This is a genomic window from Nocardioides sp. BGA-UO-ETr-FS32 (genome assembly GCF_059567905.1).
This window is the reverse complement of record NZ_JCAQOX010000016.1, coordinates 56550-287235: the sequence shown is the minus strand read 5'-3', so window position 1 is coordinate 287235 and position 230686 is coordinate 56550. Positions and strand designations below refer to the sequence as shown.

204 protein-coding genes and 3 tRNA genes (2 of these 207 only partly in view) are annotated in these 230686 nt (G+C 72.2%); 100 read left to right on the top strand and 107 right to left on the bottom strand.

Features of this window, described 5'->3' with window-relative positions; genetic code table 11:
- On the top strand, positions 1 to 662 hold the 3' portion of the coding sequence (locus AC57BS_RS19000) for a transcriptional regulator (protein ID WP_496413011.1). 118 nt of this gene lie to the left of the window's left edge; 662 of the gene's 780 nt are visible here — the last part of the coding sequence; its start codon lies off the left edge, out of view; the stop codon is at positions 660 to 662.
- Here AC57BS_RS19000 and pyk read toward each other — a convergent pair whose 3' ends face one another.
- From pyk to AC57BS_RS18940, 12 genes are all read right to left on the bottom strand, one after another.
- Positions 663 to 2111 carry a pyruvate kinase gene (gene pyk / locus AC57BS_RS18995; protein ID WP_496413010.1) on the bottom strand — a complete coding sequence of 483 codons (1449 nt, stop codon included), beginning with the start codon at positions 2109 to 2111 and terminating at the stop codon, positions 663 to 665.
- 133 nt (positions 2112 to 2244) lie between these two features.
- Positions 2245 to 3714 carry a glutamate synthase subunit beta gene (locus AC57BS_RS18990; protein ID WP_496413009.1) on the bottom strand — a complete coding sequence of 490 codons (1470 nt, stop codon included), beginning with the start codon at positions 3712 to 3714 and terminating at the stop codon, positions 2245 to 2247.
- A 50-nt stretch (positions 3715 to 3764) separates the two neighbouring features.
- Positions 3765 to 8348 (bottom strand): glutamate synthase large subunit, encoded by a 4584-nt coding sequence (gene gltB / locus AC57BS_RS18985; protein WP_496413008.1) that lies wholly within the window; start codon positions 8346 to 8348, stop codon positions 3765 to 3767.
- 136 nt (positions 8349 to 8484) lie between these two features.
- Positions 8485 to 9450 (bottom strand): prolipoprotein diacylglyceryl transferase, encoded by a 966-nt coding sequence (gene lgt, locus AC57BS_RS18980; RefSeq protein ID WP_496413007.1) that lies wholly within the window; start codon positions 9448 to 9450, stop codon positions 8485 to 8487.
- Between the two features lie 8 nt (positions 9451 to 9458).
- Complete coding sequence (locus tag AC57BS_RS18975; protein ID WP_496413006.1) at positions 9459 to 10070, bottom strand: SCO family protein; 612 nt, start codon at positions 10068 to 10070, stop codon at positions 9459 to 9461.
- Positions 10057 to 10863, bottom strand: coding sequence for a tryptophan synthase subunit alpha (trpA, locus tag AC57BS_RS18970; RefSeq protein ID WP_496413005.1), 807 nt, complete (start codon positions 10861 to 10863; stop codon positions 10057 to 10059). The genes AC57BS_RS18975 and trpA overlap by 14 nt, the downstream gene beginning before the upstream one ends.
- Complete coding sequence (gene trpB, locus AC57BS_RS18965; RefSeq protein WP_496413004.1) at positions 10860 to 12119, bottom strand: tryptophan synthase subunit beta; 1260 nt, start codon at positions 12117 to 12119, stop codon at positions 10860 to 10862. Before trpB ends, trpA begins: the two co-directional genes overlap by 4 nt.
- A 23-nt stretch (positions 12120 to 12142) precedes the next feature.
- Positions 12143 to 12940, bottom strand: coding sequence for an indole-3-glycerol phosphate synthase TrpC (trpC, locus tag AC57BS_RS18960; RefSeq protein ID WP_496413003.1), 798 nt, complete (start codon positions 12938 to 12940; stop codon positions 12143 to 12145).
- Positions 12941 to 13019: 79 nt separating this feature from the next.
- On the bottom strand, positions 13020 to 13220 hold the full coding sequence (locus AC57BS_RS18955; RefSeq protein WP_496413002.1) for an HGxxPAAW family protein: 201 nt from the start codon (positions 13218 to 13220) through the stop codon (positions 13020 to 13022).
- Positions 13221 to 13287: 67 nt separating this feature from the next.
- Positions 13288 to 13884: a Trp biosynthesis-associated membrane protein gene (locus tag AC57BS_RS18950; protein WP_496413001.1), complete on the bottom strand. Its 597-nt coding sequence runs from the start codon at positions 13882 to 13884 to the stop codon at positions 13288 to 13290.
- Positions 13877 to 14239 carry a phosphoribosyl-AMP cyclohydrolase gene (hisI, locus tag AC57BS_RS18945; protein ID WP_496413000.1) on the bottom strand — a complete coding sequence of 121 codons (363 nt, stop codon included), beginning with the start codon at positions 14237 to 14239 and terminating at the stop codon, positions 13877 to 13879. Before hisI ends, AC57BS_RS18950 begins: the two co-directional genes overlap by 8 nt.
- On the bottom strand, positions 14236 to 15066 hold the full coding sequence (locus tag AC57BS_RS18940) for an aminotransferase class IV (RefSeq protein ID WP_496412999.1): 831 nt from the start codon (positions 15064 to 15066) through the stop codon (positions 14236 to 14238). The genes hisI and AC57BS_RS18940 overlap by 4 nt, the downstream gene beginning before the upstream one ends.
- Before the next feature lie 174 nt (positions 15067 to 15240).
- On the opposite strand from AC57BS_RS18940, the gene AC57BS_RS18935 reads away from it, so the two are divergent.
- The 3 genes from AC57BS_RS18935 (at position 15241) to AC57BS_RS18925 (ending at position 15509) form a co-directional block, all read left to right on the top strand.
- Positions 15241 to 15313 (top strand) — tRNA-Gly (locus tag AC57BS_RS18935).
- Between the two features lie 33 nt (positions 15314 to 15346).
- Positions 15347 to 15417, top strand: a tRNA-Cys gene (locus tag AC57BS_RS18930).
- A 20-nt stretch (positions 15418 to 15437) separates the two neighbouring features.
- A tRNA-Val gene (locus AC57BS_RS18925) sits at positions 15438 to 15509 on the top strand.
- Between the two features lie 81 nt (positions 15510 to 15590).
- Here the strand turns inward: AC57BS_RS18925 and AC57BS_RS18920 are convergent.
- From AC57BS_RS18920 to AC57BS_RS18910, 3 genes are read right to left on the bottom strand one after another with little or no spacing between them, the layout of a single operon-like run.
- On the bottom strand, positions 15591 to 15956 hold the full coding sequence (locus AC57BS_RS18920) for a hypothetical protein (RefSeq protein WP_496412998.1): 366 nt from the start codon (positions 15954 to 15956) through the stop codon (positions 15591 to 15593).
- Between the two features lie 28 nt (positions 15957 to 15984).
- The gene (locus tag AC57BS_RS18915) at positions 15985 to 16749 is read right to left on the bottom strand and encodes an ABC transporter permease (RefSeq protein ID WP_496412997.1); all 765 of its coding nucleotides are present in this window, start codon (positions 16747 to 16749) and stop codon (positions 15985 to 15987) included.
- Positions 16746 to 17669 (bottom strand): ABC transporter ATP-binding protein, encoded by a 924-nt coding sequence (locus tag AC57BS_RS18910; protein ID WP_496412996.1) that lies wholly within the window; start codon positions 17667 to 17669, stop codon positions 16746 to 16748. Before AC57BS_RS18910 ends, AC57BS_RS18915 begins: the two co-directional genes overlap by 4 nt.
- Before the next feature lie 238 nt (positions 17670 to 17907).
- Between AC57BS_RS18910 and AC57BS_RS18905 the strand changes: the two genes are divergently transcribed.
- The 9 genes from AC57BS_RS18905 to AC57BS_RS18865 all read left to right on the top strand — a co-directional run bounded on the left by AC57BS_RS18905 (position 17908) and on the right by AC57BS_RS18865 (position 26615).
- Entirely contained in the window at positions 17908 to 19857 is a 1950-nt protein-coding gene (locus AC57BS_RS18905) for a sensor histidine kinase (RefSeq protein ID WP_496412995.1), read from the top strand.
- Positions 19848 to 20489 (top strand): response regulator transcription factor, encoded by a 642-nt coding sequence (locus AC57BS_RS18900; RefSeq protein ID WP_496412994.1) that lies wholly within the window; start codon positions 19848 to 19850, stop codon positions 20487 to 20489. Before AC57BS_RS18905 ends, AC57BS_RS18900 begins: the two co-directional genes overlap by 10 nt.
- A 383-nt stretch (positions 20490 to 20872) precedes the next feature.
- The gene (locus AC57BS_RS18895) at positions 20873 to 22057 is read left to right on the top strand and encodes a hypothetical protein (protein ID WP_496412993.1); all 1185 of its coding nucleotides are present in this window, start codon (positions 20873 to 20875) and stop codon (positions 22055 to 22057) included.
- Between the two features lie 81 nt (positions 22058 to 22138).
- On the top strand, positions 22139 to 22441 hold the full coding sequence (locus tag AC57BS_RS18890) for an urease subunit gamma (protein WP_496412992.1): 303 nt from the start codon (positions 22139 to 22141) through the stop codon (positions 22439 to 22441).
- A gap of 31 nt (positions 22442 to 22472) precedes the next feature.
- Positions 22473 to 22811, top strand: coding sequence for an urease subunit beta (ureB, locus tag AC57BS_RS18885; RefSeq protein WP_496412991.1), 339 nt, complete (start codon positions 22473 to 22475; stop codon positions 22809 to 22811).
- Entirely contained in the window at positions 22804 to 24504 is a 1701-nt protein-coding gene (locus AC57BS_RS18880; RefSeq protein ID WP_496412990.1) for an urease subunit alpha, read from the top strand. The genes ureB and AC57BS_RS18880 overlap by 8 nt, the downstream gene beginning before the upstream one ends.
- A 15-nt stretch (positions 24505 to 24519) precedes the next feature.
- Positions 24520 to 25182, top strand: coding sequence for an urease accessory protein UreF (locus tag AC57BS_RS18875; RefSeq protein ID WP_496412989.1), 663 nt, complete (start codon positions 24520 to 24522; stop codon positions 25180 to 25182).
- A complete protein-coding gene (ureG, locus tag AC57BS_RS18870) occupies positions 25175 to 25873 on the top strand; it encodes an urease accessory protein UreG (RefSeq protein ID WP_496412988.1) in 699 nt (232 codons plus the stop codon). The genes AC57BS_RS18875 and ureG overlap by 8 nt, the downstream gene beginning before the upstream one ends.
- On the top strand, positions 25854 to 26615 hold the full coding sequence (locus AC57BS_RS18865) for an urease accessory protein UreD (RefSeq protein ID WP_496412987.1): 762 nt from the start codon (positions 25854 to 25856) through the stop codon (positions 26613 to 26615). Before ureG ends, AC57BS_RS18865 begins: the two co-directional genes overlap by 20 nt.
- On the opposite strand, the gene AC57BS_RS18860 is transcribed toward AC57BS_RS18865, so the two are convergent.
- From AC57BS_RS18860 to AC57BS_RS18850, 3 genes are all read right to left on the bottom strand, one after another.
- Positions 26603 to 27226, bottom strand: coding sequence for a hypothetical protein (locus AC57BS_RS18860; protein WP_496412986.1), 624 nt, complete (start codon positions 27224 to 27226; stop codon positions 26603 to 26605). The genes AC57BS_RS18865 and AC57BS_RS18860 overlap by 13 nt on opposite strands.
- A 13-nt stretch (positions 27227 to 27239) precedes the next feature.
- Positions 27240 to 28235, bottom strand: coding sequence for a potassium channel family protein (locus AC57BS_RS18855; RefSeq protein ID WP_496413230.1), 996 nt, complete (start codon positions 28233 to 28235; stop codon positions 27240 to 27242).
- A gap of 95 nt (positions 28236 to 28330) precedes the next feature.
- On the bottom strand, positions 28331 to 29296 hold the full coding sequence (locus AC57BS_RS18850) for a YihY/virulence factor BrkB family protein (RefSeq protein ID WP_496412985.1): 966 nt from the start codon (positions 29294 to 29296) through the stop codon (positions 28331 to 28333).
- A gap of 109 nt (positions 29297 to 29405) precedes the next feature.
- Between AC57BS_RS18850 and AC57BS_RS18845 the strand changes: the two genes are divergently transcribed.
- Positions 29406 to 31067: an acyl-CoA dehydrogenase family protein gene (locus AC57BS_RS18845; RefSeq protein WP_496412984.1), complete on the top strand. Its 1662-nt coding sequence runs from the start codon at positions 29406 to 29408 to the stop codon at positions 31065 to 31067.
- 97 nt (positions 31068 to 31164) lie between these two features.
- Positions 31165 to 31479 (top strand): hypothetical protein, encoded by a 315-nt coding sequence (locus AC57BS_RS18840; RefSeq protein WP_496412983.1) that lies wholly within the window; start codon positions 31165 to 31167, stop codon positions 31477 to 31479.
- 55 nt (positions 31480 to 31534) lie between these two features.
- On the opposite strand, the gene pgm is transcribed toward AC57BS_RS18840, so the two are convergent.
- Complete coding sequence (gene pgm, locus AC57BS_RS18835; RefSeq protein ID WP_496412982.1) at positions 31535 to 33178, bottom strand: phosphoglucomutase (alpha-D-glucose-1,6-bisphosphate-dependent); 1644 nt, start codon at positions 33176 to 33178, stop codon at positions 31535 to 31537.
- A gap of 135 nt (positions 33179 to 33313) precedes the next feature.
- Between pgm and AC57BS_RS18830 the strand changes: the two genes are divergently transcribed.
- Genes AC57BS_RS18830 through AC57BS_RS18815 form a run of 4 tightly spaced genes read left to right on the top strand, consistent with a single transcriptional unit; the run spans position 33314 to position 35630 of the window.
- Entirely contained in the window at positions 33314 to 33664 is a 351-nt protein-coding gene (locus tag AC57BS_RS18830) for a YciI family protein (RefSeq protein ID WP_496412981.1), read from the top strand.
- 12 nt (positions 33665 to 33676) lie between these two features.
- Entirely contained in the window at positions 33677 to 34039 is a 363-nt protein-coding gene (locus tag AC57BS_RS18825; RefSeq protein ID WP_496412980.1) for a YciI family protein, read from the top strand.
- Positions 34036 to 34392 (top strand): YciI family protein, encoded by a 357-nt coding sequence (locus AC57BS_RS18820; protein WP_496412979.1) that lies wholly within the window; start codon positions 34036 to 34038, stop codon positions 34390 to 34392. Before AC57BS_RS18825 ends, AC57BS_RS18820 begins: the two co-directional genes overlap by 4 nt.
- Positions 34393 to 34406: 14 nt before the next feature.
- A complete protein-coding gene (locus tag AC57BS_RS18815; RefSeq protein WP_496412978.1) occupies positions 34407 to 35630 on the top strand; it encodes an RNA polymerase sigma factor in 1224 nt (407 codons plus the stop codon).
- A 15-nt stretch (positions 35631 to 35645) separates the two neighbouring features.
- Here AC57BS_RS18815 and glgC read toward each other — a convergent pair whose 3' ends face one another.
- The gene (glgC, locus tag AC57BS_RS18810; RefSeq protein WP_496413229.1) at positions 35646 to 36893 is read right to left on the bottom strand and encodes a glucose-1-phosphate adenylyltransferase; all 1248 of its coding nucleotides are present in this window, start codon (positions 36891 to 36893) and stop codon (positions 35646 to 35648) included.
- 67 nt (positions 36894 to 36960) lie between these two features.
- Here glgC and glgA point away from each other — a divergent pair, with 67 nt between their 5' ends.
- Both glgA and AC57BS_RS18800 read left to right on the top strand, forming a co-directional pair.
- The gene (glgA, locus tag AC57BS_RS18805) at positions 36961 to 38148 is read left to right on the top strand and encodes a glycogen synthase (protein ID WP_496412977.1); all 1188 of its coding nucleotides are present in this window, start codon (positions 36961 to 36963) and stop codon (positions 38146 to 38148) included.
- Positions 38149 to 38281: 133 nt separating this feature from the next.
- A complete protein-coding gene (locus tag AC57BS_RS18800) occupies positions 38282 to 39169 on the top strand; it encodes an endonuclease domain-containing protein (RefSeq protein WP_496412976.1) in 888 nt (295 codons plus the stop codon).
- 49 nt (positions 39170 to 39218) lie between these two features.
- Here AC57BS_RS18800 and AC57BS_RS18795 read toward each other — a convergent pair whose 3' ends face one another.
- On the bottom strand, positions 39219 to 40655 hold the full coding sequence (locus AC57BS_RS18795) for a glycine hydroxymethyltransferase (RefSeq protein ID WP_496412975.1): 1437 nt from the start codon (positions 40653 to 40655) through the stop codon (positions 39219 to 39221).
- A gap of 100 nt (positions 40656 to 40755) precedes the next feature.
- Between AC57BS_RS18795 and AC57BS_RS18790 the strand changes: the two genes are divergently transcribed.
- The 6 genes from AC57BS_RS18790 to AC57BS_RS18765 all read left to right on the top strand — a co-directional run bounded on the left by AC57BS_RS18790 (position 40756) and on the right by AC57BS_RS18765 (position 45102).
- Complete coding sequence (locus tag AC57BS_RS18790; RefSeq protein ID WP_496412974.1) at positions 40756 to 41373, top strand: DUF5701 family protein; 618 nt, start codon at positions 40756 to 40758, stop codon at positions 41371 to 41373.
- A 126-nt stretch (positions 41374 to 41499) separates the two neighbouring features.
- Positions 41500 to 41589, top strand: coding sequence for a putative leader peptide (locus AC57BS_RS18785; protein ID WP_372461825.1), 90 nt, complete (start codon positions 41500 to 41502; stop codon positions 41587 to 41589).
- A 73-nt stretch (positions 41590 to 41662) separates the two neighbouring features.
- On the top strand, positions 41663 to 43375 hold the full coding sequence (locus tag AC57BS_RS18780) for a nitrite/sulfite reductase (protein ID WP_496412973.1): 1713 nt from the start codon (positions 41663 to 41665) through the stop codon (positions 43373 to 43375).
- A complete protein-coding gene (locus AC57BS_RS18775; RefSeq protein ID WP_496412972.1) occupies positions 43375 to 43539 on the top strand; it encodes a hypothetical protein in 165 nt (54 codons plus the stop codon). The genes AC57BS_RS18780 and AC57BS_RS18775 overlap by 1 nt, the downstream gene beginning before the upstream one ends.
- On the top strand, positions 43536 to 44279 hold the full coding sequence (locus AC57BS_RS18770; protein WP_496412971.1) for a phosphoadenylyl-sulfate reductase: 744 nt from the start codon (positions 43536 to 43538) through the stop codon (positions 44277 to 44279). The genes AC57BS_RS18775 and AC57BS_RS18770 overlap by 4 nt, the downstream gene beginning before the upstream one ends.
- A 79-nt stretch (positions 44280 to 44358) precedes the next feature.
- The gene (locus AC57BS_RS18765) at positions 44359 to 45102 is read left to right on the top strand and encodes a sirohydrochlorin chelatase (RefSeq protein WP_129453780.1); all 744 of its coding nucleotides are present in this window, start codon (positions 44359 to 44361) and stop codon (positions 45100 to 45102) included.
- Between the two features lie 53 nt (positions 45103 to 45155).
- On the opposite strand, the gene AC57BS_RS18760 is transcribed toward AC57BS_RS18765, so the two are convergent.
- The 13 genes from AC57BS_RS18760 to AC57BS_RS18700 all read right to left on the bottom strand — a co-directional run bounded on the left by AC57BS_RS18760 (position 45156) and on the right by AC57BS_RS18700 (position 54320).
- Complete coding sequence (locus AC57BS_RS18760) at positions 45156 to 45851, bottom strand: DNA alkylation repair protein (RefSeq protein ID WP_496412970.1); 696 nt, start codon at positions 45849 to 45851, stop codon at positions 45156 to 45158.
- A 37-nt stretch (positions 45852 to 45888) separates the two neighbouring features.
- The gene (locus tag AC57BS_RS18755) at positions 45889 to 46275 is read right to left on the bottom strand and encodes a DUF3037 domain-containing protein (protein ID WP_496412969.1); all 387 of its coding nucleotides are present in this window, start codon (positions 46273 to 46275) and stop codon (positions 45889 to 45891) included.
- Positions 46272 to 47069 carry a HipA family kinase gene (locus AC57BS_RS18750; RefSeq protein WP_496412968.1) on the bottom strand — a complete coding sequence of 266 codons (798 nt, stop codon included), beginning with the start codon at positions 47067 to 47069 and terminating at the stop codon, positions 46272 to 46274. The genes AC57BS_RS18755 and AC57BS_RS18750 overlap by 4 nt, the downstream gene beginning before the upstream one ends.
- Positions 47066 to 47917: a polyphosphate kinase 2 family protein gene (locus AC57BS_RS18745; protein ID WP_496412967.1), complete on the bottom strand. Its 852-nt coding sequence runs from the start codon at positions 47915 to 47917 to the stop codon at positions 47066 to 47068. Before AC57BS_RS18745 ends, AC57BS_RS18750 begins: the two co-directional genes overlap by 4 nt.
- A 7-nt stretch (positions 47918 to 47924) precedes the next feature.
- Positions 47925 to 48674: a GNAT family N-acetyltransferase gene (locus AC57BS_RS18740; RefSeq protein WP_496412966.1), complete on the bottom strand. Its 750-nt coding sequence runs from the start codon at positions 48672 to 48674 to the stop codon at positions 47925 to 47927.
- Positions 48675 to 48682: 8 nt separating this feature from the next.
- Positions 48683 to 49174 carry a phosphoribosyltransferase gene (locus AC57BS_RS18735; protein WP_496412965.1) on the bottom strand — a complete coding sequence of 164 codons (492 nt, stop codon included), beginning with the start codon at positions 49172 to 49174 and terminating at the stop codon, positions 48683 to 48685.
- Between the two features lie 44 nt (positions 49175 to 49218).
- Positions 49219 to 49953, bottom strand: a complete 735-nt coding sequence (locus AC57BS_RS18730; RefSeq protein ID WP_496412964.1) for a regulatory protein RecX — start codon at positions 49951 to 49953, stop codon at positions 49219 to 49221.
- Entirely contained in the window at positions 49943 to 50995 is a 1053-nt protein-coding gene (recA, locus tag AC57BS_RS18725) for a recombinase RecA (protein WP_207085144.1), read from the bottom strand. Before recA ends, AC57BS_RS18730 begins: the two co-directional genes overlap by 11 nt.
- Before the next feature lie 209 nt (positions 50996 to 51204).
- On the bottom strand, positions 51205 to 52461 hold the full coding sequence (locus AC57BS_RS18720) for an MFS transporter (RefSeq protein WP_496412963.1): 1257 nt from the start codon (positions 52459 to 52461) through the stop codon (positions 51205 to 51207).
- Complete coding sequence (locus tag AC57BS_RS18715; protein WP_496412962.1) at positions 52458 to 52652, bottom strand: DUF3046 domain-containing protein; 195 nt, start codon at positions 52650 to 52652, stop codon at positions 52458 to 52460. The genes AC57BS_RS18720 and AC57BS_RS18715 overlap by 4 nt, the downstream gene beginning before the upstream one ends.
- Complete coding sequence (locus AC57BS_RS18710) at positions 52649 to 53272, bottom strand: class I SAM-dependent methyltransferase (protein WP_496412961.1); 624 nt, start codon at positions 53270 to 53272, stop codon at positions 52649 to 52651. The genes AC57BS_RS18715 and AC57BS_RS18710 overlap by 4 nt, the downstream gene beginning before the upstream one ends.
- On the bottom strand, positions 53269 to 53805 hold the full coding sequence (locus AC57BS_RS18705; protein ID WP_496412960.1) for a DinB family protein: 537 nt from the start codon (positions 53803 to 53805) through the stop codon (positions 53269 to 53271). Before AC57BS_RS18705 ends, AC57BS_RS18710 begins: the two co-directional genes overlap by 4 nt.
- Before the next feature lie 17 nt (positions 53806 to 53822).
- Entirely contained in the window at positions 53823 to 54320 is a 498-nt protein-coding gene (locus AC57BS_RS18700) for a superoxide dismutase family protein (RefSeq protein WP_496412959.1), read from the bottom strand.
- Between the two features lie 160 nt (positions 54321 to 54480).
- Here AC57BS_RS18700 and AC57BS_RS18695 point away from each other — a divergent pair, with 160 nt between their 5' ends.
- From AC57BS_RS18695 to AC57BS_RS18670, 6 genes are read left to right on the top strand one after another with little or no spacing between them, the layout of a single operon-like run.
- Positions 54481 to 55047: an RNA polymerase sigma factor gene (locus AC57BS_RS18695; RefSeq protein WP_496412958.1), complete on the top strand. Its 567-nt coding sequence runs from the start codon at positions 54481 to 54483 to the stop codon at positions 55045 to 55047.
- Positions 55044 to 55850, top strand: a complete 807-nt coding sequence (locus tag AC57BS_RS18690) for a hypothetical protein (RefSeq protein WP_496412957.1) — start codon at positions 55044 to 55046, stop codon at positions 55848 to 55850. Before AC57BS_RS18695 ends, AC57BS_RS18690 begins: the two co-directional genes overlap by 4 nt.
- Positions 55847 to 56713 carry an ABC transporter ATP-binding protein gene (locus AC57BS_RS18685; protein WP_496412956.1) on the top strand — a complete coding sequence of 289 codons (867 nt, stop codon included), beginning with the start codon at positions 55847 to 55849 and terminating at the stop codon, positions 56711 to 56713. The genes AC57BS_RS18690 and AC57BS_RS18685 overlap by 4 nt, the downstream gene beginning before the upstream one ends.
- Complete coding sequence (locus tag AC57BS_RS18680) at positions 56710 to 57258, top strand: hypothetical protein (protein ID WP_496412955.1); 549 nt, start codon at positions 56710 to 56712, stop codon at positions 57256 to 57258. Before AC57BS_RS18685 ends, AC57BS_RS18680 begins: the two co-directional genes overlap by 4 nt.
- Complete coding sequence (locus AC57BS_RS18675) at positions 57255 to 58163, top strand: hypothetical protein (protein ID WP_496412954.1); 909 nt, start codon at positions 57255 to 57257, stop codon at positions 58161 to 58163. Before AC57BS_RS18680 ends, AC57BS_RS18675 begins: the two co-directional genes overlap by 4 nt.
- On the top strand, positions 58160 to 59134 hold the full coding sequence (locus AC57BS_RS18670) for a nucleoside hydrolase (protein ID WP_496412953.1): 975 nt from the start codon (positions 58160 to 58162) through the stop codon (positions 59132 to 59134). The genes AC57BS_RS18675 and AC57BS_RS18670 overlap by 4 nt, the downstream gene beginning before the upstream one ends.
- Before the next feature lie 9 nt (positions 59135 to 59143).
- On the opposite strand, the gene AC57BS_RS18665 is transcribed toward AC57BS_RS18670, so the two are convergent.
- The 7 genes from AC57BS_RS18665 to AC57BS_RS18635 all read right to left on the bottom strand — a co-directional run bounded on the left by AC57BS_RS18665 (position 59144) and on the right by AC57BS_RS18635 (position 66409).
- Positions 59144 to 60760 carry an AMP-binding protein gene (locus AC57BS_RS18665; protein ID WP_496412952.1) on the bottom strand — a complete coding sequence of 539 codons (1617 nt, stop codon included), beginning with the start codon at positions 60758 to 60760 and terminating at the stop codon, positions 59144 to 59146.
- 171 nt (positions 60761 to 60931) lie between these two features.
- Positions 60932 to 61732: an ABC transporter permease gene (locus AC57BS_RS18660; protein ID WP_496412951.1), complete on the bottom strand. Its 801-nt coding sequence runs from the start codon at positions 61730 to 61732 to the stop codon at positions 60932 to 60934.
- A gap of 1 nt (position 61733) precedes the next feature.
- Positions 61734 to 62573 carry an ABC transporter permease gene (locus tag AC57BS_RS18655; RefSeq protein WP_496412950.1) on the bottom strand — a complete coding sequence of 280 codons (840 nt, stop codon included), beginning with the start codon at positions 62571 to 62573 and terminating at the stop codon, positions 61734 to 61736.
- A complete protein-coding gene (locus tag AC57BS_RS18650) occupies positions 62573 to 63499 on the bottom strand; it encodes an ABC transporter ATP-binding protein (RefSeq protein ID WP_496412949.1) in 927 nt (308 codons plus the stop codon). The genes AC57BS_RS18655 and AC57BS_RS18650 overlap by 1 nt, the downstream gene beginning before the upstream one ends.
- A 71-nt stretch (positions 63500 to 63570) precedes the next feature.
- Positions 63571 to 64998 (bottom strand): PGAP1-like alpha/beta domain-containing protein, encoded by a 1428-nt coding sequence (locus AC57BS_RS18645; protein WP_496412948.1) that lies wholly within the window; start codon positions 64996 to 64998, stop codon positions 63571 to 63573.
- The gene (locus AC57BS_RS18640) at positions 64995 to 65960 is read right to left on the bottom strand and encodes a hypothetical protein (protein WP_496412947.1); all 966 of its coding nucleotides are present in this window, start codon (positions 65958 to 65960) and stop codon (positions 64995 to 64997) included. The genes AC57BS_RS18645 and AC57BS_RS18640 overlap by 4 nt, the downstream gene beginning before the upstream one ends.
- Positions 65957 to 66409 (bottom strand): hypothetical protein, encoded by a 453-nt coding sequence (locus AC57BS_RS18635; RefSeq protein WP_496412946.1) that lies wholly within the window; start codon positions 66407 to 66409, stop codon positions 65957 to 65959. Before AC57BS_RS18635 ends, AC57BS_RS18640 begins: the two co-directional genes overlap by 4 nt.
- A 143-nt stretch (positions 66410 to 66552) precedes the next feature.
- Between AC57BS_RS18635 and AC57BS_RS18630 the strand changes: the two genes are divergently transcribed.
- On the top strand, positions 66553 to 67320 hold the full coding sequence (locus tag AC57BS_RS18630; protein WP_496412945.1) for a YqjF family protein: 768 nt from the start codon (positions 66553 to 66555) through the stop codon (positions 67318 to 67320).
- 7 nt (positions 67321 to 67327) lie between these two features.
- Here AC57BS_RS18630 and AC57BS_RS18625 read toward each other — a convergent pair whose 3' ends face one another.
- The gene (locus AC57BS_RS18625) at positions 67328 to 68479 is read right to left on the bottom strand and encodes a PQQ-dependent sugar dehydrogenase (protein ID WP_496412944.1); all 1152 of its coding nucleotides are present in this window, start codon (positions 68477 to 68479) and stop codon (positions 67328 to 67330) included.
- Between the two features lie 162 nt (positions 68480 to 68641).
- Here AC57BS_RS18625 and AC57BS_RS18620 point away from each other — a divergent pair, with 162 nt between their 5' ends.
- The 5 genes from AC57BS_RS18620 to AC57BS_RS18600 are packed head-to-tail and all read left to right on the top strand — an operon-like array spanning position 68642 to position 72600.
- On the top strand, positions 68642 to 68980 hold the full coding sequence (locus AC57BS_RS18620; protein WP_496412943.1) for a YciI family protein: 339 nt from the start codon (positions 68642 to 68644) through the stop codon (positions 68978 to 68980).
- A gap of 34 nt (positions 68981 to 69014) precedes the next feature.
- Positions 69015 to 70364, top strand: coding sequence for an RNA polymerase sigma factor (locus AC57BS_RS18615; RefSeq protein ID WP_496412942.1), 1350 nt, complete (start codon positions 69015 to 69017; stop codon positions 70362 to 70364).
- Between the two features lie 4 nt (positions 70365 to 70368).
- On the top strand, positions 70369 to 71043 hold the full coding sequence (locus tag AC57BS_RS18610; RefSeq protein ID WP_496412941.1) for a calcium-binding protein: 675 nt from the start codon (positions 70369 to 70371) through the stop codon (positions 71041 to 71043).
- Positions 71044 to 71081: 38 nt separating this feature from the next.
- Entirely contained in the window at positions 71082 to 71690 is a 609-nt protein-coding gene (locus AC57BS_RS18605; protein ID WP_496412940.1) for a hypothetical protein, read from the top strand.
- Between the two features lie 10 nt (positions 71691 to 71700).
- A complete protein-coding gene (locus tag AC57BS_RS18600) occupies positions 71701 to 72600 on the top strand; it encodes an NAD-dependent epimerase/dehydratase family protein (RefSeq protein ID WP_496412939.1) in 900 nt (299 codons plus the stop codon).
- A 58-nt stretch (positions 72601 to 72658) separates the two neighbouring features.
- Here the strand turns inward: AC57BS_RS18600 and AC57BS_RS18595 are convergent, their stop codons facing one another.
- Positions 72659 to 72934, bottom strand: a complete 276-nt coding sequence (locus AC57BS_RS18595; RefSeq protein ID WP_496412938.1) for a Fe-S cluster assembly protein HesB — start codon at positions 72932 to 72934, stop codon at positions 72659 to 72661.
- A 185-nt stretch (positions 72935 to 73119) separates the two neighbouring features.
- Between AC57BS_RS18595 and AC57BS_RS18590 the strand changes: the two genes are divergently transcribed.
- From AC57BS_RS18590 to AC57BS_RS18575, 4 genes are all read left to right on the top strand, one after another.
- Positions 73120 to 75249, top strand: a complete 2130-nt coding sequence (locus AC57BS_RS18590; RefSeq protein WP_496412937.1) for an acyltransferase family protein — start codon at positions 73120 to 73122, stop codon at positions 75247 to 75249.
- Positions 75224 to 75952: a DinB family protein gene (locus AC57BS_RS18585; protein WP_496412936.1), complete on the top strand. Its 729-nt coding sequence runs from the start codon at positions 75224 to 75226 to the stop codon at positions 75950 to 75952. The genes AC57BS_RS18590 and AC57BS_RS18585 overlap by 26 nt, the downstream gene beginning before the upstream one ends.
- 99 nt (positions 75953 to 76051) lie before the next feature.
- Positions 76052 to 77266 (top strand): exonuclease domain-containing protein, encoded by a 1215-nt coding sequence (locus AC57BS_RS18580; protein ID WP_496412935.1) that lies wholly within the window; start codon positions 76052 to 76054, stop codon positions 77264 to 77266.
- 20 nt (positions 77267 to 77286) lie between these two features.
- Positions 77287 to 77970: a potassium channel family protein gene (locus AC57BS_RS18575; protein WP_496412934.1), complete on the top strand. Its 684-nt coding sequence runs from the start codon at positions 77287 to 77289 to the stop codon at positions 77968 to 77970.
- A 45-nt stretch (positions 77971 to 78015) separates the two neighbouring features.
- On the opposite strand, the gene AC57BS_RS18570 is transcribed toward AC57BS_RS18575, so the two are convergent.
- Positions 78016 to 79668, bottom strand: coding sequence for a DEAD/DEAH box helicase (locus tag AC57BS_RS18570; protein ID WP_496412933.1), 1653 nt, complete (start codon positions 79666 to 79668; stop codon positions 78016 to 78018).
- A 199-nt stretch (positions 79669 to 79867) separates the two neighbouring features.
- Here AC57BS_RS18570 and AC57BS_RS18565 point away from each other — a divergent pair, with 199 nt between their 5' ends.
- The 6 genes from AC57BS_RS18565 (at position 79868) to AC57BS_RS18540 (ending at position 85352) form a co-directional block, all read left to right on the top strand.
- Positions 79868 to 80818, top strand: a complete 951-nt coding sequence (locus tag AC57BS_RS18565; protein WP_496412932.1) for a class II glutamine amidotransferase — start codon at positions 79868 to 79870, stop codon at positions 80816 to 80818.
- Positions 80819 to 80853: 35 nt separating this feature from the next.
- Positions 80854 to 81594, top strand: coding sequence for a mycothiol-dependent nitroreductase Rv2466c family protein (locus tag AC57BS_RS18560; protein WP_496412931.1), 741 nt, complete (start codon positions 80854 to 80856; stop codon positions 81592 to 81594).
- Between the two features lie 155 nt (positions 81595 to 81749).
- The gene (locus tag AC57BS_RS18555; protein ID WP_496412930.1) at positions 81750 to 82649 is read left to right on the top strand and encodes an ABC transporter ATP-binding protein; all 900 of its coding nucleotides are present in this window, start codon (positions 81750 to 81752) and stop codon (positions 82647 to 82649) included.
- Positions 82646 to 83449, top strand: coding sequence for an ABC-2 transporter permease (locus AC57BS_RS18550; RefSeq protein ID WP_496412929.1), 804 nt, complete (start codon positions 82646 to 82648; stop codon positions 83447 to 83449). Before AC57BS_RS18555 ends, AC57BS_RS18550 begins: the two co-directional genes overlap by 4 nt.
- Positions 83450 to 83505: 56 nt before the next feature.
- On the top strand, positions 83506 to 84699 hold the full coding sequence (locus tag AC57BS_RS18545; protein WP_496412928.1) for a sensor histidine kinase: 1194 nt from the start codon (positions 83506 to 83508) through the stop codon (positions 84697 to 84699).
- Positions 84696 to 85352 (top strand): response regulator, encoded by a 657-nt coding sequence (locus tag AC57BS_RS18540; protein WP_496412927.1) that lies wholly within the window; start codon positions 84696 to 84698, stop codon positions 85350 to 85352. Before AC57BS_RS18545 ends, AC57BS_RS18540 begins: the two co-directional genes overlap by 4 nt.
- Here the strand turns inward: AC57BS_RS18540 and AC57BS_RS18535 are convergent.
- Positions 85342 to 86709, bottom strand: coding sequence for a cytochrome P450 (locus AC57BS_RS18535; RefSeq protein WP_496412926.1), 1368 nt, complete (start codon positions 86707 to 86709; stop codon positions 85342 to 85344). The genes AC57BS_RS18540 and AC57BS_RS18535 overlap by 11 nt on opposite strands.
- Before the next feature lie 233 nt (positions 86710 to 86942).
- On the opposite strand from AC57BS_RS18535, the gene AC57BS_RS18530 reads away from it, so the two are divergent.
- Together AC57BS_RS18530 and AC57BS_RS18525 are read left to right on the top strand one after the other, a co-directional pair.
- The gene (locus AC57BS_RS18530; protein WP_496412925.1) at positions 86943 to 87491 is read left to right on the top strand and encodes a hypothetical protein; all 549 of its coding nucleotides are present in this window, start codon (positions 86943 to 86945) and stop codon (positions 87489 to 87491) included.
- Between the two features lie 75 nt (positions 87492 to 87566).
- Positions 87567 to 88211 (top strand): dihydrofolate reductase family protein, encoded by a 645-nt coding sequence (locus AC57BS_RS18525; protein ID WP_496412924.1) that lies wholly within the window; start codon positions 87567 to 87569, stop codon positions 88209 to 88211.
- 171 nt (positions 88212 to 88382) lie between these two features.
- On the opposite strand, the gene AC57BS_RS18520 is transcribed toward AC57BS_RS18525, so the two are convergent.
- Both AC57BS_RS18520 and AC57BS_RS18515 read right to left on the bottom strand, forming a co-directional pair.
- Entirely contained in the window at positions 88383 to 88886 is a 504-nt protein-coding gene (locus AC57BS_RS18520) for a hypothetical protein (RefSeq protein WP_496412923.1), read from the bottom strand.
- 176 nt (positions 88887 to 89062) lie between these two features.
- Positions 89063 to 89287, bottom strand: coding sequence for a hypothetical protein (locus AC57BS_RS18515; RefSeq protein ID WP_496412922.1), 225 nt, complete (start codon positions 89285 to 89287; stop codon positions 89063 to 89065).
- A gap of 204 nt (positions 89288 to 89491) precedes the next feature.
- Between AC57BS_RS18515 and AC57BS_RS18510 the strand changes: the two genes are divergently transcribed.
- Positions 89492 to 94057, top strand: a complete 4566-nt coding sequence (locus AC57BS_RS18510; protein ID WP_496412921.1) for an ATP-dependent helicase — start codon at positions 89492 to 89494, stop codon at positions 94055 to 94057.
- Positions 94050 to 94841, top strand: coding sequence for a DNA-formamidopyrimidine glycosylase family protein (locus AC57BS_RS18505; RefSeq protein WP_496412920.1), 792 nt, complete (start codon positions 94050 to 94052; stop codon positions 94839 to 94841). The genes AC57BS_RS18510 and AC57BS_RS18505 overlap by 8 nt, the downstream gene beginning before the upstream one ends.
- A gap of 9 nt (positions 94842 to 94850) precedes the next feature.
- Here AC57BS_RS18505 and AC57BS_RS18500 read toward each other — a convergent pair whose 3' ends face one another.
- Complete coding sequence (locus tag AC57BS_RS18500) at positions 94851 to 95162, bottom strand: helix-turn-helix domain-containing protein (protein ID WP_496412919.1); 312 nt, start codon at positions 95160 to 95162, stop codon at positions 94851 to 94853.
- A 57-nt stretch (positions 95163 to 95219) separates the two neighbouring features.
- A complete protein-coding gene (locus AC57BS_RS18495; RefSeq protein ID WP_496412918.1) occupies positions 95220 to 95741 on the bottom strand; it encodes a CinA family protein in 522 nt (173 codons plus the stop codon).
- An 18-nt stretch (positions 95742 to 95759) separates the two neighbouring features.
- Here AC57BS_RS18495 and AC57BS_RS18490 point away from each other — a divergent pair, with 18 nt between their 5' ends.
- Positions 95760 to 97526, top strand: a complete 1767-nt coding sequence (locus tag AC57BS_RS18490; protein ID WP_496412917.1) for a glycoside hydrolase family 15 protein — start codon at positions 95760 to 95762, stop codon at positions 97524 to 97526.
- Between the two features lie 37 nt (positions 97527 to 97563).
- Here the strand turns inward: AC57BS_RS18490 and AC57BS_RS18485 are convergent, their stop codons facing one another.
- The 7 genes from AC57BS_RS18485 to AC57BS_RS18455 form a co-directional block, all read right to left on the bottom strand.
- Positions 97564 to 99909 carry a bifunctional metallophosphatase/5'-nucleotidase gene (locus tag AC57BS_RS18485; RefSeq protein WP_496412916.1) on the bottom strand — a complete coding sequence of 782 codons (2346 nt, stop codon included), beginning with the start codon at positions 99907 to 99909 and terminating at the stop codon, positions 97564 to 97566.
- A gap of 155 nt (positions 99910 to 100064) precedes the next feature.
- On the bottom strand, positions 100065 to 105320 hold the full coding sequence (locus AC57BS_RS18480) for an ExeM/NucH family extracellular endonuclease (RefSeq protein ID WP_496412915.1): 5256 nt from the start codon (positions 105318 to 105320) through the stop codon (positions 100065 to 100067).
- Between the two features lie 252 nt (positions 105321 to 105572).
- Entirely contained in the window at positions 105573 to 106196 is a 624-nt protein-coding gene (gene pgsA, locus AC57BS_RS18475; RefSeq protein WP_496412914.1) for a CDP-diacylglycerol--glycerol-3-phosphate 3-phosphatidyltransferase, read from the bottom strand.
- Positions 106193 to 107701 carry a 30S ribosomal protein S12 methylthiotransferase RimO gene (gene rimO / locus AC57BS_RS18470; RefSeq protein ID WP_496412913.1) on the bottom strand — a complete coding sequence of 503 codons (1509 nt, stop codon included), beginning with the start codon at positions 107699 to 107701 and terminating at the stop codon, positions 106193 to 106195. The genes pgsA and rimO overlap by 4 nt, the downstream gene beginning before the upstream one ends.
- 79 nt (positions 107702 to 107780) lie before the next feature.
- Positions 107781 to 108857: a serine hydrolase domain-containing protein gene (locus tag AC57BS_RS18465; RefSeq protein WP_496412912.1), complete on the bottom strand. Its 1077-nt coding sequence runs from the start codon at positions 108855 to 108857 to the stop codon at positions 107781 to 107783.
- 28 nt (positions 108858 to 108885) lie between these two features.
- A complete protein-coding gene (locus AC57BS_RS18460; RefSeq protein ID WP_496412911.1) occupies positions 108886 to 110541 on the bottom strand; it encodes a helix-turn-helix domain-containing protein in 1656 nt (551 codons plus the stop codon).
- Positions 110541 to 113195 carry an FtsK/SpoIIIE family DNA translocase gene (locus tag AC57BS_RS18455; protein ID WP_496412910.1) on the bottom strand — a complete coding sequence of 885 codons (2655 nt, stop codon included), beginning with the start codon at positions 113193 to 113195 and terminating at the stop codon, positions 110541 to 110543. The genes AC57BS_RS18460 and AC57BS_RS18455 overlap by 1 nt, the downstream gene beginning before the upstream one ends.
- Positions 113196 to 113413: 218 nt before the next feature.
- On the opposite strand from AC57BS_RS18455, the gene AC57BS_RS18450 reads away from it, so the two are divergent.
- Positions 113414 to 116281 carry a M4 family metallopeptidase gene (locus tag AC57BS_RS18450; RefSeq protein WP_496412909.1) on the top strand — a complete coding sequence of 956 codons (2868 nt, stop codon included), beginning with the start codon at positions 113414 to 113416 and terminating at the stop codon, positions 116279 to 116281.
- 55 nt (positions 116282 to 116336) lie between these two features.
- On the opposite strand, the gene AC57BS_RS18445 is transcribed toward AC57BS_RS18450, so the two are convergent.
- Together AC57BS_RS18445 and AC57BS_RS18440 are read right to left on the bottom strand one after the other, a co-directional pair.
- A complete protein-coding gene (locus AC57BS_RS18445) occupies positions 116337 to 117203 on the bottom strand; it encodes a M56 family metallopeptidase (RefSeq protein WP_496412908.1) in 867 nt (288 codons plus the stop codon).
- 13 nt (positions 117204 to 117216) lie between these two features.
- Entirely contained in the window at positions 117217 to 117579 is a 363-nt protein-coding gene (locus tag AC57BS_RS18440; protein ID WP_496412907.1) for a BlaI/MecI/CopY family transcriptional regulator, read from the bottom strand.
- Positions 117580 to 117670: 91 nt separating this feature from the next.
- On the opposite strand from AC57BS_RS18440, the gene AC57BS_RS18435 reads away from it, so the two are divergent.
- The 3 genes from AC57BS_RS18435 to cydD are packed head-to-tail and all read left to right on the top strand — an operon-like array spanning position 117671 to position 123524.
- A complete protein-coding gene (locus AC57BS_RS18435; RefSeq protein ID WP_496412906.1) occupies positions 117671 to 119116 on the top strand; it encodes a cytochrome ubiquinol oxidase subunit I in 1446 nt (481 codons plus the stop codon).
- Positions 119117 to 119148: 32 nt separating this feature from the next.
- Positions 119149 to 120168 carry a cytochrome d ubiquinol oxidase subunit II gene (gene cydB, locus AC57BS_RS18430; protein WP_496412905.1) on the top strand — a complete coding sequence of 340 codons (1020 nt, stop codon included), beginning with the start codon at positions 119149 to 119151 and terminating at the stop codon, positions 120166 to 120168.
- The gene (gene cydD / locus AC57BS_RS18425; protein ID WP_496412904.1) at positions 120165 to 123524 is read left to right on the top strand and encodes a thiol reductant ABC exporter subunit CydD; all 3360 of its coding nucleotides are present in this window, start codon (positions 120165 to 120167) and stop codon (positions 123522 to 123524) included. Before cydB ends, cydD begins: the two co-directional genes overlap by 4 nt.
- On the opposite strand, the gene AC57BS_RS18420 is transcribed toward cydD, so the two are convergent.
- Genes AC57BS_RS18420 through dapA form a run of 3 tightly spaced genes read right to left on the bottom strand, consistent with a single transcriptional unit; the run spans position 123484 to position 127931 of the window.
- Positions 123484 to 125268: a sensor histidine kinase gene (locus tag AC57BS_RS18420; RefSeq protein WP_496412903.1), complete on the bottom strand. Its 1785-nt coding sequence runs from the start codon at positions 125266 to 125268 to the stop codon at positions 123484 to 123486. The genes cydD and AC57BS_RS18420 overlap by 41 nt on opposite strands.
- 58 nt (positions 125269 to 125326) lie before the next feature.
- Positions 125327 to 127012, bottom strand: a complete 1686-nt coding sequence (locus AC57BS_RS18415) for a ribonuclease J (RefSeq protein ID WP_496412902.1) — start codon at positions 127010 to 127012, stop codon at positions 125327 to 125329.
- A 28-nt stretch (positions 127013 to 127040) separates the two neighbouring features.
- Positions 127041 to 127931 (bottom strand): 4-hydroxy-tetrahydrodipicolinate synthase, encoded by an 891-nt coding sequence (gene dapA, locus AC57BS_RS18410; RefSeq protein WP_496412901.1) that lies wholly within the window; start codon positions 127929 to 127931, stop codon positions 127041 to 127043.
- A 114-nt stretch (positions 127932 to 128045) separates the two neighbouring features.
- Between dapA and AC57BS_RS18405 the strand changes: the two genes are divergently transcribed.
- Both AC57BS_RS18405 and AC57BS_RS18400 read left to right on the top strand, forming a co-directional pair.
- Positions 128046 to 128390, top strand: a complete 345-nt coding sequence (locus tag AC57BS_RS18405) for a TfoX/Sxy family protein (protein WP_496412900.1) — start codon at positions 128046 to 128048, stop codon at positions 128388 to 128390.
- Positions 128391 to 128402: 12 nt separating this feature from the next.
- Entirely contained in the window at positions 128403 to 129203 is an 801-nt protein-coding gene (locus tag AC57BS_RS18400) for a nucleotidyltransferase domain-containing protein (protein ID WP_496412899.1), read from the top strand.
- Between the two features lie 13 nt (positions 129204 to 129216).
- Here the strand turns inward: AC57BS_RS18400 and AC57BS_RS18395 are convergent, their stop codons facing one another.
- From AC57BS_RS18395 to AC57BS_RS18375, 5 genes are read right to left on the bottom strand one after another with little or no spacing between them, the layout of a single operon-like run.
- The gene (locus tag AC57BS_RS18395; protein WP_496412898.1) at positions 129217 to 129636 is read right to left on the bottom strand and encodes an NUDIX hydrolase; all 420 of its coding nucleotides are present in this window, start codon (positions 129634 to 129636) and stop codon (positions 129217 to 129219) included.
- 55 nt (positions 129637 to 129691) lie between these two features.
- Complete coding sequence (locus AC57BS_RS18390) at positions 129692 to 130039, bottom strand: GntR family transcriptional regulator (RefSeq protein WP_496412897.1); 348 nt, start codon at positions 130037 to 130039, stop codon at positions 129692 to 129694.
- Positions 130036 to 130530 (bottom strand): dihydrofolate reductase, encoded by a 495-nt coding sequence (locus tag AC57BS_RS18385; RefSeq protein ID WP_496412896.1) that lies wholly within the window; start codon positions 130528 to 130530, stop codon positions 130036 to 130038. The genes AC57BS_RS18390 and AC57BS_RS18385 overlap by 4 nt, the downstream gene beginning before the upstream one ends.
- A gap of 9 nt (positions 130531 to 130539) precedes the next feature.
- Complete coding sequence (locus AC57BS_RS18380) at positions 130540 to 131334, bottom strand: thymidylate synthase (RefSeq protein ID WP_496412895.1); 795 nt, start codon at positions 131332 to 131334, stop codon at positions 130540 to 130542.
- A 9-nt stretch (positions 131335 to 131343) separates the two neighbouring features.
- Entirely contained in the window at positions 131344 to 132111 is a 768-nt protein-coding gene (locus AC57BS_RS18375) for a class I SAM-dependent methyltransferase (RefSeq protein WP_496412894.1), read from the bottom strand.
- Positions 132112 to 132207: 96 nt separating this feature from the next.
- Here AC57BS_RS18375 and AC57BS_RS18370 point away from each other — a divergent pair, with 96 nt between their 5' ends.
- The gene (locus tag AC57BS_RS18370; RefSeq protein WP_496412893.1) at positions 132208 to 133206 is read left to right on the top strand and encodes a glycosyltransferase family 2 protein; all 999 of its coding nucleotides are present in this window, start codon (positions 132208 to 132210) and stop codon (positions 133204 to 133206) included.
- A 14-nt stretch (positions 133207 to 133220) separates the two neighbouring features.
- Here AC57BS_RS18370 and AC57BS_RS18365 read toward each other — a convergent pair whose 3' ends face one another.
- Genes AC57BS_RS18365 through gcvT form a run of 3 tightly spaced genes read right to left on the bottom strand, consistent with a single transcriptional unit; the run spans position 133221 to position 135504 of the window.
- The gene (locus AC57BS_RS18365) at positions 133221 to 134081 is read right to left on the bottom strand and encodes a hypothetical protein (RefSeq protein ID WP_496412892.1); all 861 of its coding nucleotides are present in this window, start codon (positions 134079 to 134081) and stop codon (positions 133221 to 133223) included.
- Between the two features lie 54 nt (positions 134082 to 134135).
- Positions 134136 to 134387 carry a hypothetical protein gene (locus AC57BS_RS18360; RefSeq protein WP_496412891.1) on the bottom strand — a complete coding sequence of 84 codons (252 nt, stop codon included), beginning with the start codon at positions 134385 to 134387 and terminating at the stop codon, positions 134136 to 134138.
- A 1-nt stretch (position 134388) separates the two neighbouring features.
- Positions 134389 to 135504 (bottom strand): glycine cleavage system aminomethyltransferase GcvT, encoded by a 1116-nt coding sequence (gcvT, locus tag AC57BS_RS18355; protein WP_496412890.1) that lies wholly within the window; start codon positions 135502 to 135504, stop codon positions 134389 to 134391.
- Positions 135505 to 135570: 66 nt separating this feature from the next.
- On the opposite strand from gcvT, the gene AC57BS_RS18350 reads away from it, so the two are divergent.
- Positions 135571 to 137076, top strand: coding sequence for a leucyl aminopeptidase (locus AC57BS_RS18350; protein ID WP_496412889.1), 1506 nt, complete (start codon positions 135571 to 135573; stop codon positions 137074 to 137076).
- On the opposite strand, the gene AC57BS_RS18345 is transcribed toward AC57BS_RS18350, so the two are convergent.
- Positions 137073 to 137432: a hypothetical protein gene (locus AC57BS_RS18345; protein ID WP_496412888.1), complete on the bottom strand. Its 360-nt coding sequence runs from the start codon at positions 137430 to 137432 to the stop codon at positions 137073 to 137075. The genes AC57BS_RS18350 and AC57BS_RS18345 overlap by 4 nt on opposite strands.
- A 168-nt stretch (positions 137433 to 137600) precedes the next feature.
- Between AC57BS_RS18345 and lpdA the strand changes: the two genes are divergently transcribed.
- The 4 genes from lpdA (at position 137601) to AC57BS_RS18325 (ending at position 145617) form a co-directional block, all read left to right on the top strand.
- Complete coding sequence (gene lpdA, locus AC57BS_RS18340) at positions 137601 to 138977, top strand: dihydrolipoyl dehydrogenase (RefSeq protein ID WP_496412887.1); 1377 nt, start codon at positions 137601 to 137603, stop codon at positions 138975 to 138977.
- A gap of 30 nt (positions 138978 to 139007) precedes the next feature.
- Positions 139008 to 140897, top strand: coding sequence for a 2-oxoglutarate dehydrogenase, E2 component, dihydrolipoamide succinyltransferase (gene sucB / locus AC57BS_RS18335; RefSeq protein WP_496412886.1), 1890 nt, complete (start codon positions 139008 to 139010; stop codon positions 140895 to 140897).
- A gap of 268 nt (positions 140898 to 141165) precedes the next feature.
- A complete protein-coding gene (locus AC57BS_RS18330) occupies positions 141166 to 144675 on the top strand; it encodes an ATP-binding cassette domain-containing protein (RefSeq protein ID WP_496412885.1) in 3510 nt (1169 codons plus the stop codon).
- A 51-nt stretch (positions 144676 to 144726) separates the two neighbouring features.
- Positions 144727 to 145617, top strand: coding sequence for a TIGR01777 family oxidoreductase (locus AC57BS_RS18325; RefSeq protein WP_496412884.1), 891 nt, complete (start codon positions 144727 to 144729; stop codon positions 145615 to 145617).
- On the opposite strand, the gene AC57BS_RS18320 is transcribed toward AC57BS_RS18325, so the two are convergent.
- The gene (locus AC57BS_RS18320) at positions 145563 to 146135 is read right to left on the bottom strand and encodes a hypothetical protein (RefSeq protein WP_496412883.1); all 573 of its coding nucleotides are present in this window, start codon (positions 146133 to 146135) and stop codon (positions 145563 to 145565) included. The genes AC57BS_RS18325 and AC57BS_RS18320 overlap by 55 nt on opposite strands.
- 95 nt (positions 146136 to 146230) lie before the next feature.
- Between AC57BS_RS18320 and lipB the strand changes: the two genes are divergently transcribed.
- The 5 genes from lipB to AC57BS_RS18295 all read left to right on the top strand — a co-directional run bounded on the left by lipB (position 146231) and on the right by AC57BS_RS18295 (position 150755).
- Positions 146231 to 146983: a lipoyl(octanoyl) transferase LipB gene (gene lipB, locus AC57BS_RS18315; RefSeq protein ID WP_496412882.1), complete on the top strand. Its 753-nt coding sequence runs from the start codon at positions 146231 to 146233 to the stop codon at positions 146981 to 146983.
- Positions 146984 to 147074: 91 nt separating this feature from the next.
- Positions 147075 to 148013, top strand: a complete 939-nt coding sequence (locus AC57BS_RS18310) for an ABC transporter ATP-binding protein (protein WP_496412881.1) — start codon at positions 147075 to 147077, stop codon at positions 148011 to 148013.
- A complete protein-coding gene (locus tag AC57BS_RS18305; RefSeq protein ID WP_496412880.1) occupies positions 148010 to 148990 on the top strand; it encodes a hypothetical protein in 981 nt (326 codons plus the stop codon). Before AC57BS_RS18310 ends, AC57BS_RS18305 begins: the two co-directional genes overlap by 4 nt.
- Before the next feature lie 54 nt (positions 148991 to 149044).
- The gene (gene lipA, locus AC57BS_RS18300) at positions 149045 to 149986 is read left to right on the top strand and encodes a lipoyl synthase (RefSeq protein WP_496412879.1); all 942 of its coding nucleotides are present in this window, start codon (positions 149045 to 149047) and stop codon (positions 149984 to 149986) included.
- 61 nt (positions 149987 to 150047) lie between these two features.
- The gene (locus tag AC57BS_RS18295; protein WP_496412878.1) at positions 150048 to 150755 is read left to right on the top strand and encodes a DUF4191 domain-containing protein; all 708 of its coding nucleotides are present in this window, start codon (positions 150048 to 150050) and stop codon (positions 150753 to 150755) included.
- 3 nt (positions 150756 to 150758) lie between these two features.
- Here the strand turns inward: AC57BS_RS18295 and AC57BS_RS18290 are convergent, their stop codons facing one another.
- Entirely contained in the window at positions 150759 to 151154 is a 396-nt protein-coding gene (locus tag AC57BS_RS18290) for an RDD family protein (RefSeq protein WP_496412877.1), read from the bottom strand.
- A gap of 42 nt (positions 151155 to 151196) precedes the next feature.
- The gene (locus AC57BS_RS18285) at positions 151197 to 151967 is read right to left on the bottom strand and encodes an SCO4651 family lipoprotein (RefSeq protein WP_496412876.1); all 771 of its coding nucleotides are present in this window, start codon (positions 151965 to 151967) and stop codon (positions 151197 to 151199) included.
- A gap of 233 nt (positions 151968 to 152200) precedes the next feature.
- On the opposite strand from AC57BS_RS18285, the gene glnA reads away from it, so the two are divergent.
- Entirely contained in the window at positions 152201 to 153619 is a 1419-nt protein-coding gene (glnA, locus tag AC57BS_RS18280; RefSeq protein ID WP_496412875.1) for a type I glutamate--ammonia ligase, read from the top strand.
- A gap of 85 nt (positions 153620 to 153704) precedes the next feature.
- Here the strand turns inward: glnA and AC57BS_RS18275 are convergent, their stop codons facing one another.
- The gene (locus AC57BS_RS18275; RefSeq protein ID WP_496412874.1) at positions 153705 to 154997 is read right to left on the bottom strand and encodes a wax ester/triacylglycerol synthase domain-containing protein; all 1293 of its coding nucleotides are present in this window, start codon (positions 154995 to 154997) and stop codon (positions 153705 to 153707) included.
- Between the two features lie 122 nt (positions 154998 to 155119).
- On the opposite strand from AC57BS_RS18275, the gene AC57BS_RS18270 reads away from it, so the two are divergent.
- From AC57BS_RS18270 to AC57BS_RS18260, 3 genes are all read left to right on the top strand, one after another.
- The gene (locus AC57BS_RS18270) at positions 155120 to 156427 is read left to right on the top strand and encodes a wax ester/triacylglycerol synthase family O-acyltransferase (RefSeq protein ID WP_496412873.1); all 1308 of its coding nucleotides are present in this window, start codon (positions 155120 to 155122) and stop codon (positions 156425 to 156427) included.
- Positions 156428 to 156552: 125 nt separating this feature from the next.
- On the top strand, positions 156553 to 157146 hold the full coding sequence (locus AC57BS_RS18265) for a hypothetical protein (protein WP_496412872.1): 594 nt from the start codon (positions 156553 to 156555) through the stop codon (positions 157144 to 157146).
- Between the two features lie 130 nt (positions 157147 to 157276).
- Complete coding sequence (locus AC57BS_RS18260) at positions 157277 to 158380, top strand: alcohol dehydrogenase catalytic domain-containing protein (RefSeq protein ID WP_496412871.1); 1104 nt, start codon at positions 157277 to 157279, stop codon at positions 158378 to 158380.
- Between the two features lie 19 nt (positions 158381 to 158399).
- Here AC57BS_RS18260 and AC57BS_RS18255 read toward each other — a convergent pair whose 3' ends face one another.
- Positions 158400 to 158840, bottom strand: a complete 441-nt coding sequence (locus tag AC57BS_RS18255) for an SRPBCC family protein (protein WP_496412870.1) — start codon at positions 158838 to 158840, stop codon at positions 158400 to 158402.
- A 303-nt stretch (positions 158841 to 159143) separates the two neighbouring features.
- On the opposite strand from AC57BS_RS18255, the gene AC57BS_RS18250 reads away from it, so the two are divergent.
- On the top strand, positions 159144 to 161831 hold the full coding sequence (locus AC57BS_RS18250; protein ID WP_496412869.1) for a bifunctional acetate--CoA ligase family protein/GNAT family N-acetyltransferase: 2688 nt from the start codon (positions 159144 to 159146) through the stop codon (positions 161829 to 161831).
- A 56-nt stretch (positions 161832 to 161887) separates the two neighbouring features.
- On the opposite strand, the gene AC57BS_RS18245 is transcribed toward AC57BS_RS18250, so the two are convergent.
- From AC57BS_RS18245 to AC57BS_RS18215, 7 genes are all read right to left on the bottom strand, one after another.
- Entirely contained in the window at positions 161888 to 162388 is a 501-nt protein-coding gene (locus AC57BS_RS18245; RefSeq protein ID WP_496412868.1) for a hemerythrin domain-containing protein, read from the bottom strand.
- Between the two features lie 274 nt (positions 162389 to 162662).
- Entirely contained in the window at positions 162663 to 164138 is a 1476-nt protein-coding gene (locus AC57BS_RS18240; RefSeq protein ID WP_496412867.1) for an HNH endonuclease signature motif containing protein, read from the bottom strand.
- Between the two features lie 267 nt (positions 164139 to 164405).
- Entirely contained in the window at positions 164406 to 165605 is a 1200-nt protein-coding gene (locus AC57BS_RS18235) for an acetate/propionate family kinase (RefSeq protein WP_496412866.1), read from the bottom strand.
- Positions 165602 to 167677 carry a phosphate acetyltransferase gene (gene pta, locus AC57BS_RS18230; RefSeq protein WP_496412865.1) on the bottom strand — a complete coding sequence of 692 codons (2076 nt, stop codon included), beginning with the start codon at positions 167675 to 167677 and terminating at the stop codon, positions 165602 to 165604. The genes AC57BS_RS18235 and pta overlap by 4 nt, the downstream gene beginning before the upstream one ends.
- Before the next feature lie 84 nt (positions 167678 to 167761).
- Positions 167762 to 169870, bottom strand: coding sequence for a glycosyl hydrolase (locus AC57BS_RS18225; RefSeq protein WP_496412864.1), 2109 nt, complete (start codon positions 169868 to 169870; stop codon positions 167762 to 167764).
- Entirely contained in the window at positions 169867 to 170592 is a 726-nt protein-coding gene (locus tag AC57BS_RS18220; protein WP_496412863.1) for an efflux RND transporter periplasmic adaptor subunit, read from the bottom strand. The genes AC57BS_RS18225 and AC57BS_RS18220 overlap by 4 nt, the downstream gene beginning before the upstream one ends.
- Positions 170589 to 172232 carry a glycosyltransferase family 2 protein gene (locus AC57BS_RS18215; protein WP_496412862.1) on the bottom strand — a complete coding sequence of 548 codons (1644 nt, stop codon included), beginning with the start codon at positions 172230 to 172232 and terminating at the stop codon, positions 170589 to 170591. The genes AC57BS_RS18220 and AC57BS_RS18215 overlap by 4 nt, the downstream gene beginning before the upstream one ends.
- Before the next feature lie 379 nt (positions 172233 to 172611).
- Between AC57BS_RS18215 and AC57BS_RS18210 the strand changes: the two genes are divergently transcribed.
- Entirely contained in the window at positions 172612 to 174255 is a 1644-nt protein-coding gene (locus tag AC57BS_RS18210; protein ID WP_496412861.1) for an ABC-F family ATP-binding cassette domain-containing protein, read from the top strand.
- A 5-nt stretch (positions 174256 to 174260) separates the two neighbouring features.
- Here AC57BS_RS18210 and AC57BS_RS18205 read toward each other — a convergent pair whose 3' ends face one another.
- From AC57BS_RS18205 to AC57BS_RS18175, 7 genes are all read right to left on the bottom strand, one after another.
- On the bottom strand, positions 174261 to 174644 hold the full coding sequence (locus AC57BS_RS18205; RefSeq protein WP_496412860.1) for a response regulator transcription factor: 384 nt from the start codon (positions 174642 to 174644) through the stop codon (positions 174261 to 174263).
- Positions 174645 to 174736: 92 nt separating this feature from the next.
- Positions 174737 to 180313: an ATP-binding protein gene (locus tag AC57BS_RS18200; RefSeq protein WP_496412859.1), complete on the bottom strand. Its 5577-nt coding sequence runs from the start codon at positions 180311 to 180313 to the stop codon at positions 174737 to 174739.
- A gap of 57 nt (positions 180314 to 180370) precedes the next feature.
- Positions 180371 to 180712 carry a hypothetical protein gene (locus AC57BS_RS18195; protein ID WP_496412858.1) on the bottom strand — a complete coding sequence of 114 codons (342 nt, stop codon included), beginning with the start codon at positions 180710 to 180712 and terminating at the stop codon, positions 180371 to 180373.
- Between the two features lie 90 nt (positions 180713 to 180802).
- Complete coding sequence (locus AC57BS_RS18190; RefSeq protein WP_496412857.1) at positions 180803 to 184297, bottom strand: ATP-binding protein; 3495 nt, start codon at positions 184295 to 184297, stop codon at positions 180803 to 180805.
- Between the two features lie 2 nt (positions 184298 to 184299).
- On the bottom strand, positions 184300 to 185052 hold the full coding sequence (locus AC57BS_RS18185; RefSeq protein WP_496412856.1) for a DUF4194 domain-containing protein: 753 nt from the start codon (positions 185050 to 185052) through the stop codon (positions 184300 to 184302).
- Complete coding sequence (locus AC57BS_RS18180; RefSeq protein ID WP_496412855.1) at positions 185049 to 186575, bottom strand: DUF3375 domain-containing protein; 1527 nt, start codon at positions 186573 to 186575, stop codon at positions 185049 to 185051. Before AC57BS_RS18180 ends, AC57BS_RS18185 begins: the two co-directional genes overlap by 4 nt.
- Before the next feature lie 90 nt (positions 186576 to 186665).
- Positions 186666 to 186866: a hypothetical protein gene (locus tag AC57BS_RS18175; protein WP_496412854.1), complete on the bottom strand. Its 201-nt coding sequence runs from the start codon at positions 186864 to 186866 to the stop codon at positions 186666 to 186668.
- Between the two features lie 234 nt (positions 186867 to 187100).
- Here AC57BS_RS18175 and AC57BS_RS18170 point away from each other — a divergent pair, with 234 nt between their 5' ends.
- On the top strand, positions 187101 to 187898 hold the full coding sequence (locus AC57BS_RS18170; protein ID WP_496412853.1) for a SigB/SigF/SigG family RNA polymerase sigma factor: 798 nt from the start codon (positions 187101 to 187103) through the stop codon (positions 187896 to 187898).
- A 63-nt stretch (positions 187899 to 187961) separates the two neighbouring features.
- Positions 187962 to 189128 carry an endonuclease/exonuclease/phosphatase family protein gene (locus tag AC57BS_RS18165; protein ID WP_496412852.1) on the top strand — a complete coding sequence of 389 codons (1167 nt, stop codon included), beginning with the start codon at positions 187962 to 187964 and terminating at the stop codon, positions 189126 to 189128.
- A gap of 17 nt (positions 189129 to 189145) precedes the next feature.
- On the opposite strand, the gene AC57BS_RS18160 is transcribed toward AC57BS_RS18165, so the two are convergent.
- The gene (locus AC57BS_RS18160; protein ID WP_496412851.1) at positions 189146 to 190603 is read right to left on the bottom strand and encodes a phospholipase D-like domain-containing protein; all 1458 of its coding nucleotides are present in this window, start codon (positions 190601 to 190603) and stop codon (positions 189146 to 189148) included.
- A 115-nt stretch (positions 190604 to 190718) separates the two neighbouring features.
- On the opposite strand from AC57BS_RS18160, the gene imuA' reads away from it, so the two are divergent.
- The 7 genes from imuA' to AC57BS_RS18125 are packed head-to-tail and all read left to right on the top strand — an operon-like array spanning position 190719 to position 200144.
- Positions 190719 to 191390, top strand: a complete 672-nt coding sequence (gene imuA', locus AC57BS_RS18155; RefSeq protein WP_496412850.1) for a DnaE2-dependent mutagenesis accessory factor ImuA' — start codon at positions 190719 to 190721, stop codon at positions 191388 to 191390.
- 16 nt (positions 191391 to 191406) lie between these two features.
- The gene (locus AC57BS_RS18150) at positions 191407 to 192990 is read left to right on the top strand and encodes a DNA polymerase Y family protein (RefSeq protein ID WP_496413228.1); all 1584 of its coding nucleotides are present in this window, start codon (positions 191407 to 191409) and stop codon (positions 192988 to 192990) included.
- Positions 192990 to 196385: an error-prone DNA polymerase gene (locus tag AC57BS_RS18145; protein WP_496412849.1), complete on the top strand. Its 3396-nt coding sequence runs from the start codon at positions 192990 to 192992 to the stop codon at positions 196383 to 196385. Before AC57BS_RS18150 ends, AC57BS_RS18145 begins: the two co-directional genes overlap by 1 nt.
- A 57-nt stretch (positions 196386 to 196442) precedes the next feature.
- Entirely contained in the window at positions 196443 to 197393 is a 951-nt protein-coding gene (locus AC57BS_RS18140; protein WP_496412848.1) for a glycosyltransferase family 2 protein, read from the top strand.
- Entirely contained in the window at positions 197390 to 198151 is a 762-nt protein-coding gene (locus AC57BS_RS18135; RefSeq protein ID WP_496412847.1) for a sulfotransferase family protein, read from the top strand. Before AC57BS_RS18140 ends, AC57BS_RS18135 begins: the two co-directional genes overlap by 4 nt.
- Before the next feature lie 50 nt (positions 198152 to 198201).
- Entirely contained in the window at positions 198202 to 199392 is a 1191-nt protein-coding gene (rffA, locus tag AC57BS_RS18130; protein WP_496412846.1) for a dTDP-4-amino-4,6-dideoxygalactose transaminase, read from the top strand.
- Positions 199365 to 200144 carry a class I SAM-dependent methyltransferase gene (locus AC57BS_RS18125; protein ID WP_496412845.1) on the top strand — a complete coding sequence of 260 codons (780 nt, stop codon included), beginning with the start codon at positions 199365 to 199367 and terminating at the stop codon, positions 200142 to 200144. The genes rffA and AC57BS_RS18125 overlap by 28 nt, the downstream gene beginning before the upstream one ends.
- On the opposite strand, the gene AC57BS_RS18120 is transcribed toward AC57BS_RS18125, so the two are convergent.
- From AC57BS_RS18120 to AC57BS_RS18105, 4 genes are read right to left on the bottom strand one after another with little or no spacing between them, the layout of a single operon-like run.
- Positions 200107 to 201348, bottom strand: coding sequence for a polysaccharide biosynthesis protein (locus tag AC57BS_RS18120; RefSeq protein WP_496412844.1), 1242 nt, complete (start codon positions 201346 to 201348; stop codon positions 200107 to 200109). The two genes, AC57BS_RS18125 and AC57BS_RS18120, sit on opposite strands and share 38 nt — an antisense overlap.
- Positions 201345 to 202940 (bottom strand): hypothetical protein, encoded by a 1596-nt coding sequence (locus AC57BS_RS18115; protein ID WP_496412843.1) that lies wholly within the window; start codon positions 202938 to 202940, stop codon positions 201345 to 201347. The genes AC57BS_RS18120 and AC57BS_RS18115 overlap by 4 nt, the downstream gene beginning before the upstream one ends.
- A 34-nt stretch (positions 202941 to 202974) precedes the next feature.
- A complete protein-coding gene (gene crcB / locus AC57BS_RS18110; RefSeq protein ID WP_496412842.1) occupies positions 202975 to 203346 on the bottom strand; it encodes a fluoride efflux transporter CrcB in 372 nt (123 codons plus the stop codon).
- Positions 203343 to 203864 (bottom strand): fluoride efflux transporter FluC, encoded by a 522-nt coding sequence (locus AC57BS_RS18105; protein WP_496412841.1) that lies wholly within the window; start codon positions 203862 to 203864, stop codon positions 203343 to 203345. Before AC57BS_RS18105 ends, crcB begins: the two co-directional genes overlap by 4 nt.
- A gap of 147 nt (positions 203865 to 204011) precedes the next feature.
- Here AC57BS_RS18105 and AC57BS_RS18100 point away from each other — a divergent pair, with 147 nt between their 5' ends.
- Together AC57BS_RS18100 and AC57BS_RS18095 are read left to right on the top strand one after the other, a co-directional pair.
- Complete coding sequence (locus AC57BS_RS18100) at positions 204012 to 205271, top strand: MFS transporter (RefSeq protein WP_496412840.1); 1260 nt, start codon at positions 204012 to 204014, stop codon at positions 205269 to 205271.
- Positions 205272 to 205336: 65 nt separating this feature from the next.
- On the top strand, positions 205337 to 205591 hold the full coding sequence (locus tag AC57BS_RS18095) for a hypothetical protein (RefSeq protein ID WP_496412839.1): 255 nt from the start codon (positions 205337 to 205339) through the stop codon (positions 205589 to 205591).
- 94 nt (positions 205592 to 205685) lie between these two features.
- Here the strand turns inward: AC57BS_RS18095 and AC57BS_RS18090 are convergent, their stop codons facing one another.
- The 5 genes from AC57BS_RS18090 to zwf form a co-directional block, all read right to left on the bottom strand.
- Positions 205686 to 207035: a PKD domain-containing protein gene (locus tag AC57BS_RS18090; RefSeq protein WP_496412838.1), complete on the bottom strand. Its 1350-nt coding sequence runs from the start codon at positions 207033 to 207035 to the stop codon at positions 205686 to 205688.
- A gap of 702 nt (positions 207036 to 207737) precedes the next feature.
- Positions 207738 to 208982 carry a glycoside hydrolase family 16 protein gene (locus AC57BS_RS18085; protein WP_496412837.1) on the bottom strand — a complete coding sequence of 415 codons (1245 nt, stop codon included), beginning with the start codon at positions 208980 to 208982 and terminating at the stop codon, positions 207738 to 207740.
- Between the two features lie 38 nt (positions 208983 to 209020).
- A complete protein-coding gene (gene eda, locus AC57BS_RS18080; RefSeq protein WP_496412836.1) occupies positions 209021 to 209629 on the bottom strand; it encodes a bifunctional 4-hydroxy-2-oxoglutarate aldolase/2-dehydro-3-deoxy-phosphogluconate aldolase in 609 nt (202 codons plus the stop codon).
- Between the two features lie 28 nt (positions 209630 to 209657).
- Positions 209658 to 211565, bottom strand: a complete 1908-nt coding sequence (gene edd, locus AC57BS_RS18075; protein ID WP_496412835.1) for a phosphogluconate dehydratase — start codon at positions 211563 to 211565, stop codon at positions 209658 to 209660.
- Positions 211562 to 213040, bottom strand: a complete 1479-nt coding sequence (gene zwf / locus AC57BS_RS18070; protein WP_496412834.1) for a glucose-6-phosphate dehydrogenase — start codon at positions 213038 to 213040, stop codon at positions 211562 to 211564. The genes edd and zwf overlap by 4 nt, the downstream gene beginning before the upstream one ends.
- An 89-nt stretch (positions 213041 to 213129) precedes the next feature.
- Here zwf and AC57BS_RS18065 point away from each other — a divergent pair, with 89 nt between their 5' ends.
- Genes AC57BS_RS18065 through AC57BS_RS18050 form a run of 4 tightly spaced genes read left to right on the top strand, consistent with a single transcriptional unit; the run spans position 213130 to position 217757 of the window.
- Entirely contained in the window at positions 213130 to 214356 is a 1227-nt protein-coding gene (locus AC57BS_RS18065; RefSeq protein WP_496412833.1) for an ROK family protein, read from the top strand.
- Positions 214357 to 214365: 9 nt separating this feature from the next.
- Entirely contained in the window at positions 214366 to 215931 is a 1566-nt protein-coding gene (locus AC57BS_RS18060) for a peptide chain release factor 3 (RefSeq protein ID WP_496412832.1), read from the top strand.
- A 53-nt stretch (positions 215932 to 215984) separates the two neighbouring features.
- The gene (locus AC57BS_RS18055) at positions 215985 to 217445 is read left to right on the top strand and encodes a protein adenylyltransferase SelO (RefSeq protein ID WP_496412831.1); all 1461 of its coding nucleotides are present in this window, start codon (positions 215985 to 215987) and stop codon (positions 217443 to 217445) included.
- Positions 217446 to 217463: 18 nt separating this feature from the next.
- Positions 217464 to 217757, top strand: a complete 294-nt coding sequence (locus tag AC57BS_RS18050; protein ID WP_496412830.1) for a hypothetical protein — start codon at positions 217464 to 217466, stop codon at positions 217755 to 217757.
- Positions 217758 to 217761: 4 nt separating this feature from the next.
- Here the strand turns inward: AC57BS_RS18050 and AC57BS_RS18045 are convergent, their stop codons facing one another.
- Positions 217762 to 218028, bottom strand: a complete 267-nt coding sequence (locus AC57BS_RS18045) for a DUF3253 domain-containing protein (RefSeq protein ID WP_496412829.1) — start codon at positions 218026 to 218028, stop codon at positions 217762 to 217764.
- 113 nt (positions 218029 to 218141) lie between these two features.
- Between AC57BS_RS18045 and AC57BS_RS18040 the strand changes: the two genes are divergently transcribed.
- Positions 218142 to 219119 (top strand): zinc-binding dehydrogenase, encoded by a 978-nt coding sequence (locus AC57BS_RS18040; protein WP_496412828.1) that lies wholly within the window; start codon positions 218142 to 218144, stop codon positions 219117 to 219119.
- Between the two features lie 10 nt (positions 219120 to 219129).
- Here the strand turns inward: AC57BS_RS18040 and AC57BS_RS18035 are convergent, their stop codons facing one another.
- Positions 219130 to 219921 carry a hypothetical protein gene (locus tag AC57BS_RS18035; RefSeq protein ID WP_496412827.1) on the bottom strand — a complete coding sequence of 264 codons (792 nt, stop codon included), beginning with the start codon at positions 219919 to 219921 and terminating at the stop codon, positions 219130 to 219132.
- A gap of 170 nt (positions 219922 to 220091) precedes the next feature.
- Here AC57BS_RS18035 and AC57BS_RS18030 point away from each other — a divergent pair, with 170 nt between their 5' ends.
- The 3 genes from AC57BS_RS18030 to AC57BS_RS18020 are packed head-to-tail and all read left to right on the top strand — an operon-like array spanning position 220092 to position 222409.
- A complete protein-coding gene (locus tag AC57BS_RS18030) occupies positions 220092 to 220874 on the top strand; it encodes an ABC transporter ATP-binding protein (protein WP_496412826.1) in 783 nt (260 codons plus the stop codon).
- Entirely contained in the window at positions 220871 to 221641 is a 771-nt protein-coding gene (locus AC57BS_RS18025; protein WP_496412825.1) for an ABC transporter permease, read from the top strand. The genes AC57BS_RS18030 and AC57BS_RS18025 overlap by 4 nt, the downstream gene beginning before the upstream one ends.
- Positions 221642 to 221644: 3 nt before the next feature.
- A complete protein-coding gene (locus tag AC57BS_RS18020; RefSeq protein ID WP_496412824.1) occupies positions 221645 to 222409 on the top strand; it encodes a MerR family transcriptional regulator in 765 nt (254 codons plus the stop codon).
- Positions 222410 to 222415: 6 nt separating this feature from the next.
- Here AC57BS_RS18020 and AC57BS_RS18015 read toward each other — a convergent pair whose 3' ends face one another.
- The gene (locus AC57BS_RS18015) at positions 222416 to 222739 is read right to left on the bottom strand and encodes a putative quinol monooxygenase (protein WP_496412823.1); all 324 of its coding nucleotides are present in this window, start codon (positions 222737 to 222739) and stop codon (positions 222416 to 222418) included.
- Positions 222740 to 222815: 76 nt separating this feature from the next.
- Between AC57BS_RS18015 and AC57BS_RS18010 the strand changes: the two genes are divergently transcribed.
- A complete protein-coding gene (locus AC57BS_RS18010) occupies positions 222816 to 223811 on the top strand; it encodes a 5'-3' exonuclease (protein ID WP_496412822.1) in 996 nt (331 codons plus the stop codon).
- Here AC57BS_RS18010 and AC57BS_RS18005 read toward each other — a convergent pair.
- A complete protein-coding gene (locus tag AC57BS_RS18005; protein WP_496412821.1) occupies positions 223803 to 224105 on the bottom strand; it encodes a MerR family transcriptional regulator in 303 nt (100 codons plus the stop codon). The two genes, AC57BS_RS18010 and AC57BS_RS18005, sit on opposite strands and share 9 nt — an antisense overlap.
- Before the next feature lie 136 nt (positions 224106 to 224241).
- On the opposite strand from AC57BS_RS18005, the gene AC57BS_RS18000 reads away from it, so the two are divergent.
- Positions 224242 to 224679 (top strand): Hsp20/alpha crystallin family protein, encoded by a 438-nt coding sequence (locus AC57BS_RS18000; RefSeq protein WP_496412820.1) that lies wholly within the window; start codon positions 224242 to 224244, stop codon positions 224677 to 224679.
- A 67-nt stretch (positions 224680 to 224746) separates the two neighbouring features.
- Here the strand turns inward: AC57BS_RS18000 and AC57BS_RS17995 are convergent, their stop codons facing one another.
- Positions 224747 to 225361 carry a DUF6198 family protein gene (locus AC57BS_RS17995; protein WP_496412819.1) on the bottom strand — a complete coding sequence of 205 codons (615 nt, stop codon included), beginning with the start codon at positions 225359 to 225361 and terminating at the stop codon, positions 224747 to 224749.
- An 80-nt stretch (positions 225362 to 225441) separates the two neighbouring features.
- On the bottom strand, positions 225442 to 225861 hold the full coding sequence (locus tag AC57BS_RS17990; protein ID WP_496412818.1) for a hypothetical protein: 420 nt from the start codon (positions 225859 to 225861) through the stop codon (positions 225442 to 225444).
- A 197-nt stretch (positions 225862 to 226058) separates the two neighbouring features.
- Between AC57BS_RS17990 and AC57BS_RS17985 the strand changes: the two genes are divergently transcribed.
- Both AC57BS_RS17985 and AC57BS_RS17980 read left to right on the top strand, forming a co-directional pair.
- On the top strand, positions 226059 to 227342 hold the full coding sequence (locus tag AC57BS_RS17985) for an endonuclease/exonuclease/phosphatase family protein (RefSeq protein ID WP_496412817.1): 1284 nt from the start codon (positions 226059 to 226061) through the stop codon (positions 227340 to 227342).
- A 129-nt stretch (positions 227343 to 227471) separates the two neighbouring features.
- The gene (locus AC57BS_RS17980) at positions 227472 to 229511 is read left to right on the top strand and encodes a PhoX family protein (protein WP_496412816.1); all 2040 of its coding nucleotides are present in this window, start codon (positions 227472 to 227474) and stop codon (positions 229509 to 229511) included.
- A 61-nt stretch (positions 229512 to 229572) separates the two neighbouring features.
- On the opposite strand, the gene ctlX is transcribed toward AC57BS_RS17980, so the two are convergent.
- Together ctlX and AC57BS_RS17970 are read right to left on the bottom strand one after the other, a co-directional pair.
- Positions 229573 to 230604, bottom strand: coding sequence for a citrulline utilization hydrolase CtlX (ctlX, locus tag AC57BS_RS17975; RefSeq protein ID WP_496412815.1), 1032 nt, complete (start codon positions 230602 to 230604; stop codon positions 229573 to 229575).
- Positions 230601 to 230686, bottom strand: partial view of a threonine aldolase family protein gene (locus tag AC57BS_RS17970; protein ID WP_496412814.1) — the 3' end only. 1015 nt of this gene lie beyond the right edge of the window; only the last 86 of its 1101 coding nucleotides appear in the window; its start codon lies beyond the right edge, outside the window; the stop codon is at positions 230601 to 230603. Before AC57BS_RS17970 ends, ctlX begins: the two co-directional genes overlap by 4 nt.

Sequence of the window (230686 nt, the reverse complement as noted above, 5' to 3'; positions counted from 1 at the left end):
GGCGCCGCCTCTACCAGCGCCGCGGCGAACCGCGCGGGCAGGGCCACCTCGCACCACCTTGCCCGCGCTGCGACGGCGCGCCGCTCGCAGACCAGGCGTACGCCGAACTGCTCGGCTGGTACCTCGGCGACGGTCACATCACCCTGGGGCGGCGAGGTGTCTACAACCTGCACGTGATCAACGACCGGACCTACCCGGTGGCCAACGCCCGACTGATCGACCTGATGTCGCAGGTGAAGCCCGGCGGGAAGCCACACACCCGACTGGCCCCAGGAGCCGTCATCACCACGGTCTCCTGGAAGCACTGGCTCTGCCTGTTCCCCCAGCACGGACCGGGGCGCAAGCACGAGCGAGCGATCGTCCTCGAGGAGTGGCAGGCCGAGGCCGTGCGGGCCTTCCCCGCGGACTTCCTCCGCGGCCTGTTCCATTCGGACGGGTGCCGGGTCAACAACTGGGCGACACGCGTGGTGAGAGGCGAGAAGAAGCGCTACGACTACCCGAGGTGGCAGTTCGTCAACGCGTCCGAGGACATCCTCGGCCTGTGCACCTGGGCGCTGGACCTCGTGGAGGTTCCATGGCGCCGCTCACGAGCACGGGTCGTGTCAGTGTCGCGGAGGGACGCCGTCGCGCGCCTCGACGAGCTCATCAGCCCGAAGGCGTGATCAGCGCGGGCGTCGGTACGCCGGCGCAGCGCCGTCGATCGCGTCACCCATGCGGTGGATGCGGAGCGCGTTGGTCGAGCCGGGGATGCCGGGCGGGCTGCCGGCGATGAGCACGACCAGGTCGCCCTTCTTGACGCGACCGATGTCGAGCAGCGCCTCGTCGACCTGGCGGACCATCTCGTCGGTGTGCTCGACGTCGGCGCCGAGGAAGGTCTCGATGCCCCAGGTCAGGGCGAGCTGGGAGCGGGTCCGGGGTCGGGGCGTGAAGGCGAGGATCGGGATCGGGCCGCGGTAGCGCGAGAGGCGCTTGGCCGAGTCACCGCTGACCGTGAACGCGACGACGTACTTCGCACCCACGCGCTCGGCCACCTCGGCCGCAGCCTTGGCGATGATGCCGCCGCGGGTCTGCGGGTTCCACGCCACGGCTGCCATGTGGCTGAGGCCGTGGTCCTCGGTGGACTCCACGATGCGGGCCATGGTCTGCACGGCCACGATGGGGTACTCCCCCACGCTCGTCTCGCCCGACAGCATCACGGCGTCGGCCCCGTCGAGCACCGCGTTGGCGACGTCGCTCGCCTCGGCGCGCGTGGGCGCGGGCGCGCTGATCATCGACTCGAGCATCTGGGTGGCGACGATGACGGGCTTGGCGTAGCGACGGGCCTTGTCGATGATGAGCTTCTGGTGGATCGGCACGTCCTCGAGCGGGCACTCCACGCCGAGGTCGCCGCGCGCCACCATGATCCCGTCGAAGGCGTCGACGATCTCGTCGATGTTCTCGATGGCCTGCGGCTTCTCGATCTTGGCGATGATCGGGACGAAGATGCCCTCCTCGCGCATCACGGCGCGCACGTCCTCTGCGTCGCCGGCGTGTCGCACGAAGCTCAGCGCGATGAAGTCGACCCCGAGCTTGAGCGCCCACCGCAGGTCCTCGGTGTCCTTGTCGGACAGCGCCGGCACCGACACGGCGACGCCGGGCAGGTTGATGCCCTTGTTGTTGGACACCTTGCCGGGCACGACGACCTCGGTGACCACGTCGGTGTCGTCGACGGAGACCACCTTGAGGCGCACCTTGCCGTCGTCGATGAGGAGCGGGTCACCGGGCTTCACGTCACCGGGCAGGCCCTTGTAGGTCGTTCCGCAGACCTCGGCGGTGCCCTCGACGTCGCGCGTGGTGATGGTGAACGTCGCGCCGCGCTTGAGCTTCACCGGTCCGTCGGCGAAGGTCTCCAGCCGGATCTTGGGACCCTGCAGGTCGGCGAAGATGCCGATCGCGTGGCCGGTGTCGTCGGACGCCTGGCGGACCAGCCGGTAGACGGCCTCGTGGTCGGCGTACGCGCCGTGGCTCATGTTGAGCCGGGCGACGTCCATTCCTGCATCGACGAGTGCCCGGATCCCCTCCGGGGTGTTCACCGCGGGGCCGAGGGTGCAGACGATCTTTGCTCTACGCACGGGCCCAACCCTAGCGGATATTGGAACGATCCAAGCAACCGTCCGCCAGCTGTGACGCCGGGTTGGTACCTGTAGCCACCCCCGTAGAGCATGGGTGGAACACGCACCAACCCGGCGTGACAGCGCGAGCGGGTCAGACGACCAGCGGGCGCTCGTGCGGCTTGATCGGCGCGGGCAGCGTGGTCGAGCCGGTGAGGTAGGCGTCGACCGACGCGGCCGCGCTGCGCCCCTCGGCGATCGCCCAGACGATCAGCGACTGTCCGCGGCCCACGTCGCCGGCGACGTAGACGCCCGGCACCGACGCGGCGTACGACTCGTCGCGGCTGACGTTGCCGCGGCCGTCGAGCTCCACCCCGAGCTGCTCGACGAGGCCCGGCTTCTCGGGCCCGACGAAGCCCATCGCGAGCAGCACCAGCTGGGCCGGGATCTCCCGCTCGGTGCCCTCGACGGGCTGGAACTTCGCGTCGACCTCGACGAGCCGCAGCGCGGAGACGTTGCCGTCGTCGTCACCGAGGAACTCCTGCGTCGACACGGCGTAGACGCGGTCGCCGCCCTCCTCGTGGGCCGAGGAGACCCTGAAGGTCATGGGGTACGTCGGCCACGGCTGCCCTTCCGGACGGTCGGCGCCGGGCTGCGGCATGATCTCGAGCTGCGTGATGGACTTCGCGCCCTGGCGGATCGAGGTGCCGAGGCAGTCGGCGCCGGTGTCACCGCCGCCGATGATGACGACGTCCTTGCCGGTGGCCACGATCTGCTCCGAGCCGTCCGTCGTCGGGGCCTCGCCGACCGACGCGCGGTTGGCCTGCGGCAGGAACTCCATGGCCTGGTGGATCCCACCCAGCTCGCGGCCCGGGACAGGCAGGTCACGCGCAGCGGTCGCCCCCATCGCCAGCACCACCGCGTCGTAGCGGTCGAGCAGCTTCTCGCCGGTCAGGTCTCCACCGACGTCCACGCCGGCCCGGAAGACGGTGCCCTCACGGCGCATCTGGTCCAGGCGCCGGTCGAGGTGCTTCTTCTCCATCTTGAACTCGGGGATGCCGTAGCGCAGCAGCCCGCCGATCTTGTCGGCGCGCTCGTAGACCGCGACGGTGTGCCCTGCCCGGGTGAGCTGCTGGGCGGCCGCGAGCCCGGCGGGGCCGGACCCGATGACCGCCACGGTCTTGCCCGAGAGCCACTCCGGCGGCTCAGGGCGGACGTAGCCCGAGCCCCACGCGCGATCGATGATCGAGACCTCGACGTTCTTGATGGTCACCGGGTCCTGGTTGATCCCCAGGACGCACGCGGTCTCGCACGGCGCCGGGCAGAGGCGACCGGTGAACTCCGGGAAGTTGTTGGTCGCGTGGAGCCGGTCCATCGCGCCGTCCCAGTCGTCGCGCCAGACGAGGTCGTTCCACTCCGGGATGATGTTGCCCAGCGGGCAGCCCTGGTGGCAGAACGGGATGCCGCAGTCCATGCAGCGTCCGGCCTGGGTGTTGATGATCGGGAGCAGCGCGCGCCCGATGCCGTCGGGGTAGACCTCGTCCCAGTCCTGGACCCGCTCGGCGACGTCACGGCGCGAGGCGACCTCGCGGCCGTGCTTCAGGAATCCCTTGGGGTCAGCCATGCTGGTTCACCTTCTTCGCCAGTGCGTGGTCGATGGTCTGTGCGCTGTGCTCACCCATGGAGGACCTCCATGATCCGCGCGGCGGCCTCTTCCTCGTCGAGGCCGTCCTCGAGGGCCTCCTCGCGGGCCTCGAGCACGCGCTTGAAGTCGCTGGGCATCACCTCGGTGAAGCGCGCCAGCGAGCTGTCCCAGTCGGCGAGGAGCGCGGCGGCGACGGCGGAGCCGGTCTCCTCCGCGTGCTGCTCGACGAGCGCCTTGAGCTCGTCGGCGGCCTTGCCGGTGACCGGGGAGAGCTCGACCAGCTCGGGGTTGACCCGCTGCTCGTCGAGGTCGAGCACGAACGCGTAGCCGCCGGACATGCCGGCCGCGAAGTTGCGCCCGGTCGGGCCGAGCACGACCACCACTCCCCCGGTCATGTACTCGCAGCCGTGGTCGCCCACGCCCTCGACGACGGCCCGCGCACCCGAGTTGCGTACGCAGAACCGCTCGCCGACGCGGCCGCTGAGGAAGATCTGGCCGGACGTGGCGCCGTAGCCGATGGTGTTGCCACCGATGATCTGCTCCGAGGCCTCGAACGTGGCGGCCCGGTCGGGCCGGACCACGATCCGGCCGCCGGAGAGGCCCTTGCCGATGTAGTCGTTGGCGTCGCCCTCCAAGCGCAGGGTCACCCCGCGCGGCACGAACGCGCCGAACGACTGGCCGGCCGAGCCGGTCAGGGTGATGTCGATCGTGCCGTCGGGCAGACCCTCGCCGCGGTAGCGCTTGGTGACCTCGTGGCCGAGCATCGTGCCGACCGTGCGGTTCACGTTGCGGACCGCGACCTGCGCGCGTACGGGCTCCCCGGACTCCAGCGCCGGTGCGGCGATGGCGATGAGCTCGTTGTCGAGCGCCTTGTCGAGGCCGTGGTCCTGGGTCTTGGTGTTGCGCAGGTCCTGGTCCTCGAACTGGCCGAACTCCCCGTGGGCCGAGGCCTGGTGCAGGATCGGCCTGAGGTCGAGGCCCGCGGCCTTCCAGTGGTCGACCGCGCTGGCGACGTCGAGCGTGCCGACCTGGCCGATCGCCTCGTCGAGTGTGCGGAAGCCGAGCTCGGCCAGCAGCTCGCGGACCTCCTGGGCGATGAACTCGAAGAAGTTCACGACGTACTCGGCCTGGCCGCTGTAGCGCTCGCGGAGCACCGGGTTCTGCGTGGCCACGCCCACCGGACACGTGTCGAGGTGGCAGACCCGCATCATGATGCAGCCGCTCACGACCAGCGGAGCGGTGGCGAAGCCGTACTCCTCGGCGCCGAGCAGCGCGGCGATCACCACGTCGCGTCCGGTCTTGAGCTGGCCGTCGGCCTGCACGACGATCCGGTCGCGCAGCCCGTTGAGCAGCAGCGTCTGCTGGGTCTCGGCGAGGCCGAGCTCCCAGGGACCGCCCGCGTGCTTGAGCGAGGTGAGCGGCGAGGCACCGGTGCCGCCGTCGTGCCCCGAGACCAGCACCACGTCGGCGTGGGCCTTGGAGACGCCGGCCGCGACCGTGCCGATGCCGACCTCGGACACGAGCTTCACGTGGATGCGCGCGGCCGGGTTGGCGTTCTTGAGGTCGTGGATCAGCTGCGCCAGGTCCTCGATGGAGTAGATGTCGTGGTGCGGCGGCGGGCTGATCAGGCCGACGCCCGGGGTCGAGTGCCGGGTCTTGGCCACCCACGGGTAGACCTTGTGACCGGGCAGCTGACCGCCCTCACCGGGCTTCGCGCCCTGCGCCATCTTGATCTGGATGTCGTCGGCGTTGGTGAGGTACTCCGACGTCACGCCGAAGCGGCCCGACGCGACCTGCTTGATCGACGAGCGCCGCTCGGGGTCGTAGAGGCGGTCCGGGTCCTCGCCGCCCTCACCGGTGTTGGACTTGCCGCCCAGCCGGTTCATCGCGATCGCGAGGGTCTCGTGCGCCTCCTGGCTGATCGAGCCGTAGGACATCGCGCCGGTGGAGAAGCGCTTGACGATCTCCGAGACCGGCTCGACCTCGTCGATGTCGATGGGCTCGCGGACGCCGTTCTTGAAGGTGAAGAGCCCACGCAGGGTCATCAGCCGCTCGGACTGCTGGTTCACCCGGTCGGTGTACTGCTTGAAGATGTCGTAGCTGCCGGTGCGGGTGGAGTGCTGGAGCCGGAAGACCGTCTCGGGGTCGAACAGGTGGGGCTCGGCGTCCCCCTTCACGCTGCGGCGCCACTGGTACTCGCCGCCGATCGCCAGCTCGCGGTGCGCAGGAGCGATGCCCTTGCGCGGGTACGCCGTGGCGTGCCGGCGCGCCACCTCCTCGGCGATCGTGTCGAGCTCGATGCCGCCCAGCTTGGAGGTGGTGCCGCTGAAGTAGCGGTCGATGACCGCCTGGGACAGGCCCACGGACTCGAAGATCTTCGCGCCCGTGTAGGAGGCGACGGTGGAGACGCCCATCTTGGACATCACCTTGAGCACGCCCTTGCCGAGCGCCTTGATCAGGTTGGCGACGGCCTGCTCGGGGTCCACCTTGACGTAGTAGGCCTCGCGGGCGAGGTCCTCCACCGACTCCATGGCGAGGTAGGGGTTGACCGCGGCGGCGCCGTAGCCGACCAGCAGCGCCACGTGGTGCACCTCGCGGACGTCACCGGCCTCGACGAGGAGACCGACCTGCGTACGGGTCTTCTCGCGCACGAGGTGGTGGTGGATCGCGCCGGTGAGCAGCAGCGACGGGATCGGCGCGAGCTCGGCGGTCGAGTGCCGGTCGGAGAGCACGATGATCCGGGCGCCGTCGGCGATCGCCGCGGAGACCTCGGCACAGAGCTCGTCGATGCGCGCCTCCAGCGCCGCTCCCCCGCCCTCGACGTCGTAGAGGCCGCGGACGATGTGCACCTGGAAGCCGGGCATGTCGCCGTTGCGGTTGATGTGGCGGATCTTGGCCAGGTCGTCGTTGGAGAACACCGGGAACGGCAGCACGATCTGGCGGCACGACGCCGGGGTCGGCTCGAGCAGGTTGGCCTCGGGGCCGATGGAACCGCTCAGCGACGTCACGAGCTCCTCGCGGATCGCGTCGAGCGGCGGGTTGGTCACCTGCGCGAACAGCTGGGAGAAGTAGTCGAACAGCAGGCGCGGCTTCTCGCTGAGGGCCGCGATCGGGGTGTCGGTGCCCATCGACCCGAGCGCCTCGCCGCCGGTGTTGGCCATCGGGCTGAGCAGGACGCGCAGCTCCTCCTCGGTGTAGCCGAAGATCTGCTGGCGGCGCGTCACCGAGGCGTGCGTGTGGACGATGTGCTCGAGGTCGTCGATGTCGTCGAGGTGCACCAGGCCGGCGTGCAGCCACTCGTCGTAGGGGTGCTCGGCGGCGAGCTGTCCCTTGATCTCCTCGTCCTCGATGATGCGGTGCTCGACGGTGTCGACGAGGAACATCTTGCCGGGCTGGAGCCGGCCCTTGCGGACGACCGTGGCGGGGTCGAGGTCGAGCACGCCGACCTCGGAGGCCAGCACGACGAGGCCGTCGTCGGTGACCCAGTAGCGCGAGGGCCGCAGGCCGTTGCGGTCGAGGACCGCGCCGATCTGGGTGCCGTCGGTGAACACCACGCAGGCGGGGCCGTCCCACGGCTCCATGAGCATGGAGTGGAACTCGTAGAACGCCCGACGCTGGGCGTCCATCTCGCGGTGGTTCTCCCACGCCTCGGGGATCATCATCAGCACGGCGTGCGGCAGCGAGCGGCCGCCGAGGTGCAGCAGCTCGAGCACCTCGTCGAAGGACGCCGAGTCGGACGCGCCGGGCGTGCAGATCGGGAAGAGCCGGTCGAGGTCGCCCGGGATCAGGTCGCTCTGCAGCAGCGCCTCGCGGGCGCGCATCCAGTTGCGGTTGCCCATCACGGTGTTGATCTCGCCGTTGTGGGCGATGTACCGGAACGGGTGGGCCAGCGGCCAGCTGGGGAACGTGTTGGTGGAGAAGCGCGAGTGCACGACCGCCATCGCCGACGCGACCCGCTCGTCGGTCAGGTCGGGGAACACCCGGTCGAGCTGGTCGGTGGTGAGCATGCCCTTGTAGGCCAGGGTCCGCGAGGACAGCGACGGGAAGTAGACGTCGGTCTCGGACTCGGCGCGCTTGCGCAGGCAGAAAGCCAGGCGCTCCAGCGCCATGCCGGTGACCCGCGAGCCCTTGCCGGCCACGAAGACCTGGGCGAAGGCGGGCATCACGCTGCGGGCGGTGGCGCCGAGCGTGGAGTCGTCGACCGGGACCTCGCGCCAGCCGAGGACCGTGAGGCCCTCCTCGTCGGCGATCTCCTCGATGCGCCGGCGGGTGCCCGCCACCGCGTCGGCGTCGCCGGGCAGGAAGGCGGTGCCCACGGCGTACGCACGTGCGGGGGGCAGCTCGAAGCCGAGCTCGGCGGTGACCTCGCGCAGGAACGCGTCGGGCACCTGGAGCAGGATCCCGGCGCCGTCACCGGAGTTGACCTCGGCGCCGGCAGCGCCGCGGTGGTCGAGGTTGCGGAGCGCGGTGAGTGCCTTGGCCACGATGTCGTGGCTGGCCTCACCGGTCAGGGTCGCCACCATGGCGACACCGCAGGCGTCCTTCTCGTGGCGAGGGTCGTAGAGACCCTGCGCAGGAGGGAAGTTCGGCGGGAACGCGTGCGTCGAGGACACTGGTTCTCCCGTCGTCGTCCCGGCCGCCAGCACACGGGCCTGGCAGGTCACGGGGGGTGGGCGTTTCCGCTGGGGACGACGTTGGCCCGAGCACAACGGAACCTATCACCGGCTCCCGCCGGTGGCCTACGACGTGTCAGGCCGTGGGACCGGTCGACGGCTTGCTGTCAGCGTCCGACCCGCCGTCCGCCCCGTGCTCCGGCTCGGTGTCCGGTGCCGTGTCCGTGTCGGCCTTCGGCTCGCGGGTGCGGACCGTCTCCTCGCGACCGGGGTGCCGGCGCGCGGACCACGCGAGATAGATCGTCGCGAGGACGAACAGCACGATCGAGGTCCACACGTTGAGCCGCAGGCCGAGGACGTCGTCCATCTGCACGTCGTCGATGCGCAGGTTCTCGATCCAGCCGCGCCCGGCGGTGTAGAGCATCACGTAGAGCGCGGCCACGCGACCGTGCCCGAGGCGGAAGCGACGGTCGAGCCAGATGAGCACGGCGAAGGCGGCGAGGTTCCACAGGCACTCGTAGAGGAAGGTCGGGTGGTAGGTCGCCACGTCGAGGTACTCCGCCGGCCGGTGGGCGACGTCGATCTCGAGGGCCCAGGGCAGGTCGGTGGGGCGGCCGTAGAGCTCCTGGTTGAACCAGTTGCCCCATCGTCCCGCCGCCTGCGCGACGAGCACGCCCGGCGCGATGGCGTCGAGGAGCGGGAGCAGCCTGATCCCGCGCGAGCGCGCGCCCAGCCAGATACCGAGCGCACCGAGGGCGATCGCTCCCCAGATGCCGAGGCCACCACGCCAGATGTACAGCGCGGTGACGGGGTTGCGGCCCTCGCCGAAGTAGAGCTCCCAGTCGGTGATCACGTGGTAGAGACGCCCGCCGACGAGGCCGAAGGGCACGCCCCAGATCGCCAGGTCGCTGACCTCGCCCGCCGTGCCCCCGCGCGCGACCCAGCGGCGCTCGCCGATCCAGATGGCGAGCACGATGCCGAGGATGATGCTGAGCGCGTAGCCGCGGATCGGCACGGGGCCGAGGTTCCACACCCCGTCGGCGGGGCTCGGGATGGACATCAGGGTCACGAGCGGCGCCGGCAGGGAGACCATCGAGAACATGGGGAGCATCATCCTTCGTCGAGCAACATGAGGACGTCGTGGGCCAGCTGGGCCTGCGAGACGTCGTGGTCCCACATGATGGGGGTCTGGTCGTCGGCGTCGATGGCCATCACCCGCGTGCCGTGGGTGACGTCATAGCCGCCGCTCGGCAGCTTCTCGCCCTGGTCGACCCCGACGTAGAGGCTCTTGCCGACCTCGACGATGTCGTCGAGGTCGCCGGTCAGCCCGATGATGCTCGGGTCGAAGGCACTGACGTATTCGTCCACGACCGCCACGTCGTCCCGCGCCGGGTCGGTGGTCACGAAGACCACGTCGAGCTGCTCCTTCTCGCTGTCGTCGAGCCGGGCGAGCGTCCCGGCGAGCGTGGCCATCACCTGCCCGCAGATGTCGGGGCAGTTGGTGTAGCCGAAGAAGACGAGCGTGAGGTCCTTGTCGGTGTCGTCGACCAGGCTGTACGCGTCGCCGGCGGTGTCGACGAGCGGCGTCGCGACCACCTGGGCGGGCGGGTCCAGCGGGGTGCCGCTCAGCTCCATCTCGCCGCTCGAGCCCGTCGCACCCCCGCCGCAGGCGGTCAGCAGTGCGAGCAGGGCGAGCGAACCCAGCGCCCTACGACCGCGCACGGCGTACGCCCGCGGCGAGGTCGGTGGTGAGGGCGCGCAGCGCGTCGAGCCCGGCGGCCTCGTCACCCTCGTGGTCGAGCAGGCACCGGACGAACGCGGAGCCGACGATCACGCCGTCGGCGTAGGCAGCCACCTCGGCGGCCTGGTCCCCGGTGCTGACGCCGATGCCGACCGCGACGGGGACGTCGCCGCCCGCACGCACGCGCGCGACCAGCGGCCCGGCGAGGTCCGAGCTCGACTCGCGGGCGCCCGTGACGCCCATGACGGCGGCGGCGTAGACGAAGCCGCGGCTCTCCCTGGCGGTCATCGCGACCCGCTCGTCGGTGGAGCTCGGCGCGACGAGGAACACCTTGTCGAGGCCGTGCTCGTCGGCCGCGGCGATCCACTCGCCGCCGTGGTCGGGGGTGATGTCGGGCGTGATCATGCCCGCTCCCCCGGCGGCGGCCAGGTCGGCGGCCCACCGGCGCACGCCGTAGCGCTCGATCGGGTTCCAGTAGGTCATCACCAGGGTCGGGACACCGGTCTCCGCGACGGCCTCGACGACCCGCAGGACGTCCGCGGTGCGTACGCCGCCGTCGAGCGCCGCCTGCGCGGCGGCCTGGATGGTGGGCCCGTCCATCACCGGGTCGCTGTAGGGCAGGCCGATCTCGATGGCGTCGCAGCCCGCCTCGACCATCGTCCGGAGCGCCCTGATCGAGCCCTCGACGGTGGGATAGCCGGCGGGGAGGTAGCCGACGAGCGCTGCCCGGCCCTCCTCGCGCGCCGTCGCGAACGCGGTGCTCGTCGACGTCACTCCACGACCTCCGCCGAGGCCTGCTCGAGGTCCGACTCCGGGCCCTCCTCGGCGTCGCCGAGCCCGAACCACTCGATGGCGGTGCCCATGTCCTTGTCGCCGCGACCGCTCAGATTGATGAGCACCGTCGCGTCGGGACCCTTCTCCTGCCCGAGCCGCTTGGCGACGTCGAGGGCGCCGGCGACGGCGTGGGCCGACTCGATGGCCGGGATGATGCCTTCCGTACGGCTCAGCAGCGCCATGGCCTCCATCGCCTGGGCGTCCGTGACAGGCGTGTACGTCGCCCGCCCGGCCGCGGACAGCCACGAGTGCTGCGGCCCCACGCCGGGGTAGTCGAGGCCGGCCGAGATCGAGTGCGACTCGACCGTCTGGCCGTCCTCGTCCTGGAGGACGTAGGTGCGGGCGCCGTGCAGCACCCCCGCCTCACCGGCGTGGATGGTCGCGGCGTGCCGGCCGGTCTCGACGCCGTCGCCACCGGGCTCGAAGCCGTGGATCTCGACGTTCTCGTCCTCGAGGAACGCGGTGAACAGGCCGATGGCATTGGACCCACCGCCGACGCACGCCGCGATGGCATCGGGCAGCACGCCGTACTGCTCGAGGCACTGGGCGCGGGCCTCGTCGCCGATGCCACGGCAGAAGTCGCGCACCATGCTCGGGAACGGGTGCGGGCCGGCGGCCGTGCCGAAGAGGTAGGCGGTGTGGTCGACGCTGGCGACCCAGTCGCGCAGCGCCTCGTTGATCGCGTCCTTCAGCGTCGCGCTGCCGGACTCGACGGGCACGACCTTCGCCCCGAGGAGCTGCATGCGGGCGACGTTGAGCGCCTGGCGGCGCGTGTCGACCGCGCCCATGTAGACGGTGCAGTCGAGGTCGAACCATGCGGCCGCGGTGGCGCTCGCGACGCCGTGCTGCCCGGCGCCGGTCTCGGCGATGACGCGGGTCTTGCCCATCCGCCTGGTCAGCAGCGCCTGGCCGAGCACGTTGCGGATCTTGTGGGCGCCGGTGTGGTTGAGGTCCTCGCGCTTGAGCAGCACGCGGGCGCCGACGAGCTCGGAGAGCCGCTCGGCGTGGTAGAGCCGGCTGGGGGTGCCGGCGTAGTCGCGCAGCACCCGCTCGAAGTCGCCGACGAACGCCTCGTCGGCCATCGCCTCCCGCCACGCGTCGGTCAGCTCGTCGAGCGCGGCGACGAGGGCCTCGGGCATGAAGCGCCCGCCCCACGTCTCCCCGAAGTAGCCGCGCTCGTCGGCCTCGTACCTCATCGGACCACTGGGCACGCTCACGCTCACGGTGCAGTCACTCCTGTCATTGCTCGTACGGCGGCCTCGGGGTCGCCGTCCTTCACCAGTGCCTCGCCGACCAGCACGACTCCCGCTCCCTCGCGGACGAAGCGCTCGACGTCGCCCACCCCGCCGATGCCGCTCTCGGCGACCTTGACGACGTCGGCGTGGATCTGGGGGGCGAGGCGGCCGAAGACGTCGGCGTCCACCTCGAGGGTCTTGAGGTTGCGGCTGTTGACGCCGATGAGCTCGGCGTCGAGGGCGAGCGCGCGCTCGGTCTCGGCCTCGTCGTGGACCTCCACGAGGACGGTCAGGCCGAGCTCGCCGGCCTCGTCGTGGAGGCGGCGCAGGGTGTCGTCGTCGAGGGCGGCGACGATCAGCAGCGCGAGGTCGGCACCGGCGGCGCGGGCCTCGACGAGCTGGTAGGTCTCGACGATGAAGTCCTTGCGCAGGACCGGCGTCTCGACCGCGGCGCGTACGGCACGCAGGTCGTCGAGGCTGCCGCCGAAGCGGCGCTCCTCGGTGAGCACCGAGATCGCCGCGGCGCCACCCCGCGCGTAGGCCGCGGCGAGGGCCGCCGGGTCGGGGATGTCGGCGAGGGCGCCCTTGCTGGGGCTGCGGCGCTTCACCTCGGCGATGACACTCGAGCCACGCGCCCGGAAGTGCGGCATCGGGTCGCGCGGTGCGGGGGCGTCGGCGAGGTGGGCGAGCAGCTCGCCCAGCGGGAGCGCGGCCTCGCGGCGCGCGAGGTCCTCGCGTACGCCGGCGACGATGTCGTCGAGCACGGAACCGGTCGCAGGCATGGGATCAGCCTCTCACCCGACTCCAGCCCCAGCGGGACCGGTGCCAGTGGACGGACGGCGTGAGGGCCGACCGGACGGCTCAGTGGTCGGAGGCGTGGAAGCCGAGCTTGGAGAGCACGAGGAACAGCGGGAACGCCAGCACGGCGACGATGATGCCGATCCACAGCAGGGTCATCTGCGTCGGCACCTGGAGCAGGGCGACGCTGCCCACCACGAAGCCGAGCATCGCGACCGACACCGCGGTCCAAGCAGCGGGGGTGTTGCCGTGGCCTGCAGCCATCGTGGGTGCTCCTTCGTCGGGTCGGCGGGTCCGCGCCGAAGTCTAGGCGGTGGGGTCGGGCGGTGGCTCAGGCGGTCGGGTCGCGGCCCTCGTCGAGCGCCTTCCAGATGTCGATGTTGTCGGTGGGCTGCTCCGTCGTCGCCTCGCGCGCACCGGCGGGCGAGTCGTACCGGCTGCCCATCTCCGGCCACGTGCGGACGAGGCGCAGCGCGAGGAGGGTGCTCGTCAGCACGAGGAGCGCGGCGACCACCGCGAGCCAGAACCAGCCGGTGAGCGACGTCTCGTCGAGCACTCCCCCGGTGCGCACGCGCACCTGCTCGACGAGGTGGTCCGGCAGGCTGAACGGCGCCCACGCGACGGTCGCGACGTAGCCGAGGGCGGCGAGCACGGCCAGGCCGGCGATCCCGCGCCGGAAGCGACCGCGCGTGACAAGCAGGACGCCCCAGCAGGCCAGGACCACGAAGGCCAGGGCCGTGCCCAGCGGCGAGGACGCGATCTCGCCGAAGGCCGTCGATGCCACTCCGACAGCCGACTCCGCCCCCGTCCCGGTGACCCAGGGCTTGCTCGCGGCGTACGCGCCCAGCGCGGCGGAGGCGAGGCCGAGCGCGACGACGGGTCCGAACGTCCCGCGGGGCGGTCGCGGCTGCTCGACCGGCTCAGCCATCGACCCGGTGCACCAGGTCGGCGTCGAAACAGGTGTGGTCGCCGGTGTGGCAGGCAGCACCGACCTGGTCGACGACGAAGAGCAGCGTGTCGCCGTCGCAGTCGAGCCGGACCTCCTTGACCCACTGCACGTGGCCGGACGTGTCGCCCTTGACCCAGTACTCGCGGCGCGAGCGTGACCAGTAGGTCGCTCGGCCGGTGTCGATGGTGCGGGCGAGCGCCTCGTCGTCGACCCAGGCCAGCATCAGCACCTCGCCCGAGCCGTGCTGCTGCACGACGACGGGCACGAGGCCCTCGGCGGTGTGGCGCAGGCGAGCGGCGATCGCGGGGTCGAGGCCCGAGCTGGTGTTGCTCATGGATCCATGGTCTCAGCCTCGCGGGCGGCCCAGGTCTCCGCACACCTCTGCGTGACCGGTCCGGGCGCGGGGAGCTCGCGGTCGTCCCACCGGGCGATGGCCTGGACGTCCCTCGTGGTGGACACCAGGAAGGCCTCGCTCGCCCGCTCGCGCACGTCGGCCAGCGGCTCGTCGACCTCACGTGCGCCGCACCACTCGACGACCAGCTCGCGGGTGATCCCGGCGAGGCAGCCGGCGGCCAGGCTCGGGGTGCGCAGCTCGCCGTCGAGGACGTAGAAGATGTTGGAGCCGGTGCCCTCGCAGAGGTGGCCCGCGGTGTTGGCGAAGATCGCCTCGGTCCCGCCATGCGCCTGCGCGTGGGCCAGCGCGATGACGTTCTCGGCGTACGACGTGGTCTTGAGGCCGGCGGTGGCGCCGTGCTCGTTGCGGCTCCACGGGACGGTCACGACCGTCGTCTCGCTCGCCGCGACGTCGATGGCGCTGTAGGCCACGACCAGCGTCGCCGGGCCCCCGCCGCGGCCCGAGCCCATCGGCGCCGGGCCGGCCGTCCAGGTGATGCGCAGGCGCCCGATCGGGTCGCCGGTCGCGCCGTCGGCGAGGACTGCGGCGACGCCGCGGCGTACGTCCGCGAGGTCGGGCGCCGGGAGTCCGAGACCGGCGGCGCTGCGCTCGAGGCGGGCGAGGTGACGGGTCAGCGCGAACGGCTCGCCGTGAAGGGTCTTGACCGCCTCGAAGACTCCGTCCCCCACCGTGAAGCCGTGGTCGGTGACAGCCACCGCACCCTGCGTCGGGTCGGTCAGGAGAGTGCCGTTCAGCCAAGCGCGCATGGGCGTCACTCTAGGGCTGCCGACCCGCACCCGACCCGCACCCGACCCGCACCCGACCCGCCGCCCGACCGGCGGTCGGACACGCGAGCCGGGGGGGCCGATTTTGGTGCCGCGTCGGCCATGGGCTACTGTTCCACTCGCACTCGGGGCCAGTGAAACGGCCACGAAATGCAGGCGGACATAGCTCAGTTGGTAGAGCGCAACCTTGCCAAGGTTGAGGTCGCGAGTTCGAGTCTCGTTGTCCGCTCTGAGGGGTCTCCCAGCACACGTGGGCCTCCACGGTGGGTTGGCCGAGAGGCGAGGCAACGGACTGCAAATCCGTCTACACGGGTTCAAATCCCGTACCCACCTCGCACGACACAACTCAACACGGGCGATTGGCGCAGCGGTAGCGCGCTTCCTTGACACGGAAGAGGTCACTGGTTCAAACCCAGTATCGCCCACCGAGAAGATCGCAGGTCAGAGGCTCCTTCGGGGGCCTCTTTCCTGTTGTCGTGCGATTCGTGTGCGATCGATCCGGTCGATCAGGAGCAGGCAGCGACCGCGTCCGGGAACGCTGCGTCGAGCCCCTCGAAGTCGAGGTGGCTGATGCCGCGCGCGTCGATGCCCTGGCGCTCCGCCCCGTCCGCCATCACGGCGCGCGTGTTGATCGGGGTCTCGACCGAGACACCCGCAGCCCCGGCAAGCACCTGGATGCCGGCGTCGCACAGGTGGGTGAACTGGAACGCGAGGTCGTGGAACGACACGAAGCCGCTGGAGCTGCTGGCCCCGGCCATGGCCTGCGGGGTCATGTGGTTCACGTAGCAGATGTGCGCGCTGGCCGGTCCGAGACCAAGCGCCACCGCGGCAATCGTGCCGACACTGAGGGTGGAGAGGCGACGTACGAACATCGGGTGATTCCTTTCATCGGGCGCGACGTCACAGGACGTCCCGCTTGGGTGTGATTCCGAGCGCGAGGACGACCAGTGCGGCCGTGTAACCGGCGAGGACGAGCCCACCGATGGGAACAGACAGCAACTGCCCGTCGCGGAACCCGTACGACGGACCGAGCTGCAGCAACGAGCTGGCGGCCCCCCAGGGCATCCAGCGCCCCACCGCTGGGAGCACGGGGATGACGACCTGCTCGACTGCGAGCATCCAGACCAGCACCCCGACCACAGCGGCGATCTGGTTCGGGACCAGTGCACCGACCGCGACGCCGATGGCGCCGTACGCCGCCATCACGACGAAGCCGGCCGCGACCGTCTGCCAGAACTGCGCAGCCACGGTCACGTCACCGTCCTGGGAGCGGATCAGCCCGACGCTGAGGGTCACCGACACGGCGAGCGTCACGGTCGTGATGACGAGGCCGGCAATGCCCAGTGACAGCCACTTCGCGACGAGGACGCGCGTGCGCCGCGGTTCGCCCAGGAACGTCGACGTGGCCGTGCCGTAGCGGAACTCCTGGGTGACGGCGAGCGCGCCGAGCAGTGCCATGAGCACCTGAGGAACACCGAAACCCACCCCCACGACGGCCGCCAGGAGACCTGGGTCGTCGAGCGAGAGCGGCGCGTTCTCGTCCAGCACGTCCGGCACGCTCGTCGCCACCGTCAGCGCCACGAGCAGGAGCGCCGCGAGCAACAACGCCGCCGTCGTCCGCGTGCTGCGGAGCTTGAGCAGCTCGGCATCGAGCAGCGCATTCATGCGGGCACCCCGTCGACACGTGGCAGATGTCCTTCTGAGGGGTCGGGCTCCTGGATGAGTCGGAAGAAGGCCTGCTCCAGGTCCGCGGTCCCCACCAGGCCGTGCAGCACGACCCCGTACTGCGCGGCGAGCTCCCCCAGCTGCTCGGGTGCCACGTGCACGACGAGCCCTTCGTCGGTACGGCGGTAGTCATGGCCGGCTGCGTCGAGGACGGCGCAGAGCCGGCCCGGGTCCGGCGTCCGGACACGGGAGCCGACCCCTGCCTCGGCCCGCAGCGCGGCGAGGCTGCACGACCGGATCAGCCGGCCGCGGGCCATGACCAGCACGTGGTCGGCGGTCAGCTCGACCTCGCTCAGGGCATGGCTGGACAACAGCACCGTCCGGCCCTCGTCGGCCAGCCGACGCACCCACGTGCGCAACCACCGGACTCCCGGAGGGTCGAGGCCGTTGGTCGGCTCGTCCAGCACGAGCACGCCCGGATCGCCCAGCATCGCGGCGGCCAGCCCCAGCCGCTGTCGCATCCCGAGGGAGAACTCTCCGACCCGCCGCCCTGCGTCGGCTACCAGCCCGGTCTCGGCCAGGACACGTCCAGGAGCGTCGAGGGCCAGCCCGGACGCGGTGGCGAGGATGCGTAGGTGGTCGAGCGCAGTACGCCCTGGGTGGTAGCCGGAGGCCTCGAGGACCGCGCCGACCTGACGTACCGGGTCCGACAGGTCGACGTACCGCGTGCCGCCCAACGTCGCTGTCCCACTGCTCGGCGCGACAAGCCCGAGCAGCATCCGCAGGGTGGTCGTCTTGCCGGCCCCGTTGGGTCCGAGCAGTGCCGTCACCTGACCCGGTTGCGCGACCGCGCTGACGTCGTCGACCGCAAGCACGTCGCCGAAGGACTTGGTGAGGGCGTCCAGCCGGATGTCATGCATCTCGGCTGCCGATCCGGGTCAGGCCGTGGCCGAGGACGCCGGCGGGGAAGCCGACGACGACGGGCGTGCGCAGTGTGGCCTGCATCGTGGACCTCCTGACGGGTGGGATCACGACGCTAGGAGTCGACGGGCGGTGGCACATCGGGGTGTGCCCGCCACCTGACTCCGTGCCACCACGTAGTTGCCTCGGGTGAGGACTACGTACCCGCCACCGGCCGCGCGGTGGGACCATCGACTGGTGTCCCACACGGCCGCTCGCCACCTCATCGCCGTGGTCGTCGCCGTGACGGTCGCGGCGGAGGCCACGGCGGTCGGGCTCGCCATCGGTACGACGTCGCTCGGCCTGCCCGTCCTCTACGCCGTGACCGCCGTGGTCCAGGTCGCCGCGGCAGCGATCATCGTCTGGCACTACCCCCGACACCCGGTCGGCTGGCTGCTCGCCGCCCTGCCCGCGGCGAGCCAGGCACCCTTCGACGCTGCCCTCGCCTACGGTCGGCGCGGGTACGCCGAGGGCTGGCCGGGCGCAAACCAGGCCGAGGTGGTGAGCCTCTCCTCCTGGATGGCCGGCGGCCTCGTGATCAGCCTGCTCTTCCTGGTGTTCCCGGACGGCCGGTTCCTCTCCCCTCGCTGGTGGTGGGCGGTCGCCGCATGGGTCGTGGGGGCGGTCCTGCTGGTCCCGGGCTGGATCCTCAACCCTCGTCTGGGAGACGACCTCAGCACGGGGGTCAACCCCCTGGCCGTGGACGCGTCCTGGATCGAGCCGGTGTTCGCCGTGGGTACGACCCTGGTCTGCGTCGCCCTGGTGGCTTCCGCACTGGCGCTGGTGGCGCGCTTTCGTCGCTCCCACGGAGTCGAGCGGCAACAGCTGAAGTGGGTGCTGCTCGCGGCTGCGGTGCTGGCGGTCTCGCTTCCGGCAACCGCCGCGCTCTGGAGCGTGTGGACCCCGGTTCGCTACGCCCCCGCTCTGGCCCTGACACTCCTGCCGATCGCCGTCTGCGTGGCGATCGTCCGGCATCGCCTCTACGACATCGACCTCGTGATCAGCCGCACGGTCGCGTACGGAGCGCTCACCGGGGTGCTGGGGGCGTCGTACGCCGGGTTCGTGCTGGCTGTGGGCGCGTTCGTGGCCTCGCCCGTTGCCGCGGCGGCCGCGGCGCTCGTCGTGGCGGCGGCGTTCTGGCCGGTGCGTACGTGGATCCAGGATCGGGTGGACCGGCGGTTCCGCCGGGCGCGCTACGAGTCGTCCCGGGTGATGACGCAGTTCGTCGACCGGCTTCGGCGTGGCGAGGCCGACGCCGATGGCATCGAGGACTCACTGCGCACCGCGGTCGGCGACGGTGGCCTGGCGCTGGGCTTCCGCTCGGAGGGCGTGACGTACGACGTCCACGGCCGGCCCCGCCACCTGACACCAGCACCCGGCCGGCACGTCACCTCGGTCGACACCGGGCACCACGTCGTCACGCTCGTCCAACATCGGGAGACCGACGACCGCCTGGTGGCCGACGTCCTCGACGCCGGCCGGCTGGCACTCGAGATCGCCGCGCTGCAGATGGAGCTGCGCCGCCGGCTGGAGGAGCTGGAGAGCTCCCGGGCACGGATCGTCGCGGTCGCCGACGAGGAGCGACGCCGCCTGGCCCGGGACCTGCACGACGGCGCCCAGCAACGGCTGGTCTCGATCGGGCTCGACCTCCGGCACGCCCAGCACGCGCTCAACGGCACGGCGCCTCCCGAGGTCGACCGCACCCTCGACGGTGCCGTCGCCGAGCTGGGCAACGCCATCGACGAGCTGCGTGAGCTGGCCGTCGGGCTGCGACCTGCCTCCCTGGACCACGGCCTCGGCCCAGCACTGCGCGAGCTCGCCGCCCGATCGCCCGTCCCGGTGGAGCTGGTGGTCCCGACGGACCGGTTCGCTGGGGAGATCGAGGCGGCGGCCTACTTCATCGCCTGCGAGGGGCTCACCAACGCGGTCAAGCACGCAGCTGCGCACCGCGTGGTCCTCGGATTCGTCCGGAGTGCCGGGCAGCTCGTGCTGACCGTCTCCGACGACGGCGCCGGTGGCGCCGACGTACGCCGGGGCAGCGGCCTCCTCGGCCTGATCGACCGCGCCCGTGCGCACGGCGGGAGCCTCACTGTCGACTCGGCCCCGGGCAACGGGACTCGACTGATCGCGAGGCTGCCGTGCGCGTGATCGTGGTCGAGGACCAGGCGCTGCTCCGAGACGGGCTGGTGCGGCTCTTCACCGACAAGGGACACGACGTCGTGGGCTCCCGCGGCGACGCGAGCACGCTCGGCCAGCTGGTGGCGGCCACCGCTCCGGACCTCGTCGTCCTCGACCTGCGGATGCCGCCGACCTTCACCGACGAGGGCGCCACCGCGGCGCGCAGCCTGAAGTCGGAGCTTCCCGAGCTGGGCGTCCTGCTGCTCTCCCAGCACATCGACACGACGAGTGTGGTCGACCTCGTGGCCAAGCCGGGCTTCGGCTACCTGCTCAAGGACCGGGTCTTCGAGGTCGACGAGTTCCTCGACGCCGCCGAGCGCGTGGCCGGCGGCGGGTCGGCGCTGGACCCCAAGGTGGTGTCGGCCCTGATCGCGGCCCAGCACGCGGGCCCGCTCGCGCCGCTGTCCTCCCGAGAGCTGGACGTGCTCCGGCTGATGGCGGAGGGACTCACGAACAGCGGGATCGCCGGCCGGCTGTTCCTCAGCGCGCGCACTGTCGAGGCCCACGTCGGCAACCTGATGCACAAGCTGGAGATCACCGACTCGGACGAGCGTCACCGGAGGGTGCTCGCGGTGCTGTCCTACCTACGCGCCACCCGCTGACCGAGGAGTCTGTCACCATGTACGGCGGCCCCTGGTCCGCCCGTTCGAGGAAGGCAAGGTCCTCCTGCTCCTGACCGGATTCCTGGTCGCGGCATGGACGTCCCTCAGCTGGCCACGCGCCCGGACCCCGGCCACGCCCCCGTAGCGGTTCTTTACCCCATTGGTGAGACGCGCTGGTGCGACGCGTCGTGCCTACGGTGGGGATGCCCGCCGAGACGACTCGAGCAGACCGCGCTTCGCGGGGCCGCTACGAGGGTCGCCGGCCGCATCGGACTCTCACACCCCCCGGGAAGGGCCATGACCATGGCACAGCAGGTTGCACGGAACCACCACCGGCCGGACGCGCCGTTCGGCAGCACGCACGACACCGGGGCGGAGCGCTGATGCGCCGGTACGCCCCCGTGGGGCTGGTCCTCGCCGTGCTCCTCGGCCTGATGCTCATGCTGCCCGCGTCGTCCGAGCCGTCGAGCGGGGACAGCGGGCCGACCGTGGAGGAGTTCAACGCGCTCGAGGCCCGGGTGACGACCCTCGAGAAGGCGGTGGCAGAGCTCCAGACCCCGACCGAGACGCCGACCGGGACGCCGACCGGGACGCCGACCGAGACCCCCACCTCGACGCCGACCGCGACCCCCACCGAGACCCCCACCTCGACACCGACCGAGACGCCGACCGCGACCCCCACCGAGACCCCCACCTCGACACCGACCGAGACGCCGACCGCGACCCCCACGGAGACCCCGACCTCCGGCCCTGACGTGCCACCTGCCGCGGCGGACTTCCCGACTCCCGACTCCGTCGGCCCCACCACCGAGCCGACAGCGGCCTACACCGGCAGCTGCACCGTCACGACCGACGGTCTCGTGATCGAGAACCGGATCGTCAACTGCCCGGAAACCGCCCTCGTCATCGACGCGGAAGGTGTCGTGATCCGCAACTCGGTCGTCAGAGGGGGCATCTACACCACCTTCGGCGCCACGTCCCCGGCGTCCGAGGACGACGACCACCCGCGCGTCTTCACCGTCGAGTCCTCGCGCATCACCAGTGGCACGACGCCCAGCAACAACCGAGCCCTCGGATACGCCCACTACAAGGTGACCGACTCCGTCATCATCGGCTCCCACAGCGGGCTGTGGGCCCACAACAAGGTCGAGCTGGTGGGCAACTACATCGCCACGGACGGCACCTCGACCCACCAGTCCGGGCTGCGGATGCTGAAGAACAGCACGCTGCGCGGCAACACGGTCCACTGCAAGTCGTCCGGCACCACCCGCGAGACCAGCGGATGCTCCGCCAATGCCGTCTTTTACCGCGAGTTCGGTGTGCCGCAGAACCTGACCATCGAGGGGAACTACTTCCCCTACGATCCCGAGACTGGTGGCGGCTGGTTCGCCACCCGGTTCATCGACTGCCACCTGGTTGACGTCTGCGTGAACATCAAGATGATCGGCAACCTCTTCGATCGCGGCCAGGGCACCGACGCGGGAGAGTTCCCCGACGACTCGGGCGACGTCTGGGCGGAGAACTACTGGACGGACGGCGTGCCCGCGCTCAGCGGACAGGTTCGTTGACGGTCCTCCGGTCGCCGTAACACCGAATTAACGTGGATCGGTGCTGCCTCGAAACGCAGGCGCCTTAGGTTCACCGTCACCATGCACCTGACACCGGCCGACAGCGAGAAGCTCCTGCTCGCCGTCGCCGGCATGGTCGCGCGCGACCGCCTCGCCAGAGGTGTGCGGCTCAACCACCCGGAGACCGTGGCGCTGCTGAGCACCTGGGTCATCGAACGGGCGCGCGAGGGGGCGAGCGTGGCCGACCTCATGGAGACCGGACGCCACGTGCTCAGCCGTGACCAGGTGATGCCCGAGGTGGCGTCCATGCTGACCGACGTGCAGGTGGAGGCCACCTTTCCGGACGGTCGCAAGCTCGTCACGCTCCACCACCCCATCGCCTGACGCACCACCGACCCCGAGACAGGAGGAGACCGTGGCCGACCTGCCCAGCGGACCCGGCGAGATCCGGACCATGGACGGGACCGTCGTGCTCAACGCGGATCGCGGACCCGACGAACGCATCGACCTGGTCATCGTCAACACCGGGGACCGTCCCGTCCAGATCGGGTCGCACATCCACCTCCCCGACGTGAACGCCGCGTTGTCCTTCGACCGGGGAGCTGCCGCGGGCCACCGCCTGGACATCCCGTCGGGCACCAGCAGGCGATTCGAGCCCGGCGCGTCGCAGTCGGTCCGCGCGGTGACGCTTCGCGGCCGTCGCCACGTGCCGGGGATCCAGGTGCGCCCGAACCCGGGGGCCACGGGTGGTTGAGATCAGCCGCAGCGCCTACGCCGCGCTCTACGGACCCACCACCGGTGACCAGGTGCGCCTGGCCGACACCGACCTGTGGATCGAGGTCGAGCGCGACCTCACCTTCGGCGGCGAGGAGGCGGTGTTCGGCGGTGGGAAGTCGATCCGCGAGTCGATGCACCAGTCCACCACGACGCGTGCGGACGGAGCCCTGGACACGGTCATCACCAGCGCCCTGGTCCTGGACCACTGGGGCGTCGTCAAGGCCGACGTCGGGCTCCGCGACGGGCGCATCGTCGCCCTGGGGCGGAGCGGGAACCCCGACATCGCCGACGGGGTGCACCCGGACCTCGTCATCGGGCCGTCCACGGACGTCATCTCGGGCGAGGGCAAGATCCTCACGGCCGGAGGCATCGACGTGCACGTGCACTTCCTCTCCCGCTCGCAGGTCCACGAGGCCCTCGCCACGGGGATCACCACCCTGGGCGGTGGCGGCACGGGCCCCTCCGAGGGCTCGAAGGCCACCACCGTGACCCCCGGTGCCTGGCACCTGCGCGCCGTGCACCGTGCGCTGGACCCCCTCCCGGTCAACGTGCTGCTGATGGGCAAGGGCAACACCGTCTCCGCCGCGGCGCTTGCCGAGCAGGCCCTGGCGGGCGCTGCCGCCTACAAGGTCCACGAGGACTGGGGCTCGACGCCCGCCGCCATCGACGCGGCGCTCCGCGCGGCCGACGAGCACGGCCTCCAGGTCGCGCTGCACTCCGACAGCCTCAACGAGGCGGGCTACCTCGAGTCGACGCTGCGGGCGATCGGGGGCCGCTCCATCCACGCCTTCCACGCCGAGGGTGCCGGCGGCGGTCACGCGCCCGACATCGTCCGGGTGGCAGGCGAGCCGTACGTCATCCCGGGGTCGACCAACCCGACGCTGCCGCACACCGTCAACACCGTCGCCGAGCACCTCGACATGCTCATGGTCTGCCACCACCTCAGCCCGCGCGTCCCGGAGGACCTCGCGTTCGCCGAGTCCAGGATCCGGGCGACGACGATCGCCGCCGAGGACGTGCTGCACGACATCGGCGCCATGTCGATCACCTCCTCCGACGCCCAGGCCATGGGCCGCATCGGCGAGGTCGTCACGCGCACGTGGCAGGTGGCGCACACGATGAAGGCCCGGTTCGGGGCGCTCGGCGCCGGGCCGGCCGACAACGAGCGCGCGCGCCGCTACGTGGCGAAGTACACGATCAACCCGGCGATCGCCCACGGCATCGACCACGAGGTCGGCTCCATCGAGGCCGGCAAGCTCGCCGACCTCGTCCTCTGGGACCCGCGCTTCTTCGGCGTACGCCCCTCGATCGTGCTCAAGGGTGGCGCCCTCGTGTACGCCGCGCTCGGGGACGCGAACGCCTCGATCCCCACGCCCCAGCCGGTCCTCATGCGGCCGACCCTGGTCGAGGACGACGGTGCCGACCACTCCGTCACCTTCGTCGCCCAGGCAGCTCTCGAGGCCGGGCTGGCGGCCGACCTGGGCCTTCGGCGTCGGCTCGCGGCGGTGCGACCCACCCGCGACATCGGCAAGGCGCAGATGGTGAACAATGACGCGCTCCCGGTGATCGTCGTCGACCCGGAGACGTTCGCCATCGACATCGACGGCGAACGCGTGGTGCCCGCCCCGGCGACGTGGCTCCCGCTCGCCCAGCTCTACACGATGTTCTGACCTGCCGTGGACCACGTGCCGACCGACCTGCTGCTGATGCTCCTCGCCGACGCGCGCCTGCCTGTGGCGGGACACACGCAGTCGGCCGGGCTCGAGGCCGCCGTCCAGCACGGGTTGGGCAGCGTCGAGGTGGCGGCCTACATGTCGGCCCGCCTGGCGACCACCGTGCGGGTGGAGGCCGGCACGGCGGTGGTCGCCCTCCACCGGCTGACCCACGAGCTGCCGCTCGAGCCTGTCGTCGCGGCGTGGGCAGCGCGCACGCCGAGCCACGCGCTGCGGCGCACCTCACGCGCGCAGGGCCGCGCCATGAACCGCCTCACCACGCGGCTGTGGGCGGACGACGGAGGCGTACGCCGCGTGGACCGGTTGGACGGGTGCCCGCGCCCCGTGGCGCTGGCCGGGGCCGCCGCCGCAGCGGGCCTCGACGCGACGTCGCTGGCCCGGCTCGTCGGTTACGACGACGTGCAGACCGTCGCCTCGGCGTCGCTCAAGCTGCTCCCCCTGGACCCGGCCGAGGCCACCGGGTGGGTGCACGACGCCCTTCCCGAGGTGGCCGCGGCCGCCAGGGACGTGGCCGGGCTGACCGATCCCCGCGACATCCCCGCGACCGCAGCACCCCAGACCGAGGTGTGGGCGCAGGCCCACGCCCGCAGCACCAGGAGGTTGTTCAGTGCCTGACCCGTCCCCCACCCAGTCCTCCACCCGTGGCCTCCGACTCGGCGTCTGCGGCCCCGTCGGCACCGGCAAGAGCTCCCTCATCGCGCTGCTCTGCCGGGAGCTCGCCGGACGCCTGTCGCTCGCCGTCGTCACCAACGACATCTACACCGACGAGGACGCCCGCTTCCTCCGGGCGTCCGGGGTGCTCACGCCCGAGCGGATCCGCGCGGTGGAGACGGGCGCGTGCCCGCACACCGCCATCCGCGACGACATCACCGCCAACCTGCTCACCGTCGAGGAGCTCGAGGAGGAGTTCGCCCCCGACCTCGTCCTGATCGAGTCCGGCGGCGACAACCTCACCGCGACGTTCTCGCCGGCGCTGGTCGACACCCAGGTCTTCGTGCTCGACATCGCCGGCGGGGGCGACGTGGCCCGCAAGGGCGGGCCGGGCATCGAGCGCGCCGACCTGCTGGTGGTCAACAAGACCGACCTCGCGCCCCACGTCGGGGTCGACCGGGACCGCATGGTCGCGGACGCGGAGGCCGCCCGGAACGGTCGCTCGGTCATCGCGCTCTCCCGCACCGACCGTGCGTCCGTCGACGCCCTGACCGCGTGGGTGACCGCCGAGGTCGCCCGGCACCGCGCCGGCGAGCTCGTGCCCACGGACCCCGGACCGATGGCGGCGCACCACCATGACCATCCTGCGGCCTGACCGCGAGACCGTTCGCGGCACCACGCTCGCCCTCACGCCGACCGACGGACGCGTCCACGTCCGCACCAGCACCCCGGGCGACCCGGGAGCCCCCTGCCTGCGGCCCATGGTGCTCGACAGCGGGGCGCGCCACGCACGCGTCGCGCTCGTGCCCGACGGAGCGCTGCTGCTCGCGGGCGACGCCGTGCGCGTCGACATCGAGGTCGGCCACGGGATCCGGCTCGAGCTGATCGAGCCGGCCGGCACCGTGGCCTTCGACATGCGCGGCGGAGAGGCCTCGTGGGACGTACGGCTGGGCCTGGCGCGGGACGCGACGGTGGTGTGGGCGGGCGAGCCGTTCGTGGTGGCCTCCGGCGCCCGGGTGCGCCGCAGCACGGTCGTCGACATGGGGCCCGGGGCTCGCCTGCTGGTGCGCGAGACGCTCGTGATGGGGCGGCACGGCGAGCGCGGCGGCCACCTCGAGCAGGTGTGGTCCGCGCACGGACCCGGCGGCGTACCCCTGCTGGTGGAGCAGACGGTCCTGGACGATCGTTCGGACCGCCCCGGGATCTTCGGCGGGCACCGGGCCCTCGGCACGGTCGTGGGGCTCGGAGTGGCGGTCGATCCCGACGTGTGCCCCGAGGGCCGGCTGGACCTCGAGTGCGGCGGCACCGTGTGGCGGGGGCTGGACCACGAGGCCCACCGTGCCGTCCCCCCGGACGCGTGGCGAGCGGTCCTGGCCGCCTGCCCTCAGAACTCGTAGCCGAACTCGCGGATGGTGCGCTCGAACCGCTGGGCCACGATCTCGGCGTCGCCCGGACCGTAGAGCTCGCGGTAGTGGGGACCACTCCCCTGCTTGGCGTGGGGGAGGTCGAGCTCGAGGCCGAGACGTGCGGAGAGGTCCGCGACGGCCTCGGGGAGCTCCTCGTAGCGGTAGACCCGGTCGACCACCACCCGGCCGTCGAGGCGGTAGAGGCGCTCGTTGAGGGCGAGCCGCTCCATCCGCTTGGGCGTGCGGACGAACTCGGCGAACGTCTTGGTGAAGGACGGCTTGCGGGCGCTGTAGCGGTAGGACGAGGCGACCACGTCGTACGGGTTCCGCTCGACGGCGAAGGTGAAGTAGTCGTCCCACGTCTCCCGGCCGATCACCTCGATGACGCGGCGCGCGCCCATGTGGGCGTACGAGCCGGGGTCGGTGTCGTCGTTCTGGGGCCCCACTCCCCCGGCCGCGGCGCGGAGCTCCTCGTCCTCGGGGCTGATGCGGGTGACGATGTCGTCGGGGCCGCAGTGGCGCGAGAGCGCGATCTCGAGGCTGGTGCCGGCGGTCTTGCGGGTCTTGACGAAGACGAAGCGGTGCGCGTGCGAGGCGATCACGGGACCAGGCCCCTCAGTCGTCGTCCTCGGCGAGGTCCTCGCCGTGGGTGCCGGGCCGGGGAGCCCACGGCAGCTCCTTGGCGGGGCGGATGACGATGAGGCGGTCGCCGCGCGCGAGGAGCGACACCACCGGGTCGAAGTAGCGGTAGACCTTCTCGTCGCGCACGACGGCGATCACCTGGTCGGGCAGCGACTGCGGCTGCTTGCCGACCTCGGCGACCAGCAGGTCTCGCTCGGCGACCTCGAGGCCCTCGCCGTAGGTCATCAGGTCCTCCATCACCGAGCCCAGCTCGGGTGACATCGAGGAGAGCCCGAGCAGGCGACCGACCGCGTCGGAGGAGGTGATGACGGAGTTGGCGCCGGACTGGCGCATGAGGGGGACGTTCTCGTGCTCGCGGACCGCCGCCACGATCCACGCGTCGGGGTTGAGCTGGCGCACGGTGAGGGTGACCAGCACGTTGGAGTCGTCGCGGTCGGTGGTGATGATCACGTGGGTCGCCTTGTCCACGCCGGCCTGGCGCAGCACCCCGCGCCGGGTGGCGTCACCCGAGATGACCACCAGCTGGTCGCGGTTGCCGTCGGCGACCGCCACCGGGCTCGGGTCCACGACGACGATCGAGTCACGGACGTAGCCGTTGTTGAGGAGGGTCTCGATCGCGCTGCGGCCCTTGGTGCCGTAGCCGACGACGACGACGTGCTGGTCCATCTTCTTCCTCCACCGGGCGACCCGGAACATCTCGCGTCCCTGGGAGGCGAGGACCTCCAGGGTGGTGCCGATCAGCAGGACCAGGAAGGCGATGCGGGCCGGCGTGATGACCAGGGCGTTGACCAGGCGCGCCTGCGGCGACACCGGGGCGATGTCGCCGTAGCCGGTCGTGCTGAGCGTGACGGTCGTGTAGTAGAACGCGTCGAGCAGGCTGATCGTGTTGGTCGGGTCGTTGCCGTCGCGGTAGCCCTCGCGGTCGAAGTAGACGAGCAGCACGGTGCCCACCAGGATCGACAGGGCCATCAGGACGCGACGTCCCAGCTCCCACCAGGGCGACCTGATCTGCTCGGGCAGCGACACCCGGCCCACGCTGGGCTGGTGGCTCGACGTCGACACGGTCAGGAGTCTCGCACGCCGATCCGCTCGCGCAGGCGCTGCACCGTCTCGAGCCGCGCGCGCGTCGTGCTCTTCTGCGGGAAGACGGAGTCGAAGGCGGCGTTGACGGCGGCGCCGATCAGCACGGCGAGGGCGAGCAGGTAGAGCCACAGCAGGACGGCGATCGGTGCGGCCAGCGGCCCGTAGATCGAGCGTGACTCCGCGGCGGTGACGGTCAGCACCCACCGCAGCGTGTACGACCCCGCGATCCAGCAGAACAGCGCGAACACCGCGCCGGGCAGGTTGAAGCTCCAGTTGGTCCGTACGGGGACCGACACGTGGTAGAGCGTGGCGAGGAAGCAGATGCAGAGCACCAGGACGACCGGCCAGTAGAGGCCGTTGACGAAGTCGAGGCGTTCGGGGACCACCCGGTCGACGAGGGTCGGGCCCGCGACCACCAGCGGGATGCTCACGGCGCCGGTGACCATCGCGAGGACGTAGAGCACGAAGGACAACGCCCGGGTCGCGACGATCCCGCGGTGCCCACCGAGGCCGTGCATGATCGTGATGGTGTCGACGAACACGTTGAGCGCCCGCGAGCCCGACCACAGGGCGAGGATGAAGCCGATGGAGATGACGTCGTAGCGACCGCCGTCGAGCACGGTGTCGATGGTCGGCCGGATGATGCTGTTGACGGCCCGCTCGGTCAGCGCCTGGCGCGAGACCTCGAGGACGGCGTTGCGCACGTCCTCCACCTGGGTCGCGGTGAACCGCTCACTGACGAAGCCGACGGCGCCCGCGAGCGCGAAGACCAGCGGCGGCACCGACAGCACCGCGAAGAACGCCGCCTCGGCGGCCAGCCCGGTCACCCGGTGGCGCAGGCAGGAGCCGACGGTCGTGACGATGATCCGCCAGAGGTGCTCGCGCACCCGGCGTACGGCGGTGTCGGTCGGGCGCGGGGCAGGGATGTCCTCGCGCGCCTCGACCATGGGGAGCACGCTATCGAGCACACGCCCCGAAGCACCGGACCCGTACGGCGGTTCTGCCGGCTTCGTGGTCGGCGTCACCCCCGACCGGCCCGAGCCCTACGGTGGGGCCATGACCGAGGCCTCCCCCGATGCCAGCCCCGACGCCCGCACCGCCACCAACCAGGCGCCCGCCCTGGTGGGCCACAACGTCGTCACCTCCGACGTCGCGCTCACCGACGCCCTCTCCCGCCACGGCTCCGCCGACCTCGTCGCCGACCTCACTGCACTGGGGGCCGAGGCTGGTAGCGCCGAGGCGCGTGAGCACGGCATGCTCGCCAACCGCCACCACCCGGAGCTGACGACGTACGACCGCTGGGGCAACCGCGTCGACGAGGTCGAGTTCCACCCCTCCTGGCACTGGCTCATGGAGCGCGCCGTCGGGCACGGCCTCCAGGCGGCGCCCTGGGAGCGCCAGGAGGCGGGAGACCCGGACGCCCACCTGCGGCGCGCGGCCGGGTTCTTCGCCTGGTCGCAGACCGAGCCCGGCCACGGCTGCCCGATCTCGATGACGTACGCCGCGGTGCCCGCACTGCGGGCCGACAAGGCGATCGCCGAGGAGTGGACGCCGCTGCTGGCCGCGCGGTCCTACGACCCGGGCGTCCGGGCGAGGTCTGCGAAGACCGGGGCCCTGGCCGGCATGGGCATGACCGAGAAGCAGGGCGGGTCGGACGTGCGGGCCAACCAGACCCGCGCGGTGAGGACCGACGACGACGGCTGGTACGCGCTGCACGGGCACAAGTGGTTCACCTCGGCCCCGATGAACGACGTGTTCCTGGTGCTGGCCCAGACCGAGGGCGGGGTGACGTGCTTCGTCGTGCCGCGCGTGCTGGAGGACGGCACCCGCAACCGGCTCGACGTGGTCCGGCTCAAGGACAAGCTCGGCAACCGGTCCAACGCCTCGTCCGAGCTCGAGCTCAACGGCACGCTCGGCCAGCGGCTCGGCGAGGAGGGTCGCGGCGTGCGGACCATCATCGAGATGGTCGCCGCGACGAGGCTGGACTGCGTGCTCGGGTCCGCGGCGCTGATGCGGCACGCGCTCGCCGAGGCGTCGTGGCACGTCGCGCACCGCTCGGCCTTCGGCGGCCTGCTGGTCGACAAGCCCCTCATGCAGAACGTGGTGGCCGACCTCGCCGTGGAGTCGGAGGCCGCGACGGCCCTGGCGATGCGCCTGGCCGCGGCTGTCGACCGCCCGGGCGACCCGCACGAGGTGGCGTTGCGGCGGATCGCCCTGCCGCTCGCGAAGTTCTGGGTCTGCAAGCGCACGCCCGCGATGGTCGCGGAGGCGCTGGAGTGCCTCGGCGGCAACGGCTACGTCGAGGACTCCGGGTTGCCGCTGATGTTCCGCGAGTCGCCGCTCAACTCCATCTGGGAGGGCTCGGGCAACGTCAACGCGCTCGACGTGCTGCGGGCCCTCGGCCGCGAGCCCGAGGTGCTGGAGGCGTGGATCACCGAGGTCGGCGCCGCGCGCGGCGGTGACAGCCGCCTCGACCGTGCGGTGGACGACACCCTGGCGCTGCTCGGCGAGGGTGCCGCGCTCGAGGCAGGCGCGCGTCGGCTGGCAGGTCGGATGGCTGCCTGCCTCCAGGGCGCGCTGCTGGTGCGGCACGCGCCCGCCGAGGTCGCCGACGCCTTCTGCGACAGCCGGTTCGGGGCGTCGTACGGCGGCACGTTCGGCATGCTGACGAGCGGCTCCCTGCGCGAGGTCGTCGACCGGGCCACGCCGGCTGTCTGACGACGTCCGGTGTATGCCTTCAGGACCTTCCTGGAGCGTTTTGCGTGCGCGGGCGCCGTGGACGACCTAGCGTTGTCCCTCGACCAAGGGGGAAGCCGTGTCCAGCAAGACCAGCACGTTGTTCACCGTCGGCACGCTGCTGCGGCACGCGCAGGACGCCGGCGCGCCGGTGCGACTCCTCGTGCAGGGCACGTGGCTCGACGGCCGCATCGTCGGGGCCGACGGCCTCGGCGTCATCCTCGACGACGGCAACGCCCAGCAGGTGCTCGTCCGTCTCGACTCCATCGTGGCGGTGAGCTTCTCACGGTCCGACATCGACCACGACGACACCGCCGGGGAGGACGCGTGGGCACACGGCCGGCGACGTCGCGACCCCATCGAGGCAGGACCGGTCGGCGCAGGCGCCTTCTGACCGGCCCACACCAGCGGCCGGCCGGCCGCGGGGACACGCGGCGAGCAGCACTTCCTCACCGCAAGGCTGTACTGACGACCTCGCGCGCCTCCTCCTGCACCTGGGCGAGGTGCTCGGGCCCGCGGAACGACTCCGCGTAGATCTTGTAGACGTCCTCGGTGCCGCTGGGGCGCGCAGCGAACCACGCCGACTCCGTGGTGACCTTGAGCCCGCCGATCTTCGCGCCGTTGCCGGGCGCCTGGGTGAGCTTGCCGGTGATCTCCTCCCCCGCCAGCGTCGTCGCCGCCACGTCGTCGGGCGACAGCGCGCCGAGCTTGGCCTTCTCCTCGCGCGACGCGGGGGCGTCGATGCGGGCGTACGCCGGGTCGCCGTGCTCGGCCACCAGCGCGGCGTAGTGCTCGCTGGGGGTCTTGCCCGTCGCCCCGAGGATCTCGCTGGCCAGCAGCGCCAGCAGGAGCCCGTCCTTGTCGGTGGTCCAGGTCGAGCCGTCGCGTCGCAGGAAGGAGGCGCCCGCGGACTCCTCGCCGCCGAAGCCGAAAGAGCCGTCCATCAGGCCGGGCACGAACCACTTGAAGCCGACCGGCACCTCGACGAGCGGCTTGCCGATCGAGGCGGCGACGCGGTCGATCATCGAGCTCGACACGAGGGTCTTGCCGATGCGCGTCGTCTCCGGCCAGTCGGGGCGGGCGCCACCGAAGAGGTGCGCGATCGCGACCGCGAGGAAGTGGTTGGGGTTCATCAGGCCGGCGTCGGGCGTCACGATGCCGTGCCGGTCGGCGTCGGCGTCGTTGCCGGTGGCGATCGCGTACTCGTCCTTGCGGCCGACCAGCGAGGCCATCGCGTGGGGCGAGGAGCAGTCCATGCGGATCTTGCCGTCCCAGTCCAGCGTCATGAAGCGCCACGTGGGGTCGACCAGCGGGTTGACCACCGACAGGTCGAGACGGTGCCGGTCGGCGATCTCTCCCCAGTAGGCCACGCTCGCGCCGCCCAGCGGGTCGGCGCCGATCCGCACGCCGGCGTCGCGGATCGCGTCGAGGTCGAGAACGGTCGGCAGGTCGTCGACGTAGGTGCCGAGGAAGTCGTACGCCCCGACGGCCGCGCGCGCCTTCGCGAAGGCGACGCGCCGTACGCCGGCGATGTTGCCGCGGATCAGCTCGTTGGCCCGCGCCGCGATGACGGAGGTGGCGTCGGAGTCGGCCGGGCCGCCGTGGGGCGGGTTGTACTTGAACCCGCCGTCCTGGGGCGGGTTGTGGGACGGGGTGACCACGATGCCGTCCGCGAGCCCGGCACCGGTCGTACGCCCCTGGTTGGCGCGCAGGATCGCGTGGCTCACCGCGGGGGTCGGGGTGAAGCCGTCGCGGTCGTCGACCAGCACGGTCACGTCGTTGGCGACCAGCACCTCCAGCGCGGTCGCCCACGCGGGCTCGGAGAGCGCGTGGGTGTCGCGGCCGATGAACAGCGGCCCGTCGTAGCCCTGCTCCTTGCGGTAGTCGCAGATCGCCTGCGTCGTGGCCGCGATGTGGATCTCGTTGAAGGAGGTGTTGAGCGACGTGCCGCGGTGCCCGCTGGTGCCGAAGGCCACCTGCTGGGTGACGTCGTCGGGGTCGGGCTCGTGGTCGAAGTAGGCCGTGACGAGGTGGGCGACGTCCACCAGGTCCTCGGTGCGGGCGGGCTGTCCGGCTCTCTCGTGGGTGGCCATGGCCCCCATCTTGGTGGGTCCGGCAACTCCAGTCGAGAAAGCCGGGCCCGTGCTGTCGATTCGCGCAGGGTCGGTCCGTCAGAGTGGTGGGGCCGCAACCGGTGGCCCCGCAGCCCCAGGAGGAGAACCGCACCCATGAGCCGCTACCTGATCCTGCTCCCCGCACCCGAGGCCGAGTGGGCCGACCTGCCGTCCGAGGACCACGAGCAGGGCCACCGGTCCCACGTGCAGTTCCAGGAGGAGCTCACTGCCGGCGGGCACACCCTGGTGACCGGCGGTCCCCTGGAGTCCTCGGACCGGGCGACCTCGATGCGGCCCGGCGCCGACGGACAGGCGCTCGTGACGGACGGCCCGTTCTCCGAGACGGCTGAGCAGGTCGTCGGCTTCTACCTCGTCGAGTCCGGCGACGAGGCCGACCTGCGAACCGTCTGCCAGCGCTTCGCGGCGCGGGGCGAGCACATCGAGTTCCGCCGCATGGCGGAGTGAAGGAGACCTGACATGACCGAGTACGTCGTACTGATCGTCGGTGATGGCGACCGCTGGTGGACCACCATGACCGAGGAGGAGCGCAAGGACGGCTACGCCGAGTACGGACGCTTCGCCCAACAGCTCGGCGAGCGCGGTCACCGCATCGTCGGCGGGGCCGAGCTCCAGCCGAGCACGACGGTCCACACCGTCCAGCCGGGCGGCGCGACCGTGACCGACGGCCCCTTCACAGAGGCCACCGAGCAGGTCGGCGGCTACTTCCACGTTGAGACCGAGGACCTCGACGACCTGCTCGAGTGCTGCAAGATCATCGCGGCGCTCGGCGACGCGGTCCAGGTGGTCCCGACGGTCGTTCCCGAGACGAGGCCGTCATGAAGTACCTGGTGCTGCTGATCGGCGACGGCGCCGAAAAGCCGTGGCTCGAGCAGACGGAGTCGGAGCAGATGGCGGCGATGGCGAAGTTCGGCGAGTTCGACGCAGCCTGCGCGGCCCGCGACGGCGTGCGGCTGCTCGCGGGTGAGGCGCTCAGCGACTCGCGCGACGCGACGGTGATGCGGACCACCACCGGCCAGGTGCAGCTGACCGACGGCCCCTACGCCGAGGTCATCGAGGGCATGGGCGGGTTCTACCTGCTCGAGGCACCCGACCTCGACGTCGTGGTCGACCTGCTCCGCCTCCTCCCGCCCTACGACATCCAGATCCATCCCACGGTCGAGGTGACGCCCTGAGTCCGTCGGACCCGGTGCTCGAGCGGGTCGTGCGCGAGGAGTGGGGACGACTGGTCGCCCTGCTCCTCGCGCAGTTCCGTCGCATCGACCTCGTCGAGGACGCCCTCGGCGACGCTGTCGAGGCGGCCAGCCGCACCTGGCCGGTCGATGGCGCGCCGGCCAACCCCGCCGGCTGGCTGATGACCGCGGCGAAGCGCCGGGTCGTCGACCGCCTCCGCACCGAGGCCGTGGCTGCCCGCAAGCGATCGTTGCTCCTCACCGACGCCGAACGCCACCAGGAAGGGGCGCGCACGATGGCCGACAGCGGCAGCCTCGTCGAGGACGACGTCCTCCGGCTGGTGCTGATGTGCGCGCACCCGGCCCTCGCCCCGGAGTCCGCCAGCGCGCTGAGCCTGCGACTGGTCCTCGGTGTGCCGACCGCCGACATCGCCCGGCTCTTCCTCGTGCCGGAGCCGACGATGGCGGCCCGGATCACCCGGGCCAAGAAGCGCATCGTGGGCGCCGGGATCCCGTTCGCGGTGCCCGACGCCTCCGCGCTGCCGGGCCGGCTCGACACCGTCGCGCAGACGACGTACCTCGCGTTCACGGCCGGCTACGCCCCCGGCACCGGGCCGGACCTGCTGCGCGCCGAGCTGTCGGGCGAGGCGGTCCGGCTGGCCCGCGTCGTGCTGGGCCTGCGTCCCGACGAGCCCGCCCTCGTGGCGCTGCTGGCGCTCATGCTGCTCCAGCACTCGCGTCGCGACGCCCGGGTCAGCGACGGCCGGCTGGTGCTCCTCGCCGACCAGGACCGCACCCGTTGGCACCACGACGAGGTGGCCGAGGCGACCCGCCTGCTCGCCGCGCCCTGCCTCGGCGGCCCGCTGACGCCGCTCACCGCGTCGTACGTCCTCCAGGCGCGCATCGCCGCCGAGCACGCCACCGTGGCCAGTGCCGAGGAGACCCGCTGGGACCGGGTCGTCGGCCTCTACGACCTGCTCCTGCAGGTCGCCCCCTCCCCCTCGGCGCGCCTGGCCCGCGCCGTCGCGGTCGCCGAGGACCGCGGCGCGGCGGCCGGTCTCGCCGCGCTGGAGGGACTCGAGATCCCCGACAGCCATCGTCCGGCCGCGGTGCGCGCCGAGCTGCTGTCGCGCGCCGGCGAGACCGACGCGGCGCGCGCGGCGTACGACCAGGCGATCGCCGCGTGCCGCAACGACGTCGAGCGCGCCTTCCTCGTCGGGCAGCGGGACGCGCTGGGCTGATCCGCCCGTCCCCGGTCAGTCCTCGGGGACGTGCTGCTGCTTGGCGAGGACCGTGAGTCCCTCGTCGACGACGAACCCGCGGGCCCGGTCGGCGTCGTGGTCCACGCCGATCTGGACGCCGGGGGGGACGACGACGCCCTTGTCGATGATGGCGTTGCGGACGACCGCGCCCTCGCCGACGCGTACGCCGTCCATCAGCACGGAGTCGGACACCTCGGCACCGTCCTTGACCCACACGGCCGGTGAGAGCACCGACTGGTTGACGGTGCCGCCGGTGACCACGACGCCCGGGGACAGGATCGAGTTGAAGGTCGACACCTGCGCGCCGGTCGCGCCCTCGACGAGCTTGGCCGGCGGGTGCGGGCCGTAGCTGGTGTAGATGGGCCAGGCGTTGTTGTAGAGGTTGAAGACCGGCAGCGGCGAGACGAGGTCCTTGTGCGCGTCGTAGTAGGACCGCATCGTCCCGACGTCGCGCCAGTAGCCGCGGTCGCGGTCGGTCGCGCCCGGCACCTCGTTGTCCTTGTAGTCGTAGACCGCGGACTCGGACTTGTCGACGAACCACGGCACGATGTCGCCGCCCATGTCGTGCTTGGACTGCTCGCGCTCGGAGTCACGCGAGACGGCGTCGACCAGCGCATCGGCGGTGAAGACGTAGTTGCCCATGCTCGCGAGCACCTCGTCCGGCGAGTCGGGCAGGCCGACCGGGTCCGTGGGCTTCTCGAGGAAGGCCCGGATCTTCTGCGGGTTAGCCGGGTCGACGTCGATGACGCCGAACTGGTCGGCCAGGCCGATCGGCTGGCGGATCGCGGCCACCGTGCACCCTGCGCCGGACTCGACGTGGTCGGCGACCATCTGGGAGAAGTCCATGCGGTACACGTGGTCGGCACCGACGACCACCACGATGTCGGGCTGCTCGTCGGTGAGCAGGTTGAGCGACTGGTAGATCGCGTCGGCACTGCCGAGGTACCACCGCTTGCCGACGCGCTGCTGCGCCGGCACCGGGGTGACGTAGTTGCCGAGCAGGTTCGACATCCGCCAGGTGGTGGTGACGTGGCGGTCGAGGCTGTGCGACTTGTACTGCGTCAGCACGACGACCTTGAGGTAGCCGGAGTTGACGACGTTGGACAGCGCGAAGTCGATGAGCCGGTAGATCCCGCCGAACGGCACCGCGGGTTTGGCCCGGTCGGCCGTGAGCGGCATGAGGCGTTTGCCCTCACCTCCGGCCAGGACGACGGCGAGCACCTTCTTGCGCGGGGGCGTGATGGCCATGCGACGAAACTAGTCGCCTGCGGGGGCGCGGTCGACCACCTGCGGGCACTAGGTTCGGCTCATGCGCATCGACGTCCTCAGCAAGGAGTACCCCCCGGAGGTCTACGGCGGAGCGGGCGTGCACGTCGCCGAGCTGGTCCGCGCGCTGCGGGTGCTGCCCGACGTGGATGCCCGCGTGCGCTGCTTCGGCGCCCCGCGCTCGGAGGCCGGCACCACGGCGTACGCCGAGCCGTCGTCGCTCGCGGGCGCCAACGCGGCCATCCGCACCCTCGGCGTCGACCTCGCGATGGTCGACGACTGCGCCGGGGCCGACCTCGTGCACTCGCACACCTGGTACGCCAACATGGCCGGGCACCTCGCCGGCCTGATGCACGGCATCCCCCACGTCGTCAGCGCCCACTCCCTCGAGCCGATGCGGCCCTGGAAGGCCGAGCAGCTCGGCGGCGGCTACGCCCTGTCGAGCTGGGCGGAGCGCACGGCGTACGAGGGTGCCGCCGGCATCGTCGCGGTCAGCGCGGCGATGCGTGACGACGTGCTGCGCAGCTATCCCTCGGTCGACCCCGCCCGCGTGCACGTCGTGCACAACGGCATCGACACCACCGAGTGGTCGCCGCTCGCGAACCCCGACCGCGTGCGCGAGCTCGGCGTCGATCCCGACCGGCCGAGCGTCATCTTCGTCGGCCGGATCACCCGCCAGAAGGGCCTGCCGCTGTTCCTCCGTGCGGCCGCCGCGCTGCCGCCCGACGTCCAGCTCGTGCTGTGCGCCGGCGCGCCGGACACCCCGGAGATCGAGGCCGAGGTGCGCGGGCTGGTCGACGACCTCGCCGCCACGCGCTCGGGCGTGGTCTGGATCGCCGAGATGCTGCCGCGCCCCGACGTGGTCGCGCTGCTGACCGCGGCGACCGTCTTCGCCTGCCCCTCGATCTACGAGCCCCTCGGCATCGTGAACCTGGAGGCGATGGCCTGCGAGACCGCCGTCGTCGCCACCGCCACCGGCGGCATCCCCGAGGTGGTCGTGCACGGCGAGACCGGCTGGCTGGTGCCGATCGAGCAGGCCACCGACGGCACCGGCACCCCCCTCGACCCGGAGCGCTACGTCGCTGACCTCGCCGCGGCGCTGACCGACGCCGTCAGCGACCCCGCCCGCGCCCGGGCGTACGGCGAGGCCGGGCGCCGCCGCGCCGAGGAGTCGTTCAGCTGGGGCTCGATCGCCGCGCGGACGATCGACCTGTACCGCTCGCTCACGTAGACGCACGGACAGAACCGCGTCCGCCGAGCGAGCCGTACGCTCACCCGGCTGGTCGCACCCGGGTTCTGTCCGCGCGTCTACGGCCTGTGGACGAGCGGCGCGCCGCGACGGCCGATTCGTCGATGCTGGATCCGTGGACGTCGTCACCGCCATCGAGCGGTTCGGAGGGCTGGCCAGCCGTGCCGAGCTGATCCGGGCAACGTCGCGCGCCCAGGTCGACCGCGCGGTGGCTGCCGGAGCAGTGGCGCGTGTCGGGCAGGGTCGCTACGTGCTGCCAGGCACCGACGATGCCGCGGCCCTCGCCTTCGCGCTCAACGGTCACCTCAGTCTCACCAACGCCGCGCTGCACCACGGTTGGGAGGTCAAGACCGTCCCAGAGGTCCCGCACGTGGTCTTCCCGCGCAAGCGCAACCTCTCGGTCGTCGGACGTAGGCAGGTGGTGGTCCACCGCGCCGACCTCGGCCCCGACCACGTCTCGGGCATCGCCACGAGCCGAGAGCTCACGCTGTTGCAGTGCCTGCGCTCCCTGCCGGACGACGAGGCACTGGCCATCGCGGACTCGGCGCTCCGCCATGGCGAGGCCGCGACGCTCCGCAGGGTGATGGCGAGCGTCCGTGGCGCGGGCAGCGCCAAGGTACGACGGATCGGGGCGCAGGCCGACGCCCGAGCCGCGAACCCGTTCGAGTCGGTCACGCGGGCGATCTGCCTGCAGGTCCCCGGACTACGGGTGACCCCGCAGGCGGTGCTGTCGACCGACCACTACTGGGCCTGCCCGGACCTGGTCGACCGCGAGCGCCGCATCGTCGTCGAATGTGAATCCTGGGAGTGGCACGGCAACCGGAGGGGATTCCTCAAGGACATCCGTCGCTACACGCTGCTCGCCGCCGACGGGTGGGTGATCCTGCGCTTCACCTGGGACGACGTGATGCTCCGGCCCGAGTGGGTGCATGAGGTCCTGTGCCGGGCGGTCGGCGTGGACGCGCGGACAGAACTCCCAGCGGCATGGCCCAGCGCCGCGTGACACCGCCTCAGAGATCAGCTTGTGTCCGCGCGTCTACGGCGACGACCGGTCAGCTGAGGACGAGCCCCGGGTAGAGCGGGTGCTTGTCGAGCATCTCGGCCGACCGCTTGGTGACGCGGTCGGCGACGCCGTCGCCGAGGACGTACGACGCCTTGCTGGGCCCGCCCGCCTTGGTGGTGCCGGCCTCGGTGTTGCTCAGCACGTCGACGATCAGCTCCGCCACGGTGTCGAACTCGTCGTGGCCGAAGCCGCGGGTGGTGAGGGCGGGCGTGCCGAGGCGGATGCCGGAGGTGTACCAGGCGCCGTTGGGGTCGGCCGGGACGGAGTTGCGGTTGGTGACCACGCCCGCGTCGAGCAGCGCCGACTCGGCCTGACGGCCGGTGAGGCCGAAGGACGACACGTCGAGCAGGACGATGTGGTTGTCGGTGCCGCCGGTGACCAGGTCGGCACCGCGGGACAGGAAGCCCTCGGCGAGCGACTTGGCGTTGTCGGCGATGCGCTGGGCGTACGTCTGGAAGTCCGGCGTCCGGGCCTCGGCGAAGGCCACGGCCTTGGCGGCCATCACGTGCGAGAGCGGACCGCCGAGCACCATCGGGCAGCCGCGGTCGACGTCGGAGGCGAACTCCTCCTGGGCGAGCACCATGCCGCCGCGCGGGCCGCGCAGCGACTTGTGCGTCGTGGTGGTCGTGAGGTGGGCGTAGGGCACCGGGTTCTCCTCGCCGGTGAACACCTTGCCCGCGACCAGGCCCGCGAAGTGCGCCATGTCGACCATCAGCACCGCGCCGACCTCGTCGGCGATCTCGCGCATCTTGGCGAAGTTCACCCGGCGCGGGTAGGCGGAGTAGCCGGCGACGAGGACGAGCGGCTTGAACTCGCGCGCCTTGGCGGCGACGGCGTCGTAGTCGAGGAGCCCGGTCTCGGGGTCCGTGCCGTACTGCTGCTGGTGGAACATCTTGCCGCTGATGTTGGGGCGGAAGCCGTGGGTGAGGTGGCCGCCGGCGTCGAGCGACATGCCGAGCAGGCGCTGGTTGCCGAACTCGTGGCGCAGGGTCTCCCAGTCGGCCTCGGACAGCTCGTTGACGTTCTTGGCCTGGAGCTTCTCCAGGTAGGGGCTCTCCACCTTGTTGGCCAGGATCGACCAGAACGCCACGAGGTTGGCGTCGATGCCGGAGTGCGGCTGGACATAGGCGTACGGCGCGCCGAAGAGCTCGCGCGCGTGCTCGGCGGCGAGCGACTCGACGGTGTCGACGTTCTGGCAACCGGCGTAGAAGCGGTGGCCGACGGTGCCCTCGGCGTACTTGTCGCTGAACCACGTGCCCATGGTCATGAGCACGGCCGGAGACGCGTAGTTCTCCGAGGCGATCAGCTTGAGCGAGGCACGCTGGTCGGCCAGCTCCTGGCGGGTCGCCTCCGCGATGCGGGGTTCGACCGAGGCGATGACCTCGAGGGCCTGCGAGTACGCACTGCTGATCAGGGAGTCCGTCATGGCCCCCAGCCTAGGGCCCGCGCCCGGCCGCCTGCTCCCGGCCCGCGGCTGCTGGACACCGGGACGGGAACCCCGCAGGCGCGTGGTGCGTTGGACCCGCGTGGCCCTCCCCTCGCTGATCGACCAGGCCGAGCGGCTCGTCCGCCGCGGCGTCCACGACCTCGCCGGGATCCCCGCCGACCGGCTGCGCGAGGTCGCCGCGCACGGCCCCGCGGGCGCCCTCCTCGTGACGTCCGCCCCGGCGTCGGCCCTCGCGCCCCTGCTGCGCCGCGCGGAAGGTCACGAGGACAAGGACGGCTTCGTCGTCGAGGACATGACCGACGTCGACCTCTTCGCCCCCACCGTCGACGTGCCGGCCGCCCCGTACGCCGCGCTCGGGCTCGACCGCGGCGACGGCTTCCTCGACCGGACCCCGAAGGAGTCGGTGCCGGAGCTGCTCGCCGCGGGTCGCTCGCCGATGACCCTCGCCGAGGGCCTGCACTGGGTGCTCCAGGACCCCGGCGTGCTCCAGAGGAACGTCTGCTTCATGACACCGGGCTCCCGCCTGCGGCGCGCCGACGGGTCGTACGACGCCCGTACGCCCGCGCTGTGGATCAGCAACGGCACCGGGCGCGACGGTCGCGAGCGCCGCGACGCCGTCAAGCTGGGCTGGTGCTGGTGGGGCAACCGTCACACCTGGCTCGGGATCGCGTCCTGCGCCGAGCGCCGACCGGTGTGACCTGGGCCGCACCGGACCGGCGCCCACCGCGTGGCTCCACCGCTGCATCTCACATCGTGGACTGCAATCCCACATGACGAGATTTCGTCTTGTGGGAAGCGTGTCCAACCCCTGAGACTTCTTGACATGGTCTCCGCCTCCACCCACACGCACCTCGTGGTCCGACGTCACGTCGACCTCATGCGTGTGGGCAGCGCGACCTGTTGGCATCGCTGACGCCGCCCCAGCACATCCCCTCCGCGCCCACCGTCGCGCGCGGCACTCATTCAGCGAACAGGACTCTCCTGACATGCCCGACCTCCGGTTCAAGCCCCAGGCCGCCCAGAACACCGAGATCCCGCGCCCCAAGCGCGCCGAGGGTCAGTGGGCGCTCGGCTACACCGAGCCGCTCAACAAGAACGAGCAGGCCAAGAAGGACGACGACCCGCTCAACGTCCGCGACCGCATCCTCTACACCTACTCGCGGCGGGGCTTCGACTCCATCGACCCGGCCGACCTGCGTGGCCGCTTCCGCTGGATGGGCCTCTACACCCAGCGCGCCCCCGGCTTCGACGGCGGCAAGACCGCCCAGCTCGACGAGGAGGAGCTCGACGACCGCTTCTTCATGATGCGGGTCCGCACCGACGGGCAGATCCTCGACGGCCCGGCGCTGCGCGCGCTCGGCGAGGTGTCGACGGCGTACGCCCGCAACACCGCCGACATCACCGACCGCAACAACATCCAGTACCACTGGATCGAGATCGAGAGCGTCCCGGCGATCTGGGAGCGCCTCGAGGGCGTCGGGCTCACCACGCTCGAGGCGTGCGGCGACAGCCCGCGGCCGTTCCTCGGCTCTCCCGTCGCCGGCATCGCCAAGGACGAGATCATCGACGGCTCCGAGGCGCTCGAGGAGATCAAGCGCCGGATCCTCGGCAATCCCGCCTACTCCAACCTGCCGCGCAAGTTCAAGACCGCGCTGACCGGGCACCCGAGCCACGACGTCGCCCCCGAGGTCAACGACGTGTCCTTCGTGGGCACGGTCCACCCCGAGCACGGCCCGGGCTTCGACCTCTGGGTCGGCGGCGGCCTGTCGACGAACCCGATGCTCGCGCACAAGCTCGGCGTCTGGATCCCGCTCGACCAGGTCGCGGACGCCTGGGAGGGGGTCGCCGGCATCTTCCGCGACTACGGCTACCGCCGGCTCCGCTCCAAGGCGCGGCTCAAGTTCCTGCTCGCCGACTGGGGCAAGGAGAAGTTCCGCGAGGTCCTGGAGAACGAGTACCTCCACCAGCAGCTCGTCGACAACCCCTCCCCCGAGGCCCCGCTGAGCCAGGGCGACCACATCGGCATCCACGAGCAGAAGGACGGTCGCTGCTACGTCGGCGCCGCCCCGGTCGTGGGCCGGATCGACGGCACGACCCTGAGCGCCCTGGGCGACCTCGTGGACGCGTACGGCGCCCGCGGTGCCCGCCTGACCGCCTACCAGAAGCTCGTGGTGATCGGCGTGGCCGCCGAGGACACCGAGGCCTTCGCCGACGACCTCGAGAAGATCGGCCTCACCGCGCGGCCGAGCAACTGGCGCCGCTCGACGATGGCCTGCACGGGCATCGAGTTCTGCAAGCTCGCCATCGTCGACACCAAGGAGCGTGCGCGCCGCCTGGTGACCGAGCTGGAGAAGCGCTTCCCCGACCTCGACACCGACATCTCCGTCAACGTCAACGGCTGCCCCAACGCGTGCGCCCGCACCCAGGTGGCCGACATCGGCCTCAAGGGACAGCTGGTCATGGACGACGACGGCCGGCAGGTCGAGGGCTTCCAGGTGCACCTCGGCGGAGCCCTCGGGCTCAACCCGGCGATGGGTCGCAAGCTGCGCGCCCACAAGGTCACCAGCGCCGGCCTCGACGACTACGTCACCGCGGTCGTGTCGGCATACCTCTCCGACCGCACCGACGGCGAGCGGTTCGCCGCCTGGGTGGCGCGCGCCGACGAGGCCCTGCTGCGCGGGGAGCCGGTGGCGGTCTGATGAGCGAGCGCGCGCAGCCCTTCCACTGCCCATACTGCGGGGACGAGAACCTGTTCCCCCAGGAGGGGGCAGGTGCCTGGGAGTGCCGCTCGTGCCTGCGCAGCTTCACCGTCCAGATGACCGGCATGATCCCGCACCCCGGCACCGCAGGAGGCACACCGTGAGCCTCTCGACCCGCGCCGCGCGCGACTTCAAGGGCACCCACACTGCGGGGCGTACGCCCGAGGAGCTGCGCGAGCTCGTCTCCCACGTGGGCGCCGAGCTCGAGCTGGCTCCCGCCGAGGTCATCATCGAGTGGGCCGTCGCCACGTTCGGCAACCGGTTCGCCATCACCTCCTCGATGGGCGACGCCGTGCTGGCCCACCTGTCCTCGAAGGTCGCTCCCGGCATCGACGTCGTCTTCCTCGACACCGGCTACCACTTCGTGGAGACCATCGGCACCCGCGACGCCGTCGAGGCGACCCTTCCGGTCACCCTGCGCACCATCGCCCCCGCGCAGACCGTGGCCGAGCAGGACGCGACCCACGGCAAGGACCTCTACAAGACCGACCCCGACCTGTGCTGCGCGCTGCGCAAGGTCAAGCCGCTCGCCGACACGCTCGCCGAGTACGACGCGTGGGCCACGGGCCTGCGCCGCGCCGAGACCCACAACCGCGTGATCGCGCCGGTCGTCGGCTGGGACGCGCGCAAGGGCAAGGTCAAGGTCTCCCCCCTCGCCCGCTGGAGCGACGAGCAGGTCGAGCGCTACATCCACGACAACGGGGTCCTGGTGAACCCGCTCGTCCACGACGGCTACCCCAGCATCGGCTGCTGGCCCTGCACGCGCCGCGTCGCTCCCGGCGACGACCCGCGCAGCGGGCGCTGGGCCGGCACCACCAAGACCGAGTGCGGGATCCACGCATGACGTCACCCCAGACCCGCGACAACGACGTCGCACCCACCCAGCACCACCGCACCACCACTCACGATCGGAGGCACCACTGATGGCTGCTCCTGCTCTGGTTGCCCTGGCCCACGGAAGCCGGGACCCGCGATCCGCCGCGACGATCAAGGCGCTCGTCGCCGAGGTCAAGGCGATGCGCCCCGACCTCCGCATCGAGACGGCCTTCCTCGACCTCTCCAAGCCGTCGTTCGACACGGTCGTCGACCGGCTGGTGAAGGCCGGCCACGACGAGATCGTCGTGGTGCCGCTCCTGCTCACCGAGGCCTACCACGCCAAGGTCGACGTCCCCGAGGCCATCGCCGCGGCCATGGCCCGTCACGAGGGCGTCCGCATCCAGGCCAGCCGCATCCTCGGCATGGAGGCTGCCTTCCTCGAGGTCCTCGACGTCCGGCTGCGCGAGGCGCTGAAGGCGGCGCGGGTGCGCGAGCTCGACGCGCTGGTGCTGGCCGCCGCCGGGTCCTCCGACCCCCTCGCCAACCAGGCGGTGGCCCGGATCGCGCGTACGTGGGGTGCGCGCCACCGGCTGCCGGTCACGGCCGCATTCGCCTCGGCGGCACCGCCGGCCGCCGGCGAGGCCGTGCGCGCCTTCCGCTCCGCGGGCAAGCGCCACATCGCCGTCGCGTCGTTCTTCCTCGCCCCGGGCCGGCTGCCGGACCGCGCGACGGAGCTCGCCTTCGAGGCCGGCGCCGTGGCCGTCTCCGACCCGCTCGGTGCCCATCCCGCCGTCGCCCGTGCGGTCCTCGCCCGCTACGCCGTCGGCGCGGTGGAGCTCGTCCCGGTCTGAGACGAGGCGGACGTCATGGTGGTCGGTCGCTCCGACGACCGCCCGCCATGACGTCAGCCGAGGTGCTTGAGCGCCTCACGGCGCGACAGCCCGCTGAGCCCGTCGGCGTGGGTCCGTACGAACGCGCGGACCCACGCGGGGTCCGTACGCGCGTGCTGACGCAGTGCCCAGCCGAGCGCCTTGCGGACGAAGAACTCCCGGCCGTACGCCGTGTCGTCGAGGTTGGCGACCAGGACGCGGGCGAGCAGGTCGGTGTCGGTACGACCGGCGTGCCGCAGCTGCGCGAGCATCGCCGTACGCCGCACCCACAGGCTGTCGGCGTCGACCGACCAGGCGTCCACCACCGGCGTCGCCTCAGCACGGTGCTCGAGCAGCACCTGGCCGACCAGGTGGGAGGCGATCTCGTCGACGACGTCCCACCACGCCCCGGTCCGCACGAGCGTCTCGAGCAGGGGCATCAGGTCGGGGTCGAGCCACGGCCGGTAGGACCGGTGCCGCAACAGCGCGATGGCGGCATACCACTCCTCCCGGTGCTCGGCGTCCTCCCAGAGCTCGAGCACTGCGTGCTCCCACGGGGCGCGATCGACGAAGCGGTGCTCGGCCAGCAGCGGCCGCAGCAGGGCCTTGAGGGCGGGGGCGCCCAGCCCGACGTAGGGCAGCTCGGACTTCATGTAGGCCCGCTGCTGCGCAGCCCGTGCGGGATCGCCGACCTCGGCGAGGGCCGCGCGCACGGCACCGACGTACGTCACCGGGCGCCGCCGCCCGTCCCGGAGGTCGTACGGGGCGTCATCCGACGAGGCGCTCGCGCAGGTGCTCGAGCTGGCGGGCCGGGTCGTCGGTCACGCCGCCGTGCACGGGTCCGGGCTGGAGGACGGTGCTGCGGGGCGCCTTGAGGAAGCCGAAGCGCTGGCCGAGGGACTGGCGAGCGGCCTCGCCGCCACGCTCGTCACCGCGGCACACCAGGTCGACGAAGGCCAGGGCCTCGCAGACCTGGTCGACGTCCACCCCGGGGTGGAGTGCGCGCAGCCGGTCGCGGTCCACGGACCAGGCCACGTCGAGGTAGTCAGTGCCCTGGCAGTGCAGCACGACGCCGACGTTGACGAACTCCTCGCGGTCCGGTCGCGGGACGCACCGCAGGACGACGTACTGGTAGGCCAGACGGGTCGGGCTCACCGCGCCACCCCCGGGAGCCACTGCCGGGTGCCGAGGCGCGCGACGAGGAAGTCGACGTAGGCCGCGCGCAGCTCGTCGGGCGTCCCGGCGCCCGGGACCGGCTCCAGCCAGACGTCGGGCACCGCGGCCAGGATCTCGACGAACACCTCGCGGCCGAGCAGTGCCGCGATCTCCTCGTCGAGCTCCTGCGCCCGTCCCGCGCAGGTCTCGAAGACGTGCCCGCCGACGTCCCAGGGCTGGGCGGCGAACCGCGCCGGATCGGTGACGCCCGCCTGCCAGCCGTGGTGGAAGTAGAGCGAGGCACCGTGGTCGATGACCCACAGGTCGCCGTGCCAGAGCAGCAGGTTGGGGTTGCGCCACGAGCGGTCGACGTTGGCCGTGAAGGCGTCGAGCCAGAGCACCTTCGCCCCCTCGTCGTCGGCCGTGGCCACCTGGCCGTCGACCCCGAACGACCCCGGGAGGAAGTCGATGCCGAGGTTGGGTCCGACACTGGCGTTGAGGAGGTCCTGCACCTCCTCGTCGGCCTCGTAGCGCGCGAGCTCGGGGTCGAGGTCGAGGACGACGAGGCGCGGCGTGCGCAGGCCGAGCCGGGTGGCGAGACCGCTGACGACCACCTCGGCAACCAGCACCTTCGCGCCCTGACCGGCACCGCGGAACTTGCAGACGTACGTCCCGAGGTCGTCGCCCTCGACGACCCCGGGCAGGCTGCCGCCCTCGCGCAGGGGCGTCACGTAGCGCGTGACGTGGACCGTCTGGAGGAGTGTCGCAAGGCCGGTCGGGAGGTCAGCGGTCACCGGACCGGGGCCTCCGCGACGAGCCGAGCGGTCTCGGCCTCCACGTCGAAGTCGGCGACGGGCCACTGCAGGTCGAGGCCGCGAAGGGTGTCGAGGAGGATCTGGCCCACGGCCAGGTTGCGGAACCACTTCTTGTCCGCCGGCACCACGTGCCACGGAGCGACGTCGGTGCCGGTGCGCTCCAGCGCGATCTCGTACGCCTCGCGGTAGGCCGGCCAGTGGGCCCGCTCGTCGAGGTCGCCGGGGTTGAACTTCCAGTGCTTCTCCGGGTTGGCCAGCCGCTCGGCGAGCCGCGCCTTCTGCTCGTCGGCGCTGATGTGGAGCATGCACTTGAGGATCGAGAAGCCCTCGTCGACGAGCCTGGCCTCGAACTCGTTGATCGCCCCGTAGCGCCGCTCGATCTCGTCGGGATCTGCCAGTCCGTGGACACGGGCGATCAGGACGTCCTCGTAGTGCGAGCGGTCGAAGACCCCGATGTAGCCCGCCGCCGGGAGGCCCTTCTCGATGCGCCAGAGGAAGTCGTGGGCACGCTCCTCCTCGGTCGGCGCCTTGAAGCTCGTGATCCGGACGCCCTGCGGGTCGACCAGACCGATGGTGTGACGCAGCACGCCGCCCTTGCCGCTGGTGTCCATGCCCTGCAGCACGAGCAGGATGCGACGCTCGGAGCCCGCGGTGCGCTCGGCCCAGAGCCTCTCCTGCAGGTCGGCCAGCTCGGACTGCATGCCGGCCAGCGCTGCCTTCCCGTCAGCCTTCTTGCCGTCGAAGCCCGGTGCGGCGTCGGGGTCGATGGCGGTCAGGTCGACCGGACCGGCGGGGAGTCGCAGCGCGTCGGCGATGGCGGAGGTCATGGGGTCATCATGGCCCACCGGGCACCGGGCCGGGCCCGGCGCGGTGCGCGCCGCCGAGGACGCGCCGTACGTCGAGCGTGCAGCCGACGACCGTGGCAACCGACCCGGCGCTCGTGGGCTCGTCGAACCAGGTGCCCTGCACGAAGCCCACCTTGTCGAGGATGCGCAGCGAGGCTGCGTTGCGGTGGTCGGGGGCGGCGAAGAACTCCTCCGCATCGGGGAAGCGGCGCGCCGCGCCGACCATCCAGGTCCAGAGGATGCGGGCGCCGAGACCGCGACCGGCCCACTCCGGCTCGCCGATCACGTAGTCGAGCCCGATGGCGTCCGGGTTCGGCGTCAGCAGCGCGAACTCCGGGTGCTCGCGGATGCGGTAGTCCTGCACGAAGCCGATCGAGCGGCCGTTGACCTCCACGACCCACATGCGGGTCGGCGTGTGCCCGTCGACGCGTGGGCCGTACGTCGCGGCGACCCGCTCGGGGGTCGGCTCCCCTGCGGTGTGCCACCACCGGCGTACGTGGGGAGCCGCGAGCCACCGCGCGAGGAGTGGCAGGTCGCCGCGGGTCATCGCGCGCAGGTCGGTGCGCAGGTCCGGGTCGAGGACGAAGGCGAGGGTGTCGCCGGACAGGTCCCCGGCCACCGGGCCGGCGGTCATCGGTGCCGCGATGCGGGCCGCGGCCCCCGCCCAGCTCTCCCCCGGCCCGACCTCACCAACGAGCTCGACCCGCCCGTCGCGGACCGTCACCTGCCTGGCTTCCACGACGCCGGTCAGTGGGCGAGCGCGTCCGGGTCGACGACGGGTGGCAGGACCGACCACGGGAAGTCGATCCATCGCTCGGTCCGACGCCACACGTAGTCGGCCTTGATGACCGACTGGGGCTTCTCGTAGATCACGACCGTGCGGGCCTCCGCGACGTGGCCCGCGCAGAACTCGTGGACGAGCTCGAGGGTGCGCCCGGTGTCCGCGACGTCGTCGGCGATCAGCACCTTGAGCCCCGACAGTTCGACGACCGCCGGGGTGGGGGGCAGCATGATCGGGACGTCGAGCCGCTCGTCGACCCCGGTGTAGAACTCCACGTTGACCACCGAGATGTTCTTCACCGCCAACGCGTAGCCCAGGCCCATCCCGAGGGCCAGGCCGCCCCGCGCGATCGCGAGGACCAAGTCGGGCCGGAAGCCCGAGTCGGCGACCTGTTGTGCCAGCTCGCGCGTCGCGGTGCCGAACAGGTCGTAGGTGAGGACCTCGCGCTCGTTGCTCACCGGCCCATCCCACCAGAGCCGCGGCGCCGGACGGAAGGGCGACCCTAGAAGTCGGGCGGGTCGAGGTCGTCCGCGGCGTCGGGGTCGTCCCCGTCGTCGAGCGCCTCACGCACCACCGAGAACGCCAGCCCAGCTCCGTAGCCCTTGCGGGCCAGCAGCCCGGCGAGGCGCCGGGTGGCCACCGGCCGGTCGAGGCCGCGCATGGTGCGCAGCTTCTTGTCGACGAGTGCCCGGGCGGCGACCCGCTGGTCGGTCTCGTCGATCTGCTCGAGCGCCGCTTTGGCCTCGTCGTCGCCGACACCCTTGCGACGCAGCTCCTGGGCCAGGGCCCGCGGAGCAAGTCCGCGGCTGCGGTGCCGGCTCTCGACCCACTGCCGGGCGTAGGCCGCGTCATCGATGAGACCGACCTCGGTGAACCGGTCGAGCAGGTCGCCCGCCAGCTCGTCGGGTACGCCCCTGCCGGCCAGCTTGTCGGCGAGCTCCTGGCGGGAGCGGGCCTGACCGGTCAGGGCGTCGAGCAGGATCCTGCGGGCCACCGCCTCGGGATCTGCCTCGACCTCCGCGGCGGCAGCCTCCTCGCGGGCGATCCTGGCCGCCTCCCGCTCCTCCCACGTCCGGGTGCGACCCCGGCCGTCCTTGCGGGTGGAGCGGCCGCCCTTGCGCTTGGCGCGAGCGGGACCCGGCTCGGTCGGCGTGGGTGGGGTCTCCCCCACCCACGCCTGCACGCCGAGTCCGACGTCACCGGCCCACGAGGGCGGCGGACGGTCCTCAGAAGTCATTGACCCCGATGGGCTCGTCACTCAGCTCGTCGGCGGGCTTGTCGACGGCCGGGATGACGCCCAGCTTCTCCAGGATGAGCTTCTCGATCTCGTTGGCGAGGTCGGGGTTGTCCTTGAGGAAGTTGCGCGAGTTCTCCTTGCCCTGGCCGAGCTGGTCGCCCTCGTAGGTGTACCAGGCGCCGGCCTTGCGGATGATGCCCGCCTCGACGCCCACGTCGATGAGGCCGCCCTCGCGGCTGATGCCCTTGCCGTACATGATGTCGAACTCGGCCTGCTTGAACGGCGGGGCCACCTTGTTCTTGACGACCTTGACGCGGGTGCGGTTGCCGACCATGTCGGTGCCGTCCTTGAGCGTCTCGATGCGGCGCACGTCGAGGCGCACCGAGGAGTAGAACTTCAGCGCGCGACCACCGGTGGTGGTCTCGGGCGAGCCGAACATGACGCCGATCTTCTCGCGCAGCTGGTTGATGAAGATCGCGGTGGTGCCGGAGTTGTTGAGGGCACCGGTCATCTTGCGCAGCGCCTGGCTCATCAGGCGGGCCTGGAGGCCGACGTGGCTGTCGCCCATCTCGCCCTCGATCTCGGCACGGGGCACGAGCGCGGCCACGGAGTCGATGACGATCAGCGACAGGGCGCCCGAGCGGATCAGCATGTCGGCGATCTCGAGCGCCTGCTCGCCGGAGTCGGGCTGGGAGACCAGCAGCGCGTCGGTGTCGACGCCGAGGGCCTTGGCGTAGTCGGGGTCGAGCGCGTGCTCGGCGTCGATGAAGGCGACGATGCCGCCCGCTGCCTGGGCGCTGGCCACCGCGTGGAGGGCGACCGTCGTCTTTCCGGAGGACTCCGGGCCGTAGATCTCGACCACGCGTCCGCGCGGCAGACCGCCGAGGCCGAGGGCCACGTCGAGGGCGATCGACCCGGTGGGGATCACCTCGAGCGGGGCACGCGTCTCGTCGCCCAGTCGCATGACCGAGCCCTTGCCGAACTGCTTCTCCACCTGTGCGAGCGCGGCGTCGAGGGCCTTCTCGCGGTCTGCACCAGCCATTGCTGTGTCCCGTTCTCTCGTCGTGTGTGTGAGGTACTTCTCCGACGCTAGGGCGAGCCACCGACAGTCCCTGATCAGGACCGTCGCACGCTGTGGACAACCTCGCCCCTCGTCGTACCTGTGGATGAACAGTAGCCCGAACAGGTGTTCGACGCAGCGTCCCGACGCGGCGTGTCGCGCGCGTTCTCGGACGTGTCCGCGTACGGGGATCAGGCGTGCCGGCGCGTGACCCACCCGGCGGCCAGGACGGTGCCGGCGAGCAGTGCGGCGAACAGCGCGAGGGCCGGATAGCCCATCACCCCGACGATGACGCCGGCGAGCGCCCCGCCGCCCGCGGCGGTGAGGGCCATCGCCATGTCGGAGGTGCCCTGCACGTCGGTGCGTGCCTCGATGGGCGTGCGGTCGGCGATCACGGTCGAGGCCGCCACGGTCGCGCAGGACCAGCCGAGGCCGAGCAGGAACAGCCCGCTGAGGATCTGCCACGACGAGCCCTCCGGCGAGAGCCCGCACAGCGCCAGGGACACGAGCAGGACCGCTCCCCCGGTGACCAGGACGGCGGAGCGCCCGAAACGGTCGGCGGCCCACCCGACGACCGGGGAGAAGGCGAACATGCCGAGCACGTGGACCGAGATGACGAACCCGATGACCTCGAGCTGCGCGCCGCCGTGCTCCATGTGCAGCGGCGTCATGATCATCACCGAGACCATCGCAGCGTGGGCGCAGGCCATCGCCACGACCGCTGCGCCGACGGCCGGGACCTCGCGCACGACCGTGACGAAGCGGCCCCAGGACCGGCCGCGCTCCTCCGGTCCGGTGGCCGGGACGACGCCGGCGGCCTCCTGGGCGAGGAGCAGCGGGTCGGGTCGCAGCCGCAGCCAGACCCAGCCGGCGGCGAGGACGAGCACCACCGCACCGATCGCGAAGCCGCCGGTCAGCTCGGGGATGCCGAGGGAGCGGGCGGTCGAGCCGCCGACCCCGACGAGGTTGGGCCCGGCGACCGCGCCCACGGTCGTCGCCCACACGACGACGGAGAGGGCCCGGGCGCGGTGCTCCTCGGTGGCCAGGTCGGTCGCGGCGTAGCGCGACCCGCTGTTGACCGCCGAGGTCGCGCCCAGCAGGACGGCTCCGGTGAGCAGGACCGCCATCGAGTCCACGACGCCCGCCACCACGGCGAGCACGGCGCCGGTCGCGCCCACCAGGTAGCCGGCGACCAGTCCGACGCGACGGCCACGGCGCCGCATCACGCGCGCCAGTGCGTACGCCGCGAGGGCCGTGCCGAGCACCTGGCAGGTCTGCGCGAGCCCGGCCATGGTCTCGCTGCCGGAGATGTCGCGGGCCAGGAGCGAGGCCGTCGCCACGCCGATGGTGACACCGACGGCACCCACGGCCTGCGAGACCACGAGGGTCCGGACGGTGTGCCGCTGGACGTCTGCGAGGTCGAGCCCCGCGTCGAGGCGGGTCGTCACCGCTCGCTGTCCGGGAGCTCGAGGTGGCGGCGCACGGCCGCCCAGACCTGCTTGGGCGGGACGCCGGCGGCGAGGGCCTCCTGCGTCGTGCGGCCGTCGAGCTCGCGCACGACGGTGAGCTCGGCCCACGTCCGTGAGTAGGCCCGGCCCAGGGTGTCGTCGAGCCGCGCCCAGAACTCCGTGTGCCTCATGCCGACACCCCATCACGGACCGCCGACACCTCGAGCCACGACTCCCCTCGGCTGCGGACGAGCCCTGCCCGGACGGCGACGTCCACCCAGCCCGCGGCCGTGACGGCCTCGGCGAGCGCAGGTGCGCGCCAGTAGGTGAAGTGCCGCGGGCGGGCGACCGCGCCGTGGGTCGACCACCCCTCCCCGTCGCCCTCCTTCAGCGTCGCGCGCAGCAGGCCGCCGGGGCGGGTGACGGCGGCCAGACGAGCCAGCACCGTCGGCAGGTCGGCCCGGGCGACGTGGAGCAGGGACGCGTTGGCCCACACCGCGTCGTACGGGCCCTCCGTCGAGGTGAGGTCGTCGACGAGCGGGTCGAGCAGGTCGCAGACGTGTCCCTGCCCGCGCAGCAGCGCGACGAATCCGGGGGTGACGTCGGTGCGGCGTACGGCGAGGCCGAGCGACTCCATCAGCAGCGCGTCGCGACCACCGCCCGAGCCGACCTCCAGCACGCGCGCGCCGGCGCCGAGCCGCAGCGCCAGGTCCTCGAGGGCGGTCCGCACCGGGTCGGGCACCGCCGCCGTGGCCGCGGCGTACGACGCAGCGTCGAGGTCGTAGGCGCGCACCGTCTCGCTTTCGGTCATCCGGCGCCCACGTCGTGGAGGTGGTGCACGACGTCGTGCAGGTGGTAGCGGCCGAGGCTCTCGACGGTGAACTCGTCGCCGTTGGAGCGCAGACCACGCCGCGCACGCGCGGCGTCGGTGACGGTGGCGTAGGTCCCCGCGACCGTGCCCGCGGCCTCGATCAGCTCCACCGCCACCGTCGTGGGGTCCTGGCCGGCGTAGTCGTCCTCGACCGCGGTCGCGTCCTGGTCCCAGTTGGCGAAGGTCGGCGCGTCCTCGTCGAGCATCAGCCGCACCCGCTGGGCGAACAGCACGTGCACGTCCCGCACGTGGGCGCCGTACTCCAGCGGGGACCACACCGTCGGCGCGGGACGCTCGGCAGCGTCGCGGCGGGCCAGCACCTGCGACCACGTCATGGCGGTGTCGTGGATCAGGCGGGGCAGGTCGGCCACGTCGAGGGCGGCGGCGTCGAAGCCGCACTCGTCGCACGGGCGGTCCAGGACCCACGTCCAGTCCTTGGAGTCGGGGACGATCGGGTCACGGGTGCCGGCCATGCCCGTCATCCAACCAGTCAGCCTCCGAACGCGACGCTGGTGCAGGTCAGCCGGGCGCCCGCGGCCCCGGTGGTCGCGTTGGTGGGCAGTGCGTGGATCACGACCGACCCCGCCGTGCCCGGCGCGAACGCCCACGGCACCGTCGCCGTGGCGACGCCTCGACCGCGTTCGTCCGAGGTGACGTCGAGCCAGACCTCCCGCTCGGCGAGCGGGACGGCCGCGTCGGTCGAGTGCTGGTAGTGCCCGCCGGACGCGAGCGGGTCCGTGCCGCAGCTGCCCGTGTGCACGTGGGCGCCGAACGTCCGGTCGGCCGGAAGGCCGGTCACCATGAGACGGACGCGCGTGGTCCCCTCGCTCGACCAGGCGTGCACCTGCGTCCTGATGTCGTCGTACGCCGCGTCGTGCACGACCGTGGGCCCGTGCCCGTGGTCCACCAGCACCCCTGCTGCCACCGCGGTCGCAGGCACCGCGGCAAGGACGGCTGCCGCCGCCACTGCTGTCCTGATCCTCAACATCTGGTCCTCCTCCATGCCCGAGCTCGTGCGGCGGACCGATCGGCCCACCATGAAGAAGTGCCGCCGAGGTGGGCGTTCGGTTCGCAACCGGTCTGGACCGGCGCACGACATGGCAGCGCTGGCGAACCGATCATGGGCGTCGCTGCAACTAGGAGACGTGATGGGAGTGGACGACACCGGCTGGGACGCCCGAGAGGGCGTCGACGACCGGTCCGACGCCGAGCTGCTGGCCGCGGTGGCGGACGCCGACCGCGGTGCGCTGCGCGAGCTCTTCGTGCGCCACGAGCCGTGGCTGGCCATCCGGCTGTCGCGCCGCTGCGCCGATCCGGCCATCGTCGACACCGCGGTCCAGGACACGTTCCTCGCGGTCTGGCGCAAGCCGTACGGCTGGCGGGGCGACGGCGAGGTCGCCGCCTGGCTGTGGGGCATCGCCGTCCGGTCGATGCTCCACCAGCTCCGGCCCCGCGCCAACGTCGTCGAGCGGTTGCGTCACCTGCGCGGGTCGCCGTCGGTGTCGGCGGAGGAGGAGGTCCTCGCCCGGGTGGAGCACAGCGATGTCGGCCTCGCCTTCTCCCGACTCTCCCCCGACCTGCAGGCCGTCGTCCAGGCCACCGTCCTCGACGGCCTCACCACGCGCGAGGCCGCCGCGCTGCTCGGCATCCCGAGCGGCACCGTCAAGAGCCGGATGAGCCGCGCTCGCATGGAGCTGAGGGAGGGACTGCTGTGACGCAGACCTGGCACGCCGACGAGGAGACGCTCCGGTCCTGGGCGGCCGGTTCCGCCGCTCCCCTGCTCGCCGCATCCGTCGAGGCGCACCTGCTCCACTGCGAGGACTGCCGTCGCCGCACGAGCGCCCTCTCCGTCCGAGCCACACCGGAGGACTCCGTACGGCGGTGGGACGCGCTGGCCGACCGGATCGACCGGCCCCGGTCCAGCTCGCTGCTGCGCCTGGGCCTGGCCACTCCCGGCCTGCGGACGGCGTGGCTGGCATCGCTCCTGCTGCTGCTCGCGCTCCCTGTCGTCGTCACCGTGGTCGGGGTCAGGCTGCCCCTGTTCATGGCACTGGCCCCGGTCGCCCCGCTCGCCGCCGTGGCGCTCGCCTACGGACGCGACGCCGAACCAGCCGGCGAGCTGGCCCTCGCCACGCCCAGCGCCGGCCTTCGCCTGGTCGCGGCGCGGGCCCTGCTGGTCGCCCTCACGGCCGTGCCGATCGGTGTCGGGAGCGCGCTCCTGCTGGGCCTTCCCGTCGACATCGCCCTCGGCTGGCTGCTGCCCGGTGCGGCGCTGGCCTCGCTGGTCGCCCTGGCCGGCACCTCGCGCCTCGACCCCGCGATCGTGGCCGCCGGCCTCGGCTCGACCTGGGCGGTGGCCGTGTCGTGGCCGGCCGCACTGCGCCGGGTCCCCGCGGACGTCGTCAGCGAGGTCCTCGCCTCGGCACCCAGCCAGCTCACCGCCCTCGCGATCGCGCTCGCCGCGGTCGCGCTCACGATCGTTCGTCGCGACACCGTCGCCTACCGGAGGAACGCATGACCACCACCCACACGGCCACGGGCACGCTGCTCGAGACCACCGGCGTCACCAAGCGCTTCGGATCGCTCACCGCCGTCGACGACGTCGACCTCGACCTCGGCCGCGGGATCGTGGGCGTCCTCGGCCCCAACGGTGCCGGCAAGACGACCCTGCTGCGCATCCTGGCCACCGTGCTGGCCCCCGACCGGGGCTCCCTGTCGCTGCTGGGCCTCGACCCGGCGTCACCGTCGGCCCGCACCGAGGTCCGCCGCCGGCTCGGCTACCTCCCGCAGTCACCGCGGCTCTACACCGGTTTCACGCCGCTCGAGATGGTCGACTACGTCGCCATCCTCAAGGAGCACACGGACGCCGCGTGGCGACGGCGCGAGGCAGCGGCGGTGCTCGAGGCCGTCGGCCTGGGCGACTGGATGCACAAGCGCATCCGGACCCTGTCCGGCGGCATGCAGCAGCGGGTGGCCCTGGCGTCGGCACTCGTGGGCAGTCCCGACCTGCTCGTCCTCGACGAGCCGGCGACAGGTCTGGACCCGGAGCAGCGCATCGCCCTCCGGTCGGTGCTGGCCGAGACGGCCAACCGCGGCTGCGTCGTCCTGTCCACGCACAACACCGCCGAGGTCGCGGCCCTCTGCCAGCACGTGCTCGTGATGGACCGGGGCCGGATCTGCTGGTCCGGCACCCCGGCTGCGCTGGCCGGCGAGGCCGAGGGCCGGGTGTGGGAGTCCGACGTCGAGGAGCCGACCGCGCTGCGCTCGTGGCTCACCGGGCCCGGTACGCGCCGCCACGTCGGCACGCCGCCTGCGGGTGCCTCGCCCGCCGTTCCCACCGTCGACGACGGCTACCTGCTCGTGACGAGGCTGGCCCGATGAGCGGCGTCCTCGTCCAGGCCGCCCTGCCCACCGCGCGGGCCGTCCGATGGACCCCGGGCGCGGCGCTGGCCGGACTGCTCGTGGCCTCGGCCGCGCTGGCCCGGTACGCCGACCGACCCGCCGACCTCGTCCTGGCGATCGCGGCCGCCGGACTGGCCGCCACCGTGGTGGCGGGTCTGCAGGACCCGGCGGCGGCCCTGCTGGAGGCGCTCCCGGCGTCCGCCATGCGGCGCCGGGTGCTGCGCCTCGCCGTGGTCGGTGCCCCCGCCCTCGCCGTCTGGTGGCTGGTCGACTCCCTGTCGACCGCGCAGCTGTCCGGGCCGGGGTCGCTGCTCGCCCTGATCGCCATCGGTGTCGCCGTCGCCGTGTGGGCGCCGCCGCGACGTGCTGTGCTCCTCGGCGCTTCCACGCCGGTGACCCTGTTCACGCTCCACCAGGTGGTGCCGTCCGGGACGGCGTCCGATGTCATCGCCTGGTGGCTGACCGACCCCTGGTGGGTGCTCGCCGCGGCCACCCTCGTCTGCATCGCGGGGCGGCGGCGATGAGCACCGTGACGGCGGGTCGCGCACCCGCTCCGGCCGTGTCCGCCCGCTCGCAGGTGCTCCGCGCCCTCGTCCACGCCGAGGCGCGGCGGATGGTGCGCAACCCCGTGCCGTGGCTGTGCCTGGCGCTGTCTGTCTGGGGGATGTGGATGGTGGTGCCCGAGCCGGGCGAGTGGCCGGCCTCGTCCTACGAGGCGATGAACCCCACCGCGGTTCCCCTGCTCTTCGGCATCTCGCTCGCCGTCGCGGTGCCGTTCCACCGCGCACGCCAGGAGGTCGCACCGGCAGCGCCGGTCGCGGAGGACCAGCGCATGCTCGCCCGGCTCCTCGCCGCCACCCCGTTCGTCCTGGTGACCGCAGGCTTCGCCGGTCTCGTCGCCTGGCGCGAGCGCGACCTCGGGGGGCTCTGGATCGGCATGGAGCCCGGACGCACGACCGAGGCCCTGCACACCACGGCCGAGCTGTCGCAGTTCGTGGTCCTCGGGGTGCTGGCCGTGGCCCTCGGCGCTGCGTTGGGTCGGCGGGTGTCCCGGCTGGTCGCCCTGGTCCCCGCGCTCTTCGTCCTGTGGTTCGTGGTGATGGTCTACTGGCTCTTCGGCCACCCGTCGGCGACGCCGTTCTCGATCATGCAGGTCCAGCCCCTCGTGCTCGAGGTCGGACCGGCCACGGCCGACCCGCTCTCGTTCCCGTCCGACTGGCTCCTCGTCGGCGAGCCCCACACCAGCGGGACCTGGGCCCGCCAGTGGATCTCCGGGGCGCTCGCGTGGTGGCACGACGTGTGGCTGCTCGGCCTCGCCGCCCTGCTGCTCGCGGCGACGTGGCCCCGGCCCGGGCGCCGCGTCCTGCTCGCGGCAGGACTGGCCCTCGCGGTCGCCGGCGTGGTCGGACAGCACGTGGTGATCCCGTGAGACGCCGGCTCCTCCTCGTCCCTCTTCTCGTCGCGGTGGTGGCTGCGTGCAGCCCGGCGGCGTCCGACGCCGACGGCGAGGTCCTCGCCCCCGGTCCCATGGCTCCGGCCCCCGACAAGCACAGCGACGCCGTCCCCGTCGTGGTGGACACCGACCTCGCACCCGACGACCTCGCCGCGCTCGCACTGCTCCTGCGGCATCCGTCGGTGGAGGTGGTGGCCGTGACGGTTCCCGAGACGGGCATGGTGGCCTGCACGGGCCTGCTCGGTGACCTCTTCGCCCAGCTGGAGCACGACCCGCCGCCGGTCGCGTGCGGGACGACGCCGCGCGGCGAGGAGGGCATCGCCTTCCCACCGCAGTGGACCCTCGCGGCGACCACCACCAGCGGCCTTCGGCTGGACGGTCTCACGCGCGACCTCGCGCCGGTACGCCGGTCGTCGGCCCGACTGATCGCGAGCCTGGCGCGCCGCCACGACGGCCTCCAGGTCGTGGCGCTCGGCCCGCTCACCGACGTCGCGGCCGTGCTGCGCGACCATCCCGACGACTACGCACGCCTGGACGGGATCACCGTGATGGGTGGCGCCGTCGCGAGTGCGTCGTACGCCGAGGAGATCGCCGAGTGGAACGTCGCCGCCGACCCGGTGCCGTTCGCCGAGGTGCTCGCCGGTCCGGTGCCGGTCACCGTGGTTCCGGACGACGCGGTGCCGCCCGGGGCGCCCGACGGCCTCGCCGGCCCGGTGGTCGGTGGTCTCGGTCGGGCCCCGGACTTCACGTCCCCCGCCTACTGGGACCTCGCCACGGCCGGGATCTTCGTCCGCCCCTCCGCCGCCACGACGGAGACCGGAACGTGGGCGGTCGACACGACGGAGGACCGCGGCCGCCTTCGGCGTACTGGTGACGGAGACGTACGGGTGGTCACCGCGCTCGACGAGGACGCGCTCGACGAGGTCTACCGCAGCGTCTTCCGCTGAGCGCGGTGCTCAGCGGAGCCCGAGCCGCTCGGCCGACACCTCCCGCATCTCCACCTTGCGGACCTTGCCGGTCACCGTCATCGGGAACTCCTCGACCACCATGACGTAGCGCGGCACCTTGTAGTGGGCGAGCTTGCCACTGGCGTACGCCCGCACCGCGTCGGCGTCGAGCGGCTCGGCACCGGGCCGCATCCGCAGCCACGCGCAGAGCTCCTCGCCGTACTTCTCGTCCGGCACCCCGACGACCTGGACGTCCTCGATGTCGGGGTGGGTGTAGAGGAACTCCTCGACCTCGCGCGGGTAGATGTTCTCGCCGCCGCGGATGACCATGTCCTTGATCCGGCCGGTGATCTGGACGTAGCCGTCGTCGTCCATGACCCCGAGGTCGCCGGTGTGCATCCACCCGTCGGCGTCGACGGCCTCGGCGGTCTTCTCCTGCTCGTCCCAGTAACCCAGCATCACCGAGTAGCCGCGGGTGCAGAACTCGCCGGACTCCCCGCGCGGCAGCGTCGCACCGGTGAGCGGGTCAGCGATCTTGACCTCGAGGTGCGGGCACACCTGGCCGACCGTGCCGACCTTGCGGTCGAAGGAGTCGTCGGTGCGGGTCTGCATGGACACGGGCGACGTCTCGGTCATGCCGTAGGCGATGGTCATCTCCTCGATCCCAGCGGCGATGAGCTTCTTCATCATCTCCGCAGGGCACGGCGAGCCTGCCATGATCCCGGTGCGCACCGAGGACAGGTCGTAGGACTCGAAATCGGACAGCGCCCACTCGGCGATGAACATCGTCGGCACGCCGTAGAGCGAGGTGCAGGACTCCTCCGCGACCGCCCGCAGGGTCAGCGCGGGGTCGAAGCCCGGGGCCGGGATGACCATCGTCGCACCGTGCGTCGAGCACGCGAGGTTGCCCATGACCATGCCGAAGCAGTGGTAGAAGGGCACCGGGATGCAGACCCGGTCCGCCTCGGTGTAGCGGCACACCTCACCGACGAGGTAGCCGTTGTTGAGGATGTTGCGGTGGCTCAGGGTGGCGCCCTTGGGGAAGCCGGTCGTGCCCGAGGTGTACTGGATGTTGATCGGGTCGCCGGGCGCCAGCGTGGCCGCACGCTCGGCCAGGTCGGCGGCGGAGACGTCGTCGCCGTCGGCCAGCAGCCCGGCCCAGCTCTCCTCGTCGTCGAGGTGGACGACGCGCTCCAGGGTCGGGTTGTGGGGGGCCGTCTCGGCCACCATCGCGCGGTAGTCGCTGGTCTTGAACGAGGTGGCCGCGACCAGCAGCCGCATCCCGGACTGGTTGACGACGTAGGAGAACTCGTGGGTCCGGTAGGCCGGGTTGACGTTGACGAGGATCGCGCCGATCTTGGCCGTGGCGAACTGCACCAGCGTCCACTCGGCGCTGTTGGGTCCCCAGATGCCGACCCGGTCGCCCTTCCGGATGCCGGCGCCCATCAGCCCGCGTGCGACGGCGTCCACGTCGGCGTCCAGCTCCGCCCAGGTCCAGCGGCGGCCCGTCGCGCACTCGACCAACGCCTCGCGCTCGGCGTACGACGACACCGTGCGCGCGAGGTTGGTGCCGATCGTCTCCTCCAGCAGTGCCGGAACGGTCTCGCCCTGGGCGTAGGAGTCCATCCCGGCAACCTACGCACCCTCCTGAGGCTGCCGCCAGACCCTGCGGTGCCGCCACCCGAAGGCGGCCCCGCCACAAGAGTGGCGGCAGGTTGCGCGCAGACGTACGCCAGACCCGCGATGTGCCGCCACCCGAAGGCGGCCCAGCCGCAGGGGGCAGGAGGCTCGGGCGCTTCAGGTCAGCAGCAGCTTGTCGAGGCGGCGGCGTACGACGAGCAGGCCGATGATGCCCATCACGACGAGGTAGACCACCGAGACGGCCGACTCCCAGGTCACCACGCCGGTCGTCAGCTCGCGGCAGAGCACGACCCCGCGGTAGAGCGGGGTGGCCTCGACGACCCAGCGCAGCACGCCGTCGCCGAACGCCTCGACCGGGAAGAACGTGGCGGAGAACAGGAAGAGCGGCATCTGGACGAGGGTGATCTTGTCGAAGTCCTGCCAGCTCTTCATCCACGTCGTCACGGCCATGCAGACCGCGGAGAAGGCGAAGGCGATGAGGATCGTCGCCGGCAGGGCGAGCAGGGCCCACCACGAGCTCGTCAGACCCATGGCGGCCATCACGACGAGGAAGGCGGCGGAGTAGACCGAGCCGCGCATCAGGCCCCACGCGATCTCGCCGCGGGCGATGTCGCTCGTCGTGAGCGGTGTCGCGAGCATCTGGTCGTAGAGCTTCTCGTACTTGAGCTTGAAGAACACGTTGTAGGTCGAGTCGAGGAGCGCGCCGTTGAACGCCGAGGTGGCGAGCATGGCGGGGGCGACGAACTCGGCGTAGGGGACCGCCTCGCCGTGGAACTCGAAGGTGTCGATCAGCTGGCCGACCCCGATGCCGATCGAGAAGAGGTAGAAGACCGGCTCGAGGAAGCCGGTGATGAAGAGCTTCCAGGCGTCCTTGTAGACGACGTAGTTGCGCAGCACCAGGACCCTGGTCGCGGCGGCCGGGGTGAGAGGGGCCGGGATGTCCTGCAGCAGCGCCATCTCAGACCTCCAGCCGGCGGTCGAGGTTGCGCACGGCGAGGAACCAGCCCACGACCGTGAGAGTGAGGAGCACGACGACGTGGAGGAGGACCAGCGACCAGTCGACCTGCCCGACGCAGAACATCCGCGACAGGGAGACGCCGTGCCACAGCGGGGTCAGCCGCGCGACCCACTCGAGCACCGGGCCGAGGTTGCCGATCGGGAAGAACGCCCCGGAGAACAGCGTCAGCGGGATGACGCCCAGGCGGAACAGCACCCCGAAGCCCTCCTCGGACCTGAGCCGGGCGCTGTAGGCGAAGACGAGCGTGGCGAACGCGAAGCCGACGAGCACCTGCGACAGCCAGGCCAGGATCGGCCCCCACCAGGTCGTGAAGACGCCGAAGGGGGCGATCACGAGCATGAAGACCGCGCACGCGGAGGCGACGCGGAACATCACGAAACCCAGGAAGGCGTTGACCAGGTCGCGCACGGCCAGCGGCGTGGCCAGCTGGGCGTAGAAGGTCTTGTGCCACTTGATGGCGCCCATGACCGGGTAGGTCGTCTCGCTGACGGCGATCGTCATGGCGTGCGAGGCCACGAGGCCCGGCACCACGAAGGCGAGGTAGGAGGTCGCTCCCTCGAGCTTGTCGGGGTCTCCCTCGATGAAGCCGCCGAGCAGGACCCCCATCGCGACGACGTAGAGCAGCGGGGTCAGGAAGCTGCTGACCACTCCGCCGCGCCAGGTGCGCTTGAGGACGGTGAGCCAGTAGTCGTACTGGCGCGACATGCCCTCCCACGGCGACAGCGCGCCGGTGGGTCGGACGTCGCGGGTCGCGTCGGACGCGGGGCTCGTGGTCGCCATCAGTCGGCCAGGCTCCGGCCGGTGAGGCGCAGGAAGACGTCCTCGAGGGTGGAGCGGCGCACGAGGGTCGCGAGGGGGTGCAGGCCTCGGTCGAGCACCGCGGTGACGACGTCCTCGCCGTGGTCGCTGTAGACGAGGAGGCGGTCGGGCAGCACCTCGACCCGCTCGCCGAGGTCCTCGACCTTCCCGGCGAGGGCCTCGTGCTCGCCGACGCCGAAGCGCAGCTCCGCGACCTCGCGGGTCGAGTGGGCGTCGATGAGCTCGCGCGGTGACCCCTCCGCGGCGATGCGGCCCTTGTCCATGACGACGAGCCGGTCGCAGAGCTGCTCGGCCTCGTCCATGTAGTGGGTGGTGATCACCAGGGTCACGCCGGCCTGCTTGAGGCGGAACAGCTGGTCCCAGAGGACGTGGCGGGCCTGCGGGTCGAGGCCGGTGGTCGGCTCGTCGAGCAGCAGCAGGTCGGGGTTGTTGATCAGGCTGCGGGCGATGGTGAGGCGACGCTTCATGCCGCCGGACAGGTCCTCGACCTTGGACCTGGCCTTCTCGGTGATCTGGGCGAACTCGAGCAGCTCCCGGGCACGCTCGCGACAGGTGGCGCGGTCGATGCCGAAGTAGCGGCCGTAGATGTAGAGGTTGTCGAAGACGTTGAGCTCGTTGTCGAGGGTGTCCTCCTGGGGGCAGACGCCGAGGCGCCCGCGGATCGCCGGGCCGTCGGTGGCTGGGTCCATGCCCAGGATCCGGAGCTCGCCGGAGGTCACCGGGCTCACCGACGCGATCATCCGCATGGTGCTCGACTTGCCGGCACCGTTGGGCCCGAGGAAGCCGAACGCCTCGCCCCGGCGCACCTCGACGTCGATGCCCTTGACGGCCTCGAAGTCACCGAACGACTTGCGCAGTCCACGCGCCGAGATCATGGATTCTGTCACGGGGTCCGAGCCTAGATGAGGGCGACGACACCGGAGCACCGAATGGCCTCATCGGACCGGGCGCTGTCCCGTCACCGGGTGACCACCCAGGTCTGCACCGGTCCGGAGGGACCAGCGCCCAGGAAGCCGTCGTCGCGCATGCGGTCGACCTGGTCGCGGATCGAGCCGTTGGTGGACGCGTCGGCGGCGGCCGCACCGTCGACGTAGTGGTGCATGCCGTGGTTGTCGACGATGTCGCTGCGGCCGTCGTCGAACGTCACGGTGGTGCGGTGGGGCTGGTCAGGGTTGTCCTCGCCGTCGAGCAGCGGCACCGCGTCGCCACGGTTCTCGAGGTGGAGGGCATGGGTGCCGTCGGGGAGGTGGGGCACCTGGGCCGTCGGCGATCCCGCGGTCACCACGTGCTGCACGTTGAAGTGCCGGGTGAAGTCGGGATCGGCCGCCAGCGAAGTCGACACCATCCCGCCCTGCGAGTGGCCGACGAGCATCACGTCCTTGCCGGCGAGGCCCGCCTCGACCATCGCCTGCTGGACGCCGCGACCGTAGGCGTTGTCCATGCCGCCGATGAGCTGGTAGTTGGTCTCCATGTCCCGGACCCGGTCGTCGGACGCGGGGACCGGACGCATGTCGTCGGTGCCGGGCAGGTAGACGATGTAGCGCTCGTCGGGCTCCTGCCCGACCCGCTGGACCTGGATGGCGCCATGGCCGGCCTCGTCCCTGAGGCCGAGGCCGCTGGACGCGGCGAGCTGCTCCATGAGGTCCGCGAGGCTCCCGGGCGCGTCGGAGGTCGCTCCGTCCCCGTCGAGGTCGTCGCGGCGGGTGACGGAGCAGTCCGTGTCGTTGCCCAGCAGCAGGGCCATCAGGCGTGCGGCGTCGTTGGTGGTCGCCCCGCCGATCGGTCCGTCCCCGGGATCGAGCAAGCCCACGCCCGGGGCGAGCGACCCGAGCAGTCCCCCACCGCCGTTGACAAGGTGCTGGGCCAGCTCGGGGTGGTCGTGCAGCAGCCGGCCGAGGTCGTCGGTGAGCTGCCCCGTGAGCGCGGCCTGCTCCTCCGGCGGCAGCGTCGAGAACCACGCGTAGGTGATGCCTCCGGCCACCAGGAGCGCGGGAAGGGCGGGTGCGGCGAGCCGGCCCAGCGCGTGGTCGATCATCTCGGTCGCGTGCCGAGCCAGCGCGTCGCTGGCCTCGAAGGCCGCGACCACCCCGCGTACGCCGAGTGCGTCGGCCTCGATGCCGAGGGCGCGGACGGTCAGGCCGTCGGCGCCGGTCGTGGCGTCGAGGACCTGCGCCTCGGCGTCGGCGAAGCTCAGCGGGGAGAGGACCGCGGACTCGAGGAGGTCACCGTCTGCCAACGCCCGTGCGCCGAGACCGGCCATCTCGACGAAGTCGACGGCCTGCCGCTCGTAGCGCTCGGCGAGGGCGAGCATCTGGTCGTAGCCGGCCTCGACGCCGTGGGCCCCGCCGGAGACCGACGTGATCGGGGGCAGGGTCCCGCCGCTCACGACGTCACCTCCGCGGCCCGCACCGCCAGCGCGCGGGGCAGGTCGACCGCTCCCATCCGCTCGATCCGCACCATCGTCGACCCGTCCCTCGTGAAGGGTGTCAGCGAGCGCCACCCGTCGTGGAGGAGCACCCACTCGACGATGCCGGCACCTGGCCGTCCCCGTCCGCTGCGGCCCATCACCGCGGCGTGCAGGCGTCCGCGGGACGTGCTCTCGAGCTGCTCGTGCCAGCGGCGTACGTCGCCGTCGTCGGCCGACTCGAGCGAGTCGAGGCGGTCGCCGGCGATGGTCGTCCCGGAGTGGTCGGAGACCAGCTGGTCGAGCAGCTCGTGGCGGCGGCGCCGGACGGCCTCCCCGGTGGCCAGCAGCAGCTCCCACGGGGTCTCGATGACGTCCGGGACGGGCGCGGAATCGGGAAAGGCGTCGGGGGCGGCGCGGAGCGTACGGGTGTCGACGTGGGCGGCGCGGCCGAGCTCGAGCCACCAGTCGTCGGCGGCGAGCCAGCTGAGCTCGAACACCAGGCCGTCGCCCGTCGACAGGCAGACGACCCAGTCGTCCAGGTTGCGGTGCCAGCTGCGGGCGCGGACCTTGCCGCGGGCGAGGGTGACGAGCAGCTCGAGCTCGACGGCGAGCGCCGGTGCGTGCCACACCGTGAGCACCGCGCGCCCCTGCTCGGTGGGGACGCCGGCGTCGACGAGGCCAGCGGCGACGAGGGCCTCGTCGAGGTCGCTCACGCCGGCCGCGGGCGCCTCGACCGGCTCGCTCCCGCGAGCCATCTCACCGAGCCGCTCCCCCAGCCCGTCGAGCGAGGAGTCGGAGGTGAGCATCTGCTCGGCCGGCGACGGGACGCCCGTGAGCTCGGCGAAGCGGTCGACCGCGGCGCGCGAGAGGCGTACGCGGCGCGGGACCACGGCGCGCCGCTCGACCTCGTTGCCCTCGGAGTCGAGAAGGATGGCGTTCACCGGGCACCCGCCGGGATCTGGTCGGGCACCCGGAGCCAGTCCAGGTGTCCCTCCGGGGGTGGCCGGAAGGACGCCAGCACCTCGTCGACCGGGTCGACGGTCGACGTGACGAGGTCGAGGGCGCGGTCCGCCAGTGCGGCCAGGCGCGACCTCGCCGCCTCGACGAGGCCGCGGACGCGGTGCGCGATCTCGCGGATCAGGTCCTTGAGGCGGTCGACCTCGTCGGCGTGGTGGCGCAGCGCCTGCGCGGCACCGTCGTGCTCGTCGGCCGTGCGCCGCAGCGCCACGGCCCGCTCCGCCATCCGTTCGCGCATCGCGCGTGCTGCCCCTCCCTCCCACAGCACCAGCTGCGAGGCCGCGACCAGCCGGTCGGCGTCGCGCCGGATCTCGGTGCCCTGCTCGCTCATCTGCGCGGCGAGCCGGCGGATGACTGCCGTGTCTCCGTACATGTGCGTCTCCTGCCCCCGTCGGCGCGGTGGTGCGCCATGGCGGTCAGGTGCCCCGTGCCGGGCACGGCCAAACCGTGGTCGCGGGGGCTGTGGACAGCCCGTACGGAGACTGCCGGCCTTGGACGCGTGCCTAGGGTGGACGCGTGGACGCAGCCGCCGCCGAGCCCGTCTCATCGGTCGCTCCGTCCATGTCGCGGACCATCGTGATGAGCCAGCTCTGGCGCGACCTGACCTTCCTGCACTGGGCCGTGGACCCGGCCACTGTGGCGCACCTGATGCCGTCGGGCGTCCGGCCCGACACCCTCGACGGCCGGACCTACGTCGGCCTGATCCCCTTCCGGATGGTCGACGCCGCCCTGGGCCGCGGGCCGGCGGTGCCGTGGCTCGGGACGTTCCTCGAGACCAACGTGCGCCTCTACTCCGTCGACGCGACGGGCCGGCGCGGCATCGTGTTCCTCAGCCTCGACACCGACCGGGCCGCGGTCGTGCTCGGGGCGCGGGCCGCGTTCGGCGTCCCCTACCGCTGGGCTCGGATGCGCTACCGTCGCGACGGTGACGTGCACACGTACGACGCGCGCCTGCGACGACCCGTGGGCCGGCGAGGCGCACGACCCGCGAGCCACGTCGTCGTACGCGCGGGTGCGGCGCGCGAGCCGACCGAGCTCGACCACTTCCTCAGCGCGCGGTGGGGCCTCCACTCGCGTTGGTGGGGACGCACGCTGTACGTCCCCAACCGGCACGAGGCCTGGCCCATCCACGACGCCGAGGTCCTCGCCCTCGACGACGGTCTGATGGCGTCCGTCGGGCTGCCCGACCTGGCCTCTCGGGCACCCGACCACGTCGGCTTCAGCCCGGGTGTTCGCACCGAGTTCGGCCTGCCCGTCGACGCGCGACGCCCGCGCAGGGCGTGACGCGGGACTACTCCGCCGGGGTCAGCCGGAGCAGCCGCCCGGCGCCCGCGTCCTCCAGCAGCCAGATCGCGCCGTCGGGACCCTCCTCGACGGCGCGGATGCGCTCGCCGGTGTCGAAGACCTCCGCGTCGCCTGCGGTCTCGCCGTCGAGGTCGACGCGTACGAGCGCCTCGCCCGACAGCGCGCCGAGGAACGCGTCGCCCTGCCAGTCCGCGAACAGGTTGCCGCCGTAGACCATCAGGCTGCCCGGCGAGATGCTCGGGGTCCACGAGCGGGCGGGCGCGGCGTAGCCATCACCCTCGGCGTGGTCCGGGATCTCGCCGCCGCCGTAGTCGCTGCCGTCCGAGACCTCGGGCCAGCCGTAGTTGGACCCGGCCTCGACGAGGTTGAGCTCGTCGCCGCCCTCGGGTCCCATCTCCGAGGACCACAGGGTGCCGTCGGGGGCGAGCTCCAGGCCGAGCGGGTTGCGGTGGCCCCAGCTCCAGATCTCCGCGGTCGCGCCGCCCTCGTCGGCCAGCGGGTTGCCGGGTGCCGGGTCGCCGTCGGGGGTCAGCCGCACGATCGTGCCGAGGGTGTTGGTCGTGTCCTGCGCCGGGTCCTGGAGCTGCCGGTCGCCGGAGGAGACGAAGAGGTGCTGCCCGTCGGGCGAGAAGGCGAGGCGGTGGCTGAAGTGTCCGTCGCCGTCGACCTTCGGCGTCTGCCGCCAGACGACCTCGAGGTCGACCAGCCGAGGCCGGTCGCCCGTCTCGAGCTCCGCGCGACCGACGACGGCGCCGGTCCCACCGTCACCCTCCTCCACCCAGCTCAGGTAGACGAGCCCGTCGTCGGCGTACGTCGGGGCGGGCAGGACGTCACCCAACCCGCCCTGCCCGGCGACGACCACCTCCGGCACGCCGCCGACCTCTACCCGCTCGCCGCTGTCGGCGTCGCGCAGGTGCAGCGTGCCGGTGCGCTCGGTGACCAGCAGGTCGCCGGTGCCGGGCACGAACGCCATCGCCCACGGGTCGTCGAACCGGTCCACCTCCTCCACCTCGAAGGGCCAGCCGTCGTCGCTCTCCGCCGTCGCGGGACCGAGGGAGCCGGAGGCCGCGGTGTCCCCCGAGCACGCGGTGGTGAGCACGGCGACCAGCCCGACGAGCGCGGGAGCGAGGGGCTTCATGGCTTCCATCGTGCGTGGGGGTGGCAAGACGGCAGGCGCATCCGAAAAACTTCGGACACCGATGTCGAGACGCGTCGGACCCGTTCGACGTACGTGCGAGAACACACCCACCGCCCCACAGGAGGAGCGATCACAATGCCGCGTTTCATGGGATTCGTCAGGATGGAAGAGAACATCGGGATGCCGCCCCAGTCGCTGTTCGACGCGATGGACGTCTACATCGGCGAGCGCGCCGCCAACGGCACCTTCCTCGACGGCGGCGGCCTCTACGGCACCGAGGACGCCGTGAACTTCGTCGTGCGCAAGGGCGCGGTCAGCCGTGTCGACGGGCCGTACGCCGAGGCCAAGGAGGTCGTCGGCGGCTGGTCCCTGCTGGAGTACGCCACCGTCGAGGAGGCCGTGGCCGACCAGCAGAAGTTCGCCGAGCTGCACGCCGAGCACTGGCCCGAGGCCACTGTCGTGGCCACGCTGCGCCAGATCTCCGAGGCGCCCGGCGACTGAGGCTGGTCCCAACCGTCCTCACTACGCTGGCCACGTGCCGGCAGGGACCACGACAGACGACCCCTCGGGGGCCGTGATCGCCGCGTGGCGGGCCGAGTCGGCCCGCCTCGTCGGCGCCCTCACCCGGATGACGCGCGACGTCGACCTCGCCGAGGATCTCGCGCAGGACGCGCTGGTCGCCGCACTCGAGCAGTGGCCGGTGACCGGGATCCCGGACAACCCGTCCGCCTGGCTGATGACGACGGCGAAGCGCCGCGGTGTCGACCACTTCAGGCGCGCCGACACCCTGCGTCGCAAGGTCGCCGAGCTCGAGCACGCCCTCGATCGCGACGGCAGGGAGGAGGCGCAGGTGCCCGACCTCGACGACCAGGTCGACCACATCGAGGACGACGTCCTGCGGCTGGTGTTCCTGACCTGCCACCCCGCCCTCACGCCAGAGTCACGCGCCGCGCTCACGCTGCGCCTGGTCGGCGGGCTCACCACCGCCGAGATCGCCCGCGGCTTCCTCACCAGCGAGACCACCATGGGTCAGCGCATCTCGCGGGCCAAGAAGACGCTCGCGTCGGTCCGCGCCGACTTCGAGCTGCCCAGTGGCGCGGAGCGGGCCGCGCGCCTCGACGACGTGATGGCCGTGATCTACCTGATCTTCAACGAGGGCTACACCGCCACCGCCGGTGCGGACTGGATGCGCCCCGACCTCACGGCCGAGGCGACCCGGCTGGCACGCATGGTGGCCGACCTCGCGCCCGAGGAGCCCGAGGTGCTCGGGCTGCAGGCGCTGCTGGAGCTGCAGGGCTCGCGCACGGCCGCCCGCCTCTCCCCCGACGGCACCCCCGTGCTGCTCGAGGCCCAGGACCGTACGCAGTGGGACCCGCTGATGGTCCGGCGCGGGCTCGCCGTCCTGCGGGCCGCGTCGCGCCTGGCTGCCACCGGACGACCGGTCGGGACCTACTTCCTCCAGGCCTCCATCGCCGCGGAGCACGCCGTCGCCGCGCGCGCCGAGGACACCGACTGGCCACGGATCGCCGCGCTCTACGACGTGCTGGCACAGGCCGCGCCCGGCCCCGTCGTCGAGGTGAACCGGGCGGTCGCCCACGGGCGGGCGTACGGCGCCGACGCGGGCCTCGCCGTGCTCGCGGGCGTCGACGCGGACGCGCTGGCTGGTTTGCCGCTCGTGCCGAGCGTGCGCGGCGACCTGCTCGAGCGTGCGGGTCGCCATGACGAGGCCGCGGCGGCCTTCGCCGAGGCCGCGTCGCTGACTCGCAACGAGGGCGAGCGCACGGTGCTGCTGCGGCGGGCGGAGGAGAACGCAGCGTCGGGACTTCCGCCCCTACCGGGGGACCAGCGCCGGACCCAGCATGGAGACACCTCCGACGAAGGGTGACCCCGTGCGACGCACCATCACCGCGAGCCTGGCTCTCGCACTGTCCCTGGCCGCCCCACCGGTGGCCGCCGCGGTCATCGTCGGCACCCCGGGCGCCGACACCCTGGTCGGCACGGCGGGAGCCGACGTCGTCCGCGCCCGCGGCGGCGACGACGTCGTCCGCGGGCGGGACGGGGCGGACCGGCTGTACGGGGGCGCCGGGGCGGACACCCTTCGCGGCGGGCCCCGGGGCGACGTGGCCATCGGAGGCGCCGGTCGTGACGTGCTCAGAGGTGGAGACGGCCAGGACATGCTCTTCGGTGACATCGCCGACGACCGGCTCGTCGGCGGCCTCAGCGGCGACGGGCTCTCCGGTGGCCCGGGTGACGACCGGCTCCGTGGCGGCGTCGGCGACGACTCCCTGACGGACGGCATCATCACCGAGCTCTCCGACGAGCCCGGGGACGACCTGCTGCGCGGCGCGTCCGGTGACGACTTCTTCGGCGTCACCGGAGGACGCGACCGGGTCGTCGGCGGAACGGGCGACGACCGGGTGAAGACCATCGACGACGGCGTGCCGGACCTCATCGACTGCGGCGGCGGGTACGACCGGGTCATCTACTACCGCATCGACGGCGCGGGTGGGCTGGACCCCCTCGACACGCTGATCGGCTGCGAGAACGTGTCGGTGGCGCGCTGACCGGCTGCGGTAGGCCTCGGGTCGTGGAGGTGGAGGCGATGGACGCGTGGGTCGACCTGTACTGGTTGCCGCTGGGCGCCGGCGGGTGGTTCGTACGGACCAACGGCCGCGTCTACGAGCGGTTCTCGGCGTGGCGCGGGCACCGTGCCTCCTCCGACCTCTACCACTCCGCCCTGATGATCCGGGCCGACGAGGTCACCTACGCGGTCGAGATGGGACCGGTGTGGAACGTCGCCGACGACGAGCGCGGCGTCCTGTGCGAAGGTCCCGTCGGGTCGTCCGGTCTCGGTCGGCTCCGCCCGTTCCGCTACGAGGTGCGCTGCTGGGCCGGTGGCCGGATCCCCGACGTCGCCGAGGCGATCGCCAGTCCCGTGCGCACGACCGAGGACCCGGCGCGGGTCACGAGCGTGCTCGCGGTCCTCGAGCAGGTGCCACCACTGGTCTGGGGACGTGACGAGCTGGGCGCCGGTGAGATGTGGAACTCCAACTCCGTGGTCGCGTGGGCGCTGGCACGCGCAGGGCACGACATGGGTGCGATCCGCCCGCCCACGGGTGGCCGCGCTCCGGGATGGATCGCGGGCCTCGAGCTGGCGCGGCGTCAGTCCCGGGCCCGACCGGGCGGCACCGCCCTTGCACCGCCGGAGTAGGAAGGAACCCATGCGCATCTTCTTCACGGGCGGCAGCGGCAAGGCCGGACGCCACGTCGCCCCGTACCTCGCCGAGCAGGGCCACCAGGTCACCAACGCCGACCTCGTCCCGCTCGACCACCCGGACGTCCACGACCTGGCGGTCGACCTGACCGACGCGGGCGAGGTCTACTCCGCGCTCGCCGGGCTGGCGACCTTCGACGAGCTCGACCTCCCCGAGAAGCCGTCGTACGACGCCGTCGTGCACTTCGCCGCAGTGCCCGCCATCCTGCGTACGGCCGACTCGACGACCTACGCCACCAACGTCCTCAGCACCTACAACGTCCTCGAGGCGGCGACCCGCCTCGGCATCCGCAAGGTCGTCTTCGCCTCGTCCGAGACGACGTACGGCGTCTGCTTCGCCCAGGGCGAGCGGCGTCCGCTCTACGTCCCGGTCGACGAGGAGCACCCGACGGTCCCCGAGGACTCGTACGCGATGTCGAAGGTGGCCAACGAGGTGACCGCGCGCTCGTTCCAGGCGCGCACGGGCGCGGACGTCTACGGCCTGCGGATCAACAACGTGATCGAGCCGCACGAGTACGCCGAGATGTTCCCCGACTTCCTCGAGGACGCAGGCCTGCGGCGGCGCAACATCTTCGCCTACATCGACGTGCGCGACCTGGGCCGGATGGTGCAGCGCTGCCTCGAGACCGACGGCCTGGGCTACGAGGTCTTCAACGTCGCCAACGCCGACATGTCCGTGGCCGCGACGACAGACGAGGTCATCCACCGGTTCTACGACGGGGTCGAGGTGCGTCGTGAGATGGGGCGCGACGAGACGTTCTACGCCATCGACAAGGCGCGCGACCTGGTCGGCTTCGAGCCGCAGCACTCATGGCGCGACGTGCTCGACGACCCGCGCCGGACATGAGCGGAGCCCCGGACCCCGCTGGGGGTCCGGGGCTCGTCGCCGTTGGTGGAACGGTTGATCAGGCCTGCTGGCCGAGCGCGAACTGGATGTTGCCTTCCTCGTCCACGCCTCCGTCCAGCACCTTGTCGGCCAGGAACTCCGAGGCCGGGGCGTCGACGTAGACCGTCGCGCCGTCCTGCTGGATCACCTGGTCGTCGGCCTCGCCGTGGTCGGCGGGGCTGACGGAGAGGGACTCCCCGTCGACCTCGGTCGCGATGCGGAGTGCCGAGATCTCCGGCACCTCCTCGGCGAGCTTCTTGACGATCTCGGTCACGTTCTCGGTGAGAGCGAGCATGGGCTCTCCAATCCGTGTGGCGAATGTGTCCCCTCCACCATGTCGCGGACGCGCGGTCGAGGCAAACCGGGCAGGTGGCAGGGCTGCGATGTCCCGGGCCCGTCGGGACTCGTGACCCATGACACAGCCGGGTCCGCGACGCCACTGTGTGGAGACGCTGACGCACGGCCTCCGGGAGGGTGGTCATGTCCCACGCACGACTGCACCGCAGACGACAGTCCGCAGTGGGCCGCGTCCCTGCGCTGGACGGCATCCGGGCCGTGGCCGTGGTGGGCGTGCTCGCCTTCCACGGCGGGCTGTCGTGGGCGAGCGGCGGCTTCCTCGGCGTGGACGCGTTCTTCGTGCTGTCCGGCTACCTGATCACCGCGCTGCTGCTGGCCGAGTGGACGCGCAACGGGGGCAGGATCGACCTGGCCGCCTTCTGGGGCCGACGCGCACGGCGGCTGCTGCCGGCGCTGCTCCTGGTGGTCACGGCCGTGGCGGTCGGGGCGCGGGCGCTGCTGCCCCCGGAGGAGGTCCGGCTGCTGCGCGGCGACGGCATCGCCGCCCTGCTCTACGTCGCCAACTGGCGGATGGTCTTCCGCGGCGGCGACTACTTCTCCGACACCGCCGCCCCGTCCCCGCTGGAGCACACGTGGTCGCTGGGCATCGAGGAGCAGTTCTACCTGGTGTGGCCGCTCGTGCTGGCGCTCGTGCTGTTCCGCCGGCCTTCGGGGCGTACGACGGCGCGGAACCGGCTGTGGGCACTCGTCGTGGTCTGCTGCGTCGGGGCCGCCGCGTCCACCGCTGCGCTGGCCACGACGTACTCGGCAGCGGACCCGGGACGGGCCTACTACGGGACCGACACCCGCGGCGCGGCGATCCTGGTCGGGGCCGCGCTCGCGGCCCTGCTGGCGCTCCGGCGCCCCGAGCCCGTACGTGCCCGGTGGCGGCGGACCGGCCTGGGTGCGCTGGCGGCCGTGGGGGCTGCGGACTTCGCGTGGGCCGCGACCCACCTGTCCGGCACGGACGAGGTGCTCTACCACGGCGGGATGGCCGCGACGGCCCTCGCTGTGGTCGCAGTGATCGCGCACGTCGCGCTCGTGCCGACGGGGTGGTCGGCCCGGGTGCTGTCGCTGCCTCCCCTGCCGCAGCTGGGACGGATCTCCTACGGCGTCTACCTCTGGCACTGGCCGGTGTTCATCGCCGCCAACGCCGACCGGACCGGGCTCGAGGGCCTGACCCTGTTCACCGTCCGGTGTCTCCTGACCGTCGGCATCGCGACCGTCTCGTACGTGCTCGTCGAACGGCCCGTCCAGCTGCGCGTACGTCCACGCCGCCCGGCGTTCGCTGCGACGGGAGCGGGGATCGCGGTGGCGACCGGAGCAGCCGCGGTGGTGGCGATGACGGCTGTGCCCCCGTCGCCTGCGGTGGCCGAGGAGTCGTCGGTGTCCGACGCGGTGGACCGGTTCCTGGCCGGCGACAGCGCCACCGGGGACCGCGCAGAGGAGCGGGTGCGCCCCCGGGCGAAGGGCCCGCAGACGAAGCGCCAGCAGCCTGCGCCGCGGCTCCACCACCGACGGCCCGGGCAACCCGTCGTCGTCGACGTGTTCGGTGACTCGGTCGCCTGGACGCTGGTCACCTACCTGCCGGCACACCCCGAGCTCGACGTGCGCGACCGCACGCTCATGGGGTGCGGCATCAGCCGGACGGCACCGTTCCGCTACGCCGGGGAGGTGCACGCGGGCCTGATGCCGGCGTGCCGCGACTGGCCCCGGATCTGGCAGGCCGCCGTCGCCCGCGACGACCCGGACGTCGCGCTCGTCCTGGCCGGGCGGTGGGAGACGATGGACCGCATGCTCGACGGGCGGTGGACGCACGTCGGCGAGCCGGCGTTCGACGCGCACCTGCGCTCCGAGCTCGAGCTGGCGATCCGCATCGCCGGAGCGGGCGGCGCCCACGTCCTGCTCGCCACCGAGCCCTACAACCGGCGCTGGGAGCAGCTCGACGGCAGCCTCTACCCCGAGGACGAGCCGCCGCGCGTGACTGCGTGGAACGAGCTGCTGCGCGACGTCGCGCGAGACCACCCGCACGTACGGGTCGTCGAGCTCGGCGAGCGGGTCTCCCCCGGCGGCCGCTTCACCTGGGACGTCGGCGGCTACCAGGTGCGATCCGACGGACTGCACCTCACGCCGTCGGGCGTCCAGGGCTGGATCGCGCCGTGGCTGCTGCCGCAGCTGGTGGACGCGGTGCCCGAACGGGCTCCCGCGAACCTGTCGCGCCGTCCCCGGAACCGGCCATCATGGAGCCATGACCGACGACTCCGGGACGGGTGACTTCGAGGGCGCGACCTTCGTCAGGACGAGCTTCAAGGGGGCCACCCTGCGCCACTCCGACGTGAGCGGGGTGACGATGCGCGGCGTCGACGTCGACGGCCTCGACATCGACAGCCACGACCTGTTCATGGGCAGCCTGTTCATCAACGGTGTCGACGTGGTGCCGCTCGTGGACGCCGAGCTCAACCGGCGGTTCCCCGGCCGGGAGCTGCAGAAGGCGCAGACGCCCGAGGGCCTGCGCGAGGGCTGGGTTGCGGTGCAGGCGGCATGGGCCTCGACCGTGGCCGACACGCCCCCCGAGCTGGTCGATGCCCACGTCGAGGACGAGTGGTCGCTGGCCCAGACCCTGCGGCACCTCGTCCTGGCGACCGACACCTGGCTCCGCGGCGGCATCCTGCGGATCGAGCAGCCGTTCCACGAGATCGGCCAGATCTTCACCGGCGCCGCCGAGATGGGCTTCGACACCTCGGTCTTCCGCGCCGACCCGCCGGCGTACGAGGAGGTGCTCGCGGTCCGCGCCGAGCGTCAGCAGATGGTGACCGACTTCCTCGCCACCGTGACGCCCGAGGTGCTCGCCGAGGAGCGCGACGACCCGTGGGGCTTCGACTGGAAGCCCACCGTCGGTGACTGCGTGCGCGTGATCCTGGAGGAGGAGTGGGCGCACCTGCGGTACGTCCGGAGGGACCTGGCGCTGCTGGGGTGAGGGCGCGACATCCGCGTTCATCGTTTCCTCGATCCCCCGACACGCAGCGTCCGCGAGTCGTATCGTCCGAGCCGAAGTGACATGGACCTAGGGGGCTTGGTGACCGGTTACACGGTGGTCGACGTGGAGACCACGGGACTCTTTCCGCAGAAGCACGACCGCATCATCGAGATCGGCATCGTCTCGGTCACGGACGACGGCGAGGTGACCGATGAGTGGTGCACTCTCATCAACCCGGGACGAGACGTGGGTCCGACGGACATCCACGGCATCACCGCTCGCGACGTCCTCGACGCACCCACCTTTCAGGACGTCGCCCACCACGTCATCGCGCGCCTCAGCGGTCGCACGCTTGTGGCACACAACGCGCGCTTCGACGCTCACTTCCTCGACTACGAGTTCGAGCGCTCCGGTCTGGGCACGCGGCCACCCACTCCATCGCTGTGCACCATGCAGCTCTCGACGTCCTACCTGCGCGGAGCGTCGCGGAAGCTGAAGGACTGCTGTCAGGCAGCCCGCATCCCGCATGGCGACCAGCACACGGCAATTGGCGACGCGCGGGCTGTAGCGGGTCTGCTGCGCTACTACCTGACGCAAAGCGGTCGCCCGGTCCCGTGGGACCACACCAACCGGCTGACGCGCCGCCATTGGTGGCCGACCTCTGATGTCACACCGGCTGCGCCCACCAGGCAACGCGCAGGCGCCGCTCGCCGCCCGGACGCGTGGCTCGAGCGGATCAGCTCGCAGCTTCCGCGCAATCCCGATCCGGCGGTCGAGGCCTACCTCGACGTGCTGGAGAAGGCCATGCTCGACTGCTACCTGTCTGCCCACGAGGAGGAAGCCCTTATCCAGGTGGCCAGGGGTCTCGGACTCCAGCGCGACCAGATCGCCGCCATCCACGCCACGTTCCTCGATGCCATGGCGATCGCGGCCTGGGAGGACGGCGTGGTGACGGATGCCGAGCTCAGCGACCTGTCGAACGTGGCGAGCATGCTCGGTCTCCCCGGAGCGCTCGTGCGCATCGCCCTCCAACGCGCTGAGAAGCTTGCGGGCCACTACGCCGAGCGCGGCGGCTTCACCTTGGAGGTCGGCGACCAGGTGGTCTTCACCGGTGAGCTGTCAGTGCCCCGAGGACAGCTCGAGGACCTGGTCCAGCAAGCTGGCCTCAGGTGCGGTGGCATCACCAAGAAGACGAAGGTGCTGGTTGCCGCCGACCCGGATTCGCAGAGCGGAAAGGCGGCCAAGGCGCGCAGCTACGGCGTACCCGTCATCACTGAGGCAGCGTTCGCACGCTTGCTCCAGGACATGTACTGATCACCTCCTAGGGTTCGGGCATGACATCGCTCGAGCGTTGGGAGAAGCGCGCGGAAGTCCCGCTCCTGTTGCTGGCCCTCGCCTTCCTGATCGCCTACGCGTGGCCTGTGCTCGACCCGAGACTCGATCCCAGTCTGCGCACCATGCTCGAGGTCTCGAGCTGGACGGTGTGGGCGGCGTTCATCATCGACTTCACGGCCCGCCTCTACCTGGCGCCGGATCGACGCAGCTACGCCGTGTCGCACTGGTACGACGTGGCGTTGATCGTGCTCCCGATGCTGCGTCCGCTCCGGCTGCTCCGCCTGCTCGCCTTCGCGCGAGTGCTCAACCGATCCGCAGCCAGCTCCCTCGTAGGCAGGGTTTCGGCATACGTCGCGGGAGTTGCGGTCACTGCACTCGGCCTCGGCGCGATCGCCGTACTGGACGCCGAGCAAGATGCGTCCGGCGCCAACATCAGATCCTTCGGCGACGCGCTGTGGTGGTCCGCAACCACGGTCACAACCGTCGGCTACGGCGACCACTTCCCTGTCACGACGACCGGACGTCTCGTGGCCGTTGCCCTGATGGTGGTCGGGATCGCCTGCATCGGCGCTGTGACAGCGGGCGTTGCCGCGTGGCTGATCGCTCAGGTCGAGGCCGATGCGCGGGCTGGATCGACGGACGAAGGACGTCCCCAGCGCGGTGAAGCGACGCCTACCAGCTGAGGGGTTTCTCCAAGCAGTCGAAGTCCCGTACGGGAGCGAGCCCGGTCAGGCGCCGTCCTCGGTCATGCTCGTGACCGGCAGCCAGTCGGCTCCGAGGAGCTGGGCGAGGTCGGCGAGGCCGGTGGTGTCGCCGCCGACCGTGTCGGAGGCCGCGGCGATCCGCTCCACCATCACCTTGCCGACCTGCTCCTCGACGGTGCCCTCGGCGTAGGCGATGTGCCACGGCGAGACCTGGTGGTCGCGGTGGGTGCGACCGGTCACCTGCCGTCCGGCGATGCCCGAGAAGCGGGCCTGGTGGAAGACGCCGACCCGCGGCTCCGTGCTCGCACGACGGCCGTCGGCGAGCGTCTCGCCGGCGTGCAGGCTGATCGACGCGACCGTGGTGAAGACGCACACCTTCGCCTCCCCGGTCTGGAACCGGAGCCGCTCGGCCTCCGGGTCGAACCGGTCGCGGCCGTAGATCGTGGCGACCTCGATGCCCGAGTCACGCAGCCGGTCGGCGATCGGGTCGGCGGCGGTCGCGACGAACTCGACCGAGCACGCCACCTGTCGCTCCGCCTCGACCTGCTGGGCGATCCAGGCGACCGTCGAGTCGACCCGGATGAGCCCTGCCTTCTGCCGGAAGCGCAGGAGCGCGGCCCGGCCCTTTGCGACGTTGCGGCCGCGCCGGGCGATGTCCATCTCACGACAGAACTCTCCCCACTCGGCCTCGTACGCCGTTCTCTCCGCCGGCGTGAGCGACACGGGCATCCCGGAGATCGGCACCGGCCCCCACGGCGCAGCTCGGTGCAGCATCGCCGCGGGCCGCTCCTCGTCGAGCCAGCTGCGTACGAGCTTGAGGTCCGCAGAGCGCCGCGCCGGGTCGGTGGTCCACGACGCGCCGTAGCGTCCCCGCTCGACCCCGACGCCGTGGCGCTCGAGCGCGGTGGCGAAGGCCTCCCCGGGTCGGGTCGCCGAGGTCCACTCCTTCATCGGCTCGCCCAGCACCTGCGCGTACGCCGGAGCGAGGTAGGGCAGCTCGAGCGGCGTGTGTCCGGGCGTCGCGGTCGTCGCGATGACGAACGGCGCCTGGTCGTGCGGCCGCCCGTGTCCCGAGATCCGCGCCCAGAGCTTCCACCGCTTCGTCGTCGTACGCCGCAGGGCGTGGGCCTCGTCCGCGATGATCACGTCCCAGGTGTGGTCCTTGACCTTCTCCAGCCGGTCCCACGTGATCACGACCCACTCCAGGCCGCCATGCCCCAGCGCCGTGATCGTGCGGCACCAGTGGCCGATCGTGATCGCGGCGGGCCGGTCGGCCACGACGAGCACCCGTCGCGCACCGCGGAGGTCGCCCACCGCCGTCGCCCCGAGCACCGCCGAGATCGTCTTGCCCACCCCGGGCTCGTCGGCGAGCAGGAACTGCCGTCCGCCCGCCGCGGCGCGCGCCGCGATCGCATCGGCTGCCTCGAACTGGATCCTCCGGGGCTCGAGCTCGTCGGTCGGGTCGGGGCTCCGCGTCGGGTGGTCGGGATTGAGGGTGTTCTCGATGAACCGACCGAGCGTGCAGGGCCCCGGCGCGTACGGCGCGAGGTGCGCGGGCAGCGCGCGTCCGACGTAGAGGTGGGTCTTGACGGCAGGGTGCCAGGTGGCGCCGTCGACCTGCGTCCCGTACGGGACGTCGAGCACCCACAGCCGCTCCCCCGGCCCGACGGCCGGCAACGGCCTCTGCTGCTGCCGCGTGCCGCTCCTGCGCGAGGACGTGCCTCCTCGACCAGGGCTGGAACGACGACGGCTGGCCACCCCCGGACGGTACCGGGGTCCTCGGACACGACGGCCTCGGCTCGCCCATGGCCCCTGCCCATAGGGTGGCGACGCTCGTGGCCGCCGATCGCCACACACCTGACCCTGGAGGAAACCCATGTGCCGAGTGCTCGCCTACATCGGGCCGGAGACTCCTCTCGAGGGCCTGCTGCTCACGCCGTCGAACAGCCTGGTCAACCAGGCCCTCGCCCCTGAGCGCTACCCGGACCTCCACCTGGCAGGCTGGGGCTTCGGCGCGTGGAGCGAGCACCTGCTGAAGCCGGAGGATCCCTTCATCTATCGCCGGCCCATGGCCGCGTTCTACGACGACAACGCCAACCGCATGATCCCGAGCCTCCAGGCGAGCACGGTGCTCGGCCACGTACGAGCCGCGAGCTACGACTCGAAGGTCGTCATGGTCGACGAGAACTGTCACCCGTTCGCCTTCGACGAGACACCCTGGATCCTCGCCCAGAACGGCGACCTGCCGAACTGGATGCTCCTGCAGAGGGAGCTGCTGCAGCACTGCGAGGACAGGTACCTGAAGCAGATGCGGGGCACGACCGACACGGAGTTCCTCTACGTGCTCCTGCTCTCCCTGCTCGAGAGCGACAGCGACGAGGACGTGCAGCGTGCGATCGAGGAGATGGTCCGGCTCATCGCGCAGGCGATGAAGGACCTCGACCTCCCCGCCCTGACCAAGCTGAAGATGGCCCTGGTGTCGCCCAACCGGATCGTCGGGGTCAACGCCGGACTCGGACACCGCGGCGAGACCGAGCCGGTGGGCGACTGGAAGCAGCTGCGGGAGTCCGAGCCGGGCACGGACGACTTCGCCCTCTCGATGCTCCTGGAGCCGATGTACATGATGTTGGGTCGCAACTTCGAGCACGACGAGACGTCCTACAGCTTCGAGACGTGCAGCGAGGAGGACGCGACGGCCGCCATCTTCGCCTCCGAGGAGCTGACAGAAGACACCGACGGCTGGTCCTGCCTGGAGTTCGGCGAGATCGTGTTCCTCGAGAAGGACGGCGAGCACATCAGCAAGACGGTCACCCGCCTGAAGATCTAGACGCCACGTGCGGGTCAGGGTCCTAGTCTCGAGCCATGGCAGCTGACGTCCGCTTCTACTTCGATCCGGTGTGCCCCTTCTGCTGGCTGACGAGCAAGTGGGTCCGGATGGTGCAGGCCGAGCGCGGCCTGTCCGTGGAATGGCGATTCATCTCGCTGCGTCTGATCAACGAGCACATCGACTACGACGCCCACTTCCCGCCCGAGTACGAAGCCGGTCACACTGCCGGCCTACGCCTGTTGCGCGCGGTCGCCCGGGCGCGTCAGGAGCACGGTCCCGGGGCCGTGGACTCCCTGCAGGCCGCCCTCGGAGCACACATCTTCGACACCCCGCCCGCCGAGACCACGGACGAGGCGACCAGCCGCCACCGGCACGGCACGCGGGAGTTCCTCGAGCCCATCCTCCGCGAGGTGGACCTGCCCATCGATCTTGCCGACGCCCTCGACGACACGTCCTGGGACCACGCGATCCGCGCGGACGGCGACGAGGCTCTTGCGTTGACCGGCAAGGACGTCGGCACGCCGATCATCCACTTCGAGCCGCCGGACGGGGTGGCGTTCTTCGGCCCCGTGATCAGCCGGCTCCCAGAGCGCGAACAGGCCGGGGAGCTGTGGGACCACGTGGTCGGGCTGGCCCGCTTCCCCGGCTTCGCCGAGCTCAAGCGGAGCCTGCGCGAGAGGCCGCAGCTGGTCGGGTTCGGCGTGGAGCCCGGCACTGTCGGCAAGCAGGAGGACTGGCACGGTGGCAGCCGCCGACAGCGGAGTGAGCGCCGATGACGGAGCAGTCGGAGTCACCGACCCACCAGGACGCCGTGGTCGTCTGACCCACCGCGGGGATCGGCCGAACGGGTCTCCGGTGCCGTGCTTTCGGCCAGGTCGAGGCTGGCCACCACACCGATGTGCGCACGCCGCGGCGCCACCAAGGTTGAGCCATGATCACAGTTGAGTCACTGACCCGGACGTACGCCGGCTTCACCGCCGTCGACAACGTCTCCTTCACCGCCCACCCCGGCCGCGTGACCGGTTTCCTCGGTCCGAACGGTGCCGGCAAGTCCACCACGATGCGCGTGATGGTCCGCCTGACCGTCCCGACGTCCGGCACCGCGACCATCAACGGACAACGGTTCGCCGACCTCCCCAATCCCGGCCTGGAGGTCGGCGTCCTCCTCGACGCCTCCGCCCAGCACGCCGGTCGCACCGGACGCGAGATCCTGACGATCGCTGCCGACACCATGGGTCTGCCCCGCAGGCGCGTCGACGAGATGCTCGAGCTCGTCAGCCTGACGCCCTCCGAGGCGAAGCGACGCGTCCGCAACTACTCCCTCGGCATGCGTCAGCGGCTCGGCATCGGCACCGCCCTGCTCGGGGACCCGAGGGTGCTGATCCTCGACGAGCCGGCCAACGGCCTCGACCCTGCCGGGATCCGCTGGATGCGCGACCTGCTGACGGGCTTCGCCGGCCAGGGCGGCACCGTCCTGCTGTCCTCGCACCTGCTGCACGAGATCGAGGTCATCGCCGACGACCTGGTCGTGATCGGCAACGGCACGATCGTCGCGTCCGGCAGCAAGGACGAGCTGCTGGCCGCAGCGGGGACGCTCGTCCGGTCGCCGTCACCGCGCGACCTCGCGCACGCCCTCGAGCAGGCCGGGATCCCCAGCACGCTCGCCGGCGACGGCTCGGTCCGCACGGACGCCGATCCCGCTCGGGTCGGGGCGGTGGCCCTGACCGCCGGTATCGCCCTCACCGAGCTCCGGTCCGCCGAGAGCGCCGGCCTCGAAGACATGTTCCTGTCCCTCACGGCCGACACCCAACGGGAAGGAGTTGCGGCATGACCGCCACGATCGTCCCCCCGGCCACCACCGCAGCCCGTCGGACCGCCCCGCCGATCCCCCTCACCCGACTCGTCACGGTCGAGCTGCGCAAGATGTTCACCACCCGCTCCGGATTCTGGATGCTCGTCAGCATCGGCGTCCTGACGCCCATCGCAGCCGGGTCGGTCATCGTCTTCGCTCCCGACAGCGACGTCACCTACGAGAGCTTCACGAGGGCGAGCGGGTTCCCGTTGTCGGTGATCCTGCCGATGATCGCGATCCTGGCCGTCACCAGTGAGTGGAGCCAGCGCAGTGGGCTCACGACGTTCACGCTGGTGCCGAGCCGCGGACGCGTGATCGGCGCCAAGGCAGCCGCGACCCTCGTGGTGGGCCTCGGCTCCGTGGCCGTCGCCTTCGCCGTGGGCGCCGTCGCCAACGTGGCCGGCTCCGCACTCGCCGGCGTCGACGCCGTGTGGGACATCTCGTTGTCCATGGCGCCCCAGATGGTGCTCTTCAACCTCATCGGCATGGCCATCGGCTTCACCCTCGGTGTCGTGATGCGCAGCTCGGCGGCCGCGATCGTGGGCTACTTCGTCGTCTCGCTGGTCATGCCGGGAGTCCTCGTCCTCCTGGCCCAGGTGCGGCCCTGGTTCGCGGACCTCCAGCCGTGGATCGACTGGAACGAGACCCAGGTGGCGCTCCTCGAGGGCGCCATGGACAGCGGTGAGGAGTGGGCGATGCTCGGCTCGACCACGATGATCTGGATCGTGGTCCCCCTCGTCGTCGGGCTGCTCTGCCTGCGCCGCTCCGAGGTCAAGTAGTCACGCGCGGCTCGACAGGAGTGTGGCTCCTCGGCCGAAAGGACGAGAAGCGGCTCATGCTTGTGCCCCGTACGACGAGCGTCACCGCTCTCTACGCTGGAGAGGTGTTCGCCGCCTTCATCCGCTCGATCCTTGCCGAGCCACGCGCCCCGGACCCGCCGGCGCGAGCGTGGTGGGACTGGGCCCTGGTCGGCGCCTTGCTGGTCACGGCCGCGGGCGAGGCGATCTTCCGTACCGACGTGCCGGCGCGGCCCCTGGCCACCGTGGTCGCGCTCCTGGTCTTCCCGGTCCTGCTCTGGCGGCGTACTCATCCACTCCTGGCGACCGCGGTCGGCTTCGGCGGCGCGATGGTGCTGCACATCCCGATGATCCTCGACGACGTCGCCGATGCGGGGCTCTACTCCATGGTCGCCGTCCTCCTGTTGCCGTACGCCTTGTACCGCTGGGCCTCGGGCCCCGAGGCGCTGGTCGGTACGGCGATCGTCGCCGTACCGGCCGGCCTGGACTTCGCGACCAGCGAGTCCCTCGAGGACGTGGTCGGTGGTGCCACCGTGCTGGTCGCGGCGTTCGCCCTCGGGGCCGCGATGCGCTACCGCGCGGTTGCGCGCCAGCGCGAGGTGCAGCAGGTCCGGACGCTCGAGCGCGGTGAGCTCGCCCGCGAGCTGCACGACACCGTCGCGCACCACGTGTCGGCCATCGCGATCCAGGCCCAGGCGGGGCGGGCGGTGGCAGCCACCCACCCGGCTTCGGCGGTCGAGGCGCTGGCAGTGATCGAGGCCGAGGCGTCGCGGACCTTGTACGAGATGCGCACGATGGTCCGGGTGCTCCGCGACGGGGAGGCGGCCGACGCGGAGCCAGTCGAGTATGGGCCGCAGCGGGGCATCGGCGACCTGGACGAGCTGAACCGGATGAGCCCCCTGGTGCAGGTGCACCGCGGCGGCGACCTCGCTGGCCTGCCGCAACCGGTGGACGTCGCGGTCTACCGGATCTGCCAGGAGTCGGTCACCAACGCGATCCGGCACTCGCTGAACGCCACGGCGGTCAGCGTGGAGGTCACCGGCGACGTCGACGTCGTACGGTTGCGTGTGCACGACGACGGAGAAGCAGCCCGCCCCGCGACCACCGTGGGCTACGGCCTGCTCGGCATGGCAGAACGAGCCAAGCTGCTCGGCGGCGCCTGTCAGGCCGGGCCGGACGCGGTCGGCGGCTGGACCGTCGAGGCGACCCTCCCGCGGGAGATGCCGCGATGACCATCCGGGTGGTGGTCGCCGACGACCAGCTCCTGGTCCGCACGGGCCTCACCATGATCCTGGACGCACAGCCCGGGATCGAGGTCGTCGGCGAGGCGACGGACGGTCTCGAGGCGGTGGCCGTGGCACGCGAGCTGCGTCCCGACGTCTGCCTCTTCGACATCCGGATGCCCGGCATCGACGGCGTCGAGGCCACCCGACAGCTCGCCGGCCCCGGCGTCGAGGACCCCCTGGCCATCGTGGTCATCACGACCTTCGACCTCGACGAGTACGTCCACGGCGCCCTCAAGGCCGGCGCCCGAGGCTTCCTCCTCAAGGACGCCGGGCCCGAGCTGCTGGTCCAGGCGATCCAGGCAGCCGCGAACGGCGACGCGCTCATCTCCCCCGACATCACCCGCCGCCTGCTCACCACGCTGGCCGGCCTGGAGCCGGCCTCCCCGCCTCGCCAGCCGATCGAACCCCTCACCGAACGCGAGGAGGAAGTGCTCCTCACCGTCGCCCGCGGCCGCACCAACGCCGAGATCGCCGACGAGCTGCACATCAGCCTGAGCACGGTGAAGACGCACATCGGCGCGTTGATGAACAAGCTCGGCGCCCGCAACCGTGTCGAGGTCGCGATGTGGGCGTACGAGACCGGGAGGGTCAAGGGATAGGGACTGCTCGCGACTCGACGCGCGCCAGGATCGGCCCGCCGGCGGTCATCGTGAACGGAAGGGCCAGCGGAAAGTCCGGGTCGAGCGAGGTGACCCGGCAGGGTCGTACGAGGCTGGCGAGGCCGAGCGTGGCTTCCAGCATGGCGTAGTGGTCACCGATGCATGAGCGGGCGCCCGCGCCGAAGGGCAGGAACTGCCAGCGGTCGCGGCCCCGCGACCGCTCGGCGCTGAATCGCTCGGGGTCGAAGGTCTCCGGGGCGTCCCACAGGGCTGGGTCTCGGTGCAGCGCGTACACGCCGACGAGCACGTTGGTTCCCCGTTCGATCCGGAACCCGTCCACCACCGTGTCGCTGGTCGCGAGCCGGGCGATCGCAGCAGCTGGTGGGCACAGTCGGAGTGCCTCGTGGACGACCTGCACGGTGAACGGGAGCGCGGGGACGTCACTGACGGTCAGTGGCCGGTCGCCGAGGTCGCCCGCTTCCTCGGCAACCCGGTCCTGGAGATCGGGGTGGTGACCCAGTGCCCACAGCGCGTAGGTGAGCGTCGTCGAGGTCGTGTCGTGGCCGGCGATGAGGAACACCGCGAGGTCGCTGACCACCTCGTCGTGGGTCAGGGGCCGGCCGGTGTCGGGGTCCCGCGCCGCCAGCAGCAGCCGGACCAGCTCGCAGTCACGGGCGGGATCGGCCTGGTGACCGGCGATCGCCTCCTCGATCACGGCGTGGATCTCGGCCAGGGCTCGACGGAACCGGCGCCGCTCGGGGGTCGGCAGCGATCTGGGAGCGCGTACGGGTCGCAGTCCCCGCCCGGTGGCGTAGTTCAGCACCTGCTGGATGCTCGGGCCGAGATCCGACGCGTGCTCGTCGAGGTCCACGCCGAACATGGATCGCCCCAGAACCCGCAACGTGAGGCCGCGCATGTCCTTGTCGATGTCGATCAGAGCCCCGTCGACCCATGTCGCCGCACGTTCGTCGGCGGCCGCGGCCATGTGACCGGCGAAGGTCGCGACATGCTGCTTGGTGAAGAGCGGCTGCAACGTCCGGCGCTGTGGCTTCCACGGCTCGTACGGCAGGTTGAAGACGTTGTCGCCCATCAGGCGCGTCTCGAGGTGCACCTGCGTCAGCTTGTCCATGGTGTCGTTGCTGGATCCCGCGAGCACGTCGTGGGCGCCTCGCGGCGAGGTGACCAGGACGTACGGCGGAACGACGCGCCGGGGACCGACGGGGACCCGGACGACGGGCCCCGCCAGGTCACGGACGACGGCGGGCCCGGTGTGGAACTCCCTCAAGGCCCGGATCCGCCCCGGGAGCGACATCGGTACGACCGGCGGCAAGCCGGGTGCCTCTGGTGTGTCTGTCATCGCTGGCTCCCTCCGAGCCGCCCTCCACCATTGTCGTCGCCTGTCCGCGAATCCGCCACGGGCAGCTCAGTGAGGCATCACCGGTTCACGGGAAAAGCGCCCACATTCGGCCTCGTCCGGGGAGGGGCGCCGAAGGCTGGTGCGCACACCCGCTGGCGAGCGCTCACCGCGTGATGTTCCGTCCGCGGCTCCGGGAGCGTCATCCGGCACAGGAACTGGTGAGGAGGGTTGACATGGCCATCGCCATCACGCATCCCGGGGCACGACTTCTCGCGCCCGCCCTGGACGCCCTGGCGGATGTCGCAGCCGGTGACTGGGCCAGCGCCGCACGTCTGTGTGCCGCCCGACTCCAGGATCCCAGTGCCTGCGCGCGCGACCTCGACCTCGCCGCTGCTCGCGCCGGCGTGACCCGCAGCCGACGCCAGCCGTACCGGTACCGGTTGCACCACCGGATGCTGCTCGTCGACGAGGCCCCCGGTCTCCTGTCCGCCGCCCTCGACCTGCAGATGAAGTTGTGCATGGGACAGTGGGACGCCCTCGAGCTGGTCGCCCCACCGAGTCGAAGACCGGGGCAAGGCTGGCGACCTCGCGAGCTGCTTGCCATACGCATTCGCCACCAGCGTCCCGACGCCTGGTCCAGTCGGCTGTACGCGTGCCAGAACCTGTCCTCGGCCCCCGCGACAGCACGACTGGCGCACCACGTCATGACGAATCTCGACGGCGACGCCGTGCGCTACTCCTACGACTTGCCGGCCGGACCCGCAGCAGTGCACGTCGGTTGACCGCCGGCAGCGTGGACGCCGGGACGGACCGACTCGGCATCCACCTGACCCGCTCCGCACCGAAGGGCCCATGACATGACCCGGATCCGCATCGACCTGTTCAGCTCGCTCGACGGCTACACCTCAGCCGGCGACGGCGCGGAGAACCCCATGGGAGAGGACTGGGGACCGCTCACCGCTGCCTACGTCGCTACCCGCACCATGAAGGAGCGCGCCTTCGGAGACACCAGCGGTGCCGGGACCACCGGCATCGACGACGCCTACGCCGCGGCGTTCTTCGACGGCGTGGGCGCGGAGATCATGGGCGCCGCCATGTTCGGCCTGCACTCGTTCCCCGACGACCCCGGCTGGAAGGGCTGGTGGGGCGACGAGCCGCCGTTCGGCTTCCCGGTCTACGTGCTGACCAGCACGGCGCCGCGGCCCGACATCGAGATGCAGGGAGGTACGACGTTCCGCTTCCGCAACGAGTCCCTCGAAGACGTGCTCGCCGAGGCGACCGCGGTCGCCGCAGGGCTCGACGTCCGCGTCGGAGGCGGCATCAGCACCGCCCGCGCCTTCGTGCGCGCAGGCCTCGTCGACGACGTCCACGTCGCGATCGCGCCGATCGTGCTCGATCGCGGCCACCGCGTGTGGGCGGGCCTGCGCGGACTCGAGCACACCCATCGAATGACGACCGAGGTCGCCGAGAGCGGCACGATCCACGTCACCTTCAAGCGGTAGGAGGGACCCATGACCGTACCCGTCGAGGGAGCCACGCCACTCCTGTGAACTGCATGGTCAGATCGTCCCCGACACCTGCGCAGCGTCTGGACGCGGCCGCTGCGGATCCGGGACGGAGGATTCGACGCAGCCCTTGCCCAGGTCGAGCGACGCACCCAGCCTGCTACGGACTCAGCCGAGATCGATGTGACCGCGATACACGTAGGTCACCGTGTCGCCGATGATGTCCTTGAAGTCGAGGCGTCCTGTCGCTCCTTCGAAGCCGCCGGTCCCGGAGCCTTCCGCGATCGGGTGCTGGCAGCGTCCGTGGATCTCGACAGTGAAGTCGGACTCGTACTTGCCCTGGAACCGGTAGTTGGTCGTGAACGTCCCCGTCGCACCACCGTTCAGCGACCCGACGAACATCTCGTGGCCGCTCTCGATCCAGCCTCCGGACGGCGTCTGCCTGGAGTCCACGACCCCGGTGTACAGGCAGCCCTCCAGTGACCCGGTCAGCCGCAGCCCCGGATAGCTCGTGAACCCTGCCGGCGGTGAGTCACACACCGTCGTGTCGTAGCCGGCGTCACCACCGATCTGCGTCGTCCCCGCCGCGCTTGCCGGGGCCATCAGTCCTGTCCCGAGCAGCCCGCCCATCAGCATCCCGGACATCGCCACTCGTCGAATCTTCGTGCGCATGACTTCCTCCATCAGCCGAGGGGCAACTGGAGCGACGCGGTTCGCCGTACCTGACCGAGCGACCTTCTTGGCACCTTGCCGAACATCGCGGTCATTCGCCAGTCGGGCTAGTCCGCGCGTACAACGACGTCCAAATCACGGTTGAGCGCTGCGCCGATGAGCGGCGGTTGGGGCGCCTATCCCACCGACTCCACCGCCAGCTCACCGATCCGCACCCTGAGGCTCTTCTCTGCCTGGCGCCAGAGGGTCGCCGAGTGCGCGTGTCGGTGCTGCACGGCGGTGCCCGGCTGCGCACGGTCGCGGCAGGCCTCCTGCTCCCGGGCGCGTACGGCGAAAGCGTCCGCGGCGAGGGCCAGCTCACGGATGACCGTGGCTGTCTCGTCGAGGGCGAACGCTGTCATCCATTCAGGGTGCACCCGGCGGGCCGTCGCGGACGGTCGGCGCGCTGAACATGCCTGATTTGGTGGCGTACGGCCTCCACGACAGCGGGTTCGTCCATGCGCGGCCTCCTGACGGCAGCGTCCGGTTCAGCAGGCGGACGTGAGGGCGAGGGTCCCGCCTTCGGGGCGGGGTCGGTGTCGGACCCGGATGACAGACTGCAGGGCATGACCGCCCTCGACCGCTTCAGCGCGCCCACGCGCGCGTGGTTCGAGGCGTCGTTCGCGAGCCCCACGCCGGCGCAGGAGGGGGCGTGGGACGCCATCGCCGCCGGCAAGAACGCGCTCGTCGTCGCTCCCACCGGCAGCGGCAAGACGCTGAGCGCCTTCCTCCACGCGATCGACCGCCTGCTCAGCACCGAGCGACCCGACGACAAGTCCAGGCGCACCCGCGTCCTCTACATCTCCCCGCTCAAGGCGCTCGGCGTCGACGTCGAGCGCAACCTGCGGGCCCCGCTCACCGGCATCCGCAACACCGCCGAGCGGCTCGAGGCCACCGTCCCCGACGTGACCGTCGGCCTGCGCTCCGGCGACACCAGCCCGGCCGACCGTCGCAAGCTCGGCACCACCCCGCCCGACATCCTCATCACCACGCCCGAGTCGCTGTTCCTCATGCTCACCAGCCAGGCGCGCGAGACCCTGCGCGGCATCGACACGGTGATCATCGACGAGGTGCACGCCGTGGCCGGCACCAAGCGCGGTGCCCACCTCGGCATCAGCCTCGAACGGCTCGACCACCTGCTCGACGCGCCGGCGCAGCGCATCGGCCTCAGCGCGACCGTACGCCCCCTCGAGGAGGTCGCCCGGTTCCTCGGCGGCACCCAGCCGGTCGAGGTCGTCGCCCCGCCCAGCACCAAGGAGTGGGACCTGCGCGTCGTCGTGCCCGTCGAGGACATGACGATGCCCGAGGAGTACGACGAGGAGTCCGGCGACCCGGGCCGGTCGACCAGCATCTGGCCCCACGTCGAGGAGCACGTCGTCGACCTCGTCGAGCAGCACCGCTCGACCATCGTCTTCGCCAACTCCCGCCGCCTCGCCGAGCGGCTCACCGCACGGCTCAACGAGATCGCGGGCGAGCGGGCGGCGGCGCGGGCGGCGGACGGCGTGGACGGTCTCGAGGCTCGCTCCGCTCGCACCTCGACCACCGAGGGTGCCGGCAAGCCGCCGGCCCAGGTCATGGCGCAGTCGGGGCAGAGCTCGGGCGCCGATGCGACCATCGCCAAGGCCCACCACGGCTCGGTCTCCAAGGAGCAGCGGGCGATCATCGAGGACGACCTCAAGCGCGGCCGCCTCCCTTGTGTCGTCGCCACCAGCAGCCTCGAGCTCGGCATCGACATGGGCTCGGTCGACCTCGTGATCCAGATCGAGTCGCCGCCCAGCGTCGCCAGCGCCCTCCAGCGCGTCGGCCGTGCCGGCCACCAGGTCGGGGAGGTGAGCCGCGGCGTGCTGTTCCCCAAGCACCGCGGCGACCTCGCGCAGACGGCCGTCTCGGTGGAGCGGATGCGTTCCGGCGCCATCGAGAAGATGTCGATCCCCGCCAACCCCCTCGACGTCCTCGCCCAGCAGGTCGTGGCCGCGCTGGCGATGGAGGAGTGGGACGTCGACGAGCTCTTCTCCCTCGTCACCCGCTCCGCCTCCTACACCCAGCTCCCCCGCTCCGCCTACGACGCCACCCTGGACCTGCTGAGCGGGCGCTACCCCAGCGACGAGTTCGCCGAGCTGCGTCCGCGCATCGTGTGGGACCGCGTCACCGGTACGCTCACCGGCCGCCCGGGCGCCCAGCGCCTCGCCGTCACCAGCGGCGGCACCATCCCCGACCGCGGCCTGTTCGGCGTGTTCCTCGTCGGCGAGAAGGCCAGCCGCGTCGGCGAGCTCGACGAGGAGATGGTCTACGAGTCGCGGGTGGGCGACGTCTTCGCCCTCGGCGCCACCAGCTGGCGCATCGAGGACATCACCCACGACCGCGTCCTCGTCACCCCCGCACCCGGCATCCCCGGCCGCCTGCCGTTCTGGAAGGGCGACTCCCTCGGCCGTCCGGCCGAGCTCGGTGCCGCGGTCGGCGCGTTCACCCGCGAGCTGGCGAGCAAGCCCCCGCACAAGGCCATCGCCGAGGTCCGGGAGCGCGGCCTCGACGAGTACGCAGCCACCAACCTCGTCACCTACCTCGGCGAGCAGCGCGAGGCCACGCAGGTCGTGCCCAACGACACACAGGTCGTCGTCGAGCGCTTCCGCGACGAGCTCGGTGACTGGCGACTGGTCGTCCACTCCCCCTACGGCACGCCCGTCCACGCGCCGTGGGCGCTGGCGATCAACGCCCGCCTGCGCGAGCGGTTCGACGTCGACGGGCAGGCCGTCGCCTCCGACGACGGCATCGTCATCCGCATCCCCGACACCGACGCCGAGCCGCCCACCGGCGAGGTCATCGTCTTCGAGCCCGAGGAGATCGAGCAGCTCGTCACCCAGGAGGTCGGCGGGTCGGCGCTCTTCGCCAGCCGCTTCCGCGAGTGCGCCGCCCGCGCCCTGCTGCTCCCCCGCCGCGACCCCGGCCGGCGCAGCCCGCTGTGGCAGCAGCGCCAGCGCAGCGCCCAGCTCCTCGAGGTCGCGTCCCAGTACCCCGCCTTCCCCATCGTGCTCGAGGCGGTGCGCGAGTGCCTCCAGGACGTCTACGACCTGCCGGCCCTCGTGGCCCTGCTCGGCCGCGTGCAGCGCCGCGAGGTCACCGTCGTCGACGTCGCCACCACCCAGCCGAGCCCCTTCGCCCGCAGCCTGCTCTTCGGCTACGTCGCGCAGTTCGTCTACGAGGGCGACTCCCCGATCGCCGAGCGCCGCGCCGCCGCGCTCTCCCTCGACCAGGGGCTCCTCGCCGAGCTGCTCGGCCGCGCCGAGCTGCGGGAGCTGCTCGACCCCGAGGTGCTCACCGAGGTCGAGGCCGAGCTCCAGTGGCTCGCCCCCGACCGCCGCGCCCGCAACGCCGAGGCCGTCGCCGACCTGCTGCGCCTGGTCGGACCGCTCTCGGTCGAGGAGATCCGCGCACGGTCGGTCGACGGCGCCGACGTCGAGGGCTGGCTGGCCTCCCTCGACCGGCGCGTCGCCCCCGTACGCATGGCCGGCGACGACCGCTGGAGCGCGATCGAGGACATCGGGCGACTGCGCGACGGGCTCGGCGTCCCCGTCCCCGTCGGCACGCCCGACGCCTTCCTCCAGCTGCCCGAGGACCCGCTCGGCGACCTGGTCTCCCGCTACGCCCGCAGCCACGGCCCGTTCACGACAGCCGAGGTCGCCACCCGGCTCGGGCTCGGCGAGGCCGTCGCGCGGCAGACCCTCCAGCGGCTCGCGCACCGCGGCCGGGTCCTCGACGGCGAGTTCCGGCCGTCCGGCGCGGGCACCGAGTGGTGCGACGCCGAGGTGCTGCGCAAGCTGCGCCGCCGCTCGCTCGCCCGGCTGCGCCAGGAGATCGAGCCGGTCGGCCACGACGCCGTCGCCCGCTTCCTGCCCGCCTGGCAGCGCGTCGGCGGGTCCCTGCGCGGACTCGACGGCGTCGTCGCCGCGGTCGACCAGCTGGCCGGTTGCCCGGTCCCGGCCAGCGCCCTCGAGCCGCTGGTCCTCGCCGCCCGCGTCCGCGACTACGAACCCTCGATGCTCGACGAGCTCACCGCCTCCGGCGAGGTCATCTGGACCGGCCACGCCCCGCTGCCCGGCAGCGACGGCTGGGTCAGCCTCCACCTCGCCGACCAGGCACACCTCACCCTCCCCGAGGTCGAGGGCGACGAGCCCGACGGCCTCCAGCGCGCGGTGCTCGACCTGCTCGACGGCGGCGGCGCGTGGTTCTTCCGCCAGCTCGCCGACCGGGTCGGCGCCACCAGCGACGCCGACCTCAGTGCGGCGCTGTGGGAGCTGGTCTGGAAGGGCCTCGTCACCAACGACACCCTCGCGCCCCTCCGGGCGCTCGTCCGCAGCGGCACGCCCTCGCACCGCACCCGGCGTACGCCCCCTCGGCTCGGCAGCACCACCCGGGGCCGGATGCCCGCCCGCACCGGGCCGCCCGAGACCGCGGGCCGCTGGGCCCTGCTGCCCGAGCGCGACGGCGACCCGACCCGACGCGCCCACGCCCGCGCCGAGCACCTCCTCGAGCGGCACGGAGTCGTCACCCGCGGCGCCGTCGTCAGCGAGCGCGTCGCCGGCGGCTTCGCGGGGGTCTACAAGGTGCTCAGCGCCTTCGAGGACACCGGCCGGTGCCGGCGCGGCTACTTCATCGAGGGCCTCGGCGCCGCACAGTTCGGCAGCGCCGGGGCCATCGACCGGCTGCGCACCTTCGCCGAGCCCGAGAGCGGCAAGCCCGGCACGAAGCCGTCCGTGGTCGCGCTCGCCGCCACCGACCCGGCCAGCGTCTTCGGTGCCGCACTGCCCTGGCCCGACGCCGGCGACCCCGAGCGCACGGGGCACCGCCCGGGCCGCAAGGCGGGTGCCCTCGTGGTGCTGGTCGACGGCGCGCTGACGGTCTACGTCGAGCGCGGTGGCCGCACCCTCCTCACCTGGAGCGAGGACCTCGACGTGCTCACCCCTGCCATGGCCGCCCTGGCCGACGCGGCCCGCCGCGGGGCGCTGGGCCGGCTCACCGTCGAGAAGGCGGACGGGCAGGCACTGATCGGCAGCGGCGGCGAGACCCCGATCCGGCTCGCGCTCACCGCAGCCGGCTTCGTGGCGACACCGAAGGGACTGAGGTTGCGTGCCTGAGGGCGACACCGTCTATCGAGCAGCGGCCAAGCTCGACCGCGCGCTCACCGGCCACCGACTCACGCTGACCGACTTCCGCGTGCCCGCACTCGCGACGGTCGACCTGCGCGAGGGCACCGTCATCCGCTCTCTCTCCCGCGGCAAGCACATCCTCACCCGCATCGACCACGAGCGCGCCTGGACGATCCACACCCACCTCAAGATGGAGGGCTCGTGGCACGTCTACCCCGAGGGCGAGCGGTGGCGGCGCCCCGACACCCAGGCCCGGCTGGTGCTGGGCATCGAGGGCCGCAAGGCAGTCGGCTTCCAGCTCGGCATCGTCGAGCTCGTGCCACGCGACCACGAGGCCGACCTGGTCGCCCACCTGGGCCCGGACCTGCTGGGACCCGACTGGGACGAGGACCGGGCCCTGGCCAACCTGCGCGCGGAGCCGGCGCGTCCGATCGGCCAGGCGCTGCTCGACCAGCGCAACCTCGCCGGCATCGGCAACATGTACATGGCCGAGCTGTGCTTCACGATGGGCGTCCACCCGGCCAGCCCGATCTCGACGGTCGAGCAGCTCGCCCGGCTGGTGCGGCGCGGCCGGCAGATGCTCGAGGTCAACAAGGAGCGAGCCATCCAATCGACCACCGGCGACCTGCGCGAGCGCGAGCGGATGTGGGTCTACCGCCGCGACAAGTCGCCGTGCCGCCGCTGCCGGACCCCCGTGGCGGTGACGATGCTCGGCGAGCCGGGGCGCGAGCGCGCGGCGTACTGGTGCCCCAGCTGCCAGCCGGAGCGGTGAGGCAGGACGTCAGGCGGCGGAGGCCACGACGTCTGCCGACGGACGCCCGGCCGTGATCGGCGTGCTCGCCACGACCTCCATCGCGGCCTCCTCGAGGGCCACCGCGTCGGCGACGTCGCGCAGCACGTCGGACAGCGGCAGGTCCATCGCCTGGCACAGCGACGCGAGCAGCTCGGAGGACGCTTCCTTCTGGCCGCGCTCGATCTCGGAGATGTAGCCCAGGCTCACGCGCGCCTCGGCCGACAGCTCGCGGAGGGTCATCCCGCGCTGCATCCGGGCGCTGCGCAGCACGTCACCGAGCAGTCGTCGGAAGAGCACCATGCGCGAGGTCCTTACTCTCGGGAGATCCGTTGCGAGGGGAAGCCGTCTGGCCCAACGCTACCCGAGGGCTCCTTCTTCCCGGTGGAAGACCTCGACATCGCCCAGTCCGGCCGCCAGGTCCGACAGGACGGCGTCGCACGTCGCCTGCCGGATCGCCAGCCGGTCCCCGGTCAGCGCGAGCAGCCGGGACGCGACGCCCGACGGGCCGGCGACGGCGATCCAGACGGTGCCGACCGGGTGGCCGTCCTGCTCGTCGGGACCGGCGACGCCGGTCGTCGCGAGGCCCCACGTGGCGTCGAGACGCGTGCGTACGCCCTGCGCCATCGCGACCGCACACTCCTGCGAGACGACGCCGTGGCGCTCCACCACTTCGGCCGGCACGTCGAGCAGGGCGACCTTGACGCGGGTGGCGTACGACACCACACCCCCCAGGAAGCTGCGGGAGGCGCCCGGCACGTCGGTGAGCCGGGCCGCGAGCAGACCACCGGTCAGCGACTCGGCTGTCGCCAGCGTCTCGTCGCGCCCGGCCAGCGCCTCGAGGACGCCCTCCGCCGTCGGCTCGACACCTCGTGACCACATGTCGGCGACACTAGCCGCATGGCTCTCCCCATCGAGGACTACGCCCTGATCGGCGACCGCGGCACGGCAGCCCTGGTCGGGAAGGACGGGTCGATCGACTGGCTGTGCCTGCCGCGCTTCGACTCCTCCGCCTGCTTCGCCGCCCTGCTCGGCACCGAGGAGCACGGACGGTGGCTGCTCGCCCCGGCCGACGAGGTGGTGGCGACGCGGCGCAGGTACGTCGACGGCACCGCGCTGCTCGAGACGACCTTCACCACCGCCGACGGCGAGGTGGTGCTGCTCGACGTGATGCCGACCGGCGACGGCCGTGCGGACGTCGTACGCCGCCTGACCTGCACCCGCGGGACCGTGCGCATCCGGCACGACTGGGTGGTGCGCACCGACTACGGGCGGGTGCGCCCGTGGGTGAGCCGCGAGCAAGCGCACGGTGACGAGGTGGTGGTCGCGGTCGCGGGGCCGGACAAGTTCGTGCTCCGCGGCCCGCACCTGCCGCACGGCCACCACGGCCACCACACCGAGGAGTTCGACCTGGCGGCCGGCGAGGAGGCGACGTTCTCCATGACATGGGTCCGCTCGTGGCGCGACGTGCCCGTGCCGCTGTGCTTCGACGGGCGCATCGACGCGACGACCGACCGGCAGAGGGCGTGGTCCGCCCGCGCACCCGAGGACGTCCCGCACGCCGACCTCGTGCGACGCAGCCTGGTGACGCTGTTGCTGATGACACACGCCGAGACGGGAGGCATCGTCGCCGCCCCCACGACGTCGCTGCCCGAGGACTTCGGCGGCGAGCGCAACTGGGACTACCGGTTCTGCTGGCTGCGCGATGCCGCGCTCACCCTCGAGTCCCTCCTGGGCGCCGGCTACGACAGCGAGGCGCTGGAGTGGCGCAGCTGGCTGCTGCGCGCAGTGGCCGGCGACCCGGCAGACCTCCAGATCATGTACACCGTGGACGGCGGGCGCCGGCTGCCCGAGCGCGAGCTGCCGCACCTGCCCGGGTATGCCGACAGCAGGCCGGTGCGCATCGGCAACGGCGCCGTGTCGCAGCGGCAGAACGACGTGCTCGGCGAGGTGATGATCGCCCTCGAGCTCGCCCGCACCGCGGGACTGCACGAGACGCACAACTCGTGGGCGTTGCAGCGGGCGCTCGTCGACGAGCTCGCCGAGCACTGGGACGAGCCCGACAACGGCCTGTGGGAGATCCGCGGGCCGCAGCGGCACTTCACCCACTCCCGCGTGATGGTGTGGGTCGCGTTCGACCGGGCGGTGCGAGCCGTCGAGGAGCACGGGCTCGACGGACCGGTCGAGCGGTGGCGCGACCTGCGCGACCGGGTGCGGGAGGAGATCCTCGACAAGGGCTTCGACGAGGAGCGCCAGACGTTCACCCAGCACTACGACACGGCGGCGGTCGACGCCTCGCTGCTCACCATCCCGCTCGTCGGGTTCCTGCCCGGAGACGACCCGCGCGTGCTCGGCACGATCAAGGCCGTGATGGCCGACCTCGACTCCGACGGCCTGCTCCTGCGCTACCGCACGGAGACCGGCGTCGACGGCCTCGCCGGTGACGAGCACCCGTTCCTGGCGTGCTCGTTCTGGCTGGTGTCCGCGCTGGCGGCGGCCGGTCGCCGCGACGAGGCGCACGAGCTGATGAACCGGCTGTGCGGCTTGGCCAACGACGTCGGCCTGCTGTCGGAGGAGTACGACGCCCGGCACGGTCGGATGGCCGGCAACTTCCCTCAGGCGTTCAGCCACCTCGCCCTCGTGCAAGCGGCCCTCGCCCTGCGCTGAGCAGGACGAGGGCCGCGAGGCTCACACGGTCACGGGGTCAGTTGCGACGCACCCTGATCCTGATGACCTCCTTGGTGCTGCGCACCTTGCGGCTGCCGGCGTACTTCACCACGATCCGCTTCTTGCCCGCCTTGGCGAACTTCGCGAGGCGGACGAACGCCTTGCCCTTCTTGAGCTTGACGGTGTACTTCTTGCCGCCGGCCTTCACGATGACCTTGCCGGTCACGGCGCTGATGCCGAGCGCCGAGGCCTTGATCTTCACGCGGGTGCGGGTCTCGCCCCTGACGATGCGTCCGGGCTTGGTGCGGACCTTGAGGATGCCCTTGGCCTTGCGTACGTCGATCGGCAGCGAGAACGAGGTGCCGGTGGTCGGGCCGGTGAAGGTCATCAGCTGCTTGCCGGTGCGGGTCTTGCCCTTGAGCTTCACCGAGACCGCGCTCTTGCCGTAGTCGTCGAACGGCGCGGTGCCGACCGTGTTGTCGACCGGAGTCGGAGCGAGGGGCTTCTCGCCGACCTTGATGTTGAGCAGCGCGTCCTTGGCGTCACCCGGAGCTGTCATCGCGAGGGACGACAGCGACAGCTTGACGTCCTGGCCGAGGCGGTAGAAGCGCGGCGCCGTGGCCGGCCACGTGACGCCCACGAAGTGCTGCTTGAAGCTGACCGGGAGCGGCGTCGTCTTCGCCTTGGCGGCCATGTAGTCGACCATCGCCTGCAGGTCGACCTTGCCCGTGTCGCGCTTGGCCGTGCCGGCGGTGAAGCCGCGGAAGTTGTCACCGCCGCCGGCGAGGAAGGAGTTGACCGTCACCGAGTACGCCGTGGCCGGCTCGATCGCCTTGCCGTTGAGCCACATGCTGGTGACGCGGTTGCCCTCGGGTCGGCTCGCGTCGTAGGTGGCGAAGAAGCCCTCGGAGGTACCGAGGCGCAGGAACGGGCGGGACGGGACCGCTCCCTTGTCGTCACGCTGCCACTGCTGCTCGAGCACCGTCTTGATCTGCGCTCCGGTCATCTTCATGTTGACCAGCGTGTTGGCGAAGGGCTGGACCACGGCCGCCTGCTTGTAGGTCAGCGTCGCCGGGTATCCGGCGGCGTTGTTGCCGACCATGTCCTGGCGCAGTCCACCGGGGTTCATGAAGGCGATCTGCGCGGTCCCGGCCTCGGGCGTGCTGGTCGCCCAGCGCTGCACCTCGGCGACGAGGTTGCCGAGCGTGGACTCGCCACCACGGTTCTCGGTGGTGCCGTTGGCGAGGTAGGCACGGCGGAAGGGACCGCCCAGCTTGCCCAGCTCCACGGCTCCAAGCACGTCGGACTTGGCCACGGCCGCGTCCACGATGGCCTTGACGTCGTTGAACGCCGAGGTGGCTGCGGGGGCGCTGAGGACGACGTCCTTGGCCTTGACGATCTCCTGGCTCACCACGGACACCGCGTCGGTGACCGGGTCGACGCTCATGACCAGCCGGTTGAGGTTCGTGCCGTACTGCCCGGCCGACACCACGGGACGACCCAGCGTGTCGGCGTTGGGGTCGGTGTGGTTGTAGGCCAGGTGGGTGTGGCCCGAGATGATGGCCTTCACGTCAGGGCTGACCCCGGCGACGATCTGCGCGAAGGCCGATCCGTCGCTCAGCGACGAGATGCTGGTCGTCGCGGCTCCCTCGTGCACCAGCATGATCACGACATCGGCGCCTGCGCTCTTCAGCTGGGTCGCGCCCTCATTGACCTCCCGCACGATGGGCTGGACGCTGAGGTCGGCGATGCCGGTCGGGCTCACGAGGGACGGGAGGTCCTCCGTGACGGCCCCGACGAAACCGACCTTGACGCCACCCGCGGTGGTGGTCATCCACGTGCCGCCGTTGGAGACGTCGGTGGCGTCGGGGGTCGTGGCGGTCACGTCCGGCAGCGCATAGCTGTCGTCGGACTTCTTGTGGACGTTGGCCGCGATGTACTGCCACTTCGCCCCGCCCTCGGGGTTGGACGCGGACTCCGGCTTCATCACCCGGTTGACCAGGTCGTTGTAGCCGGCGTCGAACTCGTGGTTGCCGGCGGCCGAGACGTCGAGTCCGGCTCTGTTGAGGGCGTCGAGCGTGGGCTTGTCGTGCTGAATGAAGGACTCGAACGTCGACGCGCCGATGAGGTCACCGGCCGCGGCGAAGACGGTGTTCGGGTTGGTCGACTCGAGCTGCGCGACAGCCCCGGCGAACTGTGCCGCGCCGGCCTCGTCGCCGTTCGGGAGGAGACGACCGTGGAAGTCGTTGGTGCCGAGGATCTGGATCTCGACGGGCGCCGCGTGGGCGGGTGCCGCCGCGGTGACGACGGCGAGCGGCGCTGCGAGCAGCCCCGTCAGGCTCGTCGCCAGCGCGAATCTGCGACCGGTTCGTGATGCTGGCACGAGGGTGGCCTTCCGTTCAGGGTGAGTGAGACGCATCACCCTAACCCGACATTCTTTGCCCCCAGACCGGAAGAACGCCGGAAAATCAACGGAACGACCCGGCCACCCCCGAAGGGATGGCCGGGCCGTCCTCGTGGACCGGGATCAGCGTCGCGTCAGCGGCGCTTCACCCTGATCTTGACCGCGGTCCTCGCGGACTCGGTGTTGTCGTCGCCGAGGTAGCGGACCTTCGCCGTGTAGACGCGCGGCTTCTCGAACGTCTTCAGCTTGATCACAGCCTTGCCGTCGACGAGCTTGGCCCGGTAGGTCTTGCCCGCGACCCGCACCTTCACGCGACCGGTCGGGACGTAGCCCTCAGCGGCGACGGTGACGACGACCCGCGCACGGGTCTTGTCGACCACCACGCGCTTCGGCTTCACCTTGGCCGTGAGGATGGCCTCGGCCTTGACGACCACCACGGTCACCGATCCGGTCGACGGCTTGTGGCCGGTGTCGCCGGAGTAGGTGAGCGTGAGGACGTGCGAACCGACCGGCAGCGACTTCGCCGGGAGCGTGACCGTGCCCTGGCCGGAGGCCAGCACGACCGAGCCCAGGACGACGTTGCCCTTCGAGACCGCCACGGTGCCGGTGGCAGCCGCGGGGGCGACCTTCACCGTCACGGACCCCGCGGTGCCGTACGTGATCGGGGCGGCCGTGCCGGTGACCGTCGTGTCGGCCTTCACGGGCTCCTGGACCGCCGCCTTGACCGGCACCGCGATCGTGGTGCTGGTGCCGGTGGTGGCGCCGGTGACGACCAAGTCGTACGTCCCGGAGGCCGTGCCCGCAGGAACGGTAAACGTCACCGTCGCCTTGCCCGCCTCGTCGTTGCTGTTGGCGTCACCGGCCGGGTTGGCGGTGTTGTCGACAGCGAACTCGCCGATGGACTGGCCGTTGAAGGTGGCCTCGACCTCGGTGTCCTGCAGGTCGCCGACGCCGGTCATGGCGAGCGACGTCAGGTTCACCGTCACCGTCTGGCCCGGTGCGTACTCGTTCGCCACACCGGCGACGCCGACGGCACGCTGCGAGTAGTCCACGCCGAGCGGGTCGGCCTCGGTGGCGAAGGTGGCCATGTAGTCCACCATCGCCGACAGGTCGACCTTGCCGGAGTCACGCTTGCCGGTGGCCTCGGAGAACGCGAAGAAGTTGTCTCCGGTGCCAGAGGCGAGGAACGCGTTGGCAGCCACCTGGTAGGTGGTGCCGGCGTCGATCGCCTCTCCGTCGAGCCACATGCCCGTGATCCGGTCGCCCTCGGCCCGCGTCGGGTCGTAGGTGTACTCGAACCCGTTGGACACGCCGAGCTTCAGGAAGGGACGCGACGGCACGGTGCCGCCCGCCGTCCGCTGCCACTGCTGCTCCAGCACCTTCTTGATCGAGGAGCCGGTCAGGCCCATCGTCAGGATCGTGTTGGCGAACGGCTGCACGTCGGCAGCGTTCTTGTACGTCACCGTGCGCGGGTAGTCCGTGCCGGTGCCCGGCATGTCCGCGCGGAGGCCGCCCGGGTTCATGAAGGCGATCTCGGCGTCGGTCGACCAGCGCTGGACCTCGGCGACGAGGTTGTTCAGCGTCGACTCGCCACCGCGGTTCTCGGCGCCACCGACGAACTTGGCGCGCGAGAAGCCGGCCTCGATCTTGCCGAGCGGCTGAGCGCCGAGCACGGCTGCCTTGGCGTTGGCGTCGTTGACGATCGCCTGCGTCGCTGCGTCGCCCGTGGCCGGGAAGCTGGCGAACGGGACGATCTCCTGGGTCTTCGCCTGGACCTCGCCGGTGGCGTTGTCGACGGTGAAGACCAGCTTGTTGAGGTTCTCGCCGTACTGGCCGGCCGAGACGACGGGGCGCTCGGTCACCGCGCGCTCCTCGGCCACCCATGCGGGGACCGGGACCGAGTGGTTGTAGGCCAGGTGGGTGTGACCGGAGACGATCGCGTCCACGTCGGGGCTGACGCCGTTGACGATGTCACCGAACGCGGTGCCCGGCGTGGTCGCCGAGGCGTACGAGGTGCCGCCCGCGCCCTCGTGGACGAGCAGCACGACGACGTCGGCTCCCGCGCCCTTGAGCTCGGTGGCGGCCTCGTTGGTGGCCTCGACGATGTCGGTCACCTCGATGTCGGCGATGCCGTCGGCAGCGACGAGCGACGGGAGGTCCTCGGTGACAGCACCGACGAACCCGACCTCGACGTCACCGAAGTCCTGGATCCAGGTGCCCTCGAGGGCGTCGGAGCCGTCGGCCTTGAACTTCACGTTGGCACCGAGGTACTGCCACTCCGCGCCACCCTCGGGGTTGGTGTCCGCGTCGTACGGGGCCATGATCCGGTTGACCAGGTCGTCGTAGCCGGCGTCGAACTCGTGGTTGCCCACGGCCGACACGTCGAGCCCGGCCTCGTTCATCACGTCGATCGTCGGCTTGTCGTGCTGGATGAACGACTCGAACGTCGTGGCACCCACGAGGTCACCCGCCGCCGCGAAGACGGTGTTGGGGTTGGCCTGGCGAGCAGCCTTGACGTACGCCGCGAGGCGCGGGCCCGCGGCCAGGCGGCCGTGGTAGTCGTTGCTGCCGATGATCTGCACGTCGGTCAGACCCGCGGTGTTGATGCCGATGATCTCCGGGTTGTGGTCGGAGGACCGGAACGGGCCGTCGGTGTAGAGGTTGGTGACGTTGCTGTTGAACCGGGCGTACTCGTAGTAGACCGACTCGCTGGCGTTGATGTCCCAGACGTCGACGCCGTCGACGTCGGCCAGGGCCGCGTCGTTGGCCAGGACGTGGTCGAGCGAGCCGACCATGCCGTCGAAGTTGTAGCTCTCCTCGTCGGGGTTGCTCGACGACTCCAGGCTGGTGTAGCCAGCGTCCTCGAGGACCTGGATCGGGTCCTCCTGCGAGTAGGCGTTGAAGTCACCGGCGAGGAAGACGCGGGAGATCCCGCGAGCGGTCTTGAACTCGTCGGCGAACGTCGCGAGGGCCGCCGCCTGCAGGATGCGGGCGTCGTTGGCGTTGCCCTGACCGTCGGGGTCCGGGGTTCCGGAGCCCTTGGACTTGAAGTGGTTCACGATCACCGCGAACCCGCGCGAGTTGGGCGTACCGACCTGCTTGAAGGCCTGGGCGAGCGGCTCGCGGGCGTCCTCGAAGGCCTCACCGCTCGACGACTGGTCGCTGAGCACGACCGAGTCCCCGACCAGCCGCACGTTCGCGGGCCGGTAGATGAAGCCGTTGCGGATGACGTCCTGCTCGGCCAGCGGCGGCAGGGTCGCGGGCGACGGGACGGCCGCCCACGTGCCGGCACCGGCGTCGGCGTTGAGCGCCTCGACCAGCGCGTTGATCGCGAAGTCGCGGTTCTTGCCGAACTTCGCCGAGTTCTCGAGCTCCTCGAGGGAGACGATGTCAGCGCCGACGGTGTTGATCGCCGCGACGATCTTGTCGCGCTGCCGCGCGAGGTTGGCCTCGTTCGCAGCACCGCGGGGACCGTTGGGCTCGCAGCGGTTGTTGGTGATGTTGTTGCCGTCGCGGTCGCGGTAGTAGGTGCACGTGCCGAGACCGGAGGCGACGAACTCCTCACCCGTGGTGGGGAAGAAGTTCAGCACGTTGAACGTCGCCAGCTTGACGTCGCCACCGACCTCCTGGGGAGCCAGGTTGTCGGCGCGGGTCTGCTCGACCTGCGGCTGCGTCGCCGACGGCTCGCCGACCACGCGCGTGGTGGGCAGGATCCGCCAGGTGTTGAAGCCCTCGGTGAAGACGACCGGCTCGGGGAACGTGACAGCCGCCCCGACCCGGACCGAGTGGTCGGCCGTCAGCCACGGGAACGGCTGGCCGGTGTTGGAGCCGGTCACGGCGTAGTTGGCGCTCGCGCCGTCGTCGAGGACGATGCGGTGGGCGTTGTTGTACGCCGTGCGCTGGGCGATGAGCGTCTTCTCGTCCTGCGCGTCGTAGAGCTCGGTCGGCGTGACCAGCGGAGCGTTGGTCGCGGCCGCGAGTCCGATCTCGCCGAACATGCCGGAGGAGAAGGAGTTGCCGGCCCAGAACGGGCTGCCGTCGTAGACGTCGGTGACGGTGAAGTCGGCGGTGGGCTCGAGGAGCTCACCCTCCATCGCCTCGCGGGCCGGGGCCAGGTTGGCCACGGTGTCGCAGGCGGCGCCCGGCGGCTCGCACGTCGTGCCCGGGATGGTGGTCTTCGGCGTGACGTCACCCAGGTCGGCGACGGGGGTCACCGAACCTGCGCTCGCGTTGATCTGGGTCTGGCCACCGAACTCACCGGCGACGCCGGTCACCTCGACGGAGTCGCCGACAGCCGGGTAGGTCGCGAAACCGCCCGGGCCGCCGTAGACGAAGACCGCGTCGGAGGCGTCGGGGGTGTCCGCACCCGGGGTCTGGATGTAGAAGCCGTTGAGGCCACCGGTCGGGTAGGACGCGGTGACCACACCCTGGGTCGCGACGTCGTCGCCGCTCACGGGGGTGGTGGTGCCGGTGCCCTGGATCGCCGCGATCGCGACGGGAGCCGCGGGTTCGGTCACGGTCCACACGAAGGACTCGGTGTCGGTCGCCGCGTCGGCGTCCGTCACGGAGACCTCGACGGTGGGTGCGCCGGCAGTCGTCGGCGTACCCGTGATGGCACCCGAGTCGGTGTCGAGCGAGAGACCGGCCGGGAGGTTCGTGGCACCGAAGGTGTACGGACCCGTGCCGCCGCCGGCGGTCAGGGTCAGGGTGTCGATCGGGGTGCCGACGACGCTGTTCTGCGGGCCCGGGTTGGTCACGGCGAGCGCCGAGGTCCCACCCTCCGCGCTGATCGCGACGTCGTCGATGCCGACCAGCTCGTCGTTGCTGGGGGCGTTGGTCGTGATGACCCGGACGAAGACACTGGCCTGGTCGTCGACCGCGACGGGGAGCGCGACGTCCCTCGCCGTCACCTGGGTCGCGCTGCCGGCCGTCGTCGCGTCGGCGATGTAGCCGGCCGGGATGTTCGTGAAGGCACCCGCCGCCCCCACCCGGTACTGCACGGCGATCTGCTGGACCGCGTCGTCGGCCGACGCGTCCAGGTCCTTGGCGTTGAACGCGAAGGACACGTTGGTCTGGCCGGTCAGGTCGAGGTGGAACGCCACGTAGGGGGCGTCAGCAGTGCCGCTGCCCTGGATGGCGATGGTGTTGCCCTGGACCTCGATGACTCCGCCGGCGGTGGAGGTCGCGGTCGCGTTGGCGGTGACGTCGGTGTCGCCGGCCGCCGCGCTCTCGCCGGTCACGGTCTGGGGGTCGACGCCCGTCGTGGCGGTGAGCTCCTGGCCCAGGTAGCCCTGGACGCCCGTGACGCCGGACCAGTCGTCGCTGACCGTGATCAGCGAGTCGTTCGACCAGTCCTGTGAGTACGGGAAGGTCGCGATCTTCGTGGCCACGTCTGCGTTCGCAGGAGACGCGGCGATCGGGGTGAGTCCGGCGGCCAAGAGGGCCAGACCCGCTCCAGCCGCGATACGACGCGGCGATGGGAGCGCGGGTGTGCGCATATTTACTCCGGGGTTCGGGTGTGAGGGTGATGTGCCCCCGCATCTTCACCCACGCCAGCGACATTTGGTGGCGTACCGGTGGAACGGATGTCGTCCAAGTGGTGACGAAATGTCAGGGCTCGACTTGTCGAGTCCTCACACTCTTCACCCCTGAGTGTGGCTCCGCTGCCGGCGTACGTCGCGGAAGAACTCCCAGCCCGACCACATCGTCATCGCCACGGCTGCGGCCAGCAGGAGCTGGCTGACGTAGAACAGCACCTCGCCGAGCGGACCGGGCCAGAAGTCGAACGCGCCGCCGTGGGCGTCGCCGTGCGGGAGCGGCCACAGCAGGCCGGCGAGGGCGAGCGCCTGCAGCACGGTCTTGATCTTCCCGCTCTGCGCGGCGGCGATGACGACGTCCTTGAGGATCGACAGGCGCAGGAGGGTCACGCTCCACTCGCGCAGCAGCACGACGATCGTCACCCACCACCAGATGTCGCCGACGATCGAGAGGCCGATGAAGGCCATGCCGGTGATCGCCTTGTCGGCGATCGGGTCGGCGATCTTGCCGAAGTCGGTGATCAGGTTGTGCTTGCGCGCCAGGTCGCCGTCGATCTTGTCGGTGATCATCGCGACGGCGAACAGGCCGAACGCGACCCAGCGCCACAGCGGGTCGTCGCCGCCGTCGTGCAGCAGCGCCCAGCCGAACAACGGCACCATGGCGATGCGCAGCACGGTCAGCACGTTGGCGATGTTGAAGTTCGACACCTGCTGCTGCTCGGTGGTCATGCTCGGTCTCCGTCCACTCGTGCGACCAGGTCGACTCCGTCCGTGCCGGTGACGGTGGCGGCGAGCAGGTCGCCGACGCGCACCCCTTCCGTACCGGTCAGCAGCGTCGTGCCGTCGACCTCCGGGCCCTGGTGGGCCGCGCGGCCCTCGACGACGACCTCGCCGTCCGCGGACTCGATCGACTCGACCAGCACCACGACCCGCTCGCCGATCCGCTCCTCGGCCCGCTGGGCGTTGAGCTCCTCCACGAGCGTGGTCACGTGCTCGGTGCGCGCGCGGATCTCGTCGTCGTCGAGCTTGAGGTCGTCGGCGAAGCCCGCGGCCTCCGTGCCGTCCTCGTCGGAGTAGCCGAAGACGCCGGTGACGTCCATCCGGGCGGCCTCCAGGAAGTCGCACAGCGTCTGCAGGTCGTCCTCGGTCTCGCCGGGGAAGCCGACGATGACGTTGGAGCGTACGCCGGCCAGCGGGGCGAGGATGCGGATCTGCTCGAGCAGCCCGAGGAAGCTCTCGGGGTCGCCGAAGCGGCGCATCCGGCGCAGCACCGGGGCGCTCGCGTGCTGGAAGGACAGGTCGAAGTAGGGCACGACGCCGGGGGTCGAGGCGATGGCCTCGATCAGGCCGGGCCGGGTCTCGGCGGGCTGGAGGTAGGAGACCCGTACGCGCTCGATGCCGTCGATCCCGGACAGCTCGGGCAGCAGCGTCTCGAGGAGGCGCAGGTCGCCGAGGTCCTTGCCGTACGAGGTGGAGTTCTCGCTGACGAGGAACAGCTCCTTGACGCCCTGGGTCGCCAGCCACTGCCCTTCCTGGAGCACGTCGCTGGGGCGGCGGCTGACGAACGAGCCTCGGAAGCTCGGGATCGCGCAGAACGAGCAGCGTCGGTCGCAGCCGCTGGCGAGCTTGAGCGGCGCCATCGGCCCGGCGTCGAGGCGGCGGCGTACGGCGCGGGGGCCGGTGGCGGGCGCACCCGCGCCGATGTCGCTGGCGTCCGCGCGTACGTCGTGGCCCGGGACGGACACGGTCGAGGCGTCGCGCTCGGCCGGGGAGATCGGGAGCAGGCGACGCCGGTCCGAGGGCGTGTGCGGGTGGTGGGTCTCCCCCGCCACGATCGCCCTGAGCCGAGCGGCGATGTCGGGGTAGTCGTCGAAGCCGAGCACCGCGTCGGCCTCCGGCAGCGACTCGGCGAGGTCCTTGCCGTAGCGCTCCGCGAGGCAGCCGACGGCGACGACGGCCTGCGCCCGGCCGCCGTGGCCGGCCGATGCCTTGAGGTCCGCTGCCTCGAGCAGGGTGTCGACCGAGTCCTTCTTGGCCGCCTCGACGAACCCGCACGTGTTGACCACGACGGTGTCGGCGTCCTCCGCGTCGTCGACGAGGACGAATCCGCCCGCCTCGAGCCGTCCGGCGAGCTCCTCGGAGTCGACTTCGTTGCGGGCGCACCCGAGGGTGACGACGGCGACGTTGAGCGGGGTCGCGGTCTCGCCGTGGGTCTCGGGTTCGGTGGTGGTCATCGCACCGTGAGTATGCCGGTTCGGGCGGTCCGGACGCGCACCGGCGGCGCGGTGAGGGCGAGCACAGCGCCGGTCCCGGTCAGGACCTCGGCACGTACGCGCTCCTGACGGCCTCCCACGCCTCTCCGCCGCGGTCGTGGCGGCCCAGGCCACGGCTGACGAACGCGGCGCCGTAGCCGGCTTGCGGCTCGGTCCAGGCCGAGCACCCGCCCGCGCCTCCCATGCCGACCTCGAGGCGCCCGCCCTCCTCCTCGAGCTGGAAGCCGAGGGTCCACACGACCTCCCGGTCGAGGACCAGGTCGTGCCCGCTCGCGGCCGGTGCGAGGAAGGCACGCCACAGCTCCTGACCGAGACGCTGCGCCACCCACCCGTCGGGCCGGCGTACGTCGTCGTAGAAGCGCGCGAGCGCCAGGGCAGACGCGTGCAGGGCGACGGCAGGGAAGGACGTACGCCGGAAGCGGACGGTGTTGAGCACGGCGGGGTCGAGCAGCCCGGGAGGACGGCCCAGTGCGGGCCCCCACCTCGGGTCGCGCTCGTAGTCCTCCCGCCAGCCGGGCGACACCTCCTCCACCGTGGCGACCCGGTCGAGGTCGTCCTCCGGCACCCGGAGGTGGAGGTCCCAGCCGGTGGCCTCGGCCAGGCGGGCGAACCGTCCGGCCAGGTCCTCGCCCGTGGCACGTCGCACCACCTCGTCGAGGAGGTGGCCGTAGGTCAGGGCGTGCTCGGCGACCCCCGCACCGGGCTCGTGCACCGGCGCTGACCGTGCGAGGAGGTCGACCAGCGCGTCGCGGTCGTCGTACGCCACGGTGGCCGCGTCCTCGCCGAACGCCGGGAGACCCGCCTGGTGCGAGAGCAGGTGCCGGACGGTCGTGCCGGCCTTGCCCGCGACGCCGTACTCCGGCCACACCGACATGACCGGGTCGTCCAGCCCGATCGCGCCCTCCGACACGACGTCGAGCACCACCAGTGCCGCGAACGGCTTGGCGACCGAGTAGGTCATCACCAAGGTGTCCGACGTCCACTCCCGACGGCCGTCGGCGGTGCCGGCGGTGTGGTCCACCTCCACGACTCCGTCGCGCACGACCGCCACCGCGCAGCCCGGGTCGCGTCCCGACGCGACGAGCGCGTCGAGCACCGCCGCCGGGTCAGGGTCCACGGGACACGACGATGTCACACCCGGTGCCTCAGTCCGCGACGAACGTGCCTTGCCCCGCGACACCGGGCTCGCCGACCGGACGGGCGTCACCGCCGGCGAGCGAGACCGTCACGGCGCCGTCGGTGGACTGCACGCGCACGGGCGGGGACGCCTTCAGCTCGCGCGTCTGGCCGACGGCGAGGCTGCCCTTGAAGACGACCTCCCCGGCTCCGTCGCGCACGACGACCTTGGCACCGCCGCTCGCGGCACTGACCACGACCGGCACCGCCTCGGCGAGGGGCGCGTTGCCGGCGCCCTGCGGGCCGCCCGACCCGTTGAGCACGGGCGTGGCGCCGCGCAGCTCGGGCGGGGTGTCCATGACCAGGCGGGCGATCGACCACGCCAGCACGAGCGCCATCACCACGGCCACGAGGACCGACCAGTTGGGGCCGCCGCGCGTGCTGCGGATGGAACCGTTGACCCCGGTGGCCAGCTCCGCCTCGAAGACCCGGCGCGGGTTGATCGGGGCATGCGCGTAGCGCTCGTCGTAGGTCGCCAGGAGCGGCGCGACGTCGACGCCGAGGACGCGGGCGAGCGTGCGCAGGTGGCCGCGGGCGTAGAAGTCGCCGCCGCAGGGCTCGAAGTCGTCGACCTCGACGGCCTCGATCACGTGGGGACGGATCCGGGTGCGGTCGGCCAGCTGGTCGACCGTGAGGCCGAGGCGGGTACGGGCGGCGGCGAGCTCCGGACCGATGACGGGGTCCTCGGCGGGCTCCACCTCGAAGTCGTCGAGCACCAGCGGCTCGACCGGCTCGCCGGGGCGGGCGATCGCGCGGACGCGGTCGCCCCACGACTGGGTCTCCTCGACGAGGCTGACCCGGCCGGGGCGGTGCAGCTCGCGACCCGCCGGCTCGTCGTCCGAGGCGTCCTCGACGACGTCGCGACGGACCTCCGAGCGTCGTCCCGTTCCCGTCTCACGGAGTGCGACCGGGGTGGGGCTGGCGACCAGCGGCTCCGCGACGACCTCCTCGACGACGGGCTCCTCGGCGACGGGCTCCTCGACCACGGGCTCCTCGAGCACGCTGTCGGAGGGGTCGCCTGCAGGGTCCGTCTCGGGCTCGAGCACCACGATCTGGCTCGCGTCGCGCGCGACCCGGCCCAGCGCCCCGGTGAGGTCCCCGTCGGCGCCGACGACCCGGGTCGACAGGCCCAGCGGCACTGCCAGGGGGGCGCCGTGCAGCAGCCGCGAGAGGCTGGTGTGGCGCTTGCCCGCGCCGGTGAGCTCGGCCTCGATCAGCTCGAGGTTGTGCGGCACGACGACCAGGCGGCCGTCGCGGAGCAGCCCCTGACGCGGGGTGTGCTCGACGTGGTGCACCGCCGTCCAGGGCAGTCCCCGCCAGGTGCGGCCGAGTCGGATGCGGATGCCCTGCGCGTCCGCCACGAGCAGCGGGGTGCGGGCGTCCACGAGGCCGAAGAGCCAGTACGCCCCGAGCAGCCCCATCACGGCGACGAACGCCCAGTCGAGGGCGGACCCGGACTGCGAGGCGCGGCCCAGGTAGGCGATGGCGACGGCGGAGGCTGTCAGCCCGACCCCCGCGGCGACGCCGGCGTGCCGGCGTACCTCCACGTGGTCCGGGACGACCGCGGGACCGGTGCCCGCGGAGTCCTCGTCGAAGACCTCGTTCTCGTTCAGGACCGTGCTCATCAGGCTCCCCCCTCCAACGTGGCGATCACGGAATCGAGCTCGTCCGGCTTGACCAGGACGTCACGCGCCTTCGAGCCCTCGCTGGGTCCGACGACCCCGCGGCTCTCGAGGATGTCCATCAGCCGGCCCGCCTTGGCGAAGCCGACGCGCAGCTTGCGCTGGAGCATCGACGTCGAGCCGAACTGCGTGGAGACGATGAGCTCGATGGCCTGCACCACCAGCTCCATGTCGTCGCCGATGTCGTCGTCGAGCTCGCGCTTGGACTCCTTCGGCGCCGTCACGTCCTCGACGTAGGTCGGCTCGAGCTGGTCCTTGCAGTGCTTGACGACCTGGTGGATCTCGGCCTCGGTGACCCACGACCCCTGCACGCGTACGGGCTTGGACGCGCCCATCGGCAGGAACAAGCCGTCACCCTGGCCGACGAGCTTCTCGGCGCCCGGCTGGTCGAGGATGACGCGGCTGTCGCCGAGCGAGCTCGTCGCGAACGCGAGCCGCGACGGCACGTTGGCCTTGATGAGGCCGGTGACGACGTCGACCGACGGACGCTGCGTGGCGAGCACCAGGTGGATGCCGGCCGCACGGGCGAGCTGGGTGATGCGGACGACGGAGTCCTCGACGTCGCGCGGGGAGACCATCATCAGGTCGGCGAGCTCGTCGACGATGACGAGGAGGTAGGGGTACGGCGTCAGCGTGCGCTCGCTGCCCGCGGGGACCTCGACCTTCCCGGCGCGTACGGCCTTGTTGAAGTCGTCGATGTGTCGGAAGCCGAAGTTGGCCAGGTCGTCGTAGCGCATGTCCATCTCGCGCACGACCCAGGCCAGCGCCTCGGCGGCCTTCTTGGGGTTGGTGATGATCGGGGTGATCAGGTGCGGGACGCCCTCGTAGGCGTTGAGCTCCACCCGCTTGGGGTCGACCATGATCATCCGGACCTCGTCGGGCGTGGAACGCATCAGGATCGAGGTGATCAGCGAGTTGATGAACGACGACTTGCCCGAGCCGGTGGCGCCGGCGACGAGCAGGTGCGGCATCTTCGCCATGTTGGCCACGACGAAGCCCCCCTCGACGTCCTTGCCCAGCCCCGCGACCATCGGGTGGTGGTCGGCGCGGGCCGTGTTGGACCGGAGCACGTCGCCGAGGGAGACGATCTCCTTGTCGACGTTGGGGATCTCGATGCCGATGGCGGACTTGCCCGGGATCGGGCTGAGGATGCGGACGTCGGCGGACGCGACGGCGTAGGCGATGTTCTTCGACAGCGCGGTGACCTTCTCGACCTTCACCGCGGGGCCCAGCTCGACCTCGTAGCGAGTGACCGTCGGGCCGCGGGTGTAGCCGGTGACCGTGGCGTCGATGCCGAACTCGTCCATCACCTGCATCAGCCGCTCGACCACGGCGTCGCTGGCCTTCGAGCGGGCCTTGTGGACCGAGCCGGGCTTGAGGACCGCGTTGCCCGGCAGGGAGTAGGTGATGTCGCCGGACAGCGCGAGCTGCTCGACGCGCTGCGGCAGCGGCGTGTGCGGCGGGGGCTCGACCGGACCGGTGTCGTCCTTGCCGCCCGGGACCGAGCCGACCACGGCCGGGGTGACCTCGGTCGGCGCGTCGGCCGATCCGTCGATCGGGTCGGCGAACAGGTCGATGCCGTAGTCGTCCTGCGGCTCTGCCCCCTCATCGGGCCCAGCCTTCTTCTTGCGGCGCTTCTTGAGCTCGCGGTCGGTGAGGACCGGGCTGTCGTAGGCCGGGTCGCCCATCTCGGGGTCGACCTCGTCGTCGAGCATCGAGCGTCGGCGCGTGCGCACGGGCTTCGTCGGCTCGTCGTCGCCTGCGGCGCCCTCGGCCGGCGTACGGCCCAGAGCCTTGTCGCGCAGCGCGGTCAGCCTGGCCGGGATCTGGTAGACCGGGGTCGCGGTGATGATCAGGATGCCGAAGATCGCCAGAAGCGCGAGCAGCGGCACCACGACGTACGGGGTCTGCATCAGGTCGAGCAGCAGGCTCGAGGTGACGTAGCCGACCGCTCCCCCGGCCCCTTGGAGGATGGTGGCGTCGCCGAGCACGGGCTGCGGGTTGCCGTTGGCGATGTGGACGATGCCGAGCAGGCCGAGGGTGAAGGCCGTCCAGCCGATCACCTGCCGGCCGGCGGGGCCGTTGCGCTCGGGGTCGCGGAGGGTGCGCCACCCGGCGTAGACCAGGAAGAGCGGCACGAACCAACCGACCTTGCCCACCGCGCCGGCCGTCACCGATCGCGCGAAGTCCATGACGCCACCGGGGAGCTGCCACCACACGGCGGCCGCGACGACCATGGCGAGGCCGAAGAGGAACAGCCCCACGCCGTCACGACGGTGCTCTGGGTCGAGGTCGCGGGCCGACTGCCCGATCGAGCGGGCGACCGCTCCCACCGCGTGGGCGATGCCGAGCCAGACCGCAGCCACCGCTCGACCGAGCGCCCCGAAGGCGCGCGCGACCGGGCCGGGCCCGTTGCGCACCGCCCGGGGCGCCGGACGGCGCGAGGACGCGGTCGAGCGGCTCCTGCCCTTCGCAGAGGAAGAGGAGGGGCGCTTGCTGGTACTCCGTGATCGGGTGCTCGAACCCTTGGTGGTGCGCTTGGTTCCAGACGTGCTCGAGCTCCGCGACCCCGGCGGGGAAGACGTACGGGTCGCCATGGGCCGACCCTACGGCCACGTCACACCAGTCACAGGGATCACAGGGTGCGTGTCGTGCTGCCTCTCATCCGGGGGTGGCGTCACTCCACCCCTGAGGCGGAACTTTGTACCCGTTCGTTGGCGCTCTCTTCCCAAACGTAGGACGTCCTTCTTATGGTGACCGGGATCACTCGGGCAACTTCAGGCTCCGGGTGCATCTCGGAACTGGAGGAAGAAGAGTGAAGCTCCTCAGCAGAGGACTTGCACTCGCGATGGTGGGAGCGGGCCTCGCGGCCGCTCCTGCGATCACGGTGCAGGCAGCGCCGGCCGCACAGGCCGACGACAACGGCGTACGCGCCATGAAGAACGAAGCCGACGGACTGGTCTCCCTCTCCGGCGAGAGCGCCACCAAGCGCGTCGGCTTCATCCGGGTCAAGCAGGGCGGTGACCTGATGCCGTCCCGCGCGGCGAAGACCCGTGACGCTGCGGTCGCCAAGGCGGACGCCTATCTCGACAAGTACGCCGCCAACTTCGGCGCCGCGGCCGGCGAGCTCCGGCGCAGCGGAGTCGAGAAGGACCGTGCGGGATGGACCGTCACCTACGAACAGTCCTACCGCGGCGTGCCGGTCTTCGGCTCGATGCTGCGTGCCCACGTCGACAAGCAGGGAGACCTGACGGCCGTCAACGGCTACGCGGCTCCCGACCTGGACCTCTCGGTGTCTCCCCGCATCAACGCCTCCGGCGCCGGTGAGCGCGCGGTCGGCACAGTGCGGAGCAACCCGCCGGGCGACGACGGCAACGGCGACACCACCGGTGTCCGTGCGGCCAGCACCGACCTCGTCGTCTACCGCCTCGGCGCCACCAAGGGCGAGGCGGGCCGCGCCATCCTCGCGTGGGCCGTGGAGGTCAGCAACGGGGCCAACGTGCGCGACATGGTGTTCCTGGACGCGACGAGCGGCAAGCTGGTCAACCGCTACTCGCTGATCCACGACGCCCTCGACCGCGAGCTCTACGAGGAGACCTACAGCCGCAAGGGCCTGCGCTGGAGCGAGGGGGACCGCTTCCCGGGCCGCCTCGACGTCGACCAGCAGAACGAGGTGCTCGGCACCGGCGAGTCCTACTGGTTCTTCCAGAACGCCTTCGGGCGTGACTCCTACGACGGCAACGGCCACAAGATGATCACGGTCAACAACGACCCGCGCATCTCGTGCCCCAACGCCAACTGGAACGGCGTCACCACCAACTACTGCAGCGGGGTCTCCTCCGACGACGTGGTCGCGCACGAGTGGGGCCACGCCTACACCGAGTACACGCACGGCCTGATCTACCAGTGGCAGTCCGGCGCCCTCAACGAGTCCTACTCCGACATCTGGGGCGAGACGGTCGACCTGATCAACGGCCGGATGGACGAGGGCGAGGACCTCTCCGAGCGCGCCGTGGGCGTCTGCTCGGCGCACAGCCCGGCACTGACCCGGCTGATCATCAACTCACCCGCCGACATCGCCAAGATCTGCCAGACGGGCACGGCGTCGTTCGGCCCCGTCCCCGACGCCACTGGTCTCACCGGTGACGTGGCGATGGCACTCGACGCCGACTCCGACGGCGCCGGCACGGCCGACACCGCCACCAACGGCTGCTCACCGATCCAGAACACCGCGGCGGTCGCGGGCAAGATCGCCCTCGTCGACCGCGGCGCCTGCGCCTTCACGATCAAGACCAAGAACGCGCAGAACGCCGGCGCTGTTGGTGTGGTCATCGGCAACACGGTGGAGGCCGTCAACGGCATGTCCGGCGTCGACGACACGATCAAGATCCCCACGGTCATGATCAAGCTCTCCGACCGCAACCTGGTCGCTGGCAAGCTCGCCTCAGGCGAGACGGTCAACGTCACCATGCGAGACGTCACCGGAGACCAGAAGTCCGACTCCTACCGATGGCTGATGGGTGAGGACTCCACCGCCTTCGGCGGGGCCATCCGCGACATGTGGAACCCCACGTGCCACGGTGACCCGGGCAAGGTCTCGGACGCTGAGTACTACTGCGCCTCCGACGACGGCGGCGGCGTCCACAGCAACTCCGGCGTGCCCAACCACGGCTACGCCCTGCTCGTGGACGGCGGCACCTACAACGGCGTCGAGGTCAAGGGCCTCGGCCTCGACAAGGCGGCGGCGATCTACTTCCGCGCCATGACGGCCTACCAGACCCCCACCTCTGACTTCGCCGACCACGCGGACGCCCTCGCGGCCTCGTGCCAGGACCTGCTCGGCCTGCCGATCAAGAAGCTCAGCACGGCGGCCGACGCGCAGCCCGGCAACGCGGCATCCATCCGCCGTGCCGACTGCGGCCAGGTGACCAACGCGGCCGCGGCCGTGGAGCTGCGACAGGACCCGACGCAGTGCGCCTTCAAGCCGCTGCTCGACCCCAACGCCCCCGCCCTGTGCGGTGACGGTGGCACCGAGACGCAGGTGTGGTCCGAGGACTTCGAGGACGGGCTCACCGGTTGGACCGCGGACCAGCAGGTGGTCTTCGCGGGTGGCTTCGGCGCCCCGTGGGAGGCATCGACCGACGCACCGGGCGACCACGCCGGCGGTGTCGCGTTCGGGCCGGCTCCCGATCAGGGCGAGTGCTCCAACGGCGCGGGCGACTTCTCCAGCCGGGACTCCATCACCAGCCCGGCCGTGACGGTCCCGGATGGCGACCAGGGTGTCCGGTTGGCGTTCGACCACTACGTGTCGACGGAGACCGGCTACGACGGAGGCAACGTCAAGGTCAGCGTCAACGGTGGAGCCTTCACCGTCATCCCGGCAAGCGCGTACCTCTTCAACAAGCCCGCGAAGCTCACCGACGCCTCCACCAACACCAACCCGATGGCGGGCGAGGAGGGCTTCACCGGCACCGACGGCGGTGAGATCGGCGGCTCGTGGGGCACCTCCCAGGTCGACCTGACCAGGGCCGGCGTCACCCCGGGCGACACGGTCGCCTTCCGGTTCGACATCGGCCGCGATGGTTGTGGCGGGCTCGAGGGCTGGGCCGTCGACAACATCGAGGTCGCCACCTGCGCCCTGGCGGCGTCGGGCACGGCGTCGCTCGAAGGACGTCGCGGCTGAACCATCACCACCCGTGACGGGGTCCCGGCTCGCGCCGGGGCCCCGTCCGTCGTCTTCAGCGGAGCCCGGCCAGCCAGGGCAGCACGACCAGCAGCGTGGGCAGGGCGAGGATCGCCGCGGCGAGGACGGCCACGACGGCCGACTGCGCAGGGCGGCGACGGGTGTCGCGCAGCACCTCGACGCGAGCCGCGAGCGACGACCCCGAGGACCCCAGCGAACCTGCCGGCGCCGGGGAGCCGGCAAGGGCCAGCAGCGCCGAGACCAGCGCCCGGCGGTCCCCGGTGCGGCAGGCGGCGCGGTCGGCGAGCACCTCCACCAGCACCTCCACCTCGTGCCGGGCGGCCGCACTGGCCACCCAGCGCGGGAACGCGCGGTGGAGCACGGCGAAGGCCTCCAGCACCAGGTCGTGGCGGGCGCGCAGGTGGGAGCGTTCGTGCTCGAGGACCGCCCCGAGCTCCGCCGGCGCCAGCGTTGTCAGCGTGGAGCGGGACACGACGATGCGTGCGCCCGTCATGCCCGGCACGCAGTAGGCCACCGGCAGCCCGTGCTCGAGCACCGATACTCCCCGGTCGACCTGCGCGACGAGGTCCACGCGCTCACGGTGCACCCGTCGCATCCGCCGCAGGGCGGTGCCGGTGCGGTGCCCACTGACGGCGAGCCGGGCGAGCACGATCAGCGTGACCGCTCCCGCGAGTCCGGCCACGACCACGTCGACAGCCGTCACCGGGGGTTCCCAGAGCCGCTCCGTGGCGAGCGACAACCCGGCGCCGAGCGCCGCGAGGACCGCGGCCAGCGCGGTGCTCTGCCAGAGCAGCATCGCCGCGGCCGGCGTACGCCTCAGGCCGCGCCAGCGCGACAGCCCCCACGGGAACGGGCCCGCGAGCACCACGGCGAGCGCCCCGAGGACGAGCGTGGTGGTCACAGGGTCGGCCGGGTCAGGCGAGCTCGTCGAGGGCCCGGCGCAACGCCGCGAGGTCCTCGGCGCTGGCCTCGCCCACGAACGACACGAGCGCCTGCTCGCGGTCGGTGTCGGTGCTCCCGAGCGCCTCGTGCATCAGCTCGGCCGTCATCGCGGCACGCGTCAGCCGAGGTGCGTAGCGGAACGCCCGGCCCTCACGCTCGCGCACGAGGACGTCCTTGCGCGCCAGGCGGTCGAGCACCGTCATCACGGTCGTGTAGGCGAGGTCCCGGCCGGACAGCCGCTCGTGCACCTCGCGGCCGCTGGCCGGCGCGTCGAGCTCCCACAGCACCTCGAGCACCGCCTGCTCGAGCTCACCCATCCGGGACCTTGGACTCATGGAACTGGAGTCTAGGGGCCCTGACCGAGGAATTACGACACGGCGTAGTATCTACTACAATCCGTAGTAATCCTGCGCCGAAAGGGTGCCCATGGACGTCCTCGACATCGCCCGCTGGCAGTTCGGGATCATCACCGTCTACCACTTCCTGTTCGTGCCGCTGACGATCGGGCTCACCGCGGTCATCGCCGGGCTGGAGACCGCGTGGGTGCGCACCGGCAAGGAGGACTACCTCCGCCTGACGAAGTTCTTCGGCAAGCTCTTCCTCATCAACTTCGCCATCGGCGTGGTGACCGGCATCGTGCAGGAGTTCCAGTTCGGGATGAACTGGTCGGACTACTCCCGCTTCGTCGGTGACGTCTTCGGTGCCCCGCTCGCGGTCGAGGGCCTGCTCGCGTTCTTCCTCGAGTCGACGTTCCTCGGCCTGTGGATCTTCGGCTGGGACAAGCTCCCCCGCGGCCTCCACGCCGGATGCATGTGGCTCGTGCACCTCGGCACGCTGGCGTCGTCGTGGTTCATCCTGGCCGCCAACTCGTGGATGCAGCACCCGGTCGGCTTCCGGTTCAACCCCGAGACCGACCGCGCGGAGCTCGTCGACTTCTGGGCGGTGATGTTCAACAAGGTCCAGCTCGTGACGTTCCCGCACGTGATCTTCGCGGCGTACATGACCGCGGGCACGTTCCTGCTCGGCGTCTCGGCGTACCTCTACATGAAGAGGAAGCACGAGGCCGACCGCCCGATGTACCACCGCGCCATCCGCATCGGCGCCGTCGTCACGCTCCTCGCCGGGATCGGCGTGGGGGTCACCGGCGACCTCCAGGGCAAGGTGATGACCGAGGTGCAGCCGATGAAGATGGCCGCTGCCGAGGGCCTCTACGAGACCAGCGAGAGCTGCGCGCCGTTCTCGGTCTTCACCATCGGCACGCCGGACGGCAAGGAGGAGAAGTTCGCCGTCACGGTCCCCTGCCTGCTGTCCTTCCTCGGAACCGGGTCGTTCGACGGCACCGTGGAGGGCATCAACCCGCTGCGCGAGCAGTACGTCGAGGAGTTCGGCGACGACCCGACCTCGAAGGCCTTCACCGAGGGCGACTACACCCCGGTCATCCCGGTGACCTACTGGTCGTTCCGGTTCATGATGGGCCTCGGCTTCTTCGCCGCCGCCGGCGCCGCACTGATCCTGTGGCTGACCCGCGGGGGCCGTACGCCCGGCGTCCGCTGGCTCGGCACCCTGGGCCTGAGCCTCCCGATCGCCACCACGCTGGCGTCCTCGTGGGGCTGGATCTTCACCGAGATGGGCCGCCAGCCGTGGGTCGTGTTCGGGCTGATGACGACGGAGTCCGGGGTCTCCCCCGGCGTCAGCACCTTCGAGGCGGCCACCTCGCTGATCGTGCTCACCTCCCTGTACGCCGTGCTCGCCGTCGTCGAGATCAAGCTGCTCGTGACCTACATCCGCAAGGGCGCCGACCCGTTCGTGGAGCCGCCTGACGTCCCGGTCGGCGGGGCCGACGACGACCGCCCGCTCACGTTCGCCTACTGACCACCACCGCCGAGATCCGGAAGAGACACGCCATGGAACTGACCACCGTCTGGTTCGCCCTGATCGCCGTGCTGTGGGTCGGCTACTTCTGCCTCGAGGGCTTCGACTTCGGCGTCGGGATGCTGCTGCCGGTCCTCGCCCGCAACGAGACCGAGCGCCGGGTCATGATCAACACGATCGGACCCGTCTGGGACGGCAACGAGGTGTGGGTGCTGGTGGCCGGAGGCGCGACCTTCGCCGCCTTCCCGGAGTGGTACGCCACGCTGTTCAGCGGGTTCTACCTGCCACTGCTGCTGATCCTGGTCGCGCTGATCGTGCGCGGGCTGTCCTTCGAGTACCGCCACAAGCGGGACGAGGTCGAGTGGAAGGCGCGCTGGGACCTCGCGATCATCGTCGGCTCGGTCGTGCCCGCCCTGCTGTGGGGCGTCGCGTTCGCCAACATCGTCGCTGGCGTCCCGATCGACGCCGACAAGGAGTTCACCGGCACCCTGTTCACGCTGCTCAACCCGTTCGGCCTGCTCGGCGGCCTCGTCACCCTGACCCTCTTCGCCGCGCACGGCGCGATGTTCGTCGCGCTGAAGACCGACGGCGACATCCGCCACCGCGCCCGCGACCTCGCCGTGCGGATCGGTGCGGTCGCCGCGGTGCTGGCCGTGATGTTCCTCGTCTGGACGCAGGTGAGGACCGGCACCGCACTCACCGCCGTCGTCTTCACGGTCGCCGCGCTGGCCCTGGTCAGCGGGCTCGTCGCCGCCCGAGCCGGGCGCGAGGGCTGGGCCTTCATCGGCACGTTCGCCACGATCGGGCTCGCGGTCGCCGGCCTCTTCCTGGCGCTGTTCCCCGACGTGATGCCCTCGACGACCGACCCGGCGTACTCCCTCACCACCACCAACGCGGCCGCCACGGCGTACACGCTGAAGGTGATGACCTGGGTCGCGGTGGTCTTCACGCCCATCGTGCTGGGCTACCAGGCCTGGACCTACTGGGTGTTCCGCAAGCGGATCTCCGTGCACCACATCCCCACGCCCGACCTCGCGGACGCGCCGAGGTGAAGCCGCTCGACCCGGCCGTCCTCGCCCACCTCCGGCCCGCCCGCGGCTCGCTCGCCCTCGTCGTGGCGAGCGGCGTCACCGGCGGGCTGGCCACGGTGGCGCAGGCGTTCGCCCTCGGCTCGCTGGTGGTCGCCGCGGTCACCGCGCCCGCCGGCGGGTGGGAGCGGGCTGCCTGGGCGTTCGCGGCCCTCGTGCTGGTGCGGACCGCGGCGGCGTACGTCGGCCAGCGCGCCGCCGCCCGCGCAGCCGGTGAGGTCTCCGACGCCCTCCGGCAGCGGCTCCTCGACGCCGCCCGCAGCTCCGACGGCCCCGACCCGGACCGCCTGACCGTCCTGGCCACGCGTGGCGTGGCCGGTGTCGAGCCGTACGTCACCCGCTACCTCCCGGCGCTCGTCCCCGCCGCGGTGCTCCCGGTCGTCACCCTCGCCGCGATCACCTGGCTCGACCCGCTGTCGGGCCTCGTGGTCGCGCTGACGCTCCCCCTGGTGCCGGTGTTCGCCGTGCTGGTCGGCCTCACCACACGCGACCGCGCCCGCACGCAGTGGCGGGCGCTCGAGGCGCTGTCGGGCCACTTCCTCGACGTGGTGCGCGGCCTGCCGACGCTGGTCGCCCACCGGCGTGCCGAGGCGCAGGTCGACACCATCCGGGCCGTCACGCACCGCTACCGCCGCGCCACCGTCGACACGCTGAAGGTGGCCTTCGCGTCCTCCTCGGTCCTCGAGCTGGTGGCGACCCTCTCGGTGGCCCTGGTCGCCGTCACGGTCGGCCTGCGGCTGGCGTCCGGGTCGGTCGGCTTCGAGGTCGCCCTGACCGTCCTGCTGCTCGCCCCCGAGGCCTACTGGCCGCTGCGGCGCGTCGGCGCGGAGTTCCACGCCGCCGCCGAGGGCACCGCCGCCCTCGCCGACGCCGACGCGGTCCTCGCCCGGGCCTCGTCCGACGTCCCCGGTGCGATGCGGCCGTCCTCCCCCGCGCTGACGCTGCGCGGCCTGGAGATCGGTTACGACCGTCCCCTCACCGCCCCGCTCGACCTCGAGCTCCCGACCCGCGGACTGGTCGCGGTGGCCGGCGCGTCCGGGTGCGGCAAGTCGACCCTGCTGGCCACGCTGCGCGGCGAGCTCGCGTCCCTGGCCGGCGACGTCCTCGTCGGCGGGACTCCCCTGCCCGAGGTCGACCCGACCTGGTGGCGTGCGCGGGTGGCCTGGGCCTCCCAGCGGCCGTGGCTGCTCGCCGACAGCATCGGCGCCAACGTCCGCCTCGGACGCCCCGGAGCCGGCGACGACGAGGTGTGGGCGGCCCTGGAGTCCGTCGACCTCGCCGACGTCGTACGCACCCTCCCGGAGGGCCTGGACACCCCGCTCGGCGAGGACGGGGCCGGGCTCTCGGCCGGCCAGCGGGCCCGCGTCGCACTCGCCCGGGTCGTGCTGGCCGAGCGACCGGTCGTGCTGCTCGACGAGCCGAGCGCACACCTCGACGAGGAGACCGAGCGGGTGCTGCTCGACGCCCTCGCCCTGCTCGCCCGCCGCAGCCTCGTCGTCGTGGTGGCCCACCGGCCCGCCGTGCTGGCGGCCGCGGACCGGGTCGTCGACCTCACACCGGTGCCGGACCCGGCGGTGGCGGCAGATCGCACCGAACCGGCGGCCGGACCTGCGATCCGCCGCCACCTTCCGGCGCCCGCGGCTGTCGTCGCGGCGCAGGCCGGGACGGACGGGTCCGAGGACCGCCCCCGCTGGGGCCTGCGGACGGCCACCCTCCTCGGCGCCCTCTCCACGGCGTCCGGGGTGGCCCTCACCGCCACCGCGGGCTGGCTGATCACGCGCGCCAGCGAGCAGCCCCCTGTGCTCTACCTGATGGTCGCCATCGTCGGCGTACGCCTCTTCGGCCTGGCCCGACCGGTGCTGCGCCACGTGGAGCGGGTGCTGAGCCACGACGTGGTGCTGCGCGAGCTCGCCGAGCGTCGGGCGCAGGTCTTCGCCGACCTCGTGCCGCTCGTACCGGGCCGGCTCGGCCCGCGGCGCGGCGACCTGCTCACCCGGGTCGTGGACGACGTGGACGCGCTCCTCGACGAGCGCCTGCGCGTGCGCCAGCCGCTCGTCGGCGCCGCAGTGGTGGGAGCCGGAGCCGCCCTCCTCACCGGTCTCGTCGCCCCTGTCGCGGGGCTGGTCGTGCTGGTCGTCGCTGCCACCGGTGGGCTCACCTTCGCCCTCGCCCGCCGCGGCACCGCCTCGGCCGAGCCTCTGGTGCTCGCACACCGCGCGGCGCTCGGGACCCGCGTCGAGGAGGTCGCCCACGGCGTCCGCGAGCTCGAGCAGTGGGGCGCGACCGAGCGTGCCCTCGCCGCGGTGCGCGCGGAGTCCGCGGACCTCGCCCGCGCCGTACGCCGCTCGTCGCGGACCGTCGCGGCCGCCACGGCACTCACCAGCGCCGTCGCCGGCCTCGGCGTGGTGGCCGTCGCGGCGCTGGTCGATCCCACGAGCACCTCCCCCGCACGCCTGGCCCTGCTGCTGCTCGTGCCCCTCGCGCTGGCCGACGTCACCGGCCCCCTGGCCGACGCCGGCGCCCTGTCCGTCCGCGCGCGGGCAGCCCGCGAGCGCCTCGCCCGGCTCGCCGCCACCGAGCCCGCGGTGGCCGACCCCGCGGTGGCCGAGCCCGCACCCGCGACGTACGACGTCGCGATGCACCGCGTGGGCCTCGGCTGGGACGGGCACCCGGTGCTCACGCTGGAGCACCTCGGCCTGCGCCCCGGCGAGCACGTGGGCATCACGGGGCCGTCCGGCTCTGGGAAGTCCACCCTGGCCGCGACGCTGGTGAGGTTCATCGACCCGGTCAGCGGTGAGGTGCTCCTCGGGGGCACCGACCTGCGGCGGCTGGCGCTCGACGACGTACGCCGCAGGGTGGGACTGGTCGACGACGACCCGCACGTCTTCGCCTCGAGCGTCGCGGAGAACGTCCGGCTCGCCCGACCCGGCGCCTCCGACGAGGAGGTGCGAGCAGCCCTCGACGATGCCTGCCTCGGCGCCTGGGTCGACGCCCTGCCCGACGGGATCCACACCCACGTGGGCGACGGTCGACGCGAGGTGTCCGGCGGCGAGCGCGCGCGCCTCGCGCTGGCCCGCTCGCTCCTGGCCGACCCGCCGGTGCTCGTGCTCGACGAGCCGACCGCGCACCTCGACGGACCGACGGCGCGCGCCGTGGCCGACCAGATGCTCGGGGCCGCTTCCCGGGCGGGCCGCTCGATCGTGTGGATCACCCACGGAACCGTGGGGCTCGACGCGATGGACCGGGTGGTGCGGTTCGACGCGGCCGGACCGGAAGGCGTCAGCCGGTCTGCTCTCGTGGGGACCGCAGCGGCAGGGTGAACCGGAAGGTGCTCCCCCGACCGAGCTCGGAGGTCACCGACAGCGTCCCGCCGTGCGACTCGGCGATGCGCTGGGCGATCGGCAGGCCGAGCCCGGTGCCGGGCACCGACAGCGCGTTGGGATTGGTCGAGCGGTGGAACGCGGAGAAGACGTGCTGCTGGTCCGTCAGGGAGATGCCGAGCCCGGTGTCGGTGACCTCGACGCTCACCTCGTCGTCCGCGACGATCATCGCCACGGACACGGTCCCGTCCTCGGGGGTGTACTTGACGGCGTTGTCGACCATGTTGTCGATGACGCGGGCCAGCTCCTCGGGATCGCCGAACACGATCACGGGCGCGGGACCGGGGTGGTCGAACTGCAGGGCCACCCCGGCCTGCTTGGCCCGGATGCTGAGCAGGTCGACGCTGGCCTCGCACAGCTCGGCGAGGTCCACGGCGCGGCGTACGGTCTCGCGCCGCCCCTGGATGCGGGAGTAGTGGAGCAGGTTGGCCACCAGGTTGTTGAGCCGGCCGGCGTTGCGGATGATCGCGTCGATCGAGGTCAGGTCGGGGTGCCGGTCGGCGATCAGCTCGGCGTGGCCCAGGATCGCGGTGAGCGGCGTCTTGAGCTCGTGGGAGATCGTCGCGATCAGCTCGCTGCGATAGCGAGCGAGCTCGCGCAGCTCCTGGACGAGCCGCTGCTCGGTCTCCAGCACCCGGGAGGCCCGGACCGTCTGGGCGAGCAGACGACCGACCTCGAGCACGGCGTCGGCCTCGGCGGGCGTGACCGGCCTGGCGTGGCGCGCGAAGCCGAGGACCAGGTAGCCGACGAGGTCGTCCTGCGAGACCAGGGGGCACACGAGGGCACGGTCGACCCGCATCCCCCGCATCAGCTGCTGCATGCGCGCCGCGCTCCGCGGCAGACGCGAGGATCCGGGGTCGTCGACCCCGATCTCGATCAGCACCGGCAGGTCCGGGAGGTGCGTGAGGTCCTCGCGGATCTCGGGCACGTCCTGCTGGGGTGTGAAGGCGTAGGGGGTGCCGACACCGAGCTGGCTGCCCTGGGCGTCGGACGGGAAGGTGCGCACCACGGTCTGGACGGTCTGCATCGAGTCCGCGACGGCCGACACGGCCGTGGCAAGGGCCTGCGACAGGTTCTGCGCGGCGGTCGACGCACCGGCCACGGTGGTGAGCATCCGGTCGAGGCGGACCCGGTCGGTGAGCCGCTCGCGCTCGCGGGCGTTGGACAGGGCCACGCCAGCCTGGACGGCGAACATCTCCAGCAGCTCGCGGTCGGCCTCGTCGGGCACCCGGCCGTCCGCGGGCAGGTCCACCGCCATGTTGCCCAGGAGCTCGCCGGCGGCCGAGTAGAGCGGGGCGTACAGCGCGTGCTCGGGGTGCCAGGCGTCCGGGTCGTCGCTGGCCTCGAACTCCGGGATCCAGGCCGCCTCCAGCCGCTCGGGGGACATCCGCCCGGCCGGGACGAACCGCAGGATGCCCCACTTGTCGGCCTCGCGGAATTCGTCGAGGATCTGCTCGGCGGGCGTCCGGCGGTGGAGGATCTGCGCGACCACGTCGGGCGGGCCGGCGACGTGCGTCATGACGAGGACGTCGCCCTCGAGCCGCGCGATGGCGGCGACGCCGTAGCCGAGGACGTCCACGACGCCGTGCGCGATCTCCTCCAGGATCACCTCGGTGTCGGTGGAGGAGTTGACGCGGCGCATGAGCTCCGCGAGACGGCTCAGTGCGCCCTGGTTGCGCGGCATGCCCACCTCCCCACCGAGGTCCTCGGACCCTCCAGCCCCGTGAGGGACTCTAGGGCCCTCAGGCCTCGATCACCACAGGAATGATCATCGGACGACGGCGGTGCGCGCGGTTGACCCAGCGGCCGACAACACGGCGTACGACCTGCTGGAGCTGGTAGGCGTCGGTCGCGCCGTCGGCGATCGAGGCATCGAGCGCGTCGATGATCGGCTGCTTGATCTCGTCGAAGGTGGTCTCGTCCTCGGCGAACCCGCGGGCGTGGATCTCCGGGCCGGAGACGACCTTGCCGGTCACCGAGTCCACGACGACGATCACCGAGAGGAAGCCCTCCTCGCCGAGGATCCGGCGGTCCTTCATCGAGGCCTCGCTGATGTCGCCGATCGTGGTGCCGTCGACGAAGACGTAGCCGACGTCCACCTTGCCGACGACCTTCGCGACGCCGTCGACGAGGTCGACCACCACGCCGTCCTCGGCGAGCACGACGTTCTCCACCCCGGTGGCACGGGCCAGGTCGGCGTTCGCGCGCATGTGGCGGATCTCGCCGTGCACCGGCATCACGTTGCGCGGCTTGACGATGTTGTAGCAGTAGAGGAGCTCGCCGGCGCTCGCGTGGCCGGAGACGTGCACGAGGGAGTTGCCCTTGTGCACCACGTTGGCGCCGAGGCGCGACAGGCCGTTGATGACGCGGTAGACGGCGTTCTCGTTGCCCGGGATCAGCGAGCTCGCGAGCACGACGGTGTCTCCCGGCTCGAGATGCACGAAGTGGTGGTTGTTCTGCGACATCCGGCTCAGCGCGGCGAGCGGCTCGCCCTGCGAGCCGGTCGAGATCAGCACCTGCTTGTGGGGCGGCAGGTCGGCGAGCTCCTTGGCCTCCACCATGACTCCGGGCGGGACGGTGAGGTAGCCCAGGTCCTGGGCGATGGCCATGTTGCGCACCATCGAGCGGCCCACGTAGGCGACCTTGCGGCCGTGGGCCACGGCAGCATCGAGCACCTGCTGGACGCGGTGCATGTGGGAGGCGAAGCAGGCGACGATGATCCGCTGCTCGCTCTTGGCGAAGACCCGGTCCAGGACCGGGCCGATCTCCTTCTCCGAGGTGGTGAAGCCGGGCACCTCGGCGTTGGTGGAGTCGACGAGGAACAGGTCGACGCCCTCGTCACCGAGGCGGGCGAACTCGTTGAGGTCGGTGATGCGGCCGTCGAGGGGCAGCTGGTCCATCTTGAAGTCGCCGGTGTGCAGCACGACGCCCGCACCCGTGCGGATGACGACCGCGAGGGCGTCGGGGATGGAGTGGTTGACCGCGACGAACTCGAGCACGAAGGGCCCGAAGGTGATGGTCTGGCCCTCGGCGACCTCGTACTGGGCGGTCTCCTTGAGGCGGTGCTCGCGCAGCTTGGAGCCGAGGAGCGCCAGGGTCAGCTTGGACCCGACGAGCGGGATGTCGCCGCGCTCACGGAGGAGGTAGGGGGTCGCGCCGATGTGGTCCTCGTGCCCGTGGGTCAGCACCAGCGCCTCGACGGCGTCGAGGCGGTCCCGGATCGGGTCGAAGTCGGGCAGGATCAGGTCGACGCCGGGGTGGTGGTCCTCGGGGAACAGCACGCCGCAGTCGACGATCAGCAGCCGGCCGTCGTACTCGAAGACCGTCATGTTGCGGCCGACCTCGCCCAGCCCGCCGAGCGGGATGACCCGGAGGCCTCCGGCGGGGAGGGGGGCGGGCACGCTCAGGTCGGGATGGGGGTGGCTCAAGGGATTCCTCGGGTTCGGTGTCGGAAGGTCAGATGAGGCCGGCCGCGGCCAGGCCGGTGCGGAGCGCCGCGACCTCGTCGTCGTCGAGGGCGACGAGCGGGCCGCGGACGCGGCGGTTGTCGAGCACGCCGAGCAGCTCGAGGGCTGCCTTGGCGGTGGTGGCTCCGTAGTTGGGGACGCCCATGACGGCGTCGAACGCCGGGACCAGCGACGTGTGGATCCGCAGTGCCTCGGCGTGGTCGCCGCGCACCCAGGCATCGAGCATCGCCGCCAGCTGGTCACCTGCGGCGTGCCCGACGACGGAGACAAGGCCGACGCCGCCGTAGGCGAGGTAGCCGAGGGTGTTGGCATCGTCGCCGGAGTAGACCGTGTAGCCCATGTCGACCAGCTGGGCCGTGCGGGCCAGGAGACCGGAGGCCTCCTTGACCGACGTCACGTGGTCATAGCGACGCATGGCCTCGTAGGTCTCGAGCTCGATCGTCGTCGCGGTGCGGCCCGGGACGTCGTAGAGCATCACCGGCAGGTCGGTGGCCTCGGCCACGGCGCTGAAGTGGTGGCGCAGGCCCACCTGCCCGGGCTTGTTGTAGTAGGGGCTGACGAGCAGCACGCCGTCGACGCCGGCCTTCTCGGCCTGGCGGGCCAGCTCGACCGAGTGCGCCGTCGCGTTGGTGCCGACGCCGGCGATGACGGTCGCCCGGTCACCGACCGCGTCCTGGACTGCGCGGAGGATCTCGCCGTCCTCGGCGACCGACGTCGTCGGGCTCTCGCCGGTGGTGCCGCTGACGACCACGCCGTCGTTGCCGTGGTCCACGAGGTGCACGGCGATCCGCGCCGTCGCCTCGAGGTCGACGCTGCCATCCTCGTGGAACGCTGTGGCCATCGCGGTGAGCAGCCGGCCGAACGGGACGTCGACACTCACGCGCGTACTCGCTTCGCTCCGCTCACTCATGGGCGAAGGTTATCGCCCCCGCTGCCCGCGGTCGTCGGCGGCGAGCCGTACGCGGTGTCGGTGCCCCGGCCCATACTGGGCGCCATGGCCTACGACGAGGTGCTGGCACTGCGGATCCGCGACCTGCTCGACGGCGAGCCGGGGGTGACGTCGAAGAAGATGTTCGGCGGGCTCGGCTTCATGGTCGAGGGCCACATGGCGGTCGCGGCAGCGAGCAACGGGGCCCTGATGGTGCGCGCCGATCCGACCGACTGCGCGGAGTGGGCCGACGGCGAGGCGGTCAATCCGATGGAGATGCGGGGTCGACCGATGGCAGGGTGGCTGCTGGTGGACTCCGCAGCCGTGGCCGACGACGACCGGCTCGGCATGTGGGTCGACCGCGGGGTGCGCTTCGTCCGCACCCTCCCACCCAAGCCGTCGTCACCCTGACCCAGGAGATCCGTGCCCGCCCTCGACCTCCCCGCCTGGCTCACACCTGCCCAACGAGAGACGATCGAGGCGCTGGCCGTGCGCAACGACGCGACCCACGGCGACGACCTGCTCGGCCTCGTCCTCAGCGGATCGGCGGCCCGCGACTGCGCCACCGGGCTCTCCGACCTCGACGTCATGGTCGTGCTCACCGACCGGGCCGCTGCTGACCGCTCGACCGCGAAGTCCCCCGAGGTCGACGAGATCGTCGAGGCCTGGTCCGACGTCACGACGGTCGCACCGTTCGGCACCGAGTACTGGTGGTACCGCTGGTCCTACGCGTGGGCTCCGGTCCTGCTCGACCGCACGGACGGCGAGCTCGCCGACGCCGTACGCCGTCAGGCCACGCTGTCGCCCGACGAGGCCGACGCCGTGCTGATCGACCACGACCGGCTCGACGGCTGGGTCAACTTCGCCTACCGCGCCCTCAAGAACGACCGCGACAGCCGTGCGGTCGAGGCCCGGCTCGACGCGGCCGAGTCCGTGCCGTGGCTGCTCGACGTGGTCTTCGCGATGGCCGGACGGGTCCGCCCCTACAACAAGTACCTGCCCTGGGAGCTGCGCGAGCACCCGCTCGAGGGCTGGGGGGCAGACGACCTGCTCGGACTGGTGCAGCGCACGCTCGACGGCGACGCGTCCGCCGTGCGGGAGACCTTCGCCCGCGTCCGCGCCGCCTGCACGGCGTACGACGCGGTGCGCGGGCACACGCGCACCACCGACATGGTCGACGGGTGGGGTCGCGACCTGGCGATCTTCGACCGGCCCGGGAGCTAGCGCACCCGCCCGTTCAGCGGTCGGTGGAGGATTCGAGGATCGCCGGGAGCACGTGGTGCTCGAGCATCGGGGCCAGGTCGTCGGGGTGGTCGCGCAGCGGCGTCCAGCGGACCTCGGCGATCTCGCCGGACGCGACCGGCTCCTCGTCCGACTCCACCCGGAACACCGTCGAGTGCAGGGTGTGGCCGGGCTCGTTGGCCGCCTCGGAGTGGAACTCGCCGATCAGGGTCGCGGACTCGATGCGCAGCCCGACCTCCTCGTACGTCTCGCGCAGCGCCGCGTCACGCGCGGACTCCCCCGGCTCCAGCTTGCCGCCGACCAGCATGAAGCGCTGCGTCCCGCGCTTGCGGACCGTCAGCACGTGCCCGTCGCGGACCAGGGCGACCGCCGCGACCACGATGTGCCTGTCGTCGTCCGTGCCCGGTGTCTCCACGGGACGACTGTGGCACGGCGCCCGGGGCTGCCCCACGGTGGGCCGACCGAGGCGCTCAGCCCAGCGCCCGGCGTACGGCCTCGAGCGCGTCGGCGTCGGTGACGCCGAGGGACCGCACCGTGCCGGCGTACGACGCGGCGGCCTCGCGCAGCGAACGGGACACGCCGCGTCCGGAGACGAAGGTGCCCGCCCGTCCGCGCGTCTCGACGACCCCGAGCGCCTCGAGCTCCTTGTAGGCCCGGGCGACGGTGTTGGCGGCGAGGTCGAGCTCCGCGGCCAGCGTGCGCACCGGCGGCAACCGGTGGCCCGGCTCGAGCACGCCGCTGTCGACCTGGGACCGGATCCCGTCGCGTACCTGCTCGAAGGGCGGCACGCCCGAGGCGGGATCGACCGAGAGCCTCACGCCGCCGGGTCCATCCGCTCGAGCCAGACCCGCTCGTAGCCGTCGAAGCTTTCCCGGGCGGTCTCGACCCACTCCCCTGCGGGGAACTGCGGGTAGTGCACGTCGCCCTCCGGCTCGAGGTCGACCTCGGTCAGCACCTGGTGGGTTGCCCAGGGCAGCAGCGCGGCGTAGACCTCGCCGCCGCCCGCCACCATCAGGTCACCCGGCTGGGACGCGGCGAGCGCGAGCGCGTCCTCGACGGTGTGCGCGACCAGTACGCCGTCGTGGGTCCAGCCCGCGTGGCGGGTGAGCACGATGGTCGTACGCCCCGGCAGGGGGCGGCCGATCGACTCGAACGTGGTGCGCCCCATCAGCAGCGTGTGCCCCCAGGTCAGCTCCTTGAACTGGGCCTGCTCGCCCGGGAGCCGCCACGGGATGTCCGGGCCGTTGCCGATGACGCGGTTGCGGGCGTGCGCGGCGACGAGCACCACCCGCTGGTCGGGACGGGTCATGCACCACTCCTAGACGGCGATGGGCGCCTTGATGCCCGGGTGGGGGTCGTAGCCCTCGACGGCGATGTCCTCGAGGTCGAAGCCGTCGATCTCGGTGACGTCGGGGTTGAGCACCAGCCTCGGCAGCGGGCGCGGGTCACGCGAGAGCTGGAGCCGGGCCTGCTCGACGTGGTTGAGGTAGAGGTGGGCGTCGCCCATGGTGTGCACGAACTCCCCCACCTCGAGGCCGGTCACCTGGGCGACCATGTGCGTCAGCAGCGCGTAGGACGCGATGTTGAACGGCACGCCCAGGAAGGTGTCGGCCGAGCGCTGGTAGAGCTGGCAGCTCAAGCGACCGTCTGCGACGTAGAACTGGAAGAGCGTGTGGCACGGCGGCAGCGCCATGTCGTCGACGTCGGCGACGTTCCACGCCGAGACGATGTGGCGCCGCGAGTCGGGGTTGGTCCGGATGCCCTCGACCAGGCGGGCGACCTGGTCGACGTGGCGCCCGTCCGGGGTGGGCCAGGAGCGCCACTGGTAGCCGTAGACGGGGCCGAGGTCGCCGTTGTCGTCGGCCCACTCGTCCCAGATCGTGATGCCGCGGTCCTGGAGCCACTTGACGTTGGTGTCGCCGCGCAGGAACCACAGCAGCTCACCGAAGACCGAGCGCGTGTGCACCTTCTTCGTGGTCACCAGCGGGAAGCCCTCGGACAGGTCGAAGCGCATCTGGTGGCCGAAGACGCTCAGCGTCCCGGTGCCGGTGCGGTCGGTCTTCTCCACGCCCTCGTCGAGGATCCGCTGGAGCAGGTCGAGGTAGGCGCGCACGGGACGACTCTACGACCTCGGCACCCGCGCCTCGGCGACGACGCACTCGACGGCGAAGGCGAACTCGTCCCCGGTCCGGAGGTCGTCGTACGCCGTGCGCAGGCGGGCCTGCACGTCCGTGGACTGGGCACCCCACAGGACGCCGAAGTTGCCGACCGAGGTGAGCCCGGCCCACAGGTCGGCGGGCGTGACCCGCCACGTCCACGACGCGGTGCCGGCGTGCGTCACGGCCAGGCCGGCCTCACGGAGCACCCCCGCGAGGCCGTGGGGCGTGCGCTCGAAGTCGCGATCGGCCGGCAGTCGCGGCGACGGCGGGCGCGCGGCTTCCGCCGCATCGAGGAGGGCGTTCCACATGGTCGCCTGCGGTGGCGGGGTGCTCCCCCAGATCGAGGCGCGCACGAAGCCGCCCGGCGCGCCGACCCGCGCGAGCTCCCGCGCACCGGCCCGTGGGTCGTCGACGTGGTTGAGCACGAAGCTGGCGACCACGGCGTCGAAGCCGTCGTCGGCGAAGGGCAGGTCGGGGAGCCCGGCGACCACCACCTCCTGGCCGAGCCGCGAACCGGCGAGATCGGCCATCTCGGGATCGGGCTCCACGGCGACGACCTCGTGGGCCGCCTCGCGCGCGGCCTCGGCCAGCGCGCCCGGGCCGCACCCCACGTCGAGCAGCCGGCTGCCGCGCGGCAGGCCGGCGACCAGGGTCGGGATCGCGCCCGCGCACAACCCGGCGAAGCTCCGCGCGTACGCCCGAGCCACACCCGTCCACAACGCCTCAGCCACGGCGAGGAGGCTAGTGCCCGGAGGATCGCGCGAACACCGAGGCAGGCACATGGCCGATATCGCCCGGCCGGGCGGACGAGCAGACATACTGACGCCGTGAGAGGCGACGTGCGCCCGGACAACACGGTCACCGTGGTGATCCCGACGTACAACCGCGCCCACTGCGTCGGCCGCGCGATCATGAGCGTGCTCGAGCAGTCGACGCCGCCACACGAGGTGCTGGTGATCGACGACGGGTCGACGGACGACACCGAGTCGGTGGTCGACGCCATCGCCCACTCGGCCGTCCGCTACGTGCGCAAGGACAACGCCGGGGTGAGCTCGGCCCGGAACCTCGGCATCGCTCTCGCCACCGGCCACTGGGTCGCGTTCTTGGACTCCGACGATGCGTGGCGGCCCACGAAACTGGAGCGGCAGCTGCAGTGCTTGGCGATGACCGGGAGTGAGGTGTGCTTCACCGGTGCCGTCTGCCAAGACGACGTTCGGCGCGACGGCATCGCCGACCTGGACCCCGACCTGCCCGTGGACGCATGTCGAAGTTACCCCACGCCGGTGGAGTTCATGACGCGGTCCACGGACCACCCCTTCGTGCAGTCGTTGCTGGTCCGTCGCGAGCTGCTCGAGGAGGTGGGCGGGTTCGACGAACGCTTGGTGGTCGGTGAGGACACGGCATTGTTCTACGACCTCGTGAGCACCTACGACATCGCCCTGGTCAACACCGCGCTGGTCGATCTCACCCGTGAGCGGGTCGGTGCGGGGCTGAGCAACGTGGTCGAGGCGCGGGCGGCAGCCGCGCGCTTCGACTGCTACATCCGCGTTCAGGCCAAGGCGCTCGCACACATCAGCGCGCACACCGCCGCCGGTCCTGCCGAGAGCGCCCAGGCGATGCGCGTGGTCCGGCGCCGGCTCGCCTACTTCTTCAGTCGCCGGTCTGAGATCGCACACGCCTCCGGCGACCATGTCTTGGGGCGGCGCCTCGCGCTGGAGGCGCTGAGCCTCGCCGGGGACACGCGCACCATGGCGCGCAGCCTGGTGCTGGCCCACGGCTATCGCTGGGTGCTTTCTCGACTGACCGCCCGGTGGCCGAGCTCCTGAGGCTTCGCGACCGATCAGCGCAACCGGATGGTGCCCGCACCCCCGACGACCGTCACCGGCGCATCGCACGACGACACCGTGCGACAGACCAGCACGGCGCGCCGACCCGACTCGGACTGCCGGACCGCGTCCAGCGCCCCGTCGCGGCGCGAGGAGTCGATGAGGTGGGCCCAGCCACCGTCGGCGAGGGGCACGCTCTGCACCAGCACGTCGTACCTCCCGAGGCCGGACACCGGGGGTGGGCTCGGCAGGGTGTCGAGGTCGCGGGGCGCCTCGTCGGTCGGCTCGACATCGCCCTCGGCACCGACCCGGACGACCTCGCCCGAGCGGAGCCGGACCACGGCACCCGAACCGTCGACGACGAACGCGTCCACCCCGGGCAGATCGACGACCACGTCCTCGAGGTGCAGCTCCCCCTCGGCGTACCAGACCACCGGCAGCGGGTTGGCCTCCTCACGGACCTCGGGCGGCGACGGCTGTGCGGCCCACCAGGCCCAGCCGGCCGCCAGCACCGCGGCGAGCGCTGCGCCGGCGAGCCCGCGCTTCACTCCCCGGCGGCGTCGGGCCGCGCGCAGCCGTTCGGCCTCCGCCAGCCATGCCTCCGGCCCGTCGCGCGGGTCGCGGGGGCGTACTGCGTGCGGCGCCGGCTCCCCCGGTCGCGCGGGCAGCCCTGCCCGCTCACGCACCTCGGACCAAAGCACGACGTCGACCTGCTCCTCGCGGACGCGGCGGTCCCATCCGCGCCGGCTGGCCAGGAGCACCTCGGCCACCACGAGGCGCGCGTCGTCGGCCGCCAGGCCGTCGTCCTCGAGACCTCCGACGAGGTCGGGCCACCGCGCGTCGACGTAGCGCGCGAAGTCGGACTGGTCGACCACCTGCACCGCCTCCTTCGACCCGTCCTTCGGAGCCGCCGCGGGCGACGGATGGGCTCAGGCGCTGAGCGACATCGGCCCGTAGACCTGACGGTCGTGCTCGAACAGCGTCACCGCGGCGACCCCGTGCTCGGCCAGCTCGGCCCAGATCTCCCCCACCCACGACTCGGCGTCGCCCTGCGAGGAGAAGCGCTGGTCGGAGTGACCGGCCACCTCGACCGGCTCGCCGGCGGCGTCCTCGAGGCGCCACCACCACGGCCGCTCGGCGGCCGAGGGCTGGCGGAAGGTCGGGGGCTGGCCGGGCAGCACGTCAGGACTCCTTGACCGAGGTGTCGACGAAGGGCGGCTTGACCAGCTGGAAGATCTCGCGCCGTCCGCGCACGTCGACGCCCACCTGCGCGTCCTCGGCGACCATGGTCGGGATCAGCGCGAGCCCGATGCCCTTCCTGAGGGTCGGCGAGAAGGTGCCGGAGGTGATGTCGGCGAGGGGTACGTCGTGGGTGAGCGTGACGCCCATGCCGGGGCGTGGGATGCCGCGCCCGACGGCGACGAGCCCGCGCAACCGGCGGCGGGGGCCCTCCTCCTTGACCCGCAGCACCGCGTCGCGGCCCCAGAAGGCGTCCTTCTTCCAGCCGACCGCCCACGAGAGTCCGGCCTCGACCGGGTTGGTGTCGAGGCTGATGTCCTGCCCGTGCAGCGGGTAGCCCATCTCGGTGCGGAGGGTGTCGCGCGCGCCCAGGCCGCACGCGGCGATGCCCCACTCCTCCCCCGCGGCCATCAGCCGGTCCCACAGCTCACCGGCCGCGTCGTTGGCCACGACCAGCTCGTAGCCGCGCTCGCCGGTGTAGCCGGTGCGGCACACCACGACACCCACCGTGTCCGAGCCCACCGCGAGGTCGGCCTCGACGAAGGACATGTACTCGTGGCCGCTCGGCAGGCCCACCTTGTCGAGCACGTCGTCGGAGCGGGTGCCCTGCACCGCCAGCACGGCGTAGTCGTCGTGGTGGTCGACGACCTTCACGCCCTCGGGAGCCTCGGCCTGCAGGCGGCGTACGACCTCCGCGGTGTTGGCGGCGTTGGGGATGAGCAGCACGTGCTCGTCGTCGTGCCAGTAGGCGATGAGGTCGTCGACGATGCCGCCCGACTCGTCGAGGCAGAGGGTGTACTGGGCCTTGCCCGGACGGATCTTGGCGAGGTCGTTGGACAGCGTCGCGTTGACGAAGTCGACGGCACCGGGACCTGACACCATCGCCTTGCCGAGATGGCTGACGTCGAAGACGCCGACCGACTCGCGCACGGCCGTGTGCTCCTTGACGACGCCGGTCGCGTACTCCAGCGGCATCGACCACCCGCCGAACTCGGCGAACTTCGCGCCGAGGGCCTCGTGACGGTCGTGGAGGGGCGACTTCTTCAGCGATCCGGCCATGTCGCGCAACCTACCGCAGCGTGCCTCGCGTCCGGATCCACCTCTCGACTCCCCTAGCATGCCCGGGTGACCTCGTACTCGCTGCGCAGCGCCAGCCCCGCCAAGACCCGAGCCGACGCCGTCGTCGTGGGAGTCGTCGCCGGCCCGAAGGGACCGAGCCTGTGCGACGCGGCCGGGGACGTCAGCGCCGCCTACGGCCGCCGCCTGCGCCCGTTCCTGTCCACCCTGGGCGTCACCGGCAAGGCCGGCGAGGCGGTCAAGGCGCCGACCCGCGACGAGGTCAACGCTCCCCTGCTGGTCTTCGTCGGCCTCGGCGAGGACCCGACGGACCCGATCGCCGTACGCCGCGCCGCGGGCGTCGCGGCCCGCAGCGTGCCCAACGCCGCCTCGGTCGCCCTCGCACTGCCGGGCGAGACGCCCGAGCTGGTCGCCGCCGTCGTCGAGGGCCACCGCCTCGGCGGCTACACCTTCACCGCCTACAAGTCGACGAAGGCCGAGACCACCGAGCCGACCGACGTCGTCGTCCTCAGCACCATCGCGCGCAAGGCGGAGGCGGTCGCCGCTCTCGAGCGCGCGGAGGTCCTCGCCGACGCCGTCGCGCTGACCCGCGACTGGGTCAACACCCCGCCCCGGGACTGCACTCCCCCGCTGCTGGCCGACCTGGTGACAGCCGCGCACAAGGAGGTCACCAAGGGCCGCGGCGCCCCCCAGGTGACGCTGGAGGTCTTCGACCACGAGCAGCTCGCCGAGATGGGCTGTGGCGGCATCCTGAGCGTCGGCGACTCCTCGGCCGCCCCCTCGCGGCTGGTCAAGCTGACCTGGGCGCCCCAGGACGCCGTCACCCACCTCGCCCTGGTCGGCAAGGGCGTCACCTTCGACTCCGGCGGCCTGACCATCAAGCCGTCCTCCAGCATGACCAACATGAAGGGCGACATGGCCGGCGCCGCCAGCGTCGTCGCCGCGACCCTCGCGATCGCACGCCTCGGCCTGCCGGTCCGGGTCACCGCCTTCGCGCCGATGGCCGAGAACATGGTCTCCGCCACCTCGACCCGGCCCGGCGACGTGATCACGATGCACAACGGCACCACCGTCGAGATCGCCAACACCGACGCCGAGGGCCGGATGCTGCTCGGGGACGCGCTCTCGCTGGCCGTGCTCGAGGAGCCGGACGTCGTGGTCGACATCGCCACCCTCACCGGCCACATGCAGCTCGCCCTCGGCGACAAGGTCGGCGCCGTGATGGGCACCGACGACCAGGTGCCCGCGGTCCTCGCGGCCGGCGCGGCCGCCGGCGAGCAGCACTGGCGGATGCCGATCCCCGAGGAGATGAAGGAGCGCATCACCAGCTCCAAGGTCGCCGACCTGCTCCAGCACGACTGGGTCCGCTGGGGCGGCGGCCTCTACGCCGCGGCGTTCCTGCGCGAGTTCACCGGCGGGCTGCCGTGGGCCCACCTCGACATCGCCGGCAAGGAGATGAACCTCGGCGGCCCGTACGGCCACGTCCCCTCCGGCGCGACCGGGTTCGGCGTCACCACGCTCGTGGAGTACGCCCGCGCCCTGTCGGAGGCCTAGATCCCCTCGGCCTTCCTGCGCCGGTTGTAGTCGCGCATCCGCTGCGGCACACCGACGACCGCCGCGTCGTACGACGGCACGCGGTGGCGGTTGGCGAACTCGTGCGCCCACTTCACGCTCGGCACCCGGCGGCGCGTCCACTCGCCGTCGTGCGCGACGAGCAGGATGGTCACGTCGCTGACCGCGGTGCGCGGCTCGACGAACCCCTCGACCCCCTGCCGGGTCCGCACGAAGTTCTCCAGGTGGCGCACGTCCTCACCGTCGGAGGCGCGTACGCGTGTCGAGCCGGTGCGGGTGGCGTCCCGCGCCGGAGCACTGGTGCGCGCCTTGCGGCGGAATCGGTCGAACATGCCCATGACGGACATTCTGCCCAGACGATCCCCATCACGCTCGTCGTCCGAGCAGTTCGGCTCGGGTTCGGCTCGGGTTCGGCCCCACCCGACCCGGTGTGGACAGGCGCGCGTTTGGTGCAAAGATGGACGCGCCCGTGATCGTCGGGCGAGTCGAGCGTGTGGAGGGAATCAGTGGCGGACGGTGAGTTCGACGTCCTCGTACTCGGGGCTGGTTCAGGCGGGTACGCCTGCGCCCTGCGAGCGGCCCAGCTGGGCCTGAGCGTCGGCCTGGTGGAGAAGGGCAACCTCGGCGGCACCTGCCTCCACGTGGGCTGCATCCCGACCAAGGCCCTGCTCCACGCCGCGGAGGTCGCCGACTCGGCTCGCGACGCCGCGCAGTTCGGCGTGACAGCCTCCCTCGACGGCATCGACATGGCCGGCGTCAACGCCTACAAGGACAAGGTCGTCGACCGGCTCTTCAAGGGCCTCACCGGCCTCATCAAGTCCCGCGGCATCACGGTGATCCAGGGCGCCGGCGTCCTCACCGGCCCCCGCGAGGTCACGGTCGACGGCACCGCCTACACCGGCAAGGCCGTGGTGCTCGCCTCGGGCTCCTACAGCAAGTCGCTGCCGGGCCTCGAGGTCGACGGCGACAAGGTCATCACCTCCGAGCACGCGCTGCGCCTCGACCGCGTGCCCGCCTCCGCGATCGTGCTCGGCGGCGGCGTCATCGGCTGCGAGTTCGCCAGCGTGTGGAGGTCCTTCGGCGCCGACGTGACGATCGTCGAGGCCCTCCCGCGGCTCGTCGCCGCCGAGGACGAGGCGTCGTCCAAGGCTTTCGAGCGTGCCTTCCGCAAGCGCAAGATCTCGTTCCGCACCGGCACGCCCTTCCAGAGCGTGAAGACCACCGACTCCGGCGTCGCCGTCACCGTCGAGGGCGGCGACGTGATCGAGGCCGAGGTGCTCCTCGTCGCCGTCGGCCGCGGCCCGGCCACCGACGGCCTCGGCTATGCCGAGCAGGGCGTCGAGATGGACCGCGGCTTCGTCCTCACCGACGACCGGTGCCGCACCAACGTCGAGGGTGTGTACGCCGTGGGCGACATCGTGCCCGGCCTCCAGCTCGCCCACCGCGGCTTCCAGCAGGGCATCTTCGTGGCCGAGGAGATCGCGGGTCTCGACCCGCGCCCGATCGACGAGTCGGGCATCCCGCGGGTGACCTACTCCCACCCCGAGATCGCCTCCGTCGGCCTCGACGAGGCGCAGGCCCGCGAGCTGCACGGCGACGCGGTCACCACGATCACCTACGACCTCGGCGGCAACGGCAAGAGCCAGATCCTCCAAACCCAGGGCTTCGTCAAGCTCGTCGGCCTGGTCGACGGGCCGGTGCTCGGCGTCCACATGGTGGGCGATCGGGTCGGCGAGCTCATCGGCGAGGCGCAGCTGATCTACAACTGGGAGGCACACGCCGACGACGTCGCGCCGCTCGTGCACGCCCACCCCACCCAGAACGAAGCGCTCGGGGAGGCCCACCTGGCCCTCGCCGGGAAGCCTCTCCACGCACACTCCTGACACCCAACCAACGCGAGCGAAGGAACCACATTGGCCTCCGAAGTCACCCTCCCCGCACTCGGCGAGTCCGTCACCGAGGGCACCGTCACCCGCTGGCTGAAGCAGGTCGGTGACACGGTTGCCGTCGACGAGCCGCTGCTGGAGGTCTCCACCGACAAGGTCGACACCGAGATCCCGTCCCCGGTCGCGGGGACGCTGCTCGAGATCAAGGCCAACGAGGACGACACCGTCGAGGTGGGCGCGGTCCTGGCCGTGGTCGGCGAGGAGGGCGAGTCCGCGGGCGACGCCTCCGAGGCCGCCGAGCCCGAGGCCCAGCCCAAGGACGAGCAGGAGTCGGAGAAGAAGGCCGAGCAGGAGGAGCAGGTCGCCGAGGACACCGGCGAGCTCCCCGCCGGCGACGAGACCCCCGAGTCCGAGAAGGAAGACGCCCCCGCGCAGTCCGAGCCCGCCGCCGAGCAGGCCGCGTCCGGCGGCTCGTCGGACAGGTCGTCCGGGTCTGGCGGCTCGGGTGGCTCGGGTGGCGGGTCCGGCACGGCTGTCACGCTGCCCGCGCTGGGCGAGTCGGTCACCGAGGGCACCGTCACGCGCTGGCTCAAGCAGGTCGGCGACGAGGTCGCCGTCGACGAGCCGCTGCTGGAGGTCTCCACCGACAAGGTCGACACCGAGATCCCCTCCCCCGTCGCCGGGACCCTGCTGGAGATCAAGGCCGAGGAGGACGAGACCGTCGAGGTCGGGGCCGAGCTGGCGATCATCGGCTCCGGCGACGCCGCCCCGGCGCAGTCGGAGGAGAAGTCCGAGCCGGAGCCGGAGGCCAAGGCCGAGCCGGAGCCGGAGCCCGAGCCCGAGCCGGAGCCCGAGCCGGAGCCGGAGCCCGAGGCCAAGGAGGCGCCGAAGCAGGAGGCGCCGAAGCAGGACGCGCCGGCTCCGTCGCCCCAGGCTCCCGCGGCCGACGGCGCCTCCGAGGGTGGCCGCGACCAGACGGCGTACGTCACTCCGCTGGTGCGCAAGATGGCCGACCAGCACGGTGTGGACCTCGGCTCGGTGCAGGGCACCGGCGTCGGTGGCCGCATCCGCAAGCAGGACGTCCTCGACGCGGCTGCCGCCGCCCAGGAGGCCGCCTCCGCTCCCGCCGCCGGCCCGGCAGCCGCACCCGCCGCGGCCGGCGCTCCCCCGGCTGCGGCCGCTCCGACGTCGGCCTCGCCGTCGCCGCTGCGGGGCACCACCGAGCCGCTCTCGCGCCTGCGCAAGGTCATCGCCTCGCGCATGGTCGAGTCACTGCAGCAGTCCGCGCAGCTGACGCAGGTCATGGAGGTCGACGTCACGGCGATCGCCCGCCTGCGCGAGGCGTCGAAGGCCGACTTCCTGGCGCGGGAGGGCGTGAAGCTCACCTACCTGCCCTTCTTCGCCAAGGCCGCCATCGACTCGCTCAAGCTGCACCCCAAGCTCAACGCGGCGATCGACACCGACAAGGGCGAGGTGACCTACTTCGACCGCGAGAACATCGCGTTCGCCGTGGACACCGAGAAGGGCTTGCTGACCCCGGTCGTCAAGGAGGCGGGCGACCTCTCGATCGCCGGCCTGGCCAAGAAGATCGCCGACGTGGCCGAGCGCACCCGCACCAACAAGATCACCCCGGACGAGCTGTCCGGCGGCACCTTCACGATCACCAACCTGGGCAGCTTCGGCGCCCTGTTCGACACCCCGATCATCAACAAGCCGCAGGTCGCGATCCTCGGTCCCGGTGCGGTCGTCAAGCGGCCCGTCGTGATCGACGACCCCAACCTGGGCGAGACGATCGCGGTGCGCCACATGGTCCACCTGTCGCTGACCTACGACCACCGCCTGGTCGACGGCGCCGACGCCGGTCGGTTCCTCCAGGAGGTCAAGAAGCGCCTCGAGGCAGGACAGTTCGAGGTCTGACGACTTCTGGTCGACGCCCCGTCCGCACCCGCGGGCGGGGCGTCGTCGTACGTCCGGGCGGTCCCGCGGTCGCGTCCACCCTCTTCTCCTCCACCCTCTTCCACAGGCCCCCCGGACCCCGCCCGATAGTCCGCTGCGAAAAGCCGCTCCCACCTGCCCCGGCACCGGCCGTTCGCAGCGGACTATGCATGGGGCGGGGCGGGTGCTGTGGACGGAAAACCACAGGCGCGATGTCGGTCCCGACACGTAACGTCTGGTGCTTGTGACGGTGACCGAGATCCAGACGCACACGGCACCGGCGACCACGTCCGCGACCGACGGGTTGCCGGCCGGTCGGGTGCCCGTCGACTGGCGCCGCGTACGCCGTCCGCTGACCTATCTCTGCTTCTCGATGTCGCTGCTCGGTGCCGTCGCAGCATCGCTCGGCTCGATGGTCGCCGGCCGCCTCGCCGAGGACCCCACGCAGGGCCTGCTGACCCTGCTGGCGCTGTGCGTGGTGGGCGGCGCGGTCATCGACACCGTCGCCAAGACCGTCTGGGCCACCATCTGCGACCGGGCCGAGGGCCAGCTGCGATCCGACCTGCTCGACGCCGCGATGGCCCAGCCCCTGGCCGAGCTGTCCGAGCAGGCCGTCGGCGAGGTCCTCGACCGCATCGACGACGACACCTGGGAGGTCGGCCAGCTGATGCGGTGGGGCGTGTGGCAGGCCGCGCGCACGCTCCTGGCCTCGGGCCCGCTGTGGGTGGTCGCGTCGCTGACGTGGTGGCCGGCCGCGTTCCTGTTCCCGCTGACCGCGGTGATCACCTACCTCGTCGTACGCCGCCTGCTGCCGCAGGTCGCGCAGAAGAAGGTCGTCGAGGAGGCCGCCTGGACCGACCACGCCGCCTCCACCGAGGAGGGCGTCGCCGCGCGTGACGACCTGCGCACCTCGCTGGGCCAGGCCCACGTGCTGCGGCGCAACGCCCACCTGGCCTCCGTCGTCCACCGCACCCTCGACGCGGTCCTCGCCGTCGAGGTCCGCATCACGCGGCGCAGCGGCGGGCTCCTGCACGGTGCGCTCGCAGCCGTCGGGGTCGTCGGTGTCGCGCTGGTCCTCTCGGGTGACCTGACGACCGCCCGCCTCGTGACCCTCTTCCTCGTCACGACGATGTTCGTCGGCGGCGTGGACATGCTGGCCCGCCACCTGCCCGACCTCCAGGAGGGCTTCGGCGCGGTCCTGCGGCTGCGCGGCATGCTCGCCTCGCCCGCCGAGCCGACCGGCGGCCTGCCGGTGCCCGACGGCCCGCTCGACGTGGAGTTCCGCCACCTGGAGTTCAGCTACGGCACCGGCACCTTCGCGCTGCGCGACGTCGACCTCCTGCTCGCCGCCGGCCACACCTGCGCCCTGGTCGGTCGCACCGGCTCCGGCAAGTCCACCCTGGCCTCGCTGCTGTCCCGCGCGGTCGAGCCGCCGCGCGGCACCGTCTTCCTGGGCGGGGTCGACGTGCTCGACCTCGACCTGCAGGCGCTGCGCTCAGCCGTGGGCGTGGTCACCCAGCGCACCGAGGTCCTCGCCGGCACCCTCGCCGACAACATCACGCTCTTCGACGACGTCCCGCGCAGCATCGTCGAGGCAGCCGTGGCCGAGCTCGGCCTGACCAGCTGGGTGGCCGGCCTGCCCGACGGCCTCGACACCGTCCTGGGCCCCGGCGGCACCAGCCTGTCGGCGGGCGAGGAGCAGCTCGTCGCCTTCGCGCGCCTGCTCGTGCGGGACGTGAGCGTCGTGGTGCTCGACGAGGCCACCGCGCGGATGGACCCGGTGACCGAGGCCCGCGTGGTGCGGGCCGCCGACCGCCTGATCTCCGGGCGCACCGGCATCCTCGTCGCGCACCGTCTCTCCACCACCGAGCGTGCCGAGCAGGTCGCGGTGCTCGAGTCGGGGCGCGTGGTCCAGCAAGGTCCGCGTGGGCGCCTCGCCGCTGAGGCCGGGCGGTTCCGCGAGCTGCTCGAGGCCGCGGCCCACGAGGCGGTCGTCGAGGAGCACCACCACGACGACTCCTCGATCGGGTCCGTGCGTCGCAGCACCACTCCCCCAGCGCCGCCCGAGCTCGCGCCGACGCCGAGCCTGGCGCGCCAGGTGCTCCACACCATCAGCATCCAGCCCCAGTGGGGCCTGCTGGGTGCGGCGCTGTTCCTGCTCGCCTCCCTCACCGGCGCGTTCGGCGCCGTCACCGGCTGGGTGTGGGGACTCATCGTCACCGACCTCCAGGCCGGCGAGCAGCCGGGGCTGCTCCTCGTGGCCCTGGTGGGGTCGCTGGTCATCGGCCCGTTCCTGCTGGCCCAGGCGTTCCGCACCTACCCCCACTGGTGGGTCGAGGTACGCCTGCGCGTGCGCGCCGCGGTGCTGCACGGGCAGACCTCCCAGCGCCGGCTGCTGCGCACCCCGCCGGGCGAGGTGGTCGCGCGCACCATGGACGCCGACCGGCTCGCGCGCTACACCGACCGCTGGGTCGACTTCGTCAACGGCCTCCTCGTCGCGCTGACGACCGCGCTCATCGCCCAGACCTGGGTGGCCGGCGCCGTGCTGCTGACCGTCATGGTGGCCTCGGCGCTCGCCTCGACGCTCGGGCGGCGCGTGGCAGGCCGGTCCGCGGCAGCCGCCTCGACCGCGCGCGCCACGTTCGGGCAGTCGCTGGTCTCGGCCCTGGAGTCGGTGCGCACCGTCAAGCTGGCCGCCGCGACCCCGCAGGTGCACCGGCACCTGCGCGAGGTCGACGGCGGCCGGGTGGACGCCGCGGTGCGCGAGCACCGCGTGCAGGCCCTGCTCGACGGCGTACCCGTCGTGATGGTCCAGTGCGGCGTCGTCGCCGCCTGGGGTGGCCTGCTCACCGGCCAGTGGGAGCTCGCCACCGCGCTGCTCGTCGCCAACGCGGTGAGCGGCTTCGACTGGTTCGGCCGCGTCGCCGGGTCCGTGGTGACCGAGGCGCCCGGCACCCGCGCCTGGATGAACGCCACCAGCGAGCTGGCCGGCGGTGGCGACCTGATGGACCTGCCGACCGGCATGGACCTCGTCCACGGCACCGGTCCCGAGCCGCCCGCGCCGCACCGCGAGCCGCTGCGCACGCTCTCGGTCCGCGGGCTCGACGCCGTCCACGACGACGGCACCCTCGGCGTCCAGGGCGTCGACCTCGACGTGCAGGCCGGCGAGCTTGTCCTGCTGCTGGGTCAGGTCGGCTCCGGCAAGTCCAGCCTGCTCGGCGCGCTGGCGGGCCTCGTGGGCAGCACCGGCGACATCTTCTGGAACGACCGCCGCGTCGACGACCCGCAGACCACGCTCCGCCCCGGCCGGGTGGCCCACGTCGCCCAGGTGCCGCGGGTGCTGTCGGGCACTTTCACCGGCAACGTCGCGCTCGACCACGGGGACCGGGCCGTCATGCCGGCCCTCGAGGCCGCACGCATGGGCCGGGACGTGTCGGAGGCGGGTGGCCCCGACGCGCTCGTCGGTCACCGCGGCGTACGCCTCTCCGGCGGGCAGGTGCAGCGCCTCGCGCTCGCCCGCGCGCTGGCGACGCAGGCCGACGTGCTGCTCGCCGACGACGTCTCCTCCGCGCTCGACGCGGCCACCGAGATCGAGCTCTGGGAAGCCCTGCGGGCGCGCGGCACCGCCGTCGTCGGCGCCACGAGCAAGGCCGCGGCGCTCGCCCGGGCCGACCGCGTCGTGGTGCTCGACTCAGGCCGCGTGGTCGACGAGGGCCCGTGGCACGAGCTGTCGGCCCGCTGGGCCCACCTGGCGGGCTGACCCGGCGCCGAACCGCTGCGGTCGGCTTTGGCCGCATGGTTGGGTGGTGGCATGCGCGTCGTCATCGCCGGTGCCTCGGGCTTCCTCGGCACCCACCTGTCCGACCACCTGCGGGTGCACGGGCACGAGGTGGTGGCGCTGGTCCGGCGCGAAGCCAGCGGCCCTCGGGAGTCACAGTGGGACCCCTACGCGGGGGCGCTCGACCAGGCGGTGGTCGAGCGCGCGGACGTGGTCGTCAACCTCGCCGGGTCACCCCTGTTCGGCAACCCACACTCCGCTCGCTACCGCCGCGAGCTCATGGACAGCCGGGTCGTGACGACCCGCGTGCTGGCCGAGGCAGTGGCCTCGAGCGAGAGGCGACCGGCGTTCCTGGCCAACAACGGCACCTCCTTCTACGGCGATCACGGAGCCGACCTGCTGACCGAGGAGTCGGACAGCCGCGGCGACGCGCTCCTCACCCGGGTCACGCGCGAGTGGCAGGCCGCGGCTCAGCCCGCCCTGGACGCCGGGGCCCGCGTCTGCGTGCTCCGCACGGCCCCGGTGCTGGACCGCGCCTCGCTGACCCTGCGACTGCTGAGGGTCCTGTTCAAGTCAGGCATGGCCGCACGCCTGTCGAACGGCCAGCAGTACTTCCCGATCATCTCCCTGCGCGACTGGGTCGGCGCCGCTACCTACCTGGCCGAGTCGCACGACGTCTCGGGGGTGTTCAACCTGTGCTGCCCGGTGACGCCCACCAACCGTGAGTTCACCGACACCCTCGCCCACGCGCTCCACCGGCCGTCCTTCCTGGCCGCGCCGGCACCGGTGCTGCGGCTCGCGGCAGGGCAGATGGCGGCGGAGCTGCTCAACTCCGTCAACGTGCGCCCAGCCGCGCTGGAGCGCGCCGGCTACGACTTCGAGGACGAGGACGTGCGCGAGGTGCTGGCCGCCGCGCTCTCCTGATCGCGCGCCTCCGCCACCACCCACGTCGCCCGCTGACGCACCAGCACCACGCGCCGGGTCGAGGCGCGGTCGGCCGGCAGCGCGACCGGCGCCGCGCCGCCCACCGCCGATCCGCCGACGACGCGGTCGGTGACGACCAGCACCAGCCGTCGTGGCGACTGCTCGACGACGCGGAGGCCGAGCACCTGCGTGGTCAGGCCCTCGACCCGCAGGCCGCGACCGGCGTACGCCCGCAGCAGTCGCACGTCGGCCGCACCGCTGCGCGACCCCGGGGCGTACAGGTCCGCCAGGGCGACCGCGTCACCCCGCGCCCAGACGTCCGCGCGGCGCTCGTCCCACGCTGCGAGGACGGCGGCCGGTCCGTGGGCAGGGCGAGCGGATGCAGCGACGGGCGCCTCCGGCAGGCGTACCTCGGCTCGCCCCGTGCCGTCCGGCCTGCCGTGGCCGACGACGAGCGTCGCCACGACGAGGGCGCAGGCGACCGCGGTGAGGACGGGGAGCAGGCGTCGCGGGTCCATCACCCCAGCGTGGTCGATCCGCGCGAACGCTGCAGGCGTCATCCACAGGCACCGCCCGCCGGCACCGGCCGAGGCGGCGGCGTACGCTCGGAGCCATGTCTCTCGACCAGGACGTGACGCACCCGCTGGACTTCGAGGTCGCCGGGCTCGGCGCCGAGGCTGTCGACTACCTGGCCGCGTGGGACGTCCAGCGACGGGTGCACGCGGAGGTCGTCGCGGGTGACCGGCCCGACACGGTGCTCCTGCTCGAGCACCCGCCCGTCTTCACCGCCGGCAAGCGCACCGACCCGCACGAGCGGCCGCTCGACCCGGGAGGCGCGGACGTCATCGACGTCGACCGCGGCGGCAAGATCACCTTCCACGGCCCCGGCCAGCTCGTCGGCTACCCGATCGTGCAGCTGCCCGACCACGTCAAGGTCGTCGACTACGTACGCCGGGTCGAGGAGGCACTGATCGCGGTGTGCGCCGACCTCGGCGTGACCACGGCCCGCATCCCCGGCCGCAGCGGCGTGTGGCTGCGCGAGGACGAGCGGGGCCCCGAGCGCAAGGTCGCCGCGATCGGCATCCGCGTGAGCCGGGGCGTGACCATGCACGGCTTCGCCCTCAACTGCGACGTCGACCTCGGCTGGTACGACCGGTTCGTGCCGTGCGGCATCGCCGACGCCGGCGTCACGTCCCTGAGCCAGGAGCTCGGCCGCGACGTCACCGTCGCCGACGTGCTGCCGGGCGTACGGCGCCACCTCGCGGCGTACCTCGCCTGGCAGCCCTACGACGCCACCCCCGACTACGAGCCGCGACCCGAGCCCGGCCGCGGTCCGCGCATCGAGCTCGTCCGCCCCGGAGCCTGACCCGCGACCTTCGGCGCAGCTCGGCGAGTCCGAGCGCACCGCGGGCCGTTGCCTGCCAGTCTTCCCCCACACACGCACACCGGGGGGATGCATGGCCGAGATGGTCATCGAGACACGCGCGCTGCGCAAGGAGTTCACGGGGCGGCGCGGCACCCGCGTCGCGGTGGCCGACCTGGACCTCGCGGTGCCGCGGGGCGGCGTGCACGGGTTCCTCGGACCCAACGGGTCGGGGAAGACGACGACCATCCGGATGCTGCTCGGCCTCGCCACGCCCACCGCGGGGACGATGTCCCTCTTCGGCACCCCGGTGCCGCAGCGGCTCACCGAGGTGATCGGCCGCGTCGGTGCGGTCGTGGAGTCGCCCAAGTTCTCCCCCACGTTCTCCGCCCGGCAGAACCTGCTCCTGCTCGCCGGCTCCGTCGGGGTCGGCAGGGACGTCGTCGGCGAGGCGCTGGTGCGGGTCGGGCTGGGCGAGCGGGCCGAGGACCGCTACAGGTCCTACTCCCTCGGCATGAAGCAGCGCCTGGCGATCGCGGCGACCCTGCTCAAGTCGCCCGACCTGCTGATCCTCGACGAGCCGACCAACGGCCTGGACCCCGCCGGCATCCGGGAGATCCGCGAGCTGATCCGCGACCTCGGCGACGCGGGCGTGACGGTGCTGCTGAGCTCCCACATCCTCGCCGAGGTGCAGCAGGTGTGCACCAGCGCGACCATCATCGGCAACGGTCGGATGCTGACGTCGGGCAGGGTCGAGGACCTGCTCGGACGTACGTCGTACCGGCTGCGCGTCGGCGACCCGGCCGCGGCCCGCACCGCCCTGGAGACCGCCGGGATGACCGTCCGGCAGGACGCACGGTCGCTGGACGTCGTCACCGACGAGCCCGGGGACCGGATCACGCGCGTCCTCGCCGAGGCGGGCCTCTACCTGTCCGAGCTCACGCCGGTCCGCGCCGACCTCGAGACGATCTTCCTCGAGCTCACCGACGGCGACCGGATGGGCGTCACGCCGTCGCCGGAGGAGGTCCGATGAGGCTGCTGAAGGTCGAGCTGACCCGGCTGCGCTGGCGACGCGCGGTCGTCGTGCTGCTGGTCGCCTGCCTCGCCCTGCCCCTGGTCCTGCTCGCCGGCTACGCCTGGGAGACGCGTCCCATCAGCGACGCGGACATCGCGCAGGCGAAGGAGCTGGCCGCCCGGGACGCCGACCAGCCCTGGGTCGCCCAGGAGGTCGCCGCCTGCGAGGCCGACCCGGAGATGTACCTCGGACCGGACGGGGTCGCGACCGACTGCACGGAGGCGATCACCCCCCGCTACGAGAACTACCTCTACCGGAGCGAGCTGGAGCTCACCGCGCTCCGCACCGACGTGGGCGCGGCCGCCATCACCATCCTGACCGGGCTGCTGATGCTGATCGGCACGACGTACGCAGGCCACGACTGGAACACCGGGTCGATGAGCAACCAGCTGCTGTTCGAGCCGAGACGGCTGCGCCTGTGGCTCGCCAAGGGTGCCGCCGTGCTGCTGACCGGCGTCCTGGTCGGCGCGGTCGTGCTGGGGATCTTCTGGGGCGGCGCGGCGCTCATCGCGTCCAGCCGCGACATCACGGCCGCCCCGGGGGTCTGGCGCGAGGTCTGGGAGACCCAGGCGCGGGGGGTCCTCGCCATCGGCGTGGGCGGCCTGCTCGGCTACGCCCTCACGATGCTGTTCCGCAGCACGGTGGCGACGTTGTCCCTGATGTTCGGCGTCGCGATCGCGGGATCCCTGGTGGTCGTCGCCATCCTCGGCGACAGCGCCGCGCGCTGGTTGCTCCCCACCAACTTCCTGGCCTTCGTGCTCGGCGGGTTCTCCTACTACGACCCGACCGCCTGCACCCAGTCACCCGACGGGTCGGTGACCGGGAGCTGTGAGCGGGTGCTGCCCGCCGTCGACGGGGGGATCGTCCTCGGGGTGCTCGTCGTGGTGGCGGTGGGGCTGTCGCTGTGGGCGACCCGGCGTCGCGACGTGCCCTGACCAGCACCGGTGGGCGAGTTGGGGAGCCCGACACGCCGTCGTAGAGTGGCGGGCGTGACGACCGCTCCCGCACCCGAAGGACGCAAGCTCCTCCGCCTCGAGGCCCGCAACGCCGAGACCCCGATCGAGCGCAAGCCGGAGTGGATCAAGACCAAGGCCAAGATGGGCCCTGAGTACACCGCGCTGCAGAACCTCGTGAAGTCCGAGGGCCTCCACACCGTCTGCCAGTCCGCCGGCTGCCCCAACATCTTCGAGTGCTGGGAGGACCGCGAGGCCACGTTCCTCATCGGCGGCGACCAGTGCACCCGTCGCTGCGACTTCTGCCAGATCGACACCGGCAAGCCGCAGCCGCTCGACCGCGACGAGCCGCGTCGCGTCGCGGAGTCGGTGCAGCGCATGGAGCTCAAGTACGCCACGATCACCGGCGTCGCCCGCGACGACCTGCCCGACGGCGGCGCCTGGCTGTACGCCGAGACGGTCCGCGCGATCCACGAGCTCAACCCCGACACGGGCGTCGAGAACCTGATTCCCGACTTCAACGGCAAGCCCGACCTGCTCCAGGAGGTCTTCGAGTCCCGTCCCGAGGTGCTGGCGCACAACGTGGAGACGGTGCCGCGGATCTTCAAGCGGATCCGTCCGGCGTTCCGTTACGACCGCTCCCTCGACGTGATCACCCAGGCCCGCGACTTCGGGCTGGTGACCAAGTCCAACCTCATCCTCGGCATGGGCGAGACCCGCGAGGAGGTCTCCCAGGCGCTGCGTGACCTCCACGCGGCCGGCTGCGAGCTGATCACCATCACCCAGTACCTCCGCCCCTCCCCGCGCCACCACCCCGTCGAGCGGTGGGTCAAGCCCGAGGAGTTCGTCGAGCTCAAGGCCGAGGCCGACGAGATCGGCTTCGCCGGCGCCCTGTCCGGCCCGCTGGTCCGCTCGTCCTACCGCGCCGGACGGCTGTACGGTCAGGCCATGGACGCGCGCGCCGCCGCGACCGCCTGACCTGCACCACTCCCCATCTGTCGAAGCACCCGTTGAACCCCTGACCGGACAAGGCCACCTCATGTCGACCGCCGCCACCACGCCCAGCTCGCGCCGCGGGCAGATCATGCAGACCTACCAGATGGCCAAGCGCAGCGACCCGCGCATCGGCCTCATCGTGATGGGCGTCTTCGTGCTCGGCGCGGCCCTCGGCTTCGCCCTCATGTGGGTGCTGCCCGGTGACGGCCTGATCGGCTGGATCATCTCGGTCGTCGGCGCGCTGATGATCGGCCTGCTGTTCGCGCTGCTGGTCTTCGGTCGCCGCGCCCAGCGCGCGGCGTACACCCAGATGGAAGGCCAGCCCGCGGCCGCCGCCGGTGCGCTGCAGATGCTGCGTCGCGGCTGGAAGGTCGACCCGGTCGTCGGCTTCACCAAGCAGCAGGACGTCGTGCACCGCGTCGTCGGCCCGCCCGGCATCGTCCTGGTCGGCGAGGGCTCGAGCCCCACCCGGGTCAAGCAGCTGCTCACGACCGAGCGCAAGAAGCACGAGCGCGTCGCCCACGAGGTCCCGATCCACGAGGTCGTGTGCGGTCGCGGCGACGGCGAGGTGCCGCTGCCCAAGCTGGTGCGCCACGTGCAGAAGCTCGGCCGCAACGTGAAGCCCGCCGAGATGACCGACATCCTCATGCGGCTCAAGGCGCTCGACGCCCAGCGCGGCAAGCTGCCGCTGCCCAAGGGCCCGATCCCGACCTCGATGAAGGGCATGCGCTCGCAGCAGCGCGGGCGCTGACGACTAGAGCGTCACGGTACGCGTACCCGCGGCGACGTCGTGCAGCCCGCGACCGTCGAAGGTCAGCAGCGGCGGGACGAGCAGGGCGACGAGCACGGAGCGTACGAGCGCCCGCAGCAGCGACACCGGCTGGCCGGCGTCGTCGCGGCGTACGACGCGGAGCCGGGTGGCGAGCTTGCCGAACGAGCCTCCCACCACCGCGGTGAACAGCGCCGACTCGACGACGAAGAGCGCCAGGGTGCCGAGCCCGTTGGGGTTGCCGGCGAGCACACCGGCCGCGACGAGCCCCTCGACGACGGCCAGGCAGGCCACCCAGTCGACGAACAGGGCCAGGATGCGGCGGCCCCAGGCCGCTGGCGTCAGCTCGGCGGGAGCGTACGTCGGGTCGGTGTGCGGCACGCGCCCAGCGTAGGCGCAGGGCGGCAACGCGCCGGGCGACGGTCAGGAGGCCTCGCTGCCGACCGGCTCGGCGCCCGCGGGCTCGACGACCGCGATGGGCGTGCCCCAGCTGGTGTAGTCGATGCGCACCTCGTCGGAGTCGTTCGTGCCGGTGTACTCCATCCGCACGGGCAGTGACTCCTCGTCGATCCAGAGGTCCACGACGAGCGCGTCGTCCACGGCGACCTCGCGGTGCACCGAGTGCTCGGGCAGGGCGTCGAGCCACGTGGCGGAGTCGACGGTGACGACGTAGTGGGTCGAGGCGACGCCGGACATCTCCTCGGCGCCCTCGTTCTCGACCTTGTCGACCGCGTCGACGAGCGCGTCGTACTCCCCCGGCACGTCGAGGGCGAGCAGGACGGGCGAGGCACCGGCGTCGAAGCCCTTCTCGTCACCGAGCGCGCGGGGGTCGTCGTCGGCCATGTAGGTCCAGGTGTCGCCGGTGGCCTCGCCCCCGACGTACACGCGGCCGTCGACGCGCCGGAACTCCAAGAACTCCCCGGCCTCGTCGCCGGTCATCGCGCGGAACTCGTCCTTGTCGCCCCAGGCGAGGTCGATCTGGACCTCGCCGCGACCACGGTGGTCGCCGATGCCGAGGTGGACGTAGTCCTCCGCGTCCACCGCCTTCGCGACGGCGGGCATCAGCGTCGCGAGGCCGTACGAGCTGCTGTCGGGCGAGTCGTCCTCGCCACCGCCGTCACCCCCGCAGGCCGCGAGCAGCACGCCCGCCGAGATCGCCACGCCCCACCGTTGCACCGTCTGCCCCCGAGCCATGCCTGACCGTAGCCCCGCCCTGCGTTTCGCACGAGTAACCCCAGGGGTGAGGCCGGGACCTCGGGGGGCCCTGCTGGCGGCCACCGGGCGGACGACCTGTAACACGCCCGAAACAATCGGGATACGGTCTAGAAACTGCCCCCGCCTAGCGTGAGGGCCACGGTGCAACGAGGCTCCGCTCCCGAACGCTGCAACTCGACGTGCGCGCGCCGCCGTCAAGGAGGAAGAACCGAATGTTCAACAACTCCGATGAGCTCCTGAAGTTCATCAAGGACGAGGGCGTCGAGATGGTCGACGTCCGCTTCTGCGACCTGCCCGGGGTGATGCAGCACTTCACCGTGCCGGTGTCCTCCTTCGACCAGTCGGTCTTCGACGACGGTCTCGCGTTCGACGGCTCGTCCATCCGCGGGTTCCAGGCGATCCACGAGTCCGACATGTCGCTCCTCCCGGACCCGACCACGGCCTACATCGACCCCTTCCGCGTCGCCAAGACGCTGGTCGTCAACTTCTTCATCCACGACCCGATCACGGGCGAGGCCTACTCGCGCGACCCGCGCAACATCGCCAAGAAGGCCATGGCCTACCTCGCCTCGACCGGCATCGGCGACACGGCGTACTTCGCGCCCGAGGCCGAGTTCTACGTGTTCGACAACGTGCGCTTCGAGACCTCCGCGAACGCCGGCTTCTACCACATCGACTCCGAGGCCGGCGCGTGGAACAGCGGCTCCGAGGACAACAACCGCGGCTACAAGGTCAAGTACAAGGGCGGCTACTTCCCCGTCGCCCCCTACGACCACTTCGGCGAGCTGCGCGACGAGATGGTCATCGAGATGGAGCGCGCCGGCCTGCACGTCGAGCGCGCCCACCACGAGGTCGGCACCGCCGGCCAGGCGGAGATCAACTACAAGTTCGACGAGCTGCTCAAGGCCGCCGACGACGTGATGAAGTTCAAGTACCTCGTCAAGAACGTCGCCTGGCGCAACGGCAAGACCGCCACCTTCATGCCCAAGCCGATCTTCGGTGACAACGGTTCCGGCATGCACTGCCACCAGTCCATCTGGAAGGACGGCGACCCGCTGTTCTACGACGAGACCGGGTACGCCGGCCTCTCGGACATGGCCCGCCACTACATCGGCGGCATCCTCAAGCACGCGCCGTCGCTGCTGGCCTTCACCAACCCGACGGTGAACTCCTACCACCGCCTGGTGCCGGGATTCGAGGCCCCGATCTCGCTGGTCTACTCCCAGCGCAACCGCTCCGCCTGCGTGCGCATCCCGATCACGGGCGCCAACCCGAAGGCCAAGCGCATCGAGTTCCGCTGCCCCGACCCGTCGGCCAACCCCTACCTCGCCTTCTCGGCGCTGCTGCTGGCCGGCATCGACGGCATCCAGAACAAGATCGAGCCCCCCGCTCCGATCGACAAGGACATCTACGAGCTGCCGCCGGACGAGATGGCCGAGATCGACCAGGTGCCGACCTCGCTCGGCGCGGTGATGGACAACCTGGAGAGGGACCACGAGTTCCTCACGGTCGGCAACGTCTTCACTCCCGACCTCATCGAGACCTGGATCGACTACAAGCGCCAGAACGAGATCCTGCCCGTGCAGCTGAGGCCGCACCCGCACGAGTTCGAGCTCTACTACGACATCTGACACCTAGCTCGATCTGTCAACGGGCAGAGTGAGGCGCCGCCGGCCGTGATGGGCCGGCGGCGCCTCGCTTCGTCCCGGGGACGGTCTACCGGGACTGCTCCGGCTGGACGAGCACCGACCTCCAAGCATCGCCGACCTTCGACGCGAGGAGGTCGATGTCCGGCGTGCTGGCTCCGTCCGCCGTGATGCCGAACGTCAACGTGTCGCAGTAGCTGAGCACCGCGAACCCGAGCCGCACCCGGTCCGCGATCGGCACCACCGGGAGCAGCTGACGGACCGGGCGGCCGAGGCAGGTCAGCGGGGTCCGAGGGCCGGGCACGTTGGTGGTCACCGTCGACACCTGCTGCTGGGGCAGCCGCAGCCCCCACCGCAGGCCGAGGTCCAGCACCGGGAACGGCAGCAGGCCTGCCAGCGCCTGCAGCACCACTCCCGCCTCGGGCTCGTGCGCCCGACGCAGGCTGGCGACGCGCTCGTGGACCTGCAGCACGCGCTCGACCGGGTCGTCGTGCTCGACCGGCAGCATCGACAGCATGAGCGTGACCTGGTTGCCGGGGAGACCGGCGGTGCCGGGTGCTCGTGCCGACACCGGCAGCAGGGTGCGCAGGGCGTGCGCGTCCGGCTGGCGTCCGCGCTCGAGCAGCAGCTCGCGCAAGCCGCCGCTGATCGCCGAGAGCACGAGGTCGTTCACCGTGACGCCGAGCTCGCGGCGTACGGCCGCGGTCTCGGCGATGCCGACCTCCGTCCACGCGTACCGTCGGGTCCCGTCGAGCGGACCGAGCAGGCCTTCGCCGGTCACCGGCAGCAGTGCCGTGCCGAGCGCGAGGGCGCCTCGAGCCGCGGCCACGAGGCTCCGTCCGGCCACGCCGGGCGCGGTCCCGGGCGGTGTCGGCGGCGGCGCGTCCGCGCCGGCCTCCGAGTCGAACACCACGCGGTAGAGACCTGTCCCGGACACGCCGTCGGCGAGGGTGTGGTGCACGCGCGAGAGCACTCCCCAGCGTCCGTCGGCGAGCCCGTCGCACAGGGTGACGTCCCAGAGCGGTCGATCGCGCTCCATCCGCTCCGCCATGACCTCGGCCACCAGTGACGCGACCTCCTCCCGGCCCCCGGGCGCCGGGACCCGTCGCACCGTGACGTGCTGGTGGATGTCGAAGTCGGGAGCCGCCTGCCACGACGGAGCGCGGAGCCCGAACCGGCCGGGCACGACCCGCTGCGTGTAGCGCGGCACCGTCGGCAACCGTGAGGCGACGACCTCACGGAGCTCGTCTATGCGCGGTGCGGGTCCGTCCAGCACCGCCAGCGAGCCGATCGCGAGGCACGCGGTCGGGTCGACGTCCTCAGCAGCGAGGAACGTGTAGGACAACGGCGTCAGGCGCTCCATGGTGACCTCCTCCTGCAGACCAGTCTGGGGGTCGTAGCGGCTCGGGGCCTCGGCCAACGGTCCCCGATCGGGCGTGACCTCCGGCCCTGACGCTCCGGTGTCGGCGCCGGAAGCATGACGACATGGCCCGTGCACGACATGTCGTACGTCCCGTCGATGACGTCTGGCTGGCGATGGACCAGCCGGACAACCTGATGGTCGTCGAGGGGTTGATGGTCGTCGACGGGGAGCTCGACCGCGACACGTACGTCCGGCTCCTGCACGAGCGCGTGCTCGACCGTTTTCCGCGGTTCCGCCAACGCGCGCAGCACGCCTGGCTGCCGTGGCCGGGCCAGTGGTGGGAGGACGACCCGTCCTTCGACCTCGACCGTCACGTCCGGGAGGTCCGGCTGCCCGCACCGGGCGACGACGCCGCCCTGGCGGACCACGTGTCGTCCTGCCTCTCCCGCGCCCTCGACCGGCAGCACCCGCCGTGGGAGGTGCACCTGATCCAGGGGTACGCGGGCGGCACGGCGATCTACACCCGGCTCCACCACGCGCTGGCCGACGGCACCGCCCTGTTCCGGGTCGTCCTCTCACTGGCGGACGAGGAGCTCACGCCGACGGAACCGGACGGCGACCGTACCGACCTCCTGCACGTCGCGCGGTCCGCGATGCGCGCCCTCTCCGGGACCGGCCGACTGCTGACGACGCCGATGGTCGCCGAGCGCCTCCTCCTCGCGCGCCGGCCCGCGTCGCCGCTCTCGATGCCGCCGCACCACGCCAAGCGCGCCGTGTGGACTGCATCGATCGACGTGGCCAGCCTGCGCGGGCTGCGCCGCGCGACCGGGACGACGGTCACCGACATCGTCATGGCCGCGCTGGCGGGAGCCCTGCGCCGGTGGCTGCTCGCCCACGGCACCGATCCCATGGTGGACGACCTGCCGACGATGGTGCCGGTCGACCTGCGCGGCTCTGCCGCGCTCCGGGCCGAGGACCTGGGCAACCAGTTCGCGCTGGTGCTGCTGGACCTGCCGGTCGGGGCCGACAGTCCGCTCGGCCGGCTCAACGAGACCGCGGCGCGGATGCGCGCCATCAAGGACTCGCCCGAGGCATGGCTGACGTACGGCCTGCTGGAGGGGATGGGCCTGATGCATCCGCGCCTGCGCGTCCACGCCACCAACTTCTTCGCCCGGAAGGCCACCGGGGTCACCACGAGCGTCCGCGGCCCGGACCAGCCGCTGCACCTGGCCTGCCTGCCCATCACGCGGTTGTGGGCGTGGGCACCGATGTCGGCCGACCAGAGCCTGTCGACCTCGATCGTGGGCTACGCCGGCAAGATCCACGTCGGCTTCAAGGTGGACGCCTCCACCGTGCCGGACCCCGAGGCGTTGGTCGCCGGGCTGCAGGCGGAGGTCGCGGAGCTCATCGCGCTCGCGCCCCCTGGATGAGGTGTTCCCGTCTTGGGCGGGACCTTCGTCCCGGCTGGCTGGTGACCGGAGGCCCTGCTGCCGGCGCCGCGGACGCGGGAGTCTGGGAGCAACCCAGAAACCCACCATCCGAGGAGGAGATGACGATGAACGTCATCCACCGCCAGCACCACATCAGCACCGAGGGCGTCACCACCGTCGAGACCCGGGAGGTCCGCAGCACCGGCCTCGCACGCGCCCTCGCCGTTCTGCGGATCGCCTTCGGAATCACCTTCCTGTGGGCCTTCCTCGACAAGACCTTCGCCCTCGGCTTCCACACCGGCTACGACCAGGAAGGCAACCTGGACCGGTTCGGAGACGCGGCGTGGATCAACGGCGGCAGCCCCACCGAGGGCTTCCTCAGCTTCGGTGTCCCCGCCGACAACCCCTTCCACGGCTTCTTCACCGGCCTCGCCGGCCAGGCCTGGGTCGACTGGCTGTTCATGATCGGCCTGCTCGGCATCGGCGTGACCCTCCTGCTCGGGGTCGCGATGCGGATCGGCACCGCGGCAGGCGCACTCATGTACGCCTTCATGTACGCCGCCGTGCTCCCCCTGGAGAACAACCCGGTCGTCGACGACCACCTCGTCGGCATCATCGTGATGGCCGTCCTCGTCCTCGGCGCGGCCGGCACCACGTGGGGGCTGGGTCACTGGTGGAACCGCACGGACGTGGTGCAGAAGTACCCCGCCCTGAGGTGACACCAGTCCCTCACCGGACCCGGCGCCGTCCCCCCGGCGCCGGGTCCTCTGGCGTGCCCGGGGGCTTCTTGCCCAGGAGGCAGGGGGTTCTAGAGTCGGTGACAGCGCCGACGACGAGGAGAGTCAACCCATGAGGATCACCGGTGCCGTTCTCGAGGAGGTCGGCCGACCCGGACCGTGGGCGGGGACCCGTCCGCTGACGGTGGGCGAGCTCGACCTCGACGACCCGGGTGAAGGCGAGGTCCTCGTCCGGATCACGGCTGCCGGGGTGTGCCACTCCGACCTGTCCGTGGTCAACGGCGACCGGGTCCGTCCCGTCCCGATGCTGCTGGGCCACGAGGCCAGCGGCCGGGTCGTCGCCCGCGGCGCCGGGGTGTCCGACCTCGCGGTCGGCCAGCAGGTCGTCATGACCTTCCTCCCCCGCTGCGGGGAGTGCGCGGGCTGTGCGACCGGCGGCCGCCTGCCCTGTGTCCCCGGCTCGGCCAGCAACACCGCCGGCGAGCTGCTCGGAGGCGGACGCCGGCTGAGCCGCGACGGAGCCCCGCTGCACCACCATCTCGGAGTGTCGGCCTTCGCCACCCACGCCGTGGTGGACACCCGCTCGGTCGTCGCCGTCGAAGATGACGTGCCGCCGGACGTCGCTGCCGTCCTCGGGTGCGCGGTGCTCACCGGCGGCGGCGCCCTGCTCAACGCGGCCCCACCCGAGCCGGGGCAGAGCGTCATGGTCGTCGGGCTCGGCGGCGTGGGCATGGCGGCGCTGCTCACCGCCCTCGCGCTCGGCTGCGGGGACGTGGTCGCGGTGGACGGGGTCGCCGCAAAACGCGACCACGCCAGGGAGCTCGGAGCGACCACCGTCCTGGCCCCGGGCGAGCTGGCCTCCAGCGGAGTCAGGTGCGACGTCGTCATCGAGGCGGCCGGCAACGCCCGGGCCTTCGAGTCGGCGGTCGGCGCCACGGCCCCGGGAGGCCGTACGGTCACCGTGGGCCTGCCGCCCCCCGACGCCGTCGCAGGGGTCTCCCCCCTGCTCCTGGTGGCCGAGGCGCGCACGGTGATCGGCAGCTACCTCGGGTCGGCCGTTCCCGCCAGGGACATCCCGGTCTTCGCCCAGTGGTGGCGTGAGGGTCGACTCCCGGTCGAGGCACTGGTCTCCTCCCGCATCGCACTCGACGACATCAACCGGGCGATGGACGAGCTCGCTGCCGGAACCGCCCTGCGCCAGATCATCGAGCTCTGAGGACCGGAGCGGCGGGCGCCTATCGGCTCCCCGACTCCATGTACGTCTTGAGGTCGACCCAGTTGCGGCGCTCCCAGGTCGGCCCGAGCAGGGCCAGCACCGGCGACAGCAGCCGCATGGGTCCGACGAGACCCATGTCCCAGTCCCACCTCAGCCGCGTCCCGCCCTCGACCTCCTGGAAGGTCAGCGTGCCGTCCACCCGCATGTACGACGAGGCCACGCGGTTGTGGAGACGGCGTGGTCGCTCGTACTCCACGATGGTCAGTGTCATCTCGCCCCGCGCGCCCGTCCCCTTGGGCTCGGCCACGAACCGGGCGCCGGGGCCGACCGGTCCCGGGCTCACCTTCTCGGCACGGACGATCCGTGGGTTGTACCTCGGTTCGTTCCGCTCGTCGGCGACCAGGTCGAAGACTTCCTCTACCGGCGCGTCGATGGTGACCTCCCCTGCGATGCGGGTCATCGCCCTACCTCGTGCCGGGATCTGCGGGACCGGTCGCCGTTCGGGACCTGGCTCATGACACGTGCTCCCGTCATCCGCGGGAGTGCCCGTGTGGCCACGACCTCGCCGGGGCCGCCCGCTCCCTCGTCCCAACGGTAGGTCCACGCATTCCGCGCGGGCAGAGTCGAAGGTCCCGACGGGGTCCCAGGCACTCCACCCTCGCCTGTACGGGCCCGGACGTTCGCCGTCGGCCGGTGCCCGGGTGGTCGACCGGATCGACGAAGGAGGCTGGCACGGCGTCGCCAGCTCTGGCACGTTGGTGACGTGACCGCCGAGGCTGCCCCCACCGCCGCCCCACGAGACTGGAGCGCCGAGCCGGCGGACGTGCTGCTCGCCGACGGCACGATCGCCGTGATCCGGTCCTTGCACGAGGACGACCGCGACGCCGTCCTCGAGCTGCACGAGTCGGTCTCGGTGGACACGCTGCGACTGCGCTTCTTCTCCCCCAACCGGGAAGCCGGCCGGCTCTACGTCGACCACCTCTTCGCTCCGGACAACACCCAGTCGGCCGCGCTCGTGGCGCTCGTCCGCGGCCGGGTCGCCGGCCTGGCGACCGCCGAGCTGCTCTCCCCGGACAGCGCCGAGGTCGCCTTCCTGGTCGCCGACCAGGACCGTGGCCGCGGCTTGGGCAGCCTGTTGCTCGAGCACCTCGCCGCCCTCGGGCGGAGCCACGGGGTCAGCCGCTTCGAGGCCGAGGTCCTCAGCGACAACTACGGCATGCTGCGGGTCTTCCGCGCGGCCGGGTTCGCGGCCACCCGCACGAGCGTCGCCGGCGAGGTGGTGGTCGAGCTGCGTACGGACGCCTCCCGCGAGGCCGTGGAGGCCGCGGACCAGCGCGAGTGGCGGTCCGCGTCACGCTCCCTCCGCCCGCTGCTCCACCCCAGCAGCGTGGCGGTCGTCGGCGTACGACGCTCCGCGGGCGGCTTCGGCCACGGCGTGCTCGAGGCGATCCGGAGCTCGCCCTACAGCGGGACGCTCCACGTGATCCACCCGGAGGCGGAGTCGATCGACGGCCTCCCCGCCAGCCGCAGCCTCGGCGAGCTCGACGGCCCCGTCGACCTCGTCGTGGTCGCCGTCCCGGCCGACGGGGTGGCCGACGTGCTCCGCGACGCCGCCGCGAACGGCGCCGGTGCCGCCGTGGTGATCTCGTCCGGCTTCTCCGGCACCGGGAGCGAGGACCGTCGACTGGAGCTGCTGGGCATCGCCCGTGCGCACAGCCTGCGCCTGGTCGGTCCCAACTCCCAGGGCGTCCTAGACAACGGCGACGGCCTCAACGCGACGCTGCTCCACGACGTGCCCGAGGTCGGCGGCCTGGCGGTCGCCTCCCAGTCCGGTGGGATGGGCTTCGCGCTCCTCGACCTCGCCCGCGACGTCGGCCTCGGGGTGCAGTCCTTCGTCTCACTGGGCGACAAGGTCGACGTCTCCAGCAACGACCTGCTCGCCGCGTGGATGGACGACGACGCGGTCGCGGCCGGTGCCCTCTACCTCGAGTCGTTCGGCAACGCCCTCAAGTTCGCTCGCACCGCTCGCCGCTTCGCCGAGCAGAAGCCGCTCCTGGCCGTGGTCGGCGGCCGGTCCCGGGCCCGACAGGACCCGACCGCCTCGTCCACCGTCGGCGTGGGCGTGGACGCGCTGCTCGACCAGTCCGGCGTGATCGCCTGCCGGACCGGCGCCGAGCTGACCGAGACCGCGCTGCTGCTCGTGGAGCAGCCGCTACCCTCCGGGCTGCGGGTGTGCATCGTGTCCAACACGGGTGGCGTGGGCGCGCTGACGACCGACCGGGCCGACCACCAAGGAATGGCTGTCACCACGACCTCCGACGAGCTGGGTGCCGCCCTGCGCGCGGCGGTCCCCGGCGCGGTCGACGTCCGCAACCCGGTCGACCTCGGAGCCGACGTCACGCCCGGGCAGCTGACGGCCGCGCTGCGCGAGGTGCTCGACGCCGGCGAGGCCGACGCCGTGCTGGTCCTGCTGGTCGCCAACCGGCTCACCGACCGCGACGCGCTGTTCGCGGCCGTGTCGCGGGCGCGGCCCTCGGGCCCCGACGTACCGCTGCTCCTGGTCGCGCCCGGGGCGGCGTTCGACGCGGCCCGAGGCCTCCCGGGCGTCACCGCCTATCGCACGACCGACGCGGCGATCGGGGCGTTGGGTCGGGCCATGCGGTACGCCGCATGGCGACGCGTCCCGCCGGACCGACCGGAGGTCGAGCTCGGCACCCGTGGTGTCCACGCCCGCACCTGGGTGAGGTCACGACTGGCCGCCCGCAGCGGCGAGCCGGAGTGGCTCGCACCCTCCGCCCAGGCAGAGCTGCTGGCGCCGTACGGCATCCACCTCGTCGGCCACCTCGCCGCCGGCCCCGACGAGGCGGAAGCGGTCGCGGCAGAGATCGGCTACCCGGTGGCCGTCAAGGTGGCCGACCCGGCTGTGCTGCACAAGTCCGACCGTGGGCTCGTCCGCATCGATGTGCGGACCGGCAGGGAGGTCGCCGACGCCGTACGACGCTTCGGTGAGGAGCTGGGCCACGACCGGGTCGACGTGCTGGTGCAGCCGCTGGTGCTCGGCCACGTCGCCTCGGTGGGCCTGGTGCGCGACCCTCAGCTCGGCCCGCTGGTCCGGGTCGGCGGCGGGGCCGCGGGACCGGTCGGCAGCTGGGCCGAGGAGGTGCTGCTGCTGCCGCCCGTCGAGGCGGCCGACGCCGCCCGCGCCGTACGAGCGCTGCGGATCTGGCCACAGCTGGTGGGTGACCGCGGCCTGGAGGAGGTGGACCTCGCTCCGCTCGAGTCGCTGGTGATGTCCGTGGGACGACTGGCCGTCGACGTGCCCCATGTCGCGGACCTCACGCTCGAGCCCGTCGTCCTCAACGCGCACGGGCTCTTCTGCGTCGACGTGAAGGTCCGCATCGCCGAGCCGCCCGAGCTCGACACCGGCGTGCCGCGGCGGCTGCGCTCCTGACGTCCAGTCCCGGGCGAGGCGGCTGGTGATGACGGCGCCGACGACGAGGAGATCGGCTACTTCACGACCGCGTCGACGGTCTTCTTCAGGGCGCTCGGTGCTGCTGGGGTGCGTGGCGCCTTGGCCTTGGCCTCAGCCATCTCCGCGCCGATCTCCTGGAGCTGCTTGCGGCCCAGGCCTTCGCGGACCTGCGGGAACCACTCCTTCTCCTCCTCCTCGATGTGATGGCGCACGTTCTCGATCAGCACCGTGGTCTTGGCGGTGAAGCGCTCGGCGTCAGGCTTCATCCCGGCCAGCTCCATGACAAGGACGTCGGCGACGTGATGCTCCTCGTAGGACTCGAGCACGTCGTCCTCGAGCTCGGGCAGCAACTCCCGCACGCGGGGGTACATGACCTCGTTCTCGATGTAGGTGTGGACGGTCAGGAGCTCGATCATGCGACTGACCAGCTGGCCTTTGCGAACGTGTGCGTCCGGACCAAGCTTCTCGAAGTCCTTGAACGTCTTGAGGATCTCCTTGTGGTCGTTCTTCAACAGCACGATGGCGTCAGTGGACATGTGAGCCTCTCTGATCGGTCGGCAGGGCGGCTGTTCAGCCGGTTCCAGTGTCTCCGGACTCCGGGTGTGCCGCCCCACCCGCAGGGACCACTGGGGCGCTCGACTTGCGGATGGACGGCGGTGATCGGCGCCCCAAGCGTCCGCAGCTCGTGGGTGGTTCGCTCGCCCTCGTGTTCGCTGGCCGATGGGGTCGGGCCTTCTCGAACGGCAACGAACGGGCCTCGCGCACGCGGGCGGCCCCGCCACCTGGTGGGCGGCGGGGTGTGGGGCGGGGTCATCGTCGGCGTGGTCGCGGGACGTCCGGCGGTGCGGGTAGATCGATCGCGGTGGTGCCGGCGCGGTCGCGTCGGTAGCGGTGGCCGTGGGGTGAGGTCCACTCGAAGATCCCGGGCGAGGTCATCTCGTAGCGCCAGGCGGAGTGGGTCTTGAGCCGATGGTGGAAGCGGCACAGGCAGGCGAGGTTGTCGGTCTGCGTGGGGCCGGGCTGGGGTCTGCCTTCGGCCTCGGCGTCGTGGTCGTACTCGACGACGTGGTCGACGTCGCAGCCACGGGCCGGGCGCGTGCACCGTGGAAACACGCACGTGCGGTCGCGGAGCTGGACTTGCTCGCGGATCGGGGCGGGAATCTCGTAGCCCTGCGCGGTGAGCTGGGCGTTGAGGTCGATGACGGGCTTGACGGTGACCTTGGTGCGCGAGTCGGCGCACCACGAGCGGATCTGCTCGAGCAGCACGAGTCGCTGCCCGTTCTCCATCCGTCCGGTGGGACCGAATACGGTGGTGTCGCCGGAGAAGGTGGCGTCGAAGTGAGCGTGGATCACGACCTCACGAGCGGCAGGCAGGTTCGGCCCCTCGGCGTCGCCGTCCTCACCCCTGTCTTCGGTGGATGAGGTGCGAGCGGAGCGAGCCTCGAAACCACCCTCCCGGGCTGCACCGTCCTGGAAGGCGAGGTCGAGTGCGGTCTGGGTACGCGCGAGCTCCCCCAGCGCTTTGGCGCGTCGTGCGTCGAGGGGCAGCTGGGAGCCGAGCGCCTTCTGAGTGGCAGCGCCGTGGGCGACGGCACGGTCGAGGTCGAGGGCGTCGGCGATGTCGACCTCCGCCTCGATGCGCATCGTCCCGGCGTAGTGCACGTCATCCTTGTTCACGGTGACGTGTCGGGGGTCGACGTGCTGCCACCCGTCCTCGGGGTCCGCGGTGGGGTCGGCGGTGGCGAGGTCGTAGCGCTTGATCGTCTCGGCCATCAGCCGGTCGAGCTGCGCGGACCCGATGCGCCCGGCGACGGCGGCGACCTGGGAGTCGACGAACCCCGCCGCCTCCCGAGTCAGCGCGGGCGACGAGTGGATGGTGGTGTCAGCAACAACCCTCGCCCGCCAGGCCGGCACGCGTCCGGCGTGGACCTGCTCCCACAATCGCGGCAGGCGGTGGCGCAGCTCGAGGGCGTGACCGACGAGCTTCTTCGCCGCCGTCGTCGAGATGCCGAGGGTGGCGCCGAGCTCCGCGACGCAGAACTCCGCCACCAAGGGAGCGCCTTCTCCCGCAATGGGCTCCTCGTGCTCACACCCCGGCACGGTGAACGAGGCCGCATCATGGATCGACTCGGGCGGGTGCAAGTCTGCCCACCGGGCGGCGAGCACGAGCTGGCGGGCGGCCTCGGCGTTCTCGAGCTCGCGGGACGCCTTGATCGAGGCGAGCAGCTCGGAGGCCGAGAGGTCGTCTGCGACCCCTCGTGCCTCGGCTGACAGTGCGTCGATCATGTGTTCGAGTGTACGGAACGCCACCGACAGTGGTCGCGTGCCATGTCTCAGGACATCGGTGACACATCAAGGGTGTGTGGTGGTGACAGTTCTGGCTCTCGTGGGCGGTGCCGCAACCAACGAGCCTGTCGATTTTCGTGTCCGCCTCGCGACCTTCTCTGAGATCAGGACCGGGGTCCGCAACCAGGGCGCGGCCGCGGCTCTCGCGCCGGGACTCCGTCCCCGAACACCGGGACCGACACCAGGAGCAGCAGACGCTGCGAGCCGTCACCCGGATCGCTTCACGACCTCCAGGGCCTGGCGGGCGATCTCCCACTCCTCGTCGGTGGGCACGACGAGCACGGCGACGTCCGACCCGTCGGCCGAGACCGCTCGCGCGTCCGTCGACCGCGCGTCGTTGCGTACGGGATCGAGGACGATGCCGAGCCGCTCCAGGCCGCTGAGGGCCGCCGCCCTGAGCTCCGCGCTGTGCTCTCCGACGCCGCCGGTGAGGACGACCGCGTGGACCTCGCCGAGCGCGGCGTAGTAGGCGCCGACGTACTTGCGCACGCGGTAGGCGTAGACGTCGAACGCGAGCGTGGCTGCCGCGTCGCCCGCGGCACGCCGCCGGGTGACCTCGCGGAAGTCGTTGACGCCGGACAGGCCCAACAGGCCCGACTCCCGGTAGAGCGCCCGGTCGATCTCGTCGAGGGACCACCCGAGCTCACGGTGCAGGTGACCGTGGATCGCCGGGTCGAGGTCACCGGAGCGGGTGCCCATCACCAGCCCCTCGAGGGGGGTGAAGCCCATCGAGGTGTCGACGGACCGTCCACCACGGACCGCGGCGGCGGACGCGCCGTTGCCGAGGTGCAGCACCACGAGGTTGGTTTCCTCCACCGCACGGCCAAGCAGCTCCGCGGCGCGGCGCGACACGAAGGCGTACGACGTGCCGTGGAAGCCGTAGCGCCGGATCCGGTGCTCCTCACGCCAGGCCACCGGCACGGCGTAGGTGTAGGCGTGCTCGGGCATCGTCTGGTGGAAGGCGGTGTCGAAGACCGCGACCTGCGGCACCTCGGGGAACAGCTGCAGCGCGACCCGCAGACCCTCCAGGTTGGCCGGGTTGTGCAGGGGCGCGAGCGGGACGAGGTCCTCGACGGTGCCGAGCAGCCGGTCGTCGACGACGACCGGCTCGGCGAAGAGGTCGCCGCCGTGCACGACGCGGTGGCCCACCGCGGCCAGGCCGTCGCGGTCGATCGCGGGACCGTGGCGGTCGAAGGCACCCAGCGCCGAGCGGAGCGCGTCCTCGAAGTCCGCGACGCGACGCTCCTCGGTGTGACGCTGCCCGTCGACCGAGTGCGTGATCGTCCCGCTGTCCTCGCCGATCCGCTCCACGGAACCGGACGCCTCGGCGACGCCCGAGACGCCGTCGAGGAGTCGGTACTTCAACGAGGACGACCCAGCGTTGAGGACGAGCACCCGGTCCGTCACGACCGCTCCTGGGCCTGGATCGCGGTGATCGCGACCGTGTTGACGATGTCTCGCACCAACGCGCCGCGCGAGAGGTCGTTGACCGGCTTGCGGAGGCCCTGCAGCACCGGGCCGACTGCCAGTGCGCCGGCCGAGCGCTGCACGGCCTTGTAGGTGTTGTTGCCCGTGTTGAGGTCGGGGAAGATGAAGACCGTGGCTCGCCCGGCCACGGCCGAGTCGGGCAGCTTGGTCCGCGCGACCGCGGCGTCGATCGCGGCGTCGTACTGGATCGGCCCCTCGACGAGCAGGTCCGGCGCTCGCTCGCGGACCCGAGCCGTCGCCTCGGTCACCTTCTCGACGTCGGTGCCGCTGCCAGAGGTGCCGGTCGAGTAGGACAGCATGGCGACCCGCGGCTCGACGCCGAAGGCAGCTGCGGTGCGGGCCGACGCGATGGCGATGTCGGCCAGCTGGGTGGCGGTGGGGTCGGGGTTGACCGCGCAGTCGCCGTAGACGAGCACCTGGTCGCGCAGGCACATGAAGAACACCGAGGACACCACCGACACCTCGGGGACCGTGCGGATCACCTCGAGCGCCGGGCGGATGGTGTGCGCCGTGGTGTGCACGGCTCCGGACACCATCCCGTCGGCGAGCCCGAGCTCGACCATCATCGTGCCGAAGTAGGAGACGTCGACGACGATGTCGCGGGCGGCCTCGAGGTCGATGCCCTTGTGCGCGCGCCGCTGGTGGTACTCCTGCGCGAACCGCTCGCGCAGCTCCTCGTCGTAGGGGCTGAGCAGCCGGGCCCCGGAGACGTCGATGCCGAGGTTGGCGGCCTTGGCGCGCACGATCATCGGGTCGCCGAGCAGGGTCAGGTCGGCGACGTTGCGGCGCAGGAGGATGTCGGCTGCGCGGAGGATCCGCTCCTCCTCCCCCTCGGGCAGGACGATGTGACGGCGGTCGGCGATCGCGCGGTCGAGGACCTGGTGCTCGAACATCAGTGGCGTCACGACCGAGGTGCGGGCCAGCTCGAGACCGTCCATCAGCTCGTCGCCGTCGACGTGGTCGGCGAAGAGGGTCAACGCCGTCGCGATCTTGCGCGGCGAGTCCTTGTCCAGCCGGCCACGGCGGTTGGTCAGCGCGGTCGAGGTGGCGTGGGTGCCGAGGTCGGTGGCGATCATCGGCAGGGCCACCTCGAGCCCGTCCAGCAGTCGCCCCACCTGCTCGGGCAGCTCGAGCCCGCCGTTGAGGACGATGCCCGAGAGCTGCGGGAAGCTGGCGGACTGGTGCGCCGTGAGGACGCCGAGGACCACCTCGGGACGGTCTCCGGGGGTGACGACGAGCGCCCCGTCGAAGAGCCGGTCCAGCACGTTGGGCAGGGTCATCGCCGCGACGACGAGGCCGGGCACCTCGCGGGCCAGCTGGCTCTCGTCGCCGCGCACCAGGCGGCCGTCGCAGGCCGCCATCAGGTCGCCCACGGACGGTGAGCTGAGCAGGGGCTGCTCGGGCAGGGCGAAGGCCGGCACGCCCTTGCGCCGCAGCGCCGCAGCGGTCCGGTCGGTGGCCTCGGGGTCGACCCGGTTGGCGATGACGGCGAACAGCGTCGCGTGGTTGGCGGCGAGCTCGGCCTCCGCCATCGCCGCCGCCGTGCACAGCTGGTCGACGTCGCGCCCCTGGCCGTTGAGGACCAGCAGCACCGGGGCGCCGAGGTTGGCGGCGACCCGGGCGTTGAAGGCGAACTCCGCCGGAGCCCCGACGTCGGTGTAGTCGCTGCCGACGACCACCACGGCGTCACTCTGCTCTGCGACCTGGTGGTAGCGCGCGACGATGCGCTCCATCGCGCTGTCGGGGTCGGCGTGCACGTCGTCGTAGCTCACGCCCGCGCACTCGTCGTACGTCAGGGAGACGGCGTCGTGCGAGACCAGCAGGTCGAGGACGTAGTCGTGGACCTCGCCCGTCGACGCCTCGGCCCTGACCACCGGCCGGAAGACCGCCACCCGCGCCACCCGGCGGGACAACTGCTCCAGCACCCCGAGCGCCACCGCGGACTTGCCGGTGAACCCCTCGACGCCGGCGACGTACACGCTGCGTGCCATGGCCCGAGCCTAGCGACCGGCCTCGGGACCCGGGCCCGTGGCTACCGCCGTGAGGCTCGGGTCCCGCACTGGTGGCCACCGCCGTCAGCGAGGTCCGTCCAGCTCCCCCGCGCGGGCGGCGAGCAACCACGCCAGCAGGTGGCTGCGCGTGTTGCCGTCGTCGATCGCGGTGTCGGGCAGTCGCCGCCCGACCTGCTGGGCGCGCTCGGGATCGGCGAGGGCGAGGTACATCGTCAGGTAGTCGCCGAACATCGTGTCGAACCCACGCGCCGACGCCTCGGCGACGTTGGCACGCACGCGCTTCTCGTCGACGCGTCCCTGGGCCATCACCGCGGGCATGGGCAGCAGCTGGATGCCCAGCATCGCGGACGGCTCGTCGCTGAACCAGGTGGCCCACTCGCGCTTGCCGCCCCAGTTGAGGGAGACCATCGAGTGGTCGTACGCGGCCGGGAGGTTGCGCGGCTCCAGCCAGTAGGCGCGCGCCGAGGCGGTCTCGAGGCTCAGCTGCCACGTCGCCTGCCGGGCGAGCGCCCGGTTGCCGTCGGCCTCGGCCCACAGCGCCAACCCGTTCCAGGCGTTGATCGCCTCCGAGCTCGACTCCTGGTTGTTGCCGTCGGCGAAGATCGACGTCCCCGACGCCCACGAGTGTGCGGTGTAGGGGTCGAACGAGCGCAGGGCGGGCAGCGAGCGGTTGGTGGCCGGGGAGGCGATGTCCTCCGCGAGCGCGGTGAGGGTCGGTCGCCAGCGGTCGAGCAGCCGGGGCTCGCCCTCCGCGAGCAGCGCGGCCGCCGCGAGGAAGTAGCCGTAGTGGAAGTGGTGGTCGTTGAACTCCTCGGACCCGAAGGAGGCCGCCCGGCCCACCACGCCCTTCCAGGCAGTGTCGTAGGCGAAGCAGCGGGTGGCGTCGGCCCCGCACTCGGACGTGCCGCCCAGCCAGGCGTCCAGCTCGGCGACCGCCCGCTCGCGGATCGTGCGTGCGGCCGGGCCGGCACCGACGTCCTCGGCGAGGCGGGTGAGCTGCGCCATCCGGTGGACGTCCTTGCCGCCAAAGTAGGTGTCCTGTCGCGGCGCGTCGCCGGAGACCTCCTGCTGCACGTCCGCGACGACCTGGTCGCGCAGCTGGGCACGTGCCGTGCGGCCTAGCCCGGCCACGTCCGGCGTCGCGTCCGGCCGAAGGGCCCGCACGCCGGACACGAGGGACCGGGAACGGACCAGCCGGAGGGGTCCGTAGAGCGAGTCCACGCGACCGCGGACCGTCGCACGGCCGAGGCGCTGGTGCGGCATCGCCGCCAGCACGGTGCTACGGCCACGGGGGGTCCTGTAGTCGATCCTGGTCCGGGCCTGTCCCCCGGCGAGCTGGTAGCTGGTCGACGTGCCGCGCACGGGCACCGCACCACGGACGAGCTCGGCGAGCGTCGCGTCGTCACGACCAGCGAATGCCAGCAGGGTCTCCCCGCGCTCCAGCCGTACGACGTCACCGGCGGGGTCGACCGCCCGACGGCTGCCGTCGGAGCCGGCGACCGCGAGGCCGTACGTCGTGTCACCGGCCACCATCGCCAGCCACCGGCCACCGTCGCGACGCACGAGCCCGGCAGGCACGGTGACGTCCTGGTCCTGCAGCGCCGTGTAACCGACGTAGGGCCAACCCTCGGCCAGGTCCAGCTCGCCGACCGCGGTGCCGGACGAGGTGTAGGTCGAGGTCACCGAGACGGGGTCCGCCCGGGTGGCGCTGAAGGCGTCGGCCGCCAGGCCGAGCCGCAGCTCGGGGGCGAACGGCGCGGTGATGGTCCGCTCGGAGGCCGACACCCGGGGCAGCCCGACGGCCACACCGGTGGCGTCGGCCTGGGCAGCCAGGGGCATCGCGAAGACCGGCTGCGGCTCGGGACCGAAGAACATCCCGGAGTACCACCGGTTGGTGGGCGGCGCGAGGTCGGCGTCGACCCGGTCCGTCCCCGTGGCGCCCTCGACGTGGGGCAGCCGCGCGGCCGCGGGCGTCCAGGACGCCGGCGCCTGGCGCGACACGGACGTCCACCCGGACGCCTTCGCGGGGCGGAACGGGTCGAAGGCGCCCCGGTCGCTCGACGAGACACGCTCGCGGTCGAGCAGCGACCCCATGCCCACTGCGACGCTGGCGAGCACGGCGACTACTGCGACGGCCGTCACGGCGACGGTGAGCCAGCTGCGGCCCCTCATCCCGCGCCTCCAGGGGTCAGCAGGCCGGCGAGGAGCGTACGGAGCCTCTCGGCCAGCCCGTCCCTGCTGAGCGTCACGTCGACGTCGACCGGAGTGCCGGAGGAGAACATGCCGCGGTTGTCGAGGTCCGGGGACACGACGCGCAGGCGGGTCGCCGCGCTCTCACCGTCGGTGCGGACACCGATGCGCTCGATCTCCGCCCGCACGGCGCGCTCGTCGGGCAGGCGTACGGTCACGTCGTCGGCGGCGCGCATCAGGGCGTACTGCTTCGGCGTGAGCCGGAAGTCGGCCTGCACGTAGCTGGTGCCCTGCTCCTGCACCTGGGCAAGGGTCGAGTTGGCGTCCACGTAGGCGCCCTCGATGGGCTGGACGTCGGAGACCTTCCCGGCCGAGGTCGCGCGGATCACGACCTTGGAGCCACCGCGGATGTCGTAGGGCGACTTCTCGGGCTCGATCGCGTCCTTCGCGATCTCCCGGGCCAGCTCGCTGCTCTGGACGACGAACAGGGTGTCGCCCTTGCCGACCTGGTCGCCGACGTCGACCTTGCGCGCGACGACGGTGCCGGCGTACGGCGTGCCGACGGTGTAGTCGTCGGTGCGCACGGTGGCGCTGACGTCGTGGACGGTGCTGATGCGGTGGTTCATGCTCAGCGCCAGCGCGGCGACCGCGCCGACGACGAGCAGCATGCCGACGAGGTACTTGAGACGGGTGAGGAAGTTCATCGGGGGCCTCCAACGAGGTTCGTGGACGGGGTGGACGAGGGGGCGAGGGGCGCGGGCTCGGACGCACGCCGTCGGCGGGCACGCCGTGCCTCCTGCCGTGCCTCCCGGCGCGCCGTACGGCGGGCGGCGCGCGCGGTGCGCGCCTCGCGGTAGGTGACCGTCAGGAAGATCCCGAGGACGATCGTGTTGAGCGCGTTCCAGGCCAGGGCCACGTTGAAGGAGCCGGTGACCTCGGCCTTCCAGGCTCCGACGACCGTGGTGAGGAGCAGGAACACGAAGACCAGCACCTGCGGGAACGTGTAGTTGAACGGCGAGCGGGCGCCGCCGGCACTGCCGGTGACGTGCCACTGGCGCTCACGCCTGGTGACGGCGTTCCACATCGCCTGGATGTAGATCGGGAACGACGAGGACGCGAGCATCAGCGTCTCCCAGCGGAACGAGCCCATCGTGTAGAGCGCGACCACGACCTGCATGAAGTAGAAGCCGGCGTAGTACATCAACCAGGTGCTCGTCGGCACGCCGAGCGCCACCGGGGTGAGGTCGAAGTAGATCTGCAGCGGCGGCACCATGAGCAGCAGCGCCGGGGCGATGCCGTTGAGGTAGAACGTCGCGGTCGTGAGGTACTGGATCCGCTGGTCGGTGGTGAGGTTGCGCTTGCGGCTCAGCGGGTTGTGCCGCAGCAGGATCTCGAAAGCGCCGGTGGCCCAGCGCAGCTGCTGCTTGCTGTAGGCCTCGACCGACTCGGGGGTGTCCCCGACCGCGAGCACCGCGCCGGTGTAGATCGAGCGCCAGCCGCGTTCGTGCAGGTGGATCGAGGTCCAGATGTCCTCGGACTTCGACTCCTGGTAGATGCCGCCGATGTCGGCCACGGCGTTGCGGCGGAAGACGACGTTGGTCCCCACGCAGAACGCGGCGTTGAAGCGGTTCTTGCCCGACTGGATCAGGGAGTAGAACACCGACTGCATGTAGCCGGAGCCCCGGGACAGGACGGTGTGCAGGTTGCCGTAGGTCTGCGGGGTCTGCACGAAGGCGACCTTGTCGGTGGCGAAGTAGGGCAGCGTCTCGTGGAGGAACTCCGGCTTCGGGGCGAAGTCGGCGTCGAACACCGCGAAGAACTCGCCGTCGGTGATCGAGAGGGCGTGGTTGATGTTGCCCGCCTTCGCGCCCTGGTTGTCGGGGCGCCGGACGTACTCCGCGCCCAGCTCGTGGGCCAGGTCACGGACGTCGTCGGAGCGGCCGTCGTCGAGCACCAGCGTGCGGTGGTGTCCGCGGATCGCCAGCGCGGCGGAGACAGTGCGGCGGATCACGTCCAGGTCCTCGCCGTACGTCGTGACGAACACGTCGACGGAGGCCGGCTCGTCGTGGATCTGCATGGGCCACCGGCTCGGGGTCGACTCGAGGCCCTGCGCCACGATCTGGCCGGGGTCGAAGAGGCCGCGCTTGGCCTGGTGGTACGCGTAGTCGCGGGCGTCGTAGCCGCTGGAGAGGATGGTCCACAGGGCCAGCAGCGCCTGCGCGATCAGCCAGGTCTCGGCGGTGACGACGAGCGCGAACGGCAGCAGGTCGCCGTGGTGGGAGGGCCGGAAGATGAAGGTGGCGTACGCCAGCACGCCGATGGTGGCCAGCAGCACCAGCATCATCAGGGACGGCGAGCTGGACCTGGTGGCGTCGCGGGTGTGGTCGGAGCTGAGTCCTTCGGTGCCCGGGGTCGGGCGGAGGAGTCGTTCGAAGTCTGCGGTCGTGATGGTTCTTCTCCTTCGTGGGGGACACTGCCCGAGCGCAGCGAAGGGTCGGCCGTGGGCCGGGATGTCAGGGGTGCCGAGAGGCACGCAGGCGTCCGGCTGCGTGAGCAGACGCGTGCAGGGGCGCTCGTCGATCGCGAACGATCGTCCGGCAAGGCCATTGGATCGATCCAACGGCGAACGGACCACTATGCGCGTCTGGTCCCACAGACACAAATCGGCCCCACCGGACCTCGGAGACCCCGCCGTGCGCCGACCGGCCGATAGGCTCCCCGTCGTGTCTGCCACGCTCGTCGCGAAGGACCTGTCCGGCGGACACGGTCACCGGGTCCTGTTCGAGGGACTGGACCTCACCGTCGCCCCGGGCGACGTGATCGGCGTCGTCGGCGCCAACGGCGCGGGGAAGTCGACGCTGCTGTCACTGCTGGGCGGTGCGACGGCGCCCCTGGCGGGTTCGGTGTCCTGCGCACCCCGCGACGCCTTCGTGGGGCTCCTCCCGCAGGAGCACGAGCGGGTGCCCGGCGAGACCGTCGCCGCGTACGTCGCCCGGCGTACGGGTGCCGCCGAGGCGACGGCAGCGATGGAGTCCGCGGCGGCCGCGCTGGGCTCCGGGGAGCCCGGGGTCGACGACGCGTACGCCGTGGCGTTCGACCGCTGGATGGCAAGCGGGGCCGCAGACCTCGACGACCGGATCGCACCGGTGCTCGACGACCTCGGCCTCGACGTCGGCCCCGACGCACTGATGACCTCGCTGTCCGGCGGGCAGGCCGCCCGCGTGGCGCTCGCGGCCCTGCTGCTGAGCCGTTTCGACGTCGTCCTGCTCGACGAGCCGACCAACGACCTCGACCTCGACGGCCTCGCGCGGCTCGAGGCCTTCGTGCAGGGCCTGCGCGGCGGGGTCGTCCTCGTCTCACACGACCGTGAGTTCCTGGCGCGCTGCGTGACCCGCATCGTCGAGCTCGACCTCGCCCAGCACCAGGTGACCGTCTACGACGGCGGCTACGACGCCTTCCTGGAGGAGCGCGCGATCGCCCGCCGCCACGCGCGCGAGGCCTACGACCAGTACGCCGACACGCGGGCCGACCTGGTCAAGCGGGCACGCACGCAGCGCGAGTGGAGCTCGCAGGGCGTGCGCAACGCGATGAGGAAGAGCCCCGACAACGACAAGATCCGGCGCAAGGCCGCGACCGAGTCGTCGGAGAAGCAGGCCCAGAAGGTCCGCCAGATGGAGTCGCGGATCGCGCGCCTCGAGGAGGTCGAGGAGCCGCGCAAGGAGTGGGTCCTCCAGTTCGACATCGCCGCCGCACCCCGCTCGAGCACCGTGGTCGCCACCCTCAACGAGGCGAGCGTCCGGCTGGGCGACTTTGGGCTCGGACCGGTCTCCGCCCAGGTCGAGGCGGGTGACCGGATCGGCATCACCGGCCCCAACGGCGCCGGCAAGACCACGCTGCTGCGGCTCCTCCTCGGCGATGCCACCCCCGACACGGGCTCCGCGTCGCTCGGGGCCTCCGTCGAGGTGGGGGTCATCGACCAGGCCCGCACGACCCTCGACGACGCCCTGCCGCTCGGCGACGCCTTCGAGGCCGTCGTCCCGCAGCTCACGCAGGCCGAGGTCCGTACGCTCCTGGCCAAGTTCGGCCTGAAGGCCGACCAGGTCGCGAGCGAGGTCGGCCGCCTCTCCCCCGGCGAGCGCACCCGCGCCGCCATGGCGCTGCTCCAGGCCCGCGGCGTGAACCTGCTGGTCCTCGACGAGCCCACCAACCACCTCGACCTGCCCGCCATCGAGCAGCTCGAGCAGGCCCTGGCGTCCTACGACGGCGCGCTGCTGCTGGTCTCCCACGACCGTCGGCTGCTGGAGAACGTACGGCTCGACCAGCGCTGGGAGGTCGACGCGGGACGGGTCGTCGTCCGACACGTCTGACGCCCTCATCCAGCCTCGGCGACCACGTCCTTCTCGAGCGCGAGGCGCACCTGCTCGACGAGGTCAGCCAGCGAGAACGGCTTGGCGAGCACCGCGTCCGCCCCGGCGGCGAGGGAGGTCGCCACGTGCTCGGGGCCGGCACAGCCACTGACGACGATGATCGGGCCCCGATAGCCGTCGGAGCGCAGCAGGCGGACGGCCTCGAGGCCGTCCATGTCGGGGAGGCCGCGATCCATGACCACGGCATCGGGATCGACCTGACGGGCGAGGGTGCGGGCGGCCTGCCCGGCGCCCTCGCTGTGGACCTCGAACCCGGCTCGCGTGAGCACGACCCTCATGACGTGCACGAGGTCGGGTTCGTCCTCGACGATCAGCACAGTGGCGGCCACTCGTTGAAGGTACAACGATCGGCAACGGGCTGCCCACGAAACGGTGACATTCCCCTGCAAGTCCTGGGGCTCGGGGGATGGTGCGCGTCGGATCAGGTCCTCGCCGCCATCCCCCGCTCCAGCTCCGCGATGATCCGCGGCCGCAGCTCGGTCGGGCTGATGACCGCGTCGACCGACCCGACCTCGACCGCCCGGTGGATGTCGTGGACGCCGTCGAACTCGGCCGCCACCTCGCTGATCTTCTCGGCGCGCAGCGTGGTCCTGAGGTCGGCCAGCTCGAGCAGCAGCCTGGCGCGCGACGGACCCTCGGCGGTCGCGACCTGCGACTCGAGAGCCTGGTGGCGGGGATCAGCCGCCGCCCGCTTGTCGACCTCCGCGGAGAACACCACGGCCGCGGCCGGGGCCCCGCCGATCACCGAGGCGAAGGACCCCTCGACCGCGAGCACGGTCATCGCCGGGTTGAGCGCCTTGGAGAACACCACGAACGCGCCGCCGTGGTAGCGCGAGATCACGCAGAAGACGATGGGCCCGTCGAAGTTGACGATCGCGCGACCGATCTCGGCGCCGTACTCGAGCTGGAGGCTGCGCATCGAGTCGGGTGAGCCGTCGAAGCCCGACAGGTTGGCGAGCACCACGAGCGGGCGGTTGCCGCTGGCGGCGTTGATCGCCCGCGCGGCCTTCTTCGACGACCGCGGGAAGAGGGTGCCGGCGGTGTAGGTGTCCGGCCCGTCGGTGGGCGGGAAGCCCCGGCGCGGCACCGGCCGCGACTCGATGCCGAGCAGGCAGACCGGCCAGCCGCCGAGGTGCGCGTCCATCACCACGGCGGTCTCGGCGTCTGCCATGCCCACCCACCGCTCGAGCGTGGCGTGGTCGGCATCGGACACCGCACGCATCACGGTGCGGATGTCGAAGGCCTTCTTGCGCTCGGGGTTGCGGGTGCTGGAGAAGATCTCCCCCACCGTCGTGAAGTCGCTGTCCGGCGTGTCGTGCGGGTACGCCGAGACGTCGCGGTCCGCGGGGTCCGTGGTCCGTGCCCGTCGCGGACCGGTCTCACCGGGCACGACGTAGGTGTGGGCGTAGTGCTGCATGAGAACGTCGACGGCCGCGGGCAGGTGCGGCGCCCAGTACTGCGCCTGGCCGTTGGGGCCCATCACGCGGTCGTAGCCGCCGATCCCGTAGTTGTCCTCGGCGGACACGCCGCCGGAGAAGTCGAGCGACTGCTTGCCGGTCAGCACCATCGCGCTGTCGGGCGTCATCACCAGGATGCCGCGCGTGTGCATGAGCATCGTCGCCTCGGCGTTCCAGTAGGGCTGCGCACCGACGTTGATCCCGGCCACGACGACGTTGATCTCGCCGCCGTCCTGGGTGAACTCCACGATCCGCTTGAGGGCGGCCGCGACCCAGTCCATGTTCTCGGTGCCGGAGTCCATCGAGATCCGGGCACCGGCCGACAGCGCGAACCACTCCACCGGGACCTGCAGCCGCTCGGCGAGGTCGATGGCCGCGATGATGCGCGAGCACTCGGGCTCGGAGACGGCCCCCAGGGCCTTGGTGGGGTCGCCGCACAGCACCACGCGCGTGACGCCCTCGGGGTGCAGCTCGGTCGGCGTCGTGACCACGGCGACGAGCAGCGCCGCCTTGTTGAGCCCGCGGGCGCGCTCGACCGGCACCAGCGCGCCGGTGTCGTCGAGGTCGTGCTCGACCAGGCTGCCCCCGCTGCCGGTCAGCAGGCTCTGCAGCTCGTAGGGGTAGACCAGGCCGCGCCGCTTGGCGCGCAGCACCTTGGAGGCGTAGTCGTCCAGCGGCTGGAGCAGCTCCGTGGGCGGGGCGTCGATCGTGGTGGCGACGCCACCCCCGACCTGCGCGTGGAAGCGTACGACGACGGGTTGCGGAGTGCCGTCCGGACCGGGGACCCGCCCGTGGGCCTGCACCTCCTCGATGCTCGCGCCCTCCGTGAGCGGGGTGATCTTGTCCCGCAGCGCGGCGAGCTGGTCGAGGTCGGCGTCGACGACGGGCCACACGTGGACCCACACCTGGTTGAGGTCGAGCTTCGCGCCGTCCGGCCGCTCGGTGCGGGCCCGGCGGATCGCCTCGAGGCAGTTCTCCACCGCGCGCTCCACGTGCGGGAGCGCCACGACCGCGCCGGACTCGTCACGCACGACGGCCACCTGCCGCACCTGCGCGAGGGCGACGAGGCGCTGGTCGGCCGGGTTGTCGGGGGCGGTGCAGTGGTAGAGAAGCACGTCCTCGGGCGCCTCGAGGCGTACGACGTCGAACTGCCGCAGCCGCCACAGGTTGAGGCGGCGGCCCACCATCGGGTGGATGCCGCGGACCAGGCGGTCCTCCTCCATCGCCGCGGGGGCCTCGTCGACGGCGGGCCGGAACGTCACGTAGTCGACCGGGCGGTCACCGCCGCGGGTCACCGCCACCACGATCCGCCGGATGTCGGACGAGAAGGCGACCTCGCCGAGGAGGTCGCCCAGCCGGTCGCTGGTCTCCTGCGCGGAGAGCTCCTCCCCCGGCCACGACAGGTAGAGGTCGACCACGGCCTGGGAGCCGGCCGGGCGGGCCGCGACCTGCTCGCCGATCGCACGCACCAGCGCACCGTCGGTGTCGCCGAGCTCGTCGATCGTCCCGACGGTCGTCACCAGCCGGGTCGGCCGGTCGACGTCGAGGACGTAGTCGGCCACCGCGAACGGGCGGCCCTCGATGTCGAGGACCCGGAGGTCGTGCAGCTCGTGCTCGCGGTAGTGGCGACGTACGAGCACCTCGAGCATCGGCTCCCGCGGCGGGATCCCCCCGGCCAGGCGCTCGGCGAGGAACCGCACGATCTGCTCGGGGATCGCCGCCAGCGCATCGATCCGCCGGGCCCGGTCGGGGGCGTCGTCGGCGGAGAGCTCGACGAGCTCGCCGCGCACGCCGGCCAGGACGCTGGAACGCTCCTCGTCGACGGCCGGCTGGTCGAACCAGCGGAACCGGAGGCTGCGGGCGAGGTCGCCGACGATCGGGAACCGCAGCTGGGTGGCGCGCACCAGGCGCTCGAGGAGCGAACGGACGACGTCGCCGTCGGCCTCGGACGGCGGCGGCCCGGCGATCCAGGCCTGCAGCAGGCTGGTGACGAGCTGGACGTCGGCGGCCGAGCGTCGCTGCGCCAGGTAGATGCGGAAGACCGCCTCCTCCAGCTCGGGGGTCCGGTCCAGCTCGGTGACGCCGTAGCGGGCGAGCACCGCCTCCAGCCGGCGGCCGAAGTGCTCGCCGAGGGCGTGACGCTCGAGGTCGAGGCTCTGCAGGTAGGTGTGGAAGTGCTCGCGGGAGCTGTGCACCCGCAGCTCCGTGTGCTCCTCCTCGCCACCCGGCCGGTTGCGGCTCAGCTCGGCCAGCTCGGCGAACATCCGCAGCAGCTCGATCTCCCCGGCCAGCACGTCGTGGCCGGCCGTACGGGCCTCCTCGCGGGCGCCCAGGTAGCCGGCGAGGGTACGGCGCTCGGTCGCCGGGTCGGTGTCGTAGCCGAGCATGGCCGCCCGCAGGTCGGCCAGCCCCTCCGCCACCTCCGCGTCCGCGGCCACCTCGGGCTCCGCCTCCGGAAGCTCCAGGTCCGGACCTGCGCTGGCCGACGCCTCGGCCCCCGCCTCGGCGGCATCCTCGACGGGCTCGATGCGCAGCAGCGGCGCGCCGTTCTCCACCTGGCTGCCGGTCTTGACGAGGATCTCGCGCACCCGGCCGGCGAACGGCGCGTGGACCACCGTCTCCATCTTCATGCTCTCCAGGACGAGGACCGAGGTGCCCGCCTCGACCAGGTCGCCCTCGCCCACCGGCGTCGCGACCACGAGCGCCGGTGCCGGCGAGCGGAGCATGCCGCCCTCGTCGCGGGTGACCCGGTGGGTGACGCCGTCGACCTCGACGAGCTGCACCGGTCCGTGGGTGGCCGTGACCAGCCGGAACCGCTGGCCGTTCACGGTGAGCGTGGTGTGGAACTCGTCGATCCTCACGACCTGGGCGTCGACCACCGTCGCGCCCTCGCCCTCGCCCCCGGCGACGGCCACGCGGAAGCGGTGCGGGCCGGTGCGCAGCGCCGTCACGTTGTACGTCGTCCCGCGCAGCTTGAGGTCGACGCCGCGGCCCACCTCGTGCTGGACGTTGGGTCGACCTCCGCGAGACGTCTCGAGCAGGTGCTCGATCTCGAGGCGCTCCTCGTCCTCGTAGGCGTGGATGGCGGCGGCCACCAGCGCCACCCCGGAGTGCCGGTGGGAGTGGAGACGACCCTCCCCACGGACCCGGTCGATCCAGCCCGTGTCCGCCCAGCCGGCGCCCCCGCCGTCGGTCACCTCGGGCTGGGCGAGCAGGTCGAGGATGAAGCTCTTGTTGGTGGCGCCGCCCTCGATCACGACCGTCGTCTCGGACATCGCCCGGCGCAGCCTGGCCAGCGCCTCCTGCCGGGTCGAGCCGACGGCGATGATCTTGGCGATCATCGAGTCGAAGTCGGCGGGGATCGAGTCGCCGGTGCCGACCCCCGTGTCCACCCGCACCCCGGGGCCGGCGGGCAGGTCGAGCAGCGCGATCCGGCCCGGTGACGGGGCGAAGTCGCGGTCGGGGTCCTCCGCGTTGAGCCGCGCCTCGACCGCGTGACCGATCTCGACGGGCTTCTCGCCCTCGAGGACTCCCCCCGACGCGACGAGCAGCTGCGCCCTGACCAGGTCGATGCCCGTGGTGGCCTCGGTGATGGGGTGCTCGACCTGGAGGCGGGTGTTGACCTCGAGGAAGGCGAAGGTCCGCTCGCCGGGGTGATAGAGGAACTCGACGGTGGCGGCGCCGACGTAGCCGACGGCGAGCGCCAGGCGCTCGGCGGAGGCCTTCAGCTCCTCGGTCTGCTCCCGCTCCAGCAGCGGGGACGCCGACTCCTCGATGACCTTCTGGTTGCGGCGCTGGATCGAGCAGTCGCGCACCCCCAGCGCCCAGGCGTGGCCGTGGCTGTCGGCGATCACCTGCACCTCGACGTGCCGGGCCCCGGTCACGAGCTTCTCCAGGAAGACCACCCCGCTGCCGAAGGCACGCTCGGCCTCGTCACGGGTGCGCTGGTAGGCCTCCTCGAGGTCGGCCGCCCCGGCCACCATGCGGATGCCGCGGCCGCCGCCGCCGGCGGTCGCCTTGAGCATCAGCGGGTAGCCGACCCGCTCAGCCGCGGCCAGCGCCTCCTCGAGCGTGTCGACACCTCCGCGGCTCCAGGGCGCGACGGGGACGCCGACCTCCTCGGCGATCAGCTTGGAGCCGATCTTGTCGCCCAGCGTGCGCATGGCCTCCGAGCTCGGGCCGATGAACGTGACCCCGAGCCGCTCGCAGAGGTCGACGAAGGCAGGGTCCTCGGCCACGAAGCCCCACCCCACCCACGCCGCGTCGGCGCCGGTCTCCACGAGGGCCCGCTCGAGCACGGCCAGGTCGAGGTAGGGCCGCGCCGCGGCGGGACCCAGGGAGTACGCCACGTCGGCCTCGCGCACGAACATCGCGGCGTGCTCGGCGTCGGTGTGGAGCGCCACCACCTCGACCGGGGGGCCGGTCTGCTCGGCGTTGTGGTCGCGGACCGCGTGGATGAGACGCATGGCTGCCTCCCCCCGGTTGACGACCGCGATGCGGGAGAACCGGACACGACTGGAGGGGCGCAGCTCAGGGGGCACCTGCCGAGACTGTCAGGCAGACACCCCTACCGTGAAGTCACATCCCCCAGACGCGTGTCACCCGGTGACGTACGTCCGCGACCACCAGTGCCGACCGACGTCCGGGCCGCGCCGCCATCCGCTCGCACGGAGGTCGTCGTCGAGCTCGTCGAGGCGCTCCTGCGCCGTCTCGATCCAGGCGTTCGGCCGACGGGGGTTGTCGAGGTCCTGCCACCTCATGACGGGGAACGTCGCCCCCGTGGCCACATGGTCGCTCGGGCGGTGCTCCTCCCCCGTGGGGCGAGCCACGAAGCGGAACTGGGCGCTTCCGTTCGAGCCGCTCAACGTGTTGGCCAGGGCCTTGACCCAGGAGTGCTGGCCGAGCTCCTCGAGATGGACTTCGACGGTCTGGGTGCTCATGGCTCCACGACATCACGTCCCGTCCGCGACGGGCAGAGGCGAAGGTCCCGGCAGCGCTCCTGGCGGCGACGTCGAGGAAGGTCTCCCCCGTCACCTCGCCGCGTCGCGCGCCTGCCGCAGCCCGGCCGCCTCGTCCCCGACGGCGTCGGTGATCGGCGTGATCCACGACTGGTGCGTGGTGCTGTTCTTGGTGATGGCGAGCAGCTCGTCCATGTGCGGCTCGAGACCGGTGACCTTGTCGAGCGGGACGCCGACGATCAGCTGGAAGCCGAGGCCGCGCCAGGCCTGGACGGCCCGGCCGGCGAACTCGGAGTCGGCCTTGACGAACCCCTCGTCGAGGAAGACCGGGGCGAACCGGGGCCGGGACCGCATCTCGTCGCCGAGCCGGAACCGGAGCGCGGAGCCGACGATGAAGGCCACCAGCTCCTGGCTCTCGCCGCCGCTCTTCTCGCCGAGCGTGCGGTAGGTCGCGCGCAGCTCGCCCGTGGTGTGGTCGTAGCGCTCGGCACTGATCTCGACGTGGCGGCGTACGTCGAGCAGCCGGTCGCGGTCGGTCAGCGTCGCGGCGGCCTCGCCGACCTGGCTGGGCTTGCGCAGCTGCTGCATGAACCTGCTGAGGTCGGCGAACCGCTGCTCGAGGGCCTCCTCCCCCAGGTCGGTCGTGGCGCCCGACGAGAGGGCGCGCAGGTCCTTCATGAACACCTGGACCTGCGCCGGCGCCAGCCTGCGGAGCCGGATCCGGAGCCGGTCCCCCGAGGCCCCGAACTCGAGTCGGCGCAGGATGGCGTTGATCGGCTCGAGCCGGTCCTCGATCTCCTCGATGGACGCCGCCATCGCGCCCACGAGGGGCACCAGGTCCTGGCCGCTCCACTCGGTGAGCCTGCGTCGCCACTCGGCCCGTCGGGCGGCCAGTCCCTCGCCCCGGATGTCGTCCAGGATGCGCGCGTAGTCGGGGTAGGACTCCGCAGTGGTGCCGAGGTTCGGTGAGTCCCACTGGAGCTTGTAGACCCGGAAGACCTGCACCAGCTCCTCGTCGACGCGCCGCACCTCCGCCTCGGCGTCGGTGACCGCGTCCCGGAGCCGCTGGGCGAGCCGGTGGGACGTCTCGGCGAAGCGTTCGAGGTCGTCGGGGTCCGCGGGCGCCGCCGCGGCCGCGAAGTCCGCGGCCAGGGCGGCGTCCTGCCCGGGCTCGAGCACGACCGTGCCGGTCTCCTCGATCGCCTGGAGCCGGTCCTTGACGTCGTCCTCGGCGTCGACGAGCTCGGCGTGCTCCGCGTTGAGCTCGCGCTGCTGCTGCTCCAGGGCGTAGCGGGTGCGTCGTGCCTCCTCCAGCCGCGCCGCGAGGTCGGCGATCTGGGCCTCCAGGGCCTGCAGTCCGTCGTCGGAGCCGAGGATCTCTGCTCGGCGACGCTCCAGGTCGGCGATCCGGCGGTCGCTGCCGTCGACGTCGAAGTCGTCGAACCGCGCGGTGGCGATGGCGTCGTAGGACGCGCGCTGCTGCTCGAGCATCCGCGAGCGCTGGTCGAGCTGCGCGAGCTCGGCCCCGACCCGGTCCAGTCGCTCCTCGAGGTCGGCGAGCTCGGCGTCGACGTCGGCGATCGCGTCCGTGCTGGAGAAGCCGATGATGCTGCGGCCGTCGTTGCGCCCGTGGGTGCCACGACGGCCGTTGCGCGTCTGGCCGGCGAGGGTGACCCGGAAGCCCGGGCCGGCGAGGCCGTCCGCGTCCTCGACGCAGAGGGCGTTGCGGGAGGACTCTCCGACGTGGGACTGGATCCAGCCGGAGAACGGCGAGTCCCGGAAGACCAGCTTGCCGGCGACCCGCTCCGGGTCGGCGGGACCGAGGTCGGGCAGGTCGAGCTCGACGCCCTCGAAGGTGAGGCGCCCGCGGAGCCGCAACCCGTCGATGGCCGAGGAGAAGGAGTCCAGCCGGTCCAGGGGTACGAGCATCATCCGGGCGCTGGCGCCGAGCACGGTCTCGAGCGCCGTGCGCCACCGCGCCTCCTCGGGGGCGACGTCGACGAGCTCGGCGACGAAGGGCAGCTCGTCCTCGCCGATCCCGCTCGCCCGCGCGACCTCGGCGCGCAGCTCGTGCATGCGCGCCGGCATCCGGCCGGCGCGGTTCTCCAGCGACGCGCGCTCGCGCCGCAGCTCGGCCTGCCGCTCGCTGAGCGGGAACTGGCTGCGCAGCACCGCGTCGCGCTCCCGGCGGATCCGCTCCTGCTCGCGCTGCCACCCGGCCAGCCACTGCCGGGCGTGCAGCTGGAGCACGGCGTACGCCTCGCCGGAGAGCAGTGCCGCCTCGACGTCCGGCGCCTGGGCGTCGGTGGCGTCGATGAGCGGGAGCAGGCGCTCCTGCAGGACGGACCGGCGCGCGAGCCGGTCCTCGCGGACGACCTGCTCCTGCTCGAGCGAGAGCGCCAGCGACTGGAGCGTGGACCCTCCGGCCGCGCGGTGCGACTCCCTGGCCGCCTCGAGGTCGGACAGCAGCGTCCGCTCCGCCGAGGTCGTCGCGCCGAGCTCGTCGGCGGCGGCCGCGCGCGCGGCACGGTTGTCGACCACCGCGGCCTCGATCAGCCGGAGGTGGGTGCGCAGCAACCACAGCCGGAGCGGGGTGTCGCCGGCCGCGGTCACGCCGTAGGAGTCGAGCTCCGCGAGCCGCCGGGAGGCCTCGACCTTGCGGGCGTGGAGGTCGACGATCGGGGCGAGCAGCTCGAGCTTCTGCTCCTCGGTGCGCATGGCGGAGTGCGCGGTGTCGAGGTCGTCGAAGTGCTCGATCGCCCGGTCCGCGGCGGCGAAGGTGGAGGGCCGCTCGAGCACCATGTCCTTGTAGAGCTCGTCGACGCTGCGGACCTGGTTGCCCGCCTGGATCCGGGCGAGCAGCCGCAGGGCCTTCGCGCCGTCGCCGTTGGCGCCGATGCCGAGGCGCGCGTGGAGGACGGCGGCGAACTCGGCGTACGTGCGGTGGACGCGGATGCCCGGGAAGAGCTTCTTGAGCGTGTTGGCGTGGAAGCGCTCGGGCACGGCCACCTCGAGCGAGTCGAGCGGCAGCGCGCCGTCCTGGGTGGCCAGCTGCATCTGGACGTCCCCGGACCGGGTCGCGCGCCGCGGGACGTAGTAGGTGCGCAGCGCCGTGAACCGTCCGCCCTGGTCGTTGACGAAGGTCATCGCGATCGCGCCCCAGGTGTCGCCACCCTTGCCGCGGAGCAGCTTCTCGACCGGTCGGCCGGTGCGGGGGTCGTCGACCACGTCGACCGCACCACGCAGGTAGGAGAGCAGGTTGCGCTGGCCGGCACCACGGGCGCGTCCCGCGACGGCGTCGTTGGACGCGCCGTTGAACTTGGTGTCGGACGGCATCATGAGCGCCGTGTAGGCGTCGAGGATGGTGCTCTTGCCGACTCCGGAGGCGCCGGAGATCATCGTGGCGTCGCCGCGCAGCGGCACGACCGTGAGCCCGCCGAAGCCGCCCCAGTTGACCATCTGCAGCAGCGCCGCGCGCCACTGCATCGTGTCGTCGGCGGGCGTGGCGACGTCCTTGCGCTCGAAGAGCCCGTCGACCGCCGTCTGCTCGATCTCGTCGATCGACATGCTCACTGCTCCCCTGCCCCATCGCCGGCGGTCGCGCCATCCGGGTCCGCGTCGTCGTCGAAGAGGTCGGCCGGCTCGTCGGGCTCGGGGACCTCGCTGTCGTTGGCCGCCACCAGCGCCTCGAGGAGCTCCTGGAGGAGCTCCAGCGGGATCAGCGGCTCCACGGCCTCGCTGATCTCGAAGCGCTCGTCGGTCCCGGTGGGGATCAGCAGCCCGGCCTTGACGACGCTCGCGACCGCGTTGCGGGCCCGCTTCTCGTCGCCTGCCACGTCGGTCGCATGGGCGGGGCGGAAGCTGGCGACGTAGCCGACGATGTCCTCGCGGTCGACGAAGACCCGGACGTCGCCGCTCGCGAGCCCGGCGCGGAGCCGGTCACGCAGGTGGACCAGCACGAGCGTCTCCTCGCGCGACCAGGCGGCGTCGTAGAGCATCGTCGGGAAGCGGCCGCCGGTCTCGGACGTCGCCTGCCTCTTCCACGCGACCTCGCGGGCGCGGTCGACCTGGAGGTCGAGGAAGAGGTCGTTGAGCCGTGAGCGGATCAGGCGCTCGTGCTCGACGAGCACCGTCCAGTCCCGCGGGTGGGTGCGCGCGCTGATGAAGCGCTGCTTGAGCAGCGTCACCAGGGCGCGCCGCTGCGCGTACTCCAGGCCGCCCTCGTCTCCCTCGAAGAGGGACACCGAGTCGTCGAGCAGCTCGTCGTCGACGATCTCGCCGTCGATCCCGCCGTCGATCTCCGGGTGGGTGTCGACGCTCATGCGTGCTTCTCCGTCTCGCGCTGGGCGGGGTGCTCGGTCGGGTGCTGGGTCGGTGGGAGGTCGGGGTCGGGCAGTGGCGTGCGCGGCACGGCGAAGGTCCGCCTGCTGCCGTCGGGGCGTACGGCCTCGAACGGCTCCACCGACTCCTCGGCCGCCCACTCGCGGTCGGCAGCGAGGTGCAGGAGGCCGAAGATCTCGACCGGACGGCGCAGGGACGGTTCCAGCTCGTCGAACAGGGCGCCGAGGGACGCGACCGGGAGCAGCGAGGTCGTCGCGGCGTCGAGGCGCTCGCGCAGGGTCGCGAGCCTGGGTCCGCCCTGCGCGACGAGCTCCGCGAGCGAGACCGGCGGTGCGAGGGCCGGGTCGGGGGTGCTGATGCGGTCCGGGAGGACGTCGTCGGCGGGGTCGTGGAACCGCTCGCGGAGGTGCTCGACGCCCGCTCGGGCGGGCAGGAGCGCCACGTCGTGGGTGGCCCGCGGTCCGGTGGTCGCCATCCAGGTCATCAGCTCGGCCTCCACCTGCCGCAGGGTCTGCTCGAGCTCGCGGTCGCGGGCCGCGTCGTGGGAGACGATGTACTCCTTCAAGGTGGCCGTCACGCGGGAGCGCTGGGCGAGGACCCGGTCGAGGCCGTCGCGCACCAGCCGCACCGTGCCGCGCAGCTCGGCGCGGTCGGCGTCGCTGAGGATGCCGTCCGAGAGCGGGTGCTCGAGCAGGTCGGTCAGGTCCTCGCGCAGCTGCGTCACGAGGGCGTCGTCGCGCAGCAGCGCGAACGCGCCCTCGAAGGCGCGACCCTCGTGGGTCGCGGTCATCAGCGCGTCGGCGCGGGCCAGGTAGTCGTCGATCACCTCGCCGGCCGGCCGGTCCTCGGCCCGGAACGCCGACAGGATCTCCGAGCGGATGGTCGCGAACCGCTCCTCGACCCGGGCGAAGTCACTCGGCAGCGCGGAGATCAGCGAGAGCAGCTCGGTGAACCCCTCGAGCATGTAGTCCTCGGTCGCGCCCTCCAGGTCGCCGCCGTCGACCAGGCGGTCGCGCTCCACGCGCAGCCGCGCGATCTCCTCGTTGAGGATCGTGACCCGCGCGGTGCGGTCCGGGTTGGCCTCGGAGTTGAAGCGCCGGACCGTGCCGAGGATGGTCGCGACGCGGTGCTCGCTGAGCGTGGCCCGGTCCCGGGCCAGGTTCTTCACCAGCTCCAGCGCCTGCTGGGCGTGCGAGGTCAGCGCGTAGACCTCGTGCCCCGCCTCGTCGAGCGAGCGCACCAGCCACTGGCCGCGCATCCAACGCTGACAGATCTCGCGCCCGGTGCCGGTCGGGACGTCCTGCTCGCCCGCCAGCCGCATCGCGTCGAGGTGCTCCTCGACCTGCGTGTGCAGGCGGGCCGTCGGGATCGGATTGTTGTTGCGGCCGAAGGCCGTGCGGAAGATGGTGATCACCACGGGCGCCTGGCGCTGGTGGAGGAGCGTCAGCGTGGGCTGCGCGAACGCGCCCTTCACGCGCGCCAGCTCACCAGCGATCTCGCTCAACGCCCGGTCCCCCGCTCCCTGCCTGCCTGTGTTCGGTGCGCAAGCATGACAAAGGGCGCGGGCAGCACGGGGAGCGGGTGGCCCAGCCGATCAGCCTGACGTCTCGTCGAGCAGCCGCCGCAGCTCGGGCTCCGGGAGCGCCGTGAACCGGGCGGCGTCGGCGATCGACACGTCCTCGCCACGCCTGTCCAGCAGTGCACGTACCTCCGTGAGCGCGTCCTGCCGCAGCATGTCCGCGTACACGATGCGCTGACCCGCTGCCGTCAGGTGGTCTCGTACCTCGTCCCTCATGGTCCCCTCCTCTGCTGCCGCGAGAGGCCCCACGCCACTCGCTGCCGACAAGGATGCACGAGCTCCGACCGACCCCAGGGGAAGATGCGTCAAGTTTTGCCTGACGCACCTCTGTCCACTGTTTGTCCAAGGTCTTCGCTTTTCGGCTGTCGGACCGAGATCCGCTCCGGACAGGATCGTCCTGCGCCACCCAGCGGCGCAGCGACCAGCGACCCTCGGCCTGAAGGAGACCTCGTGACCACCCTCGCGATGCCCCCGATCCCCATCCGCAGCAAGGCGCGCGCGACGCGTACGACGAGCGTGGTCGCGGGGTTGCGGGACACGATCTCTGCCACCGACCGGCAAGCCCTGGTCGACGAGCTGATCGAGGCCAACGTCTCCATGGCACGGTCGATGGCGGCCCGCTACCGCAACCGCGGCATCGAGCTCGAGGACCTCCAGCAGGTCGCCCTCGTCGGACTCACCAAGGCTGCGCAGCGCTTCGAGGCCTCGGCCGGGCACGACTTCCTCGCGTACGCCGTCCCGACCATCCGCGGGGAGCTGCGCCGCCACTTCCGCGACGCCGGCTGGATGATCCGCGTCCCCCGCCGGGTGCAGGACCTGCAGGCGCGCATCCGGCGCGCCCAGCCCGACCTCGAGGCACGGCTGGGTCGCTCCCCCCGCCCCACCGAGGTCGCCGCCCACCTCGACGCCGACCTCGAGGACGTCATCGAGGCACTCTCCGCCGCGGGCTGCTTCCGGCCGTGCTCCATCGACAGCCCCACGGGCAACGGCACCGACACGATCGCCGACCTGCTCGGGTGGGACGACTCCGGCCTGGCCTCGGTGGAGGCCAGGCTCGTGCTGGGCACCGCCGTCAGCGAGCTGTCCGATCGCGAACGGCGCATCCTCCAGTGGCGCTTCGTGGACGAGCACACGCAGCAGGAGATCGCCGACCTGGTCGGGCTGACGCAGGCCCAGGTCTCCAGGATCCTGACGCGCGTCCTCGCCCGCCTGCGCGCCGGGCTCACCGAGACCCTCCCTGCTGCCTAGGCGGAAGGATCTGTCCCCGATTTGGGGCTTGCCCACCGACAGCGGGGGTGCCACGGTCCGAGGATGACCGGACCGCGCCGCCACCACGTCCTCATCGGCCTCCTCGCCTCCGCCCTCGCACTCGGCACCGCCCTGGTGCCGAGCGCGAGCGTCCATGCGGGTCCGCCCGGGGCGGAGGCGGCCGGTACACCAGCGCGTACGGCCACGGTGATGACGCGCAACCTCTACCTCGGCGCTGAGCTCGGCCCCGTCCTGGCAGCGCTCGGCAGCGGCAACAACACCGCGATCGTGGGCGCGGCCACGCAGACCTGGGCCGCGGTCCAGGCGACCCGTCCGGCCGAGCGGATGGCCGCGATGGCGGACGAGATCGTCGCCGCCGATCCGGCGGTGGTCGGCCTCCAGGAGGTGACGACCTGGACGACGTTCGCCTACAACCCGGCGACCGGCGTCGCGAGCGACCCGACCGTCGCGTACGACTTCCTCGACCTGCTGCTCGACGCGCTGGCCGACCGCGGTGCCGACTACCGCGAGGTCGCCGGCGCCACCGCGCACAACTTCGCCTCGCCACCCATCCCGGTCCTGGCCAGCCCCACGGCCACGTTCCCGACGCGCGCGGTGCGACTGGCCGACCGTGACGTGATCATCGCCCGCGACGACGTGCGGACGACCAACGCCCGCACGGGGACGTTCCAGTCGATCATCCGCTTCCCCGTCGGCGGGGGGCTGCTACCGGTCGCCCGCGGCTGGGGCTCGGCGGACGTGGGCGTCGGCAAGGCGTCGTTCCGGTTCGTCAACTCCCACCTCGAGGCCTTTGGCCTCCCGGGTCTCGATGCCGAGCAGCTCCGGGTCGCCCAGACGCGCGAGCTCCTCGCCGGGCAGGCGGACCTGGCGTCCCTGATCGGCGCGCTGCCGATGGTCTACGTCGGCGACTACAACTCACGTGCCCCCGACGCCCCGGCGTACTCGCTCCTGCTGGCCGGCGTGGGCGCCGACGCGTGGCCGCGGACCCACCCCGGCGACCCCGGCAACACGTGCTGCTTCGACGCGACGCTCACCGACCCCACCGACCCGCTGACCTCGCGGATCGACCTCGTCCTGCACAGCACGGACGTCAAGGCCGCCCGCGCGCGCATCGTCGGCAGCGACCCCGACGACAGGACCGCATCTGGCCTGTGGCCCTCGGACCACGCCGGAGTGGTGGCCCGACTGGTGTTCCCCGCGCGACGCTGAGTCGACCTGGGTGGACTTCAGTCGTCCTCCCAGTAGGGGCCCTTCAGGTAGGGGTCACGCTCGACGGTGGTGACGGGGCGCCGCACGGTCCGCCAGACCGTGCGGGTCGTCCCGTCCGGGTCGGTCACCGTGCGCCGCACGCGGAAGTTGGCGTACGTCGTGGTGTAGGCGTTGCGGGTGTTGCGGGTGTTGTCCCACTGGTAGTTGAAGTTCGCCAGGTACTTCTTCGCCACGACAGCACCGCGCACGGTGAACCAGACCTCGTCGTTGGCGGTGCTCAGGCTCGACCAGTTGACCGAGCCGGTCAGCACCATCGACGAGTCCGGCACGCCGTTGTAGGTGCCCTGGACTATCAGGTACTTCTGGTGGCTGTAGTAGTCGAGGATGAGGTCGTCGATGCCGTCGTTGTTGAGGTCGAAGTTGTCGTCGAGGTCGTAGTCCATGCCGGTCGAGCGGAGCGGGATGCGACCGCGCTTGGTCGGGGCGGCGATGACGCCCTTCGTGTGGTAGCCGATGAGGCCGTACGTGACCCGCACGTCGCAGCCCTGGACCCACTTCTGCCGGATGGCCTCGGCCAGGTAGTCGCCGCGGGCGCCGCGCATGGTGTGCATCGACAGGGCGAGTCGGGTGCGGGTGACCTTGCCGGTGACCGGGTCGACGGTCCGGCACTGGACCCGGTCGAGCATGGTCAGCACCAGGTCGTTCTTCGGCCCGGACGCCCGCGGGAACGCGACGACCGTGTGCTTGTCGATCGAGTCGTCGCAGACACCGGTGAGCGCGGTGCCGCAGAAGGCGATCGGCTCCTGGCGGGTGTCGTGGTCCTTGCGCATGTCGTTGAACAGCCCGACGAACTGACGGAACAGCTCGTGGTCGCCGTCGGTGAAGTAGAGGTCGTTCCACTGGTGGATCGCGGCGTTGCGAGTCATGTTGGCCGACCCCACGGCCACGACGTCCTCGGACCGACCCGCCTGGCTGAAGAGGTAGAACTTGGAGTGCAGGTTGTTGAAGTCGTTGGCCGCCCCCCGGCAGCTCTTCCGGCACTTGTAGATGAAGCTGTTGCGCCGTGGGTCCTTGCCGACCTCGGCGCGGACCGTCCGCACGGCCGCGTTCTCCCAGTGGTCGTTGAGCAGCATCTGCACCTTGACGCCGCGCCGGTGGGCCGCCACGAGGGCGCGCGCCACATTCATCCGGTCCAGGGAGTAGATCGCGATCCGGATCGTGGCGCCCTTGCGCGTGCGGTCGATGGTGTCGATGACCCTGCGCTCGATCCGGAAGTGGCCCTTCGCGCGGTGCGGGTCGTTGAAGAAGGGCCCGCTGGGCGCCTTCCACTTCTTCGACGCCGCGGGCTTCTCCGCCACCGGCCCGGGCTGCTCGGCGGCCGCCCCGGGGACGGCACCTCCCAGCGAGGTCGCCAGCACCAGGCAGATGCTCCCCACGAGCATCGACAGCTTCTTCACGACCAGTCCCCCATCCACGGTGAGCCGTGTCAGCATAGGCGTGCCGGCGACGCCCCGCCCGACGCCGCGCCCGCGTCCACCCCACCGTGGCACTCCGCTTGACTCGTTCGAACGCATGTTCGATCATGGGGACATGTCCTCCGCCCGCTCCGTCACCGCCCGCGCACCGGGGCTCGACCCCGGGCGATCGGTCGTCGAGCAGCTGCGCGAGCGGGTGGCGGCGATGGAGCGCAAGCCCGCCCTCGAGCCGGTCCCGACCCTGCCCGGCATCGCGGACCTGGTCCCGCTGCACGCCGGGTCGACCTACGCCGTCGACTCGGCCTCGCTGGCGCTCGCCCTGGCCGCCGGGGCGTCGCGGGCCGGCGAGTGGGTCGGCTTCGCCGGCTGCACCGACTTCGGTGCGGAGGCCGCCGCCGAGCTGGGGATCGAGCTCGCGCGCACGGTGCTGGTGCCCGACCCCGGCGAGCACTGGCTGGAGGTGACGGCCGCGCTGGTCGACGTGCTCCGCGTGGTGGTCCTGCGACCCCCTGCCTCCGTCGACGAGCGCACGGCGGGGATCCTCGACTCCCGCCTGCGCACCCGGTCCGCGGCGCTGGTCGTCCACGGCGCCTGGCCGCGGGCCGAGGCCCGGCTGAGCGTCGAGGAGTCGAGCTGGAGCGGTCCGGTGTCCGGCACCGGGCAGCTGCTGGAGCGTCGGGCCCGGGTGGTCGTGCGTCGCGGCGCGCGCCCGCCCGCGCGCGCGGACCTGGCCTGGCCCGAGGTGTGCGCGACCGAGGTGCGCGAGGCACGGCGGGCGTCCGGGTGAGCGACCCGTGAGGGTGATGGTCGTGTGGTGCCCCGACTGGTCGGTGGTCGCCGCCCTCGAGGAGGCCGGGAGGTCGTCGCGCTCCCCCGCCGCGGTGCTCTCCGCCAACGTGGTGGAGGTGTGCAACGGCCCGGCGAGGACCGAGGGCGTACGCCGCGGCCAGCGCCGCCGTGACGCCCAGGCCCGGTGCCCCGAGCTGTTGCTGCTGCGCGCCAACCCCGACCGCGACGCCCGCGCCTTCGAGCCGGTCCTCGCGACGGTCGAGGACCTCCGCCCCGGAGTGGCCGCGCTGCGCCCGGGCCTGCTCGCCGTCCGCGCCCCGGGCAGCTGGTACGGCACCGAGGCCGATGCCGCCGCGACCGTCTGCCAGGCCCTGGTGGAGGCAGAGGTCTGGGACGTCCGGATCGGCATCGCCGACGACCTCTTCACCGCCGAGCAGGCCGCGCGCACCGCCGAGGTGCAGCAGTGGGTCGTGGTGCCCGAGGGCGGGTCCCCGGCCTTCCTGCGGGGCCTGCCGGTCCACGTGCTCGCTGATGACGGCCCGCGCGGTCGCGAGCTGGTCGGGCTGCTGCAGCGCCTCGGCCTCCGCACGCTGGGAGACCTCGCGGGCCTGCCCGCCGAGGCCGTCGAGCAGCGTCTCGGCGTCCACGGCGCTTCCGTGCACCGGCGTGCGCGCGGTGCGGACCGCGACCTCTTCGCCGCGCGTACGCCTCCCCCCGAGCTCGATGCCGACGTGTCCTTCGAGCCTCCCCTCGACTCGGTGGAGGCGATCACCTTCAGCGTGCGCACCACCGCCGAGCGGTTCGTCACCCAGCTGGCCCACCACCAGCTTGTCGCCACCGGTGTGCGCGTCGAGGCCGAGTCGGAGGGCGTGGTGTGCTCGTCGCGCACCTGGCTGCACCCGCGCCACTTCGGTGCCCGCGACCTGGTCGACCGGGTGCACTGGCAGCTGCAGTCGGCGGGCTCCACGAGCGGGGCCGGCGGCTCCCTGCGCGCCCGCAAGGACACCGGCAGGGTGCGCGCCCCGATCGACCGGGTCCGGTTCGTGCCCGAGGTGGTCGAGCCCGCCGCCGCGCACGGCGAGGCGCTGTGGGGGTCGGCGTCCGACGACCTCGTGGAGCGCGGCGTCGCCCGGGTGCAGGGCATGGTCGGTTTCGACGCCGTGCAGCGACCGGTGCTGCAGGGGGGCCGCAGCCCCGCGGCGAGGCAGGCGCTGGTGCCGTGGGGCGAGCGCGCGGTCGACCTGCGCCCGGTCGACCGGCCGTGGCCGGGTCGGGTCCCGGGGCCGGCGCCGGTGCGCGTCTTCGCGGCGCCACCCGTCGCCGAGGTCGTGGACCACGCGGGGCGCGACGTGCGGGTCACCGACCGCGGCGTCGTGTCCGGCGAGCCGCGCCGCTTCCGCGTCGGCGACACCGGCGACGGGCAAGGTCTGCCCTGGCAGCCCGTGAGCGCGTGGGCCGGGCCGTGGCCGGTCGACGAGGGCTGGTGGTCGGGCGGGGCCGGACCCACGGCCCGCTTCCAGGTCGTCGGCGCCGACGGGCGCGCCTGGTTGCTCGTGCGAGCGCCCGGCGGCTGGGCGCTGGAAGCGGGGTACGACTGATGGGCTGGAACAACCCCGCCATGCACTGGAAGGAGCTCGAGCGACGGCTCAGTGGCCTCCCGGGGGCCGACGACGCGCCCGTGTCGCGGCGCAAGCGCGCCGCGGTGACGCCCCAGGCGATCGAGCGGCCCACCGTGGTGACGCCCTACGCCGAGCTGCACTGCCACAGCCACTTCAGCTTCCTCGACGGCGCCAGCTCCCCCACCGAGCTCGTCGAGGAGGCCGTACGCCTCGGACTGCACGCGCTGGCCGTCACCGACCACGACGGGTTCTACGCCGCGCCGATGCTGGCGGAGGCCGCCGCGGTCCACGACCTGCCCACCGTCTTCGGGGCGGAGCTGTCCCTCGGCCTCACCGCGCCGCAAGCCGGTGCGCCCGACCCCGAGGGCAGCCACCTGCTGGTGCTCGCGCGCGGGGTCGAGGGCTACCACCGGCTCGCCGCGGCCATGACCGACGCGCACCTGCGTGGCGACGAGAAGGGCCGGCCCGTCTACGACCTCGACGAGCTCGGCGACCGGGGACGCGGGCACTGGGTCGTGCTCACCGGCTGCCGCAAGGGCACCGTCCCGCAGGCGCTGGCGGCCGGTGGCGAGGCCGCGGCCGCCGAGGCCCTCGACCGGCTGACGTCGCTCTTCGGCCTCGAGCACGTCCTCGTCGAGCTGTCGCCGCGTCCCGGCGCCGACGCGGCCAACGCCTCACTGGCGCGGCTCGCCGGCGTCCACGGCCTCGACGTCGTCGCGGCCGGCAACGTCCACCACGCGACCCCGCAGCGACACCGGCTGGCCTCGGCGATGGCGGCCGTACGCGCCCGCCGCAGCCTCGCCGACCTCGACGGCTGGCTCGACCTGTCGGGCTCGGCCCACCTGCGCAGCGGAGCCGAGACCGCCGCCGCGCTGGCGGCGTACCCGACCGCCGTCGCCCGCAGCGTCTCGCTCGCCGACGAGCTCGCCTTCGACCTGCGCAAGGCCTCCCCGGCGCTGCCCAAGCGTCAGATCCCCGAGGGTCACACCGCCGACTCGTGGCTGCGGGTGCTGGCCGAGCGCGGCTTCGCCGAGAGGTACGCCGGGGTGCCCCACGAGGCCGAGGCCCGCGAGCGGCTCGAGCACGAGCTGCGGGTCATCGGCGAGAAGGACTTCGCCGGCTACTTCGTCATCGTCCACGACATCGTCGCGTTCGCCCGCGAGCGCCGGATCCTGTGCCAGGGCCGCGGGTCGGCCGCGAGCTCCGCGGTCTGCTACGCCCTCGGCATCACCGCCGTCGACGCCGTCTTCTACAAGCTCCCGTTCGAGAGGTTCATCTCCGCGCACCGTGACGAGGAGCCCGACATCGACGTCGACTTCGACTCCGACCGGCGCGAGGAGGTCATCCAGTGGGTCTACGACACCTATGGCCGCCGCAACGCCGCACAGGTCGCCAACGTCATCGCCTACCGCCCCCGCATGGCGGTGCGCGACGCCGCCAAGGCCCTGGGCTTCTCCCCCGGCCAGCAGGACGCCTGGTCCAAGCAGATCGACGGCTGGAAGTCGGTGGTGGCCGGCGACCAGGGCGACCCCGACGCCCACGACGTCCCTGCCCCGGTCGTGGCGCTCGCCGAGGAGCTGCTCGGAGCGCCGCGTCACCTCGGCATCCACTCCGGCGGGATGGTGCTCACCGAGCGCCCGATCGGCGAGGTCTGCCCCATCGAGCGGGCCCGCATGGACAAGCGCACCGTGCTCCAGTGGGACAAGGACGCCTGCGAGTCGATGGGGCTGGTCAAGTTCGACCTGCTCGGACTCGGAATGCTCGGCGCGCTCGACCACATGATGCGGCTGGTCGCCGAGCACCTCGGCGAGCAGTGGGACCTCGCGACGATGCCCAAGGAGGAGCCCGCGGTCTACGACATGCTCTGCCGCGCCGACTCGATCGGCGTCTTCCAGGTCGAGAGCCGCGCCCAGATCGGCACGCTGCCCCGGCTGCGACCGCGCGAGTTCTACGACCTCGCCATCGAGATCGCGCTCATCCGTCCCGGTCCGATCCAGGGTGGGGCCGTGCACCCCTACGTACGCCGCGCCACCGGGCAGGAGCCGGTCACCTACGACCACCCCGAGCTCATCCCCGTGCTCGAGCGCACCAAGGGCGTGCCGCTCTTCCAGGAGCAGCTGATGGCGATGGCGGTGACGCTCGGCGACTGCAGCCGCGACGATGCCGACCTGCTGCGTCGCGCGATGGGCTCCAAGCGCGGCGTCGAGCGCATCGAGTCGGTCAAGGCCAAGCTCTACTCCGGCATGCAGCGACGCGGGATCACCGGCGAGCTGGCCGACTCGATCTACGTCAAGATCCTGTCCTTCGCCAACTTCGGCTTCGCCGAGTCCCACGCGCTGTCCTTCGCCCTGCTGGTCTACGCCTCGTCGTGGTTCAAGCTGCACTACCCCGCGGCCTTCCTGGCCGGGCTGCTGCGCAACCAGCCGATGGGCTTCTACTCACCCCAGTCGCTGGTCGGCGACGCCCGGCGCCACGGCGTCGACGTACGCCGCCCGGACGTCACCCGGTCCGCCGCCCAGGCCGACCTCGAAGGGGTCGTGGTGGGCCCGGTCGCCCCCACGGGGCTCGAGGCGTGCTGCCGGCCCCGCTTCGAGCGGGTCGAGTGGGTGCCGGGGACCCCCGACCCGGTGCCCGCGCACCGCCGCGACGCCGCGCTCGCCGTACGCCTCGGTCTGGACTCGGTGCGCGGCATCGGACTGGACGTGGCGCACCGGATCGTCGCGGCGCGCGAGGAGGCGCGGTTCACCGGCATCACCGACCTCTCCCGTCGTGCCGGCCTCACGTCGGCGCAGCTGGAGGCGCTGGCCACCGCCGGGGCCTTCGACGCGTGGGGTCTCGGCCGGCGCGAGGCGCTGTGGGCCGCCGGCTTCGCCGAGGGCGCCGGGCACCTCGCCGGCTCGACGCCGACGGCCGAGGCGCCGACCCTGCCCGGCATGAGCGAGCCGGAGATCACCCTGGCCGACCTCTGGGCCACCGGCGTCTCGCCCGAGCGGCACCCGCTCGAGCACCTGCGCGAGGACCTGCGCCGCGCGGGCGTCCGGTCGGTCGCCGAGCTCGCCACGGCGGAGGCCGGCCGACGGGTCCGCGTCGGTGGGCTGGTCACCCACCGGCAGCGACCGGGCACCGCGATGGGCGTCACCTTCCTCAACCTCGAGGACGAGACGGGAATGCTCAACGTCGTCTGCTCGATCGGGGTGATGAAGGCGCACCGGCAAGCCGCCCGCAACCGGGTCGCCGTCGTCGTGCGCGGGCGCCTCGAGCGCAACGAGGGCGTCACGAACCTCGTCGCCGACCGGGTGGAGGGCATCGACGTGGTCGTGCCGGGCGCCGGAGCGGTGCTGCAGGCGCGGGCCTCGTCCCGTGACTTCCGCTGAACCGGCCTGCGCCGAGGGGTGGGGCGGGGCGTCAGCGCGGGACCCTATGCTCGACGGGTGGTCGACACCCCGCTGCACGCCTCCGACTACTCCTACTCCGTCGTCATCCCGGTCTACGACAGCCAGGACGTGGTCGGACGCACCATCGATGCCGTCCTCGAGGTCTTCGAGCGCGCGGGGCTGCGCCACCAGGTCGTCCTCGTCAACGACGGCAGCCGCGACGCGAGCTGGGAGGTCATCGCGGAGCGGGCGCGGCAGTCGCCGCACGTCGTCGCGCTCGACCTCCTGCGCAACTACGGCCAGCACCACGCCAACGTGGCCGGCATGCGCGAGGCGACGGGCGACTTCGTCATCACCCTCGACGACGACCTGCAGAACCCGCCCGACCAGGCCCTGCTGCTGATCGAGAAGGCGATGGAGGGCCACGACGTCGTCTTCGGCCGCTTCGAGCGCAAGCAGGCCAGGGGCTACCGACGGCTCGGCAGCCGGGTGATCAGCATGATCAACCGCCGCGTCTTCGACCAGCCGCCCGGTCTCGCGGTGTCCAACTTCCGCATCCTGCGCCGCGACGTCGTGGATCGGATCTGCGGCGCTCGCACCGCCCACCCCTACATCACCGGCCAGGCGCTGATGTTCTCGAGCAATCCGGCGGACGTGCTCGTGCGCCACGACCCGCGCCCAGTCGGCACCAGCAACTACGGCCTGCGGCGCATCGCCTCGCTGGTGCTGACCATCCTGTTCAGCTACTCCGTCTTCCCCCTGCGCGCGGCCGCGGGCGTCGGCTTCGCGGTGGCCGGCGGGAGCTTCCTCCTCGGCCTCTTCTACCTCGTCCGGTCGCTCTTCGTGGACTCGGAGGTGCCGGGGTGGACGACGATCGCGGTGCTGCTGGCCGTCCTCAACGGCTTCGTGATCATGCTGCTCTCGATGCTGGGCGAGTACGTCGTGCGGACCCTCAACGCGGTCAGCACCGTGCACTCCTACCACGTCGCGCGGCGGGTGTCCTCGTGACCGGGTGCGACCACCGGCACGTCCTCGTCGTCGGTGCGCAGCGGTGCGGCACGACGTTCCTGGCCCGGAGCCTGGGCGCCCACCCGGACGTCGCCATGGCCAGCCCGTCGCCGCCCGAGCCCAAGGTCTTCTGCGACGACGCGCTGACCGCGAGGGGCTCGGAGTGGTACCACCGCACCTGGTTCGCGCACGCCCGCGACGAGGACCTGCTCGGCGACAAGAGCACGAGCTACCTCGAGGACCCGGTCGCCCCGGAACGGGCCGCTCGGATGCTGGGCGAGGTGGAGGTGGTGGCGCTGCTGCGCGACCCCGTACGCCGGGCGGTCTCCCACTGGCGGTTCAGCACCGCCAACGGCCTCGAGACCCGGGACCTCGAGGAGGCCCTGCTCGCCGACCTGCACGACGACCAGCCGTGGGACCGCCAGCGGTCGTCGGTGTCCCCGTTCGCCTACGTGCGCCGGGGGCGCTACGCCGAGCAGCTCGCCCCCTGGATGTCCGCGTTCCCCACGACGACCCATGTGCTCTTCCTCGAGGAGCTGCTGGGAGGCCCCGGCGTGCTGCCCTCGCTCGTGGGTGCCCTCGGCCTCGACCCCGGACGTACGCCTGCTCCCCCGGCCGGCGCGGTCAATGCCAGCCCCGGCGACGTGCCGACGCTGGACCCAGGCGTGAAAGAGACGCTGAGGGGGTACTTCAAGGAGAGCAACGCCCGCCTGGCCGACCAGCTGGGGAGGTCGTTGCCGTGGCAGGTCGAGACGTGAGCCGTGACCGGACCAGTGACCAGAGACGTGACGAGAGCGAGGTGCCGGTGATGGCACAGCAGCAGTTCGACGACCAGCCGGGCGAGCTCCGGGACGTCCCGTTCAACGTCGCGTCGGTGGTGGGGCGCGAGCTCGAGCACGTGCAGGAGGCCGTCAGGAGCGGCCACCTCTCCTCGGGCGGCGCCTTCGCGCGGCGCACCGCGGAGATCCTGGCCGCCGACACCGGTTCGGCGGAGGTGCTGATGACGACCTCGTGCACCGCCGCGCTCGAGCTCTCGGCCATGCTGATGGACCTCCAGGAGGGTGACACGGTGATCGTGCCGTCCTTCACGTTCACCAGCACCGGACTGGCCTTCGCGCGGCAGGGCGCGGGGCTGCTGTTCTGCGACATCGAGCCCCTGACGCTCGGCCTGGACCCGGCGCACCTCGCCACGCTGCTCGACGAGCACGTGCGCGCCGTCGTGATCGTCCACTACGCCGGTGTCGCGTGCGACGTCGAGGGGATCCGCGAGGTCCTGGCCGCGTGGCCGGAGGTGCGCCTGGTCGAGGACAACGCGCACGGGCTGTTCGGCGCGTGGCGCGGCGAGCCGCTCGGCAGCCTCGGCCGGTACGCCACGCTGAGCTTCCACGAGACCAAGAACTTCGTCTGTGGCGAGGGCGGCGCGCTGGTCCTCAACGACGAGGAGGACGTCGACCGGGCCCGGGTCCTCTACGACAAGGGCACCAACCGCCACGCGTTCATGCTCGGCCAGGTCGACAAGTACACCTGGAAGGACACCGGCTCCTCGTTCGGCCTCTCCGACGTGCTGGCTGCCTACCTCCTCGGCCAGCTCGAGCAGCGTGAGCTGGTCCAGGGACGGCGCCGACGCCTGCACGAGCGCTACGAGGCAGCGCTCGCGCCCCTCGCCGGGGACCTGGAGTTCGAGGTGATGCGGGTGCCGCAGGACCGGCAGCCGGCCCACCACATGTACTACGTGCTGCTGCCGCACCGCGATCGGCGCAACGACGTCCTCGAGCTGATGCGCAAGGCCGGGGTGCAGGCCACGTTCCACTACCAGCCGCTCCACACCTCCGATGCGGGACGCGCGTTCGCCGTGCGGCCGACCGAGTGCCCGGTCTCCCAGGACGTCAGCGACCGGTTGCTGCGCCTGCCCTTCTACAACGACCTGTCCGATCCCGACCTCGACCGGGTCGTGGCCACCTTCGCCGACGCGTGCAGCGCGACCCTGCCGACCCGGTGAGTGCTGCGCCCGTGGGCGGGGTGGAGGCGCAGCCCGGCTCGTCGTCGCTGCGCTGCGAGGGCTACTGGTGGCACCGCGCCCGGACCGGCCTGCTCGACGCCGTTATGTCTCCCCACCTCGCCGCACCGCGCCGCACCCTCGACGTGGGCAGCGCCGACGCACCGAGCGTCGGCTGGATGCGCGGCGCGCAGCAGCACGTGAGCCTCGACCTGTTCCCCGAGGGCCTGCGTCCCGGCGAGGGGGTGGTCGGCTCGGCGACCGAGCTGCCCTTCGCCGATGCGACGTTCGACGTGGTCTCGGCCTTCGACGTGGTCGAGCACTGTGCGGACGACGCCCGCGCCGTCGCCGAGCTCGTACGCGTGCTGGCGCCGGGCGGCCGGATGCTGCTCTCGGTCCCCGCCTACCAGTGGGCGTGGTCGGACCACGACGTCCGGGCGGGTCACCACCGCCGCTACACGCGACCGGCGTTCGTCGAGCTGGTGGAGGGCGCCGGCGTGCACGTGCTGCGGGCGACGTACGCCTTCGCGGGCGTGTTCCCGCTGTTCGCCGCCGAACGCCTGGGGCGGCGGTTGCGTCCGGCGCGCCCGGGCGAGGCGCGCCTTCCCGAGGTCTCCCCCGGTGTCGACCGGGCGCTCACGGGCGTGTGCCGTGCGGAGGCCCGCGTCCTGCGCCGGCACGACCTGCCCTTCGGCTCGTCCGTGCTCGTCGCGGCCCTCAAGCCGCCGTCGTCCGCCCCGCCCGCTCGGACCTGAGCACAGACGACGCCGCCACCGCGAGGAGCAGGGTCGCGACGACCTCGGCCGCGAGGAACGCGAAGGCGACGCGCTCGACCGCCCCGAACGCGGTCGGAACCAGCACGACCGCACCGGCGACGACGGCGACGCCCCACGCGCCGGCGACCCGGCCCGGGCGGTCCAGCGCGAGGGCGCCCACCATGAGCACGACGTTGACCAGGGCCAGCGCGCAGCCCGCTGCCACCACCCCGGCGACGCCCGGGGCCACCTCGACGGTGCCACCGAAGACCGCGGACACGAGCAGGGGTCCGGCGACCAGACCGAGGACCGCGCCCAGCGCCACGGCCGCGGCGCCGAGCACGGCCAGCTGTCGCGCGAGCGAGCGCAGCGTACGGAGGTCGCCCGCGACGACGAGCCCGGTGACGTGGTGGGTGACCTGGGGCAGGGTGCCGAGCACGACCATGTAGGGCGCGCGGAACAACGCGAGCGTCGCGAACATCGCGGTGATCTGCGCGGGCGAGCCGCCGAGCAGTGCCAGCACCACCGATCCCCCGGTCAGCACGCCCTGGGCGAGCAGCTGGGCGGTGGCGGCGCCACCCAGGAACGCCAGCGAGCCGGACTGTCCCTCTCCCGCCGCGTCGAACCGCCAGGCGCCCGGCCACAGCGCGACCAGCGACCCGGCCACCAGGCACAGCCCGTGGGCGACCGGGTCGTCCACCTGTGCCAGCAGCAGCACGGCGACGAGCACGCAGCGCACCGCGTTCTCCGCGACGAGGCTCCCCGCCACCGCCGCCATCCGGCCCCGTCCGGCCAGACCGCCGCGGAGCACGCCGACGGCGGCCGAGCCGACGATCACCAGCGCGACCAGCACGGGGAACCACGCGTCGTCCCGGTGGAACAGGCGGTCCCGGACCACCCAGGTGAGCCCGCCGGCGGCCACGGCCGTGACCGCCACGACGACACCGACCCGGCCGGCCGAGCTCCGTACGTCCGCCTCGCGATCGGCCGTCAGACACCGGGTGATCCAGTGCTGCAGCGGGAAGGTGAAGGCTGCGCCAGCGAGCGCCCACACCGTCCACAGCACCGAGACGGGCGCCGCGGCGGACGCACCGAGGCCGCGCGTGACGAGCGCGAAGAGCACGTAGGCCAGCACCCCGCTCACCACCGAGCCGGCGGCGAGCAGGAGCGGGGCCCGGCGCCGGGAGGGGCGTGCGCGGCTCATGGCACCAACGGCTCGGCCAAGGGGTCGTCGGCGTCGTAGCCCGCCGCGTTCCGCAGGTCCGCGATCGTGTCGTCACCCAGCGAGGCGCGGGCGTACCAGTCCCAGAACGGGGCGCTGCCGACGTAGACGTACTCGGGCTGCAGCGAGGCGCGCCAGCGGCGCGAGACCGACTCCCCCACCGCGACGAGGTCGGGGCCGTCCGCGACCAGGTCCTCCTGGAACCCGACCAGCCCGCCTGGCCACGTGTCCTCCATGTAGTCCTGGAGCCCGCTGCGGAACATCTGGTAGCGCGTGGGGTTCGTGCGGCCGGTGAGCACCAGCGGCTGGGGCGCCTCGACCGAGGTGATCGTCGCCCCCTCAGGGAGCGTGGCGAGCACCGCTCGCGTCGCCTCGCGCTGGTCGTCGAGCAGGTCGTCGCTGCTCGTCACCGCGTAGACCAGCGCGATGACCACCGCGGCCCCGGCCAGCACCGCCGCCGACACCGCCTGCCACCTCGGTGCCAGCCGGTGGGCCGCCACGGCGTACGCCGCCCCGAGGCCCAGCGCGGCGAACGGCAGCAGCGGGAACAGGTCGGCCCAGGCGTCGTACTCCTGGAGGATCCACCACAGCCCGGCGGCGAGGCCGGCGGTCATCGCGGGCAGCACGGCGAGCCCCGGCTGCGCGGTCCGGGCGCGGCGCGACGCCGCGGCGAGGGAGACCAGCGCGAGGAGGACCGGCCCGGCCAGCAGCAGCCACACCGAGACCCCGTAGGCCGCCTGCAGGTCCTCCCAGACCAGCTCGCGATCGGCGGTCAGCGGGTTGGGGACGGTGTAGCGACGGTTGATCCCGTAGAAGCCGTCGTACGTCGCGCGCAGCGACCCGGCGAGGGCGAACCACACGCCCAGGACGAGGACGGGCACCAGACCGCCGGCCGCGACCTTGACGAGCGACCGCAGCCGCTCACCGTGCGCGAGCAGCAGGACGGCGGCGACCACGGCGGTGAAGGTGCTGAAGAAGGCCGTCTGCAGGCAGAGCGTGGCGAGGCTGGTCAGGACGCCCGCGGTCAACCATCTGCGGTGGGTGACCGCCCACAGCGCACCGAGGACGAACAGCGCCATCGGCGTCTTCTCGCGCGGTCCGTTGGACGCGTAGTTGATGAACCCGTGGAAGGCGAGCATCGCGCTCGCGGTGACCAGGCCGGCGGCCCGGGAGCGGAAGAGGTCCCGGCCGAGCAGGTAGGCGAGGCACACCGCCGCCGCGGCCATCAGCATGAAGACCACGCGCATCGTGACCAGGTCGTCGAGCCCGCCGGCGCGGGCGACGAGCGCCCCGACACCCGGCAGCACGTGGGCCAGAGGGCCGGCGCGGTTGAGGACGCCGACGTAGGGAGGCACGCCGTCGGCGACCTGCTGGCCGGCGTAGCTGTAGATGCCGAGGTCGCGCGTCAGGGCGCCGTGGAAGCCGTGCAGCACGTAGACCACCACCGACACCGCGGCCACCACGAGGACGAGCGGGTCACCGGAGCGCAGCCACGCGAGTCCACTGCGTCGATCGGTGTCGGGCCGGTCGGTGTCGGGCCGGTCGGTGTCGGGCCGGTCGGGACGAGTGGACACGCGGACACCCTACGGACTGGCGCGGGCGCCGAGGTCAGAGGACGGCCGCTGCGAGCGCGAAGCCGCCCGCGCAGGCTCCCAGCCCGACGACGACGCTCGCGATGCCGTTGGCCGCGGCTGCCGAGACCGCCCCCTCCTCGAGCAGGCGGACGGTCTCGTAGCCGAACGTGGAGAACGTCGTCAGGGCGCCGCAGATCCCGGTGCCGACCAGCGCCAGGACCCACGACGGCGAGTCGAGCTCGACGACCGTGGCCGCCGTCACGCCCAGGACGAGGGAGCCGGCGACGTTGACGGTGAAGGTGCCCCACGGGAAGACGCTGTCGTGCCGGGACTGCACGAAGAGGTCGGCGAGGTAGCGCAGGGGCGCGCCGATCGCGCCACCGAGCAGCACCATCAGGACCGTCACCGCACTCCCTCCTGGCGCGACCCGGTCGCCAGCAGGCGTGCCGCGGCGATGCCGAGCCACACCGCGACGAGCCCGGCCACCAGCGACCCGCCCACGTACGCGAACGCCGTGGCCGGCCTGCCCATGGCCAGCAGGTCGCGCGCCTCGAGCACGTAGGTGGAGAACGTCGTCCAGCCGCCGAGCAGACCGACGCCGACGAACGGGCGTACGTAGCGGCGCGGCGGCCACACCTCGACCACGAGCACCATCAGCACCCCGAGGGCGAGGGCGCCGGAGACGTTGACCAGGAAGGTCGCCCACGGGAACGTCGTCCCGGACCACGGCAGCAGCTCGTCGACGCCCCAGCGACCGAGACTGCCCAGAGCACCCCCGGCACTGATCACCGCGAGCACGTCGGCGTGCGACCGGACGAACGCCCACCACCGGTGCCGGCCCTCGGCGACGGTGTCGCCGGCGGTGTCCGAGTCGATCGGCAGTCCGTGCGCCGGTCCGGGAGGGCGGGTCTCGTCTTTCTCCATCGCGGCGTGACTGTAGCCGTTGGCCGCGGGTGCGCGCCGCGATTGCCGGGGGCAGGCGCCTGATTCGTAGAATGGCGGGAGCAGAGGGTTTCACGCGTCTTGGAGGTGGGTTCGGCGCGTCGTACCGACGCACCCTGAAGGACCCCCGTGACCCCTCTCGCCTCCTACCGACGACTCCTCCACCTCGCCGGCCCGACCTACGTGCTGATCGCGTTCGTCGGCCGCCTCCCGCTGGCGATGAGCCAGCTCGGCACCCTCCTCCTCGTCTCGACCGCGTCCGGCAGCTACGGCCTCGGCGGCCTGAGCGCCGGTGCCCTGGCCGTCGCCAACGCCGTCGGCGCACCGGTCGCCGGCTCGCTCGCCGACCGTGTCGGCCAGCGCCCCGTCGTCCTGGTCCAGTCGCTGCTGGGCGCCACCGGACTGGCCCTGCTCGTCGCGATCGTCGGCGGCGACGCCGCGCCGACGACCGTGGTCCTCACCGCCGCGGCCACCGGCCTGTTCCTCCCGCAGGTCGGCCCGCTCGCCCGGGTCAGGTGGCGACCGATGACCCGGACGACCGGCGTGCACCAGCGGCGCCTCGTCGACGCCGCGTTCTCCTACGAGGGCGCGGCCGACGAAGCCTCCTTCGCCATCGGCCCCGCACTCGTCGGCCTCTCCGTCGCGGCCTTCTCGCCCGGCGGGGCGATGCTGCTCGCGGCCGTGCTGCTCGCGGTGTTCGGGTCCGCCTTCGCGCTCGACCCCTCGGCCCGTCTCACCCACGCCGCCGAGCGGCCCGCCGGCTCCGGCCGGCTGCTGGGCGCGGCGTTCGTGGTGCTGGTCGGCGCGCAGGTCTCGATCGGCATGCTCTTCGGCGCGACCCAGACCGGCGCGACCGTCCTCGCCACCGATGCCGGCACGCCGGGCACCGCCGGCCTGGTGCACGCCACCCTCGGCGTCGGCAGCGCGATCGCCGGCCTCGCCACGGCGTACGTGCCCGAGCGGATCGGCCACGAGCGGCGCGCGCTGGTGGCGGCGTGGGCGCTGCTCGCCCTGTCGCTGCCGCTGCTCGTCGTCGACTCGCTCGCGACCACGACCGTGACGGTGCTGGTCCTCGGCGTCGCGGTAGCGCCCTACATGATCGCCGTGTTCTCGCTCGCCGAGCGCGTGGTGCCACCGGCCCGCGTCGGTGCGGCGATGACGACGCTGGCGAGCGCCACGGGCCTGGGCTATGCGCTGGGCTCCAGCCTCGCCGGACGCCTGGCCGACGAGTCCGGTGCCACCGCGGCGTTCGCCGTCACGGTGGGTGCCACGGTGCTCGCCGCCGCGCTGATGACCACCCAGCAGCGGCGCCTGCGTACGGCGGCGCTGCCCGTCGTCCCGACACTGCCTGGGCCCGTTTCCAGCACCTCGGCTGTGCGTACCGGATAGATTGGGAGGGTCCACGACGCTGGTGCACCCCCGCCCCGGCCTGCTGGACGAGGTCGGATGGCCAGGTGTACGCAGGACGACGTTCGGATCCGGGTCGGCACGAGCACCTCACGGTGCTGCTGGACGAGGTGCACTCGGCGCGCGCTCGTCTCGAGACCGCACGGCACGACAAGCGCCTTGCCGAGCAGCTGCCGCTGCGCCAGGCGCTGCTCGACGCGCTCGACGCGTACGCGGGTGCCCTCGCCGCGGCCGGGGTGCCGCTCCCCCACCGACTGCGCAGCGAGATCGACCTCTACCGGGGGTTGCGCGGGCGGGGCTGAGGCTCCGACGCGGACGTCATGAGGAGCGGTCGCCCTGACGGCCGTTCGCCATGACGTCGTAGCGGTGCGTCATGGGGGGCGCCGGCTTCCGGACTCAGCGGACCACACGCAGTCGTGTCGTGCGTGGTGTGCTCGCGCCGGCCTTGTTGGTCGCGGCCGTGACCTTGTAGGTGCCCGGCATGAGCCGCGTGGTCCTGCTCAGCCGCGCGGTGAGCCTGACCCGGGTGGTGCCGGCGTCGAGTCGGAAGGCTGTGCGCTTGGCACGAGTGCCCTTCTTCTTGAAGGTCAGGACGATCTTGGCCGGGTCGGTGAGCGTGATGACAGCGCGGGTGGCACGGGGGCGATGGCTCGTCGAGATCGTGGTCCTGGTCAGCTTGAAGCGGGTGATCTGGGGCACCGGACGCGTGATGGTCACGGTGCCGGCGGTCCTCGTGGTGGCGTTGCCGAGGGCGTCGGTGGCGGTGACGCCGACGGTGTAGGTGCCCACCGACGTGTACGCGTGGGTGACCGAGGTGCCGGCTCGGGTGGTCCCGTCGCCCAAGGTCCAGGTGAGGGTGGTCGGGTTCGACAAGTCGACGGCGATGGCCTCGAACAGCAGCAGCTGGTCGATCCTTCCGGTATCGGGGATCCTGACGATGTCGAGAGCGGGGCTGTCGTGGTCGATCACCCGGCCTTGGATGATCCAATTGGAGCCGTCGAAACGCACCCACACGGCGGTGGTGGTGCCGTCGCTGGCAACAGCAACCTGGGGGAACCACGCGTCCTGGCCCGGGGCGGACAGGTCGGTGAGTCTGGTCCAAGAGTCGCTCGGGCCACGCGTAGCGGCCCTGAGGACGAAGTTGCTTCCATTCCAGCGAGTCCAGACGGCGGTCGCGGTGCCGTGGGCAGCCGCGACCCGCGGGTACCAAGCCTTTCCAGCGGGGTCGGACAGGTCGGTGGGTGCAGTCCAGACGCCCCCTGGCTCGCGGTTGACCGCCTGGACTGTCTCCGCATATAGCCCGTCGGAACGAGTCCAGACGGCGGTCGCCGAGCCGTCGGCGGCGACAGCGAGGTGTGGCGAGTAGTGGGCCAGTCCAACAGCGTGGTGGTCGGTGGGTGTGGTCCAGGCGCCGCCGGGGATGTGGGTGGCCGTCTGTACGACCGTGTTGGACTCGACGTACTGCGCCCAGATTGCGATGGCGGTGCCGTCGGCGGCGACGGCGACCTGAGGCGACTGGGCGTACCTACTCGGTGTGGACAAGTCGGTGGGGGCGGTCCACGCGCCGCCGGGGCTGCGGACGGCCGCTTGGACGATCCATCCGGCTTCGCTGTGCTGATGCCAGACAACGGACGTGGTGCCGGCCGGAGCTGATGCGACCTGAGGTGAACTGGCGTACGCGTCCATCAGGGTGGACACCTCGATGGGTGCGGTCCAAGCTCCGCCGGGGCTGCGGGTGGCCGCCATTGCGCTCGAGTTTGTCCCGTCGTAGTCATGCCAGACGGCTGTGGTCGTTCCGTCTGCGGCGACAGCGACTTGGGGGGAACGGGGGTACGAACTGGGGCTCGACAGGTCAGCTGGGGTGGTCCATGTGCCGCCGGTGCTGCGCATGGTGCCCTGGACTGTGTAGTGGGCGCCGTCGAAGCGCTGCCAGACGACGGCGGCAGTGCCGCCAGCGGCGGCGACGCGCTGCGAATCGGCGTCCTGACCGGGAGTTGAGACATCTACTGGAGTGCTCCACCTGCCCCCGGGAGATCGGCTGGTGGCTTGAACGACGGAGTGGGCTCCGTTGAAACGTTGCCAGACAGCGGTGACGATGCCGTCGGCGTCGACCGCAACCTGCGGGTAGTAGGCATTCTGGCCGGCTGCGGAAAGATCGGTGACGCCCGAGGCTTCCGTCGCCGTCGCCGTCGCCTGCGCGGGCAGGCCCACCGGGATCGCGGCCAAAGCAGCCACCAGCAGCGTGGCGAGGAAGAGAGCCATCAGCGCGCCGAGCCTTCGTGCACCTCCGCCCCGCCTGCTCGAGCGCCTCCGCCCGCCACCGATGGTCACATCGCTCCTGGACACCTCGGTTCACTCCTTCGGGACCGGCCCACGCGCGGGGCCACAGCCCACACTCCGAGTCTCGCCACGGCGACAGCGCGGCACCAGAGTCCTTCGACCTCGCCCTCAGCTGCGGTCGTCCCCCGTCTCCCACACCCGCACCCAGTCGACGTACATGTGCTGGGGCAGGCGGCGCTCGCCGATCTTCGGGATCTCGTAGTCGGCCGCGAGCAGGCTGAGGATCGGGAACTGGCGCACCGCGGAGATCTTGCCGCGCAGCCGGCCGGTCTCCTTGCCGTCGATGCGGAAGACGAGTTGCCGGGGCGTCCACTCCACGGAGAAGACGTGGTAGTTCTTCGACCAGCCGTCGTGGCGGCCGCTGAGGAACGAGCGCGAGTTGGGGATCCAGCCGCCGGAGGGGATGCGGCGCTTGCCCTCGTAGCGGTGCATGAAGGACGCCAGCCCGCCCTGGGGGTGGCGGTCGCCGAAGTACTCGACGACGTCGATCTCGTTGCCGGCCGCACCGGGGTACATCCCGTCGACGGGCTGCATCCAGAAGGCGCCGTGCTGCCCACGCAGCCGGTGGAACTTCACCCGTGCCGCAGCGATGCCGTAGCGGAACGAGAAGGCTCCCTCGGTGCCGATGTGCCCGTTGAGCCGGTACGCGAAGCGGCCGGGACGCGCGTCGCGGCTCCGGATGCGGCAACGCTTGGTGGCGTCGGGGTCCTTGATGACGCTCAACCGCACCGCCCCACCGCTGACGCTGACCGCCCTCGGGTCGCCCTTGGCGCACGAGCGTCGGCTCGTGGGCGCGTAGTCGCGGCCGCGGTGGTTCCACGTCGGTCCGAGGTGGGAGCCGGAGAACTCGTCGGTCCACGTCGGTCGCAGCCAGCGCGCGGTGCTGACCGGGGCGCTCTTCACCGGCCGGGTGCGCCCCGAGGCCATCGCCTTGACGCGGTAGGTCAGTGCCTCGCGGCCCTCGGAGGGGGCGGTCGCGAACTGCGCCCGGCCCCAGCGGTCCTGCCGGGTGACCGCGACCGCGCGCCAGGTCGCGGGCAGGTCGGCGCCGTGGTCCTCACGCACCTGCAGCTGCACCCGCCGACCCGGGATGACCGGCCGCAGGGTGGCCGTCACGGCCGTACGCGCCGCGTCCGGGCTGGCGACCCGACCACCGGGCTGCACGAGCTGCGGCAGCGCCTCCAGGCGGATCCGCTGGCGCCGGGCGGTGCGCACCGAGACGCTCGCCGGCGCCTCCTCGGCGACCTCGGCCGACGCGGTGACCTCACCGGTCGCCGTCCCCGACCATGCGAGCAGGGAGGCCGGAAGGACGAGCGCGGTCGCCGCGCGGAGGAGGAGCGATCGGGGAAGCATGCCACTGTGACGCCACCGTCCTCCGGTTGGTTGTCGGATCAGCCTCCGAGCGCCGCGGCCTCCCGCGCCAGCGTGGTGACGCGGTCCCAGTCACCGGCGGCGAGCGCGTCGGCCGGGGTGAGCCAGGACCCGCCGACGCAGCCGACGTTGGGGAGGGAGAGGTACGCCGGCGCCGAGGCCGCGGTGATGCCACCCGTCGGGCAGAACCGGGCGGCCGGCAGCGGCGAGGAGAGCGACTTCAGGTAGGCCGCGCCGCCCGAGGCCTCGGCGGGGAAGAACTTCATCTCCGAGAAGCCCGCCTCGAGCACGGCCATCGCCTCGGAGACCGTGGCGGTGCCCGGGAGGAACGGGACGCCCGAGCCGGCCAGCTCACGGAGCAGCGCCGGGGTCGTGCCCGGCGAGACCAGGAACTGCGCGCCCGCGTCGACGGCCCGCGCCACCAGCTCGGGTGAGGTGATCGTGCCGGCGCCGACGAGGATCTCGGGGACCTCGGCCGCGATCGCCGCGATCGCGTCGAGGGCGACAGGGGTGCGCAGGGTCAGCTCGATGACCGGCAGGCCGCCGGCGACGAGCGCGCGCGCCACCGGTACGGCGTGGGCGAGGTCGTCGAGCACGACAACCGGGACCACCGGGACGAGAGAGAGCAAGGACGAGGGCACGGTGCGCGAAGGGAGCTCAGACAGGCTGGACAACGGGGGCCTCCTCGGTGGGGGCGGGCAGGGGACGGATGACGCTGGCGCCGGTCTCGGCGGTGCCGACGATGGCGCGGAAGCCGGAGAACAGCTCGCGCCCGGTGCCGGCCCACTCGACGTCGTGCGGCGCCCGGCCGGTGGCCTCGCGACGCTCGAACTCGGCGTCGGCGAGCTCGACCTCGAGGACCCCCGCCTCGACGTTGACGGTGACCAGGTCGCCGTCGCGCACCCGGGCCAGCGGACCGCCGAGCGCGGCCTCCGGCGTCACGTGGATGGCGGCGGGCACCTTGCCGGAGGCACCGGACATGCGTCCGTCGGTGACCACCGCGACCCGCTGGCCGCGGTCCTGCAGCACGCCGAGGGCGGGCATCAGCTTGTGCAGCTCGGGCATGCCGTTGGCGGCGGGGCCCTGGTAGCGGACCACGGCCACGAGGTCCCGACCGTCGAGGCGACCCTCGGCGAAGGCGGCGAGGAAGTCGGCCTGGTCGTCGAAGACCATCGCCGGCGCGGTGACGACGCGGTGCTCGGGCTTGACCGCCGAGGTCTTGACCACGGCGCGGCCGAGGCGACCGGACAGCATGCGGAGGCCGCCGTCGGGCGCGAAGGGGTCGTCGGCCGAGCGGAGGACGTCGGTGTCGAGCGACGACTTCGGCCCCTCCTCCCACACGATCCCGGCCTTGTCGCCGGCGCCGTCGAGCCTGGCCTCGCGGGTGTGCCGCCACAGCCCGCGTCCCGAGACCGTGAGCACGTCGTCGTGGAGGTAGCCGTGCTTGAGCAGCGTGTGGACGAGGAACGGCGTGCCGCCCGCGGCGACGAAGTGGTTGATGTCGGCCGAGCCGTTGGGATAGATCCGGGTCAGCAGCGGGACGGCGGCCGACAGGTCGGAGAGGTCGTCCCACGTCAGCGTGATGCCGGCGGCCGCGGCGATCGCGACCAGGTGCATCGTGTGGTTGGTCGAGCCGCCCGTGGCGAGCAGCGCGACGCACGCGTTGACGACGGCCTTCTCGTCGACGAGGTGGCCGACCGGAGTCGGCTCCCCGCCGGCCGCGGTGATGGCGACCGTACGCTCCCCCGCCGCGCGCGTCAGTGCCGCGCGCAGCGGCGTACCGGGGTTGGCGAAGGTCGCGTCGGGCAGGTGCAGGCCCATGACCTCCATCAGCATCTGGTTGCTGTTGGCCGTGCCGTAGAACGTGCAGGTCCCGGCCGAGTGGTAGGACTGCGACTCGGCCTCGAGGAGCTCCTCGCGCCCGACCTTGCCCTCGGCGTAGAGCTGGCGGACCCGCGCCTTCTCCGCGTTGGGCAGGCCCGAGGGCATCGGGCCGGCCGGCACGAAGACGGTCGGCAGGTGACCGAAGGACAGGGCCCCGATCAGCAGGCCGGGGACGATCTTGTCGCAGACGCCGAGCATCATCGCGGCGTCGAACATGTCGTGCGAGAGCGCGACGGCCGTCGACATGGCGATCAGGTCGCGGCTGAAGAGCGAGAGCTCCATGCCGGCGCGGCCCTGGGTGATGCCGTCGCACATCGCGGGCACGCCGCCGGCGAACTGCGCCAGGCCACCGGCGCGGATGATCGACTTCTTCAGCACCTCGGGCACGTCGCGGAAGGGCTGGTGCGCCGAGAGCATGTCGTTGTAGGCCGACACGATCGCGACGTTGGGCTTGCGACCGGACCGCAGGCCGGACTTCACCGGCTCCTCGGCGGCGGCGAAGCCGTGGGCGAGGTTGGCGCAGGCGAGCCTGCCGCGCGCGGTGCCCTTGTCGATCGCCGCGTCGGTGCGGGCGAGGTAGGCCGTGCGGGTGGCGGCGCTGCGCCGGGTGATGCGCTCGGTCACCTCGGCGACCACCGGGTGGATGCCGGGCTTGCTGGGCTTGTTGCGGGGCGTGGTCATTCTGTCTCCTGCCAGGATCGGCCGTCGCGCTCGAGGAGCGTGACGGCGGCAACGGGACCGTGCGTGCCGGCCGGGTACTTCCGGGGGCGGTGCGAGGGCTGGGACCAGCGCTCGAGGATGGGGGCCACCCACGTCCACGCCGCCTCGACCTCGTCGCGGCGCATGAACAGGGTGGTGTTGCCCCGCACGACGTCCATCAGCAGGCGCTCGTACGCGTCGGGCGAGCGGGTGCCGAAGGCGGCCGCATAGCTGAGGTCGAGCGACACCGGCCGCAGGCGGATGCCACCGGGGCCGGGCTCCTTGGCCGTCATGTGCAGGCGCATGCCCTCGTCGGGCTGGACGCGGATGTGCAGCCGGTTGGCCTCGGTCGGGCCCTCGCTGTGCGGGAACATCGCGTGCGGCGGCTCCTTGAAGACCACCACGATCTCCGAGACCCGCTCGGGCATCCGCTTGCCGGTGCGCAGGTAGAACGGAACGCCCGCCCAGCGCCAGTTCTGCACCTCGGTCTTGAGGGCCACGAACGTCTCGGTGCTGCTGACGTGGCCGACCTCGTCGGCGTACGACGTCGCGGGGCGGCCCTCGCAGAGCCCGGCGGCGTACTGGCCGGCGACGGTGTCGCGGTCGACGAGCTCGGGGGTCATCGGCCGCAGCGCCTGGAGCACCTTGAGCTTCTCGTCGCGCACCGTCTCGCGGTCGACGTACGTCGGGGGCTCCATCGCCACCAGGCACAGCAGCTGCAGGAGGTGGTTCTGCACCATGTCGCGCAGCGCGCCGGACCGGTCGTAGTAGGAGCCGCGCTCGCCGACGCCGATCGACTCCGACACGGTGATCTGCACGTGGTCGACCCAGCGGCTGTTCCACAGCGGCTCGAGGAACGTGTTGGCGAACCGGGTGACCAGGAGGTTCTGCACGCTCTCCTTGCCGAGGTAGTGGTCGATGCGGAAGATGCTCGACTCGTCGAAGACGCGGCCGACCGCGGCGTTGACCTGCTGCGCGGTGGCGAGGTCGCTGCCCATCGGCTTCTCCAGCACGACGCGGGAGCGCTCGGTGACCAGCCCGGCCTCGTCGAGGTGCTCGCAGATGGTGCCGAACAGGCCGGGAGCCACCGCGAGGTAGAACACCCGGGTCACGTCGTCGGAGGCGGCGCCGTCCTTGAGCCGGTCGTGGAGCTGGTGCCAGGCGGCCACGTCCTCGATGTCGAGCGTGACGTGGTGGAGCCGGGCGAGCAGCCGCTCGATCACGGGCGGGTCGAGGTCGGGTGCGGCGACGTGCTCGCGGAGCGCGTCCGCCACGAGGGCGCGGTAGCCGTCGTCGTCCACCTCGGCGCGCGAGACGCCGATGACGCGGAAGCCGTCGGGCAGCTGGCCGTCGCGGTCGCGGAGGTAGAGCGCGGGCAGCAGCTTGCGCAGCGCGAGGTCGCCGGTGCCGCCGAAGACGGTGAAGTCGCAGGGGTCGACCGGGGTGAGCGGGTCCATGGCGCACCACCGTACGGATGCTTCGGTCTCTGTGCAACGGAACTTACGTCTTTTCAAGACATATTTGGGAATGCCACAATCGCCGCACCATGACGACCACTCCCGCGCCGGCTGCTCCCCCCACCAGTCCAGCCGCCACGGCCGGCGAGGTCCTCGCCCTGATCCGCTCCGGCCAGGCCGCGACCCGCGGCGCGCTGGGACGGGCCACCGGCCTGTCCCGGACGGCCGTCAACGCGCGGCTCTCGGCGCTGGCGGACGCCGGCCTGGTGCTCGAGGGCGAGGAGGAGTCCGCCACCGGAGGACGGCCCGCCACCACCCTCGTTCTCAACCGCGACGCCGGTCTCGTCCTGGCCGTCGCGGTGGGCCGCAGTCGCTCGCAGCTGTCGGTGTGCTCGCTCGACGGCGCCGAGCTGGCCTCGGCCAGCCTCGACCGGGAGACCGGGCAGGGACCGGACGTCCTGATGCCACTGGTCGTCGCGCGGCTGGAGCAGATGCTCAGCGACCTCGGACGCGGGGGCGACGACGTCCGCGGCGTCGGGATGTCGCTGGCCGGCACCGTCGACCCGGCCCGGGCGATGAGCGTCGACTCGCCTGCACTGACCGGCTGGGACGGCGTGCCGCTCGCACCCTGGCTGGCCCAGGTGACCGCGGCGCCCCTGACGCTCGACAACGACATGCGCGTGATGGCGCTCTCGCAGATGCCCCTGGCGGGCGCCGACGCGGAGCCGACGGTGCACGAGCACGACGAGGCGCTCGTGCTCAAGGCCTCGACCGGGATCGGGCTCGCCCTCGTCGCCGACGGCCGGCTGGTCCGCGGGCACCGCAACGCGGCCGGCCAGCTCGGGCACGTCAAGGTCCCCGCGGCCGCCCGGCTCCGCTGCCGGTGCGGCGAGACCGGGTGCCTGGAGACCGTGGCGAGCGGGTGGGCCCTGGTGGAGCGGCTCCGCGCCGAGGGCGAGGACGTCCACCACGTGCGCGACCTGGTCGCCGCCGCCGGTCGCGGCAACGGCCGCGCGCGGTCGGTCGTACGCGAGTCGGGCCGCCACATCGGCGAGGCCCTCGCCGCGACGGTCACCGTCCTCAACCCGCGCGCCGTCGTCGTCGGCGGCGACATGGCGGGAGCCTTCGACACGTTCTCCGCCGGGCTGCGCGAGGGCGTCTTCAGCGCCACCACCGCGCTCGCCGGCCGCGACCTGCAGGTCGTGCCTGCGGCGTACGGCGACCGCGCCGGGCTGGTCGGCTGCGTACGCCTGGCCCTCGACTCCGTGCTCTCCCCCCGCGCCGTCGACGCGGCGCTGGCGCGCCAGGGCGGGTAGATTCACGCGGTGCCCGACACCCGCCCCCGCCGTACGTTCGCCGTCATCAGCCACCCCGACGCGGGCAAGTCCACCCTCACCGAGGCCCTCGCGCTGCACGCGCGGGTGATCACCGAGGCCGGGGCCGTCCACGGCAAGGGCGACCGGCGCGCGACGGTGTCCGACTGGATGGCGATGGAGAAGGCCCGCGGCATCTCGATCACGTCCGCGGCGCTGCAGTTCGTCTACCGCGACCACGTGATCAACCTCGTCGACACCCCCGGCCACAGCGACTTCTCCGAGGACACCTACCGCGTGCTGTCCGCGGTCGACTCCGCGGTCATGCTGGTCGACGCCGGCAAGGGGCTCGAGCCGCAGACCCTCAAGCTGTTCAAGGTCTGCGCGCTGCGTGGCATCCCGGTCATGACCGTCATCAACAAGTGGGACCGGCCCGGCCTGTCGGCCCTCGAGCTGATGGACCTCATCCAGGAGAAGATCAGGCTGCGGCCCACTCCCCTGACCTGGCCCGTGGGCGAGGCCGGCGACTTCCGCGGCGTGATCGACCGGCGCACCGGCGAGTTCGTGAAGTACACCCGCACCGCCGGCGGCGCCACCCGGGCACCCGAGCGCCGGATGGCACCCGACGAGGTCGAGGAGGCCGACGCCCTCGCGTGGGCCACCGCGGTCGAGGAGCACGAGCTGCTCGAGCTCGACGAGGCCGACCACGACCAGGACCGCTTCCTGGCCGGCGAGACCACCCCGGTCATGTTCGCCTCCGCGCTGCAGAACTTCGGGGTCGCCCAGCTCCTCGACCTGCTCCTCGACATCGCGCCGGACCCCAGCCCGACCGAGGGCGTCGACGGGTCCGTGCGCAAGGTCGAGGACGACTTCAGCGCGTTCGTCTTCAAGGTCCAGTCGGGCATGAACAACGCCCACCGCGACCGTCTGGCCTATGCCCGTGTCGTGTCGGGGACCTTCGAGCGCGGCATGGTGGTGACCCACGCCGGCAGCGGGCGCCCGTTCGCGACGAAGTTCGCCCAGTCGGTCTTCGGCCGCGACACCGCCGCCGTCGAGAGCGCCGAGCCCGGCGACATCATCGGCTTCGTCAACGCCCAGGCCCTGCGCGTGGGCGACACCGTCTACGTCGGCGACGCGATCGAGTACCCGCCGGTCCCGAGCTTCGCGCCCGAGCACTTCGTCACCGCCAGCGCCGGCGACATCAGTCGTTACAAGCAGTTCCGCCGCGGCATCGAGCAGCTCGACCAGGAGGGCGTGGTGCAGGTGCTGCGCTCGGACCTGCGCGGCGACCAGAACCCCGTGCTCGCGGCCGTCGGCCCGATGCAGTTCGAGGTCGTCGAGGACCGGATGACCAACGAGTTCAACTCCCCCATCCGGTTCTCCCGCCTCGACTACCAGGTCGCCCGCCGCACCGACGCGGCCGGCGCCGCCGCCCTGGCGGGCAAGCGCGGCGTCGAGGTGCTCGAGCGCAGCGACGGCACCCGCCTGGCCCTCTTCGTCGACCAGTGGCGCGCCCAGGTCACCGCGCGCGACAACCCCGACATCATGCTCGAGGCACTCCCCGCCGGCGGCAGCTGAACGGACGCGGCGGGCAGCCGACCGGCAGCCGCCCGCCGCGTATCGTCGACAGGGTGACCCCCGCCCCCACCTCGACCCTCGCACTGGACGGCCGCTTCGCCCGCGAGCTCCCCGAGCTGGCCCTGCCGTGGCAGGCCGTGGACACCCCCGAGCCCCGGCTGCTCGTCCTCAACGAGCCGCTCGCCGACGAGCTCGGCCTCGACGCCGCCTGGCTGCGCGGCGACGGCCTCGGCCTGCTGACCGGCACCCGGCCTCCGGAAGGCGCGACCCCGGTCGCACAGGCGTACGCCGGGCACCAGTTCGGCGGCTACTCGCCGCGGCTCGGCGACGGGCGCGCCCTCCTGGTTGGCGAGCTCGTGGACCCGTCGGGCCGGGTGCGCGACCTGCACCTCAAGGGCTCCGGCCGTACGCCGTTCTCACGCGGCGGTGACGGGCTCGCCGTGGTCGGCCCGATGCTGCGCGAGCACCTCGTCAGCGAGGCGATGCACGCCCTCGGCATCCCGACCACCCGCAGCCTCGCGGTCGTCGCCACCGGCCGTTCCGTGCAGCGCGAGACCCTGCTGCCGGGCGCGGTGCTGGCGCGCGTCGCGAGCAGCCACCTGCGCGTCGGCAGCTTCCAGTACGCCCGCGCCACCGACGACCTCGACCTGCTGCGCCGCCTCGCCGACCACGCGATCGCCCGCCACCACCCTCAGGCGGCCGAGGCGGACAACACCGCCCTCGCCCTCTTCGAGGCCGTCGTCGCCGTCCAGGCCGGGCTGGTGGCGCAGTGGATGCTCGTCGGCTTCGTCCACGGCGTGATGAACACCGACAACATGACGATCTCGGGCGAGACCATCGACTACGGCCCGTGCGCCTTCATGGACGCGTTCGACCCCGCCACCGTCTACAGCTCCATCGACACCGGCGGGCGCTACGCGTACGGCAACCAGCCGGTCGTCGCCGAGTGGAACCTGGCGCGCTTCGCCGAGGCGCTTCTCCCCCTGCTCGCCGACGACCAGGAGGCCGCCGTGGCGCTGGCGGTCGAGTCGCTCGGCGCCTTCCGCGAGCGCTACTCCGCCGCGTGGTCGGCCGGGATGCGCGCCAAGCTCGGGCTCCCCGAGGGGCTCGACGAACCGGTGGCGTCCGCGCTCGTCGCGGACCTCCTCGCCCTGGTGCAGGCCGACCACGTCGACCACACGTCGTTCTTCCGCAGCCTCGGCGCGGCTGCCCGCGGCGACGCCGAGCCGGCGCGCGGGATGTTCCTCGACCTCGCCGGCTTCGACGCGTGGGCGGAGCGCTGGCTGGCCGTGGGTCCCGACCCGGCCGCGATGGACCGGGTCAACCCGGCGTACGTCCCCCGCAACCACCTCGTGGAGGAGGCGCTCGACGCGGCGACCGCCGGCGACCTCGAGCCCTTCGACCGGTTGCTCGCAGTCGTCTCCGCGCCCTACGACGAGCGCCCCGACCTGGAGCGCTACGCCGCGCCGGCGCCCGACTCCTTCGCCGGCTACCAGACCTTCTGCGGCACGTAGGCGGACCGGCGTGGCCACGTGACGGAGGACCAGGAGCGCCGGGCGGCCGACGCGGCGATGCTGCCGATCGTCGCCTCGCTCGGTCCCGCCGGCGTGCTGGGGGCGCACTGGCTGCCCGACCGCGCGGGCACGCCCGTGGTCTGGATCCGGACGGCCACCGAGGCGGGCCGGGTGGCGGTGGAGTCGTACGCCTGGGTGCGGCCGCAGGTGCAGGTCCTCCTCGCCCGGCTCGGGCTCCCTCCCGAGAAGGTGCTGGCCCTGAGGCTGGAGGTCACTTCGGCGGAGGCCGAGGACCGGCTGTTCGAGGAGTGACGGGTCAGGCCCGCCGGATGCGGATCGGACCCTTCGCGGTCGAGGGGTCCACCACGTGGCCGGCCTGGGTGATCTCGACCTCCCCGCGGTCGACGAGGCGGCGGGCCGCCCGCCGGGCCGGCTCCATCAGGTCGCGCCAGGAGTCCTCGTCGCCCACCGCGCGGGCAGCATCGGACGGGCAGATGGTGGCCGTACGGGCGCGCTGGGCGAGCAGGTCGAGGATGGCCGACTCGAGCCGTCGGTCCACGTCGGAGACGCCGCGCTGTGTCATGTCGACCAGTGTGCCCGGCGTGACCTCACCCTCATCTCCTGGCGCACGGGCATAGTGGGCGTCCGCGCCCCGTTGGGCCGGACGTACGTGAATCCCCGTCGGAAGGTCCTGTCATGCGCGCACTCGTCCAGCCCCGGTTCGGCGACCCGGCCGAGGTCCTCTCGGTCCAGGAGGTCCCCGACCCGCAGCCCGGTCCGGGCGAGGTGCTCGTCCGGGTGCTGCTCTCCCCCATCCACAACCACGACCTGTGGACCGTGCGCGGCAGCTACGGCTTCAAGCCCGAGATGCCGGCGCGCGCGGGCACCGAGGCGGTCGGCGTGGTCGAGGCCCTGGGCGAGGGACTGGACGGGCTGACGGTGGGCCAGCGGGTCGCGACCGGCGGCAGCTTCGGCGCGTGGGCCGAGCTCATCGTGGCCCCCGCCGCGGGGCTCGTGCCGGTGCCCGACCAGGTGAGCGACGAGGCGGCGTCCCAGCTGGTGTCGATGCCGTTCAGCGCGATCGCGCTGCTCGACTTCCTCGAGGTGTCGGAGGGTGACTGGATCGTCCAGAACGCCGCCAACGGTGCTGTCGGCCGCCTCGTCGCCCAGCTCGCCGCCGCCCGCGGCGTCCACGTCCTGGGGCTCGTCCGCCGCGCGGACGGCGTCGAGGAGCTGCGCGAGCAGGGCATCGAGCGGGTCGTCGCGACCGACGACGACGGCTGGCGCGACCGCGTGCGCGAGATCGTGGGCGACGCCCCGATCGTCGCGGGCGTCGACTCCGTCGGCGGCAGCGCCGCGGGTGACGTGGTGTCGCTGCTCGCCGACGACGGCGTGCTCGTCGTCTTCGGCGCGATGGCCTCCCCCACGCTGGAGATCTCGTCGGGCGACGTGATCTTCAAGCAGGTCTCGATCAAGGGCTTCTGGGGCAGCAAGGTGTTCGCCGCGATGTCACGCGAGAAGCGCGCCGCACTCATGGGCGAGCTCGTCACGGGCATCGGCTCCGGGGCCCTGACCCTCCCCGTCGAGAGGGTCTACGGCCTCGACGAGATCGCCGACGCGGCGCGTGCCAACGGTGAGCCCGGGCGGCGCGGCAAGGTGCTGCTGCGTCCCTGAGCTGGGCAGGTCACTCCCCGGTGAGCTCGGCGTAGCCCGCTTCGTGGTGCAGGCGGGCCATCAGGGCGATCCCCTTGTCGCTCAGGTGCTCCAGGTCCTCGAACATGCCACGCTCCCTGGGGTCCTGCATGCCGTCCGGGCCGTTGAACGCCCGATTGACCGCGACGAAGGTGCCGCCCGCCTGCCTCGTCACGTCGCGCACGATGTCGGTCACGGTCGCGAAACCCCTGACGCAGGCTTCAGCGGTGCCGGCCGCGACGTAGTTCGACATCACGGGGATGTAGAGGTCGCGGGTGCGCAGCGCGCTGGGCCGGCCGTTCCTGACGTAGCTGATCTCGGACAAGATGTCTCGCCACAGCTGCTCGTAGGCCGCCATGTCCCGTCTGCCGGTCCGTGTCGGTGGCCGCGTCCCGTCGGGGTAGATGTAGCAGTCGTTGATGTCGCTCTCCCACACCAGACCGCTCGGACCTCCCCAGACCGAGATGACCTCCGCCTCCCGCACAGCCTCGCGTTGCGGGTCGCCCTCGGTCCTGAGGTGCTCCAGCAGGATGCTGCCCGACTGCATGCCGACGGCGAAGTCATGGACCTCGACCTCCACACCCTCGTCGCGCCGGATCAGCTCGGCCCAGGCATCCGCGAGTCCCCACCCCGAGGAATCCGCAAGCACGACCAGGTCCCACGTCTCGGTCGGCGTCCCGGGAGCCGACGTCGCGCCGCCCGCTGCCGTTCCTCTGTCCTCGTCCGACGCGCCCTGGCACCCGGCGAGTGCCACGACCATCAATGCTGCCGCTGCGACAGCCACGCCTCGTCGCGTCACCACGACACCACCCCCTGATTCAGCGGACACGGCCAGTCCACGCCGCCGCAGATCTCACGGCCAGAGGCGAAGGACACTTCTTGCACATGGGTATGAGCGGCCACCGACGACCAACGCTTGACCTTGACGCAGCGTCAAGGCTGCACGCTCGAGGCATGACCACCGAACCAAGAGCCACACCCACCTCCCCACCCGCGATCGAGGTCGTCGACCTCGCCAAGTCCTTCGGCGATCACAAGGTCCTGCGCGGTCTCGACCTGACCGTCGCGCCGGGCACCGTCCACGCCCTCCTCGGCTCCAACGGCGCCGGCAAGACGACCGCCATCAGGATCCTGTCCACCCTGCTGCGGGCCGACGGCGGTCGCGCCGCGGTCGACGGGCACGACGTGGCCACCGAGGCGGCCCGCGTACGCGAGGCGATCAGCCTGACCGGGCAGTTCACCGCCGTCGACGACGTGCTCACCGGGCACGAGAACCTCGTGCTGGTCGGCCAGCTCCGCCACGTCGCGGACCCGGCAGCCATCGCCGACACCATGCTCGCCCGCTTCGGGCTGACCGAGGCCGGGGACCGGCGCGCGGCGACCTACAGCGGCGGCATGCGGCGCCGCCTCGACATCGCGATGAGCCTGGTCGGCGACCCGTCGGTGCTCTTCCTCGACGAGCCCACGACGGGCCTCGACCCCGAGGCCCGCCTCGAGGTCTGGCGGACCGTCCGCGAGCTCGCCGACCAGGGGACGACCATCCTCCTCACCACGCAGCACCTCGAGGAGGCCGAGCAGCTCGCCGACCGGATCTCGATCCTCCACGGCGGCCGCATCATCGTCGAGGGCACGCTCGAGGAGCTGAAGGCGCTGCTGCCGCCGGCGAGGGTCGAGTACGTCGAGAAGCAGCCCTCGCTCGAGGAGATCTTCCTCTCCGTGGTCGGGAGGGCGTCGTGAGCACCGTCGTGACCGACACCGTCGTGCTGACCCGGCGCTCGCTGCGCCACGTCCTGCGCAGCCCCGACACGATCGTCACCACGGCGATCACCCCCATCGCCATGCTGCTGCTCTTCGTCTACGTCTTCGGCAGCGCGATCGACACCGGCACCGGTCCCGAGGTGTCGTACGTCGAGTACCTGCTGCCCGGCATCCTGCTCATCACGGTCGCGTCCGGGGTCGCGTACACGTCCTACCGCCTCTTCCTCGACCTCCAGAACGGCTTCCTCGACCGGCTCCGCTCGATGCCGATCGCGCGCTCCGCAGTCCTGTGGGCCCACGTCCTGACCTCGCTGGTGGCCAACCTCGTCTCGCTCGCCCTGGTCGTGCTGGTCGCGGTCGCGATGGGCTTCCGGTCCGGCGCCGGGCCCGTCGCGTGGCTGGCCGTGCTGGGGATCATGGTCCTCTTCACGCTGGCGCTGACCTGGCTCGCCGTGGTCGCCGGCCTCGCCGCCAAGTCACCGGACGGCGCCGGCGGGTTCGCCTACCCACTGCTGTTCCTGCCGTTCCTGAGCTCTGCCTTCGTGCCCACCGACGGCATGCCCGGCCCCGTGCGCTGGTTCGCCGAGCACCAGCCGGTCACCTCGATCGTCGACACCATCCGTCACCTCTACGCCGAGCAGCCCCTCGGCGACGACGTCTGGACCGCGCTTGCGTGGTGCGTCGGCCTGCTCGTCCTGGCCTACGCTCTGGCCATGCGCTCCTACCGTCGCCGTACGAGCGGGTGAGCGGTGCTGACCATCAGCCAGCTCGCGGCGTACGCCGGGGTGACCGTCCGCGCGGTGCGGCACTACCACGCGAAGGGCCTGCTCCCCGAGCCCGACCGCGACCACTCCGGCTACCGCAGCTACGACGCCGCCGCGGTCGTGGCGCTCATCCGGATCCGTACGCTCGCCGAGGCCGGCGTACCGCTCTCCCGGGTGCAGGAGTTGCTGGACGCCGACGACGAGGCCTTCGCGGCGGCGGTCGAGGAGGTCGACCGCCGCCTGCGCGCGGAGATCCGTGAGCGCCAGCGGCACCGCGGGCGGATCGCCCGGCTGGCAGCCGGCGACAGCCTCGCCCTGCCGCCGGAGGCCGTCGCCTACCTGCAGCGACTGCGGGAGGTGGGTGTGGAGGAGCAGGTGGTCGAGGCCGAGCGCGACGCCTGGATCCTTGTCGCGGCCCAGCTGCCGGACCAGATGCCCTCCTACATGGCGTCGAAGAACGCGCAGCTCGACGACCCAGGGGTGCTCGCGATGTACCGCGAGCTGGCCGACGTGGTGACGTGGCCTGCCGAGGACCCACGGCTCGACGCCGTTGCAGACCGGCTCACCACGGAGCTCGAGGCCGTGCCCGACGATGCCTGGGGCCAGGGCGACCTCCCCGACGAGCTGGCAGACCTCCTCGACGCGGTGTTCGTGGACTCGGTGCCGGGCGCGCGCCGCATCCTGCGCCGCCTCGAGCACAACGGCTGGACCGGCTGGACCAACGTGCGCCGGATCGCGCCCGGCGGGTGACCCCGGTCAGCCGACCTGCATCTCGCCGAGCTCGTTCCAGCCGTCCTGGTCGACCTCGGTGCTGACGATGTCGGGAGTGCGGGCCAGGTAGGGCGGCAGCTCGGCCTGTGCGGCCTTGAAGTGGTCCGAGCCGACGTGCGCTCCGCCCGCCTCACCGTCGCGGAACGCCTCGACGAGGACGTACTGCTGCGGGTCGTCGAGGCTGCGCGACCACTCGAACCACAGGCACCCCTCCTCGGCGCGGGTGGCCTCGGTGAAGGCCCGCGAGATCTCGGGCCAGTCGTCCGCGTGCTCGGGCCTGACCTGGAACCTGGCGGTGATGAAGATCAACGTCTCTCTCCTTCGTGGTGTTGCGACCGGACGGGTCCGACCCTACGAAGCAGCCCCTAGGCTGGCGCTGATCGCCATGCCCCAGAACCCTTCCCGCACCCGCCGGCTGCTGCTCGTCGTCGACGCCCCGTCCCTGCTGCACCGCAACCACCACGCCCGCTCCCACACCGGCCTGCGCGACCGGCAGGGCCGGCCCATCTGGGCGCTGCACGGGATGCTGCGCCAGATCCTCGAGTCGATCGACTCCTTCGCCCCCGACGCGGTGCTCTTCGGCCTCGACGACCGCACCGGGTCGGTGCGGCGCGACCTCTACCCCGACTACAAGGCCGGGCGCGCGGAGAAGGACCCGGAGCTCGTCGACCAGCTCGACCGGGCGGCTGCGCTGCTCGACGCGCTCGGCCTCGCCACCATCACCCCGCCCGGGCTCGAGGCCGACGACGTCAACGCGTCGGGAGCGACCTGGGCGACGGCCAACGGCTGGGACTGCGTCATCATCACCTCCGACCGCGACGCCTTCGCCCACATCAGCCACCACACCCGGGTGCTGCGCCTCATCGACGGCGGCATCCACGGTTCTCCGATGCTCAACCCGGCCCGCCTGTTCGACATGTACGGCGTCCGCCCGGCCAACTACCTCGCCTTCGCGGCGCTGCGCGGCGACTCCTCCGACAACCTGCCCGGCGTGCAGGGCATCGGGGAGAAGACCGCGGCGATCCTGCTCGACGTCGCCGGGTCGATGGACGCCGTCTGGGCCGACATCGACCACGAGGAGGGCCGCAACCTCCTCGCCGCCCTCGACGACTGGGCGGCCGAGACCGGCGGACGTCGCGTCGGTGCCACGGTCGTACGCCGCCTGTCCGCGGAGGGCGCGCGCGAGCGCTACGAGTTCAACGTGCAGATGATGTCGGGACGTGACGACCTCGACCTCGGCCTGACCCCCGACGTGCCGGGCTCGCGCGGTCTGCTGCCGCTCGACCTCGACCGGGTCACCCGGGTGGTCGGCTTCCTCGACAACGACTTCACCACCGACTTCGCGGTGCGGGTGCTGACCAGCCCGCCCGCGTCAGGCTGACTGCTCCCCCGCCCCCCGGCCCGCGGCCCGGTCCAGCCGGGCGCGGAGGCGTACGACCTCGTCCTCGAGCTCGAGCACCCGCGCGATGCCGGCGAGGTTGAGCCCGTCGGCCAGCAGGTCACGGATCCGCTCGAGTCGTTCGACGTCGTCGGCGCTGTAGAGCCGCGTCCCACCGGCCGTGCGGTCCGGCCTGAGCAGGCCGCGCCGCTCGTAGACGCGGAGGTTCTGGATCTCCATGGACACCATCGCGGCCGCCACGGAGATGGCGTAGACACCGTGGTCGCGGGCGGCCATGGGTCCTCCTCGGGTCCTCAGGAAAATTCTCGGGTCGGGGCTTGATCCTGCCTCATCGAATGACTATAAAAAACCTGTAACCACAAATACAGGTCGTGGACCGGAGAGGTCCACCCGACAGATCCAGGAGGACACGATGCTGCTGCGAACCACCGACCCGTTCCGTGACCTCGACCGGCTCACCCAGCAGCTGATGGGCACCACCAACCGCCCCGCGGTCATGCCGATGGACGCATGGCGCGAGGGCGACCGCTTCGTCATCGAGTTCGACCTGCCCGGCGTCAGCGCCGACAGCATCGACCTCGACGTCGAGCGCAACGTGCTGACCGTGCGGGCTGAGCGGGTCCCCCGCAACGGCGACTGGGAGCCGCTGGCGTCCGAGCGTCCCCGCGGCGCCTTCAGCCGCCAGCTCGTGCTCGGCGACAACCTCGACCTCGACCGGATCGAGGCGGCGTACGCCGACGGCGTGCTGCGCCTGGTCGTGCCGGTCGCGGAGAAGGCCAAGCCCCGCAAGATCGAGATCTCGCAGTCCGGGTCGAGCCGCTCTGGCGACCGCGCCGAGCTCACGGCCTGATCCCTCACCCCCGGGGTCGCGCGGACCGCAGCCCTTGCGCAGTGTGCTGCGGCCGCGCGACCGCACGCTAGGACGCCCGCTCCCCGACGGGATCCGCCTCCTGGTGGAGGTCCAGCGACATCAGGCGGGCCGCGAGGTCCACCGCGGGACCGAGGAGCAGGATCACCGCGAGCGTCCCCACGCCGACGGTTGCGCCGAGCAGCCAGCCGCCCAGCGCTCCCCCGCCCTGCACCAGGCTGTAGCTCCACCTGAACGGCACCGGAGGGTCCCACGCGAGAGCAGCCGCCTCCGCGGGCCCCGCCCCGGTGTGGCTCCCGAGGTAGAGCGCGATCCCGACCGCCAGCACCGGGAACGCCGCGACGAGCAGCGCCAGTCGCCACCCGAGCGCGTCCGGCGTCGCCAGCAGGTCGAGCACGACGGACACCGTCACGCCGACCAGCACGACCTGGACCACCGTCCCGATGCCCGGGTAGACCTTCCGCAGCGCGGCGAGCGCCACCAGCACGACGCCGACGACCAGGTTCATGATCCAGAAGTCGACCCCGGTCGTGATGGTCAGGCCGTTGACGAACGTCGAGTACCCGTCGGAGCCCAGGTCTGCCGCGAGCAGCAACGCCACCCCCGTGCCGAGCACGAGGCATCCGACGAGGAGCATGACCGTACGCCGGGGACTGGGGATCACGGCGCAAGCATCTCAGGCGCCGGGAACGACAGGACCCCCCACGGCAGTGCCGTGGGGGGTCCCGGTGCGTGTCAGCCGTGTCAGACCGTGGTGGTCGGCGTCGGGGTGGGGGTCGGCGTGGTGGCCGCCTCCTCCGCCTCGCACGTGGCGAGGCGCTCCTCGGCCTTGGCCAGGCGCTGCTGCTGGGCGCGCTTGGTCACCTTGGTCTCGTCGCGGACGTCCTTGGCCTTGGAGAGGGCCTTGCGAGCGAGCGCCTTCTCACGGCCGGCCTCGGCCTGCTCGACGACCTTCTTGGCCTTCTTGACCTTGGCCTGCTGGCGCGCGAAGACAGCGGTCACGCGCTCGAGGGCCTCCTCGGCCTTGTCGACCTTGGCCTGCTGCGAGGCGCAGGGCACCGTCTCGGTGGTGTCGTCGGCGGTGGCCGACGGAGCGACCGCGAAGCCGGCGAAGGCGATCGCAGCGGTGGCCGCGAGACCGCAGAATCGGGTGGAGACAGACATGGAGTTCCTCCTGGTAGCGGCGTGGCCTGACTCGCCACGCCTCTTCACCACTACAGCGCCGGACGGGCCCGGACTGTTACGCACGTGACTCGCCGGCGAACACTCGGCGACCCCTCGCCGAACCCGGCGACGGCTGTCTTCCGCCGACCGCGGCGTCCGTCGTAGGTTGGCGAGACCCCCACCCGGAAGGTGTTCCCATGCGTACTCGGCCCACCCGCCTCGCCCTCGCCGCTGTCGCGGCCCTCGCCCTCACCGGCCTCACGGCTCCCCTCAGTGCACCCGCCGCGGCCGGCCCGCACGGAAAGATCGGACAGCACAGCACGCCCGGCGAGGTCCGCTTCGCGACCTTCAACGCCTCGCTCAACCGCAACGCCGCCGGACAGCTCGTCGCGGACCTCTCCACCCCCGGCAACGCGCAGGCCGCAGCGGTCGCCGAGACCATCCAGCGCACGAACCCCGACGTCGTGCTGGTCAACGAGTTCGACTACGTCGAGGACGGCCGCGCCGCCGAGCTGTTCCGCGACAACTACCTCGAGGTGGGGCACAACGGCGCCGCGCCCGTCGACTACCCCTACTACTTCGTCGCCCCCAGCAACACCGGTGTCCCGAGCGGGTTCGACCTCAACAACAACGGGGCCGTCGGCGGCGGCGACGACGCGTTCGGCTTCGGCCTCTTCCCGGGCCAGTACGGCATGGTCGTCTACTCCAAGTACCCCATTGCCACCGACGACGTCCGCACCTTCCAGCACTTCCTCTGGAAGGACATGCCGGGCGCTGTTCTCCCGGACGACCCGGCCACGCCCGCGCCGGCGGACTGGTACTCCCCCGCGGAGCTCGACGTCTTCCGACTCTCGTCGAAGTCGCACTGGGACGTGCCGATCCGGATCCCCGGCCGCAAGCCGGTCCACTTCCTCGTCTCGCACCCGACGCCGCCCACCTTCGACGGCACGGAGGACCGCAACGGCAGGCGCAACCACGACGAGATCCGCTTCTGGGCCGACTACGTGAGCGGCGGGCGCGCCGCGGCCTACATCTACGACGACGAGGGCGGCACCGGCGGCCTCGGCCGCGGGCAGGACTTCGTCATCGCCGGCGACCAGAACGCCGACCCGTTCGACGGCGACTCCTACGACGACGCGATCCTCCAGCTGCTCGACCACCCACGGGTACAGGACCCGCACCCGACGTCGGCCGGCGCCGTCGAGGCGGCCGCCCGCGACGGTGGCGCCAACCTGACCCACACCGGCCCGGCCGCCGAGGACACCGCCGACTTCGCCGACTCCCTGCCCAACAACCCCGGCAACCTCCGCGCCGACTACGTCCTGCCCAGCGAGCGCCTCGCGGTGCAGGACTCGGGCGTCTACTGGCTCACGTCGTCCGACCCGCTGTTCACGCGACTGGTGGGCACGTTCCCGTTCCCGGCGAGCGACCACCGCCTGGTCTGGGTCGACGTACGCACCGGGAGGGCGCACGGCCGCTGACCCACGCAGCCGTTTCGCCGAGGGGCCGGCGGACGTTCACCTGACGTCCACCCGCCGGTCCCTCGGTGGGCCACCCGGGTGAGAAGAGTCGGACCTGTCCGTCCGACCTCAGATCTCCGGAGTCCCCCCATGCCGCACAGCCCGACCCCGAGCCCCACCCGCACCCTCCTGCCGATGGCCGGCCAGACCCACGGCAACCGCAGCGCCGTGACGTGCCACCTGCGCTGCGGCGACGCCTGCTTCCAGGCCGTGCCCAACACGACCGAGACCTCCTACTTCCGCGACATCGCCGCCTCGGTGCTGAGCCGTCGCTCGGTCGTCGGCACCGGTCTCTCGGTGGCGGCACTGACCGCCCTGCCGGTGGCGCAGGCGGCGGCCGCCCCGGGCGGCGCCAGGCCCGGCGCCGGCGGCCCGGGCTCCGGGGGCCGGCTGCCGTTCAGCCCCATCGCACCGGTCGGCGCGACCGTGGACGACGTGACCGTCCCCGCCGGCTACCGCTGGGACACCATCCTGCGCTGGGGCGACCCGATCCTGGCGGGCGCGCCGACCTTCGATCCCGCCGACCAGTCCCCCGAGGCGCAGGCCGGCCAGTTCGGCTACAACAACGACTACCTCGACATCATCGAGACCAACCGCGCCGGCACCACCGCGCTGCTCGTGTGCAACCACGAGTACACCAACGAGGGCATCATGTTCCCTCCCGGCACCGACCCGGAGACCGTGATCCGTACGGCGTGGGCCGCGCACGGCATGTCCGTCGTCGAGCTGACCCGCCGCAAGCGCGGCGATGTGTGGACGTACGTCCCGGGCGCGCGCCTCAACCGACGCATCACCCTCGACACCACGTTCGCCGTCGACGGCCCTGCCGCCGGCTCCGACCTGCTGAAGACGAAGGCGGACCCGACCGGCCGCGTCGTCCTCGGCACGCTCAACAACTGCGCGGGCGGCACGACGCCGTGGGGCACGGTCCTGTCGGGCGAGGAGAACTTCAACCAGTACTTCCGCGCCACGGGGACGGACCCGAAGGAGAAGCGGTACGGCCTCTCCGCCACCCAGGACTCGCGCAACTGGCGCTCGCTCGACCCGCGGTGGGACGCCACCACGGACGACTACCGCAACGAGCCGAACCGCTTCGGCTGGATCGTCGAGCTCGACCCGAGCGACCCGACCTCCACCCCCGTGAAGCACACCGCGATGGGCCGCTTCAAGCACGAGGGCGCCACCGTCGTGGTGAACCGCGACGGCCACGTCGTGGCCTACATGGGCGACGACGAGCGCTTCGACTACGTCTACCGCTTCGTCTCCCGCGACCGGATGCGCCCCGGCAGCAGCGCGAAGGCGCGCCGGCACAACCTCCGCCTGCTGAGCGAGGGCGACCTGTCGGTGGCCCGCTTCACCGGCGACGGGCTCGACGACGGCGTCAGCGACGGCAGCGGCGAGTGGCTTCCGCTGACCCGCGACGGGCAGTCCGTGGTCCCCGGCTTCACCACCGAGGAGGTGCTCGTCTACACCCGTCTGGCCGCCGACGCCGTCCAGCCGACCAAGATGGACCGCCCCGAGGACGTCGAGCCCAACCTGCGCAACGGCCGCATCTACGTCGCCTGCACCAACAACACCGACCGCGGCAAGGTCGGCAAGGAGGGGCCGACCGAGCCCAACCCGCGCCCGGCCAACAAGGACGGCCACGTCGTCGAGATGATCCCGACGGCCGGTGACCACACCGCCGCCACGTTCGGCTGGAACCTGTTCCTGATCTGCGGCGACGAGGCGTCGGCCGGCCGCTACTTCGGCGGGTGGGAGGGCCCGGTGTCGCCGATCTCGTGCCCCGACAACGTCGCGTTCGACAGCGTCGGCAACCTCTGGGTCTCCACCGACGGCCAGCCCGGCGCCATCAACCTCGACGACGCGCTGTTCAAGGTGCCCGTCGAGGGCCCCGAGCGCGGCCACGTCCAGCAGTTCCTGGCGGTGCCGTCCGGCGCCGAGACGTGCGGTCCGGTCATCCGCGACCGCGAGGACTCGGTGTTCGTCGCAGTCCAGCACCCCGGCGAGGACGGCTCCTGGGCCGCACCCCAGTCGCGCTTCCCCGACTACGTGCCGGCCGGAGCCACCGCCGGCTCCGGTGAGTTCGCCGGCCCGCGACCGTCGGTCGTGCAGGTGACGCGCGCCTGAGTGTCTGAGGATCGTGGAGGTTCCGAGCCAGCAGGTGGCTCGGAACCTCCACGATCTCCGATCAGGCGTTGCCGTCGACGAAGCGGCCGTCGGGCGTGACGGGGTTGTCCTCGTTGATGGCTGCGACGGCCTCGGTGAGCTCGGCCTCGGCGAGCGGACGACGGTGGTCGAGGTGGACGCCAGCGATCATGCAGCGCACGGAGCCGCCCGCCAACTCGATCGTGGGGATGTCGACGGCGACGATCTCGCAGGACTGCTCGATCGTGGCGACCTGGTCGGCGCTCAGTGAGCGCTTCGCCCGCGCCGACATCGCCATGACGTAGCGACGCCTGCCGTCGGCCGTACGCCCGCACAGCTCGACCGCGTTGCCGGCGAACTCGCGGATCTGCTCCTCGGTGAGCTCGATGATCGTGCGGCCGGTGACGGCGAGCCGCTCGCGCACCTGCTGGCGGCGGTGCTCGTCGGGGATCATCTCGAGCGCGATCATCGCGACGTCGGTGCCGATGCAGGCGATGACGTTGGTGTGGTAGACGGGCACGCCGTGGGAGTCGACGGCGTCGAAGGCCATCGGCTCGTAGTTGAAGTCGGTGCAGAAGCGCTCGAGCACGGCGATGTCGGCGCGGTGGCTGCGGGCGGTGTAGGCGACCCGCGACACGTGGTCGAGCACCATCGCGCCCGTGCCCTCGAGGAAGATGCCGTCCGGCTCGAGGCCGGAGTAGTCGACGATCGCCTGCACGCGGTACTCCGACTTGAGCATCTCCAGGACGTCGGCACGACGCTCGTGGCGGCGGTTGGAGGCGTACATCGGGTAGACGGCGACGGTGCCGCCGGCGTGCGTGGACACCCAGTTGTTGGGGAAGACGCTGTCGGGGCGGGTGTGGTCGTCGTCGTCGAAGACGTGGACCCGTACCCCGACCGCGCGCAGCGCCTCGGCGAGCGCGTCCATCTCGGCCAGCGCGTGGGCCGCGGTCGACTCCTGGGACTGCCCGGCGGGGACGTCGGACTGGAAGGCGTTGTCGGCCGCCGTCGCCGGGTTGGGGACGAAGCTGGTCGCGCGGATGAGGATGACTGCGGAAGGGGCCTGGGCACTCACGGGAGGAATGTAGCGGCCCCGACGGCCTCGGCCACCAACGCTGCCACGTCGCCCGGATCGCGTGTGATCGCGGCCTCGTAGC

Coding starts and splice junctions, on each gene's coding strand:
- AC57BS_RS18845 (WP_496412984.1), top strand. CDS start 29,406: ATGACCGAGGCCTCCCCCGATGCCAGCCCCGACGCCCGCACCGCCACC.
- AC57BS_RS18550 (WP_496412929.1), top strand. CDS start 82,646: ATGACCGCCACGATCGTCCCCCCGGCCACCACCGCAGCCCGTCGGACC.
- trpC (WP_496413003.1), bottom strand. CDS start 12,940: ATGCCTGCGACCGGTTCCGTGCTCGACGACATCGTCGCCGGCGTACGC.
- AC57BS_RS18045 (WP_496412829.1), bottom strand. CDS start 218,028: ATGACACAGCGCGGCGTCTCCGACGTGGACCGACGGCTCGAGTCGGCC.
- AC57BS_RS18165 (WP_496412852.1), top strand. CDS start 187,962: ATGACCGGACCGCGCCGCCACCACGTCCTCATCGGCCTCCTCGCCTCC.
- AC57BS_RS18910 (WP_496412996.1), bottom strand. CDS start 17,669: ATGCATGACATCCGGCTGGACGCCCTCACCAAGTCCTTCGGCGACGTG.
- AC57BS_RS18535 (WP_496412926.1), bottom strand. CDS start 86,709: ATGACAGACACACCAGAGGCACCCGGCTTGCCGCCGGTCGTACCGATG.
- AC57BS_RS18710 (WP_496412961.1), bottom strand. CDS start 53,272: ATGACCGAAAGCGAGACGGTGCGCGCCTACGACCTCGACGCTGCGTCG.
- AC57BS_RS18565 (WP_496412932.1), top strand. CDS start 79,868: ATGTGCCGAGTGCTCGCCTACATCGGGCCGGAGACTCCTCTCGAGGGC.
- AC57BS_RS18325 (WP_496412884.1), top strand. CDS start 144,727: ATGCGCGTCGTCATCGCCGGTGCCTCGGGCTTCCTCGGCACCCACCTG.
- AC57BS_RS18625 (WP_496412944.1), bottom strand. CDS start 68,479: ATGAAGCCCCTCGCTCCCGCGCTCGTCGGGCTGGTCGCCGTGCTCACC.
- AC57BS_RS18440 (WP_496412907.1), bottom strand. CDS start 117,579: ATGAGTCCAAGGTCCCGGATGGGTGAGCTCGAGCAGGCGGTGCTCGAG.
- pta (WP_496412865.1), bottom strand. CDS start 167,677: ATGGCACGCAGCGTGTACGTCGCCGGCGTCGAGGGGTTCACCGGCAAG.
- AC57BS_RS18305 (WP_496412880.1), top strand. CDS start 148,010: ATGAGGCTGCTGAAGGTCGAGCTGACCCGGCTGCGCTGGCGACGCGCG.
- hisI (WP_496413000.1), bottom strand. CDS start 14,239: ATGAGCAACACCAGCTCGGGCCTCGACCCCGCGATCGCCGCTCGCCTG.
- AC57BS_RS18795 (WP_496412975.1), bottom strand. CDS start 40,655: ATGACGGACTCCCTGATCAGCAGTGCGTACTCGCAGGCCCTCGAGGTC.
- AC57BS_RS18850 (WP_496412985.1), bottom strand. CDS start 29,296: ATGGTCGAGGCGCGCGAGGACATCCCTGCCCCGCGCCCGACCGACACC.
- AC57BS_RS18420 (WP_496412903.1), bottom strand. CDS start 125,268: ATGCCGCGCAACCAGGGCGCACTGAGCCGTCTCGCGGAGCTCATGCGC.
- AC57BS_RS18265 (WP_496412872.1), top strand. CDS start 156,553: ATGAACGTCATCCACCGCCAGCACCACATCAGCACCGAGGGCGTCACC.
- AC57BS_RS17980 (WP_496412816.1), top strand. CDS start 227,472: ATGCCGCACAGCCCGACCCCGAGCCCCACCCGCACCCTCCTGCCGATG.
- AC57BS_RS18775 (WP_496412972.1), top strand. CDS start 43,375: ATGAGCGAGCGCGCGCAGCCCTTCCACTGCCCATACTGCGGGGACGAG.
- AC57BS_RS18890 (WP_496412992.1), top strand. CDS start 22,139: ATGCACCTGACACCGGCCGACAGCGAGAAGCTCCTGCTCGCCGTCGCC.
- AC57BS_RS18605 (WP_496412940.1), top strand. CDS start 71,082: ATGGACGCGTGGGTCGACCTGTACTGGTTGCCGCTGGGCGCCGGCGGG.
- AC57BS_RS18460 (WP_496412911.1), bottom strand. CDS start 110,541: ATGAGCACGGTCCTGAACGAGAACGAGGTCTTCGACGAGGACTCCGCG.
- AC57BS_RS18665 (WP_496412952.1), bottom strand. CDS start 60,760: ATGGACTCCTACGCCCAGGGCGAGACCGTTCCGGCACTGCTGGAGGAG.
- AC57BS_RS18270 (WP_496412873.1), top strand. CDS start 155,120: ATGGCCCGTGCACGACATGTCGTACGTCCCGTCGATGACGTCTGGCTG.
- AC57BS_RS18040 (WP_496412828.1), top strand. CDS start 218,142: ATGCGCGCACTCGTCCAGCCCCGGTTCGGCGACCCGGCCGAGGTCCTC.
- AC57BS_RS18000 (WP_496412820.1), top strand. CDS start 224,242: ATGCTGCTGCGAACCACCGACCCGTTCCGTGACCTCGACCGGCTCACC.
- AC57BS_RS18385 (WP_496412896.1), bottom strand. CDS start 130,530: ATGACCCGTCCCGACCAGCGGGTGGTGCTCGTCGCCGCGCACGCCCGC.
- AC57BS_RS18150 (WP_496413228.1), top strand. CDS start 191,407: ATGGTCGTGTGGTGCCCCGACTGGTCGGTGGTCGCCGCCCTCGAGGAG.
- AC57BS_RS18295 (WP_496412878.1), top strand. CDS start 150,048: ATGTCGACCGCCGCCACCACGCCCAGCTCGCGCCGCGGGCAGATCATG.
- AC57BS_RS18255 (WP_496412870.1), bottom strand. CDS start 158,840: ATGACCCGCATCGCAGGGGAGGTCACCATCGACGCGCCGGTAGAGGAA.
- glnA (WP_496412875.1), top strand. CDS start 152,201: ATGTTCAACAACTCCGATGAGCTCCTGAAGTTCATCAAGGACGAGGGC.
- AC57BS_RS18600 (WP_496412939.1), top strand. CDS start 71,701: ATGCGCATCTTCTTCACGGGCGGCAGCGGCAAGGCCGGACGCCACGTC.
- AC57BS_RS18285 (WP_496412876.1), bottom strand. CDS start 151,967: ATGGCTCGGGGGCAGACGGTGCAACGGTGGGGCGTGGCGATCTCGGCG.
- AC57BS_RS18765 (WP_129453780.1), top strand. CDS start 44,359: ATGGCTGCTCCTGCTCTGGTTGCCCTGGCCCACGGAAGCCGGGACCCG.
- AC57BS_RS18515 (WP_496412922.1), bottom strand. CDS start 89,287: ATGACAGCGTTCGCCCTCGACGAGACAGCCACGGTCATCCGTGAGCTG.
- AC57BS_RS18820 (WP_496412979.1), top strand. CDS start 34,036: ATGAAGTACCTGGTGCTGCTGATCGGCGACGGCGCCGAAAAGCCGTGG.
- AC57BS_RS18090 (WP_496412838.1), bottom strand. CDS start 207,035: ATGGCGGCCACCCGCAGCCCCGGCGGAGCTTGGACCGCACCCATCGAG.
- AC57BS_RS18780 (WP_496412973.1), top strand. CDS start 41,663: ATGCCCGACCTCCGGTTCAAGCCCCAGGCCGCCCAGAACACCGAGATC.
- AC57BS_RS18005 (WP_496412821.1), bottom strand. CDS start 224,105: ATGGCCGCCCGCGACCACGGTGTCTACGCCATCTCCGTGGCGGCCGCG.
- AC57BS_RS18940 (WP_496412999.1), bottom strand. CDS start 15,066: ATGCGCGCTTGGCTGAACGGCACTCTCCTGACCGACCCGACGCAGGGT.
- AC57BS_RS18590 (WP_496412937.1), top strand. CDS start 73,120: ATGTCCCACGCACGACTGCACCGCAGACGACAGTCCGCAGTGGGCCGC.
- AC57BS_RS18830 (WP_496412981.1), top strand. CDS start 33,314: ATGAGCCGCTACCTGATCCTGCTCCCCGCACCCGAGGCCGAGTGGGCC.
- AC57BS_RS18595 (WP_496412938.1), bottom strand. CDS start 72,934: ATGCTCGCTCTCACCGAGAACGTGACCGAGATCGTCAAGAAGCTCGCC.
- AC57BS_RS18680 (WP_496412955.1), top strand. CDS start 56,710: ATGAGCGGCGTCCTCGTCCAGGCCGCCCTGCCCACCGCGCGGGCCGTC.
- AC57BS_RS18895 (WP_496412993.1), top strand. CDS start 20,873: ATGCGCCGGTACGCCCCCGTGGGGCTGGTCCTCGCCGTGCTCCTCGGC.
- AC57BS_RS18855 (WP_496413230.1), bottom strand. CDS start 28,235: ATGGCCCTGTCGATCCTGGTGGGCACCGTGCTGCTCGTCTACTTCGAC.
- AC57BS_RS18785 (WP_372461825.1), top strand. CDS start 41,500: ATGGTCTCCGCCTCCACCCACACGCACCTCGTGGTCCGACGTCACGTC.
- zwf (WP_496412834.1), bottom strand. CDS start 213,040: ATGGACCCGCTCACCCCGGTCGACCCCTGCGACTTCACCGTCTTCGGC.
- cydB (WP_496412905.1), top strand. CDS start 119,149: ATGGAACTGACCACCGTCTGGTTCGCCCTGATCGCCGTGCTGTGGGTC.
- AC57BS_RS18990 (WP_496413009.1), bottom strand. CDS start 3,714: ATGGCTGACCCCAAGGGATTCCTGAAGCACGGCCGCGAGGTCGCCTCG.
- AC57BS_RS18555 (WP_496412930.1), top strand. CDS start 81,750: ATGATCACAGTTGAGTCACTGACCCGGACGTACGCCGGCTTCACCGCC.
- AC57BS_RS18530 (WP_496412925.1), top strand. CDS start 86,943: ATGGCCATCGCCATCACGCATCCCGGGGCACGACTTCTCGCGCCCGCC.
- AC57BS_RS18175 (WP_496412854.1), bottom strand. CDS start 186,866: ATGAGGGACGAGGTACGAGACCACCTGACGGCAGCGGGTCAGCGCATC.
- AC57BS_RS18585 (WP_496412936.1), top strand. CDS start 75,224: ATGACCGACGACTCCGGGACGGGTGACTTCGAGGGCGCGACCTTCGTC.
- AC57BS_RS18955 (WP_496413002.1), bottom strand. CDS start 13,220: ATGGCTGCAGGCCACGGCAACACCCCCGCTGCTTGGACCGCGGTGTCG.
- AC57BS_RS18345 (WP_496412888.1), bottom strand. CDS start 137,432: ATGGGCATGTTCGACCGATTCCGCCGCAAGGCGCGCACCAGTGCTCCG.
- AC57BS_RS18545 (WP_496412928.1), top strand. CDS start 83,506: ATGCTTGTGCCCCGTACGACGAGCGTCACCGCTCTCTACGCTGGAGAG.
- AC57BS_RS18685 (WP_496412956.1), top strand. CDS start 55,847: ATGACCACCACCCACACGGCCACGGGCACGCTGCTCGAGACCACCGGC.
- rffA (WP_496412846.1), top strand. CDS start 198,202: ATGGCACAGCAGCAGTTCGACGACCAGCCGGGCGAGCTCCGGGACGTC.
- AC57BS_RS18225 (WP_496412864.1), bottom strand. CDS start 169,870: ATGAGGGGCCGCAGCTGGCTCACCGTCGCCGTGACGGCCGTCGCAGTA.
- AC57BS_RS18490 (WP_496412917.1), top strand. CDS start 95,760: ATGGCTCTCCCCATCGAGGACTACGCCCTGATCGGCGACCGCGGCACG.
- rimO (WP_496412913.1), bottom strand. CDS start 107,701: ATGACCACCACCGAACCCGAGACCCACGGCGAGACCGCGACCCCGCTC.
- AC57BS_RS18455 (WP_496412910.1), bottom strand. CDS start 113,195: ATGGCGACCCGTACGTCTTCCCCGCCGGGGTCGCGGAGCTCGAGCACG.
- AC57BS_RS18220 (WP_496412863.1), bottom strand. CDS start 170,592: ATGAACTTCCTCACCCGTCTCAAGTACCTCGTCGGCATGCTGCTCGTC.
- AC57BS_RS18495 (WP_496412918.1), bottom strand. CDS start 95,741: ATGTGGTCACGAGGTGTCGAGCCGACGGCGGAGGGCGTCCTCGAGGCG.
- AC57BS_RS18085 (WP_496412837.1), bottom strand. CDS start 208,982: ATGCTTCCCCGATCGCTCCTCCTCCGCGCGGCGACCGCGCTCGTCCTT.
- AC57BS_RS17990 (WP_496412818.1), bottom strand. CDS start 225,861: ATGTCTGTCTCCACCCGATTCTGCGGTCTCGCGGCCACCGCTGCGATC.
- gcvT (WP_496412890.1), bottom strand. CDS start 135,504: ATGGCCGGATCGCTGAAGAAGTCGCCCCTCCACGACCGTCACGAGGCC.
- AC57BS_RS18540 (WP_496412927.1), top strand. CDS start 84,696: ATGACCATCCGGGTGGTGGTCGCCGACGACCAGCTCCTGGTCCGCACG.
- AC57BS_RS18520 (WP_496412923.1), bottom strand. CDS start 88,886: ATGCGCACGAAGATTCGACGAGTGGCGATGTCCGGGATGCTGATGGGC.
- AC57BS_RS18655 (WP_496412950.1), bottom strand. CDS start 62,573: ATGGCGACCACGAGCCCCGCGTCCGACGCGACCCGCGACGTCCGACCC.
- AC57BS_RS18105 (WP_496412841.1), bottom strand. CDS start 203,864: ATGGAGAAAGACGAGACCCGCCCTCCCGGACCGGCGCACGGACTGCCG.
- lgt (WP_496413007.1), bottom strand. CDS start 9,450: ATGTTCTCGATGGTCTCCCTGCCGGCGCCGCTCGTGACCCTGATGTCC.
- AC57BS_RS18575 (WP_496412934.1), top strand. CDS start 77,287: ATGACATCGCTCGAGCGTTGGGAGAAGCGCGCGGAAGTCCCGCTCCTG.
- AC57BS_RS18915 (WP_496412997.1), bottom strand. CDS start 16,749: ATGAATGCGCTGCTCGATGCCGAGCTGCTCAAGCTCCGCAGCACGCGG.
- lipB (WP_496412882.1), top strand. CDS start 146,231: ATGTCTCTCGACCAGGACGTGACGCACCCGCTGGACTTCGAGGTCGCC.
- AC57BS_RS18120 (WP_496412844.1), bottom strand. CDS start 201,348: ATGAGCCGCGCACGCCCCTCCCGGCGCCGGGCCCCGCTCCTGCTCGCC.
- AC57BS_RS18660 (WP_496412951.1), bottom strand. CDS start 61,732: ATGGCGCTGCTGCAGGACATCCCGGCCCCTCTCACCCCGGCCGCCGCG.
- AC57BS_RS18695 (WP_496412958.1), top strand. CDS start 54,481: ATGGGAGTGGACGACACCGGCTGGGACGCCCGAGAGGGCGTCGACGAC.
- AC57BS_RS18525 (WP_496412924.1), top strand. CDS start 87,567: ATGACCCGGATCCGCATCGACCTGTTCAGCTCGCTCGACGGCTACACC.
- AC57BS_RS18195 (WP_496412858.1), bottom strand. CDS start 180,712: ATGAGCACCCAGACCGTCGAAGTCCATCTCGAGGAGCTCGGCCAGCAC.
- glgA (WP_496412977.1), top strand. CDS start 36,961: ATGCGCATCGACGTCCTCAGCAAGGAGTACCCCCCGGAGGTCTACGGC.
- imuA' (WP_496412850.1), top strand. CDS start 190,719: ATGTCCTCCGCCCGCTCCGTCACCGCCCGCGCACCGGGGCTCGACCCC.
- AC57BS_RS18405 (WP_496412900.1), top strand. CDS start 128,046: ATGGCCTACGACGAGGTGCTGGCACTGCGGATCCGCGACCTGCTCGAC.
- AC57BS_RS18215 (WP_496412862.1), bottom strand. CDS start 172,232: ATGATGCTGGTGCTGCTGGCCACCATCGGCGTGCTGGCGTACGCCACC.
- AC57BS_RS18730 (WP_496412964.1), bottom strand. CDS start 49,953: ATGACTTCTGAGGACCGTCCGCCGCCCTCGTGGGCCGGTGACGTCGGA.
- AC57BS_RS18635 (WP_496412946.1), bottom strand. CDS start 66,409: ATGTACGGAGACACGGCAGTCATCCGCCGGCTCGCCGCGCAGATGAGC.
- AC57BS_RS18435 (WP_496412906.1), top strand. CDS start 117,671: ATGGACGTCCTCGACATCGCCCGCTGGCAGTTCGGGATCATCACCGTC.
- AC57BS_RS18245 (WP_496412868.1), bottom strand. CDS start 162,388: ATGTCCACTGACGCCATCGTGCTGTTGAAGAACGACCACAAGGAGATC.
- AC57BS_RS18500 (WP_496412919.1), bottom strand. CDS start 95,162: ATGGTGCTCTTCCGACGACTGCTCGGTGACGTGCTGCGCAGCGCCCGG.
- AC57BS_RS18260 (WP_496412871.1), top strand. CDS start 157,277: ATGAGGATCACCGGTGCCGTTCTCGAGGAGGTCGGCCGACCCGGACCG.
- AC57BS_RS18065 (WP_496412833.1), top strand. CDS start 213,130: ATGACGACCACTCCCGCGCCGGCTGCTCCCCCCACCAGTCCAGCCGCC.
- edd (WP_496412835.1), bottom strand. CDS start 211,565: ATGACCACGCCCCGCAACAAGCCCAGCAAGCCCGGCATCCACCCGGTG.
- AC57BS_RS18320 (WP_496412883.1), bottom strand. CDS start 146,135: ATGGACCCGCGACGCCTGCTCCCCGTCCTCACCGCGGTCGCCTGCGCC.
- pgm (WP_496412982.1), bottom strand. CDS start 33,178: ATGGCCACCCACGAGAGAGCCGGACAGCCCGCCCGCACCGAGGACCTG.
- AC57BS_RS18310 (WP_496412881.1), top strand. CDS start 147,075: ATGGCCGAGATGGTCATCGAGACACGCGCGCTGCGCAAGGAGTTCACG.
- trpB (WP_496413004.1), bottom strand. CDS start 12,119: ATGAGGTACGAGGCCGACGAGCGCGGCTACTTCGGGGAGACGTGGGGC.
- AC57BS_RS18675 (WP_496412954.1), top strand. CDS start 57,255: ATGAGCACCGTGACGGCGGGTCGCGCACCCGCTCCGGCCGTGTCCGCC.
- AC57BS_RS18560 (WP_496412931.1), top strand. CDS start 80,854: ATGGCAGCTGACGTCCGCTTCTACTTCGATCCGGTGTGCCCCTTCTGC.
- AC57BS_RS18715 (WP_496412962.1), bottom strand. CDS start 52,652: ATGAGGCACACGGAGTTCTGGGCGCGGCTCGACGACACCCTGGGCCGG.
- AC57BS_RS18745 (WP_496412967.1), bottom strand. CDS start 47,917: ATGACCTCCGCCATCGCCGACGCGCTGCGACTCCCCGCCGGTCCGGTC.
- AC57BS_RS18920 (WP_496412998.1), bottom strand. CDS start 15,956: ATGTTCGTACGTCGCCTCTCCACCCTCAGTGTCGGCACGATTGCCGCG.
- AC57BS_RS18190 (WP_496412857.1), bottom strand. CDS start 184,297: ATGTCGATCGACGAGATCGAGCAGACGGCGGTCGACGGGCTCTTCGAG.
- AC57BS_RS18275 (WP_496412874.1), bottom strand. CDS start 154,997: ATGGAGCGCCTGACGCCGTTGTCCTACACGTTCCTCGCTGCTGAGGAC.
- AC57BS_RS18950 (WP_496413001.1), bottom strand. CDS start 13,884: ATGGCTGAGCCGGTCGAGCAGCCGCGACCGCCCCGCGGGACGTTCGGA.
- AC57BS_RS18825 (WP_496412980.1), top strand. CDS start 33,677: ATGACCGAGTACGTCGTACTGATCGTCGGTGATGGCGACCGCTGGTGG.
- AC57BS_RS18185 (WP_496412856.1), bottom strand. CDS start 185,052: ATGAGCGTCGACACCCACCCGGAGATCGACGGCGGGATCGACGGCGAG.
- AC57BS_RS18510 (WP_496412921.1), top strand. CDS start 89,492: ATGACCGCCCTCGACCGCTTCAGCGCGCCCACGCGCGCGTGGTTCGAG.
- AC57BS_RS18145 (WP_496412849.1), top strand. CDS start 192,990: ATGGGCTGGAACAACCCCGCCATGCACTGGAAGGAGCTCGAGCGACGG.
- AC57BS_RS17985 (WP_496412817.1), top strand. CDS start 226,059: ATGCGTACTCGGCCCACCCGCCTCGCCCTCGCCGCTGTCGCGGCCCTC.
- AC57BS_RS18030 (WP_496412826.1), top strand. CDS start 220,092: ATGACCACCGAACCAAGAGCCACACCCACCTCCCCACCCGCGATCGAG.
- AC57BS_RS18620 (WP_496412943.1), top strand. CDS start 68,642: ATGGAAGAGAACATCGGGATGCCGCCCCAGTCGCTGTTCGACGCGATG.
- pgsA (WP_496412914.1), bottom strand. CDS start 106,196: ATGACCACCGAGCAGCAGCAGGTGTCGAACTTCAACATCGCCAACGTG.
- recA (WP_207085144.1), bottom strand. CDS start 50,995: ATGGCTGGTGCAGACCGCGAGAAGGCCCTCGACGCCGCGCTCGCACAG.
- AC57BS_RS18700 (WP_496412959.1), bottom strand. CDS start 54,320: ATGTTGAGGATCAGGACAGCAGTGGCGGCGGCAGCCGTCCTTGCCGCG.
- AC57BS_RS18010 (WP_496412822.1), top strand. CDS start 222,816: ATGCCCCAGAACCCTTCCCGCACCCGCCGGCTGCTGCTCGTCGTCGAC.
- AC57BS_RS18865 (WP_496412987.1), top strand. CDS start 25,854: ATGACCATCCTGCGGCCTGACCGCGAGACCGTTCGCGGCACCACGCTC.
- AC57BS_RS18240 (WP_496412867.1), bottom strand. CDS start 164,138: ATGATCGACGCACTGTCAGCCGAGGCACGAGGGGTCGCAGACGACCTC.
- AC57BS_RS18705 (WP_496412960.1), bottom strand. CDS start 53,805: ATGGCCGGCACCCGTGACCCGATCGTCCCCGACTCCAAGGACTGGACG.